The organism is Lewinellaceae bacterium (assembly GCA_020636135.1).
Classification (GTDB): Bacteria; Bacteroidota; Bacteroidia; order Chitinophagales; family Saprospiraceae; genus JAGQXC01.
Genome location: JACJYK010000003.1, coordinates 115,344 through 346,029 on the forward strand (window position 1 = coordinate 115,344; position 230,686 = coordinate 346,029).

194 protein-coding genes and 2 tRNA genes (1 of these 196 running past the window's edge) are annotated in these 230,686 nt (G+C 46.5%); 87 read left to right on the forward strand and 109 right to left on the reverse strand.

Annotation, left to right across the window (positions count from 1 at the left end):
- Nucleotides 1-304: the 3' end of an alpha-L-fucosidase gene (locus tag H6570_19750; GenBank protein MCB9321524.1), read on the forward strand. The gene continues 1,862 nt to the left of window position 1, outside the view; only the last 304 of its 2,166 coding nucleotides appear in the window; its start codon lies off the left edge, out of view; it ends in the stop codon at nt 302-304.
- 20 nt (nt 305-324) lie between these two features.
- Entirely contained in the window at nt 325-1,023 is a 699-nt protein-coding gene (locus H6570_19755; protein MCB9321525.1) for a ComF family protein, read from the forward strand.
- On the opposite strand, the gene H6570_19760 is transcribed toward H6570_19755, so the two are convergent.
- Both H6570_19760 and rsfS read right to left on the reverse strand, forming a co-directional pair.
- Complete coding sequence (locus tag H6570_19760; protein MCB9321526.1) at nt 1,020-2,996, reverse strand: ATP-dependent zinc metalloprotease FtsH; 1,977 nt, start codon at nt 2,994-2,996, stop codon at nt 1,020-1,022. The genes H6570_19755 and H6570_19760 overlap by 4 nt on opposite strands.
- Before the next feature lie 88 nt (nt 2,997-3,084).
- Nucleotides 3,085-3,510, reverse strand: a complete 426-nt coding sequence (gene rsfS, locus H6570_19765) for a ribosome silencing factor (protein ID MCB9321527.1) — start codon at nt 3,508-3,510, stop codon at nt 3,085-3,087.
- 2 nt (nt 3,511-3,512) lie between these two features.
- Between rsfS and H6570_19770 the strand changes: the two genes are divergently transcribed.
- The 4 genes from H6570_19770 to H6570_19785 are packed head-to-tail and all read left to right on the forward strand — an operon-like array spanning nt 3,513 to nt 9,028.
- Nucleotides 3,513-4,283, forward strand: coding sequence for a biotin--[acetyl-CoA-carboxylase] ligase (locus H6570_19770; protein MCB9321528.1), 771 nt, complete (start codon nt 3,513-3,515; stop codon nt 4,281-4,283).
- The gene (locus tag H6570_19775; protein MCB9321529.1) at nt 4,280-5,515 is read left to right on the forward strand and encodes a CinA family nicotinamide mononucleotide deamidase-related protein; all 1,236 of its coding nucleotides are present in this window, start codon (nt 4,280-4,282) and stop codon (nt 5,513-5,515) included. The genes H6570_19770 and H6570_19775 overlap by 4 nt, the downstream gene beginning before the upstream one ends.
- A gap of 28 nt (nt 5,516-5,543) precedes the next feature.
- Entirely contained in the window at nt 5,544-6,917 is a 1,374-nt protein-coding gene (locus tag H6570_19780) for a 2-oxo acid dehydrogenase subunit E2 (protein ID MCB9321530.1), read from the forward strand.
- Nucleotides 6,917-9,028 carry a PD40 domain-containing protein gene (locus tag H6570_19785; GenBank protein ID MCB9321531.1) on the forward strand — a complete coding sequence of 704 codons (2,112 nt, stop codon included), beginning with the start codon at nt 6,917-6,919 and terminating at the stop codon, nt 9,026-9,028. The genes H6570_19780 and H6570_19785 overlap by 1 nt, the downstream gene beginning before the upstream one ends.
- Before the next feature lie 6 nt (nt 9,029-9,034).
- Here the strand turns inward: H6570_19785 and H6570_19790 are convergent, their stop codons facing one another.
- Entirely contained in the window at nt 9,035-9,901 is an 867-nt protein-coding gene (locus tag H6570_19790; protein ID MCB9321532.1) for a hypothetical protein, read from the reverse strand.
- Between the two features lie 289 nt (nt 9,902-10,190).
- On the opposite strand from H6570_19790, the gene H6570_19795 reads away from it, so the two are divergent.
- The 5 genes from H6570_19795 (at nt 10,191) to carB (ending at nt 22,532) form a co-directional block, all read left to right on the forward strand.
- Nucleotides 10,191-13,895, forward strand: coding sequence for a T9SS type A sorting domain-containing protein (locus H6570_19795; GenBank protein ID MCB9321533.1), 3,705 nt, complete (start codon nt 10,191-10,193; stop codon nt 13,893-13,895).
- 111 nt (nt 13,896-14,006) lie between these two features.
- Nucleotides 14,007-17,399, forward strand: coding sequence for a transcription-repair coupling factor (gene mfd, locus H6570_19800; protein MCB9321534.1), 3,393 nt, complete (start codon nt 14,007-14,009; stop codon nt 17,397-17,399).
- Nucleotides 17,400-17,476: 77 nt separating this feature from the next.
- Complete coding sequence (locus tag H6570_19805; GenBank protein MCB9321535.1) at nt 17,477-17,992, forward strand: PH domain-containing protein; 516 nt, start codon at nt 17,477-17,479, stop codon at nt 17,990-17,992.
- Nucleotides 17,979-19,499 (forward strand): PH domain-containing protein, encoded by a 1,521-nt coding sequence (locus H6570_19810; protein MCB9321536.1) that lies wholly within the window; start codon nt 17,979-17,981, stop codon nt 19,497-19,499. The genes H6570_19805 and H6570_19810 overlap by 14 nt, the downstream gene beginning before the upstream one ends.
- 216 nt (nt 19,500-19,715) lie before the next feature.
- A complete protein-coding gene (carB, locus tag H6570_19815) occupies nt 19,716-22,532 on the forward strand; it encodes a carbamoyl-phosphate synthase large subunit (protein ID MCB9321537.1) in 2,817 nt (938 codons plus the stop codon).
- Here carB and H6570_19820 read toward each other — a convergent pair whose 3' ends face one another.
- From H6570_19820 to H6570_19835, 4 genes are all read right to left on the reverse strand, one after another.
- Nucleotides 22,533-23,012, reverse strand: coding sequence for a gliding motility lipoprotein GldH (locus tag H6570_19820; protein ID MCB9321538.1), 480 nt, complete (start codon nt 23,010-23,012; stop codon nt 22,533-22,535).
- Nucleotides 23,013-24,164 (reverse strand): molecular chaperone DnaJ, encoded by a 1,152-nt coding sequence (gene dnaJ, locus H6570_19825; GenBank protein MCB9321539.1) that lies wholly within the window; start codon nt 24,162-24,164, stop codon nt 23,013-23,015. It abuts the gene before it with no gap.
- Nucleotides 24,165-24,195: 31 nt separating this feature from the next.
- A complete protein-coding gene (locus tag H6570_19830; protein MCB9321540.1) occupies nt 24,196-24,756 on the reverse strand; it encodes a nucleotide exchange factor GrpE in 561 nt (186 codons plus the stop codon).
- A gap of 70 nt (nt 24,757-24,826) precedes the next feature.
- A complete protein-coding gene (locus tag H6570_19835; GenBank protein ID MCB9321541.1) occupies nt 24,827-25,354 on the reverse strand; it encodes a TlpA family protein disulfide reductase in 528 nt (175 codons plus the stop codon).
- Nucleotides 25,355-25,456: 102 nt separating this feature from the next.
- Here H6570_19835 and H6570_19840 point away from each other — a divergent pair, with 102 nt between their 5' ends.
- Together H6570_19840 and H6570_19845 are read left to right on the forward strand one after the other, a co-directional pair.
- Nucleotides 25,457-28,630 (forward strand): ATP-dependent helicase, encoded by a 3,174-nt coding sequence (locus tag H6570_19840; GenBank protein MCB9321542.1) that lies wholly within the window; start codon nt 25,457-25,459, stop codon nt 28,628-28,630.
- Nucleotides 28,631-28,633: 3 nt separating this feature from the next.
- A complete protein-coding gene (locus H6570_19845) occupies nt 28,634-31,045 on the forward strand; it encodes a zinc-dependent metalloprotease (GenBank protein MCB9321543.1) in 2,412 nt (803 codons plus the stop codon).
- A gap of 63 nt (nt 31,046-31,108) precedes the next feature.
- Here H6570_19845 and H6570_19850 read toward each other — a convergent pair whose 3' ends face one another.
- Both H6570_19850 and radA read right to left on the reverse strand, forming a co-directional pair.
- Nucleotides 31,109-31,516 (reverse strand): DUF393 domain-containing protein, encoded by a 408-nt coding sequence (locus tag H6570_19850; GenBank protein ID MCB9321544.1) that lies wholly within the window; start codon nt 31,514-31,516, stop codon nt 31,109-31,111.
- An 18-nt stretch (nt 31,517-31,534) separates the two neighbouring features.
- Nucleotides 31,535-32,902 carry a DNA repair protein RadA gene (radA, locus tag H6570_19855; protein MCB9321545.1) on the reverse strand — a complete coding sequence of 456 codons (1,368 nt, stop codon included), beginning with the start codon at nt 32,900-32,902 and terminating at the stop codon, nt 31,535-31,537.
- 395 nt (nt 32,903-33,297) lie between these two features.
- Here radA and H6570_19860 point away from each other — a divergent pair, with 395 nt between their 5' ends.
- From H6570_19860 to H6570_19880, 5 genes are all read left to right on the forward strand, one after another.
- Nucleotides 33,298-33,660, forward strand: coding sequence for a hypothetical protein (locus tag H6570_19860; GenBank protein MCB9321546.1), 363 nt, complete (start codon nt 33,298-33,300; stop codon nt 33,658-33,660).
- A 92-nt stretch (nt 33,661-33,752) separates the two neighbouring features.
- Nucleotides 33,753-34,349 (forward strand): SMC-Scp complex subunit ScpB, encoded by a 597-nt coding sequence (scpB, locus tag H6570_19865; protein ID MCB9321547.1) that lies wholly within the window; start codon nt 33,753-33,755, stop codon nt 34,347-34,349.
- Nucleotides 34,336-34,872, forward strand: a complete 537-nt coding sequence (locus H6570_19870) for a DUF2480 family protein (protein MCB9321548.1) — start codon at nt 34,336-34,338, stop codon at nt 34,870-34,872. The genes scpB and H6570_19870 overlap by 14 nt, the downstream gene beginning before the upstream one ends.
- Nucleotides 34,873-34,929: 57 nt before the next feature.
- Entirely contained in the window at nt 34,930-35,868 is a 939-nt protein-coding gene (locus H6570_19875) for a lytic transglycosylase domain-containing protein (GenBank protein MCB9321549.1), read from the forward strand.
- Nucleotides 35,869-35,936: 68 nt separating this feature from the next.
- The gene (locus H6570_19880) at nt 35,937-36,833 is read left to right on the forward strand and encodes a hypothetical protein (GenBank protein ID MCB9321550.1); all 897 of its coding nucleotides are present in this window, start codon (nt 35,937-35,939) and stop codon (nt 36,831-36,833) included.
- A 12-nt stretch (nt 36,834-36,845) separates the two neighbouring features.
- Here H6570_19880 and polA read toward each other — a convergent pair whose 3' ends face one another.
- The 4 genes from polA to H6570_19900 all read right to left on the reverse strand — a co-directional run bounded on the left by polA (nt 36,846) and on the right by H6570_19900 (nt 42,583).
- Complete coding sequence (gene polA / locus H6570_19885; GenBank protein MCB9321551.1) at nt 36,846-39,632, reverse strand: DNA polymerase I; 2,787 nt, start codon at nt 39,630-39,632, stop codon at nt 36,846-36,848.
- A 199-nt stretch (nt 39,633-39,831) separates the two neighbouring features.
- The gene (locus H6570_19890) at nt 39,832-40,803 is read right to left on the reverse strand and encodes a DUF3078 domain-containing protein (protein MCB9321552.1); all 972 of its coding nucleotides are present in this window, start codon (nt 40,801-40,803) and stop codon (nt 39,832-39,834) included.
- Between the two features lie 147 nt (nt 40,804-40,950).
- Nucleotides 40,951-41,781, reverse strand: coding sequence for a mechanosensitive ion channel (locus H6570_19895; protein MCB9321553.1), 831 nt, complete (start codon nt 41,779-41,781; stop codon nt 40,951-40,953).
- Nucleotides 41,782-42,046: 265 nt separating this feature from the next.
- On the reverse strand, nt 42,047-42,583 hold the full coding sequence (locus H6570_19900; GenBank protein ID MCB9321554.1) for an RNA polymerase sigma factor: 537 nt from the start codon (nt 42,581-42,583) through the stop codon (nt 42,047-42,049).
- Nucleotides 42,584-42,702: 119 nt separating this feature from the next.
- Between H6570_19900 and H6570_19905 the strand changes: the two genes are divergently transcribed.
- The 5 genes from H6570_19905 (at nt 42,703) to H6570_19925 (ending at nt 47,151) form a co-directional block, all read left to right on the forward strand.
- A complete protein-coding gene (locus tag H6570_19905) occupies nt 42,703-44,103 on the forward strand; it encodes a M20/M25/M40 family metallo-hydrolase (GenBank protein MCB9321555.1) in 1,401 nt (466 codons plus the stop codon).
- On the forward strand, nt 44,100-44,642 hold the full coding sequence (hpt, locus tag H6570_19910; GenBank protein MCB9321556.1) for a hypoxanthine phosphoribosyltransferase: 543 nt from the start codon (nt 44,100-44,102) through the stop codon (nt 44,640-44,642). Before H6570_19905 ends, hpt begins: the two co-directional genes overlap by 4 nt.
- Nucleotides 44,639-45,481 carry an alpha/beta fold hydrolase gene (locus H6570_19915; protein MCB9321557.1) on the forward strand — a complete coding sequence of 281 codons (843 nt, stop codon included), beginning with the start codon at nt 44,639-44,641 and terminating at the stop codon, nt 45,479-45,481. Before hpt ends, H6570_19915 begins: the two co-directional genes overlap by 4 nt.
- A gap of 58 nt (nt 45,482-45,539) precedes the next feature.
- A tRNA-Gln gene (locus tag H6570_19920) sits at nt 45,540-45,610 on the forward strand.
- A gap of 1,019 nt (nt 45,611-46,629) precedes the next feature.
- A complete protein-coding gene (locus H6570_19925; GenBank protein ID MCB9321558.1) occupies nt 46,630-47,151 on the forward strand; it encodes a dihydrofolate reductase in 522 nt (173 codons plus the stop codon).
- A gap of 104 nt (nt 47,152-47,255) precedes the next feature.
- Here the strand turns inward: H6570_19925 and H6570_19930 are convergent, their stop codons facing one another.
- Complete coding sequence (locus tag H6570_19930) at nt 47,256-48,005, reverse strand: transglutaminase family protein (GenBank protein MCB9321559.1); 750 nt, start codon at nt 48,003-48,005, stop codon at nt 47,256-47,258.
- 83 nt (nt 48,006-48,088) lie between these two features.
- Complete coding sequence (locus H6570_19935; protein ID MCB9321560.1) at nt 48,089-48,436, reverse strand: GIY-YIG nuclease family protein; 348 nt, start codon at nt 48,434-48,436, stop codon at nt 48,089-48,091.
- Between the two features lie 167 nt (nt 48,437-48,603).
- Between H6570_19935 and H6570_19940 the strand changes: the two genes are divergently transcribed.
- Nucleotides 48,604-48,999, forward strand: coding sequence for a DUF3224 domain-containing protein (locus H6570_19940; GenBank protein MCB9321561.1), 396 nt, complete (start codon nt 48,604-48,606; stop codon nt 48,997-48,999).
- A 9-nt stretch (nt 49,000-49,008) separates the two neighbouring features.
- Here the strand turns inward: H6570_19940 and H6570_19945 are convergent, their stop codons facing one another.
- A complete protein-coding gene (locus tag H6570_19945) occupies nt 49,009-52,107 on the reverse strand; it encodes a glycosyl hydrolase (GenBank protein ID MCB9321562.1) in 3,099 nt (1,032 codons plus the stop codon).
- A 161-nt stretch (nt 52,108-52,268) separates the two neighbouring features.
- Between H6570_19945 and H6570_19950 the strand changes: the two genes are divergently transcribed.
- Both H6570_19950 and H6570_19955 read left to right on the forward strand, forming a co-directional pair.
- Nucleotides 52,269-53,210, forward strand: coding sequence for an ornithine cyclodeaminase family protein (locus tag H6570_19950; GenBank protein ID MCB9321563.1), 942 nt, complete (start codon nt 52,269-52,271; stop codon nt 53,208-53,210).
- 87 nt (nt 53,211-53,297) lie between these two features.
- A complete protein-coding gene (locus H6570_19955; protein ID MCB9321564.1) occupies nt 53,298-54,350 on the forward strand; it encodes a proline racemase family protein in 1,053 nt (350 codons plus the stop codon).
- Between the two features lie 127 nt (nt 54,351-54,477).
- Here the strand turns inward: H6570_19955 and rlmN are convergent, their stop codons facing one another.
- Nucleotides 54,478-55,512 carry a 23S rRNA (adenine(2503)-C(2))-methyltransferase RlmN gene (gene rlmN, locus H6570_19960; GenBank protein MCB9321565.1) on the reverse strand — a complete coding sequence of 345 codons (1,035 nt, stop codon included), beginning with the start codon at nt 55,510-55,512 and terminating at the stop codon, nt 54,478-54,480.
- Between the two features lie 203 nt (nt 55,513-55,715).
- Here rlmN and H6570_19965 point away from each other — a divergent pair, with 203 nt between their 5' ends.
- Nucleotides 55,716-56,852, forward strand: a complete 1,137-nt coding sequence (locus tag H6570_19965; GenBank protein ID MCB9321566.1) for a HAMP domain-containing histidine kinase — start codon at nt 55,716-55,718, stop codon at nt 56,850-56,852.
- Here the strand turns inward: H6570_19965 and H6570_19970 are convergent.
- Nucleotides 56,824-57,711 (reverse strand): outer membrane beta-barrel protein, encoded by an 888-nt coding sequence (locus H6570_19970; GenBank protein MCB9321567.1) that lies wholly within the window; start codon nt 57,709-57,711, stop codon nt 56,824-56,826. The two genes, H6570_19965 and H6570_19970, sit on opposite strands and share 29 nt — an antisense overlap.
- Nucleotides 57,708-58,148 (reverse strand): GNAT family N-acetyltransferase, encoded by a 441-nt coding sequence (locus H6570_19975; GenBank protein MCB9321568.1) that lies wholly within the window; start codon nt 58,146-58,148, stop codon nt 57,708-57,710. Before H6570_19975 ends, H6570_19970 begins: the two co-directional genes overlap by 4 nt.
- A gap of 14 nt (nt 58,149-58,162) precedes the next feature.
- Here H6570_19975 and trmB point away from each other — a divergent pair, with 14 nt between their 5' ends.
- On the forward strand, nt 58,163-58,861 hold the full coding sequence (gene trmB, locus H6570_19980) for a tRNA (guanosine(46)-N7)-methyltransferase TrmB (protein ID MCB9321569.1): 699 nt from the start codon (nt 58,163-58,165) through the stop codon (nt 58,859-58,861).
- A 65-nt stretch (nt 58,862-58,926) separates the two neighbouring features.
- Here the strand turns inward: trmB and thiL are convergent, their stop codons facing one another.
- Genes thiL through H6570_19995 form a run of 3 tightly spaced genes read right to left on the reverse strand, consistent with a single transcriptional unit; the run spans nt 58,927 to nt 60,790 of the window.
- Nucleotides 58,927-59,967, reverse strand: a complete 1,041-nt coding sequence (thiL, locus tag H6570_19985; protein MCB9321570.1) for a thiamine-phosphate kinase — start codon at nt 59,965-59,967, stop codon at nt 58,927-58,929.
- Nucleotides 59,964-60,635, reverse strand: a complete 672-nt coding sequence (locus H6570_19990) for an RNA pseudouridine synthase (GenBank protein ID MCB9321571.1) — start codon at nt 60,633-60,635, stop codon at nt 59,964-59,966. Before H6570_19990 ends, thiL begins: the two co-directional genes overlap by 4 nt.
- Nucleotides 60,635-60,790, reverse strand: a complete 156-nt coding sequence (locus tag H6570_19995) for a hypothetical protein (protein ID MCB9321572.1) — start codon at nt 60,788-60,790, stop codon at nt 60,635-60,637. The genes H6570_19990 and H6570_19995 overlap by 1 nt, the downstream gene beginning before the upstream one ends.
- A 291-nt stretch (nt 60,791-61,081) precedes the next feature.
- On the opposite strand from H6570_19995, the gene H6570_20000 reads away from it, so the two are divergent.
- Nucleotides 61,082-64,135, forward strand: coding sequence for a DUF2723 domain-containing protein (locus H6570_20000; GenBank protein MCB9321573.1), 3,054 nt, complete (start codon nt 61,082-61,084; stop codon nt 64,133-64,135).
- A 504-nt stretch (nt 64,136-64,639) separates the two neighbouring features.
- Here H6570_20000 and H6570_20005 read toward each other — a convergent pair.
- Nucleotides 64,640-65,101, reverse strand: coding sequence for an Lrp/AsnC family transcriptional regulator (locus H6570_20005; protein ID MCB9321574.1), 462 nt, complete (start codon nt 65,099-65,101; stop codon nt 64,640-64,642).
- A gap of 188 nt (nt 65,102-65,289) precedes the next feature.
- Here H6570_20005 and H6570_20010 point away from each other — a divergent pair, with 188 nt between their 5' ends.
- Complete coding sequence (locus H6570_20010; GenBank protein ID MCB9321575.1) at nt 65,290-66,417, forward strand: histidine decarboxylase; 1,128 nt, start codon at nt 65,290-65,292, stop codon at nt 66,415-66,417.
- Between the two features lie 77 nt (nt 66,418-66,494).
- Here H6570_20010 and H6570_20015 read toward each other — a convergent pair whose 3' ends face one another.
- Nucleotides 66,495-67,220 (reverse strand): hypothetical protein, encoded by a 726-nt coding sequence (locus H6570_20015; protein ID MCB9321576.1) that lies wholly within the window; start codon nt 67,218-67,220, stop codon nt 66,495-66,497.
- Nucleotides 67,221-67,315: 95 nt separating this feature from the next.
- Nucleotides 67,316-68,527, reverse strand: a complete 1,212-nt coding sequence (locus tag H6570_20020; GenBank protein ID MCB9321577.1) for a LysM peptidoglycan-binding domain-containing protein — start codon at nt 68,525-68,527, stop codon at nt 67,316-67,318.
- 266 nt (nt 68,528-68,793) lie between these two features.
- On the opposite strand from H6570_20020, the gene H6570_20025 reads away from it, so the two are divergent.
- Nucleotides 68,794-69,396 carry a DUF937 domain-containing protein gene (locus H6570_20025; protein MCB9321578.1) on the forward strand — a complete coding sequence of 201 codons (603 nt, stop codon included), beginning with the start codon at nt 68,794-68,796 and terminating at the stop codon, nt 69,394-69,396.
- A gap of 57 nt (nt 69,397-69,453) precedes the next feature.
- Here H6570_20025 and H6570_20030 read toward each other — a convergent pair whose 3' ends face one another.
- Together H6570_20030 and H6570_20035 are read right to left on the reverse strand one after the other, a co-directional pair.
- Nucleotides 69,454-69,894 carry an energy transducer TonB gene (locus H6570_20030; protein MCB9321579.1) on the reverse strand — a complete coding sequence of 147 codons (441 nt, stop codon included), beginning with the start codon at nt 69,892-69,894 and terminating at the stop codon, nt 69,454-69,456.
- A gap of 65 nt (nt 69,895-69,959) precedes the next feature.
- Nucleotides 69,960-70,526 (reverse strand): hypothetical protein, encoded by a 567-nt coding sequence (locus H6570_20035; GenBank protein ID MCB9321580.1) that lies wholly within the window; start codon nt 70,524-70,526, stop codon nt 69,960-69,962.
- 69 nt (nt 70,527-70,595) lie between these two features.
- Here H6570_20035 and H6570_20040 point away from each other — a divergent pair, with 69 nt between their 5' ends.
- Nucleotides 70,596-71,774, forward strand: coding sequence for a prolipoprotein diacylglyceryl transferase (locus H6570_20040; GenBank protein ID MCB9321581.1), 1,179 nt, complete (start codon nt 70,596-70,598; stop codon nt 71,772-71,774).
- 27 nt (nt 71,775-71,801) lie between these two features.
- On the opposite strand, the gene H6570_20045 is transcribed toward H6570_20040, so the two are convergent.
- On the reverse strand, nt 71,802-72,812 hold the full coding sequence (locus H6570_20045) for a hypothetical protein (GenBank protein MCB9321582.1): 1,011 nt from the start codon (nt 72,810-72,812) through the stop codon (nt 71,802-71,804).
- A gap of 12 nt (nt 72,813-72,824) precedes the next feature.
- Nucleotides 72,825-73,952 carry a glycosyltransferase family 4 protein gene (locus H6570_20050; protein ID MCB9321583.1) on the reverse strand — a complete coding sequence of 376 codons (1,128 nt, stop codon included), beginning with the start codon at nt 73,950-73,952 and terminating at the stop codon, nt 72,825-72,827.
- An 80-nt stretch (nt 73,953-74,032) separates the two neighbouring features.
- On the opposite strand from H6570_20050, the gene nadB reads away from it, so the two are divergent.
- Nucleotides 74,033-75,637 carry an L-aspartate oxidase gene (gene nadB, locus H6570_20055; GenBank protein ID MCB9321584.1) on the forward strand — a complete coding sequence of 535 codons (1,605 nt, stop codon included), beginning with the start codon at nt 74,033-74,035 and terminating at the stop codon, nt 75,635-75,637.
- A gap of 210 nt (nt 75,638-75,847) precedes the next feature.
- Here nadB and H6570_20060 read toward each other — a convergent pair whose 3' ends face one another.
- Nucleotides 75,848-76,315 carry a regulatory protein RecX gene (locus tag H6570_20060; GenBank protein MCB9321585.1) on the reverse strand — a complete coding sequence of 156 codons (468 nt, stop codon included), beginning with the start codon at nt 76,313-76,315 and terminating at the stop codon, nt 75,848-75,850.
- A gap of 50 nt (nt 76,316-76,365) precedes the next feature.
- On the opposite strand from H6570_20060, the gene H6570_20065 reads away from it, so the two are divergent.
- Nucleotides 76,366-77,172: a mechanosensitive ion channel gene (locus tag H6570_20065; protein MCB9321586.1), complete on the forward strand. Its 807-nt coding sequence runs from the start codon at nt 76,366-76,368 to the stop codon at nt 77,170-77,172.
- Here H6570_20065 and H6570_20070 read toward each other — a convergent pair.
- Nucleotides 77,160-77,804: an HAD family phosphatase gene (locus H6570_20070; protein MCB9321587.1), complete on the reverse strand. Its 645-nt coding sequence runs from the start codon at nt 77,802-77,804 to the stop codon at nt 77,160-77,162. The two genes, H6570_20065 and H6570_20070, sit on opposite strands and share 13 nt — an antisense overlap.
- Nucleotides 77,805-78,085: 281 nt before the next feature.
- Nucleotides 78,086-78,159, reverse strand: a tRNA-Ile gene (locus tag H6570_20075).
- A 121-nt stretch (nt 78,160-78,280) separates the two neighbouring features.
- On the opposite strand from H6570_20075, the gene H6570_20080 reads away from it, so the two are divergent.
- The 5 genes from H6570_20080 to H6570_20100 all read left to right on the forward strand — a co-directional run bounded on the left by H6570_20080 (nt 78,281) and on the right by H6570_20100 (nt 83,604).
- A complete protein-coding gene (locus tag H6570_20080) occupies nt 78,281-78,640 on the forward strand; it encodes a TfoX/Sxy family protein (protein ID MCB9321588.1) in 360 nt (119 codons plus the stop codon).
- A gap of 83 nt (nt 78,641-78,723) precedes the next feature.
- Nucleotides 78,724-80,784, forward strand: a complete 2,061-nt coding sequence (locus H6570_20085; GenBank protein ID MCB9321589.1) for a S9 family peptidase — start codon at nt 78,724-78,726, stop codon at nt 80,782-80,784.
- 6 nt (nt 80,785-80,790) lie between these two features.
- A complete protein-coding gene (locus tag H6570_20090) occupies nt 80,791-81,714 on the forward strand; it encodes a DUF1295 domain-containing protein (GenBank protein MCB9321590.1) in 924 nt (307 codons plus the stop codon).
- Between the two features lie 77 nt (nt 81,715-81,791).
- A complete protein-coding gene (locus tag H6570_20095) occupies nt 81,792-82,388 on the forward strand; it encodes a carboxymuconolactone decarboxylase family protein (GenBank protein MCB9321591.1) in 597 nt (198 codons plus the stop codon).
- Nucleotides 82,389-82,395: 7 nt separating this feature from the next.
- Entirely contained in the window at nt 82,396-83,604 is a 1,209-nt protein-coding gene (locus tag H6570_20100; GenBank protein MCB9321592.1) for a cysteine desulfurase-like protein, read from the forward strand.
- Between the two features lie 66 nt (nt 83,605-83,670).
- Here the strand turns inward: H6570_20100 and H6570_20105 are convergent, their stop codons facing one another.
- Nucleotides 83,671-86,520: an insulinase family protein gene (locus tag H6570_20105; protein MCB9321593.1), complete on the reverse strand. Its 2,850-nt coding sequence runs from the start codon at nt 86,518-86,520 to the stop codon at nt 83,671-83,673.
- A 188-nt stretch (nt 86,521-86,708) separates the two neighbouring features.
- Between H6570_20105 and H6570_20110 the strand changes: the two genes are divergently transcribed.
- Nucleotides 86,709-87,461, forward strand: a complete 753-nt coding sequence (locus tag H6570_20110; GenBank protein MCB9321594.1) for a metallophosphoesterase — start codon at nt 86,709-86,711, stop codon at nt 87,459-87,461.
- Here the strand turns inward: H6570_20110 and H6570_20115 are convergent.
- From H6570_20115 to bshA, 4 genes are all read right to left on the reverse strand, one after another.
- The gene (locus H6570_20115; GenBank protein MCB9321595.1) at nt 87,428-88,861 is read right to left on the reverse strand and encodes an O-antigen ligase family protein; all 1,434 of its coding nucleotides are present in this window, start codon (nt 88,859-88,861) and stop codon (nt 87,428-87,430) included. The two genes, H6570_20110 and H6570_20115, sit on opposite strands and share 34 nt — an antisense overlap.
- Nucleotides 88,858-89,940 (reverse strand): hypothetical protein, encoded by a 1,083-nt coding sequence (locus tag H6570_20120; protein MCB9321596.1) that lies wholly within the window; start codon nt 89,938-89,940, stop codon nt 88,858-88,860. The genes H6570_20115 and H6570_20120 overlap by 4 nt, the downstream gene beginning before the upstream one ends.
- A gap of 99 nt (nt 89,941-90,039) precedes the next feature.
- Entirely contained in the window at nt 90,040-91,485 is a 1,446-nt protein-coding gene (locus tag H6570_20125) for a polysaccharide biosynthesis C-terminal domain-containing protein (protein MCB9321597.1), read from the reverse strand.
- A 46-nt stretch (nt 91,486-91,531) separates the two neighbouring features.
- Nucleotides 91,532-92,674, reverse strand: coding sequence for an N-acetyl-alpha-D-glucosaminyl L-malate synthase BshA (gene bshA / locus H6570_20130; GenBank protein MCB9321598.1), 1,143 nt, complete (start codon nt 92,672-92,674; stop codon nt 91,532-91,534).
- 77 nt (nt 92,675-92,751) lie between these two features.
- On the opposite strand from bshA, the gene H6570_20135 reads away from it, so the two are divergent.
- The 4 genes from H6570_20135 (at nt 92,752) to H6570_20150 (ending at nt 98,122) form a co-directional block, all read left to right on the forward strand.
- Entirely contained in the window at nt 92,752-93,630 is an 879-nt protein-coding gene (locus H6570_20135) for a MerR family transcriptional regulator (GenBank protein MCB9321599.1), read from the forward strand.
- 146 nt (nt 93,631-93,776) lie between these two features.
- Nucleotides 93,777-95,495 carry an AMP-binding protein gene (locus H6570_20140; GenBank protein ID MCB9321600.1) on the forward strand — a complete coding sequence of 573 codons (1,719 nt, stop codon included), beginning with the start codon at nt 93,777-93,779 and terminating at the stop codon, nt 95,493-95,495.
- Entirely contained in the window at nt 95,492-97,303 is a 1,812-nt protein-coding gene (locus tag H6570_20145; GenBank protein ID MCB9321601.1) for a long-chain fatty acid--CoA ligase, read from the forward strand. Before H6570_20140 ends, H6570_20145 begins: the two co-directional genes overlap by 4 nt.
- Before the next feature lie 57 nt (nt 97,304-97,360).
- Nucleotides 97,361-98,122: a hypothetical protein gene (locus H6570_20150; GenBank protein ID MCB9321602.1), complete on the forward strand. Its 762-nt coding sequence runs from the start codon at nt 97,361-97,363 to the stop codon at nt 98,120-98,122.
- 10 nt (nt 98,123-98,132) lie between these two features.
- Here H6570_20150 and H6570_20155 read toward each other — a convergent pair whose 3' ends face one another.
- Nucleotides 98,133-99,461, reverse strand: coding sequence for a hypothetical protein (locus tag H6570_20155; protein ID MCB9321603.1), 1,329 nt, complete (start codon nt 99,459-99,461; stop codon nt 98,133-98,135).
- A 37-nt stretch (nt 99,462-99,498) separates the two neighbouring features.
- Nucleotides 99,499-101,361: a tRNA uridine-5-carboxymethylaminomethyl(34) synthesis enzyme MnmG gene (gene mnmG / locus H6570_20160; GenBank protein ID MCB9321604.1), complete on the reverse strand. Its 1,863-nt coding sequence runs from the start codon at nt 101,359-101,361 to the stop codon at nt 99,499-99,501.
- Nucleotides 101,362-101,582: 221 nt separating this feature from the next.
- Here mnmG and H6570_20165 point away from each other — a divergent pair, with 221 nt between their 5' ends.
- Complete coding sequence (locus H6570_20165) at nt 101,583-103,004, forward strand: TonB-dependent receptor (protein MCB9321605.1); 1,422 nt, start codon at nt 101,583-101,585, stop codon at nt 103,002-103,004.
- Nucleotides 102,973-103,815, forward strand: a complete 843-nt coding sequence (locus H6570_20170) for a M15 family metallopeptidase (protein MCB9321606.1) — start codon at nt 102,973-102,975, stop codon at nt 103,813-103,815. The genes H6570_20165 and H6570_20170 overlap by 32 nt, the downstream gene beginning before the upstream one ends.
- Here the strand turns inward: H6570_20170 and H6570_20175 are convergent.
- From H6570_20175 to H6570_20195, 5 genes are all read right to left on the reverse strand, one after another.
- Nucleotides 103,804-106,080 carry a carboxypeptidase regulatory-like domain-containing protein gene (locus H6570_20175; GenBank protein ID MCB9321607.1) on the reverse strand — a complete coding sequence of 759 codons (2,277 nt, stop codon included), beginning with the start codon at nt 106,078-106,080 and terminating at the stop codon, nt 103,804-103,806. The two genes, H6570_20170 and H6570_20175, sit on opposite strands and share 12 nt — an antisense overlap.
- Nucleotides 106,070-107,122, reverse strand: coding sequence for a sugar phosphate isomerase/epimerase (locus tag H6570_20180; protein MCB9321608.1), 1,053 nt, complete (start codon nt 107,120-107,122; stop codon nt 106,070-106,072). The genes H6570_20175 and H6570_20180 overlap by 11 nt, the downstream gene beginning before the upstream one ends.
- A gap of 152 nt (nt 107,123-107,274) precedes the next feature.
- Nucleotides 107,275-108,183 (reverse strand): GHMP kinase, encoded by a 909-nt coding sequence (locus tag H6570_20185; GenBank protein ID MCB9321609.1) that lies wholly within the window; start codon nt 108,181-108,183, stop codon nt 107,275-107,277.
- A 43-nt stretch (nt 108,184-108,226) separates the two neighbouring features.
- Nucleotides 108,227-109,573, reverse strand: coding sequence for a hydroxymethylglutaryl-CoA reductase, degradative (locus H6570_20190; protein MCB9321610.1), 1,347 nt, complete (start codon nt 109,571-109,573; stop codon nt 108,227-108,229).
- 26 nt (nt 109,574-109,599) lie between these two features.
- Complete coding sequence (locus H6570_20195) at nt 109,600-110,616, reverse strand: type 2 isopentenyl-diphosphate Delta-isomerase (protein MCB9321611.1); 1,017 nt, start codon at nt 110,614-110,616, stop codon at nt 109,600-109,602.
- A gap of 133 nt (nt 110,617-110,749) precedes the next feature.
- Between H6570_20195 and H6570_20200 the strand changes: the two genes are divergently transcribed.
- The 11 genes from H6570_20200 to murA all read left to right on the forward strand — a co-directional run bounded on the left by H6570_20200 (nt 110,750) and on the right by murA (nt 120,986).
- A complete protein-coding gene (locus tag H6570_20200) occupies nt 110,750-111,862 on the forward strand; it encodes a tetratricopeptide repeat protein (protein ID MCB9321612.1) in 1,113 nt (370 codons plus the stop codon).
- 167 nt (nt 111,863-112,029) lie between these two features.
- Entirely contained in the window at nt 112,030-112,476 is a 447-nt protein-coding gene (gene rplM, locus H6570_20205; protein ID MCB9321613.1) for a 50S ribosomal protein L13, read from the forward strand.
- A 2-nt stretch (nt 112,477-112,478) separates the two neighbouring features.
- Nucleotides 112,479-112,865: a 30S ribosomal protein S9 gene (rpsI, locus tag H6570_20210; GenBank protein ID MCB9321614.1), complete on the forward strand. Its 387-nt coding sequence runs from the start codon at nt 112,479-112,481 to the stop codon at nt 112,863-112,865.
- A 37-nt stretch (nt 112,866-112,902) separates the two neighbouring features.
- On the forward strand, nt 112,903-113,619 hold the full coding sequence (gene rpsB / locus H6570_20215; GenBank protein ID MCB9321615.1) for a 30S ribosomal protein S2: 717 nt from the start codon (nt 112,903-112,905) through the stop codon (nt 113,617-113,619).
- Nucleotides 113,620-113,651: 32 nt separating this feature from the next.
- Nucleotides 113,652-114,485, forward strand: a complete 834-nt coding sequence (locus H6570_20220) for an elongation factor Ts (GenBank protein ID MCB9321616.1) — start codon at nt 113,652-113,654, stop codon at nt 114,483-114,485.
- Between the two features lie 65 nt (nt 114,486-114,550).
- The gene (locus tag H6570_20225) at nt 114,551-115,264 is read left to right on the forward strand and encodes a UMP kinase (protein MCB9321617.1); all 714 of its coding nucleotides are present in this window, start codon (nt 114,551-114,553) and stop codon (nt 115,262-115,264) included.
- A 76-nt stretch (nt 115,265-115,340) separates the two neighbouring features.
- Nucleotides 115,341-116,597, forward strand: coding sequence for a DUF819 family protein (locus H6570_20230; GenBank protein ID MCB9321618.1), 1,257 nt, complete (start codon nt 115,341-115,343; stop codon nt 116,595-116,597).
- 129 nt (nt 116,598-116,726) lie between these two features.
- Entirely contained in the window at nt 116,727-117,539 is an 813-nt protein-coding gene (locus tag H6570_20235) for a glycogen/starch synthase (protein ID MCB9321619.1), read from the forward strand.
- 22 nt (nt 117,540-117,561) lie between these two features.
- Nucleotides 117,562-118,890: a DUF4270 family protein gene (locus tag H6570_20240; GenBank protein MCB9321620.1), complete on the forward strand. Its 1,329-nt coding sequence runs from the start codon at nt 117,562-117,564 to the stop codon at nt 118,888-118,890.
- Between the two features lie 10 nt (nt 118,891-118,900).
- Nucleotides 118,901-119,539: a DUF4290 domain-containing protein gene (locus H6570_20245; protein MCB9321621.1), complete on the forward strand. Its 639-nt coding sequence runs from the start codon at nt 118,901-118,903 to the stop codon at nt 119,537-119,539.
- 124 nt (nt 119,540-119,663) lie between these two features.
- Nucleotides 119,664-120,986 (forward strand): UDP-N-acetylglucosamine 1-carboxyvinyltransferase, encoded by a 1,323-nt coding sequence (gene murA, locus H6570_20250; protein ID MCB9321622.1) that lies wholly within the window; start codon nt 119,664-119,666, stop codon nt 120,984-120,986.
- 8 nt (nt 120,987-120,994) lie between these two features.
- Here the strand turns inward: murA and H6570_20255 are convergent, their stop codons facing one another.
- Nucleotides 120,995-121,960, reverse strand: coding sequence for a polyprenyl synthetase family protein (locus H6570_20255; protein ID MCB9321623.1), 966 nt, complete (start codon nt 121,958-121,960; stop codon nt 120,995-120,997).
- Nucleotides 121,961-122,194: 234 nt separating this feature from the next.
- On the opposite strand from H6570_20255, the gene H6570_20260 reads away from it, so the two are divergent.
- Together H6570_20260 and H6570_20265 are read left to right on the forward strand one after the other, a co-directional pair.
- Nucleotides 122,195-123,169 (forward strand): hypothetical protein, encoded by a 975-nt coding sequence (locus tag H6570_20260; protein ID MCB9321624.1) that lies wholly within the window; start codon nt 122,195-122,197, stop codon nt 123,167-123,169.
- 227 nt (nt 123,170-123,396) lie between these two features.
- Nucleotides 123,397-125,988: a hypothetical protein gene (locus tag H6570_20265; GenBank protein MCB9321625.1), complete on the forward strand. Its 2,592-nt coding sequence runs from the start codon at nt 123,397-123,399 to the stop codon at nt 125,986-125,988.
- A gap of 40 nt (nt 125,989-126,028) precedes the next feature.
- Here the strand turns inward: H6570_20265 and H6570_20270 are convergent, their stop codons facing one another.
- On the reverse strand, nt 126,029-127,153 hold the full coding sequence (locus H6570_20270; protein ID MCB9321626.1) for a histidinol-phosphate aminotransferase family protein: 1,125 nt from the start codon (nt 127,151-127,153) through the stop codon (nt 126,029-126,031).
- A gap of 77 nt (nt 127,154-127,230) precedes the next feature.
- On the opposite strand from H6570_20270, the gene H6570_20275 reads away from it, so the two are divergent.
- The 6 genes from H6570_20275 to H6570_20300 all read left to right on the forward strand — a co-directional run bounded on the left by H6570_20275 (nt 127,231) and on the right by H6570_20300 (nt 135,926).
- A complete protein-coding gene (locus tag H6570_20275) occupies nt 127,231-128,160 on the forward strand; it encodes a UDP-3-O-(3-hydroxymyristoyl)glucosamine N-acyltransferase (GenBank protein ID MCB9321627.1) in 930 nt (309 codons plus the stop codon).
- A 60-nt stretch (nt 128,161-128,220) separates the two neighbouring features.
- Entirely contained in the window at nt 128,221-129,510 is a 1,290-nt protein-coding gene (locus H6570_20280) for an NAD(P)/FAD-dependent oxidoreductase (GenBank protein MCB9321628.1), read from the forward strand.
- Nucleotides 129,511-129,617: 107 nt separating this feature from the next.
- Nucleotides 129,618-131,042: an NADP-dependent phosphogluconate dehydrogenase gene (gndA, locus tag H6570_20285; protein ID MCB9321629.1), complete on the forward strand. Its 1,425-nt coding sequence runs from the start codon at nt 129,618-129,620 to the stop codon at nt 131,040-131,042.
- Between the two features lie 32 nt (nt 131,043-131,074).
- Complete coding sequence (gene zwf, locus H6570_20290) at nt 131,075-132,595, forward strand: glucose-6-phosphate dehydrogenase (GenBank protein MCB9321630.1); 1,521 nt, start codon at nt 131,075-131,077, stop codon at nt 132,593-132,595.
- Nucleotides 132,592-133,311, forward strand: coding sequence for a 6-phosphogluconolactonase (gene pgl, locus H6570_20295; protein MCB9321631.1), 720 nt, complete (start codon nt 132,592-132,594; stop codon nt 133,309-133,311). Before zwf ends, pgl begins: the two co-directional genes overlap by 4 nt.
- A gap of 14 nt (nt 133,312-133,325) precedes the next feature.
- Nucleotides 133,326-135,926, forward strand: coding sequence for a glucosidase (locus tag H6570_20300; protein ID MCB9321632.1), 2,601 nt, complete (start codon nt 133,326-133,328; stop codon nt 135,924-135,926).
- Between the two features lie 3 nt (nt 135,927-135,929).
- Here the strand turns inward: H6570_20300 and uvrB are convergent, their stop codons facing one another.
- Nucleotides 135,930-137,960: an excinuclease ABC subunit UvrB gene (gene uvrB / locus H6570_20305; protein ID MCB9321633.1), complete on the reverse strand. Its 2,031-nt coding sequence runs from the start codon at nt 137,958-137,960 to the stop codon at nt 135,930-135,932.
- Nucleotides 137,961-138,097: 137 nt separating this feature from the next.
- On the opposite strand from uvrB, the gene H6570_20310 reads away from it, so the two are divergent.
- The 8 genes from H6570_20310 (at nt 138,098) to recA (ending at nt 144,737) form a co-directional block, all read left to right on the forward strand.
- Nucleotides 138,098-138,895, forward strand: a complete 798-nt coding sequence (locus H6570_20310) for an alpha/beta fold hydrolase (protein ID MCB9321634.1) — start codon at nt 138,098-138,100, stop codon at nt 138,893-138,895.
- Between the two features lie 21 nt (nt 138,896-138,916).
- Nucleotides 138,917-140,545, forward strand: a complete 1,629-nt coding sequence (locus tag H6570_20315; GenBank protein ID MCB9321635.1) for a S41 family peptidase — start codon at nt 138,917-138,919, stop codon at nt 140,543-140,545.
- On the forward strand, nt 140,542-141,237 hold the full coding sequence (gene tsaB / locus H6570_20320; protein MCB9321636.1) for a tRNA (adenosine(37)-N6)-threonylcarbamoyltransferase complex dimerization subunit type 1 TsaB: 696 nt from the start codon (nt 140,542-140,544) through the stop codon (nt 141,235-141,237). Before H6570_20315 ends, tsaB begins: the two co-directional genes overlap by 4 nt.
- A 510-nt stretch (nt 141,238-141,747) precedes the next feature.
- On the forward strand, nt 141,748-142,086 hold the full coding sequence (locus H6570_20325; GenBank protein MCB9321637.1) for a helix-turn-helix transcriptional regulator: 339 nt from the start codon (nt 141,748-141,750) through the stop codon (nt 142,084-142,086).
- Between the two features lie 219 nt (nt 142,087-142,305).
- Nucleotides 142,306-142,614, forward strand: coding sequence for a helix-turn-helix transcriptional regulator (locus H6570_20330; protein MCB9321638.1), 309 nt, complete (start codon nt 142,306-142,308; stop codon nt 142,612-142,614).
- Between the two features lie 111 nt (nt 142,615-142,725).
- On the forward strand, nt 142,726-143,166 hold the full coding sequence (locus H6570_20335) for a DUF2147 domain-containing protein (GenBank protein ID MCB9321639.1): 441 nt from the start codon (nt 142,726-142,728) through the stop codon (nt 143,164-143,166).
- Between the two features lie 126 nt (nt 143,167-143,292).
- Complete coding sequence (locus H6570_20340) at nt 143,293-143,529, forward strand: hypothetical protein (GenBank protein MCB9321640.1); 237 nt, start codon at nt 143,293-143,295, stop codon at nt 143,527-143,529.
- A 170-nt stretch (nt 143,530-143,699) separates the two neighbouring features.
- Nucleotides 143,700-144,737, forward strand: a complete 1,038-nt coding sequence (gene recA / locus H6570_20345; GenBank protein MCB9321641.1) for a recombinase RecA — start codon at nt 143,700-143,702, stop codon at nt 144,735-144,737.
- Nucleotides 144,738-144,759: 22 nt separating this feature from the next.
- On the opposite strand, the gene H6570_20350 is transcribed toward recA, so the two are convergent.
- The 15 genes from H6570_20350 to H6570_20420 all read right to left on the reverse strand — a co-directional run bounded on the left by H6570_20350 (nt 144,760) and on the right by H6570_20420 (nt 161,836).
- The gene (locus H6570_20350; protein ID MCB9321642.1) at nt 144,760-145,371 is read right to left on the reverse strand and encodes a hypothetical protein; all 612 of its coding nucleotides are present in this window, start codon (nt 145,369-145,371) and stop codon (nt 144,760-144,762) included.
- Nucleotides 145,368-146,762 carry a gliding motility-associated protein GldE gene (gene gldE / locus H6570_20355; protein ID MCB9321643.1) on the reverse strand — a complete coding sequence of 465 codons (1,395 nt, stop codon included), beginning with the start codon at nt 146,760-146,762 and terminating at the stop codon, nt 145,368-145,370. The genes H6570_20350 and gldE overlap by 4 nt, the downstream gene beginning before the upstream one ends.
- A gap of 28 nt (nt 146,763-146,790) precedes the next feature.
- On the reverse strand, nt 146,791-147,264 hold the full coding sequence (locus tag H6570_20360; protein MCB9321644.1) for a single-stranded DNA-binding protein: 474 nt from the start codon (nt 147,262-147,264) through the stop codon (nt 146,791-146,793).
- 2 nt (nt 147,265-147,266) lie between these two features.
- Nucleotides 147,267-148,352: an A/G-specific adenine glycosylase gene (gene mutY, locus H6570_20365; GenBank protein MCB9321645.1), complete on the reverse strand. Its 1,086-nt coding sequence runs from the start codon at nt 148,350-148,352 to the stop codon at nt 147,267-147,269.
- A 27-nt stretch (nt 148,353-148,379) separates the two neighbouring features.
- Nucleotides 148,380-148,913, reverse strand: coding sequence for an RNA polymerase sigma factor (locus tag H6570_20370; GenBank protein ID MCB9321646.1), 534 nt, complete (start codon nt 148,911-148,913; stop codon nt 148,380-148,382).
- A 260-nt stretch (nt 148,914-149,173) separates the two neighbouring features.
- Nucleotides 149,174-150,259, reverse strand: a complete 1,086-nt coding sequence (locus H6570_20375; protein MCB9321647.1) for an LptF/LptG family permease — start codon at nt 150,257-150,259, stop codon at nt 149,174-149,176.
- Nucleotides 150,259-151,392, reverse strand: a complete 1,134-nt coding sequence (gene tgt / locus H6570_20380; protein ID MCB9321648.1) for a tRNA guanosine(34) transglycosylase Tgt — start codon at nt 151,390-151,392, stop codon at nt 150,259-150,261. The genes H6570_20375 and tgt overlap by 1 nt, the downstream gene beginning before the upstream one ends.
- Before the next feature lie 2 nt (nt 151,393-151,394).
- Nucleotides 151,395-152,801, reverse strand: a complete 1,407-nt coding sequence (locus tag H6570_20385) for a rod shape-determining protein RodA (GenBank protein MCB9321649.1) — start codon at nt 152,799-152,801, stop codon at nt 151,395-151,397.
- Nucleotides 152,801-153,220: an SPOR domain-containing protein gene (locus H6570_20390; GenBank protein ID MCB9321650.1), complete on the reverse strand. Its 420-nt coding sequence runs from the start codon at nt 153,218-153,220 to the stop codon at nt 152,801-152,803. The genes H6570_20385 and H6570_20390 overlap by 1 nt, the downstream gene beginning before the upstream one ends.
- Entirely contained in the window at nt 153,210-156,518 is a 3,309-nt protein-coding gene (gene secA / locus H6570_20395) for a preprotein translocase subunit SecA (protein MCB9321651.1), read from the reverse strand. The genes H6570_20390 and secA overlap by 11 nt, the downstream gene beginning before the upstream one ends.
- A 284-nt stretch (nt 156,519-156,802) precedes the next feature.
- On the reverse strand, nt 156,803-157,684 hold the full coding sequence (locus H6570_20400) for an NAD kinase (GenBank protein MCB9321652.1): 882 nt from the start codon (nt 157,682-157,684) through the stop codon (nt 156,803-156,805).
- Nucleotides 157,685-159,088 carry a BamA/TamA family outer membrane protein gene (locus tag H6570_20405; GenBank protein ID MCB9321653.1) on the reverse strand — a complete coding sequence of 468 codons (1,404 nt, stop codon included), beginning with the start codon at nt 159,086-159,088 and terminating at the stop codon, nt 157,685-157,687.
- The gene (locus tag H6570_20410; GenBank protein MCB9321654.1) at nt 159,081-159,740 is read right to left on the reverse strand and encodes a CBS domain-containing protein; all 660 of its coding nucleotides are present in this window, start codon (nt 159,738-159,740) and stop codon (nt 159,081-159,083) included. Before H6570_20410 ends, H6570_20405 begins: the two co-directional genes overlap by 8 nt.
- A complete protein-coding gene (locus H6570_20415) occupies nt 159,737-160,576 on the reverse strand; it encodes an SHOCT domain-containing protein (GenBank protein MCB9321655.1) in 840 nt (279 codons plus the stop codon). Before H6570_20415 ends, H6570_20410 begins: the two co-directional genes overlap by 4 nt.
- Before the next feature lie 18 nt (nt 160,577-160,594).
- Complete coding sequence (locus H6570_20420; protein ID MCB9321656.1) at nt 160,595-161,836, reverse strand: PP2C family protein-serine/threonine phosphatase; 1,242 nt, start codon at nt 161,834-161,836, stop codon at nt 160,595-160,597.
- 106 nt (nt 161,837-161,942) lie between these two features.
- Between H6570_20420 and H6570_20425 the strand changes: the two genes are divergently transcribed.
- Nucleotides 161,943-162,629, forward strand: a complete 687-nt coding sequence (locus H6570_20425) for a PrsW family intramembrane metalloprotease (GenBank protein ID MCB9321657.1) — start codon at nt 161,943-161,945, stop codon at nt 162,627-162,629.
- On the opposite strand, the gene H6570_20430 is transcribed toward H6570_20425, so the two are convergent.
- Nucleotides 162,610-162,954, reverse strand: coding sequence for a nucleotide pyrophosphohydrolase (locus tag H6570_20430; protein ID MCB9321658.1), 345 nt, complete (start codon nt 162,952-162,954; stop codon nt 162,610-162,612). The genes H6570_20425 and H6570_20430 overlap by 20 nt on opposite strands.
- Nucleotides 162,954-163,406, reverse strand: a complete 453-nt coding sequence (locus H6570_20435) for a D-tyrosyl-tRNA(Tyr) deacylase (protein ID MCB9321659.1) — start codon at nt 163,404-163,406, stop codon at nt 162,954-162,956. The genes H6570_20430 and H6570_20435 overlap by 1 nt, the downstream gene beginning before the upstream one ends.
- A gap of 467 nt (nt 163,407-163,873) precedes the next feature.
- Here H6570_20435 and H6570_20440 point away from each other — a divergent pair, with 467 nt between their 5' ends.
- A complete protein-coding gene (locus H6570_20440; GenBank protein ID MCB9321660.1) occupies nt 163,874-164,923 on the forward strand; it encodes a COX15/CtaA family protein in 1,050 nt (349 codons plus the stop codon).
- Between the two features lie 30 nt (nt 164,924-164,953).
- Nucleotides 164,954-165,715, forward strand: a complete 762-nt coding sequence (locus H6570_20445; GenBank protein ID MCB9321661.1) for an alpha/beta hydrolase — start codon at nt 164,954-164,956, stop codon at nt 165,713-165,715.
- A gap of 142 nt (nt 165,716-165,857) precedes the next feature.
- Here the strand turns inward: H6570_20445 and H6570_20450 are convergent, their stop codons facing one another.
- The 11 genes from H6570_20450 to H6570_20500 form a co-directional block, all read right to left on the reverse strand.
- Nucleotides 165,858-168,176, reverse strand: coding sequence for a M1 family metallopeptidase (locus H6570_20450; protein ID MCB9321662.1), 2,319 nt, complete (start codon nt 168,174-168,176; stop codon nt 165,858-165,860).
- 236 nt (nt 168,177-168,412) lie between these two features.
- Nucleotides 168,413-169,717, reverse strand: a complete 1,305-nt coding sequence (thrC, locus tag H6570_20455; GenBank protein MCB9321663.1) for a threonine synthase — start codon at nt 169,715-169,717, stop codon at nt 168,413-168,415.
- Nucleotides 169,717-170,655 (reverse strand): homoserine kinase, encoded by a 939-nt coding sequence (locus H6570_20460; GenBank protein MCB9321664.1) that lies wholly within the window; start codon nt 170,653-170,655, stop codon nt 169,717-169,719. The genes thrC and H6570_20460 overlap by 1 nt, the downstream gene beginning before the upstream one ends.
- Nucleotides 170,656-170,672: 17 nt before the next feature.
- Nucleotides 170,673-173,126: a bifunctional aspartate kinase/homoserine dehydrogenase I gene (gene thrA / locus H6570_20465; protein ID MCB9321665.1), complete on the reverse strand. Its 2,454-nt coding sequence runs from the start codon at nt 173,124-173,126 to the stop codon at nt 170,673-170,675.
- A gap of 99 nt (nt 173,127-173,225) precedes the next feature.
- Nucleotides 173,226-173,642, reverse strand: a complete 417-nt coding sequence (gene ybeY, locus H6570_20470; protein MCB9321666.1) for an rRNA maturation RNase YbeY — start codon at nt 173,640-173,642, stop codon at nt 173,226-173,228.
- A gap of 3 nt (nt 173,643-173,645) precedes the next feature.
- Nucleotides 173,646-174,035: an ATP-binding protein gene (locus H6570_20475; GenBank protein ID MCB9321667.1), complete on the reverse strand. Its 390-nt coding sequence runs from the start codon at nt 174,033-174,035 to the stop codon at nt 173,646-173,648.
- 5 nt (nt 174,036-174,040) lie between these two features.
- The gene (locus H6570_20480; GenBank protein MCB9321668.1) at nt 174,041-177,547 is read right to left on the reverse strand and encodes a DUF4175 domain-containing protein; all 3,507 of its coding nucleotides are present in this window, start codon (nt 177,545-177,547) and stop codon (nt 174,041-174,043) included.
- A 172-nt stretch (nt 177,548-177,719) separates the two neighbouring features.
- Nucleotides 177,720-180,350, reverse strand: coding sequence for a M1 family metallopeptidase (locus tag H6570_20485; protein ID MCB9321669.1), 2,631 nt, complete (start codon nt 180,348-180,350; stop codon nt 177,720-177,722).
- A gap of 31 nt (nt 180,351-180,381) precedes the next feature.
- The gene (locus H6570_20490) at nt 180,382-181,200 is read right to left on the reverse strand and encodes a 2,3,4,5-tetrahydropyridine-2,6-dicarboxylate N-succinyltransferase (protein MCB9321670.1); all 819 of its coding nucleotides are present in this window, start codon (nt 181,198-181,200) and stop codon (nt 180,382-180,384) included.
- Nucleotides 181,200-181,832 carry a hypothetical protein gene (locus tag H6570_20495; protein ID MCB9321671.1) on the reverse strand — a complete coding sequence of 211 codons (633 nt, stop codon included), beginning with the start codon at nt 181,830-181,832 and terminating at the stop codon, nt 181,200-181,202. Before H6570_20495 ends, H6570_20490 begins: the two co-directional genes overlap by 1 nt.
- Nucleotides 181,833-181,888: 56 nt before the next feature.
- A complete protein-coding gene (locus H6570_20500; protein ID MCB9321672.1) occupies nt 181,889-183,559 on the reverse strand; it encodes an OmpA family protein in 1,671 nt (556 codons plus the stop codon).
- Nucleotides 183,560-183,715: 156 nt separating this feature from the next.
- Between H6570_20500 and H6570_20505 the strand changes: the two genes are divergently transcribed.
- The 3 genes from H6570_20505 to H6570_20515 are packed head-to-tail and all read left to right on the forward strand — an operon-like array spanning nt 183,716 to nt 185,876.
- Complete coding sequence (locus tag H6570_20505) at nt 183,716-184,315, forward strand: DUF4294 domain-containing protein (protein ID MCB9321673.1); 600 nt, start codon at nt 183,716-183,718, stop codon at nt 184,313-184,315.
- 2 nt (nt 184,316-184,317) lie between these two features.
- Nucleotides 184,318-185,352, forward strand: a complete 1,035-nt coding sequence (locus H6570_20510) for a diphosphomevalonate decarboxylase (GenBank protein ID MCB9321674.1) — start codon at nt 184,318-184,320, stop codon at nt 185,350-185,352.
- The gene (locus tag H6570_20515) at nt 185,349-185,876 is read left to right on the forward strand and encodes a rhodanese-like domain-containing protein (GenBank protein MCB9321675.1); all 528 of its coding nucleotides are present in this window, start codon (nt 185,349-185,351) and stop codon (nt 185,874-185,876) included. The genes H6570_20510 and H6570_20515 overlap by 4 nt, the downstream gene beginning before the upstream one ends.
- Here the strand turns inward: H6570_20515 and H6570_20520 are convergent, their stop codons facing one another.
- A complete protein-coding gene (locus H6570_20520) occupies nt 185,877-186,221 on the reverse strand; it encodes an MGMT family protein (protein ID MCB9321676.1) in 345 nt (114 codons plus the stop codon).
- A gap of 8 nt (nt 186,222-186,229) precedes the next feature.
- Here H6570_20520 and H6570_20525 point away from each other — a divergent pair, with 8 nt between their 5' ends.
- Nucleotides 186,230-186,763: a hypothetical protein gene (locus H6570_20525; protein ID MCB9321677.1), complete on the forward strand. Its 534-nt coding sequence runs from the start codon at nt 186,230-186,232 to the stop codon at nt 186,761-186,763.
- Here H6570_20525 and H6570_20530 read toward each other — a convergent pair.
- Nucleotides 186,746-187,195, reverse strand: coding sequence for a GatB/YqeY domain-containing protein (locus H6570_20530; protein ID MCB9321678.1), 450 nt, complete (start codon nt 187,193-187,195; stop codon nt 186,746-186,748). The genes H6570_20525 and H6570_20530 overlap by 18 nt on opposite strands.
- Nucleotides 187,192-187,962 (reverse strand): ribosomal RNA small subunit methyltransferase A, encoded by a 771-nt coding sequence (rsmA, locus tag H6570_20535; GenBank protein ID MCB9321679.1) that lies wholly within the window; start codon nt 187,960-187,962, stop codon nt 187,192-187,194. The genes H6570_20530 and rsmA overlap by 4 nt, the downstream gene beginning before the upstream one ends.
- Before the next feature lie 72 nt (nt 187,963-188,034).
- On the opposite strand from rsmA, the gene pdxA reads away from it, so the two are divergent.
- The 3 genes from pdxA (at nt 188,035) to H6570_20550 (ending at nt 190,428) form a co-directional block, all read left to right on the forward strand.
- Entirely contained in the window at nt 188,035-189,099 is a 1,065-nt protein-coding gene (pdxA, locus tag H6570_20540) for a 4-hydroxythreonine-4-phosphate dehydrogenase PdxA (protein MCB9321680.1), read from the forward strand.
- A gap of 205 nt (nt 189,100-189,304) precedes the next feature.
- Entirely contained in the window at nt 189,305-189,682 is a 378-nt protein-coding gene (locus H6570_20545) for a TraR/DksA C4-type zinc finger protein (protein MCB9321681.1), read from the forward strand.
- 56 nt (nt 189,683-189,738) lie between these two features.
- The gene (locus H6570_20550; GenBank protein ID MCB9321682.1) at nt 189,739-190,428 is read left to right on the forward strand and encodes a lipoprotein signal peptidase; all 690 of its coding nucleotides are present in this window, start codon (nt 189,739-189,741) and stop codon (nt 190,426-190,428) included.
- A gap of 233 nt (nt 190,429-190,661) precedes the next feature.
- Here H6570_20550 and H6570_20555 read toward each other — a convergent pair whose 3' ends face one another.
- From H6570_20555 to rsmG, 5 genes are all read right to left on the reverse strand, one after another.
- Complete coding sequence (locus tag H6570_20555; GenBank protein MCB9321683.1) at nt 190,662-191,165, reverse strand: peptide deformylase; 504 nt, start codon at nt 191,163-191,165, stop codon at nt 190,662-190,664.
- A gap of 114 nt (nt 191,166-191,279) precedes the next feature.
- Nucleotides 191,280-191,789 carry an OmpH family outer membrane protein gene (locus H6570_20560; GenBank protein ID MCB9321684.1) on the reverse strand — a complete coding sequence of 170 codons (510 nt, stop codon included), beginning with the start codon at nt 191,787-191,789 and terminating at the stop codon, nt 191,280-191,282.
- A 74-nt stretch (nt 191,790-191,863) separates the two neighbouring features.
- Nucleotides 191,864-192,364: an OmpH family outer membrane protein gene (locus H6570_20565; protein MCB9321685.1), complete on the reverse strand. Its 501-nt coding sequence runs from the start codon at nt 192,362-192,364 to the stop codon at nt 191,864-191,866.
- Nucleotides 192,365-192,624: 260 nt separating this feature from the next.
- Nucleotides 192,625-193,719, reverse strand: a complete 1,095-nt coding sequence (locus H6570_20570; protein MCB9321686.1) for an NTP transferase domain-containing protein — start codon at nt 193,717-193,719, stop codon at nt 192,625-192,627.
- A gap of 189 nt (nt 193,720-193,908) precedes the next feature.
- Complete coding sequence (gene rsmG / locus H6570_20575; GenBank protein MCB9321687.1) at nt 193,909-194,541, reverse strand: 16S rRNA (guanine(527)-N(7))-methyltransferase RsmG; 633 nt, start codon at nt 194,539-194,541, stop codon at nt 193,909-193,911.
- Here rsmG and H6570_20580 point away from each other — a divergent pair.
- Nucleotides 194,540-195,505: a GNAT family N-acetyltransferase gene (locus H6570_20580; GenBank protein ID MCB9321688.1), complete on the forward strand. Its 966-nt coding sequence runs from the start codon at nt 194,540-194,542 to the stop codon at nt 195,503-195,505. The genes rsmG and H6570_20580 overlap by 2 nt on opposite strands.
- The gene (locus H6570_20585) at nt 195,502-196,419 is read left to right on the forward strand and encodes a hypothetical protein (GenBank protein MCB9321689.1); all 918 of its coding nucleotides are present in this window, start codon (nt 195,502-195,504) and stop codon (nt 196,417-196,419) included. Before H6570_20580 ends, H6570_20585 begins: the two co-directional genes overlap by 4 nt.
- On the opposite strand, the gene H6570_20590 is transcribed toward H6570_20585, so the two are convergent.
- On the reverse strand, nt 196,416-197,498 hold the full coding sequence (locus H6570_20590; protein MCB9321690.1) for a glycosyltransferase: 1,083 nt from the start codon (nt 197,496-197,498) through the stop codon (nt 196,416-196,418). The two genes, H6570_20585 and H6570_20590, sit on opposite strands and share 4 nt — an antisense overlap.
- A gap of 57 nt (nt 197,499-197,555) precedes the next feature.
- Here H6570_20590 and H6570_20595 point away from each other — a divergent pair, with 57 nt between their 5' ends.
- Nucleotides 197,556-202,427: a hypothetical protein gene (locus H6570_20595; protein ID MCB9321691.1), complete on the forward strand. Its 4,872-nt coding sequence runs from the start codon at nt 197,556-197,558 to the stop codon at nt 202,425-202,427.
- Here the strand turns inward: H6570_20595 and H6570_20600 are convergent.
- The 3 genes from H6570_20600 to H6570_20610 all read right to left on the reverse strand — a co-directional run bounded on the left by H6570_20600 (nt 202,405) and on the right by H6570_20610 (nt 205,184).
- Complete coding sequence (locus H6570_20600) at nt 202,405-203,031, reverse strand: methyltransferase domain-containing protein (protein MCB9321692.1); 627 nt, start codon at nt 203,029-203,031, stop codon at nt 202,405-202,407. The genes H6570_20595 and H6570_20600 overlap by 23 nt on opposite strands.
- Nucleotides 203,016-203,936 (reverse strand): glycosyltransferase, encoded by a 921-nt coding sequence (locus H6570_20605; GenBank protein MCB9321693.1) that lies wholly within the window; start codon nt 203,934-203,936, stop codon nt 203,016-203,018. The genes H6570_20600 and H6570_20605 overlap by 16 nt, the downstream gene beginning before the upstream one ends.
- A gap of 255 nt (nt 203,937-204,191) precedes the next feature.
- A complete protein-coding gene (locus H6570_20610; protein MCB9321694.1) occupies nt 204,192-205,184 on the reverse strand; it encodes a hypothetical protein in 993 nt (330 codons plus the stop codon).
- 40 nt (nt 205,185-205,224) lie between these two features.
- Between H6570_20610 and H6570_20615 the strand changes: the two genes are divergently transcribed.
- Nucleotides 205,225-205,977 (forward strand): class I SAM-dependent methyltransferase, encoded by a 753-nt coding sequence (locus H6570_20615; GenBank protein MCB9321695.1) that lies wholly within the window; start codon nt 205,225-205,227, stop codon nt 205,975-205,977.
- 1 nt (nt 205,978) lies between these two features.
- On the opposite strand, the gene H6570_20620 is transcribed toward H6570_20615, so the two are convergent.
- The 22 genes from H6570_20620 to H6570_20725 form a co-directional block, all read right to left on the reverse strand.
- On the reverse strand, nt 205,979-207,277 hold the full coding sequence (locus H6570_20620) for a hypothetical protein (GenBank protein MCB9321696.1): 1,299 nt from the start codon (nt 207,275-207,277) through the stop codon (nt 205,979-205,981).
- Between the two features lie 16 nt (nt 207,278-207,293).
- The gene (locus H6570_20625; protein ID MCB9321697.1) at nt 207,294-208,172 is read right to left on the reverse strand and encodes a hypothetical protein; all 879 of its coding nucleotides are present in this window, start codon (nt 208,170-208,172) and stop codon (nt 207,294-207,296) included.
- Nucleotides 208,173-208,535: 363 nt separating this feature from the next.
- Nucleotides 208,536-209,684, reverse strand: a complete 1,149-nt coding sequence (locus H6570_20630; protein MCB9321698.1) for a glycosyltransferase family 4 protein — start codon at nt 209,682-209,684, stop codon at nt 208,536-208,538.
- A gap of 61 nt (nt 209,685-209,745) precedes the next feature.
- The gene (locus H6570_20635) at nt 209,746-210,957 is read right to left on the reverse strand and encodes a polysaccharide biosynthesis protein (GenBank protein MCB9321699.1); all 1,212 of its coding nucleotides are present in this window, start codon (nt 210,955-210,957) and stop codon (nt 209,746-209,748) included.
- Nucleotides 210,954-212,099: a LegC family aminotransferase gene (locus H6570_20640; GenBank protein ID MCB9321700.1), complete on the reverse strand. Its 1,146-nt coding sequence runs from the start codon at nt 212,097-212,099 to the stop codon at nt 210,954-210,956. Before H6570_20640 ends, H6570_20635 begins: the two co-directional genes overlap by 4 nt.
- Entirely contained in the window at nt 212,096-213,223 is a 1,128-nt protein-coding gene (locus tag H6570_20645) for an acyltransferase (GenBank protein MCB9321701.1), read from the reverse strand. Before H6570_20645 ends, H6570_20640 begins: the two co-directional genes overlap by 4 nt.
- 18 nt (nt 213,224-213,241) lie before the next feature.
- The gene (locus H6570_20650) at nt 213,242-213,856 is read right to left on the reverse strand and encodes a nucleotidyl transferase AbiEii/AbiGii toxin family protein (GenBank protein MCB9321702.1); all 615 of its coding nucleotides are present in this window, start codon (nt 213,854-213,856) and stop codon (nt 213,242-213,244) included.
- 511 nt (nt 213,857-214,367) lie between these two features.
- Nucleotides 214,368-215,300, reverse strand: a complete 933-nt coding sequence (locus tag H6570_20655; protein MCB9321703.1) for a GDP-L-fucose synthase — start codon at nt 215,298-215,300, stop codon at nt 214,368-214,370.
- Nucleotides 215,297-216,436: a GDP-mannose 4,6-dehydratase gene (gmd, locus tag H6570_20660; protein MCB9321704.1), complete on the reverse strand. Its 1,140-nt coding sequence runs from the start codon at nt 216,434-216,436 to the stop codon at nt 215,297-215,299. Before gmd ends, H6570_20655 begins: the two co-directional genes overlap by 4 nt.
- Entirely contained in the window at nt 216,433-217,731 is a 1,299-nt protein-coding gene (locus tag H6570_20665) for a glycosyltransferase family 39 protein (GenBank protein MCB9321705.1), read from the reverse strand. The genes gmd and H6570_20665 overlap by 4 nt, the downstream gene beginning before the upstream one ends.
- Nucleotides 217,732-217,812: 81 nt before the next feature.
- Complete coding sequence (locus H6570_20670) at nt 217,813-218,598, reverse strand: glycosyltransferase (protein MCB9321706.1); 786 nt, start codon at nt 218,596-218,598, stop codon at nt 217,813-217,815.
- Nucleotides 218,599-218,712: 114 nt separating this feature from the next.
- Nucleotides 218,713-219,534, reverse strand: coding sequence for a glycosyltransferase family 2 protein (locus tag H6570_20675; protein ID MCB9321707.1), 822 nt, complete (start codon nt 219,532-219,534; stop codon nt 218,713-218,715).
- Nucleotides 219,535-219,593: 59 nt separating this feature from the next.
- Nucleotides 219,594-220,148 carry a putative colanic acid biosynthesis acetyltransferase gene (locus H6570_20680; GenBank protein MCB9321708.1) on the reverse strand — a complete coding sequence of 185 codons (555 nt, stop codon included), beginning with the start codon at nt 220,146-220,148 and terminating at the stop codon, nt 219,594-219,596.
- Nucleotides 220,149-220,398: 250 nt separating this feature from the next.
- Nucleotides 220,399-220,581, reverse strand: coding sequence for a hypothetical protein (locus H6570_20685; GenBank protein ID MCB9321709.1), 183 nt, complete (start codon nt 220,579-220,581; stop codon nt 220,399-220,401).
- An 8-nt stretch (nt 220,582-220,589) separates the two neighbouring features.
- Nucleotides 220,590-221,450 (reverse strand): glycosyltransferase, encoded by an 861-nt coding sequence (locus H6570_20690; protein ID MCB9321710.1) that lies wholly within the window; start codon nt 221,448-221,450, stop codon nt 220,590-220,592.
- A 248-nt stretch (nt 221,451-221,698) separates the two neighbouring features.
- Entirely contained in the window at nt 221,699-222,256 is a 558-nt protein-coding gene (locus H6570_20695) for a glycosyltransferase (GenBank protein MCB9321711.1), read from the reverse strand.
- Nucleotides 222,257-222,625: 369 nt separating this feature from the next.
- The gene (locus tag H6570_20700; protein ID MCB9321712.1) at nt 222,626-223,084 is read right to left on the reverse strand and encodes a hypothetical protein; all 459 of its coding nucleotides are present in this window, start codon (nt 223,082-223,084) and stop codon (nt 222,626-222,628) included.
- Between the two features lie 1,301 nt (nt 223,085-224,385).
- A complete protein-coding gene (locus H6570_20705) occupies nt 224,386-225,168 on the reverse strand; it encodes a hypothetical protein (GenBank protein ID MCB9321713.1) in 783 nt (260 codons plus the stop codon).
- 2,077 nt (nt 225,169-227,245) lie between these two features.
- Nucleotides 227,246-227,704 carry a hypothetical protein gene (locus H6570_20710; GenBank protein ID MCB9321714.1) on the reverse strand — a complete coding sequence of 153 codons (459 nt, stop codon included), beginning with the start codon at nt 227,702-227,704 and terminating at the stop codon, nt 227,246-227,248.
- On the reverse strand, nt 227,694-227,918 hold the full coding sequence (locus H6570_20715) for a sulfotransferase (protein MCB9321715.1): 225 nt from the start codon (nt 227,916-227,918) through the stop codon (nt 227,694-227,696). Before H6570_20715 ends, H6570_20710 begins: the two co-directional genes overlap by 11 nt.
- A gap of 1,350 nt (nt 227,919-229,268) precedes the next feature.
- Nucleotides 229,269-229,625 carry an oligosaccharide flippase family protein gene (locus H6570_20720; protein ID MCB9321716.1) on the reverse strand — a complete coding sequence of 119 codons (357 nt, stop codon included), beginning with the start codon at nt 229,623-229,625 and terminating at the stop codon, nt 229,269-229,271.
- A 104-nt stretch (nt 229,626-229,729) separates the two neighbouring features.
- Nucleotides 229,730-230,410, reverse strand: coding sequence for a glycosyltransferase (locus H6570_20725; GenBank protein ID MCB9321717.1), 681 nt, complete (start codon nt 230,408-230,410; stop codon nt 229,730-229,732).
- Nucleotides 230,411-230,686 lie beyond the last annotated feature (276 nt).

The following is a 230,686-nucleotide window of genomic DNA, read 5'->3' on the forward strand; positions in this document are numbered from 1 at the left end:
GGTTATCGATTTTGGGAAGCCGGTGAAGATCAAAAAGGTACGTATCGGCTTTCTCCAGAATGAAGATATCTGTGCCAAAGCTCCTCAGGAAGTACGCCTGGAGGTATCGAATAACGGATGGGACTACCAGGGATTTAAGAAACTTGCTCCGGTAACAAGTACCCCGGGAACAGGCCGGAAGGAATACAGCACATCGGTATTTAATACCACCGCCCGCTACCTGTACATTCGCATGATCAATCCAAACGTATGTAAAAAATCCGGTGGATCGTGGATCTACCTCGATGAAGTGACCGTCGAATAACTCATCCAAACTACCCGCACATGTTGTGGTTACGCATACTTAAGGAATCAATTCTCCACCTGCTTTATCCGCCGGTATGCATCGGATGTGGTGCGCGTACTGCAGCCCAATTACATCCTTTCTGTGTTCATTGTTTATACCGTATGCCATTTACCAACCAGGAAAAATTCCCGGATAATGAATTTACCGATCATTTTGCCGGAAGGATACCTCTGACCTTTGGCATGGCCCTGATGTATTATGAGAAAAATGGAATCGGTCAGCAGATCATTCAGCGCCTGAAATACCACGGTCGTAAAGATCTGGGGCAACTCACCGGTGACTGGCTGGGTCAGCGACTTAAGGAGTGTGAATTCCTGCCACCGGTCGATTTCATTATCCCGGTGCCTCTTCATTGGCGCAGAAGACTCATCCGCGGATACAATCAATCTGAAATCATTGCACAGCGTCTCTCTTCGCAACTGAATGCTCCCGTAAGTGAGAAACATCTTGTCCGCCGTCGCTGGACCGGTACCCAGACCAAGCGCAAACGTTTAGACCGGCTACAAGCGCTAAACGCTGCATTCAGACTCCAAAATCAGGAAGATCTTGCCGGGAAACACCTCTTATTGGTTGATGATGTGATGACCACTGGAGCCACCATAGAGGCATGTGCCAAACTACTCCTCACCTGTCCGAAAGTGAAGGTCTCTGCCGTTACAATAGCTCAGGGAACTTAGCCCGCAGTAACCTCTTCTTCGGCTTTGCCGCCGTGTGCCGTTTCTTCAGCGTGGCCTTCGTAGGGCTTTTTCTCTTCATAAGGACGCGGGCCGATCATTTTTTCCACATCGCTTTTCAGGATGACTTCCCTCTCAAGCAGCGTGCGGGCCAGTTTTTCCAGCTCGTCCCTTTTATCGGTCAACAAAGCAATTGCGCGACGGTATTGAGACTGCACCAGCTCGCGTACCTGCTCGTCAATCAATTTCGCCGTATCGTCAGAGTATGGCTTCTGAAACTGATCCTGCGCAAGGCTATAAAAAGATACATTACCGACCTCCTCATCCATACCATAGACCGATACCATGCTGTAAGCCATTTTGGTAACCTGGTCCAGGTCACTCTGGGCACCGGTTGAGATCTTTCCAAAGACCACTTTCTCGGCAGCCCGCCCTCCGAATGTCATACACATGCGGTCCAGCAGTTGCTCAGTACGCACGATGTATTCCTCTTTTGGCAGGTATTGGGCATAACCAAGTGTGCCGACACCACGCGGAACAATGGTCACCTTTACCAGAGGGGAGGCATGTTCCAAAAACCATCCACAAACAGCGTGTCCGGCTTCGTGATAGGCGATGATCTCCTTTTCTTCCGGAGAGATCAGTTTGTTCTTCTTTTCCAAACCACCAATGACGCGGTCCAGAGCAGCATTGAAGTCATCCAGATCAACGGCATTCTTATTCCTTCTGGCGGCAATCAGTGCGGCTTCATTACACACGTTCATGATATCTGCTCCGGCGAAACCGGGTGTCATTTCCGAAAGGATGTAGGGATCTACATCATTGGATATTTTGATGTTTTTCAGGTGTACCTTAAAAATGGCCTCGCGACCCTTGAGGTCTGGCAGGTCGATGGCGATCTGACGGTCAAAACGTCCTGGACGCAATAAAGCATTGTCCAAAACATCCGGCCGGTTGGTAGCGGCCATCAGAATAACCCCCTTGTCGGTGCTGAAACCGTCCATTTCCACCAGCAGCTGATTGAGCGTGTTTTCACGTTCATCATTGCCACCCTGGAATGTGTTGCGCCCACGCGCCCGGCCTATCGCATCGATCTCATCGATGAATACGATACAGGGTGCCTTCTCCCGGGCCTGTTTAAACAGGTCACGCACCCTGGAAGCCCCCACACCTACAAACATCTCTACGAAGTCAGAACCGGATAGTGAGAAGAAGGGCACTCCGGCTTCTCCGGCTACTGCTTTGGCAAGCAGGGTCTTACCCGTTCCGGGAGGGCCTACCAGCAATACTCCCTTAGGGATCTTGCCACCCAGTGCCGTGTATTTCTTTGGGTTTTTTAGAAAATCTACCACTTCCATCACCTCTTCCTTCGCTTCATCCAGCCCGGCAACATCTTCAAAGGTGACGTTTACCTTGGTGTTCTTATCAAAGATGGTCGCTTTGGATTTGCCGATGTTAAAGATCTGGCCCCCGGCTCCTCCGCCGCCGCCACTGACCCGGCGCATGATGAACAGCCAGATCATGACGATCAAAAAGATGGGTATGATCCATCCCAATACCGGGGTTAGCCAGTCTTGCTTGGTCTCGTATTCAATCGGCACGCGGTCTTCGGAACCTCCTTTGGCATTCAGGTCTTCGATGCTTTTGGCAAATAACTCGATGGGACCTGTTTCGATCGTAAACTGTGGACCTTTGATGGTACTGAAGCGGTCTTTCAGATCCGGGTATTTGTCCATTTTACTCCGCTTGAGGTACACATTGGCCAATCGTTCATTGATGACCACGATACGCTCTACATCACCGGCCTCGATCATACGGTGAAGATCCTGGGTATTGTATTTGGTTTCGTTATTGCCGGAAAATCCGATCAAATTCAGAATCAATAAGATTACGATGATGATTCCGTAAAGCCAATACGTGTTGAAATTGAACCGGTTGTCTTTCCGCTTATTATTATCTTGATTATTTTCTTCCATGCGTACTAGGCACTATATTTTGAGCTACGATAATTAACGGGATTCTCCATTATTCGTTGCTGATTTTCGAAAAATAACGGTTTTTTATCTACAAAGTTTCAAATTGCTCAAACTTAGCATCACTCCACAAAGATTCTAAGTCGTAATAGGACCTGGTTTCAGGATGAAAAACATGAACAATGGTATTGAAGTAATCCAGCAAGATCCAGTGGCCTTCCCGTGTTCCCTCGACATGCAAGGGCCGCTCGCCAGCTTCTTCTCTAAGCCTTTTTTCAATACGATCGGAGATGGCTCTAACCTGGGTGGTGGAGTCTCCGGAACATATAATGAAAAAGTCAACCTGGGCATCATCTAATTGTCGGAGATCCAGTTTGAGGATCTTTTTTCCTTTTACGGATTGTATGCTGTCAATGATCAGAGGGTGTAGACTTTCGGTTCTCTCTTGCTGTTGAGCGGTTGCACTTTTTCTTTTCAAATTGAATGCTAGATTTATGTTCGAATACAAAATTACCATTTTTGTCGGAGTCTCGTCACTTTTATCCATTGATCGGTCAGGAGATCCATTACTTTGAAACCCTGCCCTCCACGCAGGATCTGGCTTTGTCCTGGGCCAAAGAGCGACAGGTGAAGTCGGGATCGGTCATCCGTGCCGGGCATCAAACGGCGGGACGCGGCCAGGCCAATAACACGTGGCAGGATGAAGGTGGACTCAATATCGCCTGTTCGGTCATCTATTTTCCCGAATTTACCCTACTGCCGGTGCAGACATTTTACCTCAGCAAATGGGTCTCACTAGCTGTCCTGGACACCTTAAAACCCTTACTTCCGGAGGGTTTGGTCATTAAATGGCCGAATGACATCTGGTATCATGAGAGAAAATTAGCCGGAATACTTATCCAGACCAGCATCAGCGGGACAGCTGTCCTTAGTGCTGTCGTTGGAATCGGGATCAACATCAATCAGCAACAATTTGGAAATCTGATCCGGGCCACCTCGGTAAAAGAGCTTACCGGAGAGCACCATGACCTGGAAGCTGTCATGCGGGAATTGTTGTCCAACCTCAATCGTTGGCTATCGGTGCTGGAAGCCGGTGAATTGGAGCGGTTGGATGAAGCATACTTGAACTGCTTGCTGGGACTCCATCAAAGCCGGTCGTTCCGTCTCCCGGACGGGCAAATCATCCGTGGTCAGGTGACTGGAATCGATGAACATGGTCGCCTGCAGATCGTTTACAATAATTCAGTCCATCATTTTGGCTTTAAAGAAATAGAATGGCTAATCCAATGAATTGCTATCTCATCAGTATCGGGGATGAGATCCTCAATGGTCAAACCCTGGACACCAACACCTATTTTCTTGCTCAGTCCTGTCGCGCCCAGGGCTACCAGGTCCGGGGCATTTACAGCATTGCAGACGATCTGGATGCCATTGTTACCATGCTCAACCAGGTCAAACCAACCGCTGACGTCATCGTGACGACCGGTGGGCTCGGTCCCACCAAGGATGATGTGACCAAAAAATCCATCGCTGCTTTTCTGGGTGTAGACTTATTTTATCACCAGGCTACAGAAGAAAGGATAAAAAGCCTGTTTGCTCCGCGAAAGATTCCCTTTACGGAAGAGCACCGCCAGCAGTGTTTCTTTCCGGAACAGGTAGAACTCCTCGAAAATGATTTGGGAACTGCGCCAGGGATGTGGTGGGAACTGGATGATCAGAAAGTACTGATCAGCCTTCCGGGGGTGCCTTATGAAATGAAGCATCTGTGGACCGACCGGGTTATCCCAAGGCTTAAGACCCGCTGGCCTTCCTCTCTGCGTAATTTCACCCTGATGACGGCTGGTACCGGAGAAACTGTCCTGTCCTCCCTGCTTCATGAATGGGAAGAGCAATTGCCAGAGAGCTGTTCGATTGCTTACCTGCCGGACCTCGGTCGGGTACGCTTAAGGTTAACCTGCCGCGATGCCGATCTGCCAAATGTCCGTTTTGAACAATTAAAGGCAGAAATGGAACAGCTGGTGAAAAAATACGTCTATGGATACGAGGGTGAAACGCTTCCTGAAGTATTGGGACAGTTGTTGCTTATGCAGAACAAAGCGCTGGGCCTGGCTGAGAGCTGCACCGGCGGATATATAAGTCACCTGATCACTGGTATACCCGGATCATCAGCTTTTTATAATGGCGGAATAGTCAGTTATTCCAATACCTTCAAAGAAGCATTATTAAATGTATCTCCGGAAACACTGCTAAACCACGGTGCTGTGAGCCGTGAGACCGTCCTCGAAATGTTGCAGGGTATCCTTGCCCAGCCTGGCATCGATGTGGGTATTGCGATCAGTGGTATTGCCGGACCGGATGGAGGAACTCCGGAAAAACCGGTGGGCACCATCTGGATTGCTTATGGAGATGCCAAAAGCCAGCATGCCAGGAAAATATTGTTCACAAAGAGCCGGTTATTAAATATTGAGTATGCCGCTTATTATAGCCTCAATCTGCTCCGAAAGTTTTTATTGGGTCTATAATTCGCTAATTTTGTAAAAACTTGGTCCTATGCCAACAGTTGATCTGATCATGCCCAAAATGGGAGAAAGCATCATGGAGGCAACCATCCTGCGCTGGTTGAAAAAACCTGGTGATCAGGTTGAGCTTGATGAGACCATTTTGGAAATTGCCACAGACAAAGTAGACTCTGAAATACCCTCTCCGGTAGCCGGAACCATTCAGAATATCCTGTTCAATGAAAATGATGTGGTCGAAGTGGGAAAGGTGATAGCCACCATAGCCCCGGTAGGCGAAGCGCCTGCCAAGCCTTCACCAGCACTGGCTCCCGAAAAAGAAAAACCGACCAATGGTGCCCATCCGGTGCATCAATCCGTGTCCAACAGTACGGCACCGGCACCAGTCCTGGAATCACAACTAAGACCCAGTCAGACGGAGCGATTCTATTCTCCGCTGGTACGCAACATTGCTTCGCAGGAAAATATCAGCCGCCAAGAGCTGGAAGCTATCCCGGGCAGCGGCGCCGGCGGAAGAGTAACCAAGGACGACGTGATGAACTACATCGCACAGCGCGGGCACCTACCACAGGATATGCCCAGCGCTGCACCGGTGACGACCGCCATACCAGAAAGTACTTCCAATACACCACCTGTGCCGGAGCCTGTCCGCGAAACACCCCGTGAGCCTGTAACCTTCAAATCATCGGCAGTTGACGGACAGGTTGAGATCATCGAAATGGATCGTATGCGCCGGTTGATCGCCGATCATATGATCATGAGCAAACAAACCTCGGCACATGTCACCTCATTTGTAGAAGCCGACGTCACGGAATTGGTTCGTTGGAGAGACCGTGTTAAAGACACTTTTGAGAAAAAATACCAGGAGAAAATAACCTTTACGCCTTTGTTTATGGAAGCCGTTATCCAGGCTATCCGTGACTTCCCACGGATCAATGCTTCCGTCGAAGGATACAATATCCTGGTTAAGAAAGACATCAACCTGGGTATGGCCACTGCACTGCCTAATGGGAACCTGATTGTTCCGGTGATTAAAAATGCGGATTATCTGAATCTGGTTGGCTTGACTAAAACCGTCAACTCACTGGCTGACCGTGCCCGGAACAACCAACTCAAACCGGAAGAAATCCAGGGCGGCACCTTCACCCTAACGAACGTGGGTACATTTGGTAATGTCATGGGCACTCCAATCATTAACCAACCCCAGGTAGCAATCCTGGCCACTGGTGCCATACGTAAAAAACCCGCAGTGATCGAGACTCCCCAGGGCGATGCCATTGGAATTCGCCAGATGATGTTTTTATCCCTATCCTACGATCACCGTGTCGTGGACGGGTATCTGGGAGGTTCATTCCTGCGCAGGATAGCCGACTATCTGGAAGCATTTGATCCACAAAGAACTATCTGATGAGTAAGCCTGCTGGCTATTCCCATTCTCCCTTGAAACAGGGAGCTTTTATGATGATCCTGCTCGCTCTTTGGATGCTGGTGTTCATCCCATCCGGATTTGCACAACAATCCAAATGGCAACAGGTCGATCAATACCTGGCCTCCGGTCAATACCGGGATGCATTGGATATGCTGCGTTATATGGAGGGCGATGCCTATGCCCTGGCTTTAAAACAAGGCATCTGTTATTATGGCCTGAACCAGTTAAAAACAGCCCAGGATTTCTTTACGCAGGCCTACCAGTCCACGAAAGCTCCGGATGCCGATCTCTATTATTGGCTGGGAGAGACCTATCACCAGCAATTACGGTTTGAACCTGCCGTACAGCAATTCAAAGCTTTCCTGCGCGTCGCCAAAGATTCCGACCCGAGAAAAGAACAGGTCAAAGAGCTTATCAGGGTCTGTGGCAATGGCGTCCGGATTCAATATCAGGACCAATTAGGATATCTGGAGGTATTTCCTGCCCAGATCAATACCCAATACAATGAAATAGCACCCCGCTTTAGTCCAAACTATTCTGACCGCATCTATTTTTCTTCCCAGCGCTTTCCTGAAACAGGAAAGGGATATGACATGATGAGCATTGAAATCCAAAATGGGAGCTGGTCCAGCCCCTTTGAATTTAACGCTACCCTGAACACAGTGGCTGACGAAGTACTCTATGGTTTTGCCAATCAGGGACAGGAAGCCATCTATTTACAGCAAATGCCTGCCCAACGAACCGTCCTGGTTGACACTTTCAGTCAAGCACAACAGATCCACCGCGGGGTATGGAAATCACCGTTGCAATTGAACAGGGATGACGATTACCTCTATATCTATCACGATTCATTGATACTGTTTTCCAGCAAACGTTCCGGAGGATACGGTGGTTACGATCTGTATGCTTCACGCAAGGATCACGGCACCTGGTCCGTTCCATTTAACCTGGGACCTTCCATTAATTCACCGGCCGACGAGATCACGCCCTTCCTGACCAATGATGGTCAGGTCTTGTATTTCAGTTCTAACCGGCCTGACCTGACAATAGGTGGCTTTGATGTGCTGTATTCCCGTCTGGAAGATTCATGGAGTGCACCTGTGAATCTCGGATTACCGGTCAATTCTGCGGCCAATGACCTTCAATTTTCCATTGGCCCGGAAGGAAAGACCGGTGTGTTTGCGTCCGATCGAAAAGAGTCGGTTGGCGGCATGGATCTCTATTTCTTCTACTTCAAGGAGGTGGTAGCAGCTCAGCTGGCTATGATTCAGGATCAGGTAGCATGGTTTCACCAGTTGATGCCTTCGGATTCGGCATTTACGGGTCCGGGAGGTAAACCAGCCCTGACCGTTGAGGTCCCGTATCTGGCTTATGGCACAGATGATGTTCTGCTCACACCTGTAAATCTGAAATACCTCCAAACGCTGGTTACTTTGCTCAAGCAACATCCGGCCTGGACCATAGATATCATCGGACATTCTGACAATCAGCAAACCAAAGAATACAATCCATTCTTTTCGATAAAGCGCAGTGAAAAGATCAAAGACTATTTCACCCAAGCGGGCATCGCCGAAAACCGGATTTTCCTCGAAGGCTGCGGATCCACTTTCCCGGTTGCGCTGAATGAAATCAATTTATTACCCAATCCCAGCGGACAGCGGCTTAACCGCAGGATTGAATTCCGGCTGCATACCAGTCCTGAAGAGATCGTTCATTTTATCTATCAGCAACCGGTCGTTGTTGCCCATTTCCAGGATACCGCCTACCGTACCTTTGATGCATTCGCCACCGGATTGCAATACAAGATCCTGGTGCAGCAAGCCACCCGTCCGTATTACGATCACCGCCTGGACGCCTATCCGGGTTTCACCATTGAACAATTAGCAGGCCAATCGATGTATGATTACACCATACTTGGAGCGGATACCTACTTCAAGGCTAATCAATTAAAACGGGAGATCCGCGAACTGGGATTTGAAGATGCTAGCGTGGTAGCCTATGTCGACGGTCGTCGAATTTCACAAAATGAACTTCGTTTTTATACTGAAAAGTATCCTGATCTGATCTACTACCAATACCGCAGTGAATAACTTGGCTTAGAATGAATACCGGAGTAATTCATGAGGCCATCCCGACAATCCCTGCGGCCATTCGGGATCCTTTGTCCAAACCTGGAACATCCCTCCGCCACCGGCGCCACATAATTTGATCAGGAATCTCTGTCCTTCAAGTCCTTCCCGCCATTTCTGTCTTATCGATTCCGGGATGAGAAAGTCCAGATACTGCAGTTGCCAAAGGCTCAAGGCAGTTAATTCCTGCCACGCCTGCTGGTGTTCCTGCTCGATCAGATGCCAAATCAACTGGTCGGCGATGGACGTTCCGTGAGCCAGATGGCCCAGAAATTCTGCTTGTTCTAGCTTCTGGTTAAATACGTTAATGGGTTGAGCTGTCCGTGGTGATTGTGAGTCCATGATCCAGGGGTGCATATCAGGCAGTATCAGGTTGTCTAATACTTCGATCCCACTGGCTTTTTTGACCAGCGGCTTGGCACGTAAAATAATCAATGGATCAAACCCGGATGAGGTGCCATGAAAAAAGTTCTCCATTTGCGCCAGGATCGATTGGAGGCGGTGTTGATCCTTTTCAACATGATAAGCAAAACGGTCATAAACTGCAGCAACCAGATTACCGGAACTGCCTAATCCCGCTCTGGCGGGAATAGAAGAGCGTAAAAAATACCCGGATTGCAAGTCATCGTACCAGCGTTCGAGATCCAGGATCTCCGGGCAACATGTCTGCAAATAGCGATGGAATGCCAGCAGTGGCCGGGCCTCTGCCATGGTACCCTTATCCCATTCCGAGAAATAATTTACAATCGGAAGCCCTATTGCAGCCCCACCCTGCAACACCGTATACTCTCCAATGAGCAGCACTTTAGCTGGATAAGTTGGCCCCAATTTCATGTGACACAAGATACTTAGATTGAAAGTATATCCTCCACTGGCATGGAATTTGAATACTAAAAAATCGTCCCCTTCGTTTTGAATTGTGTGTAAATAATGGAGGTAAATTCCATTTATCTGGATTAGACTCCTATTTTTACACTCTATTCGAGACGCTTTTTTCTTCTCTACTGATTTTTGGATTTTTCCAAAGATGCTCACTTTAACCATGAACATTTTTCGGGCATTGCCTCGAGAAGGCAATTTTATTTTATTTTTTTGTCAAGTTAAATTGAGACTAATGAAGTGTATGAAAACATTGCTACTATTTCTGAGCTTTATTACCATCGGATTCGGGCAAAACCGGTTGTATCGGGAAGTACAGAAAGAGCGCAGTCAGGGGTTACCTGCAGTATCTGCAACTGACCTGTTCAGTGTTGATGCTCAGGGTAAAAGATCGAGCGAGATCAGTAAAATGGTTTACCAGGCGACTACCCTTAAGATCAAGCCTGCCCAATTAGAAAAAATAGTGGCTGCTCCGGGTGACAAACTTGATCTCTCGGTTCCTTTTGAGAATCGCATTCTACAACTGGAACTGGTTGAACAACAAATTTACGCGGACGGATTTGAGGTTTTTACCAGTGAATCCAATGGCCACCCGGTTCCTTACACCAAGGGAAAATACTACCGGGGAGTTATCAAGGATGATCCGAACTCATTGGCTTCCATCAGCATCGTGGATGGAGAGGTCATGGGTATCCTGTCAACCACCCAGGAAGGAAACATCGTTCTTGGCCGTTACAGCAGCACGGATCCGGACAATTATATTATCTATATGGAGTCCCAGTTAAAGGACCCGCTTTCTTTTAATTGTGACACCAAAGAACCAGAGTGGGACAACGACTACCTGCAGCAAATGCAAAAATTGGCGCTGAATGTGCCCCTGGAAACCCGTGCGGGAAATTGCGTAAAGATCTATTTTGAGTTTGACCAGCAATTTGTCAACAAACACGGAAGCGTCAGTGCCGCTACGAGCTATTTTTCAGGCATTTTTAATGGCATGAAAACCCTGTATGCCAATGAATCCATTGATGTCCAGATTTCAGAGATCTTTGGATGGACATCAGCGGATCCTTATCCATCCGGCAATACCAGTGGTGCGCTGGATGCCTTTGTTAACCTGAGGAAAAACAACTTTAATGGCGATATCGCCCATCTGATCTCGGTTCTGCCAAGCTCTGGCGGAGGAGGAATCGCCTATGTTGATGCGCTTTGCGGAGTATACGGCTCCACAGATTATCGTTTTGCCTACAGTGAAGTATCCAATACGACAACAGCCGTACCTTCTTTTCCTACCTACTCCTGGAGTGTCAATGTAGTAACGCATGAAACGGGTCACGTAATGGGTTCTCCACACACCCATTCCTGTTCCTGGCCGGGCGGCCCGATCGATAATTGTGCCCCGGTAGAACCTGCTAATGGTTGTACTGCTGGCCCCACACCTTCCGCAGGTGGTGGAACGATTATGAGTTATTGTCACCTAAAAAGCAATGTTGGCATCTCTTTTTCCAATGGTTTTGGACCTCTGCCTGGCAATTTAATCCGTAACCGGGTTGCCAACGCATCCTGTTTAAGTGCCTGTGGAACTACCTCCGGACCAACGTGCTCCGATGGTATCAAGAATGGAGATGAGACCGGCATCGATTGTGGCGGTGCTTCATGTCCTCCTTGTCAGACCGGGGTTTCCTATTGTGCAGTAACCGGAAATACCGGCTACGAATACATCAAGCAGGTTGTATTTGGAGGTACCACCTTTAATTCAGGTGCCGAAGGATACGACTATGTCACTTCACCCACAATAGATGTAACTACAAACAATTCCTACCAGATCAAAGTAACCCCAGGATTCACTGGTAATGCTTACATGGAAGCCTGCAAAGTCTGGATCGACTGGAACCAGGATGGTGACTTCAACGACAGTGGTGAGCAGGTGTTCACTGCCAAGAGTTCCGGAGCCATGTCAGGATCCGTAACGGTTCCTTCCACTGCTACAGACGGTGTAACCAGAATGCGCGTATCGATGCGGTATTCGAATTATCTGGCTACCTCATGTACCAATGTGGACTATGGAGAAGTAGAAGATTACAATATAGATGTAGCCGCCGGCCAGGTTGCAACGCCAACTTGTAATGACGGCATCAAAAATGGTCAGGAGACTGGTGTCGACTGCGGCGGACCTACCTGTCCGGTATGCCCTACCTGCAACGACGGCATCAAAAATGGTGACGAGACCGGCATCGATTGTGGCGGTTCCTGTGGTGCATGCCCAACCTGTAATGACGGCATTAAAAATGGTGACGAGACCGGTATCGACTGTGGAGGTTCCTGTGGCGCTTGTCCTACCTGTAATGACGGCATTAAAAATGGCGACGAGACCGGCATTGACTGCGGCGGCTCCTGCGCTCCTTGTGCCACGGTACCGACCTGTAATGACGGTATTAAGAATGGTCAGGAGACCGGTATCGACTGCGGCGGACCTACCTGCCCGGTATGCCCTACCTGCAACGACGGCATCAAGAATGGTCAGGAGACAGGCATTGACTGTGGAGGACCAAATTGTCCCACTTGCCCGGTAAGCTACTGTTCTGCCCAGGGTGGCAATATCACTTACGAATACATCAAGCAGGTAACCTTTGCTGGAATTAACAATACTTCTGGCAGCTCGAAATACTCTGATTTCACCAGTGATGTAGCCGCCGTATCGGCGGGTGGTTCCTATAGCATTAGTTTGACACCTGGCTTTACCGGTTCCTCTTACAGCGAAGCCTTCCGTGTCTGGATCGATTTTAACCATGATGGTGACTGGAACGATAGCGGAGAACTGGTATTCTCAGGCGTAAAAAACAGCACGCTGTCCGGAACAATTTCAATTCCGACAAATGCACAAAATGGCACTACACGTATGCGGATATCGATGCAGTATTCTTCTTACCCAAGCAATGCATGCGCAAACCTGAGCTATGGTGAGGTTGAAGATTACAGTGTAAACATCCAGGGTGCATCCGGACCGGTAGAAACCTGTAACGACGGCATCCAGAACAATGGAGAAACAGGCATCGATTGCGGTGGTCCTAACTGTGCTGCTTGCCCAACTTGTAATGACGGAATCAAAAATGGTCAGGAGACCGGTGTTGACTGTGGTGGTCCTGACTGTGTACCCTGTTCTACGCCAACACCGACCTGTAATGATGGTATCAAGAATGGTGATGAGACCGGTATTGACTGTGGCGGTTCATCCTGTGCACCTTGCGCTATCAGCTACTGCAGTTCAAAAGGTAACGTAACCTACGAATACATCCAGTCGGTAGTCCTGGGTTCCATCAACAATACCAGTAACAAAGATGGCGGTTATGGTAACTACCTCGATCAGAGTACTTCGGCATCCATTGGTCAGAACATCCAATTTATTCTGACACCAGGATATGTGAACAGCTCCTACAATGAAGGCTGGGTTATCTGGGTCGACTGGAATGCGGATGGCGATTTCGCCGATAGCGGGGAGAAAGTATTTTCGAAGAGTCCGTCCACAAGTGCGGCAAGCGGATCATTTACCGTTCCTAATTCGGCTACTACCGGAGAACACCGGGTTCGTATCCAGATGAAGTACAACGCCATCGAATCAAGCAGTTGTGCGAACGGAAGCTGGGGTGAAACCGAAGATTATACCCTGATCGTACTGGGCTCAAGTGTTGCTGGCAACTTTACAGATGCTCAGCGTCCACTGGATGTGCAATTATTCCCGAACCCTGCAAGAAATACTTTAAATCTGCGCTTCGATCAGCCCGTTTTTGGTACGATTGTTGCAAAAGTATATGATGTACTTGGTCAGGTAGTGATCCATACGAACATCACCGAAGGGGAAGCCCTGGATGTGGATGCACTGCAAGCTGGTTATTATGTGCTGGAATTGGAAAATGGCCAACACAAGTTGATCAAGAAATTCATGAAAGACTAAAAGAGACTTTTTATAGATTGGTTGGTTTAAGAAGTGAGAAGGGTGCTAAGGCACCCTTTTCCATTTTAGGGCACCTCGAAAATTTAATTCCCTTCTTGTACCTTTGCCCCCGTGGAAAATCTGCAGCGGCTACTGAATATCTACCGGCAGACCGCCATTGTCCGGCGTCTGCAGGAATTCCTGAATCAAAATTCTCCCGGAAGACTGCATCTGCACCGCATCGTCGGCTCTGTTGATGCCTTCTACCTTTCAGCGCTTACCCTGGAAAATCGGCACTGGAATCATTTGTATATAGCCCGCGATAAAGAAGAAGCCGCTTATGTACAGAATAACCTGGCCAGCCTCCTCCCCGAATTAACCACTTATTTCTTCCCAGACTCGTTTAAATATCCATTGAATTTTGAACATGTCAACCGGACCAATGTACTTACCAGGTCCGAGACCATGCATCAAATAGCTGCCGAATCATCCGGTCAGCTGATCGTAACCTACCCGGAGGCATTATTCGAAAAAGTAGTGCATCCGGATCTGCTCCGCAAGTCCCGCATAGACCTCAGTGTCAACGATCAAATTGATCTGGACTTTCTGATTGAGATCCTGGTTAACAACGGGTTTGAAAGAACGGACTTCGTCTATGAGCCGGGCCAGTTTTCGATACGCGGAGGGATCGTGGATATATTTTCTTTTGGAAACGAGCATCCGTACCGTATCGAACTCTTTGATGAAGAGGTTGAGAACATCCGGATTTTTGATCCTCTTTCCCAGTTGTCGGTACGTTCCCTGAAGCATTTGCGCCTGGTTCCCAACCTTAACTCACAGTTCACACCGGAACAAAAAGTATCGTTGCTGGAAGTCCTCCAGGAAAATACGGTGATCTGGCTGCAGGATACCGAATACCTCGTTGACCGCTTGCAATTCTGCTTTGAAAAGCTCGGCGCATTCGCCAGGATTTATCGTTCCGGTGACGAAGGTGTGGAAGCAACCCAGCTTTTTCAGGACCGCACCTTTATTTTTCCACATGAGATCATGGAAGCAGTGGGCCATTACCACCAGATCTATTTGTCACCGGACGCCATGGCTGGGGTGATCCAGTCCGTACCCATCCAGGTCGATCCCCAACCGAGCTTCAACAAGAACTTTTCCCTCCTGATAAGCGCATTGCAAAAACTGGAGCGGGAAGGCATGGAGATCTTCCTCTTTACTGAAAACACCAAACAGATTGAGCGGTTCTACCGGATCTTTGCCGATCTGAATGCCAATTTCGTTTTTCACCCGATCACCCAGGCGATCCATCAGGGCTTTATAGACCGGGACCAGAAAGTGGTGTGTTTTACCGATCATCAGATCTTTGAACGTTACCATCGCTACAATCTTCGCAAAGGGTTCTCCAAGGAACAGGCGCTGAAGCTGCGCATGCTCCGGGAATTGGAGCCGGGCGATTTTGTAACCCACATTGACTATGGCATTGGCCGTTATTCCGGGCTCGAAAAGATCACCATCAATGACCGGACCCAGGAATCCGTCCGCTTGATCTATAAAAACAACGATGTCCTTTATGTCAGCATCAACGCGCTGCATAAAATCTCAAAATACGTTGGTAAAGAAGGAACTGAACCCCAGCTATCGCGTATCGGCGGGGACGCCTGGAATAACATCAAGCGCAAGACCAAGCGCAAGATCAAAGATATCGCCAAAGAACTGATCCAACTGTACGCGAAGCGCAAGGCTGCGCCCGGACATGCCTTCCCTCCGGATGGATACCTCCAAACTGAGCTGGAGGCTTCTTTCATCTACGAAGACACCCCGGATCAATATCAGTCTACCATAGATGTCAAAGAAGACATGCAAAAGGCTTATCCTATGGACCGGCTGATCTGCGGGGATGTGGGATTTGGAAAAACGGAAGTCGCCATCCGGGCCGCATTCAAAGCAGTAGCCGATGGAAAACAAGTGGCCATCCTCGTACCCACGACGATCCTGGCATTGCAACATTTCAACACCTTCTCCGAACGGTTAAAGGATTTTGGCGTTACCATCGAATATCTGAACCGCTTTCGAAGCTCCAAAGAAAAGAAGGAGATTTTCGAAAAGATCAATGAAGGAAAGATCGAAGTCATCATCGGGACCCATAGCCTTTTGAATAAGGAGATTGTCTTCAAAGACCTGGGTTTGCTGGTCATTGATGAAGAACAAAAATTTGGCGTTGCCGCCAAAGAAAAAATCCGCAATCTGCGGGTTAATGTGGATACCCTTGTACTGACCGCGACGCCTATTCCCCGTACGCTGCAGTTTTCCCTGATGGCAGCCCGGGACCTGTCCATTATCCGTACTCCACCACCCAACCGGCAATCCATCCACACCGAACGCCGCGTATTTAATGATGATTTGATCCGTGAGTCCATTTATTATGAAGTCAATCGTGGCGGACAGGTGTTTTTTGTTCACAACCGGGTCAAAAACCTGGCCGACATCCAGGCAATGCTAATGAAGTTATGTCCCGATCTGGATATCCGCATGGCTCACGGTCAAATGGAGCCCAAGCAGCTGGAAAAAACCCTCATGGCATTCATTCACCATGAGATCGATGTTCTGGTATCAACCAATATCATCGAGACCGGTCTGGATATACCCAATGCCAATACCATTATCATCAACAATGCGCACCACTTTGGTCTGAGTGATCTGCACCAGCTGCGTGGACGGGTGGGCCGTTCCAACCGCAAAGCGTTCTGTTACCTCTTTTGCCCGCCACTATCCGTTCTGACCTCCGATGCACGGAAACGACTGCAGACCCTCGAAGAATTTTCGGATCTGGGCAGTGGCTTCGACATTGCCATGCGGGATCTGGATATCCGCGGCGCCGGTAACCTGCTGGGTGCAGAACAATCCGGATTTATTTCAGATATCGGCTACGAGACGTATCAGAAAATCCTGGATGAGGCTATCCAGGAATTAAAAGAAAAAGAATTCAAGGACCTCTTCGAGGATGAACTGGCCAAACAGGAGAACTATATCCGTGATGTCCAGATCGAAACCGATACGGAGATGCATATCCCGGACGACTATGTGAGTAATGTGCAGGAGCGACTCCGGCTATATACTGAATTGGACCAATTGGAAACCGAACAGGAGATCGCAGTATTCCTGGAAATGCTGGATGACCGTTTTGGTCCGGTCCCCGAGCCGGTCTTCGAATTGTTTGAAGGTCTGCGGCTACGCTGGATTGCACGTAAACTGGGATTTGAACGGTTATCCCTGAAAGCCAATAAGCTGCGTTGTTATTTTACTTCCAATCAACAGTCCCTGTTTTTCGAAACGGAATTCTTCAAGAAAACCCTTTATTACCTTTCAAAATACAGTGTTGAGCACCAGTTATCACTCAAACAATCTGCCCAGCATCTGATCCTGGTCCGCGATCATATTCATTCATTGAAGGAGGCTGCTGCTTTATTGACGCTGATCCATGGTGAAATAAAAGCCATTGAAGAAGTGCCCCCCATGTAATTGCGATTTATCGATAATTATCCGGATTTCTTCATTAAGCAGGTCGATGCAATTATTTTAGCGTAAAGGATATCCTTATGTTTTCCAATACCACCATTTCTCCCGATGAGCTACCCAAGGTGGAATTCCTGGAGTATCAACCACTGCATCCGGAATACCGGCAAATCATGATCCTCCGGGTATTGCTGTTTAATGCGGTTCTGCTGGTTGGATTGATCATTTATATTGCCTTCAATGGTTTAGCATTAAAATGGATCGGGATGACCGGCGCCTTATTCCTTCTATTTGTCGGTGCCCAGATCATCATAGCCTATCGAAATTTTGCTTATAAGGGCTATGCCGTCCGTCAGCACGACCTTGTTTATACCTCCGGGTGGCTGTTCCGGAAATGGACTGCCATATCTTTTAATCGTATCCAGCATAGCGAAGTCTCCCAGGGATTGATCGAGCGTATGTTCGATCTGAGCACCCTGGAGGTCTTTACGGCCGGTGGTTCCTCGTCCGATTTGAAGATAGGGGGCCTGCCGGAAAAGACGGCACACCAGCTCCGGGACTTTATCACCAGGAAAATCGCCCGGGATGAGGAAGAGTGAATCTCTGGATCTTCGCACACCTCATCGCCAGTCTCCGCTTGCCATTTTGGTCATTCTGTATGAATTCATCCGACGGATCCTCTCCGCATTTTGGCCGATTCTGCTGATTTATGTGGTTCGTGGCCGTACGACTGGTCAGAGTGGTGATCCGGTTTACCTATACATTGGTATCGGCATTTCTCTGGTATCCGTCATCGGATCGTTGATCTCCTATTTCAGGTATTATTATTACGTCACCGATTCGGATCTGGTCATTGAGAAGGGATTGATCGAGCGGAAAAAAATCACCGTGCCGTTTGATCGTATTCAAACCATCAATACCGAACAGAAGATTATCCACCAGTTATTTGGGGTGGTCAAACTGGAAATTGACACGGCAGGTTCCAAGAAAAAGGAGATTGCTATCGATGCACTGGATAAGGGCGTTGCCGAACAAATTAAATTCTTCCTGCTGCAGAAAAAGAAATCCCTGCAGGGGAAAGAAACAGACGAAAAACGATCCCCGTCGGAACAAACCCCAGATTTTGGCCATCTGCGCCCCCTTATCCGGCTCTCTGTTGCCGACCTGATTAAGATAGGTGTCAGCCAGAATCATATCCAGACCGCCTTGCTGATCATCGGTTTTGGCATCGGGTTTCTGGATGATATTCAGGAACTCATCAACTTCGATCTGTACAGTTGGGTTCAGGGACAGATCGGACAAGCCAGTGCTTCTTATGTGATCTTCCTCCTCATGGTCTTGCCTTTCCTGCTATTAATTACTTTCGTCATTACCCTCATCCGTACAGTGATCCGGTTTTATCAGCAAAAAGTCTGGATTGCCGGAGATGGTATCCAGTTGGAGTCCGGATTATTTACCCGGCACCAGTCGTTCATCCACCGGCAGAAGATCCAGCGTATCCAGTGGTCACAAAATCCCATCAAACGAATCTTCAGACTGTTTGAGTTGCGTATTTATCAGGCCAGCAGCCAGCAGGAAAATGCTAAAAAAACCAATCAAATACCGGGTTGTTACCGGGAAGCCCTGGAAGCATTAAGAGACACCACATTTCCGCGGGAATGGTTTGAGACGATGGATTATGTGCAGGTCAGTAGTCATTATCGTGGCAGGCTGTGGTTGTATTTTGGGATCCTTCCCGGTATTTTGCTGGGCTTGCTGGGTTATCAGCAGGATGGACTTCCCGGGCTGTGGTTCCTGATCTGGATTCCTTTGGTATGGTGGTGGGCAGGTATTGTTGTGCGGCGCTGGCGCATTGGCCTCAATGATTTTGCCCTTTACCTCAAACATGGTTTCTGGGAAGTCAAGGAAGATTTCATCCCTCTCTATAAAATTCAGGCTGTCCGGCTAAAACAGAGCCCTTATCAGCAATCACACCAATTAGCGTCCTTAGCCATTTCCACCGCCTCCGGTAGTCTTGAAGTGCCTTATTTGCCCCTTGATCTTGCTCAGCGATTGATGAATTATCTGCTCTACCGGGTAGAATCCAGCCATCTTGCCTGGATGTAAAGACATAAGTTCGTCTGCCCTGAAAATACCTGAATCACTGGCTCCTTCGTCTTACAAACCTTACCTTTGAGGTCATCCATGATTTGAATGGATTCCTTTCCGGTAAATTGAGAGCCCTGATTCTGGTTACATTCACCAATGCTGTGAGCCAATTTCCAAATTCATGTTTTGGTTAACCTGCCACAGTGCCTATATTTGCACGAATTTTCGCTTACCATGCCAAAAGACAACTCAATTAAGTCGGTACTCATTATCGGTAGTGGCCCTATCATTATTGGTCAAGCTTGTGAGTTTGATTACTCCGGATCTCAAGCTTCCCGGTCCTTACGGGAAGAAGGCATTGAGGTGACCCTGATCAATTCGAATCCGGCTACCATCATGACCGATCCGGTTACGGCGGATCACGTGTACCTCTTGCCATTGACCATTGAAAGCCTGGAGAAGATCCTGAAAGAACGTCAGATCGATGCGGTGTTGCCTACCATGGGCGGACAGACAGCTCTCAATCTGGCGAAGGAAGCGGATCAGCTAGGGATCTGGAAGGATTACGGCGTGCGACTGATTGGCGTCGATATCAACGCCATCGAGTTGACTGAGAACCGGGAAGAATTTCGGAAACATGTCATTAGCCTGGGTCAGGAAGTAGCTCCTTCGATGATCGCCAATTCATTCCTGGAAGGTAAAGAGGCTGCACAAAAGATCGGGTTTCCTCTGGTCATACGGCCTTCATATACTTTGGGAGGTACCGGAGGAAGCTTTGTCATGAAATCGGAGGACTTTGATGAAGCATTGCGCCGTGGACTGGATGCTTCACCGACGCATGAGGTCCTGATCGACAAAGCCGTATTGGGATGGAAAGAATTTGAGCTGGAACTACTCCGCGATAATGGCAATAATGTCGCCATCATCTGTACGGTTGAGAACCTGGACCCAATGGGTATCCACACCGGTGACAGCATCACCATTGCGCCGGCAATGACCTTGTCGGACACCGCTTTTCAGCAAATGCGGGACGATGCCATCGAACTGATGCGCTCTCTCGGCAATTTTGCCGGCGGATGTAATGTACAGTTTGCCCTGGATCCGGCTACCGAACAACTACTGGTCATCGAAATTAATCCCCGGGTTTCGAGATCTTCGGCACTGGCAAGTAAGGCAACCGGATATCCGATTGCCAAGATCGCTGCTAAACTTGCGATCGGGTACAATCTCGATGAGCTTAAAAATCAGATCACCAAAACAACTTCTGCTTTCTTTGAGCCGACCCTTGATTATGTGATCGTCAAAATGCCAAGATGGAATTTTGATAAATTTTATGGTTCCGATCACACCCTGGGATTGCAGATGAAATCGGTGGGTGAAGTAATGGCAATCGGCCGTACTTTCCTGGAGGCCATGCAGAAAGCCTGCCAATCGCAGGAGAATAACCGCATGGGCCTGGGTGCCGATATGAAGGAGTGGATCCGTACCGCTGATATTTTAGAACGACTTGAAAAAGTAAGTGACGACCGCATTTACAGGGTAAAAGATGCCATGCGCCTGGGCGTCCCGGCAAAAACGGTCCATAAGCTAACCAAAATTGACCCGTGGTTCCTGCGTGAGATCCGCAGGCTGGTTCAGATAGAAGAACAACTGCAGCGCTACAATGTGGCAGAAGATCTTCCGCGTGAGTTTCTTCTGGACCTGAAGAAAATGGGCTACTCGGATGGCCAGATAGCCTGGGTGCTGCGGATCAAAGAAGAAGAAGTAACCCATTATCGTAAAAAACTCGGTATCCGGCGTGCTTATAAAATGGTGGATACGTGTGCGGCAGAATTTGAAGCCAGAACCCCGTATTTCTATTCCACGTTTGAAAGCGAAAATGAAAGCATTCCCAGTGACCGTAAAAAAGTGATCATCCTGGGCTCAGGCCCCAATCGCATCGGTCAGGGCATTGAATTCGACTATTGCTGTGTGCACGGCGTATTGGCGGTCAAAGAAGCGGGCTATGAAGCCATCATGGTCAATTGCAATCCGGAGACCGTTTCAACCGACTTTGACGTAGCAGACAAACTATACTTTGAACCAGTTTACTGGGAGCATCTGGAAGAGATCATCGAACTGGAAAATCCGGTGGGCGTTATCGTCCAGCTGGGTGGCCAGACCGCCCTTAAGCTCGCCCAGAAACTTCATGAAAAAGGTATCCCGATCATCGGTACCGACTTCCCCGATATGGACCTGGCCGAGGACCGTGGCGCCTTCTCCGAATTGCTCAAAAAGCTGGAGATTCCGTATCCCAAATTCGGGGTGGCCACCAATGTCGATGAAGCGCTGGATGTCGCCAATACCATCCCGTATCCTCTGCTGGTCAGGCCTTCTTACGTTTTGGGTGGACAGCGAATGCGTATTGTGATCAATGATCAGGAGCTGGAATACACCGCCCTGGACATCTTTAAACACCTTCCGGACAATAAGATCCTCATCGATCAGTTCCTGGAAAGAGCTAAAGAAGCAGAAATCGACGCCATCTGTGACGGTGAGGACATCCATGTAATGGGTATTATGGAACACATCGAGCCGGCCGGTATCCATTCCGGAGACAGTTCTGCCGTATTACCTCCTTACAGCCTGGGTCCCCTGGTCATCGAAACCATGGTTGAATACACGCGCAGACTGGCACTGGCCCTTAAGATCAAAGGCCTGATCAATATCCAGTTTGCCATCAAGAATGATAAAGTGTATGTGATCGAAGCCAACCCCCGTGCCTCCCGTACCACTCCATTCATCGCCAAAGCCTATAATGTACCCTACCTGAATGCAGCAACGCATGTGATGCTGGGGCACAAGACGTTAAAGGACTATCATTTCGAAAACATCCTGAACGGATATGCCATTAAGGTTCCGGTATTCTCCTTTGAGAAATTTCCGAATGTGGACAAGAATCTCGGCCCGGAGATGAAATCCACGGGAGAAGCCATCTATTTTATTGATAGTCTTCGCGATCCTTATTTCCGTGATCTGGAGAGTAAGCGATCGATGTTCTTATCGAGGTAATTATTGTATTGCTGCCGCTGGAGCTATGGCCAGCTGGATTTTGTGGATGCCTGCAATGGGTGATTCCCGCATGTATTGCTCCAGACAGATGGTATACGCTCCTGCCTGATTAAAAAAGGCATTCGTCTGCAGGGGTATATGGATTGAGCACCGGTCGCCCCGGCAAGTACCGTTCCACAAACCATTTTTATCGGCTAGTTCAAGCGACAAGGTCTGATCCTTCGTGGTACCATCCGGATAGGTCGTATGGAACTGGGTATAGATGTTCTGGTATGCATAGCTGGCATCATAATCAATATCCAACCAGAAATCGTAATGAGCAGAGGTATCATTGATGGTAAAATGAAAACAAACTGTATCCTGATAGGACCAGCCGCTCTCCGCTATGGTAACAGCCTCCTTATAGATGTATTTGGATCCGCAGCCCGTTAAAATCGCCAACAGTGATAATGCAGTAATGATCTTTTTGGTAGGATTCATTTATCTGAAGTAATCTCTCATTTTCTCAAAAAAGCCACGTTCACCTTTTCCCGGTTTAGGATCAAAGTTGGATAACTCACGCATACGTTCCAGCAATTTACGCTCTTCATCAGAGAGGGATTTGGGCGTCCAGATATTGACATGGACTAACAGATCTCCCTTTTCATAACTCTGGACCACCGGTAATCCTTTTTCTTTCAACCGGAATATTTTACCGCTTTGGGTGCCGGCAGGGATTTTGATCTTTACCTGTCCCTGCAGCGTCGGAACTTCCACCGAGCTTCCCAAGGCGGCATCGGCAAAATTGAGGAATAACTCATACACCAGGTTCATGCCGTCGCGCTCCAGAAAATCGTGCTGTCGTTCGGTGATGCTGATCAGCAGGTCCCCGCTGGGTCCTCCTTTGCTTCCGGCATTGCCTTTTCCACGCATCGATAACTGCATGCCCTCTTCGACACCAGCCGGGATCTCTATTTCCAGCGTCTCTTCTCCATAGACACGGCCATCACCTTTACAGGTGCCACAATAAGCAGAAACGGTCTGTCCGGTACCATTACAGGTGGGACATGGTGCCGTCGTCTGCATCTGACCAAGGAAAGTGGACCGGATCTGACGAACATAACCGGAACCGTTGCAGGTGCCACAGGTGCGCACAGAGGACTTATCCTTCGCTCCGGTGCCCGAGCAGGTCGAACATTGGATCTGCTTTTTTACTTTGATCTTCTTGGTGGCGCCGGTTGCTATTTCCTCCAGGGTCAGCGGGACGTTGATGCGAAGATTGGAACCTTTTTGCCCACTAGGCCGTGAACCCCGGCTTGAACCCCCAAAAAATCCTTCGAAAGGTGAATCACCAAAAATATCTCCAAACTGACGGAAGATATCTTCCATGGTCATACCTCCACCACCAAAGCCGCCACCCATGTTGGGGTCGACCCCGGCATGGCCGTAACGGTCGTAGCGTGCCTTTTTGTCCTTATCACTCAGGACTTCATAGGCCTCTGCGGCCTCTTTAAATTTCTCTTCAGCGGATTTATCGCCCGGATTTTTATCCGGGTGAAACTGCATTGCGATCTTACGGTAGGATTTTTTGATGGTTATCTCATCCGCAGTGCGCTCAACACCAAGTATTTCGTAATAATCTCGTTTCGCCATAAAAATATGGATGGTTGCGTCTGTGACGGTCTTAACTGCCTACCACTACTTTCGCGTACCGTATTATTTTGTCATTCAATGTATACCCTTTCTCGACGGTATCGATCACTTTTCCTTTCATTGCTTCACCCATAGGAATTTCAGAGATGGCCTCATGCAGTTCGGGGTTGAAATCGGCACCATTGGATTCCATGGCCTTTAAACCCTGTTGTTCCAGGATATGATACAACCTTTTGTACACCATGGCGACACCTTCCGAGAAGACTTCTGCGCTTTTGTTATCCTCAGCACTTTTCTTGGCACGGTCAAAGTCATCCAATACCGGTAAGAGGGATTGGATGGTTTCCTGACCTGCTGTTTTCATCAGATCCAGGCGCTCCTTGATGGTGCGTTTTTTATAATTGTCAAATTCGGCAAACAGGCGCAAATATTTGTCTTTCAACTCATCCAGTTCTTCCTGCAGCGAATCCTGTGCTTTGTTTTTCTTTCCTTTCTGCTTCAAATCGGCATCTTCCTGGGCGGAATCCTGATTTGGCATGGTGGCTTCGGTTCCATTTTGTGTGTCCGGTGTTTCTTGCGGATCCTTGCTCATATTTCTACGTTTTTTCCACATAGCTCCTATCAATTTGCCTGCCAAGTTGGATATTCAGTCATTTTGGCAGTCATGATGTCATACGTCTGTCAAAAAAAGTGCTAATAAATTCAATATCAGGATTTACCGCGACAATTTTACCACTTGGATTCACCAGGTAAGAAGTGGGAATTTGCCGGATACCGTATCGTTTAGCTACCGGGCCCTGAAAATTTTCTCCGTCGGTAAAATGGTTGGGCCAGTCCAGACCATCTTGATTAATGGCTTGTTTCCATCGTTCCGGATCTCCCTCTATGGCAATGTTAATCACTTCAAATCCGCTTCCATCTTTGAACGCAGCATGATGGTATTTTGCATAGAGTTCCCGGATCTTGGGGTTTTGTGCCCGGCATGGTCCACACCAACTCGCCCAAAAATCTATCAGTACATACTGGCCCTGAAAATCACTTAGTTTTTTTGTTTCCCCGGCAAGATTGACAAACTCAAATCCGGGCGCATCAATACCGGCTTTGTATTTGGGTTTGAAATAAAGGTATTTAGCCAGCCAATACAGACCCAGAATCAAAATCAGTATCCCCAAAAATCGAATAAAACGCATGCTGCGGTCCTTTGCAGCAAAGATACGTCTTCCATACCTTCCCAACCTAACCGGCACGGATCGGTAGTTTCCTGCCTGTGTACAAATCCGTACCTTTAGGTGATGTCAAGAGATTCACAACTCCTGCTGGATTTTGCGTCCCGGGCACGACAGGATGCCCGGTTTATGGATGCACTGGATCACCTCAATGCCGAACAAAAAGAAGCGGTTAATGCGATCGAGGGTCCGGTACTGGTCGTTGCCGGACCAGGGACTGGTAAGACGCAGATCCTGGCTTTGCGTATTGGACAAATCCTGCAATTGACCGACACGGACCCCCATAACATCCTCTGTCTTACCTATACCGAAGCCGGCGTATTTGCGATGCGTCAACGGTTATTGCAATACATCGGACCGACCGCCTACCAGGTGCAGATCCACACGTTTCATTCGTTCGGGAATCATCTCATACAGCAATACCGGGATATTTTCGGAGCCTACCGCGATCTTCAGCCAGCTTCAGAACTGGAATTGATCACCATCTACCGGCAACTGATTGATCAGCTTCCCAAAGATCATCCCCTGAAGCGCCTCCGGGGTGATTTGTATTTTGATGTTCCCCGGTTACGCCATCTTTTTGAGTACATGAAGAAGGAAAACCTGGATGCGAATGCATTTGTAGCACTCCTGGATGATGAGATCGACAGGTTACTGAATGACCCGGACTCGATAGTTACAAAAGGTCGCCGGCAAGGTGATATAAAAAAGTCTGTCCTGGAGAAGATCGTCAAATGGGAGAAGACCAAATATGCCGCGAGATTATTACCAAAATATGATGAGGCGTTACAGGCAAATCATCGGTATGACTATGGTGATATGATCCAGTGGGTGCTGAAGGAATTGCAACGCAACGCAGATCTGCTCGCTTCACTTCAGGAACAATATTTATACGTACTGGTGGATGAGTACCAGGATACCAATGGTGCTCAGAATGCGATCCTGGAAACACTTTGCCCGCCAGCGTTCCGGCCAAATCTATTTGTTGTCGGAGATGACGATCAGGCGATATTCCGATTTCAGGGGGCCAGTGTCCAGAATATCCTGGATTTTTGGGATCGCTACAAACCCAAAGTCATCCTTCTTAAGGCCAACTACCGTTCCGCGCAGCTGATCCTGGATGCCGCCGGAAGCCTGATCCATTCCAACCTGGATCGGCTGGTTCATCATTTACACATTGAGAAGAATCTTAAAGCCACAGGTCAAAATCAGAAGTATTCCGGGGCAATTCATCTAACCCATTTTCCCAACCGGGTGCAGGAAGAAACCGGAATTTTACATCAAATCAAACGCCTGCATGAAGAGGATCATGTACCTCTTGCCGAGATTGCCGTAATCTACCGGAATCATAAGCAGGTAGAGGATCTCATCTCCGTGATGGAGCAAAATCTGATACCACTCTCCGTCAAGCGAAAGGTCAATATCCTACAATTAACCCTGATCCGCAATCTACGCACGATCCTAACTTTTCTGCAGGAAGAATACGATCATCCATTCAGTCAGGACCATCTGCTTTTTGAGATGATGCATTATTCTTATTTCGGTATTGCTCCGATTGATATCGCACGCCTGGCCAAATATCAAAAAGAGCAGGCAGACCTCCGGAAAAAGCAGGGGCTGGACGAACACGATACCTTATCCTGGCGTGCACTGATTCTTGATTCGGAATTATTGCGTGTAGCAGGAGTCGCGGAAGCTTCACCAATATTACGTCTTGGCGAAAACCTGGAATCCTGGATGCGTGGGGTAAAGGAACTCACGCTGCAAAATTTGTTTGAACGAATATTAAAAGACGGGGGCATCCTGCAAGAGATCCTGCAGTCCACTGAAAAAATCTGGCTGCTACAAGTGCTAACGTCTTTTTTCGAGTTTATCAAGTCAGAAATGGTCAAGCAACCTACCCTTGATCTGGAAGAATTTCTGGAGATGCTCCGTAAGATGGACAATCACAGCATACCTCTGGAACTCATACGGGTTATTCATTCCGAAGAAGGGGTTCAGTTCATGACAGCTCATGGCGCAAAAGGACTGGAGTTTGGTTATGTATTTGTGATCGGATGTTCAAATAATATCTGGGAACGCAAAAAAGGTGGAAATCTGAACCAGTTTTCGATGCCTGCCAATTTAAATGCCAATGATAATGGCTCCTCGGTGGAGGATGAGAGGCGTTTATTTTACGTCGCAATGACCCGAGCCAAAAAGGCACTCTTTCTTTCTTATCCCCTCGAGAATGAAAGTGGGACCCATCTGGAAAAGTCACAATTCCTTTCCGAGCTGGAAGCGTCCGTTTCATTACCAGACGACTTCGAGCAGGTAGTTACTGATCAGGTGGCATCTTTCTACACCCGGCTTTTACTTCCGGAATCCCGGCCATTCCAGCTGTTGGACCACGACTGGATTGATCACCAAATTCAGGGATTGAAGATAAGTTCTACCTCGCTCAACAAGTTTTTGCGTTGCCCGCTTACCTTTTATTTCGAACAGATCCTTCGAGTACCTACTGCACGTACAGACCGGATGGGATTTGGTAATGCAGTACATCACGCACTGGAAAAATTCCACAAAAACATCCAGGATAATTCAACAGTCGAGGCCCTGATCCGCTATTTCCGCGAGGGGATGGAGATCCATCAGTCCCATTTCACCAAAAGGCAATTTGAAGAGCAATTATATTATGGCGAGCAGATTCTACCGGCTTATTACGACGCCCGGATCGCGTCCTGGCGGTCGTTAAAGGAAAAACCGCATGTGGAATTCAGGATAAAAGATGCTGTATACGCCGGCGTACCCATTTCCGGCATGATCGATAAAATTGAGCTACATCCGCACAGCATACGGGTCGTTGATTACAAAACAGGCAAATATGCTTCAAATAAATTAAAGCCACCGGCCGACGAACTGGACCCCGGAAGTGAATACTGGAGACAAATTGTATTTTATAAATTACTTTTAGACCAGATCCCCGAATACCGGCACCGGATGCAGGAAGGAGTCATGGATTTTATCATACCTGACAATTCTGGAAATTTTCAGTTGAGTACCATTACCGTACAACCGGAGGACGAGGCAAGTGTCGGGCGAGCATTGAACCATGCCTATGAAAGGATCAAAGCGCATGCATTTTATCCAGGCTGCGGCAAGGAGGATTGTTACTGGTGCGCATTGGTCAATCATCATTTTGATGTACAGCATGTAGAATCGCTCCAATTGGAAAGAGAAGAAATTGAAGAACAAGATTAATAAATGGAATTCATGAAAATCATATTTACCAGTCTCTTACTCGCACTATTTGGCTATGTTCAGGCCGCTGTCACGCCGGGTTATTTCCCCTATGAATGGGATAATGCCAAAGGCAAGATGTATCTGTACGTCGACAAGCTGGACCAGGAATTTTTATACGTCAATTCACTCCCCGCAGGCATAGGCTCCAATGATATCGGCCTGGACCGGGGACAGATCGGAGATGAAGGCGTGGTAAAGTTTACACGCTCAGGAAATAAGATTCTGCTCATTAAAATCAATTACGACTACCGGGCGGTCAGTGACGACATCCTGGAGCGGAAATCGGTAGAACAGGCTTTTGCCCAGTCGGTACTATGGGGATTTGATGTGGAAAAAGATACCACGCTGGGAGCGAGGATCGACCTGACCCCCTTCCTGTTGAGGGATGCCCATGGTGTTGCCAACCGCCTGGCACAGACCAATCAGGGCAATTACTCCCTGGATAAAAGCCGTTGTGCCCTCTACCTGGAGCGCACTAAAAACTTTCCGAAAAACACGGAATTTGAAGCTACCATCACCTTCACCGGCACACCAAAAGGCGGATGGATCCGCTCCGTGACACCGGACCCTACTGCTGTAACGGTCCGCATGCACCATTCTTTCATCGAATTGCCTGGTCCGGGATATGAGCCACGGGAATTTGATCCGAGGAGCGGTTATTTCGGCACCTCTTATGCCGATTATGCTACCCCGATAGAATCACCACTGGTAAAGCGCTTCATTACCCGTCATCGACTACAAAAGAAAGATCCGAAAGCCGCTAAAAGCGAAGCGGTAGAACCGATCGTCTATTACCTGGATCCCGGATGTCCTGAACCTATCCGCAGCGCGCTGCTGGAAGGAGCCCGCTGGTGGAATCAGGCGTTTGAAGCGGCCGGATACATCAATGCATTTCAGGTAAAAATGCTTCCTGATGATGCCGATCCGATGGATGTACGGTACAATCTCATCCAGTGGGTCCACCGGTCTACCCGGGGCTGGTCCTACGGTGCAGGAATCAACGATCCGCGTACGGGCGAGATCATCAAAGGCCAGGTCTCGCTGGGATCCCTGCGGGTACGGCAGGACTTCCTGATCGCCCAGGCTTTGTTATCTCCTTACGGCAAGAGCGATGACAATGACGGACCATTGCTTGATGTGGCATTAGCCCGCCTGCGTCAGTTAGCCGCCCATGAGGTGGGGCATACCCTGGGACTGGCACATAATTTCGCCGCCAGCACCAACGATCGCTCTTCAGTCATGGACTATCCACATCCTCTCTATGAAGTGACTGCTGATGGCAATGTCACTGCGGCCAATGCCTACGATGATAAGATCGGAGCCTGGGATAAGCGTACCATTCTGTATGGATACCAGGATTTTCCTGCCGGCACCGATGAGCATGCCGCTTTACAAACCATCCTTCAGGAAAATGAAAAAATGGGATTACGCTACATTTCCGACCGCGATGCGCGGGCAGCGGAAGGTGCCAATCCCTATGGACATCTGTGGGATAGCGGTTCCGACGCAGCCCAGGAATTAACCCGCCTGATCAAGGTACGGCAAACGGCGATGGATCACTTCGGATTAAATACCATCCGTACCGGCGCACCTTTGGGAACATTGGAAAACGCCCTGGTACCTCTGTATCTCCTGCCGCGCTACCAGATCGAGGCAACGAGCAAGGTTATCGGTGGCGTACAGTATGCTTACGATGTCAAAGAAACCAATACCGCTCAGGTAAAGCCCGTATCTCCTGCAGATCAGAAAGCAGCAATGGAGAGCCTTTTTGCCACTCTGGAGCCTCAGTACCTGGTTATCCCGGAATCCATTCTGCAATATTTGCCGCCACAACCGCTGGGTTACAACCGCGACCGTGAATTATTCAAGATCTATACCAGCCAGACCTTTGATCCATTGGGTGCTGCCGAGTCATCCGTACAGAATACCCTTGGATTTATGCTGGTTCCCGCGCGTCTCGCCCGGATCGTCGAACAACACGACCGCTTTCCAACCGCTCACATGTCCCTGTCGGATTACCTGATGGCCATTTCCAAACATGTAGGCTCCAATACCGGAAAAACGGCGATGGAAAAAGAAATAGGTCGACTTACAGAACAGCGCTTCTACTATACATTGATGGATGATATGAAACAATCCGGTGTATCCGCACAGGTGCGTGCCGAGGTACTCTTCTTCCTCAACAACGCCGCGGATCATCTGAATTCCGGCGGACAAGAAGCTGCCGACCAGGCCCATCGTTTTGCTTTGGCTGCGGCCATTAAATCCTACCTGGATGATCCGGGTGAATTTACCGTGCCTGAAGCCAAAGAAATGCCGGATGGATCTCCCATCGGTATGGAATGTATGAGTGGTGATACTTTTGATCATTAAGTTAAACAACCTGCATCAGCTCCTGGTCGGAGATCCGGTCTGCTGATATGATCGTAATTTTGACTAAAGGATGAAGCGATCCCTGATGGCCTTGGATGGCATCGGACAGGTCGCATAGGTCCCAAACCAGCGGTACCGGTTGCGGGCTATCCAATCGTAGATGGTATCCCTCCACGGTCGGGGAATGATCCTGAATATCCACAACCATCGCCATGGACGGGGCAGGATGGCAAGGATTTCCAGGACCGCGCTGCTCCGGTCATAGATCTTACCATCCTTCCAGAAGAGTACAGAATCCATCTTCGGACGCTGACCGGTGGTTTGCTCCAGCAATTGGTGTGCAAAATTTGAGTCCAGGGCAGCGACACGGATATGTTCCTTCGGGTCATGTCTTAATACCCAGAGGATAGACCTGTTACAAAGGACGCAAATACCATCGTACAAGAGATATGCTTTGGATTGAGGTTCCATACCAGACTAAACACCGGTTCAGGGCTCGATGTTTGCCCGTCCGATCAAATCATACAATTCCTGTATGCGGCTGATGGGAAGCAGGCGGATTCCGGCAGGAACCTTAATGCCTTTGGTGTTGTAAGCAGAAAGCACAAAGGTGTGCATGCCCAGTCGCTGTGCCTCCTGGATACGTTGTTCGATGCGGTTTACTGCGCGTACTTCGCCAGTCAAGCCGACCTCAGCCGCAAAACACCAGTTCGAGGGTATGGCCATTTCCTCCAGTGAGGAGATCAGCGCTGCTGCCACCGCCAGATCCATTGCCGGATCCATCACTTTGAGTCCACCGGCCATGTTAAGAAAAACATCCTGCTGTCCGAAGTTAAAACCACATCTTTTTTCAAGTACGGCCAGGATCATGGATAGCCGGCGGAGGTCAAAACCTGTGGTCGAACGTTGCGGCGTTCCGTAAACGGCGGTACTTACCAGGGCCTGCGATTCGATCAGTAGAGGACGCATCCCCTCCATGGTAGCCCCGATGGCAGCGCCACTCATATGATCTTCCGATTGGGATAATAATAGCTCCGACGGGTTAGTCACCGTACGCAACCCTGCCGCGGTCATTTCATAGATGCCAAGTTCATCTGCAGATCCAAACCGGTTCTTCAGAGTCCTCACCATCCGGTAGGTATGATGCCTGTCGCCTTCAAACTGCAACACGACGTCTACCATGTGTTCCAACAATTTTGGACCGGCGATCGATCCTTCCTTGGTAATATGACCGATGATAACTACAGGGATCTGTGATTGCTTGGCAAATTGCATCAATGCCGCTGTACACTCCCGGATCTGGGTGATGCTGCCGGGTGCTGCATCCAGCGCTTCCATTTGAATGGTCTGGATAGAGTCGATCACCAACACCTCCGGCTCCAGCCGCTTAGCTTGCTTGATGACTTTTTCCAGTCGTGTTTCGGCTAAAAACAGGGCGGTATCGGTTTGAGCACCAACGCGGGAGGCGCGTAATTTGATCTGTTGGAGGCTTTCCTCGCCTGAAACATAAAGCGTTGGCCGGGGATGTTGAAGGACCACCTGAAGCAGGAGGGTTGATTTACCGATACCCGGTTCTCCGCCGATCAGAATAAGCGATCCGGGGACAATACCACCTCCCAGCACCCGGTTTAGCTCAGCATCCCGGGTGTCCAGACGGGTATAGGCGGAAGCTGGGATATCCGTTAAACTCGTGGGCTCTTCCTCCAGGGTTCCGGACTGGGTGCGAATACTGGATTTTACCACAACCTCTTCTTCCCGGTAAGTGTTCCATTCTCCACAGGATGGACATTTTCCTATCCATTTTGGAGATTCAGAACCACAATTTGTACAATAATATATTATCTTCGACCTTGCCATTAACCCTTATTACCAATCATCGCCCCAAAAGCTATAAATTTATTGTTTAGTGCATGTTACTTTTTACACAGGGCACGTCTAAAGAGTGAAATTAAGAGATAAAGTTCTCTTAATTCTGCTTATTTAGGCATAAGTAGATTGTTTTCAATTGGTTTTTTGGGGTTATGCAGGGTGCTCCAGCGCAAGCTGGTAGTGCCCTGTTTTGTTTTAGGCCCTTATGTTTTTCAGGTTTGTATAGTGAAAAAAATGTAAATTGATTCACGATGCCCCTCCGTATTTGTCCCTTTTACGAGAAGTTGAATGTTTTTTAGCTCCAACTAAATTTTAGCACGGTTATTGCCGTTAAATAGGGATAGGATAAAAAAATTAACGGATAGACCTGATAATCAACGCGATTGCCACAGTTTAAATGGACATATATTGATGACATGGGTCAGCGGTTCAACATCGGCTTGTTCCATGGTAACAAGACTGGTCATCTGATGGTCTATTGTAACCAAAAGATCGTTGTCATCGATTTTAACGTGCTCAGGACTAAAACTTACTCATTTTTCATCGACGATGAGATGTGTAATCTCACGGTAGAACGCAAGAATAACCGATGGTACTACGGATTGGTCATAGATCACGAAGTTGATACCCCAAAGAACGCTCTGCGTAAAAAACTAAACCGGAAAAATGTCATCCAGGCGATTATTTTTCTGATTATCGTCATCCTCTCCATCTCAGCCATCACCTTGTTCTTCTCCTTTGTCTAGCCACCCGTGTGCCTACTGATGTGGTGCCTGTATATCCAAATGGTTTTACCACACCGTAAATTCCCTTATTTTCGCGGCTAAATCATCATGCTTTGGATCCTTTAGCGCTGCATATTGAAAGCCTGATCTTTGTTGCTGAACATCCCGTATCCCTGCAAGACCTGCAGGAAACCCTATCACAGGCCTTTGAACAGGAGATTCCGGAGGAAGAAATCCTTAATGCCCTGGACCAGCTGGTGCTGCGTTACCGGGAAGGTGATTTTTCTTTTGAGATCGCGGAGGTTGCCGGCGGATACCAGTTTCTCACTAAAGGTTCCTACTTCAATACCGTGGGCACCTGGCTGCGCATCACCAACAAGCGCAAGCTGTCCAAGTCAGCGCTCGAGACTTTGGCGCTTATCGCTTACAAGCAGCCGGTGGCCAAAGGAGAAGTTGAACAGATCCGGGGTGTCAATTGCGATTATGCCATCCAGAAACTATTGGAGAAAGAACTTGTTGAGATAGTAGGTCGTGGTGATGGTCCGGGAAGACCGTTGCTTTACGCTACGGCTCCAAAGTTCCTGCACTACTTTGGCTTAAAGAATATGCAGGATTTGCCACAACCAAAAGATTTTAAACAAGCTGAATCCGAGATCGGAAGTATTCCGGATATTGAAGAAATGGTAGCATATGGAAATGAAGAAGAATGATCCACTCGAACTTCCGGTCAACCGGGTAGCCGAAAGTGGATTGATGACCATCAACCTGGAACATTTCTACCCGGATGCCCCATTCTATAAATTTGACCTCAAGCCTTTCTTGTTCCGGGAGTTGATCCTGAAAGAAAAGGAATTCCGTGAGGCCATGAAACGGTTTGACTGGCAGGTGATGCAGGATCATATTCTGCTGGTTACCTGTTCTGCCGATGCCGTCATCCCCTTATGGGCATATATGCTGATTGCCTCTCATGCCCAACCCTATGCGAAGGATATTTTCCTCGGAGATCAGCCAGCCTACCTGGATGCCTATTATCACAAATGCATCGCCGCTCTTCCACTGGATGAATACCGCGATCAACGTATTGTCATCAAAGGATGCAGCGAAAAGCCGGTGCCTGCCGGTGCCTATGCCGCTCTTACCCATCATCTCCGTCCGGTTGCCCGCAGTATATTTTTCGGAGAACCTTGCTCCACGGTGCCTATCTATAAAGCAAACAACATACTGAAAGGTTAAAGTTTTGGCTTGTCTTCGGTTATTTATTTACCTTAGGTGGCTAAAAATCAATTAGATATGCACCTGTTCAAGAACTTCGCTGTATTTCTGGTGGCCGGATTTGTAGTGATGCTCTTCATTTCATATACCTCCCGTGAAGAAGAAACCCCTCAGCCTGCTGCTGCATCCCCAGCTCCATACGAGAATGAAATCCTGCCTCAGGTCATCAAAAGTATTCCCCTGGACCAGGAATATACGTTTGCCGGAGAGACGGTGCCCCTGGATAATTTTGATGTTTATGAGCGTTTCGATCGCGAAATGCTGGTTAATTCCTACTGGCATTCCAGCACCGTACTGAACATCAAGGCTGCTAACCGGTATTTTCCCATTATGGAGCCGATCCTGGCGAAAGAAGGTGTGCCTGATGATTTCAAATACCTGGCCGTTATCGAGAGTAATTTACGCAATGAGACCTCACCGGCCGGCGCCCGCGGGATCTGGCAGTTCCTCAAGAGCATCGGAGCCTACTATCATCTTGAAATCAATGACGAAGTCGACGAGAGGCTCAATGTGGAGAAATCTACGGAAGCCGCCTGCAAATACCTGAAGGACAGCAAACAAAAATTCGGTTCCTGGACCCTCGCAGCTGCCGCTTACAACATGGGCGATACCCGGCTGAGGAAAGAACTGGACATGCAAAAAACCGATAATTACTACGACCTTAATTTAAATGACGAGACCTCACGCTACGTATTTCGTATTCTGGCTGTGAAGGAAATATTGAAGGATCCCCAGGCATTCGGGTTTATCATCGAACCCCAGCAATTGTATAAACCTCTGGACAAATACAAGATCATCGAGGTAAAATCCGGCATTTCCGACTTAGGCACCTTTGCTGTTGACAATGGCATAACCTACCGGATGCTGAAAGTGTACAATCCCTGGCTGCGTACCAGCAAGCTGACGAACAAAACGGGCAAAACGTACGAAATAAAAATACCGGACGCCGCCGACTGATGTACATCGATTTGATCGCTCTTTCCGTATCCCACAGAGGCATTTTTTTAACCCATAAATGCTTCACTATGAATTGGAGAATACTAATACTGGTTGTTCTGTCGGTATCCACGGGAACCGCTCAATCCGTATGTGACCCGGACTCCACACCACCTGATCTTAAATTGTATGCGGGAACCGCGACTGTTGCACTGGATGCTGATTCGGCTATTATCATCTATGCCAAAGATCTTGATGCCGGGACGACTGATAATTGTACACCGTCTACCAATCTTATTTTTTCATTCAGTGAAAATCCTCAGGATGTCATGCGGACAATAACCTGTGCCGATGCCGGGTTGACTACGATGACCATCTATGCTTACGACGCATCAGGGAACAAGACTTCGGGAACAGTAATCCTTCTAATCACCGGAACGCTTTGCCCCCAGGTGATTGACGAATTTGATGTTTCGATTAACCTGATGAATTTCAAATCCAGCTACAGAACCGTTGTGGGATCCCCTTTAATCAAACTGACCGCTGGGAACGGCGCTGACACCAGCTCCATCCCGAATTCTTATTATTCCAGGCAGCCAGCTGGTTCTGGTATCTACCTGAAATTTACTCCGGAGTTCTATTCCGATTATGCAGGGCGATCGGTCAGGGTTGCGCTTCTCGACTCCGATCTGGACATCATCAACGGCGTTTCTACGCTGGATGTACTTGCCATTCGGAAACACATCCTTGGGATACAAAAGTTTTCCAACGCTTATTATGCGGAAGCAGCCGATATCAATGGTGATGGTAAAATAACCGCTATCGATATCATTGAATTACGACGCGTGGTGTTAGGTATTCAGGATTCATGGCGCTATGTGCCGAACTGGCATTACGAATTCTTGTCGGAACCAGTCTTCCTGGTTGATGAGTTACACCAGAAAACACTGAATTGCATCGCTGTAAAAACCGGCGATGTGAACTGAGATGATACTTGGTCAATGTGCTTCCAGCCAGTTGGTTCCAGTGCCCATTCCCACTTCGATGGGAACCTTCAGATTAGGCAGTGCATGCTTCATTTTATCCTCCACGATGTGCTTGACCTGATCCATTTCGCTATGGATTACATCAAAGACCAATTCGTCATGTACCTGAAGGATCATCTTGGATTGAATTCCGGCCTGAACAAATGCCTCGTGAATTCCTATCATCGCAAGCTTGATCATATCCGCTGCTGTGCCCTGGATTGGGGTATTGATGGCTACCCGTTCCGCGTTACTTCTCGATAATCCATTGCGAGAATTAATATCCCGGAGTATACGTCGCCTTCCCGAAAGGGTCTTGACATAACCATGATCACGGGCAAAGGCCACTGTTTGTTCCATATAGGCTTTCAAACCTTTATATTGCTTAAAGTAGTTGTCGATCAGCTGGCTGGCTTCGGCCCGTTTAATACCCAATTGGCGGGACAGGTTCAACGAACCTGCACCATAAATGATGGAGAAATTCACCGTCTTGGCATTACGCCGCTGATCGGAAGTAACTTCATCAATCGGCACGCCATAGACGCGGGCAGCAGTAGCCCGGTGGATATCGAGATTTTGCTCAAATGCTTCCAGCATTGCCTCTTCATGACTCAGATCGGCAATCAACCGAAGCTCAATCTGTGAATAATCCGCCGATAACAGAATATGGCGATCATCCCTGGGTATAAATGCTTTCCGGATCTCCCTGCCGGCTTCATCCCGGATGGGTATATTTTGCAAATTCGGATTTTCGGAAGATAGTCGCCCGGTGGCGGCCCGTGCCTGATTGTAGGAGGTATGGATCCGTCCGGTACGCGGGTTGATCATATTCGGTAAAGCATCCACATAGGTAGATTTCAGCTTGCTTAATTTCCGGTGATCCTGAATGTGGGCGACAATGTCAAAATCCAAAGCCAGCTCGCTCAACTTGTCTTCATCCGTAGAATATTGGCCCGTTGCCGTTTTCCGCCAGCGGTAGGGTATCCTGAGCTTATCAAAGAGGACTTCTCCGACCTGCTTGGGCGATGCAATGTTAAAATCGACGCCTGCCAGTTTATAGATTGCCCGTTCTTCTTCCACGATCTGTTTTGCCAGCTGTACCGAATAATCCGCCAGCATTTTGGCATCGACCTTCACGCCTTCGTATTCCATGCTGGCCAGGACTTGGATCAATGGAGATTCGATGCTGTCATATACCTGGAGGACTTGCTCTTCCTTCGCTTTGGGAAATAAGACCTTATAAAGCTGCCAGGTGATGTCGGCGTCCTCTGCTGCATATTCTTTTACCTTTTGTTTGTCGACATCCCGCATCGAAAGTTGCCTGGCACCCCGCTTACCGATCAGATCTTCGATCGGTATCATCTTGTAGTTGAGGTAGTTTTCCGACAGGTTATCCAGTTTATGCCTTTGGTCCGGCTCCATCAAATAATGCGCAATCATGGTGTCCCATAAGGCTCCCTTTACCTCGATGCCGTACCATTTCAGCATCAGCATGTCGTACTTGATGTTCTGTCCTACTTTCGCAATATTGGGATTTTCAAACAGCGCTTTGAACAGATGTATTTTTTCCCTGGCAGCCTCCTGATCTTCCGGAAAAGGGATGTAATAAGCATCATGGTCTTTCCAGGACAAGGACAGGCCCACCAATTCCGCCTCATTAGGGTCAAGACCGGTTGTCTCGGTATCGAAGCAAAACATGATCTGTTTTTCGAGTTCCTGGACTAAATCCCGGATCCCATCCAGGCTGTCAATCAACCGGTAGGTATGTTTGGTGTTTTCGGCATTTTTGTCCGCTACCGCATAAGCCGGTGCAGGAGTGGCCAGTTTTTCCGATACCTTACTATCCACAGGATTACCGAAAAGGTCTTTCTGTGTCTCTTTATCTTCTTCTCCGAGGATGGCATGAGCCAGTGTCCTGAATTCAAGTTCCTTAAATATTTCCGTAAGCACTTCCCGGTTCACCGGTTCGATTTCATACGCTTTGGCATCAAACTTTACCGGGGCATTCAAATCTATGGTGGCCAGTTTTTTGGATAACAGGGCCTGGTCAGCATACGTTTCGACGCGTTCCTTCAGCTTACCTTTTAATTCATCGGCATGAGCGATGACCTCTTCCACACTTCCATAATCTTTGAGGAGCTGAACGGCAGTTTTTTCACCTACGCCGGGAATACCCGGTATATTATCAACGGCATCTCCCTTGAGGCCCAGGACATCAATAACCTGATCAATGCGCTCAATTTCCCAGCTTTCCAGGATTTCCTTTACCCCTAAAATGTCGATGCCATTGCCCTGACGGCTGGGTTTGTAAAGCAGAATATGTTCGCTGACCAGCTGGGCATAGTCTTTATCCGGGGTGACCATATACACCGTGAATCCTTCTTTTTCGGCTTGTTTGGCTATGGTTCCGATCACATCATCGGCTTCATACCCATCCATCTCGACTATGGGAATGTTAAAGCCTTCAACAATCTTGCGGATATAGGGAAATGCTACCTGGATATCCTCTGGCTGGGACTCGCGGTTGGCTTTGTAGGGTTCATACATCTGATGTCGGAATGTAGGTGTATCGAGATCAAAAAATACGGCGATATGGGAAGGTTTTTGATTGCGCATCAAATCCCATAATGTCCGGACAAACCCGGTTATGGCGGAGGTATTGATACCTTTGGAATTAATCAGTGGCCGGTTGATGAAGGCGAAATGTGCCCGGTATACGAGGGCGTGTCCATCCAGTAAAAAGAGCTTTTTTTCCTGCATAGTTGTAGAGATGTTGTGCTTATGCAATGTTACAACATCTTTGCTAAACCGGTAAGGCAATCCTGGTACTTACAGGTTGAACCATCAAATCCGGTACGAGGGAAGGATCCATTTGCTTTTATCCATGAAACGCCGCTTTAAAAAACAAAATCCCCGGCCTTGAAGGACCGGGGACCCGCGAGGTATGCACTTCTATCCTTTATTTCTTGGATGATATGGCGTAGGAAAAGCCCAGTATCCAGTAAGTCTGCAACGGGTTTTTACCTGTGTCCAGCTTGCCTTCGGATATGGCAGCCAGTGATTCCTGTTTGTTATTCCGCAAACCGATGTCCAGCCCGATTCCAACTCCTTTCACGGCGGTGCTGAATCCGTTTACCCAGGTCCAGTTGTTGAGTTCAGATCCTTTATAGCTTAAGAAGGCAGAAAGGTTTGACTTCCAGGCTACTCCTTTTGTGATTTGGCGCGTGTAATCTGCTACGATCTTGCATCCCAGTGAAGACTCGTAATTGTAGTCACCACTGGAAAAGACAAAGTTGTAGTCCAGCGGATGAATTACCACCACCAGGTCTTTAACCGGAGTCCATGTTGCTCCAACCCCCAGGTCCAGATAACCCGGGTCGTTGAATTTACCATCGAGAATGGAAGTCCGGTATTCACCCAGTGCCGACAAAGCTATTTTATCCGATAATTTATACCCGTACAGGGACATCATATTAAAGGCGTCCGCTGCAACCTGAAATCCGGTAGGATCGGTACTGATGTCTTTATCATCAAATTTGATCCATCCAAGGGTCAGGTTGGCACTGTTCCGCCAGAAAGCCTTCTGATAATCGGCATTGGCAAATCCGGACAGCGTAGTACCAATGTTGGCTGCGGAGGTATTGGGCTGGGCTTTGGACAGCCAGTTATTAAATCCGGACAGGTTGAGTCCGATGTTTCCGAGCAATCCCTTGTCCCAGCGCGGGTACGGTGTCAACTGTTCTGTCAACGCTGCAATCTCGCCTTTGAGTCCATCAGCCTGACTGGTCAGTCCGGCAAGGTCTGCCTCCAGTTTGGCCAGTTCGGCTACTTTGGCTTCCTTTTGCTTCATCAACGCATCATTTGTCTGTGCTGTCATCTGGCTGATCATGAAGCAGCCGAAAACCAATACGAGTAAAACAATTCTTTTCATCATTTTAGGTGTTTGATTTTTAGCGAATTAATTTGAATCTCTGAACGGTGCTTACGATTATGAAATATCACTGCACCGGGTCTGGTTTCCGGGGGGCCTGCTGTTTTACAGATGGGGGAAAGTATCCGTCATAAAGGTAATGTGTTTTTAATCTTCAATCAATTTCTGATTGCGTTTATGCAGTGTTACCTGCTCCTGTGTAAGCTTCCGGATGGGTATAAACACCTGGCCCTGAGCAGTATAAAGGGTGATGTTGCTGCGGCCCATGGCAACAATCTGACCCCTCACACTACCGATGCTGATTTCATCACCAAGCTGGAATTGATCTTGCAGATAAAAGGAGGTGAGAAAATTACTTACCAGGTCTTTTGAGGCTAAACCATAGCCGAGCGCAAAAGCAAACACGGCACCGGCCACAACGATCAGGATGTTATTTTGCAAGAATGATGTATCTATCTCCACCTGCTTCAGGGCAATAACAAATACATTGATCAGCAGGAAGTAGAAGATGCCGTTGGAGATCAATTTGGCACTGGGTATGGCCAGTGATGTCGTAACGGTCAGCAGGGTCTGCCGCAACATATCGGACAGGATCAATCCGATGAAGAGTACGCCCAGGCCTACGACCAGTTTCGGAATGAAATTGATCAAACGTTCGATCAGGTCAGTAATGGTAGGAATATTGATGATCTCGGTGACCACCATGATCACCATCAACAACAGAAAATAATAGATGATCTTACTGATGAACACCGATAGTTTGACCTCCATTTTGGAGTTCTGCACCACATCGATTTTCTCCAGTCTTTCTCCAAACCGGTCAATTCCGATCTTGGAAAGAAGTTTCCGAAGAAACCGGGAGATCATGCGGGCAATCAGCAGACCAATGACCAGCAGAACGATAGCAACCAATATCCGCGGCAATATATTTGCCAGTTGCTTTAACAATTCCGATAAGAAGGGAAAGGAAAGATCCATTGTTCCGAGGTTATTGTTGCTCCTGTATGGTGTTAGGAGGTTGCCTTCGCGGCGCCCTGGTAACTGGTTCAGATCCCCCGACTACCTGGACAATAATTTTAAACATTTTAGGCATATAAAGTTCGAATAAATCTCCGAATAATCGAAAGAAACCCATATTCTGCCGCAAATTATTCCCTACTTCTGCAGGCGGTTGGCGATGATTACGAATCAGTTCTTCCTCCCACGCTTTGAAATTGTTCTCCTGTTCCATACAGGTCAGAATTTATTGATTTTTAAACAGCTTGTCATGTATTATCCTAAACTTCTCTTTGGCTCTGAGCAATTGCATCTTGATGGCCGATTCGGTCTTATTCATGGATTCGGCGATGTCGCGGATCGATAGATCATCCTGGTATTTCATAAGTAGCAGGGCCCGGTCTATCACGGGAAGCTCTCCCATTACGACTTTCAGTTCGTGGATCCGGGTCTCCAAAAGGTATTTGTCATCGGTTGTTTCATCCTGGACATCGAGTCTTTCCCATGATTCGTCAGGCATCAGCACATCGTATTTTCGCTTTCTTACCTGATCGATGCAGTAATTATAGGTGATGGAATACAGCCAGGTTGAAAACTTCGAACGCTCACCGAAATCGGCTAAGCGCAGTACTACTTTTATGAAAATATCCTGTAGTGCGTCTTCCGCCCATACTTCATCTTTCAGAAGCGTAATACACTTGGCGAAAACCTTAGGGGCATAGCGATCATACAATTCGTTGAAATACCATTGCTGCTGCGTAAGCAAATATTGACTGACGAGCATTTCATCACTAACCTTATTTCTAGTATTTTTATTCAACGTTTGTAAGGGGCTTGGCCGTGATGCAACATTATGACGCAATAAGTACTAAAAGTAACAAGATCATGTATGTAATTTGGGGAATGAAAATGAAACTTAAAATTAAGAATTTCCTGGTTTTGGCCTTCATGGCTTTCACCATGACCACCGCCTGGACTCAGGATGCCGAAAGCGATTTTATTAAATCCATCTACGATCAATCCCTGACCAGGGGATCTTCGTATGAATGGCTCCATTATCTCACAAAAAAGGTCGGCGCCCGGCTAAGCGGATCACCCCAGGCTGCCGCCGCAGTGGAATACACCCGTCAAATGCTTGACAGCCTCGGTCTGGACCGGGTCTGGTTACAACCTGTTGATGTACCGCACTGGGTACGCGGTGATGAAGAGCAGGTGCGGATTGTAAATTCTTCCATCCTGGGCACTCAGGACCTGCATGCCATTTCACTGGGTAATAGTATTGGTACCGGGCCACTGGGCCTGGCAGGAGAGGTGATTGAAGTAAAGAGTCTGAAAGAGGTAGAGGACCTGGGGCGTGCCAAAATCGAAGGCAAGATTGTTTTTTACAACCGCCCGATGGATAAAACCCTGCACCGCACGTTTATGGCTTACGGGGGTGCCGTGGACCAACGGGGTGGAGGTGCTTCACAAGCGGCAAAATATGGCGCAAAAGCGGTGCTCGTACGCAGTATGACCACAGCCACGGACGACGTACCACACACCGGAGCGCTACGTTACCAGGATGGTGTTGCACAGATTCCGGCTCTAGCCATTGCTACCAAAGATGCAGATCTACTGTCTCAGTTATTGAAACAAGAACCGGTAAAGGTATTTCTCCGTAACACCTGCCGCATGCAGCATCCTGAACCTTCTTACAATGTCATCGGAGAAATCACGGGATCGAAATATCCCAATCAGGTGATCCTGGTCGGCGGTCACCTGGATTCCTGGGATGTCGGCGAGGGTGCCCATGATGACGGAGCCGGTTGTGTCCAATCCATGCAGGTCCTGCAAACGTTAAAACGATTAGGTTACCGTCCCCAGCATACCATCCGTTGTGTCCTCTTTATGAATGAAGAAAATGGTGGCGCCGGAGGAGAAGAGTATGCCAAACAAGCGATTGCAGATGACATCTTTCATTTTGCAGCCATCGAGTCCGACGCCGGAGGGTTCCTTCCCCTTGGCTTTGGGTTAAGCGCCGATGCGGAAGTCGTTGATCATTACCTGGAAATGGTCAAACCGTTCAATGACTATCTGCAGCCATTGGGCCTGGAGCTCAGCAAAGGTGGCGGTGGATCGGACATTGGTCCACTGCGCCCTCAGAAAGGAATGCTTATCGGGCTTTCACCGGATTCACAGCGTTATTTTGATTATCACCATACGCACATCGACACCTTTGACAAGGTAAATGAGCGGGAACTAACCCTGGGAGCAGCAGCCATGACGACCTTGGTTTACCTGTTAGATCAACTGGGCTCACCATGAGCCAGACGATCCGGTTGCACGATAAACATTTCACTCCATATCTGGAACACGTCGACATTCTGGCTGGTATTGAGCGCCTGGCAGAAGACATCAACTCCAGGTATTCCGGTAGAGTGCCTCTCGTTATCAGTGTCCTGAACGGTGCTTTCCGGTTCACAGCTGATCTCGTTACTTTCCTGGAGATTCCCATCGAAATTGCCTTTGTGCAGATCGCTTCCTATGCCGGCACGAGCAGCACCGGAGAAGTCAATATCATACGCGGAGTGGATATTCCGGTCCGCGACAGGGACCTTATCCTGCTGGAGGACATCGTGGACTCCGGCCGAACCCTGCACCATTTCTGCAGCTATCTTGAAAAGGAACAACCGCGTTCCATACGGATCTATTCACTTTTGCGGAAACCGGATGTGGTTCAATTTACCTTACCGGAAACCTCGGTTGCTTTTGACATTCCCGATCGATTTGTGGTCGGATATGGATTGGATTACGATGGATTAGGCCGTGATTTGAACGACATCTACCAATTGGCCAATTCATGACTGGCATAGGCCTGGTCATCGGTGGTTATGTATTGATCTGCATCCTCTTTTATTTCTTTCAGCATTATTTCTTTTTCAGGCCGGAATTACTGCCTCAGTCGTTCCAGTATCAATACCCGTTTCCCTTTGAAGAGGTGAAGTTCACCATGGAAGACGGCGGCACGGTCAACGGAGTTCACTTTAAGATGCCCAATGCCCTGGGTGTCGTCTTTTATCTGAAGGGCAACTCGCGCAGCATCAAGGGATGGGGGAAATTCGCCAAGGACTTTCTGGGGAAGGGTTATGACTTTTTCATGATCGACTACCGGGGCTTTGGCAAGAGCCGTGGCAAACGGTCCGAGAACATCCTGTACAGTGATGCTCAGCATCTGTACAAGTGGCTGGCCAAACAATATCCGGAAAAGAAAATCATCCTATACGGCCGTTCCTACGGATCCGGTATCGCGACACGTATCGCCAGCTGGAACAACCCGAAGATGCTGATCCTTGACAGCCCTTATTACAGCTTCTGGCACCTCACACGCCGCTACGGCTTCTGGCTGCCCTTGCGGTGGGTCTTGCGCTATAAGATCCGTACTGACCAGTTTATGGCCAAGGTAGAATGCCCGGTTTACATCATACACGGCACCCGTGACCGGCTGATTCCCTATGCGATGAGTGTACGATTGGCAAAGGAGTTTCCGCAGATTACACTGGTCACCATTCCAGGTGCGAAACACAACAACCTGCCTGCCTATTCGGCATATCACGATGTCCTTTACGCCTTACTGAATGATGAATGTCCGGATGCCTCTATTTTGAATACCATCGTGAATCAGGCCGAACTGCCCGTTTCCTGATTTTTTCAGCTCATCTCTTTCCCGTGAAGTGAAATTGTTGTAATTTTGCATCCGCGATTGACCCATGGTGTAACGGTAGCACTCCGGATTTTGGTTCCGTCAGTCAAGGTTCGAATCCTTGTGGGTCAACTTAAGGGTTTCAGTGATTAGCTGGGACCCTTTTTTTGTTGGGCCACAAGGATGAGAAGCCTGTCCTGAACGCAACATCGTGTAGTGAAGGAAATCCTTGTGGGTCAACTTAAGGGTTTCAGTGATTAGCTGGGACCCTTTTTTTGTTGGGCCACAAGGATGAGAAGCCTGTCCTGATCGCAACATCGTGTAGTGAAGGAAATCCTTGTGGGTCAACTTAAGGGTTTCAGTGATTAGCTGGGACCCTTTTTTTGTTGGGCCACAAGGATGAGAAGCCTGTCCTGATCGCAACATCGTGTAGTGAAGGAAATCCTTAATGGGTCAACTTAAGGGTTTCAGTGATTAGCTGGGACCCTTTTTTTTTTGTTGGGCCGCAAGGATGAGAAGCCTGTCCTGATCGCAACATCGTGTAGTGAAGGAAATCCTTAATGGAGTCAACTTAAGGGTTTCAGTGATTAGCTGGGACCCTTTTTTTGTTGGGCCACAAGGATGAGAAGCCTGTCCTGATCGCAACATCGTGTAGTGAAGGAAATCCTTGTGGGTCAACTTAAGGGTTTCAGTGATTAGCTGGGACCTTTTTTTGTTGGGCCGCAAGGATGAGAAGCCTGTCCTGATCGCAACATCGTGTAGTGAAGGAAATCCTTGTGGGTCAACTCAAGGGTTTCAGTGATTAGCTGGGACCCTTTTTTTGTTGGGCCACAAGGATGAGAAGCCTGTCCTGATCGCAACATCGTGTAGTGAAGGAAATCCTTGTGGGTCAACTTAAGGGTTTCAGTGATTAGCTGGGACCCTTTTTTTGTTGGGCCACAAGGATGAGAAGCCTGTCCTGAACGCAACATCGGGTAGTGAAGGAAATCATTGTGGGTCAATCAAAGAAAGCACTTCGATGATTTATCGAGATCATTTTTTGTCATCATCCGGATACCTCCCGTTATCCAACATGAGTGGAGCGCATGTAATAAATTAACTTTAGATTCCCTTGATTGATCCTGAATACCAGAACCTAATTCCTGCCGAATATGACTCATCGAAAAATCATCCTGAACCTCTGCACCAGCCTGGATTTTTTTATCGAAGGTGCCAATGGTGAAATCGACTGGTGCTTCATCGATCAGGACTATTCCATGACGGAATTTCTGGGTCGTATCGACACCATCCTTTTTGGCCGCAAAAGTTACGAGCAGATGTTGAAACTCATGCCCGATGGGTTTCCAGGAAAAAAGCGGGTGGTCTGTTCAAATACACCGGGATTTAACGCCCAGGATGCCGATGTTATCCAGGGTAATCTGAAATATGGTATTGAAAACCTCTTGCAACAACCCGGTCAGGACATCTGGCTGTTCGGTGGCTCAGCACTCGCTTCATCCATGCTCGAGGAGAGCCTGATCGATGCACTGATGATCTCGGTTCATCCTCTGCTGCTGGGAAAAGGCAAACCGTTATTTCCGGATCTGCTATCCCGTATACCGCTGGAGCTGACAGATTGCCGGACTTTCTCAACCGGACTGGTACAATTGTATTATTCGATCCTCAAATCATGACCCTTTGACGATCGCATCAATTACTTTTCTTGCCGATTCCATCCCCGTATCCGGCTGCAAGGCTTTGCGATAACTGGCCATTGCATTTTTTTATCACCATTACATTAGGCGATATGCTGATATTGACTCCGCTCTTGTTTTTTGTGCAGCAGAGAATAGCCGTAATTCCGGAAAGCAACTATCGTCCGGTTGCTGACTCCCCGAACCATTGGCATCGTCAGGGTATGAAACCAATTTAACGGTTGATAATTTTTACTGGCATAGAAGTCAGCGGCTTCGTTCCATTTCCCATAGTCCTCAAGCAATGCACCGGTCTGAACAAAACCCTGGTCCCAGTCACCTTCACAATCCGGATCGACCGGACCCAATCCATAACCGAACTTAAGGCCTTTATCTTTGAGCAACATATCTTTGGAAGCGACAAACAAAGCCTGGTCGATGATATGGGCATCTACTTCATGCCAACCATCTTCGAGGGCAACGCTTATCCACATATGCGATGCACCGGAAGGTAAAAACGGAAAAGCCCAGTTCGGAAAGATGTGCTTCATGACCCGTGTGTCTATCTTGCCCGCCCGGAGTTTAACAGGAATTCCCGCGGCCTGGCAAAGCGCTTGCAATAAAATGGATTTGGTATTGCAGTAGCCTACACCATAATCAAGGGTTTCCGATGCTGTGACGTAATCCCAAACAGGAGGAAATCCAAATGGAATGTCATCCCGCACAAACCGAAAGAGCGCTATGAATTTTTCCCTTAAACTCGTATCCGGTGTACATTTCTGCCGGGCAATTTCGATGATTTTGGGGTGATCTGCATCGGCATAGGTCACCTTTACCTGTGCTTTATTTTCCATCACGGAATATTTTGGTAATCAGATAAACTGAAATCACCAAAAGCACAATGACATGCGTCAGTCAGTTAATATCATCGCAAAAATCAATTCCACCACACCGCATAACGTTGTCTTCTTAGTTCCTGCGCCAGTTTTTCCTCCATTTTCAACGCTTCTTCCCGTGAGCTGAAAGGCTCAATGTGGCTGTACAAACTCGGCCTGAGGTAACGACCGTATTTCTGGACAATGCTGGAAGACAGGTTATGTCCCCGCTTGTTCCGGTATCCAGTGCGGTGTTGTTCAAACCGTTCCTTAGGGTCTTTACTGGTCATCCCGACATACAGGCACTCCAGGACACCGTTGTATTGAGGGTTTGCTGTCCTGAAGCGGGTATTTTCCGAAAAGACTTTTTTTGATAATTCGATGACGTAGACCCGGTATTTAGCAGCCATACCCCAAGGTAATCCATCTCAGACAATTGGATTGTAACTAAAAATAAGGTCATTGGATCTAGGTATGCGAAAGCTTGTTTGAGCTGCTAAGACAGGATAAGATTATGTTGTCTTTGCCATTAGCCGGGCGTTGTGTATTATTATAAACATAAATCAGGGCAGAACACATGGAAAAAAGCATCGCTAAAGGCACCTTTGAGGTGAAAATGAATCCACAGTCTCAGGAACAAATCGGATTACATACGATGGGCCGGTATCTTCTGGATAAACAATTCAGCGGGGATCTGGAAGCCATCAGTACCGTTGAAATGTTAGCTGCCGGAACTGAAAATGGTGCGGGGGCTTATGTAGCCATCGAGCGGGTTACCGGAAAATTAAACGGCAGGGAAGGGACATTCATTTTAACCCATATGGGTACCAGGACCAAAACTTCCCAGGAATTGCGGGTCATCGTTGTACCGGGGTGTGGCACCGGAGATCTATCCGGGCTGACCGGAACCATGGAAATCATTATTGAAAACAAAGTCCACTATTACGTTTTCACTTACCAGATTGCCAACTGATCTACGGCCTTAATTCAGCCGAACATAGGGTGCATCCAGTTGCTTCAAAGCGCCATTAAGTGTAGTGACTTCGGCCAATATCCGGTCGTACATGGTTTTCTTCTCCGAGACCAGTTTGATCAGGTCATCGTAGCGTTCAAAACAGCCAGGAGTAGGCCGGTCATCCTGCCCATTGACTATGGAATATAGGTAGGCGATCTGATCATCCAGCATGGAGGGATAATTGATGGGATCCTGGTGACTCTCACTCTGGGTTTGGATCAATTGTTTCTCCAGATCATTGATCGCAGTGGTCAGCTGCTGGCTCTGGTTCAACCACGATGGCTTAGAATTATCGCGCATACCCCAAGCCTCCAGGCTTTTTACCTGTTCCCGTATCGTACGGATCTGGCCGATCATTGCGTGAACATCCTGGAGCATTCCTTCACATTGCTTTGACAACTGAAACTGCGCCTGCAAATCGGCTTCCGAACAAGTCCAGCGAGGATCTTTCAAAACCTGTAACGTCTGGGTAACCGTACGTCTGCCATCGGTAAATACCACCGTGTGGTTGCCGGGAACAGCCCGGATTCCTCGGGTATTGGCCAGTGAAAAAACAGACCCTTTCTGCACTTTTGGTGCCGAATAGCGCATATCCCAAAGTATGCGGTTCAGTCCTGGTTTTAATTCCAGTTTTTGTTCTCCTTCTTTGGGCTTAACGGCAAAGACCATGTTTTGCGTGCTGTCCGGACTGGTTATGGTAAGCCGTGCCTGGGACCAGTCCACACCGGAAGTCTGGTACAAATAGATCAATGCCCCCAGCGGAGCAGGATCCGGAGAAGCGCCGCCACCGCCGTAATTATTGGACAACTGCGTCCGGTAAGCATCCGGGATTGGCAATAGAGGCTGACCGGCAGCTACATCTGCCCTTAGCACCGGCAGATCATCCAGAATCCAGAAAGATCTGCCCTGGGTGGCAATAACCAGGTCATTGCCCTTTACCTGCAGGTCTGTGATCGGAACTACGGGTAAATTGCCCTGCATGACAGTCCACTTATTGCCATTATCCGTCGAAATGTATAATCCGTATTCGGTCCCCGCATACAACAACCCTTGACGCACCGGATCCTCGCGAACGACCCGGACAAAATGGTCGGCCGGTATGCCGTTATTTCCATCGGTGAGGAGATCCCAGCTACGACCAAAATCCGTTGTCCGGAAGACATAGGGCCGTAAGTCATTATCCCGGTATTTATAAACCGAAATGTATGCCGTACCCGGTGAATGGGGCGATACTTCAATGCTGTTTACTGTACCCTGTTCTGGCATGCCGGTCGGGGTGATCTCTTTCCAGGTCTTGCCGCCATCACGCGTGATGTGTACCAGACCATCATCACTACCCGCCCAGAGTGTAAATGGGTCGTGTGGTGATTCTTCGAATGCAAAAATGGTATTGTATAACTCTACACCAGTGTGATCGTGCTGGATGGGACCACCGGGGATGTCCTGCTGTGCGTCATTGTTGGTGGTCAGGTCAGGACTTATCACCGACCAGGTTATGCCTCCATCGGTAGACTGATGGACAAACTGGGAGCAGTGGTAGATGGTATTGCGATTAAAATGGGAAATACGGATTGGAGCATTCCACTGGAAGCGGTATTTGATATCCCGGGGTGCGGTTCCATCGTGCATCTGAGGATAAGCAACAACATCCCGGGACCGGCCCTGATCGCGGTCCAGCAAGGTGATCTGGCCAATGTAGTTTCCAGCGAATATACGATCCGGATTTTGTGGGTCTACCGCTACGTATCCGCTTTCACCGCCTCCGACAGCATACCAGTACTGGACCGGTGACAGTCCCCCGGCGGTTTCAGAAGGTATGCTGATGGTGGTATTGTCCTGCTGTGCTCCGTAGACCCGGTAAGGAAACTGCTCGTCAGTGGTAACCCGGTAGAACTCAGCGGTAGGCTGATTGTACTGCGTCGACCAACTGGTACCCCCGTTGAAGGATATGTTTGATCCGCCATCGTTGGATTCTATCATAACCTGCGGATTTTCCGGGTTGATCCACAGATCGTGATTATCCCCGTGAGGGGTTGCAATGCGCGTAAAATTATTGCCGTCATCGGTAGATTTCAGCATGCGGGTATTGAGAACAAAGAGGGTATGCTCTTCGGTAGGATGTGCGAATAGGTGGCTGTAATACCAGGCACGTTGACGCAGGCTGTGATCCCGGTTGATGCGCTTCCAGGAGTTGCCGCCATCTTCACTCTGGTAGAGCCCTCCGGTGGTTTCATCGGCCGTTTCCTGAAGTACCCACATCCGGTCCGGATTGACTGGTGAAATGGCAATACCGATCCGGCCCACGATCCCTTCAGGGAGGCCCCCGTTTACCTTCGTCCAGGTGTTTCCGTCATCGGTGCTTTTCCACAATCCGCCTTCATCACCTCCATCGATCATCGTCCAGGGTTTGCGTTCAGCTGTCCACATTCCGGCAAAAAGGATGTTCGAATACCGGGGATGCATGACCAGATCAATAGCCCCGGTGCGATTGCTGATGAAGTGGACTTTCCGCCAAGTCGATCCTCCGTCGGTCGTTTTATAGACACCACGATCCGCTGATGGACCAAATGCATTACCCAATACGGCGGCATAGGCTATATCCGGATTGTCCGGGTGAATAACAATGCGACCGATCTGAGCCTGAATATTCAACACGTGACGCCAGGTTTTACCCGCATCAACAGATTTGTAAATGCCATCTCCCGGAGAAACATTACCACGGATGCATGCCGAACCGGCACCGACATAAATGATGGCAGGATTAGGCTGATAGACCGTTATCGCTCCGATCGAACCTACATTAAAAAAGCCATCGGATATATTCTTCCAGGTCGTGCCACCATCGCCGGTTTTCCACACACCACCGCCGGTGGTTCCCATGTAATAGGTGAAAGGATCGCTCTCTACTCCGCTTACCGCGGTAGATCTTCCTCCCCGGGTCGGCCCGATCATCCGGTATTGGAGTGAGGAAAGCACATCGGAAGGAATGGACTGCGCAGGCATGTCCAAACCGGCAACAAAAAGCAATGCGAATAAAAAAACGCGCTGGAGATACCGCAACATCATAAGATTCCGGCTATTTTAATTGCTCAAAAATGCTAAAAATATTCCGGTCTATGATCTCAGGCCGCATAATTCCTGGACCGTGTAAGTAACAGAAAGAACTGAAGCAAGCATAACCATTAGCGTTAAATTCGAAACGACTGCACTTAAAGCAATAGTCCGCCGTGACCGAAGTCCTCCATATCAACGATCAACAATTGGAATCTGCCTTGTCCTATTCCTTTTTAATCAAAACATTGAAGGAACAATTACCTTCTCCAGAAATGCATATCCCTCCCCGGCAACATCTGGATATTGGAGCCAATACCCTGCTCCTGATGCCTGCCTGGAATGAAAAGTACATCGGCGTCAAAATGGTTACTATTTTCCCCGAAAACAAGACCCTGATGTTACCTTCTATTCAGGGAACATACACGTTAATGGACCGCAGGAATGGCAGTATGCTGGCTACCATGGATGCCAAATTACTCACCAACTTAAGAACCGCTGCCACCTCCGCACTCATGGCAGGAATGCTGGCCAGAAAAGATTCCCGTAACCTGGCCATGATGGGGACCGGTTCATTGGCTCCGCAACTAATCCGGGCACATTGCAGTCAATTCCCCATTGAAAAGGTATCCATCTGGGGCCGGAATCCGGACCATGCCAAACAATTGGCTGAGAGGTTACCGGATTTAAGTGTTGATATTGTCTGGACAACGGACCTGGAGCGGGCCATCCGTGAGGCCGATATCATCAGTACGGCCACCATGTCCGGATCACCCCTGGTCTCAGGAACCTGGGTTCAGCCTGGTACCCACATTGATGCCGTCGGTTCCTACAAGCCCAACCTCCGTGAGCTGGATGATGCACTGATCCGGAAGAGTGCGATCTATGTCGACACCATCGAAGGGGCCACGAAAGAAAGTGGGGATCTGGCCATCCCTTTACGACATGGTGTGATCCGGACGCGACAGATCCGGGGAACCCTTTTTGATCTGTGTCGTGGCACGGTAGATGGTCGGGTGCATGACAAAGAAATCACCTTGTTCAAGTCTGTAGGCCATGCTTCCGAAGATCTGATCGCAGCGGGATTGGCTTACGAGGTTGTAAGCGGTTTACAATAAATAGTCCTTAATTTAGGTGGAATTGAGCACCCTGATCTTTCTGTCGCCTTCCTGCGGCGGCATGGTCAAAATGACATTTAAGACGTTATGTTTTTAAACCTTAAATCAGCAACACCGGATTATCCAAAACCCAATCACTGGCTGGAGATCCGCACCATTGAGATGCACACCGGTGGTGAACCCCTGCGGGTGGTCCTCTCTGGCTGGCCGGAATTACCGGGAACCTCGGTTTTGGAACGAAGACGGCACCAGATGGAGCATTATGACCACCTGCGCAAAGCGCTGATGTGGGAACCGCGTGGGCATGCCGACATGTACGGCTGTCTGATCGTCCCGCCCAACGATGCCGGTGCCGATTTCGGGATCATCTTCATGCACAACGAAGGTTATTCGACCATGTGCGGACATGCCACCATCGCCATCACCCGGTTGACTGTAGAAATGGCCTGGGTGGAAATACAAGAACCGGAAACCAGGGTGGTGATCGATGCACCCTGTGGCCGGCTGGTGAGCTATGCCAGCATTCGGGATGGAAAAGTCCTTTCAGTACGGTTTGAAGGAGTCCCTTCCTTTGTGCTGGTCCGGGACCAAATGCTGCAAGTACCCGGTCTGGGATCCATCACCTTTGACCTGGCCTATGGCGGTGCCTTCTATGCTTATATACAGATTGAAGCGGACCGATTGCCTTTAACGCCGGCCTATTACCAGCAGCATATCCATTACGGACGGTTGATCAAGCAGCTGGTCCAGGACGGCACCTGGGACGTCAGCCATCCATTTGAACATGACCTCTCCTTCCTCTACGGAACCATATTCATGCAGGGACCAGTCGGCCCGGGAGCCGTTAGCCGCAATGTCTGCGTCTTTGCCGACGGAGAAGTGGACCGCAGTCCCACCGGATCAGGTGTGAGTGGCCGGATGGCATTGCATTACGATCAGGGATTGCTGCAGGTTGGTGAAACCATGACCATTGAGTCCATCGTAGGAAGCGCCTTCACGGGCAGGGTATTGCATACAGCCGATTATGGGCCCTACGGGGCGGTCATCCCGGAAGTGAGCGGCATGGCTTATGTTACAGGTGCAAACAGGTTCTGGATCGATCCGGATGATCCGTTTGGAGAAGGGTTTTTCCTGCGGTGATTTGGTTTTTCAGCTACAAATTCCATGGATGACCGCGAATGTCAAGGGAGACCTATTCTGGGATAAACGATCTAAAATCTCTGTGAAACTCGCGTCTTCTCCGTGGCCCTCCGTGTAACAACTACTCCTACCCCTTATTCGCCAGTTGTCCGCAGGCGGCATCGATGTCCTTGCCCCGGCTGCGGCGGATGGTGACCGGTATGCCCTTGTTTTGCAGGTAGGAAGCGAAGATCTCCAGCCGGTCTTCCCCGGATTTTCGGCCATCGAAGCCTTCGATCGGGTTGTATTCGATGATGTTGATCTTGACTGGGAAATGACGGCACAGTTCCGCCAGATGGCGTGCATCCTGTAGTGTATCGTTGAAGCGGTCGAAAGCGATGTATTCGAAGGTGATCTTGTTCTTGGTCTTGTTGTAGAATTGGGTGAGCGACTGGATCAGCGCTTCGAGGTTATTGGACTCGTTGATGGGCATGATGGTATTGCGCTTGCTGTCGTCGGCCGCATGCAGTGACAAGGCCAGATTAAACCGGACATCTTCCTCCGTCAGTTTGTCGATCATCTTGGCGATACCAGCGGTACTGATGGTGATGCGCTTGATGCCAAATTCCATCTCCTGATTCAGGATACGCACACTTTCCATGACTTCCGCATAATTCAGGAGCGGTTCGCCCATGCCCATGTAAACCACATTGGTCAGGGGATGACCGAAGTGCGCCTCTGACTGCATATTCACCTGAATAAACTGGTCTACGATCTCATGGGCCCGCAGATTACGCATCCGCTTCATCTGGCCTGTGGCACAGAATGAGCAGGTCAGACTGCAGCCGACCTGGGAAGAAACACAGGCGGTAAAACGCTTTTCTTCCGGCACGGGGATCAGGACACTTTCGATCAGATGATCATCCACCAGTCTGAACCGGGACTTAATGGTACCGTCGCTGCTGACCTGGGTGACATCGGTACGCAGGCCAGGAATCTCAAACGCGGCAACCAGCTCTTCCCGCAGTGCTTTGGAGAGATTGGTCATGTCGTGGAAATCACGGGCTTGCCTCTTCCACAGCCAGTCGTAGACCTGACGCCCTTTAAAGGCCGGTTCTCCACGTTCTTTGAACCAGGCTTCCAGCTCGGCACGAGACTTGCATAGGATGTTTGCGGTGGTCATGCTGCAAAGATAATGCGATTTACGGGCCGGATAATGAAAGAGGCCCTTTTCGCGTTTATTTGTATAACTGAGAGAAACCTCCTATTTTTCAAGCCTAGGCCGTATGGATTATGAAGACCTCCCTTCCGGTTGAGTTCTATTATTTAAATAACAAGTGGAAGACCTATCTGGGTATTGGCGGGGCATTGATCATCTTGCTCACCATGATCTATGTCAATTACCTGACCCAGCGCCTGAAAGAAGGTGAACGGTATACGGCGTTGGTGTTTTCCGGAGCCATGGAAAACATTACCCGCAAGCAGGACATGAATCAGGATTTCACCTTCGAGAGCGATATCATCTCCTCCATCAAGTCCATTCCGATGATCCTCACCGACAAAAATATGGTGCCGAAGCTGGGCCGTAACTATGGTGAAGGAAAGAATGAAGATACCGACTACCTGTCGCGCCGTGTCCAGAAACTGGTCGCCTCCGGAAAAAAACCCCTGGAAATACCGGGTGAAGGTGTGGTGGAGTATTTGTATTATGAGAATTCGCGCCTGTACACCATGCTGACTTACTTTCCACTGTTTCAGGGCATCCTGTTGTTTGGCTTCATTGCCCTCGGGTACATCGGGTTCAGCAATGCCCGGCGTGCCGAGCAGAATCAGGTGTGGGTAGGTATGGCCAAGGAGACGGCTCACCAGCTGGGTACGCCCATCAGTGCCATTATGGGCTGGCTGCAATACCTGGAGGAAGAAGAGCAGATGGATCCATCCCTGCGCAGGGAATATCTGCATGAAATGGGCAAAGATGTGGACCGCCTGAAGCTGATTGCCGACCGCTTTTCGAAGATTGGCTCTACTCCGGAGCTGGTTAAGATCAACCTCTTCGAAGAGTTGGACAAGTGCAAAGGTTATATGCAGAAGCGGTCACCCAAGAAGGTTCAGTTTGCCTTTCCCGACCCCGACCAGTCCGCCTTATACGTCAAGATCAATCCGCCGCTGTTTGACTGGGTGATCGAAAACCTGGTCCGCAATGCGCTGGATGCCATGGAAGGCGCCGGTCAGATCTCAGCCAATGTGCTTGAGGAGGATGGGTTCCTGAATATTGACATCTCCGACACCGGCAAAGGCATCCCGGCCAATAAGTTCAAAACCGTTTTCCAACCGGGTTTTACCACGAAATCAAGAGGATGGGGTCTGGGACTCAGTCTGGCTCAGCGGATCATCGAACAGTACCATCAGGGTAAGATATTTGTCAAGCATTCCCGCCTGAACGAGGGCACCACATTCTCCATCAAGCTGCCTAAGGTAAGCGAAGGGGAACCGGTTAAAACGAAAATCCAAGCGAAAATTTAAGCGTCAGGCTGTTGTCCTTATCCGCGCGTTGTATCCGTTCGCGATTGGCGTTCAGAGCCAATTTGGAATAATCGTAGAAGTTTTTGGTCACATCAGCAAATCCATACTGGATTTCCGCCCCGAAGTAAAATGTTTCATTGATGAAATAGGAGGCACCTCCGGTAAGTCCGTAGTCAAATACATTGAAGAGTGAACCTTTTTTGACCGGTTCTTCGTAGTAGGCTCCGATGATGGAAGGATAAAAGACTTCTTCACCGCTGATGATGCGGGACTGCAACACACCGCTGCCGGTGCCTACCCGGTCGGAACCATAGTTGTAGTCCAGGCTTAGCATGATGTCGGCCACCGAATTATTACCGGAAAGTGTGCGGATGTTGGTCAAATTCAGTGATCCTCCGGCATTACCGGCGACCAGAACGGAGCCGTAAAGGCCTCCGCGAAGCTCCAGTGAACCCAGCCGGGCAAAGATCATGGCCGGAAGGTCAATGTTTGCATTGGTAAATTTTACCTCCTGCTGCCTCGTCACCAGTGTGGCTACCGGCGCTTTGGCTCCTTCACGTCTGAAAAAGAAATAGGACGGACCGTCGTACCTGTATTTGGTGCCTTTCTGGTTAAACACCAGGCCGGTACGCAAGCCCACCTGATCCGTCAGCTTATAATTGAACAATCCTCCCACATGAAATCCATTGGCAAAATCAAAGGACTCCAGATCGGTCCCCGCATCCTGTTCCACCGGGCCCTGCAATTTGGAAAATGTCAAACCAGCCTGGAAACCAAAGCTCCAGCTCTGGCCGGAAGCGGACAAAACCGATGCCAAAAAAAGGACTCCAAAAGTTGCTCTGCGGACAAAACGGATCATGAAATGAGTTTTTTCATTAAGTAAATTCGATATTGTTCGACTTCCTGTTGCGGCTCAACTTCCGTAATATTGAAGCCGCTTTTCAGGGCAAAGATGATCATTCTTTTATGAATATTCCTCGTTTTCATCCTCACCTCCCGGTAACCCTGACGGATCATCCACTCTTCCTGAGCGCCTGCCAGAGACCTGGCGACACCCTTGCTACGGAATGCCGGCAACACACCTCCCAGCCAGGAATAGAAGACCTGGTCATCCAGTGCATAACCCAGCTTAAAGCCGATCGGCTCTCCATTTTGCCAGGCTACCAGATTTAAATAACGTTCAGAGGACGTCCTTCGCTGGTACTCCTCCAAAGAATAGGCATCGGTAAACTCCGGCAATCGTTGCGATATTTGCCATGACGTTTCTAAATTGGCGGCGCTAATAACCCAATCCATCTACACGCGTATTTATGGGAAGAAAGAATAAACTTAAAAAATTTGCAGCGATCCGGGACTATCCCAATGTGGTGGAAAACCTGCATCCTTCCACCGGGGAGGAAGCGTCTGTGTCCGGTACAGATCCTCATTCCCTGAACGGTAAATGGGGCAGTGAATATTTCCATAACGACCATCCCATTACACTGGAACTGGCTTGCGGAAAAGGGGAATACACCGTCCAGCTGGCCCGGCAATACCCTCAACGTAACTTCATCGGAGTAGACATTAAGGGCGCCCGAATCTGGAAAGGGGCCACCGAAGCGCTGGAATTACAATTACCGAATGTGGCCTTCCTCCGCACCCGCATCGAACTCCTGGATCAGTTTTTTGCCAAAGGTGAAGTGAATGAGATCTGGATTACATTTCCCGATCCGTTTCTCCGTAATTCACACGCCCAGAAAAGGCTGAGTTCAGACCGGTTTCTGGAAATCTACCGGCGGATTTTACCTGCAGGGGCGCGTATTCAGATCAAGACCGACGATCCGGAGTTGTATGCTTTCTCCGCTGCTACCTGGACCCATGCACCGGATCTTACCGTGGTCTATGCTGATGATGATATCTACAGCAAACCACTGCCCTTACCAGAATTAGCCATTAAAACCTTTTATGAAAAGATGCACCTGGAAGCTAAAAAAACCATCAAATACCTGGCAGCCATCTATCAGGGTTGATCTGAAATGTAGGTAACCCCCTATTTTCTGGACACTGTGAATGCCAATCTTGCCTGACTTTACGATCAAAAATGCTTCCACCCCTGCGCCTGCAGCGGATGGACATTTCCGCCGGAAGTATGCAGTTTTATCCCGTCAGCTGCCGGGGTGATTTCCCCGATAATGAACAGATCGGGTAAATACCGGGCTTTTTCCAGGTCGGCAGGATCGATGGTAAACAGCAATTCATAGTCTTCCCCACCGCTCAAAGCACAGGTGATCGGATCCAGACCAAATTTGATGGCCATCAGTTCCGTCTGCTGATTGATGGGCACTTTAGCCTCCTCGATAAATGCTCCTGTCCCGGACTGTTTGCAGATGTGAAATATTTCTGAAGCCAGGCCATCGGAAATATCGATCATGGCGGTAGGCTGAAGGTTGCTTTTATGGAAGAGTTCTATCACATCCAGGCGAGCTTCCGGTTTTAGCTGTCTTCCGATGATATAGTCCTGCCCTTCGAAATCGGGTTGTACATTGGGTGTGGAGATAAATACCTGTTTCTCCCGTTCAAGCAATTGTAATCCGACATAGGCAGCTCCCAGATCACCGGTAACACAAATCAGATCTCCCGGCTTGGCTCCGGAGCGATAGGTTATGCGATTGGGCTCTCCCTGCCCTACGGCCGTAATGCTGATGATGAGTCCCCGGTTGGAAGAGGTCGTGTCTCCTCCTACGAGATCTACCCGGTAGTGTTCACAGGCCAACGCGATGCCGGCATACAACTCCTCCAGGTCCTCAACACCATACCGGTTTGAAAGGGCAATGGATACCGTGATCTGCCTGGGGATGGCATTCATTGCACAGATATCGGAAAGATTGACAATGACTGCTTTATATCCGAGATAACGCAAGGGATGGTAGATGCGGTCAAAATGGATCTCTTCGACCAGCATGTCGGTGGACAGGACCGTGAGAAAACCCTGGTTGTCGATCACCGCAGCGTCATCCCCTACCCCGCGTACCGAAGAAGGCTGTGTCAGGGCAAATGACTCCGTAAGGTGATCGATCAGGCCAAATTCGCCCAATTGATTCACATCCGTATGCGGACTTTGGTTTGAACCACTCATTTTGGTTGATTTATGGAAAAAACAGACCAGATGGTATCTTCCGGCGTTGGCGCAATGATCACCTGCCGGCTGGATCCATCCAGATCATCAAATTGCATCTCGCGGGCATGGAGCTGGATGTGATGCTGTGGGTTGGAACGTTTGTATCCGTATTTAACATCTCCCCGTATCGGGCAATTCAAAAATTGAAGAAAAGCCCTGATCTGATGATGCCTGCCGGTAAATAATTCGATTTCCCATAAGAAGTAACGTTCGCTGGCCTCTAAAATGGAATACCGCAACGATGCCTGCTCATCGGCAGGATTCGATGATTCGCTTACCCAAACGGAGCGATTTCCGCGGGTGCGTTGAATAAAGCCCTGAACCTCGGCTTGATCAGACTCCGGGTGTTCTGCTGTGATCGCCCAATATTTCCGGGTAAGTGTGTGATTGCTCTGGAGCTCGTGAAAATGGCGGTTTGCTTTTGAGGTTTTACTCATCAGCACCAGGCCTGATGCCGGGCGATCCAGACGGGTTAACACATGCAGGGACCGTTTACAATAAGCCTGAGCAGCCGTTAATAAATTGGCATCTCCGGTCTGGTCGGGCTGAACGGGCATACCAGGAGGCTTGTTTAGGATCAGCCAATGGTGATTTTGCTGCAGAATATAGCTACTGATCGCAGTCATTATTCAACCTCTTCGTAATCTACCAATTCATCATCATCCTGCTGATCCGGAGACAGGGGCCGGGGTGGCTGGTTACCTGGTAATACGGGCCCACTGCCAAATATCAACCGGTATAACAATATCCCCGCGATGGCCAGGGTAAGAATCTTAACCATTTTTTCTGCAAAAATACAAAAACTGTTAACGGTGGCGTTCGATAACCGTTACAATCGCAAATACCGGGATTGATATCCGGAAATATGCTGGTTGTGTGACCTTGGTATGGGTTGGATTGTCCTTTGGCCATGGCGATTTCCGGAGATTCTCATTGAAACAGGTACATACCTAAAAGGGAATTGGTGAATTCTCGGTAGCAGGCTCCCAATTACCATATTTTGTTACTTTTGTACGTCTTTGGGATCAATAAGATATTACTAAAAATCCCTATTAATAAAATTTTGATTTACATGTGGTCTTATAAAAAGATTTCGACAACAGCCGGATGGATTGTTTTTGCTGTTGCCGCTTTGGTATACTTCTTCTCCGCTGAACGCTCGGGAAGTTTGTGGGACTGCGGTGAATTTGTCCTGGGTGCCTATAAATTACAAGTTGTTCACCCACCCGGTGCTCCGCTGTTTATTCTCATCGGAAGGTTGTTTGCCTGGGTTGGTGATATCCTCTCTGCGGATCCTTCACGGATTGCCTTTGCGGTCAACCTGATGTCGGGTCTTGCCACGGCATTCGGGGCCATGTTCGTGGGCTGGACCACGATTATCCTTGGAAAACTGGCCCTGGTAGGTAAGGATGATGAGCCCAGTTTCGGACAGAGTGTCGCCCTGGGATTTGCCGGCATCGTTGGTGGACTTACTACTGCATTTGCTTCCTCCATTTGGTTTTCCGCGGTGGAAGGTGAGGTTTACGCCTTATCGACCTTCTTCACTTGTATGACCTTATGGTCGACCGTAAAATGGTATTCATTGCCTAATGAAACCCAATACGACCGCTGGTTGGTCTTTGCTTTATACTCCATCGGTCTGAGCATCGGCGTTCACCTGTTGAGCTTGTTGATCATGCCGGCCATGGGATTGCTGTATTACTTCAAAAAATACAAAGAGCATTCATTGTGGGGAGGATTTCTGGCCATTCTCGCCGGCCTCGTCGGGATGTTCGTCATCCAGAAAGTCATTATCGTAGGGATACCTACGCTGTGGAGTTGGATTGAATTGCTCTTCGTCAATGGGTTTGGATTACCCATCAACAGCGGTATAATTCCGCTCGTCCTGCTCCTGGGCGCTGGCGCATATTTCAGCATTCGCTGGGCTACGCAGCGTCAGTATGTATTGCTGCAACAACTTTTTACGGCTTTGACATTAGCGGTTATCGCCTTCTCTGTGTTTGGTGTGGTAATTATCCGTGCATTGGCCAATCCGCCCATCAACATGAACGAGCCCAATAATGCTTTCCGTCTGATCTCCTATCTGAACCGGGAGCAGTACGGTGAGCGACCGCTTCTGAAGGGTCCCTACTACGACGCCCGGCCGATCCGGTATGACCGCTCGGATAAATACGATGAAGTGGATGGCAAATACGCCGTGGTCGAGCAACGATTTCAGCCGGTTTACAAAGCATCGGATGAGATGTTCTTCCCTCGTATGGGCTTTAACGATGCGGCGAGGAAGCAGCTGTATAAAATGTGGATGAATAAGGAAACACCACCCTCGTTCATCGACAACATCAAATTTTTCTTCAATTACCAGGTCTGGTGGATGTACTGGCGCTATTTCCTCTGGAATTTCAGCGGTACCCAAAACCGGGCCCAGGGATACATGCCCTGGGATCTGCGCACCGGACACTGGGCTACCGGGATCAAACCCATCGACGAAGCGCTCCTCTACAATGAGGACAAGTTGCCGGATACGATGAAAAATGATCCTTCGCGTAACAGCTATTACATGCTGCCATTGCTTTTCGGTATCCTGGGGCTGTTATTCCATTTACGACACAATAACCGGGAATTCTGGACACTCTTCTTCCTGTTCCTGATTACTGGTATCGGGATCATTGTCTATTCCAACCAACCACCCAATGAACCCCGTGAGCGTGACTACGTATTGATCGGGTCATTCCTCACTTTTGCCATCTGGGTGGGTATGGGTGTCCTGGAACTTTACAATATCCTGTCCAAGCGCATGGGGGACAAACTGGCACCTGCGGCAATCGCGGGGGTACTGGTTTTGACTGCACCGGTGATCATGGGATTCCAGAATTACAACGACCACAGCCGGATCCACCTGGCGGGAGCACGGGACTACGGAGCTAACTTCCTCAATTCTGTCGCACCGAACGCCATCATCTTCACCTTTGGTGACAACGACACCTATCCGTTATGGTATTGTCAGGAAGTCGAGAACATACGGCCGGACGTACGGGTGATCAACCTGAGTCTTATCGCCGTAGACTGGTACATCAACCAGATGCGCCGCCGGATCAATGAATCCGCACCGGTTAAGTTCACCATTCCTGCCGAAGCCTATGTCGGTGATGCCCGCAACCAGGTATTTATCGATAAAGGTCAGCCAATGGATATGGTTGCTGCCCTGAAATATGTCGGTGAGTCGCATCCGAAAACCATGTCAGGCTATGGCCAGGTGCCATCGACGTTGCCATCACCACGCTTGTATCTGCCGATCAATAAAGAGCAGGCGCTGGCCAGCGGATGGGTGGACCAGAAAGATTCCTCCCGGATGATATCACAGTTTGAAATCAATTTTGGAACCCGGCAGTACATCCTGAAAGATGAGCTGGCCGTTACCGATATCATTGCCAGCAACGTAAAGGACCGTCCGATCTATTTTGCCATGACGGCACAGCTGGATAAACTCCTTGGCTTACAAAACAACATGTATGTCGACGGTGTGGCTGCACGTCTGGTACCTGTCAATACCGGCAGTGTATCGCGCCTGAACATCTATGGCGTCGGCGAAATCCACGACGATGTCGTCTATGACAACATTATGAATAAGTTCAAATGGGGCAATTTTGATAAGTACAAGCAGTATGTCGACGGAAGCTTTACCCCGACTACAACCGTGACGCGCTATGTGATGATGCGTACCATGGAGCAGTTTACCAAAGAGGGAGATACCAAACGGGCTGCGGACATTGCTGCCAAGTTCTTCGAGGCCTTCCCATTCATGAACTTCCCATACAAAGGGTCTGAGATCTATGGGATCACTGGTACCAACTTCACGCTGGAAATGATCAAGGCGCTGATCCGCGACAACCGGATGGAGGATGCCAAAAAACAAATGAGACTATTGGCGCAGGAGACGGCTGATTATCTGGACTTCTACAATTCATTGGCGGAAGAGGATATGCCCAGCTTTGATCAGGAAAAGCAGTACAGCATGCTTACGGTAAGCCAGATCATGGCCGAAGCACCCAAGCTGAACGACCCGAACTTTATGCAGGAAATGCAAAATTTATTGAGTCCCTTCCAAACCTCAACGGTACCGAACTAAACGGGATTCCATAAGAATTTGTCTCAACGATATAAAGAGCCTCCAGGACGACAGGACTGGGGGCTTCCTTTTATTAGTTAATGGGTTAATAAGGGGATATGTTTATAGGTGATGACCGAAATCGCATACCTACTCAATGGTTAATGGGTTAATGAGGGGATATGTGAATAGGTGATGACCGAAATCGCATACCTCCTCAATAGTTAATGGGTTAATGAGGGGATAGGTTAATAAGCCGAATACCGCATACCTCCTCAACGGTTAATGGGTTAATGAGGGGATAGGTTAATAAGTGATGACCGAAACTCTCGTACCACACACCTCGAACCATATTCCCCATACCTCGAACCACATACCACATTCCGCATACCTCCTTAATAGTTAATGGGTTAATAAGGGGATAGGTTAATAGGTGATGACCGAAACTCATTGGCTCCAAAAATCCGGGTGGCCATAAAACCATAATTCCACAAAACCATGTTCCTATACAACCATGATTCCATCTCAATCCAGATCCACCGGTAATGCCGTGGTTTGTTTCAGCGTATTGATCACAAAGGAGGTATGGACCTGGGAGATCATAACGGACGAAGCCAGTTTGTTGACGATGAAGTCCTGGTAGTGGTGCATGTCCTTGACCATGACCTTAAGTAAAAAATCGTAATTACCGGCTACATGGTGGCACTCCACGATTTCCGGGTACTGCATAATCGATTCCCGGAAAGCATCCAGTAAATCACGGACATGTTCTTTTAAGGAGACATGGCAATACGCCATCAGCGGCAAGCCGACTTTATCCGGGTCCAGCAGCGCGACATACCCTTTGATGATCCCCTGCTGTTCCAGTTTGCGGATCCGCTCATACGTTGGCGTGATGCTCAATCCAACGCGGCTGGCAAGCTCCTTGCTGGTCCATTTCGCATTTTCCTGAAGAAGCTGTAGGATTCGTTGATCGGTGGCGTCCATAGTCTAGAAATTTTTTCGGTGAACTGAATACGGCAAGGCAAACTTTACGGCTGGCCTTCAATTGGCACTGCTAAAATAGTTATTTTTTCTGCTTGTTTGTACATGTATAGTAGCATCACTAACAAATGCACAATATTTGTGGTTATAATTACTAGATAACATTGAAATAACCGAAAAAATAAACGATCATGGATGCGATGCTGAATAACCTGTTGCGCAGGCTTCATAGTGAATCAAAGAACTCGATTGGCTATCCGGTATCCCGGGATTTTGATTACAGTGCCTTGGCACCATTTCTGGAGGTGGCCATCAATAATATCGGCGATCCATTCCTGGAGGGCGCCTATCACCTTGAGACGCATGCCATGGAACGCGAAGTGCTCGACTTTTATGCCCGTGTATTCCGTGCAGAGCCGAATCAATACTGGGGTTATGTGACCAACGGAGGCTCGGAAAGTAATCTTTATGGTTTGTACCTGGCACGCGAGCTGTATCCAAAGGGTATGGTATATTACTCGGAAGCCACGCATTATTCGGTGCAAAAAAACATCCATCTGTTAAACATGCCCAGCATTGCCATCCGGAGCCAGGAGAACGGAGAGATCGATTACGACGATTTGTATCAGACCATCCTGCTTAACCGCCAGCAACCGGTCATCATGCTGATCAATGTGGGCACCACCATGATGGAAGCCATTGACGACCTGAACCGCATCCGGGAGATCCTGCGTAAACTGGCAATCCATCACTTTTACATTCATGTCGATGGCGCCCTCGCCGGTGCTTATGCGGCCTGGCTGGATCCGAAACCTGCATTTGACTTTGCGGACGGGGTTGACAGCATCGCCATCAGCGGACATAAATTCATCGGCAGCCCATTCCCTTGCGGCGTGGTCCTTACCAAAAAACAACACCGCGACCGCATTGCCCGCTCCATATCATACATCAACAACCTGGATACCACCATTTCCGGATCCCGCAATGGGCATGCACCGCTCTTCCTCTGGTACACGCTGAGCCAGCTCGGAGAGGCCGGTATGCAGCAACGCCTGAAACACAGTCAGCGAATGGCAACGTACCTCCTGACCCAATTGCGCCTGATGGGTATCCAGGCCTGGAAAAATGAAGGCGCCATCACCGTTGTTTTTCCGGCTCCCGGCAAGGCTATCCGGGATAAGTGGCAATTGGCCACGGACAACGGGAATTCACACGTCATCTGCATGCCTCATGTGAGCTATAAACAACTGGATGCTTTTCTGGCAGACATGAAAGCAGTTCCAGCGACAAAAGGCCAGGAGATTGCAGTAAGTGTATAATGTTGAGGATGTAAAGGTGTTTTGGACAGCAAATTACTTATTAACTCATCCGCCTATTAACTCATTAACTTTTTCCATCAGTCAATATAAACCACCTTATGGATGAAGCGCAAGCCCAGGCTGAGCTCAAAGGATATATTCTTGACGCGGCGCTCCTGCAGGGAAATCAAAGAACCGGGATTATAGGGATCAACCACATTGGATAGTGCCGGTTGATAATATTGCCGGCTTAAATCCGGATGAAAGCCAAATTCAAGGACGCCTTCAATCAGGTCGCTGAAAGGAATTTCCATGCCTCCCAGCAAGCTTACCCCGTAATTCCAGTGTAGCGTGAAGCCGTCGAGAGGATAGATGGGATAAAACTGATTGATGTATTCGTATTGGGAGAGATTGGTCGAGATGGTGTATTCACCTCTAATCCCTAAGCCGTAATAGGCTTTAAACCAACCACCGTCGTAAAAGCGCTGTTTGGCGCCTACCTGAACGGAAGCATTGTTAAAAATGAACAAATTGGTCGGCAATTGATAATGGTCCCCGCTTACCGTCAACACCCGCTGCCGGCGCAAAGTACTGCCCCGCTGGTGAAATCCGGCCTGGATGTACAGTGAAAAAGGAGAATCTTCCTCGTAAGTTTCGCTCTGGACATCACCGTGAAAGCCAAAAAGAGCGGAATTGCCCCCAAACCCGGACCATTTCTGAAATCCGGCGGTGAGCCCGCCTTTTACCGTGTAAACTGCTCCCTGGCTTATGGCAACCTGGCCACAAAATATTAACAGAACGGAGATTAAAAACGTGTACCGCATGGTATCAAATTTACAATGCAGGAATAAAAAAAGCGGTAAAAGCAAGGATAACCGACCAAGGTTAACATCTTCTACCGCCTATTCATCCATTGTGCCTACAATTTGACCTGGAGTACTTGTCCTATATGGATTTGCGTACCATCCAGTTTATTCATTTCTTTTATCCGATCAATACTGACGCCAAATCTTCTGGACAAACCGTAAAGGGTATCTCCGGACTTGACCGTATAATGTACGACCTCCTGTTGCTCAGACAACTGCCTTTCGGGATGTGTCTCGATGGTCGGGACCAATTCCGGCTCGGCCGGTGCTTCCCAGTTTAGGCCTTCCGGCTTGGGATTGGTATTTGGCAACTCTTGTTGTACAGGTATGAGTTCGACCATAGACCTCAGTTTAGGCTGGTATTGTTTATCCGGCTTGTTGCGCAGAAAGATCTTTGCTCCTTTTGCCGGTTCTGTATTCTTCTGCATGTGGTTACGTTCGTACAGGGCATCGAGTTTAACACCGTAGCGCTGAGAGATCTCCAGCATGGTCTCACCTTCCTGGACCACGTGATATTTTTTCTTCCCACGGTAACTTTTCCGTTTGGGTTGTAAATACACGATGGTATTGGGAGACAATTTCTGATCCGAGTTGGTGATGCCTTCGTTGTACTTCAGGATCCGGTTTATCGAGATACCGGTACTTTCAGATACATCACTGACCCGCTCATCGAGGGAGGTGTAATACACCTTGGCATCGTTGATGTACCGCCCGGTAGCAAACGATTCAAGCGAAATTTCATCGGCAAGCATCAACCATTGTTCCGGATCTTCGGTTCGTAAAACCCGGTCCAGCGCCTGCAGATTGAATGTCTCGATGATATCGATCAGCCGCTGCGGATAACTGGGATCCGAGGCATAGCCTGCCTTCTTCAAACCATACGCCCATCCTTTGTAATCCCCGGATTTCAATTTGAATAAAAAGGAATACCGGGGCTGGGACACCAAAAAATCGGAATGAGCCATAAAGGACTCCTCCGGAGTGTTGTAAGCCCGGAAGCAGGATTGGATCAGTTTGCCGCGATGGTAATCATCGTCTTTGCGGTAAACGGTTTTGCCATCCCAATTGCTTCCACATTTGATCCCAAAATGGTTGTTTGAGGTTTTGGCCAGCACACTGGTACCTGCCCTTGATTCCAAAATAGCCTGAGCCATTTTCACACTGGCAGGGATACCCGTTCGATTCATCTCTTGTATCGCAATCGATTTGTAGCGTTCAATATACATTACACGCTCCTCTCTGCTTGCTTGGGCAACTTGGTACATTAGGCTCAAACTTAGCATAAAAACAAGCCGTGATTTCATATTAAACTGTTTTTAGAGATTTGACTGGTTATTAATTATTTGTTTACACATTACAATATTTCGTAATGTATCCAAATACCGTACCAGTTTGTATTAAGACTTGTCTTTATATGAAAATGGAGGAGGCAATTAATTCCGGCAATCCACTTGATAAAGCGTTACATTTGGAACAACTAACCGTCTTATAAAAGGAATTATTTCAAAGAACTTCTTAAAATCATAGCGTAATGAATATTACCGATTTACTACAAGGCAATCTTCCAGAAGGCCTCCTACAGACCATTTCCAAACAAATAGGTGACAACGATGTCAACCAGACACAGGTTGCTGCACACAGTGCACTTTCGGCAATCACCTCGGCTATTGCCCGCAATGCCGCGACGCCGTCAGGAGCCAATTCGCTGGTATCTGCCCTGGACCGTGATCATGATGGCAGCATCATGGACGACCTGGCCGGATTTCTTACCGGCAGCAGGCAACCAACCAATACAGCCATGTTAAACGGATCTGGCATTCTGAGCCATGTGCTGGGAAATAACCAATCCAATGTGGTGGATATGATCACCAAGATGAGTGGGATGGATAAATCGAAAGCAGGTTCACTACTGACCATGTTAGCCCCGCTGGTGATGGGTGCACTGGGAAAAGCCCGCAATCAGCAAGGATTGGGTGTGGGTGACCTGACCAACCTGTTGCGGAATACCGTTCAGACGGAAACACAGCAAAATCAACATGCCAGCCTGATCAACCGCTTCCTGGACCAGGATGGCGACGGATCGATCATGGATGACCTGGCCAACATCGGAATGAAATTCCTGAGCAGAAAATAATCGCCTTATCAGGCATTAGACCGGATAAAAGAGCTGCAGGTATTCCTGTGGCTCTTTTTATTTGGGCTCGTCAAAGGTAATGGTGTACGAATAACCGCCGGTAGCCGGCGCAGGGTTGTCCGCTTTTGGCGATTCTGAATATTGATACAAATAGGCCGGCTTGGTCTTGACCACCTTTGGTGGATGGAAGTGAATATTAATGGTCTTGTGAAATTCAACCCGGAGATGACGTGGTTTCTTCACCTCAAATTTTAGCAGGCGGACAACCCGTTCTGCTTCTTCGTCACATCCGAAACCCAAATGTTTGATCACCCTGACATCGGTGACATTTCCCTGGTAATCGATGGTGTAGCGCAATTGGACGGTGCCCTGAATCAGGTGTTCTGCCGCTTCCGCCGGGTATTTGAGTTGCTTCCGGATAAAGTCTGACATCGCCTTCATACCACCCGCGAAATAGGGCTTATGAATAAACTGTTTATCCTTTTTCGGTTCGCTCATCGCATGGAAAATCGATACAAAGTAACGAACACCCGGTCAATATACCGTGTTGATGCCCGCCCGGTCTAAAAAAAGAATCCGGCCGATAGCGTCCAGGCACGCCGTTTGGACCGATCAATGGTCCGGAAAACGTCATCGGTGCCATGTACATAAAGCACATCCAGGGTGAAAAACCTGAATTCAATGCCGGTACCGCCTTCCAGGGAGAAACTGACGTCCCGGAGATCGTCTTCGTTTAGTCCCAGACTGTTTGGGTCAGTAGAAAGCGGAAACCAGGCGCCGCCACCCCCGTATACCTTCCATTTAAACCACTCACCCCGGATAATCCGCTCACCCAGATAGAAATTACATTTCAGCCCATGGATAGAGGGCGTTTTTACATTTAGCTGCCAATTGTGATTTTGAGCCTCCAGCGAGGTGACCTGATAATGGACACCCGGCATCAGGATAAAGGTATGGTCGTCCAGGATCGCATCCAGTCCCAATTGATAGCCGGTGTAGTCCCCTGCACGGTTATTATCGTAGGCATAGGTATTCAGAGCCAATTTCAGGTTGACTCCACTCTGTCCGGAAAGGCGACAAACTGTCAGCAAGGCAACACTGCATAACCACTGCCAATATCCCCGTGGCATCACGTTGTTGTTTATGAATTAACGGTCAATTACCGCACCAATGTGTATTTTTGAATCTGAATCGCGATTATGTACCCGAATCTGTCTTACTTTTTCCATGATTTATTTGGGACCGAACCGGATAATTTTCTTTCGGTCATCAACACGTTTGGATTCTTCCTGGCCCTGGCATTCCTGGCCGCCGGCTATGTCCTGTACCTTGAATTCAGCCGGATGGAAAAAGCAGGTATCCTGCATTTTCAAACACGCGAGATTGTTGTCGGTGAAAAACCACAGACCGGGGACATTATCTGGAATGGCGTACTGGGATTCGTCCTCGGGTACAAACTGATCTACCTCTTTCAGCATTACCGGGAAGTGGAGGGTGATGTAGCATCACTGATCTTTTCAGGCAAAGGAAACTGGGGTGCCGGTATACTGCTGGCCATCGCTTTCGCTGCTTACCGCTACTGGGATGTCAACCGGCGAGCGCTGCCCAAGCCTGAGCGCAAAACCGTCAAGATCTATCCGCATGACATGGTTGGAGATATCGCGATCACGGCAGCGGTCAGCGGGATCATCGGAGCGAAAGTTTTTGCACTTTTTGAAGGCCCCAATTCCTTTTCACACTTTATCCAAGATCCCCTGGGGCAGCTGTTTTCCGGAGCTGGATTAGCTATCTATGGTGGTTTGATCGTTGCTTTCACGGTAGTGTTCTGGTATGTGCGTAAGCGTGGATTACCAGTCATCCGGGTCATGGACGCTGCAGCGCCGGCGATGATCATGGGTTATGCAGTCGGACGTCTGGGCTGCCAGTTTGCCGGAGACGGTGACTGGGGCATCGCCAATACGGCTGCCAAGCCAGGCTGGTTTTTTCTGCCAGATTGGGCCTGGGCTTACGATTATCCCCGCAATGTGCTGAATGATGGCATTCCCATTGATGGTTGCATCGGTCACTATTGTCATCATCTGGCGACTCCGGTATTTCCTACACCCCTCTACGAGGTCATCGCATCCCTGATTATCTTCGGGATACTTTGGTTATTGAGAAAACGGATATCAATTCCGGGTATGATCTTTTTTATCTACTGTATCCTGAATGGCATCGAGCGCTTTTTCATTGAAAAAATCCGTGTCAATGAAACCATGCATGTACTCGGTATGGAAGCCAGCCAGGCTGAGATCATCTCGACGCTGGTTTTTGCATTGGGAGTTATCGGAGCAATTCTTCTGTGGCAGCGAAGCCGGTCAAAACCCGTTGCTTCCTAGGCAAGTTCTCGGCAGCTAATCCCTGACCTAATTTTTCGGCCAGGCCATGCAGTCCTTCGTAAATATCTGATTGGACCGGCGCTCATCACGGATCAAATCAAAGCCATCTTCCAGATAAAGCCTCATCTGCTTTTTATCGCGTTCTCCCAATCCCGGGCAAGCATCGATTTCATCATACATGGTGTTTTCTTTGGCCAGTAGAATTTCCCTGGCATCCCGGACCTGACCTTCACTCAGGCAATAGCTGCGATTGTACCGTTCCGTCACTTTTTTAATGGGTAAACTTTCATGTGGTACAGCATATGAAGCATTGACTAGTCCGGAATAATCAAAATCGTAAGGAACTGGATAAGGCAGTTGGTTTTCCGTGCGAATAATGCTCATGTTGTGTTGATTTCCGATTGCCCAATCGGTATTTCCAATCACATACTGAAACACGGTGATGACACTTAGCAAGGTAGAATCCATGATCTTATTCAGGGTTATTTTGGGTTCATACATCTGTCCGTGCAAATTGGCGGCAAGTTCTTCCTCTGGTTCGATCAGAAAGCCCATGCGGGTATAGGTTGCTTTGGGTTTGGTGATGTCCACATACGTGATAGGTACCATCTGGGTGCGGAAGGAGATATCCGTCAGTGTCCGGTAAAGACCATAGATGAGGTATTCTTTCCACAGCAACGCCTCATAATCATCGGTGTTTCGGCAACAGTTCACCAGCTTTACCGTGTTCGGTTCTGGAATATGGAGTGTTTTTTTTGAGAATTTTAACTTAATGGGAGGATAATAACAAATGGACTGTCGCGAATTACCCCGTGCTCGCAGTTCAATATCAAAGGTATCTGTACCATTATCCATCTCCAGGATCAACTGACCGTTCTGATAGATCTCCTTGGACTTATCTTTGATCAGTTTACGGAAATCGGTTTGGATGGTCATGGCCTTAACCGTTGTGTCGGTTATGCGGTCGTAAATGTAATTTTGCGAATAACCAGCCAGTGTGATCAGTGTAAGCAGCAATACCAAACCATATCGGATCATAATCATTCTGAATTACCGTCCACTTAAATTAAGTAATTCCTGATAAATCAAAGCAGCAGACCTATCCCAGCTAAATTTTGCTACCTGTTTATCAACCTTATTAATCCAAGTTAAATCCTCCGGATTGTGATCCACAGCCCGGACCATGCCATCGCAGATCGATGTTGTCAGTAATGGATCAACGTAGACCGCAGCATCACCGCCTACTTCAGGTAAAGATGACGTGCCGGAGATAACCGGAAGGGTATGGCAGGACAAGGCTTCCAGGACTGGCATTCCGAAACCTTCCAACAGGGATGGATAAACCAACGCAATTGCTCCCCGGAACAATGCTGCCATCCGTTCATCCGGTATCATCCCGGTAAGATGAATGTATCCCCGGAAGGGATGCTGTTCCAGCTTCGTTTTAATCGAGGCAGCATTCCATGCCATACGTCCGGCAAGGACAAGATGAATATCCCGGGTATCCTTTTCCTTGAAGAGTCGGAAAGCATCCAGAAAGCGTTCAATATTTTTGCGGGGATGCATGGACCCGACATATAAGAAATAGGGCTTACCATCCGACACCTGGTCCCGGATAGCCTGGTTTTGGGAGGGATCTGCGGAATGAAATACCGGCCTGCATCCATTGTAGGCAACAGTAACCTGATCTGCAGGCAACCCAAATTGCGTAGTCAGGTCTTTTTTGGAATATTCGGACACGGTTATCAGGTGATTCGCCCGCCGGATGTATCTGGGCATCATCAGCTGGTAATAGGTACGCATCAGAAATGGTATGTGCTCCGGAAAGTGAAGGTAAGCGAGGTCATGTATGGTCAACAGAGTAGGTATTTGCGTCCGCAAAGACAAAAAGCCATCGGTTGAATAAAAAACATCCGGTTTGATCCTGTCCAATGCCCGGCAGACGGACCATTCAAACCAGATGAAAAACAATACCGGGTGCCGGGCGGGAGGAGCAAGGACCACGGGATGTACATTGGGGCCAAATAAAAACTTGCGGTGGCAGGGTCTGTCAAAGAAAAAATAGAACGAATCTTCCTGATGGGAGGCTACCATGCGGCGCAGGATCTCGTAGGTATGCCAGCCGATACCTTCCAGTTTATTGTCCAGGAGAAGCCGGGTATTAACTGCAATTTTCATTACCTTTCCACTGCATTACAGGCCAAACTTAAGAAACCGGAAGGTAACCAAATTCACACCACGAAAGCACTTTATCCGTCATGACACACACATCCGATGTACTTATTTTAGGTTCCGGCGTTGCCGGGTTGAGCGTGGCAATCAAGCTTGCAATGTTGCGCCCAGATCTGAACATTCAGGTACTCACCAAAACGGACGATAACGAAAGCAACACCCGATATGCCCAGGGTGGGGTAGCTGCAGTGTGGGATTTCGAAAAGGATACCTATGAAAAACACATCGCGGATACGCTGGATGCCGGTGATGGATTGTGTGATCTGAGTGTAGTAGAAATCGTGGTGACTGAAGGGCCTGAGCGTGTCAAGGAGATTATTGGATGGGGTACCCGCTTCGATAAAAACCAGGAAAATGACTACGATCTGGGTCGCGAAGGCGGGCATACCGAAAACCGGATCCTGCACTATAAGGACCTGACCGGATGGGAGATCCAGCGGGCGTTGCTAGAGAAAGCGGCTACCTTACCGAACATCGTCATTCATGAGCACTTCTTTGCCATCAACTTGCTGACACAGCACCACCTGGGATACAACATTACCCGGGCTACGCCCAATATATCCTGTTACGGCGTTTACGCCCTTAACAAGAAAAGCCACCATATTGAGACTTTCATCGCTAAAAAGACGGTGTTATGTACCGGCGGCGCCGGACAGATCTATCGCAATACAACGAACCCAACCATTGCTTCCGGTGACGGCATTGCCATGATGTACCGGGCTAAAGGCCGCATCGCCAATATGGAATTTGTCCAGTTTCATCCGACCGCTCTGTTCAACCCGGCCGGTGAAAACCCGGACTTTCTGGTCTCAGAAGCAGTAAGAGGTTTCGGTGCTATCCTGAAAACCAAAGACGGCAAGGAGTTTATGCAGCGGTATGACCCGAGAAAATCCCTGGCACCCCGGGATATTGTCGCACGGGCCATTGACAATGAAATGAAGGTACGCGGGGACGATTACGTCTGCCTGGACTGCACTCACCTGGATAAAGAAGCATTCATCAACCATTTTCCGACCATCTACGAAAAATGTAAAAGTATTGGCATCGACCCGATGAAGCAAATGATACCCGTGGTGCCGGCCTGCCACTATTTCTGCGGAGGCATCCTGATCGATACCATCGGCAAAACATCGCTGGATCATCTCTATGCGGCCGGTGAGTGCACCTGCTCCGGATTACATGGGGCCAACCGCCTGGCTTCAAACTCGCTTCTGGAGGGATTGGTGTTTGGTGATCGTATCGCCCAGGACATCGCGCAAAACATCGATGATACAGCCCTCCAGACGGAAATTCCGGAGTGGAACGCCGAAGGAACCACGGCACCGAATGAAATGGTTCTCATCACCCAGAGCTGGAAAGAGCTGAAGGAGATCATGAGTTCTTATGTCGGTATCGTCCGCAGCAACGTGCGGTGTAAACGGGCCATGGATCGTCTGGACTTGTTATTCAGGGAAACTGAAATGCTTTACAATACCTCCGTTTTGTCACCACAACTCTGTGAACTGCGCAACCTGATCACCATCGGGTACCTGGTCACCCGCTCGGCAAGTATGCGGCGGGAAAGCCGCGGCCTGCACTTCACCACCGACTATCCGGATAAGCATCCCTTTTTGGAGTATACCTATCTATAAATTTGAGATTTGAGATTTGAGATTTGAGATTTGAGATTTGATTGAATATTTTTTCTAAATAATGATGTTATTTTAGATAAATCATCTCTTATTTAAGATTTTGTATTAGATATTTACCGTTGATTGCTATAATCTTAGACGTTCATCCTACTGTTAGGATGAATTTTGTATCTCAAATTGCCCATGTTCCGGAATTCGGACTTTTGTTCCTTATTCCTCAATTTCCAGCGTTTCAACAGCGTTCCAGACGATGTCGTGTTCAAATCCCCGGCGACGCAGTGCATCATAGACTTTTTTCCTGATCTGGGGTGCCGGTAATCGGGAGGAAATGAAAGGTTGGGCTATTTTAGTGGCCTGATCCTGCGCTGACGTCCGGTATTCTTCCTCATCGATCTCCTGCCATGCTCTACGCATAATGTAGTCTGACAGTTCATGACGGGCCAGTTCACGGGCAATCTTTTCCCGGCCCCAGCCTTTCATCCGGAATTTTCCCCGAACAAAGCTCCGTGCAAACCGTTCCTCATTAAGGAAGTCCTGCTGGATGAGTTCTGTCAGGACAGACTCCAGGTCTGCACCATAGATCTTTAACTGGATAAGTTTTAACCTGACTTCAAGATGTGAACGGTCCTGTCCGGCACAATACCGGAGAATTTGCTGTTTTTTCTTCGGATCGATCATAGATTGGGTTAGGACTTATTTGATTTGAAAACCTTAAAATTAATGTATCAATGAATTGGTTAAGTACCATCCAGGGATATATCCTGGATTATGCCCCGAAAGTCGTACTTGCGATCCTGGTCCTGATCATCGGATTCTGGATCATCAACCGGATAACCCTGCTGGCCGAAAAACAGCTTGCCAAACAGGATGTCGACGACTCATTACAGGGTTTTCTTAAGTCGTTGATATCGATCGGGCTTAAGATCATGCTCATTTTCTCGGTTTTGGGCATGGTTGGGGTAGAAACCACTTCATTTATTGCAGTACTGGGAGCAGCCGGATTGGCCATCGGGTTGGCTTTACAGGGCAGTCTGGCAAATTTTGCTGCTGGCGTGCTGATCCTGTTCTTTAAACCCTACCGTACCGGTGATCTGGTCACACTGGACGGGCATACCGGTGTTGTTCAGGCAATCCAGATCTTCAATACCGTGCTGTTAACCCCGGATAACCGTAAGGTAATTATACCAAATGCCGTGGCCACCTCCGGAAGTATGATCAATATCAGTGGTCCCGGCAAAATCCGGGTGGATATGACGTTCGGGATCGGTTACAGCGACGATCTGGATCTGGCCCGTTCCGTGATCGAGCAGGTCAATGCTAAATGTCCTTACCTGTTGTCCGACCACAAGACGGATATTCTGGTGCATGATTTGGGTAACAGTTCCGTTAATTTTGCCGTCAGGCCGTGGTGCAGTAGCAGCGATTACTGGAACACTTATTTCTACTTCCAGGAAAACATCAAGAAGGCTTTTGACCGGGAAGGTGTCAGCATACCATTCCCACAGATGGACGTTCACCTGAATCAGAATGCCTGAAGCCTGAGTCCCATCTGAATCAATTGCCGGCGTAAGGAGATTTCCGGATCGATCAGTTTGCTTTGTAAGCCGGCCTGAATAGCACCATCGACATTTTCCGGCTTATCGTCGAGAAAAAGGGTTTCATATCCTCTCAAATGATGCTGGTCCAGAATATACTGGTATCCGGCAGTATCCGGCTTCAGAAAGCCAATTTCCTGCGAATAATAGGCACCTTCAAAGTACCGCGTGTTGAAGTCCGGAATGCCGTGTTCCCGTTCAAAGTGCCGCATACACCAATCGTAATGGATCTCATTATTATTGCTGTACAGAAACAACCGGTAGGATTGTTTTAATTCGTCCAGAACGCGAAAGCTATCTTCGGGCATACCCACCAGCATGGAATTCCAGGCGCGGATCACATCCAGAGCCTGTTTGGTATGGTCGCAAAAAGAAAGCACCCCGTTGATGAAAAGGGATGTGCTGATCTTGCCGGTATCAAACTTATGTATGGTAGGATAAATGTCCTGCATTCCATTTGGATGCAACAGGTTTGCCATTTGCTGCTGCCACCTGGGATAATCCAGGGTGAAAAGGACATTCCCCAGATCGAAGATGATGTTTTTAATGGGTGTACTACCTGACTCCATCATGACTTACTGCTTATCGCCAAACATACAAATAATTGACTGTGTACCCCTGGTAAATCTGGTGTCTCTGGTACCGCTCAGCGGTATCCATGGTTTGGCTTAGCATCATTTTCCTGAATAAGGATGTTTTGTAGAACATACATCTACATTATTATATGAATTCAACTATTTATGCTAATATTTTGCCTTTATAAGGAAATTATAACTAATATAATTAGACCAATTTGTGCAAAACTCAAAGAAAAAAGGCGTCCAATCATACATTGAACGCCTTTACAAGCTAGTGGGCCCACCAGGGCTCGAACCTGGGACCCCCTGATTATGAGTCAGATGCTCTAACCGGCTGAGCTATGGGCCCGAAGCGGAGCAAAGTTAGAATTTTCCGGATAGGTAAACAAGCACCGCGGAATACATCTTGAATCCGCCCTATTCCTTGATTTACTCAGCTTTTGTACCTTAAACCAGTCAATGCATAATTTATGGCTTACGATGAGTTTATTGCTGACCGGATCCGGCAGGCTTTCAACGATCAGGGTGCCCGGTATACCGAAAAGAAAATGATGGGCGGATTATGTTTTCTGGTCGATGATAAAATGTGTTGTGGTATCCACCTGGATAAGAAATACGGTGATCACCTGTTAATGGCCCGGATCGGTGAAGAAGCTTATGCGCGGGCCATTAAAGACCCGCATTGCCTTCCCATGGATTTTACCGGCCGGCCCATGAAAGGTTATGTTTTTGTCACCTCCGCCGGCTTTGATCAGGATGAGGCTCTGGCCCGTTGGATAAAACTCGTACTTGATTTCAATCCTCTTGCTAAATCTAGCAAACGAACGTAGGCACAAGCTATCTGGCTTTTACCAGCTATCCTGTTGTAAATTTCGGGCAAATGCGTACTTTTTGTCAGCAAAAACCGAAACGGATGTATCGCTTTATTTTCTCTTCATGCCTGCTTCTGATAAGTTTGTCGTTTACTGCCCAGAACCCGGTTAGCCTGGAGTCCCTGCTCAGTGCTTCGTATTGTTCTGCCCTTGATGGCAGCCCTGATGGCAAAGCAATCGCCTGGGTAGAGGAGAAAGCCGGAGTCCGGACATTATATGCTGCCGAAAGTCCGGATTTTTTACCGCACCTGCTGTATTCCAGCGGTAAGGATGATGGCCAGGAGGTTGGTCAGATCCAGTTTTCACCCGATCACCAGACTGTCTACTTTGTCTGTGGTGGTGGTTCGAATCGACAGGGAGAAATTCCAAACCCTGCATCCTATACGCAATATCCCGTCCGGGAACTGAAGATGGTCCCACTTACCGGAGGGTCCGTCAAAACGCTCGGCAGCTATTCCGGCGCAGTCCTGTCACCGGACGGACAGTACCTCCTTGTCCCTCAGGGCGGGCGGCTTTCCCGGCTGGACCCCGTGTCCGGTAAAATAGAGTTGCTGGTCCAGATGCGGGGCTCTTTCAGCAATGTGTCCATCCATCCCAAAACGGGTAAAATCCTATTTGCCAGCAATCGTGGTGATCACAGTTTCATTGGCTATCTGAATTCTGCGCAGGATCCGGCTATCAACTGGGTCGCGCCCTCCTTATTCCGGGATGGTGAGCCGGTATGGTCTCCTGACGGCACTCAAATTGCTTTCCTGCGTTTACCCGGGTTAGAGCAGGGCGAACTGACCAATCTCACGGGTGGCACCTCCTTTGCCGTGATGAAATACAGTCTCTCCGGTCAGCAGGCAGTCACGCTGTGGCAATCTCCTGCTGATGATGGTGGATTCGCTCAATATTACCCCAGTCATCCTCTCCTCTGGCCCTCCGGCAATGTCATTCTGTTCTATTCCGAACATGAAAACTGGATGAAGATATACCGGATCAATGCTGATGGTGGGGTACCGGCCGCGCTTATACCCGGTGCCTGTGAGATCGAACATCAATCGGTCGGCCCGAACAGCCAATTCATCGTTGTGAGTTCCAACTGCGGAAGCATCGATCTGCGTGACCTCAGTCGCATCAACATCCAGACCGGGACCATAGATCCATTCCTGGTAACCAATGAAATTGAAACCGATCCGGTAGCCCTTGCAAATGGATGGGTGGCCTACCGCAAATCAAGCGCCACCATGCCTACTGCCATATACCTCTGGGACGGACGGCAGGAAAAGAAAATTTTTCCAGTCCAGCCAGAGCCGGACTTCCCGGCGGATGCGCTGGTTACTCCTGAGCAGGTTGTATTTCAAACACCGGACAACTGGCAGGTGCATGGACAATTATTCCGCCCGAAAGGCAAGCCCAATGGCGCGGCGATCATTTTCATGCACGGAGGGCCTATCCGGCAAATGTTACTGGGATATCATTACAGCAGCTATTACGCCAATGCCTACTCGATGAATCAATACCTGGCCAGCCTAGGCTATGTGGTCATGAGTGTCAACTACCGTTCCGGCATTGGTTATGGCCGGTTATTCCGCAGAGCGCCCCAACAAGGACCTCGTGGAGCCAGCGAATACCAGGACATTGTAGCAGCTGCACACTATCTGCAGGCACTGCCTGAGGTTGATGCCTCCCGGATCGGACTCTGGGGAGGCAGTTACGGTGGTTATCTGACCGCTATGGGATTGGCCAGGAACAGTGACATCTTCAAGGCGGGAGTCGACTTGCACGGTGTCCATGACTGGGCCTGGCGGGCCAGGGACTTCTCCCCCGGTGGAGCCTGGGGCATCAATGAGGCCCTGATGGATGATGCTTATAACAGCTCTCCCATCAGCGAGGTGGGTACCTGGCGATCTCCGGTACTACTTATCCACGGAGATGACGACCGAAATGTAATGTTTGGTCAGAGCATCGACCTGGCGAGGAAACTGGACGCACATCACGTACCCTACGACGTGCTGGTCCTTCCGGACGAAGTGCACGGATTTCTACGCTATGCTTCCTGGCTGGAGGCTTACCGTCGCGGTGCTCAATTTTTTAATGATCATTTACTTAAAAAATAGGTCTTCATGATCCGTACCGCCTTTCTTCTCGTCTTTACGCTGATCATTGTACCGGTCATCATCTACTATTCCGGCATCCATCTGTCCTCATTGCAACTGGTAGTCATGGCCCGGTTGTTACGGGTCTACCTGGTCATTGCGGGGATCTGTTTTGTGGTCGGTGAAATTACCAGGAATTACAGCCAGGTTGACAAATTGTGGAGTCTGATGCCCATTGTTTACGCATGGCTTGCAACTTCCTGGTCAGGATGGGCTGATCGGATGGTCCTTATATCCGTTCTGATCACTTTATGGGGCATCCGTCTGACCTATAATTTCTTCCGCCGCGGTGGATATACCTGGCCGTTATGGCAGGGTGAGGAAGATTACCGGTGGGCTGTAATCCGGGCCAAGCCCGTCTTTCAAAAGCCCCTGGTCTGGACACTTTTTAATTTATTTTTCATCTGTTATTATCAAATGGGTTTGATCCTCTTGTTCACCTTGCCTGTCGTCGCTGCAATTCCGTCGGATCATCAACCCCTTGCCATTTCAGACTTGATCTTAAGTTTAATGTTCATTGCTTTTCTCTTTGTGGAGACGCTGGCCGATCAGCAACAATGGAATTTCCAACAGACAAAAAAGCATACGCCCATTACAGGTAAAGGATTTCTGGATACTGGATTATGGCGTATCGTCCGGCACCCAAATTATGCTGCAGAGCAAGCCATCTGGATCCTGATCTATGGTTTCAGTATCACAGCCGGAAATCCATGGATCAACTGGTCTGTTGCCGGATGCCTGCTATTGCTTTTGCTGTTCAAGGGCAGCTCTGATTTTTCTGAAGCCATTTCTGTAAGTAAATACCCTGGGTACGCTACATACATCAGGAATACCGGACGCTTTCTGCCCCGGATTTCCTTTACAAAACGGGCGATACCGGAAAATAGCTGATCTTTCTTCCGGGCTGTCTTTAAAGCTATACTGGGTAGTTTTCCTACCTTTACATCAAGCACCAAATCGTCCAATCCATGGCCTTTCTAGAACCTTTATCCGCGAATCACACGCCTGACCTGGCCGAAGATTTTGCGATATTCGAGCGTATCCTGGGCTTTGTGCCCAATAGCCTCCTGACCATGCAGCGAAAGCCGGAAATCGTCCGGGGTTTTGGTGTTTTAACCGAGGCGGTGATGGACCCCAATGGTACGGTACATCCGGGTTTTAAACGGTTGCTCGCCCATTTGTCCAGCCGGGCAGCCGGCTGTCAGTATTGTGAAGCACACTCACTGATCGCTGCTCAGATACACGATATTCCGGCTGAAAAAGTGGCTGCCATCTGGGAATATCAAACCAACCCACTGTACACGGCCGCTGAAAGGGCTGCACTCGATTTTGCTTTTGCCACCGGTCAGGTCCCCAACGGCGTAACTGCTGAGATCATGGACCTGGTGAAAAAATATTGGTCGGAAGAGCAAATCGTCGAGATGCTCGCTGCCGTCAGCTTATATGGCTTTCTCAATCGCTGGAATGACTCCATGGCTACCTCCCTGGAAATACCGGCAGAAGACCTCGGTAACCGCATCCTTCAGCGGGGAGGATGGACCGGAGGTAAACACTTGAAAAAATAAAATAACCATGTTGCAGGAAGTACGAACACATTTTACCGCCCTGAAGCAGACTGTCGGTAACCAGCCCGTGGTCTTTCTGGATGGCCCGGCAGGAACTCAGGTTCCCGATCAGGTCATTGAATCCATGGTCCGCTATTACCACCAGTCCAACGCCAATACCCACGGTCAATTTGCCAATGCGCATGAGACGGACGACATGATGGAACAGACGAGGCAGGACGCTGCAGCTTTCCTTAATGCCCCGGAATCGGGGTGCATTTCTTTTGGTCAGAATATGACAACGCTGGCTTTTGCTCTGGCACGGGCATTCGGCAGGATCTTCAAGCCGGGTGATGAAGTTTTGATCACCCAGCTGGATCATGAAGCCAATCGCGGTCCGTGGCTCACCCTGCGGGATCAGGGAATTATCGTCCGGGAAATCCGGCTTAAACCGGAGGGCGTCCTGGATTACGATGATTTTCACCAAAAGCTGAATGAGCGGACACGCCTGGTCTGTGTCGGCGGAGCGTCCAATTTTACCGGGACGGTAAATGATCTGGCGCTTATCCGGCAGGCCACGTATCAGTCCGGAGCGTGGATGCTGGTGGATGCCGTACACTATGCACCTCACTTTCTGATTGACGTTCAGGCACTGGGATGTGACTTTTTATTGTGTTCAGCCTATAAGTTTTACGGACCGCATGTTGGCATTCTGTATGCTAAACCTGGTCTGCTCAGTCAATTGCCCACAGACCGGCTGCGGACCCAGGATCCGGTAGCTCCTTATCGGATCGAGACCGGAACACTCAACCATGCTGCCATTGCTGGCGTGCAGGGTGCCATCCATTGGATGGCTTCCTGGGGTGACGGTAATTCGTTGCGGGATCGACTTGACACGGCCTATCAGCGTATCCGGGCTCACGAATACCAGCTTGCCCGCAAGCTTTACGAAGGACTGATCCATCTGTCCGGGATTACGGTGGTCGGTCCGGATATGGATGTTGCATTAAGAGCTCCTACACTATCCTTCTATCATCACCGGCTAACCGCAGATGAAGTATGCAAACAACTGGGCGAACAGGGGATTTTTGCCTGGGATGGAAACTTCTATGCCATTCGTGCAGCAGAGGTACTTGGTTTGCTGGAAAGAGGCGGCGTAACCCGGATGGGCATCTCGATGTATACTGTACCCCGTGATATCGAACGTACGCTAGAGGTCCTTGCAACAATTTCCTGAGGAAACAAAAAAGGCGTGATTACCAGAAGCATTCACGCCTTTTTTTAAATTTCCTGATCCTGGCATTTAGTTGAGGACTTGAGTCACTGGTACGGCATCCCGGTCCAGCTGAATGGGCTGACCCAATCCGCAAGCTTTTAACCGGTCCATCTGGGTGGCTCCATCTCCGATGATCACATACACCATTTTGTTCGGATCAATGTATTTTTTAATCAAGCCCTGTGCTTCCGGCAGGGTAAGTGCTTTCATTTTTTCCTGCTGCTGAACCACATAGTCCGACGGGAGATCGAACGTACTGATGTTCTCGAGCATATTCATCTTCTGAGCAAGGGTTTCAAAAGCGCGCGCATTGCTCTTGGAATACGTCTGCTTGGTTTTGTCGAGGTCCTCCTGGGAAAAGTTTTGTCCGTAATTATCGATGATATCCTTAAAGATATCCACTGACTCCTTGGTCACGTTACTGCGGACACTGCTATTGGCGATAAAGGCTCCTTCGTTTTGGCGGCGCGTGAATTGAGACCGCGCTCCATAGGTATATCCTTTTTCCTCCCGCAGGGTCATGTTCAGTTGACTATTAAAGCTTCCTCCCAATTTGTAATTGACCAGGTCGGCCATGAAATAATCATCATTGCTGGCTTTCATCGCCAGTGTTCCAACGGATACGACCGATTGTTTTGAATTGGGAACATCTACAAAATAAAGGCTTGGATGGTCCGGCGCCGTCTGTGCCGTATATTCAGGTATGATCACTTCTTTTTCATGCCAGTTATCAACCAGACCTGTCAGAGCTTTTTTTACCTGATCCCGGGTTACGGAACCAGCTACATGCATTGTAGAAATGTTCGGTGCAAAATAGCTGGCATAAAAGCTTTTGAGATCGTCAAGCGTGATCGACGCTACGGATGCTTCTGTGCCAAGCGATGAATTGGAAAGGATGTGGTCAGGTCCATAGATCAGTTTGTTGAATACATTGGACGCGATGGCATTGGGCTGTGCACCCCGCTGCTGGATATCGGTGATGGTCTTTTGCTTCACCCGTTCAAATTCCTTCGCATCCCAGCGAGGCTGCAGCAGGATTTCCTGCACCAGGGCCATGGTCTGGTCGAAATTACGTGTGAGCGAATTACCAGATAATTCGATGTATTCCGAATTGGTGTACATGCTGATGTTGGAACCTAGCAATCCGATGGCATCCTGTAATTCTTCCGGGGTTTTATTCTGAGTCCCTTCCATCATGATGTCGGTCATCAGGTTAGCTACGCCTATTTTATTCGGGTCATCCAGCAACATGCCTCCTTTGATCCGCAAGCTAAATTCAACCAGAGGCAATTCAGTATTTTCGATGCCATAAACCAGCAGGCCATCGGGCATTTGTTCATTCCAGATATTCGGTACGGTAAAATCCGGTGAGGCTCCCAATTCAGGTTCTACGCTGCGGTCGATCTGGGATGGTGTCTTATCGAATGCTACCTCATCCTCGGCCATCGGTGCATTTTCCGCTCCTTCCACGATCGGCTCTTCCACTACTTCAGCAGTTTGGGAATTGGCCAGGGCCAGATCCAATTGTCCTTTCGGTACGAAGCTGGTCGCGATAAAGGGCTTATTCTTCAGGTATTGGTTATAGACCCGGGTGATATCCTCTTTGGTGACGCCGAGGATTTTCTGGATCTCCTGCTCGAGCAGCCCGGGGTCTCCACGGAAAGTGTTGAATTGTGCCAATTGGAATGACTTGGATAAAATGCTGGAAATGCCATCGTAGAAGGCAATCTCCTGGGAATTTTTGATGCGCTCCATGTCCCGGTCATCGATGCCGTTCTGCTCAAATTGCTGGAACGCGTTTATCACCCCCTGATAGACACTGTCCAGGTCGGTATTCTCATTAGCCCGGATGCGGATCATGAACTTGCCGGCTATTTCTCCGGTACTGTTGTAGGCAGCAACTCGGGGAGCCAGTTTTTTCTCCTCGACAATCTCCTTATACAGGGGAGCCCGTTTCCCATCGGAAAGGATGGCACCGAGATAATCCAGTGCATAGGAATCGGGATGTCCGTCCTCCACAGATGGAAATACCATGGTCAGCTCAGGAAGATTGGCAAAATTGTCTTCATGGACCAGCCGGATGGTTTCGGCGACCTGCCCAGGCTGCGGCTTAATGGCCGGCACTTCCGGTTTTGCTTTGATCTCACCGAAATATTTTTCAATCAAAGGCTTGATTTCATCCGGCGTGATGTCTCCTGCAAGGACAACCGTGGCATTATTCGGACCGTAATACGTGCCATAAAATGTTTTCACATCATCAATAGTCGCCGCTTCGAGATCTTCCAGGCTTCCGATCACCTGCCAGTTATAGGGATGGCCTTCCGGGTACAACGCTTTGTCGATCACGTAACTGGTGTGCCCATAGGGTTGATTGTCCACCCGTTGGCGTTTTTCGTTTTTCACGACCTGCTTTTCATTTTCCAATACCGGTACGGTAACCGTATTGATCATGTAACCCATGCGATCGCTTTCCATCCACAGGACTTTTTCCAGCGCATCCTTGGGAAATACCTCGTAATAGATGGTACCATCCTGCCAGGTGCCTCCATTGAGGGTGCCTCCCAGCTCTTCTATTTTACGAAAGAAATTTCCTTTGCCCACGTTCTCGGAATTCTGAAAGAGCATATGCTCGAAAAAGTGCGCAAATCCGGTCCTGCCAGGCACTTCCCGGTTGGACCCCACGTGAAAGAGGATAGCCACGGAAACAATGGGGTCGGAGTGATCTTCGTGCAAAACCACTTGCAGCCCGTTATCCAGCTGATATTTTTCAAAGTCAATATTAAACTCAGTCGTATTCTTCTTCTCCATATTTTGACAGGCATTCGTCGTAAGTAAAAGTGTGATAAGTAAAGTAAAAATCGAATGAAACGGTTTCATGTTAGTCAGTTTTTAATGTTGAATTTCCGGTCCAATTGCAATACGCAGCGAAAGATAGAAAAGTTGTTGCATATGATCGTTTTATGGCCCGATAAGGCCATTCAGTGCATATTGGTTTATCTTACGGCATTTACCGGGATTCTGTTCGTAAAGCATCAGATCCTAATTGGACCATTGAATCATCGGACATGCGTATTATACAGGTCAGCGACATTCATATTGCACGGGAAGGCATTGATACCTTCGGGGTTGATGTCCGTGCAAATTTTGTGCATTTATTGGAGCATATCCGGACACTGGAGTTTGATTTGCTGGCCATAACCGGAGATTACTGTTTCAGGGAACCTCGCACTGAAATCTATGCCTGGGTCGCTGAACAGCTGAAGTCGATCAGACAGCCGATCTACCACATCGGTGGCAATCACGATCATATGTCTTACCTACATGAGGCATTTCAACTGACCCTCCCTATGCATGATCACGAATTATATTACCGGATCGAATATCAGGGTAAGGAGTTGCTTTTCCTGGACAGTGCCGTTGGTAAGATGTCGGAAGGCCAATTTAAGTGGCTGGAGGATCATCTGAATACGGCGACTGGGCCCATAATCCTGTTTACACATTACCCGCCTTATCCGATGGGCGTCCCGCACATGGATGAAAAGTATGCCTTTCAGCAATCCGGTCAGTTTGATGCCCTGGTCCAGTCCTGTGCTTATCCGGTGTACGTATTTTGTGGCCATTATCATGGTGAACGGACCGTCCATCGCGGCAATGTACACGTCCATATCGTACCTTCCTGTTTTTTCCAGATCGACCCGCGTACGGTAGAATTTCATATTGAACATTACCGCATAGGATTCCGGACCATCGATGTGTTACCGGATCAGATACGCACCTGGGTGAATTATTTGCCAGGCAATAAATTGTCACTCGTCTGACCCCTGGATTCCACTGCAGCCAGCACGGCTAACCCAAAGAAGAAAAACGGACCTACTTTATCGGTTTCTACCATGTCGTTAAGCAATAGAATGATCAAGATGTGGATCATCATGACGGCATTGACCAATACAATAATTCTTTCCTGCTTTTTGAAATGATGAAATGCCCGCTCCGAGGCATACAGAAAATAAAAACACATCACAAGAAAGATGATGAACCCGGGGATACCCTGCTCTACCGTAGTCATGAGGTAATAGCAATGAATACCCGATTTTTCCGGATTGTCCGAAACGTAGGTTCGAAAACTGCTGACGGTATACGACTTGTAATAGTTGTAGAAATTGCCGGGTCCAAAACCGAATAGAGGCCGGTCCCTGATCATGTGCATACCCGCTACCCACCGGTATACTCTTTCCATGGTTGAAATATCCTGTCCCTTGGCGGTGGCATCAAGCAGGGACTCAAACTCATAATACGTGACCGTTTTATCGTAGTCCGGAGCATAATCGAGGTAGCGGTTTTCATCCAGCATCCAGAAAATACCAGCAATACCCAATGCAACTCCCAACAACAAGGCCGTCTTTACCTGCTTAAGGTAGATGATCAGCCCTCCTCCGATACCGCCCATCAATGCAACATAAGTGGCCCGGGTGTAGGACAAATACATGGCTGTTATCAAAAGCAACGTCCCGGCCAGCCAAAAATTCCGTTTCCATCCCCGGGGTGATAGCCAAGCCAGACCGGCTATCAGCGGTATGGACAAACACACCAGTGAACCGTAATTGACATGATTCCGGAAAAAAGGTCCAACCACATTATTGATGCGATTGAATGCAAATCCGGTTGCCGCATGCCGGACCATAACCAGGACAACCACGGCGAGCAATGATAAACCCATCCATCGGATAGCCTTCTGCCAGTGCGCCGGAGTGAAAAGCAAGCCGGTGAAAGCATAAAAAGCCAGGATATACCAGGACTTGGCCAGAAAAAACTTTACCGAGGTCATGGGGTGCTGGCTGGTCACTGTTGTATACAGGATCCAAAGCAAATGTAATAACAGCAAAATGGTAATGGGGTGCCGGAAGAAAGGTATTGACAGGGTCCTTGGATTTTGAAGTAAGACCAGTACAAACAGGCCGGATAACAAAATCATCACGGGTTCGGTCGGAAGATCGGTCCCCAGTCCATTCGGGAATACCACTTCAACGGAAAAGGGGATTAGCGCAAAAAGAAGGTAGTAGTAGAAGTCATAGCTGACCAGGGCAATTGCTCCAGCTAAGATCAACCCCGGTATTATCCAGATGTACCACAGATTCAGGTAAATAGCCGTCCAGGCGCACAGGACCAACAATATTCCATAGGCGATCAGCCATCGGTCCAGTGTAGCCGTGGGATTCATAATTCCCGTAGATAGGCTTTCAGTTGATGATGTACCACGGTGCCCAGTGCTGCCAGCAGGAAGGTAAGCATGGTCGCGGCAATCACCAAAATCGACCGCTTTGGTTTTGACTTTTCCAGGGGAATCTCCGCATGTTCAACCACGTAAATACCCGGTGGCTGGGCGGTCAGAACGGATTGGATCTGCTCCAGCCGGATGCGGTCGTAACCCAGTTGGTTTTGAACCTTTTCAACGTAATCGTCCATAGCCATTGTCCTGGACACGCCGTTGTTAAACCGGCTTATCTGATCATCCAATTCTTTAACCTGGGCCTGAAAACCTGCTACCGAGGCTTTTGCCAGGGACAAGGTATCTTTTTTAATCCCCGGAGATTTCTCCATAAGCTTAACCCGGGCAGTTTCTTTAGCCAGGAGGCTGGATGCCGTCGTTAACTCGCTGGTAAGGGCTTCGGATTGGGACAGTGTATTGTAAATACCAAATTCCTGCCTCAATTTGGTCAACGAGTCATTCAGCTGCTGAAGTTCGTTGCTTTTTTCGTTGATGGTATTTCGCACGATCTGCGCCTGCTGCTGCAGATTTTCCTCGGTCATGCGGCGGCTTAGTTCATCGATCAGATCCCGGGCTACATTAGCTACCCGGGCGGCAAATTCGCGGTCTTTATCCTCAAAGCTGAGTTCTATTGCATTGAACTTGTTTTTCAGCACCTCGTAATGTTTGAAAAAGGTCTTCCGCACCTTGAATCGCGCCTTGGGTTGCTCAACATTGATCTCATAGTGATCGAGTAGCTGAAACGTATCGATCAACTGATCGACCAGCTGATAGGAGTTGGCAAAGGTCAGAACACGGTCAATATCTTCCGGTTTACCGAAATAACTGATCTCAGAAGCTCCAAAGAGTTTATACGGTTGGGTGACATCGGTACTGGCGACATAAAATGTGGTACTCGCCTTGTAATAGTTGGGCAGAAGCAGGGAAATGAGGACGCTCCCGGCTCCCGCAAGTACGGTGAGCAGGATGATCAAGCGCTTTTTCTGCCAAAGCAACTTGCCCAGAGGTATCAACATCGGATCTTGCTCCATTGCCATTTTTCAATTCGTGCCCAAAATAGGGAAATTGGACCATAATGGTGTAAATGATGCATTCCCCAACCGGATCGGCGACCCTTATTCCGGTAATGTTTATGCAGAACGCCTGGACCGGATTTCCTCCCACCAGGATTTTATCGGCAGCCATCCGATCAATCCGCTAAAAATTATTGCTGTCAGACAAAACAGGGTAAAGCGCAGGGGCCAGGATACCGGCAATTTCTGCATCGCCCAGGCCATGGCCATCCAGATCATCAGGCTAATAATAGCTCCATACCACAACTTACTCTGGGGCAAACGATACCGTTGCTGCGTAATATAAATTAACGCCACCGCCATCAAGCTCTGTGTTATCAGTGTTGCTATAACCGCACCCCAGGCCTGATACTCCGGAATCAGGATAGCATTCAATACAATATTGATCCCGATCGAAATGCCGGCAGCCCAATTCATTGCTTTAAGGTCTCCCGAGGCCGTAATCAACGTGCCGGCCACATAAATGATACCTCCGGATATAAAACAAGGCATCAGCCAGGTAAAGACCTGCGCCCATTGATCATCGGCCTCGTGGTACAACAGATGCATGATGGGTTCCGCAAAAAATACGGCAGCCATCGTGGTGATTCCGCTGATCACCCACAACAATTTGAAGGCATCCCGGTAGAGCGGATAGACGTCCTGCCGGGCCTCCAGTTGCCGGCTGTACATCGGCAATAACAGGGTCGCGACCAGATAAGCAATCATATTGGCCGCATCCAAAAGCCGGTAAGATGCGGCATATACTCCTGCCTGATAAGCACCTCCGGGAGCCAGTCGCTCAAGCATGATGCCGTCAATCCGGGTATAAAGGGTCATCAGGATCACGGTCAGGGCAAATGGCATGGTCTCACGGATAACAGCCCAGATATCCCCAGCTTTACCTACCACAATCTTTAATGTGATGCCATTCCTGCGAAGAAAAAACAATCCTACGCAAAGGGCCAGAATCATGGACAGAATGAGTAATGATACAAACCGGATTAAGGTGAAGTGATTCTGCCAGGCGGGGATGAGCAGGATCAGACCTATCAGCAGGATCAGACTACTCCGGTCTATGACCGATGTCCAGGCGTCCAGGCGGTATAATCCATTACCATTGAGCAATGACCGCACAAAAAAGACCCAGGATACCACAGCCTGATAAACGCCAAGCAATAAAGCCAGTATAATAACCTGCTGGTAACCCAGAAGAAGGGCCAGAAGGAGAAGGCTGATGAGGTAAAAACCGGTCAACCATAACTTTGCTCCGGCGATGCGGGCTGTCTGGAGCGGCTGGTGCGTCGTCCATTGTGCTACCTGACGGGTATGGTATTGATAAATGCCCAGATCGGACAGAATGTACAGGAGGTATGATAAATTGAACAAAGCGAAAAACAAACCATAGGCTGTCGTGCCCAACTGGTTCTGAACGCCACGGTCAATGAATAAAACATAAAAGGGCTTAACGATCAGGTTGATGGTGATCAGAAAAAAGATATGCCGGAGATAACCTGATTGCATGCCCTAAAGGGAATGGATAAGGTTCAAAGCTAGTTATTTTCAGACATCAGATGTCCTGGTAGACCTGATTCAGTGCCTTGTCGTAGATCTTCTCGTATTGGGGCAGGATGTTTTCGATATCAAATTGCTGGGCATGCTGGTAGGCATTTTCCCGGAATTCCTGCAATTTTTCCTCATTGGACAGCAATTCAATGGCAAAGTCTGCCATTTTATCGATGGCCCCAATAGGTGCCAGATATCCGGTGATACCATGCAGATTGACCTCCGGCAATCCGCCGATGTCGCTGGATATTACCGGCACTTTACAGGCCATGGCTTCAAGGGCGGCCAGGCCGAACGACTCCTTGCCGGACGGGATTAAAAACAGGTCTGAAATGGCAAGCAGTTCTTCCACCGCATCCTGGTTTCCCAGGAACCGGGTGTCATCGCAAAGACCAAGTTGCCTGCATTGTTCTTCCAGCCTAGGGCGTTCCGGACCATCCCCGATCAACAACAATTTAGCCGGGATTTTATCATGAACTTTCTTGAAGATTCTTATCACATCATCCACCCGCTTGATCTTCCTGAAATTGGATACATGAGCCAGGATCTTCTCACCATTTGGTGCAATGGCTTTTTTGAAGTGATCCTTATTGGCCGGCTTGAAGCGGTTAAAATTGATGAAGTTATAGATCACGTCAATTTCCTTGTCAATGTCAAAATAGGACAGTGTTGACTCTTTCAGGTTATTCGATACCGCCGTTACAACATCGGATGAGTTGATCCCGAATTCAACAACCGGTGAAAAAGATCCGTCAATGCCAACCAGGGTAATATCCGTACCATGCAGGGTGGTTACCACCGGCGTATACTTGTGTCGCTTGCGCAGCAGGATTTTCTTCGCCAGGTAAGCGACCGTCGCATGTGGTATGGCATAATGAACATGCAGCAAATCCAGGTCCTCATGCATGACCACATCCACCAGCTTACTGGTCAGTGCTGTATCATAGGGTTTAAACTCAAACAACGGATAATCGAACGGTGCTACCTCATGATAAAAGACGTTCTCCTGAAAGCCGGTAAGCCTCGCCGGACGACGGTAGGTAATAAAATGGACCATATGTCCTCTGCGTGCCAGGCCCAATCCCAGTTCTGTCGCCAGCACTCCACTACCACCAAATGTGGGATAACAAACAATACCTATCTTCATGATACCGGTAAATTTCTCGAATTAAACAAATAAATAGCATTTGTGTTTCCATAGTACTTCATTCTTCTGATACCGGCATGTATTCCCTGAAAGATCTAGAACGCTTATTGCATATTAAAGCCCAGACGCTGCGCAACTGGGAGAAACGGTACAACCTGATCAGCCCCTGCCGCACCGACCAAAATTGCCGTTGTTATACCGAAGAAGATTTTGCCTTACTGAGTGATATCACCCTGCTAAAATCGCAGGGATACAAGCTTTGTGAACTGGCTGAAAAGGATAATGATGCCATTCAGGCCATCGCATCGCAGATCCGCCAGTCCGAGCAAGAGTTGTCGGAACACATCGATCTGTTGCTGGACACCCTGGTCCAATTGAATATCGAGCGACTGGAGAAGCTGTTTGACCGGCTGCTGCAACAGTACACGCTGGACCAGATGATTCATGTGGTGATTCTGCCATTACTGGACCAGTTCAATCTACTATGGCTTACCGGCAGAGTCTATACGATTCATGAGAGGATATTAGGCCAGTTGTTGAAGCGAAAATTATATCATGCCTGTGAAGAACTCACATCAAAGGCCAGTCCCAATAGCCCGCGTATCCTGCTCTACAGCCCGGACAATGATCACAAATCGTATTTGCTTACGATCATCCAATACCTCCTGCTTCGGAGTAGCAATTACCAGGTACTTCCGGTAGGTATGCAGGTGACCACCGATGAACTGATGCCTGTGTTAAACCACCAGCAGGCAGACGCTGTCATGGTCCTGCTTACCGACAGTTTTGCTTATGGAGAGCTGGATGCCTGGATCGATAAGTTACAGGTATCGCTGCGTCCCTATCCATTGTATGTGGTTTTATTTCCCGCCCTGAGGACTTCACTCAAATCTCATCCGGGTGTCAAGGTTTTGCAGGGGATGGATCCGCTCGTTTTCGAGTTTGACCCGGTATAATCACGGATTTTCGGACTGCAGGTCCATCTCAAAATAACTTAGTATCTTATCCCTGAAGATTGGGCCTTAGCCGGATGGATGGGAGCTTAACGCGCATATTTGATGTGTTAACATTTCAGCGCCTGCGTTATCCAAATGCAGGCGTTATGCACTTTGGCTATGGCCAAAAGGAGTCGGTTTATGGTATCGACGCCCTGTGGGACCATGCCGGTCGCTGTGCCGGATGGCTTAAAAGTCAAAACCTGTATAAGGGAGACCAGATTCTTATTTTGGCCGGCCCGGCATCTTTCTCCTGGTTTGTATTGGATTTCGGCTGCCAAATCGCCGGTGTTATCCCGATAATAATCCCGGAGTATTTCCCTCAAGAAGAGATTATTCATTGCATATCATCCACTGCATGCAGATATTTTTTCTATGATAAAATAGAATTTTGGGATTTTATTCCAGAAACAATACAAAATTCAGAAATAACCTGGATTTCACTTCAGGATCAGGTGACTCCGCTTCATGCGAGCCTTGAATCAATCCTATCCGACTCAATTCCGGTTAATGAGGACCTGCTATCACAATGGTGTTCCGAAATACAATCCGAAGACACCGCGGTCATTCTCAAGACGTCCGGGTCAACCGGGCATCCCAAGAGTGTCTGCCTGAGCCACCATAATATCCTTTCCAACATCCAGTCGGTACTCCCGCTGACACCGCTGGAAAGGCAACATCGTGTGGTCAGTTTCCTTCCTATCGCCCATATATTTGAGCGTATGGTCGTCTACTGCTATCTGACGAGTGGAGCTACCATTTATTTTTTTCCTTCGGTCGGAGAGGCTTTTCATGCCTTGCCCGGGATTAAACCACACTTTTTTTCGTGTGTTCCCCGCATCCTGGAACGCATGTATGACGATTTGTTAAGCCGCATTCAGCGATTTGCCTGGCTCCGCCGCATCTGGATGCGGATGGCTCTGGAAACCGGAAAACGCTTTGGTGTGGATATCCAAAAATCACCGGTTTATTGGTTGCGCTGGGCCCTGATCGATTTCACGGTATTCCGGCAATGGCGTCATCGGATTGGCGGCCAGGTTAAAGGAATTCTGGTCGGTGCTGCCCCTTTAAATCCGGTGATCGGCCGGGTTTTTTCAGCAGCGCGCATCCGCATCCGGGAGGGTTATGGTATGACCGAAACTTCACCGGTGATCAGTTTTAACCGGTTTGAAGCCGGTGGAAACCGCTTTGGAACGGCCGGTATTCCCATCCCCGGGGTTAAAGTCCGTATTGCTGCGCCGGATCCGGATGGCAATGGTTCAATCGAAGTGTCCGGCCCGAATGTGATGCAGGGATATCTGGAAAAAGAGGCAAATGATGCGGTATTTACCACTGACGGGTGGTTTATAACCGGTGATACCGGCCGGATGGTACACCGGCGTTTCCTGGAAATCACCGGACGAACCGCAGATGCTTTCAAGACTTCCAGCGGCAAATTTGTCTCGCCGGACAGGATCAGCCGCATGCTGGATCAGGATACCCTCGTGGATAAAAGCATCATTATAGGATTTCAAAAACCTTATGTCACGGCCCTGATTTATCCGAATTTTATCCATCTGCAGTGGTGGTGTGAGGAAAACCACATCCACTGGACAGCTCCGGCATACATGGTGCACAATCCCAAAGTATTGTCGGCTTACAAAGAGGTGATTGATTCCATGAATCTCCGGGTAGCCAGCCACGAACAAATCCGGCAATTCAACTTACTCCCCATTGCATGGCAGGAAGAAGAGCTCTTCTCCGCCCTTGGAAAGGTAAAACCGCAACTATTTATTAATAAATATGCCCGGGAAATCACCGGCATGTATCAAAACAATAATCCATGAAAGCCAGCTCCCGATTATTTGATCTTCTTTACCAACAGAAAGAACGCTTTCCACTTGAGCTATGCATGGGCGAAAAGGTAGAAGGTAAGTGGACCTTCTATTCCACCGAACAAGTTATTCTGAAGGCCGAGTCCCTGGCATCAGGAATGATTGCTGCAGGATGGCCTGCTGGTTCCCGTATCGGTATCGTTACCTACCAGAATTGCCCAGCCTGGACCATAACCGATCTTGCCATTCAAATGGCTGGCATGGTCTCCATACCATTATATCCCACCATCAGTCCGCGCGAATATGCGTACATCCTCAAGGAAGCAGAAGTCATCGCCGTCTTTATGGGACCCGGTGATCTGTATGAAAAGATCCATGGCGTCCGCCAGGAAATCGCTACGCTGAAGCACTTGTATGCGTTTGAAAACAGCGAGATGATCCCTTCCTGGACAGAATTATTTGTGGCTCCATCCGATGCCATGCGACAACGTAGTGCACAGGTCTCACCGGATGATCTTTTTACCATCATTTATACTTCGGGCACAACCGGAAATCCGAAAGGCGTTATGCTTACCCATTCCAATGTGCTCAATAATGTAGAGGCAGTCAGATGTGTTTTTCCGACGGATCCGGGGGACCGGGTGCTAAGCTTCTTACCACTAGCGCATGTTTTTGAACGCGCGGGAACATTTGCCTTTATCATGGCTGACCTTTCCATTCATTTTACGGGAATCGATAATCTGGGTGGAGAAGATGGGGACCTGCAGCAGGTAAAACCCCACTTTTTTACGTGTGTACCCCGACTGCTGGAAAAAGTATATGAAAAAATATATGACCGTGGCAGCCAATTGACCGGCGTCAAGAAGAAACTCTTTTTCTGGTCTCTCGATTTGACTGAAAAATATGCCTATGATCAACCCCTGTCCGGTTGGAAAGCCTGGGTTGCAGACCGGTTGATCTTTTCCAAATGGCGCGAAGCCCTGGGTGGAAATGTGAAAGGCATCGTGACTGGAGCGGCGCCATGTCCTCAGAAGATACTCCAGGTATTTTCTGCTGCCGGTATTCCCGTCCGGGAGGCCTATGGACTGACCGAAGCATCCCCTGGCATCAGCATTAATTTATTTGAGCCTTACCATGCATTGATCGGCACGGTGGGCCCGGTACTGGACAATGTCGAGGTCCGGATTGAATCCGATGACAGCAGTTATCCGGACGGTACCGGCGAAGTGCTGATTAGTGGTCCGAATGTCATGCAGGGGTATTACAAAAATCTACCTGCTACCCAGGCCGTCCTGGAAAAAATCGGTGGTAAGACCTGGTTGCGAACCGGTGACGTCGGCACCATGGTCACCAATGACCAGGGTATTCAATTTCTGAAAATTACCGACCGGAAGAAAGAATTGTTCAAAACATCCGGCGGCAAATATGTCGCTCCGGCGCCAATCGAATCCCGGTTTAAAGAAGACCCATTCATCGAACAAATCATGGTCGTGGGGGACCAGCAGCGATTTGTTTCTGCCATTATCCTGCCGGCACGCGAGAACCTGTTGCATTGGGCCGGCAAACACGGGCTGGAAGATTTAACCTACCAAGAATTGCTAGCCCATCCTCAGGTGCTGGCACTGTTTTCGACGAACATTGACCGGATCAACCATCATTTCAGCCACACCGAACAGATCAAACAATTTATTCTCAGTGATGATACCTGGGAAATCGTAAAATCCGATGGCACAGCGGGAGAGCTAACGCCAACATTAAAATTAAAACGGCGGGTTATTCTGGATAAATACCGGCAACAGATCGAGGCAATATATGCATGATTAATTCAATATTTATCTATCCAATTCCGTTACTTTTGCAACTCGAATGCCTCCGGAATGCAAAAATTGGTGTTAATCCTATGTTGGTTAGGTCTTGCCCTGACAGGTAATGCGCAAACCTATGGTCTGTCGGTCGGCACTTACGCAGAAGGCCACCTTGGCTTTATTCTCAACCAGAACAATTACGGGTACAACGAATTGCGGTACCAACTGTACACCCTTCCCGGCGGAGGTATCCGGATCGGCTATCCAATTGACCTGTATCATCAACTGGAAGCCGGCATCGCTTACCACGTTACCGGACAGCGCTACCAGGATGTCATATCTGGTCGCGACAATGAAAAGATTGTTACCCTGAGTTACATACAAATTCCAGTCTTCTGGAGAAAGACTTTATCGATCATTGATAATTGGGAAGGCAATACGGGACAAACATACTGGTATCAAACATTTGGCCTGATATTGAATGCCCTGCAACATGCCAAGGTACGCTGGACAGCCAATGGACAGGAGGTAAGCATGCTGGAATTTGTGAATCCAAATGGCGAAAATCCGCATTCGTCACTTCTTACCGAGCGCGGGAATCCGGATAGTGCCCGGGAGTTGTTTTCCTTTTTTGATGTGAGTCTGGGCATCGGAGGTGGCCTGGATCATTATTTCAATGAAGAATTGCACATGACTGTGGAAATGCGCTTTCAGTTCGGATTACTGGATGTCAACAACCGCGACTGGCGTCTGACCAACTCATCAGGCAAATACGGACCATCCCATCAGGCCAGCATTGGTCTGCAGGTAGGGTTGTGGTACGATCTCGAGTGACCCGCTATTACTACTGGTCACTGTATTCGATCTCAATCAACTCGCTTTGCTGCATGTCCGAATTCAGGATTATCTCGTGTTCTTTACCCCGGTAGGTATATTTGAGTGCCATGGTGTTTGGCGGGCGTTTACCAATGTTTTCCGCATGAAGAACCAGGTAGTTGCGCCCTGTTTCGTTGAGCCTCAGTTTAAGTTCATAAGGCTCATTTTTTAGCAAATGTTTCTTTAAAACCCATTCTCCATTGAAGTTAATGGACACAATGTCACCATCCTGCTCCTTATGGTCATACAACTCCACCACCAGGTAGGGGTCGTCGACATAGATGGTCTTATCACTGCGGATTTCCCTTTTCTCCAGGATTTGCGGGATATCCGCGATGGCGGTATCCTTGCCTGCCTGGAATGGATTGATGTCGTCGCGCTCCGGATAAATGACTTTGAAGAAATGAGGTTCTTCCAGATATAACAGATACGGATTACTGGCTTGTGAGATCGTCTGATTGACCAATGCAATCCATCCGTTCCCGTACCGGTTGGTCTTATTCAGCATGCCCACATTGTAGTAGTAATAGTAGGGCCGGTAGAGCTGGTAAAATGGCGGAATGGAATGATTGGTCAGATAATCGTTCGCTTCGCTCAGGATGGATTTTATCAGTGCTCCCTCACGACCGGATTGATTTGAGCTTTCAGCTTTAAGCCGGTTAAAGTGTCTCAGCGCTCCTTCACGGTCCTTTTCCCGGACCGCTGCCAGCATGTCGATCAACTCATTGTACACATTAAAGGTATGTTCATGATCGTAAAACAGATGTTTCCGGGTACCCCAGCTCTCGATCACCTGCCAGAGGTTTTGTTTTAACTGATATACACGATCGTAATAGGTAACGCCATTTTCAAGTTGCTGATAGATCAATTTCAGGTTTTCGGCTTGATTCAGATCGTGCGTCTGGATGAAGCCGTCCAGTGAAAACCGCAGGGCGTTGATCTGGTCGATCAGTCCTTTGATGGCTTCAATCGTGTCGGTAAGCATGGACAATTCCTTGGGAAGATCACCCTTGAGTTCCTGACATTTAGCATACCATTCGTAGGGTGTCGTTTCATAGAAGTAATGATCGATGTCCAGGAATACGTTGGCAGGCAGATCGGAATTGCCGTAGAAGTTGACCTGATCGCTTTCGAGATCAACATATTTATTGACTTCCTGGTTAAAATTTTCGAGCATGCGGTGTACGATCAGCATGCCATGGATGGCCTCATTGGTGAAGGAAATATGTGCATTGACCGCTTCCAGCTGTTTATCTTCCGCATTAACGGCCTGTGCAGGAAGTCTTAGCGAAATCATTAAGAGTAAAGAGGCTATAACAAACGTGTTCTTCATATTATCTGCCTACATGGACTAAAAGTACTGAAATATCCGCGGGGGACACGCCACTTATGCGACTGGCTTGCCCTATGGTTCGCGGTTTGATGCGTGTAAGCTTTTCCCGTGCTTCCGTAGATAAGGAGGAAATGTTGTGATAATTGAGATCCGGTAGAAAAACTTCTTCCAGACGATTCATTTTTTCAACCAGTTCACGTTCCTTCTGAATGTACCCTTCGTATTTCATGTTCACTTCTGCCAGGTCGATGCTTTCCTGATCGAAAGTCTGCAGGAACGTTTCCAGGGATGGTATATGGCTTCGCAGAATGCTCATACTGATCTGGGGCCTCAGCAACAGGTTGATCATTTTCACCGACTGTTTTAATCCGGCCGTACCGTGTGTTTCCAGAATGGCATTGATAGACCCGGGTTCAATGCTCACCCGGTTAAAATAGGTGGTGATTTCATCTGCTGCCGCTTCTTTGGAGGCGGCCCTTTCGAGGCGGTGATCCAGGTTATGCATACCAATAGCTGCCACCCTGGGAGTCAGGCGCAGATCAGCATTATCCTGCCGTAGCAGGATCCGGTATTCTGCCCGGGATGTAAACATCCGGTAGGGTTCCGATGTGCCTTTATTAATCAGGTCATCAATCAGAACGCCGATATATGCATCTGACCGTCTGAGGATCAGCGGTTCCTCTCCCCGGATCGCCTGATGGGCATTGATACCGGCGATCAGGCCCTGACATGCCGCTTCTTCATATCCGGTGGTCCCATTGATCTGCCCGGCAAAAAACAGGTTTTTGATCCGGTGAGTCTCCAGGCTTAACGCCAATTGGGTTGGCGGGAAGTAATCGTATTCGATGGCATAGCCCGGTCGAAACATTTTACAATGTTCAAATCCCGGCACTTTACGCAGGGCTTTATACTGAACGTCTTCCGGTAGAGAGGACGAAAACCCGTTCACATAGATCTCACAGGTATTCCGGCCTTCCGGCTCGACGAACAGTTGATGGCGGTCACGATCTGAAAACCGGTCTATCTTGTCTTCAATACTCGGACAATAGCGCGGGCCACGACCCTGGATGCGTCCATTAAACATCGGTGACCGGTCAAATCCCGACCGCAGCAGGTCATGCACTTCCTGACTGGTGTAGGTCACATGGCAAACCATCTGGTTTTCCAGTTCCGGCGTCTCGGTATACGAAAATCTACCGGGAGGGATATCGCCTTCCTGCACCTCCATCGCTTCATAATTGAGGCTGCGTCCGTCGATCCGCGGTGGTGTGCCGGTTTTCATCCGTCCGTGTTCAAACCCAATTTCAATCAATTGTTCGGTTATCCCTGTTGCGGCCTTTTCACCGGCGCGGCCTCCGCCAAACTGCTTTTCACCAATGTGGATGATCCCGTTCAGGAAGGTACCGTTGGTCAGGACAACAGCCTTCGCCGGTATCTCCAGACCTAATCCGGTACGGACTCCGCGGGCGCGACCGTCTTTCAGGATCAGCCCGTTGACCATTTCCTGCCAGAAATCGATGTTGGGATGCGCTTCGAGCATAGACCGCCACTCTGCTGCAAAGGCCATCCGGTCGCTTTGTGCTCTCGGGCTCCACATCGCCGGCCCTTTTGAGCGGTTAAGCATACGAAACTGGATCATCGTCCGGTCCGTGACTATCCCGGAATAGCCACCCAGGGCATCCACCTCGCGGACGATCTGACCTTTAGCCACGCCACCCATGGCCGGATTACAGGACATCTGCGCGATGGTCTGCATGTTCATGGTTACGAGCAGGACTTTTGATCCCATATTGGCTGCTGCTACGGCTGCCTCACAGCCTGCATGGCCGGCACCTACTACGATGACATCATATTCGATAAACACGATCTCGTTTTATTGGGGTGCAAAAATAGTGTATTTCGGTCAATGCTTTCGTTACCAATAAGTTATTCCGCATTTTCAACCGGATTGATCCTGAAAACAAACAAGCTTTGACCACTCGGGTTCAATTGCCACGGAGTCTCCTGTCCAGAGATCAATGGAGTAACTTGCGCATAGCATACCGTTTGTTGTCTTACTTTTGCGGAACAAAGGATTTGAAGCCGATGCAAAAACAAATGCTGGACACCGACCAGAAGGCTCTGGAGATCAATCTGGATGAATCGATTTACGGTACGTTTGCTGAGATTGGCGCAGGGCAGGAAGTGGCCAGGCATTTTTTTAAAGTCGGAGCCGCCGCCGGTACCATTGCCAAGACCATGTCGGCGTACGACAAGATTTATTCGGACGAGATCTATGGTATTGAACACAGTGGTCGGTATGTGTGTGAAGCCCGGGTTAACAAGATGCTGGATCACGAATATGTCCTGATGGAGGAACGCCTGCAGAAGCATATGCCGGATCGCAACTTCTTCGTTTTCGCGGACACGGTAGCTGCCCTGAACTATTCCCGGACGATCTCCGGTAACGGGTGGATGGGTGTACGTTTCCAACTAAGTCCCACCGGCAGGCCAAATGACCTGGTTATTCACGTTAAAATGCTGGATAATGACACCCAGTTGCAACAAGCCGCTATCGGTATACTGGGGGTGAATCTGATTTATGCCTGTTATTATTACAATCACGACCCGGAATTACTGGTACGCAGCCTGAATGACAGCCTGGAAGGTCGGGTTGTCATTGACATGATCCGGCTGGAGGGGCCAGACTTCGTCCATGTCGACAACCGGCTCCTCTGCCTCTTGCTGGTTAAATTTGGTCTTACCGAAGTTTCCATCTTCGGGGCCAATGGACAGAGCAAACATGCATCGGAATTTCTCTACAAGAAATCGGTCATGGTCGTCCGGGGTAATTTCCGGCCACCCACACTGGTAACTGTAGATGTTTTCATGGCCGGCTTTGCCCAGTTTTTAAAGGAACCGGAAGTAGAGGGACACGCTGCCGCCTTATTGGCCGAACTCACACTGGACAATCTGGAAGTCGATGGCAACATCTCTTACCAGGATTTCCTCGACCGTGCCGAATCCCTGTGCGAGCTGGGTCATCCCGTGATCATATCGAATTGCAGCAACCATCAATGCCTGATCAACTACCTGGCGGATTACAAGATCAATAAGCTGGGATTGGTCATCGGAGTACGGGAGCTCCTTGAAATCATCAATCAAAAATATCATGCCAACCGCGATGGCCGTTTGCTGGTCGCTTTTGGTGAATTATTCACTCGCAATATCCGCATCTATGCCTACCCTGTTCAAGAAGAAGACTCCGGTGAAATCATTACCGGTAAAAACCTGCCGGTTCCGGACGGAATCAAATTCCTGTACCAGTATCTGCTGGATTCCCAGCATATTGTGGATATAGAAGAATTTAATGCCGATCTGCTGCCTATTTATCCCAATACGGTCCTGGAGATGATCGAAACAGGTGATAATGCCTGGATGAAAATGGTGCCGGACCGGTTGGCTCAACTGATCATAGACAAAAACCTTTTCCACCATGAACACCCGGATTTTACCTTTTCCAACTAGGCTGTTCCGCTCCCCCCTTTCAGCCATTATTCTGTCCATCGCCGGCATCGCAGCCTGTGCAAACCATACTCCGGAGGACAAACCTCAGGATCTGCCCATAGCTGCGGTGGATTCCATACCCCCGATCGACAGCCAGGAGCTCTTCTACATTACCGGTCACTTTGAGCCCTCACAAAATCCGGATTTTGCCCTGATTCCCGAAAAGTATGCTTCCCGTTCCGGAATGTATCTGCGCAAAGAAACGCTAGCTGCTTTTACCAGGATGTATGACTCAGCCATGCAGGATGGTGTCCAGCTGCGCATCATTTCCGCTACCCGGAATTTCAACACCCAAAAAGAAATCTGGGAAGCCAAATGGACCGGTGAACGACTGGTAGAAGATGGACGCAATTTGGCTAAAACCACGCCCGATCCGGTCGAAAGGGCCCTGACCATCCTTCGTTATTCCAGTATGCCCGGCACATCAAGGCACCACTGGGGAAGTGATATGGATCTCAACAATCTGACAAACGAATATTTTGCGCAGGGGGAGGGACTGAAAATCTACACCTGGCTGCAGCAAAACGCACCTTCATTTGGTTTCTGTCAACCTTATACCGCTCATGATTCCATCCGTCCTACCGGTTATCAGGAAGAAAAGTGGCACTGGTCTTATCTGCCAGTAGCTCAACCCCTGACAAAACAGGCTGAATACCATCTCTCCGATGATATGATCAATGGTTTTCTGGGTGCGGAAACCGCAGATTCAATCCATGTTGTGCTGAATTATGTTCTGGGGGTCAATCCACAGTGCAAGCAGTTACCAGAATAGTTTGTAGCTGATGATGGGTATCAAACCCAACTGGTACTGCGTGCTGATTCGATCGAAATAGAAATCGTAGTAATGGTAGGCTTCATTCCTGGCATTGGTAAGGTTCTGAATATCCAGTGAAAGTAAACTGCTGTACCGGGATGTGCTTCTGCGCCAATAAACCCGGAGGTCTGTTTTGAAATAGGCTGGTAAAGCATTTACATAACCTGCAGCATAATCGTAAACCGTCCGGTGTAAGTTACGGGATGTCGTAAGATCGATATCCGGTTCACGCAGGCCGCCACTCTGCTGCAGGTGGACATTTACCCCCAATGTGTGGTTCTTTTTAGATCCTTCCCATTTCCATTCTTTCCCTGCGGTAGCATGGGCTACATAGCGCTGATCAAAGCGTCCTGTAGCATACGGTTCCTCCAGATTTCTGAATTTTACGTCAAAAACGCTGGCATTAACTAAATAATACCAATAACGCAGAAGAAATTGCTGGAATATAGCTTCTATTCCAGAAATTTTTGCTGTAGAATTTGGTATATAGGTGCCATAGGGAATATCCTCAAACCAGTTTAAGGACGATTGTTGCTCCAGATAGGATAACGGTGAGGCGACGGTCAATAAATTATCCATGGTCTGGATATAGCCATTCAGCTGGACATAACGATCGGACTTCCAGGCATACTGATACGATAATTGATAATGCCAGCTGTCTGCCGGCTCCGGGTTCTGGGTATGAAACAGATATACTACCGGATGGTGAAGCTGGGTCTGACGCTGCAAGGATGCCGACAGCTGATGCCCATTAACGGGTTTATAAGTAACTTCGATCCGGGGCTCGGGCGTAAGTCCATTTCCCTGAACCACCGGTGTCCTTAAGGCTGCCAGCACATGCCAGCGGTCCCGTTGCATTTGGTATTGAGCGTACGGCGCTACCTGCCAAAGAGCTGTTTTGGTCAGATCGGCATCAATCGAAAAACCATCAAATTGGTGATCATTGGCCTGAAGTCCAATCTGCAGCGAATGGGTTTCATTGGCTTGCCAGGACCATTCTGTGAGAAGGCTGAGTTTGGATTGCTTCAGGACATCGTGATCAAAATTGATCGGCAGGATATCCCCTTTGACCTGGGAAGCATCACGGTAGGCGTCTATTGCCGAATAAACCAACCCCATCCGCAATAGTGACCGGTTTCCCAGCAATTGCTGCCAGACCAATCCCCCGATCCCTACGGTATTGGTGTATTCGATCCGGTAGAGATCCTTGAAGGTTTCAATGGTATCTTTAGTTGTACCATCAAAAAGGTTGGAACTATTCCCCCACATACCGAACAATTTGATGTGTCCGCGGGGCAATTGGATGAAGGTATGGAGGCTGGCATCCTGGAATGTAATGATCTCATCACCCAGGTTAACGCCGAGAGCGGATAGCAGGCCAAGTGTGCTGTAGCGGTAATTGGCCAATATTGAAACACGATCGCGGACCACCGGTCCTTCAGCAGCGATATCAAGACCCAATAGTCCGGCTTGTGCTGTGTACTGGAATTTCTCGAGGTTGCCGGGACGCAACTCCATATTAATGCCTCCGGCAAGGGCGTTGCCCAGGTTGGGTGGAAGCCCACCGGCATAAAAGTCGGCCCGGTCCATCAACTGAGCACTAATCATATTGACCCCGCCGCCGTTCAGTGAAGGCTTGTCGGACGGCGTTCCTGCATTGGTCAGGTGGTTGGGATTAATAATCTCCAGGCCTTCCAGATACCAGGCCATATCATTCGGTGAATGTCCGCGGATGATGGCATGGTTGGCCTGATCGTTGGCTGTTGATACGCCGGGCAATGTATTGATCAGTCTTGCCGGATCATTGAAAGATGCCGGGAACCTATCGATTTCCTCCACCGAAATGACCGTATTTCGCTGCATCAGCTGATCCAGCCGGTAATCTTTGATGAATACCGTATCTCCGGTTACCGTCAGTGGCTGGATATAAAATTGGAATTGCTTTGACTTGCCTGCTTCAATCCACCACTCGGTCTCCAGGTAGGTTTGATATCCATTGGCTTCTATTCGCAGGCGGTGTCTGCCCGGCAGAATATCGGCTATTTCGAAGCCCCCATAGCCATTAGTCGTGGTAGCATAATAGCCATCCACATAGATGAGAGCTCCGGCTACCGGCGCTTCGATCAGATCTTCATACACAAAACCCTGCACCGGGACGCCCTGTGCCAACAGAATCCCCGGGAAAACCCAGAGGAGGAATCGTATGAGGTACTTATTTGCCAATGATCCGGTCCAATAATGCCTGGTCTACACCTGAATCCGCAAAATCATCAAATGCCTTCCTGGCTACTTCGATGATGTGATTCTGGATAAAAATAGCTCCTTCTTCCGCACCCTGCTCACTGTCTTTGATGCAGCATTCCCATTCAAGGACCGCCCATCCGTCGTATCCGTACTGCGTCAGCTTACTGAAGATCCCGACGAAATCGACCTGTCCGTCACCGAGCGAACGGAAACGGCCCGGGCGGTCCACCCACCCCTGATAGCCGCCGTATACGCCGGCTCTGCCCGTTGCATTGAACTCGGCATCTTTGACGTGAAACATCTTGATGTAGGGGTGGTAAATGTCTATAAACTGTAAGTAATCCAATTGCTGCAGGACAAAATGGCTGGGATCATACAGGATATTGACGCGTGGATGATTTCCGGTAGCCTCGCGAAACATCTCCCAGGTGATACCGTCATGAAGGTCCTCACCCGGATGGATCTCGTAGCATAGATCAATACCTGCATCTTCATAGGCATTCAGGATGGGAGTCCACCGGTTGGCAAGTTCTTTGAATGCCTGATCCACCAAACCGGCTGGACGCTGAGGCCAGGGGTACATGTAGGGCCATATCAGCGCACCGGAGAAGGTCACATGTGCATTCAATCCTAAATTACTACTGGCTTTAGCCGCCCACAGAAGCTGCTGAACAGCCCATGCCTGACGAGCCTTGGGATTTCCATGCACTTCCTTTGGTGCAAACCCGTCAAAAAGTTCGTCATATGCTTTGTGCACGGCTACCAGCTGACCCTGTAAATGGGTAGACAGTTCAGTTATTTCCAACCCATAGGATTGGACCTTGCCTTTCAGATCATCGCAATAACTTTGGGATGTCGCCGCTTTTTCCAGATCGATCAGTGCACTAACCCAGGTGGGTATCTGGATGCCTTTATAGCCGTAATCTGCCGCCCACTTGCACAAATGATCAAGCGTATCATGGGGTGGCTTATCGCCGGCAAACTGGGCAAGAAAAATGGCAGGGCCTTTAATGGTTTTCATACGATGTTCCTTTTTTATTGTTGAATGATCCGGTCTTCTCCGGGGGAATAAAGTTAAGAAATAATAGAGACCCGAACCGGCAAGTTCAGCCTGAATACCTTGTGATAAATAGATTGTGTGATATAAAATGGGCTGGTAAGTGTGGATGATACCTACAGGATGATTTTTTCATAGGGGAGGCATACCTGCAAGCCTTTCGTTCTGAAGTACGCAGCAGTTTCTTCACCCGGCCGGTCACTGGTAGCCATGATGAAATCGCCGCCCCAGGCGCCCAGGGACTTGATAGCCCCCCAGTAATCGGCGAACTGATGTTCCTTAATCGGGGTCATCGCCAGCTGCTCGCCTAAAATGCTTTCATGTTCGGTCACTATCCGGTTCAGCTCCTGGTAATCCTTCACGGCAACCATAGCCTGGGTCAGGGCGTTGATTTGCTCGATCCATCCGGACTTACGGGATTGTTTACGGTATTGTTTTACCGCTTCTTCGGTGTCCTGTTTTTTGCCGGTGTGAATAAAGTAGAGGTAGCGGGCTGAAGGCAGGTCATGATCCAGGTGATCGATGGAGAGTGCGTCCTCCCCCAGCGTATAGAGGATGGGGCCTTCAGCTCCGGCACAAGCCACATCATATCCGGACCCGCCCAGTGAGTCAAATAGCAGGACATACGGATTGATATCTGCCCATTCAGCGAGAAAATAGATCAGGGTCGAGCTTGAGCCCAGTCCCCAGTCCCGTGAAAACTCCAGATTGCTCACCACCTGGTATCCTTTCCAGTTGGATAAAAAATCCGAATTCTGCTGGCAGCAGGCCTTCAGTAGTTTTCGTAGTGTTTTGCTGATTTTGTCGTCGGTAGACTGAATGCAGGAGAAATCGTACAGGGAGAATTTGCCTTCATACCAGGTCTTGCCATGTTCATCGAGGGCCTTCCAGACCAGGTCATATCCCCTGCTTTGTTCTTTAACCTTGAACCGCTGTCCAAGCTTGGTGGGCAAGGCTAGCGCCTGCGCTCCTTCCAATACTGCGTACTCCGCAGTAACCAAGAGTTTTCCGTTCGCTCTATACACGGCTTAAGGGATGTGGTTGCTCAAGCAACGAAAGTATGAATAATTAGGCTAATATTTGTTGATTCTCGGGGGGATTATTCCGGAGAACATCCAAAAACTCCCGCACCGATTGAAAGGATACCACTTTGTCTTTAAAATACACGATGGCTTCCTTAATTTCTCTTTCGGATGCATCCATACGGGTCAGTATATTGACCAGGTGCATCTTCATATGGCCTTTCTGAATGCCGGTGGTGACCAGTGATTTGACCGCGGCAAAGTTTTGTGCCAGTCCGGTAGCGGCTATGATTTGCATCAGCTGTTCTGCATTCGGATTGCCCAGTAGTTCCAAAGATCTTTTAGCCATGGGATGCAGGGAGGTAAGTCCTCCGGTGGTGCCAATGGCCAATGGCATTTCCAGCCAAAATTGGAATGTACCCTGCTCAATACTACAATCACTCAGGCTGGCGTATTTTCCATGCCGGGAGGCATAGGTGTGCCCGCATGCTTCGGTAGCCCGGAAGTCATTTCCGGTAGCCAAAACTACGGCATCAACTCCGTTGAATATCCCTTTGTTGTGCGTAGTCGCACGGTAAGGATCCCATTGCGCCATTTTAACGGCAAGGTAAAAGCGTCGGGCAAAGGTCTCACCATCCATATCCTTGATGGCCTGATCCAGTTCACGGACCGGGCAGGAGACGGAAGCACGAACCAGACACTCAGGGGTGTAATTGGAGAGAATGGACATGATGACCTCCACTTCCTGCCAGGCTTCCGGCAGCTGACTTTGCTGGCTCATGAAGAGTTTCAGATGTTGCGAAAATTCTTCCAGCAGTGTATTGATAAAATTGGCCCCCATGCTGTCGCGGGTATCGAACTTACCACGCAGCTGGTAATAACCCGGTTCTTTATCGGTCAGGTCCAGCAATTCAACATCCAGAATGCCACCACCCCGCTGCCGCATGTTTTCTGTCAGGTACCCGGTCTTCTCGATCAGTTCCTTACGCAATTGGGGAAACAGTTCATGCAGGATAGAAGGGTTACCCGGCCAGATAAAATGCACCTGCCCTTCCTTGACCATACTGATGACTTCGGCCTGAAATCCACCGCGGTTCATCCAGAATTTGGCCGCATGGGATGCCGCTGCCACCACAGAGCTTTCCTCGATGACCATGGGTATGCAATGCATCTGGCCATTGATCAGAAAATTGGGTGCTACGCCATAAGGAAGGACAAAGTTGCTGATGGTATTTTCACTGAATCCATCAAGAACCTTTTGCTGTTCTTCGTTCTGAACCCAGTAGCTCATCAGTTCCCGCATGACATTCTCCGGGTCCTTGAAGAAGTTTTCCACGATCCACTTGATCTTCCCGCGTTTGGAAAGCTTGGAAAATCCGGATATGGTTTTCATTTCTGGTGGCATCTGATTGGTATCCATCAACTTTTCAATTTAAGATAACTCCTGGCAAATTGTAGTCCAGCTATCTGGTATTCCACGAATTGCTGTAACGACTCATACGGGCCCAGGGCATATTTCAAAAAAGGCGATGCTTGGCCATATACTGCCGGCAAAGATAAACGTTGCAAATAATAATGACCGTCCAAAAAACTCCGGATCCCTCCGGATACGATGATCTGATTGCATTGTCTGCGTGTCCCCAGCTCGGAAATTGCCCGGTTGACAAACAGGACCATCTCCTCAGCAGTATGACCTACCCGTTCCAATGCACGAAATGCTTCCATTTTGATATCGTCACCCCGCATCATCTCCAAAAGGGCAAAATTGGTGCCACCAAAAGCGCCAAACTCCAGCGCCGCAATCGGCATCGACAACAATGCTTTTACACTTTCATACCCCATACCCTGACCTACTTCCTTGACAATTACCGGATAAGGAAACCAATCGAGCAATTGGCGCAGTGAATCAAGCGGAGCCCGGGTAAAGCGGTCTCCTTCCGGCTGCAACCATTCCTGTAACGGATTGATGTGCACAATCAGGCCGTCAGCGTCCAGTTTTACGATGAGGTCATGAATCAGATGTTGTTTGTGGGCGTGATGTAGCTGTTCAATTTGGGCGATTCCTAAATTGGTGTAAAATGGTTGATTTCCGATCTCCTTCCGCACGGCAAAATCGGCCAGGGTGTCGTTGTCAAACAACAATCTACGACAAGATCCAAGGCCCATCCCCAGACCGTATTCATTCGCTACTTTCGCCAGCTGCCGGTTGATCTGACCAGCTTTTTCCGTGCCTCCGGTCATGGAAGATATCCAGATCGGCGCCCGCATGGTTTTCTCCAGAAAGGTAAATGCCGGCAAGGTCTCCGGATGCGCGACCAGCAATGGCTCATAGGTAAAGCGATCATCAAGAAGGTCTCCGGCCGTTTGTGCTTCGAAGGCCATCTCAATGTGGTCTTTCTTCCGATCGGCTGCAGTTTCTGCCGGTTCCTGTTTCAGGTTAGGTACCATTTTTGTGCTAATCTCGTTTCAAACAATATAACCAAATAAATTGTTGAGCTTTACCCTTGATGCCGAAGTCCTTGTGTGCAAGCCTGTCTCAAGTTACGTTACTACGCTAATTCTTGGACTTATGCTGTTGACCGGCTTACCATTATTTGGTCAGCAGGAGGGCGAACGCACAGCATCCTGGTTCTTCAATGAAGCTTATTCTTGTTACCAGGGTGGGGATTTTGCCTGTGCGATTCAGAATTACTCCCGGGCTATCACACTCAACGCTGATTATGCTGAAGCCTACATCAACCGGGGACACGCTCAATTTCAGCTGGAGAATTATACCGCTGCCATAGAAGATTACCGCACATACCTGAATTATTTTCCACAACATGCCAAATGCTGGCAAAGCCTGGGAATGGCATACATGCATCTGGCAGCATGGTCTGATGCCCAGTCCGCTTTCACCCAGGCTTTAAAACTGGATCCGGGGCTATCCCTGTGTTTTTACAACCGCGGGGTTATCCTGATGAAATCGGAGCAGTGGTCAGCGGCCCGTGAAGATTTTGATCAGGCGGTCCGGCTGGACCCCGGACTTGCGGAAGCATACAGCAACCGGGGGCTGGCCAAAACCCAACTGGGGGATTTCCGGGGAGCCCAGGTAGACTATCAATTGGCACGCCGGCTCAGCCCGGCCAACCACCAGGCCCTTTACAATCAGGCAAACAATGCGATGCGGCTTGAAGACTTTGCCCAGGCCCTGATCCTGTACAATCAGTTCCTGGAAACAAATCCCCGTCACCAGGATGCTCAGATGGCCCGGGCGTATTGTCGCCTGATGCTTAAGGATTATGCCGCGGCGATCGGAGATTACACGATGGTGCTTGCCGACCGACCCGGGTATGAGCCGGCAGTCATGAATCGTGCCCTGGCAAACATTGAAGCAGAAAATTATGCTGATGCGCTCCCTGATGTAGAATGGATGATCCTCCACAGCCCGGCACATAAAGAACTCTTTATGCTTAAACTGGGTTATATCCATCTCCGGCTGGAGCAGTATGATGTGGCCATTAACGATTTTACCCGGTTGATCCGAATGGATAAAAATGCCCGGGACGCCTATTACTACCGTGCTTATTCGCGGCTATCCAAATTGCCGGAGAAAAGTAAAGATACCTGCCGCGACCTGCACAAAGCAGCAGATATGGGCCACCTCCAGGCCGCTGAATTGCTGCGGAAGTACTGCCACTGAGCTAGTGTTGATAAGTGCTGGGCGATTTTTTTACTGTTTTTCAATCAGTTATAAAATCTTTCTTGTTGTTTTTTGTAGTAAAAGCTTGTTTCTTGTGAGAAAGAAATTTACTTTTGCCACGCTTTAGAAAAAAGCACCATTTTAATTATCAACAAATCATTCTGTCAGTGGATACATTAAGTTATAAAACCGTATCAGCTAAAAAGGAGGAAGTTGTTCGTCAATGGTACGTGATTGATGCTGAGAACCTGGTGGTTGGCCGCCTGTGTTCGAAAGTCGCTCACATCCTGCGCGGAAAACACCGTCCTGATTTTACTCCACACGTGGATTGTGGCGATTATGTAATCGTTGTCAACGCCGATAAGGTTCGTTTTACCGGAAAGAAATGGTCCGATAAAATTTATTTGCGTTATACCGGTTATCCCGGAGGTCAACGTCAGCGCACTGCTTCTGTCATGTTGTCCAAAAAGCCAACCGACATTGTCGAGCTCGGGGTAAAAGGCATGCTTCCCAAAACCAAATTGGGCCGTGCGATGGTGAAGAAACTGTTCATTTATACCGGTTCAGATCATCCGCATCAAGCTCAAAAACCAACAACCTTAAATCTTGATTAATTATGGAAATGATTAACGCTGTTGGCCGTAGAAAGTCATCCGTTGCCCGGGTATATCTGACTAAAGGTTCGGGTAAGATTCAGATTAACGGTCGTCCTATCCAGGACTATTTCACTCAAAAACATATACAGGCTACCGTGGAAGAACCGATCAAAACGGTTCAGGTAGCCAGTGAATACGATTTTTCTGTTAACGTCGTCGGAGGTGGATTTAAAGGCCAGGCTGAAGCCATCCGCCTGGGCATCTCCCGCGCGCTGGTTGAATTGAATGCTGATTTCCGTTCACCGCTTAAAGCGAAGAAATTCCTTACCCGGGATGCTCGTATCGTAGAGCGGAAGAAATACGGAAAGCCAAAAGCCAGAAAGAGCTTCCAGTTCAGCAAACGTTAATGGTTTATTTTTTTTAATCGTCAGCAAGAAAGATCTAATGAAAACTCCATCTTATAATGAATTGTTAGAAGCAGGCGTACACTTTGGGCACTTGAAGCGCAAGTGGAATCCCAAAATGCGCCCGTACATCTTCATGGAAAAAAATGGCGTCCACATCATCGACCTCAACCGGACCCAGGAATGCCTCGAGCGCGCGGCCAAGGTCATGAAGCAAATTGCTTCTTCCGGCAGGAAAGTGATGTTCATCGCAACAAAAAAACAAGCTCGCAACAGCGTCAGCCGGTTGGCTGATGCCGTGGGTATGCCTTTCGTTACCGAACGCTGGTTGGGTGGTATGATGACCAATTTCGCTACCATTCGCCGTTCTGTAAAGAAAATGAACAACATTGACCGGATGCTTGGTGATGGTACGCTCACCAGTGTAACCAAAAAAGAGCGCCTGACCCTGACCCGGGAGCGCGATAAACTGGAAAAAGTACTTGGTGGTGTGGCCAACCTGAACCGTCTGCCTTCAGCCGTGTTTATCGTTGACATCCACCATGAACACATCGCACTGGCAGAAGCCAAAAAACTGGGAATCAAAACCATCGCTATTGTGGATACGAATTCAGATCCCAATCTGGTGGATTACCCTATTCCTGCGAATGATGATGCGTCGAAATCCATCCAGTTGATCACCGGTTATCTGACCGACTCGATCAAAGAAGGTCTGGAAGAACGCAAAACCATTAAGGAACAAAAGACCGAGGCTTAATTTTCACCAAAACACCCGATAAAAGGATAATCATGAGTGCTATTTCAGCAACCGATGTAAAAAAGCTAAGAGATATTACCGGTGCCGGTATGATGGACTGTAAAAAAGCCCTCACAGAAGCAGACGGAGATTTCGAAAAAGCCATCGAAGTATTGCGTAAACAAGGTCAAAAATTGTCTCTGAAACGGGCAGACCGTGAAGCTACCGAGGGCGTAGTAATCGCACTGGTTTCCGAGGATGGCACCCGCGGTGTTGTCATCAAACTGAGCAGTGAGACCGACTTTGTGGCGAAAAATGAGAATTTCATTGAACTGACCAGGGAATTTGCCGAAATCGCCCTGGATCATTTCCCGGCGACTTTGGATGATTTGCTCGCATTGCCTTATAAAGGAGGGATTACCATTCAGGATAAGGTGACCGAACAAGTCGGTGTCATCGGTGAAAAAATCGAATTGGCCGAATATGCCCGGCTGGAAGCTCCGCTGGTAACGAGCTACATCCACATGGGTAACAAAGCCGGCGTACTGGTTGGTTTGAATCAGGCCAATCCGGATTTCATTGAGGCTGGTCGCGATGTGGCCATGCAGGTTGCTGCTATGAAACCGCTTGCCGTGGATAAGGATGGCGTCGATGCCACCATTGTAGAAAAAGAGATTGAAATAGGAAAGGAACAAGCGCGTCAGGAAGGCAAACCGGAAGAGATGCTGGAAAAAATCGCGCTGGGCAAGCTAAGCAAGTTCTACAAAGAAAATACTTTGCTGAACCAGGAGTTCGTCAAGGAAGCCAAAACATCCGTGGCTCAGTACCTTGAACGAATCGGCAAGGGATTGACCGTCACCGAGTTTAAACATATCCAGCTCGGATAATCAAATAACTGAGAGCGAATGGACTTCCATTCGCTCTTTTTTTTGCACATAAATAACCTTGAATCATGGCCTTACATTATAAGAGGATCCTGCTGAAATTAAGTGGTGAAGCATTGATGGGTAATAAAACCTATGGCATCGAACCCGGGATGTTACGGCATTATGCTGAACAAATACAGGATATCCAGGCGCTCGGTACCGAAGTGGCGATCGTAATCGGCGGGGGCAACATTTACCGCGGATTGCAAGCCCAGGATTCAGGTATCGAACGGGTTCAGGGTGATTATATGGGCATGCTGGCCACGGTTATCAATGGGATGGCCCTGCAGTCCATGCTGGAAAGCCTCGGTGTTTACACCCGGCTGGTATCGGCTATCGAAATGAAACAGGTCGCAGAGCCCTACATTCGCCGCCGTGCCATCCGTCACCTGGAGAAGGGACGCGTAGTCATTTTTTCTGCCGGTACGGGTTCTCCCTATTTTACCACCGACTCTGCCGCCGCTCTGCGGGCAAATGAAATCAACGCCGATGTGATCCTCAAAGGAACCCGGGTTGATGGCATTTATACTGCGGATCCGCTGAAAGACCCGACCGCACAGCGGTTCGATCGCATATCCTTCTCCAAGGTCATCAGCATGGGTCTGGGCGTTATGGATATGACGGCGTTTACCCTGTGCAAAGAAAACAACCTGCCCATTGTGGTTTTTGATATCAACTCCCGGGAAAACCTGCGTCGCATCGTTCTCGGAGAACCGGTGGGTACCCTCGTTTATCCCTGATCATTATTCCGGTTAATTGGACAGGAACCGGTTGATTCTCTGCCGATAAATTATCTTGCAGATAAACTCAGGGCAGATGGATCCGGTATTTTCCAATAATGTGGTCATTTTTGGCATTTTGATGCTCACCCTCACCGGCGTATTTTATACCTCTCATTCGGATAATCCTTTCTGGAAGAAATTTTATCTGTTCGTACCTCCTCTGCTGCTTTGTTATTTCATACCTGCGTTGCTGAATTGGCCACTGAATCTGATCGCCGTAGAGAAGGATCCTCCGCTTTATTTTGTCGCGTCAAGATACCTGCTACCGGCCAGTCTTATCCTCCTCTGTCTGAGCATTGACTTCAGAAGCATCCTCCGGCTGGGACCGAAAGCTTTAATCATGTTTCTTACCGGCACTCTGGGTATTATCATTGGGGGACCGGTTGCATTGCTGTTTACCCTAAAATTCTTTCCGCATCTGCTTTCCATTTCTCCGGATGAATTGTGGCGCGGATTGTCCACCATATCCGGTAGCTGGATTGGTGGCGGTGCCAATCAAACCGCAATGAAAGAGATCTTCGGCGTAGATGAAAACCTATTCGGCTCGATGATCGTCGTGGATATCATTGTTGCTAATGTGTGGATGGCCTTTTTGCTATATGGTGCCAGTATCGCCCCCCGCCTGGACCGCTGGTTAAAAGCGGACACCGGTGCGATCGAAGATCTGAAGTCCAAAGTAGAAGCCTACCGGGCAAGCATCGAACGGATCCCTTCCTTACTGGACAATTTCATCCTACTGGGCATCACATTTGGTGGGGTCGCGGTAGCTCAGGCCCTGGCGGATATCGTTGTTCCGCTGATCTCACCTTACGAAACAAGGTTAGCTGAAATAGGATTGAGTTCCCTTACTTCGGGTTTTTTCTGGATGATCGTATTCGCTACCACCATCGGTTTTGCTTTTTCATTCACCCGTTTTCGTGCACTGGAAGGGGTAGGCGCATCGAAGTGGGGCAGTATTTGTATATACATTCTGGTTGCCACCATCGGGATGCAGATGAATCTCGAAGAGGTCTTTTCGCACCTGGGATTGCTGATGATTGGTCTGATCTGGATGATAACCCATGCGGTCTTATTGCTCACCGTAGCTAAACTGATCAAGGCTCCATTTTTCTTTGTAGCTGTAGGCAGTCAGGCAAATGTCGGTGGCGCTGCCAGCGCACCGGTGGTGGCATCGGCATTCAGCCCTTCTCTCGCGCCGGTCGGTGTTTTGCTCGCGGTCCTGGGATATGCCATCGGTACGTACGGCGCAATCCTCTGTGCAGAACTCATGCATGCTGTTTCCCAATTTTGATTTTGTCCCTGTACATAAGCTCTTAAGATGAGCTTAACGTAGCTGCACTTAGGAATACAGGTAAGAATTTGTATCTTTGCACTCCTTGTTCCTTGAAAAACAATCCTTTAAAGGAAAATACACTGGGAAATGAGTAAAAAACGCATCCTGTTTGTGACGCAGGAAATGAAACCGTACACGACTTTGTCCGAAATTTCAGAGATCGTGCGAAGGTTACCCACTTATATGCACGAACAAGGTATGGAGATCCGCATTTTAATGCCACGGTTTGGTACCATCAACGAGCGCAGGCACCGGTTGCATGAAGTGGTCCGGTTATCGGGAATGAACATCATTGTTGATGACGATGACTATCCGTTGATCATCAAAGTGGCATCCCTGCCTGGAGCTCGCCTGCAGGTGTATTTTCTGGATAATGATGAATTCTTCCGCCGGAAAAACCTGTTTAATGACGGCTCTGGAAAGCCCTTTGAAGATAATCTCGACCGGATGGTATTCTTCAGCAAAGGCGTTTTGGAAACCATCAAGAAATTCGGCTGGCCTCCGGATATCATCCATTGCCACGGGTGGATGACCAGTCTGGTACCGTTATACCTTAAGACCGCGTACAAGAATGAACCTTTGTTTGCCCACACCAAAGTGATTTATTCGGTCTACAATCCCTCGTTGATACCTAACAATCTGGAAGAAAATTTTCGCGATAAAGCAGCGATTAACAATTTGGAATCGAGCCTGCTGGATGCATATACACCCAATAATGAACTCCACCTGGATCAAGGAGCTGTAACTTATGCCGATGCTGTCATTCAAGGCAGCGAAACCATTGACAAATCAGTTACTAATCAGTTAGCTGGTTCCGAAAAGCCGGTTATCCAGCACAGTGGTGATGACACTTATTTGAGTGAATACCTTAAGTTTTACCAGTCATTGCTGTCCTCATAGGCTTTTGCAAATGAATTAATGCATGAAAACACACCGTTTCTGGTTAGGGAGCGCCCTCCTACTGTTGGTAATGTGTAATGATCCTTCCCCGCTTGGATCCGATTTTCTCAAAGATGTCGAGTTGGATGTTGGGTTTACCGACACCTTTTCGGTAGCTGCCTTTACCATTCATGAGGATTCCATCGAAACCTATTCCCCGAGCAGTCTTACCCCTATTCGGACCTACCTGGTAGGTACCCTCAATGATCCCATTTTCGGGCGGACGGAAAGCAATATTTATACGCAACTTGACTATGATGTGTTTTCACCCCCAAGCTTTAGCAGCGCGGTACTTGATTCCGTCGTCCTGACACTGGCTTTCGACAGTCTGGGAATATACGGCGATACGACACAACCTATACAGATACAGGTTGACCGCCTCACCGAAAACATGAACATCGCCGATAACACCTATTCCAATCACGGATATTCAGGTAAAAAGGTAGGAGAGCTGACAAACTATATCTACAGCACAGACTCTGTCACCGTCGTTGAACCCAATTCATCCGGTGACCTGGATACGGTACAATCTGCTCCCCAGATACGGATTCGTCTGAATAATAGTGTTGGTGAAGAACTGATTGCCCTCGATACCAGCGGTGTGCTGGATGTCGACAACATTTACGATCACCTGTATGGGCTGGGCATTAAAACGGTCGCCTCCAATCAGGCTATGCTGGGCATCGACCTTAGTAGTGAATACTCCACACTGACGGTGTATTATGAAAGAAACTCGAATAAATACAAGTATTCTTTTCTGATGTCCTCCGCCGTCAAGCGCACCCTGGAATTTTCAACAGACCATACCGGTGCACCCATCGAGCCATTCATTGATGATTCGACGAGTGGAGACAGTCTTCTTTTTTTACAGCCTTTGAGCGGAACCAATATCCAGTTTGCCATCCCCGCTCTGTCGAAACTCAGTAATTATATTATCAATAAAGCAGAACTGGAGTGTTATGTAGCTACCGTTGATGGTGATGATCTTGATTTGTACCCGCCGGCAAAGCAGGTTGCGGCTTACGAGGAATACGAAAACGAACTTATCCCAACGTCCGATGTTTTCATTGGAAATGATGTACGGGTTTTACTGAGCACTTCTGGCGGCACCGTGGAAGAAATTAGCACCGGACTCTACCGGTATCGCGCCAATATTTCTTCCCAGCTTCAGGATATGATCAACGGCATCGTTGAAAACAAGGTGTTTTTAGTACCTTACCCTCGCAGAGAGGACCCCAGGCGCACGATTGTCTACGGTCCCGATCATCCGGCCTACCCGATGAAGTTAAGGATCACTTATACACTTAAATAATTTTGCTTCCATGCAATACAATTCAACAAAAACGCACCTCATCTATCCGGAATACGGTCGGCATATTCAGGAAATGATCCACTATGCCCGTACGATCGAAAATCCAAAGGAGCGGCAAGCGTATGCGGAAGAGATCATCCGTTTGATGCATTTCATTGATTCTCAGGATAAATCGAATTTTGACAACGAAGATAAACTCTGGAAACACCTTTTTACGATCGCGGAATTTGATATTGACGTCATGCCTCCAAGCGGTGTCAAACCGACCCGCGAAGAACTCGAAAAAGCTCCGCCGCGCGTAGAATACCCACAGAAAGATCCCAATTACCGGCACTATGGACTGAATGTCGAGCGCTTACTCGAAAAAGCAGTAGCCATGGAAGATGATGATAAACGCGAAGTCTTCGTAAATATCATCGGTTCATACATGAAGATGGCTTATAAAAACTGGAATAAAGAGCATTATGTCAATGATGAAATCATCAAAAACGACATTGCTCTAATATCCAAAGGAAAGCTGATTATGGATGAAGAAACATCCCTGGATTACCTGTCAACAGCACCACGTATCAACTATAAGAAAGCCAAGAAAAAAATGCCCAATAACAACAAAGGGAAGTCTGGCTCCAATAAATACCGGAAAAGGTAAACCACTCTTGCATTAAGATTATTTCTAATATATTTGCAGGGAAGTGCTATAGGCATTTCCCTTTTTTGTTGTTTTGACCGGAGATCCACCGGACGGATCATCTGGATTCATTGAAATCTATATTATGTCAGCCGAATCATTCATTGTTCAGGGTAATGCAAATTTATCGGGTGAAATAACTGCCCAGGGAGCTAAAAATGAGGCACTCCAGGTCATCAGCGCCTGTCTGCTCACTGCTGAGCCGGTGGTATTGGAAAATGTACCGGACATACTGGATGTACGTAAACTGATCACCCTGATTAAAGGTCTTGGCGTCCGGATCGACCGCATCGATCCACACACGTACCGCTTTCAGGCTGACAATATTGACCTTGAATATTTTGCTTCTGATGCTTTTCAACAGGATGCCCAGCGTATCCGTGGATCGGTGCTGCTGATCGGGCCGCTCCTGGCCCGGTTTGGTAAGGCCTATCTCCCCAAACCGGGTGGAGACAAGATCGGTCGCCGCAGGCTGGATACCCATTTCCATGGCTTTCAGCAACTCGGTGCATCCTTTATCTACGATGAAAAAAATTATACCTTCTCCCTGCAAGCCACACAACTCACCGGTACGTACGTACTGATGGATGAGATCTCTGTGACCGGTACGGGCAACATGATCATGGCCGCTACATTGGCTAAGGGGACCACTACGATCTATAATGCCGCCTGTGAACCCTATGTACAGCAATTGTGTGAGATGCTTATCCAGATGGGCGCCAACATCGAAGGGGTAGGCTCCAACCTGCTCCGCATCACCGGTGTATCCCAGCTGGGAGGGGCCACGCACCGGATACTCCCGGATATGATCGAAATCGGCAGTTTTATTGGACTTGCAGCCATGACCCAGTCTGCAATTACCATCAAGAAAGCAGGAGTCGACCATTTGGGTATCATACCGTCTACCTTTGAAAAACTGGGCATTCAACTGGAATTTCAGGGTGACGACATCTTCGTGCCCGCTATGGATGAATTGATCATCCAACCTTTTATCGACGGATCCATTCTGACCATCTACGATGCGCCATGGCCCGGTTTTACCCCTGACCTCATGTCTATCATCCTGGTAGTAGCCACCCAGGCAAAGGGCAGCCTGCTGGTTCATCAGAAAATGTTTGAAAGCCGATTGTTTTTCGTGGATAAGTTAATCGATATGGGAGCACAGGTTATCCTTTGTGATCCCCACCGTGCTACCGTGATCGGTTTGAACCGGAAGCAACCTCTGCGGGGAATAGAAATGACATCGCCTGACATCCGGGCCGGGGTCTCCCTGCTGATTGCCGCACTGAGTGCGGACGGGGAAAGTATCATTCACAACATCCAGCAGATCGATCGCGGTTACGAAAACATTGAGGGCCGCCTTAAAGCACTCGGTGCCAGGATCGAGCGTACCCTATTTGACAAATAGCAACCTTTTTATTTACGCCGGGCAATAATAAAGTGAACGAGGTTCTTCAAGTGCTCGGTATTGACAAGGCCTTCGCTTTCTTCCAGCAGCTGTACTGCATCATCGGCAAGCTTATTCATCTTCTCCGTGGCATATTCAATACCTCCGCTTCCGCGGACAAATTCAATGATCTCACCCCGCTTGGATTTGTCCTCGCTGTGTCGTTTGATCAGGTGAATCATGTGATTCCTGGTTCCCGAATCACAATGTTTCAGGGCATAGATCAGGGGTAATGTGAGTTTCTTCTCTTTGATGTCAATGCCTAATGGTTTGCCCACTTCTTCTTTACCATAATCAAATAGATCATCTTTGATCTGAAAGGATAGCCCGGCCGTCTCACCGAACAGGCGCATCCGCTCAACCATTTCCGGGGGTACGCCGGCGGAATAGGCCCCGGCAGCACATGCCGCAGCGATAAGGGACGCGGTTTTTTGCCGGATGATATCGAAATAAATGGATTCATCAAGGTTCAGCCCGCGGGATTTTTCCATTTGGAGCAATTCCCCTTCGCTGATCTGACGTACTGCCTCGGAGACGATGTGCAGCAATTGGTATTCTTTATGATCGAGGGCTAAAAGAAGGCCTTTAGAGAGTAAAAAGTCTCCAACCAACACAGCTGCCTTATGTTTCCATAAGGCATTGATCGAAAAAAATCCCCGGCGCTTGTACGCATTATCAACCACGTCATCGTGGACCAATGATGCAGTATGCAGTAATTCAATCAGAGAAGCTGCCGTAAACGTGGATTCTTTGATCCCGCCACAGCTTTTCGCGGTGGCAAGGACAAATATGGGGCGAATCTGTTTTCCTTTTGATTTGATCAGATAGAATGCAATGCGATCCAGAAGCGGCACGCGGCTCCGCATGGATTCTTTGAAACGGGATTGAAATTCAGACAGTTCAGGCTCAATAAAAGCTTTGATTTCCGCTAGCATCCGTGCTTGATCATAGTGAGGTAAGATACGAGATTTATCCTAGCAGGGTAACCCTATCCGGTCAGAATTCATCCGGGATCCCAATATAACTCCGGAATGATCCGGGATTCCTTAAACACTTGCCTGAGGTGGAAATCCTGTGTTGCGGGATTGGTACGGAGAGGTTAAATTGGTCTTTCAATTGAAATATTTAAGATACCTTTGTCCGCGTTACCGTAAGAAATTCAGGGGTTTGTGTTAAGCTTATTTAGAAGAAATCACTTCTTTCGCAGTTTTTTACTCCTCTTTTACATCGGCCTGCTCAAGTTGCCGATGTTTTTCTATCCCCTATTCCCTGAACATCCGCAAGGCATCTTCAGCGATTGGGTATTTGAAGCCCTCCCCTCGAAAACAGGCCAGCTGATCCTGATGATTGTTCTGGTTTTCTTTCAGTCGGTCTTCTTAAATCACCTGATCATACGCAACCGCATGATGCGGGAGCAGAACCTTTTCCCCGGGGTGATCTATGCCCTCCTGACCAGTTTAATCCCGGAAACGTCCGGATTGTCATCAGCACTGATGGGCATGACCTTTATCCTGATTGCCCTGAACTATTCATTTCGGATGTATAAACTGCCTGAATTTACCGGAAGTGTTTTCCAGACCGGGTTCTGGATTTCTTTGGCCGGGTTGTTCTATTTCCCCTACTTCGTCTTTCTCATCTTCCTGATCATAAGTCAGAGCATTGTCAAATACGTCAAGCCGCTTGATATCCCAAGGTTATTACTGGGCATGCTGGTACCTTTCCTGCTGATCTTTTATTATTACGTCTGGCACAACCGGATTGCGGATTTTATACCCGAGGTTCTGGTTGCTCACGCCGGGTTTTTTAACTGGCCCTGGAAATCGGATGCAATCCACTATACCCGCTATGCCTATATCGTATTACTAGTGGTGGGCAGTTTGTTCAATTACAACAACTATGTCAAGAAAAAGAATGTACAGGCGATCCATAAAATAGATGTGCTGGTCTGGGGTTCTTTCTTTGCCGGTGGATCCGCTCTCTTTGCTGATCCACTGGAATGGTCCCATTTAATCGTATTATATCCTTTCGCGGCTTGTTTTATTGCCATGACACTGATCCAGATGCGAAACTTTCTGATGGCCGAGTTCGTACATATTCTGATGATCCTGGTCGGTTTTTACCTGCATTATCTGACCTTTATGTGAGGCGCTGGGCAATAATAACCATATAGCCGGTAAAACCATTTGTTCAGAAATGTATGCTTATCTGCTTCATCCTTGTGAAATAGACCTCTTTTGTTCTGTGATCTTCAACACAGGCAGATGACCGGTTTGCATGGTTAATCTTTTCTTAACTCCTTTACTTATTGGGATTAATGGTCTTATTTTTGGGCTTTCATAGGTAAGCCGGTTTTTATTTTAACTCATTTAATATGAAACAGTTATTCGTTTTTGCCATGACCCTGATGACGAGCTGGGCACTTTCTCAGCCTAATCCGGTTTCCTGGCAATGGTCTTCCAAACATGTTGATGGCAATACGTTTGACCTGATCTTTACGGCCACCATCCAGTCGGGATGGAATACGTACTCCATCCATATGGAACCGGGAGGACCTGTCCCAACCAGCTTTAATTTCAACGAAGACAGTCATTATTCCCTCGGTGAAATGAAGGAAGAAGGAAAGGTGAAAAAAGGGTACGATAAGTTATTTGATCAGGACGTGATCAAAGTTTATACGGAAGCTACCTATACCCAGCGTGTCGAAGTCAGTGATTACAGCAAACCCATAACCGGATACCTTGAATTCATGACCTGTAACGAGGTCACCTGCCTGCCACCAAAATCCATTGATTTTTCATTTGCCCTGCAAAAACCTGGAAAAACTCCGGAATCACAGACCTCTGAGGCCGGAAAAATCAATGAAAACCCGGCATCCCCTGCGGCAACGGCAGAAGAAAATCAAAACGCCTGGTCATCCGTGGTTGGAACCGAAGAGCTCAATGTCAATTCGGCCACCGGATTCCAGAAACCCACCTCAATCCTCTGGAATGCCACCGCAGACGTCACCGATAATCCCAATGAATTTATCATCAACATCAATGCAACCATTGACGATGGATGGAACATCTATTCCATGTTTATGGATGAAGGTGGCCCCATCCCAACTTCCCTGATCTGGGAAAATGAAGGCGAAGAGTTTTCACGAATTGATGGCACCAATGAGGTGGCCGAGAAGAAAAAAGAAGGAAAAGACCCTCTGTTTGACAATATGGAGGTGGTTAAATTAATGCACGGCGTTACTTACCAGCAAAAGATACATGCAAACCATCTTCCCATAAACATTTCCGTCATCGTAGACTATATGATCTGTAATGACGAATCCTGTGTTCCGGTCCAGGAAAACCTGATCATACCTCTGGCAGATGCATCCGGCAGCACGCTGGCTGCCACTCCTCCCAATGTCTCCATTCCCAATGATGCCGCATTGGTCGATAACCGGGTGGTAAGTTTGCAGGAGACGTTAGGACAGCCACTGGGTAACTGTGAGGAAGAAGAAGAAGCTAATTCCGGCTTGCTCTGGATTTTCGTGATGGGTTTCCTGGGTGGCCTATTAGCATTGCTGACCCCCTGCGTATTCCCGATGATTCCTCTTACTGTCAGCTTTTTCACCAAGGGAAGTAAAGACCGTAAGTCTGGTATCCGCAACGGATTGATCTATGGCGCCTCCATCGTAATCATTTATGTCAGTATTGGCTTGCTGATAACGGCCATTGCCGGACCTAAAGCATTGAATGAGTTATCCACCAACTGGATTTCAAATAGCCTCTTCTTTTTGATTTTTGTATTGTTTGCCCTATCCTTTTTTGGCATCTATGAGATCACCCTACCCAGTGCTTTAGCGAATAAATCAGATAATATTGCTGAAAAAGGAGGATTAATTGGAACATTCTTTATGGCTTTTACCCTGGCCGTAGTATCTTTTTCCTGTACCGGTCCGATTATCGGAACGGCGCTGGTCCAATCGGTGACCTCGGGAAAGATCGGGCCGGCCGTAGTGATGTTAGGCTTTTCAACGGCACTGGCATTACCATTTGGCCTTTTTGCCGCATTCCCCGCCTGGCTGAATTCCCTGCCTAAATCCGGTAGCTGGATGAATACCGTAAAAGTGGTGCTGGGATTTCTTGAACTGGCACTCGCCTTGAAATTCTTATCGGTCGCGGATATGACCTCACACTGGGGTTTTCTCCGATATGAACTATTCATGGGGCTCTGGGTCCTGATTTTTGGTGCCATGACCTTGTATTTGTTCGGAGTGTTGCGATTTAAACTGGACGGACCACGCAAGTCTCTTTCCGGGCCGCGCCTGGCATTTGCCCTGGTGTCACTGGCATTTACCATCTATCTGGCTACCGGATTCATGGGAAATCCACGGACAAAAAGCTACAATGCACTCAATCTGATGAGTGGATTGGCTCCCCCGGCTCATTACAATTATTTTAAACCGCTTCCCGATCCGGATCCAGCGATTAAATCACGCTATCCTTCTTACAGTAAATGTGCAAATAACCTGAATTGCTTTAAAGACTATCACGAAGGGATGGCCTATGCACGTGAAGTCAATAAGCCTGTTATGCTGGACTTTACCGGTTATGGTTGTGTAAATTGCCGCAAAACCGAAGAATACATCTGGGTCAAGGACGATGTCTGGCAAAAACTGGCAAATGACTATGTCCTGATCTCCCTTTATACCGACGATGGGAAACCGCTTCCTGACTCGACCGAAGTTTATTCGAAGATCACCGGTGAGCGTCTCCGCAATGTGGGTTATCTATGGAAAGACTTCCAGCAGGTAAACTTCAACCAGATTACGCAGCCATTGTATGTATTGACAACGCCGGACGAAAAAGTCATGGCCCGGCCCCGTGGATACAAGGAGGATGCCGAAGACTACAATGCCTTTCTGCAGTGTGGACTGGAGACGTTTAAGGAATACCGTAATCAGGAATTGATCGGCAGCCGGTAATTATTCATTTTACCGGAGAGGATCTTAATTTTTACCAGGATTAAACCAGTTCTTGTCCCGCCGCATTGATGAATGTCTGCATTTCATCAGGTGTTCCGATACTTACGCGATACCATCCCGGTTGATCGGAATAGCTACGGATCAGAATGTCTTTCGACGCCATGGTCTTCACCAGATCTCCTTTGAACCGGTCTGCTTCAAACCAGATAAAGTTGGTATGCGACGGAATGTAGCGTACCTGTTGTTGTTTGCAGAAATCGTAAACCATGGCTTTCCCCTGGATGGTTTTCTCGACGGTCATACTCGTAAACCATTCATCTTCCAGGCTGGCCAGTGCGGCGTACATGGACGGTACGCTGGGTGTGATCATACGACCCATGCAGAACTGCTGCATGACTTTGATGGTATCCGGATGCCCCAGTGCATAACCGATGCGCATACCGGCTAATCCGTATACTTTGGAAAATGTCCGTCCCACCACAATATTGGGATTGGCTGTCACCATATCCATCAATGAATTGCTGACTCCACCATCGGTAAACTCAATGTATGCCTCATCGATGAAGATGGGTATACTGCTTCCATATTTTTCGCAAAAAGCTCCAACCTCTGCTTTGGGAATATAGGTTCCAGTCGGATTATTGGGATTGCAGATAAATATCAACCGGGTGTTGTCATCCACTGCTTTACCCATCGCTTCCAGGTCAAAATATTTATCCGGTGTAAGCGGTATCCGCTTCCATTTGGCTCCGATGAGCTCACTGTAGATCATCAGGTAATCAAACGTAGGATCACCGGCTACGATATTTCCTCCCCGCAGTCCGTAGATAAGCCCCATCAGTCCGAGGATCTCCGTGGATCCGGCAGTAATCAGGACCTGATCGACACCGACTCCTTCCTTTTTTGCGATGGCCTCTTTTAATTTGTTAATGGCTGTCCGCGGATAGCGATTGCCTTCATCCAGCGAGGCCATGACGGCTTCACGGGATTTCTTTGAGGGTCCAAAAGGATTTTCATTGGAGTTAAGCCGTACAGGCATATTCCCCGAAGGACCCGGCACCGGTTCCCGGAGATGATCGAGTAATTGCCACGGTTGCAGAAGCGGTAAACTGCTTCCTAAAAGGCCTGCTTTAAGCCACTGACGACGGTTAAATGAGGTTGCCATAGTATCCAACTTTTGATGAAACAAACGAAAAATACAGATTTATTGTCAATTTTACTTTTCAATCAACCGGTGCTTCCATGAAATTCAAACAGCCTATCCCCGTTTCGACCATTGCTGCTGCCTATAACATGGATATCCTTGGTAATTCCACCCTTCTGGCCAGTGGAATCAACGTTATTCACCGGGTCGAAGCCGGCGACATCACCTTTGTCGATATTCCAAAATATTACCAGAAAGCGATCGACTCGGCAGCGACTGTAATAATCATCAATCAGGCGATCGATTGTCCGGATCACAAAGTCTTATTGATTTCCGATCAGCCCTTCCAGGTCTATAATGAGCTGGTCAAAGAACACCGACCTTTTGTTTTTGCCCGTGAGGAGATCGATCCGACGGCTAAGATCGGTGCCGGCACCATTATCGAACCCAATGTGGTGATTGGTGCACATGTTACGATTGGCGAGTCGTGTTACATCCAGGCCAATGCCTATATCGGTCCGCATACCCGGATCGGCAACCGGGTCAATATCCAGGCTGGCGTTATAATCGGAACCGATGCTTTTTATTTCAAAAAAGAGAGTGACCGTTACCTGAAATGGCATACCGGCGGACGGGTGATCATCGAAGATGATGTTGAAATTGGTGCCGGTTCAACCGTTAACCGTGGCGTTTCATCCGACACGATAATCGGTGAGGGGACTAAAATCGATTGTCAGGTACACATCGCACATGGAGTCCGCATCGGTAAACATTGTCTGATCGCCGCACAAACCGGGATCAGTGGCAAGACCATCATCGGGGATCAGGTAGTCATCTATGGCCAGGTTGGGATCGCCCAAACCCTGAAAATCGGTGATCAGGCCATCATCCTGGCTAAATCGGGAGTGTCCAAAGACCTTCCCGGAAAAGGCATTTATTTCGGATACCCGGCAAGCGAAGCCCGTCAAAAAAATAAAGAACTGGCTGTCTTGCGCCAGTTGCCTGACTGGTGGAAAACACAATCCTAACGCAGAATTAACAGCTTCCCGGCAAACATTGACCGGTGGACGGATGTTAAATGTTATCAAATGAAACGTCAACATCACCAAGTATTGATTATCGGTGCCGGATTTGCCGGAATCACCCTGGCAAAAGCCTTAAAAAACGCCCCCTTCGACGTTTTGCTGGTTGATAAGAACAATTACCACACCTTCCAGCCACTCCTTTACCAGGTAGCCACGGGAGGCCTGGAAGCCGACAGCATCGCTTATCCGGTGCGCCGGATTTTTCGGGGATACCGGAATGTCCGTTTTCAAATGGCCGAGGTCCTGCGTTTGAATCTGCCGGCCAAAAAAGCGGAAACCACGGCCGGAACGTTATCCTACGAATACCTCGTCATTGCAACCGGAAGCACCAATAACTTTTTCAACTTTGAGCCGATCAAGGAAGATCTGCTGACCTTAAAATCTGTCCCGGATGCATTGGACTTCCGGAGCTTCCTGATGCAGAATCTGGAAAAAGCCATCGCCACCTATGATCCGGGAGCGCGGGATGAACTGATGAACATCGGAATCATCGGGGGTGGACCCGCCGGGATCGAACTCGCCGGAGCCATCGCTGAAATGAAGCATTACGTACTCCCTAAGGATTTTCCGCAAATTGACTTCAAAACGATGTCCATTCACCTTTTTGAAGCAGGGAATGAACTGCTGGGTAACATGTCGGATAAGTCTTCAAAATTCAGTCTGAAATACCTGCAAAACCTGGGCGTTCAGGTTCATCTGAATTCCAAGGTGAAAAGTTATACCAATCAGAGAATACAACTGGAAGACGGCACCGAGCTGGCCACCGATAATGTGATCTGGACAGCCGGGGTGAAGGGCAACCCCATCCCGGGGCTTCCACCTGAGCTGATCGTAGGAGGAAACCGGATTACCGTTAATGCTTTCAATCAGATCCCGGGCTACGAATACGCATTTGTCCTGGGTGATGTCGCCTCCCATGTGGATGATGCCAATCCGAAAGGCTTACCTATGCTGGCCCAGGTAGGTATCCAGCAAGCGAGACATCTGGCGAAAAACTTAAAACGACTGATCCGCCAGCAACCCCTGGAGCCTTTTGCTTATTACAATAAAGGAGTCATGGCGACGATAGGCCGCAACCGGGCCGTGGTTGATTTACCGCATTGGAAGTTTAAAGGGCCTTTTGCCTGGTTTGTTTGGATGTTTGTGCACATCATGTCCCTGGTAGGCTTCAGAAACAAACTGGTAACTTTTATCGATTGGATGGGAAATTATTTCAACTATGACCGTCCTCTTGGATTAATTATCCGTCCATACAAGAAAAAACAGAAAATACCTGCTGATCCTGTTACCTGAGATTCCCTGACCGGTTTTATTTGTTTTGATCGGTAATCCATAACCCCAAGTGACCTGTAAGGATTTGAATTTGTCTTATAGGTGCTGTAAATGTTAAAAAAATAAACATGGAAAATAGACGCGAAGGGCAGCTTCACTTCGGAATGATCGGGCTGGGTACGATGGGAAGAAATCTGTTGCTGAATCTGGCCGATCATGGTTATTCCGTAGCAGGGTATGATAAGAACGCCGACCAGGTACAACGATTGGAAAATGAAAAGTCCAGCGATAAGGTCCACGGCTTCTCGACATTGGATGCATTTCTCGCCGAACTGCAGTCGCCACGGGTGATGATGATGCTGGTTCCGGCCGGTCCAATCGTAGATGCCGTCCTGGCTGACCTGATACCCCACCTGCAACCGGGAGATATCATCATCGATGGAGGCAATTCCAAGTTTACAGATACCGATCGCCGTGCAAAGGACCTGTCCGATCAAGGTTTTCATTTTATCGGCATGGGCGTTTCCGGAGGTGAAGACGGTGCAAGACGAGGGCCAAGTATGATGCCTGGTGGAGATGCCGGAGCTTATCGTCATGTGCAACCCATGTTTGAAGCCATTGCGGCGCATGTTCAGGGAGATCCCTGTGTGACCTATATCGGACCCGGCGCTTCCGGTCACTTTGTAAAGATGGTTCACAATGGCATCGAATATGCCCTGATGCAACTGATCGCTGAGACTTACGCCATCCTCAAAAGGGGACTGCAATATTCGAATGAGGAACTTTCAGTACTTTTTGATCAATGGAATCAAGGTCGCCTGGAGTCCTACCTGCTGGAAATAACTTCCACGATATTTACCGTTAAAAATCCGGATACTGGCCATATGCTCGTCGATGATATCAGCGATCAGGCCAAAGCCAAAGGTACCGGCAAATGGACATCGCAAATCGCAATGGATCTGCAGGTACCCGTACCCAGCATCGATATTGCCGTGTCCATGCGCGACCTTTCCAAATATGGTGTATTGCGTAATCAACTTGCGAAACAGGTGACCCCTCCACAACCCTGGAAAGGCAACCGCAAAGAGCACACGGAAATGCTGGAGAAAGCATTCTTCTTTAATATGGTTTTGATTTACAGCCAGGGTATGCACCTCCTTTCCCGCGCTTCTTCCGAATACAATTATGCACTTAACCTGGGTCAAATTGCACGCATCTGGCGGGGAGGATGCATCATCCGTTCGCGCTTTCTGGAGACGATCTATACCGCTTTTACGAATAACACCGATCTGGAGCATCTGATGCAGGATGCCGGCATTCAAAAATCATTGGCTGAATGCGAGGAAGCTACCCGTACAGTCACTGCTCAGGCTATATCCTCCGGCTACCCAATACCGGTGTATGCAACAACCCTGAATTACCACCAGTCACTGATCTCCGCCCGGTTACCAACCAATTTGATCCAGGCGCAGAGGGACTTTTTTGGCGCTCACACCTATGAGCTCATTGATAAAGAAGGTGTATTTCACACCGAGTGGCCCGAAATAGATTAATATCCATCCTTGATCCATAAACTGCAAACCCGATGATTATCGATCCGTCACAACCTGTTCTTTTTGTCATCTTCGGAGCAACCGGAGACTTGAATTGGCGTAAAATCAACCCTGCGCTGTATAATCTCTACCTTGATCAATACATGCCGGAGCATTTTGCCATCTATGGCAATGGCAGATCACCGCTGGAAGAAGAAGAAATGCGATCACATTTGCTGGAAGGCGTCAATAAATTTTCCCGGAAGGGTAATGCAGACGCAGCAACCTGGAAAAAATTCGCTGATAACATTACCTATCATCCCGGAGACATCAAAGACGACAAGACCTACACGGCACTAAAAAAATTCATTGCGGAATGTACCAAAACATGGGGTAAAGAGCCGATCATCATTTATTATATGGCCGTGTCGTTTGAGTTTTTCCCGGTTATTGCACAGCATCTTAAGGATCACAAAATGGCGGACGATGTTTCCCGTCACCGGCTCGTCATTGAAAAACCATTTGGTAATGACCTTGATTCTGCACGTTCACTCAATCAATTGCTTTGCGGCCTGTTTGATGAAAGTCAGATCTACCGGATTGATCATTACCTGGGCAAAGAAACGGTGCAAAACATCCTGGCGTTCCGTTTTGCCAATTCGATCCTGGAACCGATCTGGAACCGTAATTACATCCAACACGTGCAAATTTCAGTGACCGAACAATTGGGCATCGGAGGTCGCGGGTCCTATTATGAACATGCCGGTGCATTACGGGATATGGTCCAAAACCACATCCTGCAGTTGCTCTGTCTGATCGCTATGGAGACCCCCATTAATTTCCAAGCTGACGAGGTACGCAACCGGAAAGTCGATGTTTTGCGGTCCATGCGCCCCTTTAAACCGGAAGACATCAAAAAGAATGCAGTCCGTGGTCAGTATTCGGAGGGTTGGATAGAAGGACAAATCGTGCCTGGTTACCGTGAAGAAGAAAAGGTGGATCCTCAGTCCAATACCGAGACCTTTGCAGCAATCAAGTTTTTTGTGGATAACTGGCGATGGGACGGTGTTCCATTTTATGTTCGCACCGGCAAGCGCCTGCATCAATCGGCCACCATCATTTCCATTCAGTTCCGGGATGTGCCGCATATGGTATTTCCCGATTCAGCGATCGACAACTGGCGGCAAAACCGGCTGATCATCAGCATTCAGCCCGAGATGAGTATCCGGCTACAGGTCCAGGCGAAGCGGCCGGGTCTTGAAATGATCCTGAACACGGTTGATCTGGTATTTAATTATGACGGCACCTATGGAACCGATTCTCCGGAAGCCTATGAAACCTTGCTTCTGGATACCATGGAAGGCGATCAAACCCTATTTATGCGGGGAGATCAGGTAGAGGCTGCCTGGCAGATCCTGATGCCCATTCTGCATTCCTGGGAGACTAAAAAGAGCATCGATTTTCCCAATTACAATGCCAATACCTGGGGGCCGGAGACCGCGGAGGCACTGATAGCCCAGGATGGGTTTCATTGGTATTCTATTTCACCAACCAGCCACTTAACCAAATCATGAGCCTGCACATATATCCCGACGAGGATACGCTGATCCACGCCTATGCTGCTTATATAACCCGCCAGACCGGAGAAGCAATAGCCCGGTCCGGACGGTGCAATCTTGTCCTGGTCGGGGGCAACTCACCCAAGCGTGTATATCAGCTGCTGACCAAACCTCCTTACCGCAATGCGGTCTCCTGGGAGAAAGTTTACTTTTTCTTTGGTGATGAACGGTACGTTCCGGCGGATCACGAAAGGAATAATGCCCATATGGCCTGGGAAACCCTGCTCAAACCGCTGGGGATTGACCACAGCAAGGTATTTGTAATGGATACCTCATTAACCCCGGAGGAAACCGCTCATCAATATGCACTTCAAATCGGACGTCATTTTCAGGAACAGCCGGTGTCTTTTGATTTGGTCCTACTGGGACTGGGTGATAATGCCCATACTGCTTCGCTATTTCCGGGCAGTACGGTCATCAACGAAACAACTCCCACCGTATCAGCCCTGTATGTGCCGGATGAAAAGGAGTTCCGCATCACTTTGACCGCTCCCCTGATCAATCAGGCTCACCGGGTATCTTTCCTGGCCTTTGGCGTAGCCAAAGCCCTTGCGGTCTATCAGGTGATCGAAGGTGAACGGGATGCCATGTTGTATCCGGCCCAGATCATCCAACCGCTGCACCATCCCGCCGATTGGTTTTTAGACTCACCGGCCGCAGCTCTGCTGTAGTCAAATTACCGGATATGAATCAAGAAAATGCACGGCTGGATGCTCAAGCCTCCGGCCAGGAAAACTGGCTTAAATGGGGACCTTATCTTTCCGAACGACAATGGGGTACCGTCCGTGAAGACTATTCGGCAGATGGGGATGCCTGGAATTATATATCCCACGACATGGCACGATCCCGGGCTTACCGCTGGGGAGAAGACGGGCTATCCGGCATCAGTGATGACCAACAGATCCTGTGTTTTAGTGTTTCCTACTGGAATGGCCGGGATCCAATCCTGAAAGAACGGTTATTTGGCCTGACCAATAAGGAAGGAAATCACGGAGAGGATGTAAAAGAGCTGTACTTCTATCTGGACAATACACCGTCCCATGCCTGGATGGAACACCTTTATCTGTACCCATGTCAGGCTTTTCCCTACGACGAACTGATCCAGGTAAACGGAAGCAGAGACCGGCTTCAGCCGGAGTACGAACTGACTGATACCGATTGCTGGAAAAAAGGAGGCTGGTTCGCCTGCCGGACAAGGTATGCAAAAGCTTCTCCTGATGACATTCTGATCGAAATCCGGATTTCCAACCACAGCCAGGAGGAACAAACCATTACGGTCCTGCCTACCCTTTGGTTTCGTAATACCTGGATCCTGGATGGCAAGCGGCCGGTGATAGTACCCTGTGAGCAAGGGGTGAAGGCCACCCACCCGGAATCAGGCGATACGTATCTATGGTTTGAGCGGCCTGAACATTTGCTTTTTACCGAAAACGACACCAACATGGAAAGGTGTTTTGGTGTCACCAATGTGTCTCCCTATGTCAAAGATTATTTTCATCGGGTGATTTGCAATGGGGATACGAGTGATATTGCCGGAAAGCAAAGTGGAACGAAGTGCGCGCCCGTATATATCCTTAATTTGGGACCAGGAAAATCTTCTACTATACGAGTCAGACTCACCAATTATGTGCTGGATAATGCATTGAATGAAGAATTATTTTCCAATATTTTAACAAAAAGAAAAAAAGAATCCACTGCGTTCTATCAACAGGTATTTCAACGGATAAAAAAGGAAAGCATTTCGGATACGGAACAACTGATCCGTCGGCAGGCTTTATCAGGATTGTTATGGAATAAACAATTTTACCGCTATCAGGTCTCGACCTGGCTGGATGGCGATCCGAATTTACCGCCACCACCACCTGGCCACGATCAGATACGGAATACCGACTGGAGGAATGTAAATGCTGCGGATGTCATTTCTATGCCGGACACCTGGGAATATCCCTGGTTCGCCGCCTGGGATCTTGCATTCCAATGCGTAGCACTTGCAGCCGTAGATCCTGCCTTTTCCAAGAAACAACTGTTGCTGCTCCTCCATGAATGGTATCAGCATCCCAATGGAAAAATTCCCGGGTACGAGTGGTCTTTCGACAGCATTAATCCTCCGATCCACCCCTGGGCAGCTCTGGAAGTTGTCCGCATGGAGTCGGCGATCACTGGCAAACCACTGGATTGTGATTTCTTAAAGCGGTTGTTCCAAAAGATATCACTCAATTTTACCTGGTGGGTAGCGCGGGAGGACAGCAATGGCAATAATGTATTTGAGGGTGGGTTTTTAGGTTTGGATAACATTGCCTTGTTTGATCGCGAAAATGATATTCCGCCCGGTTGCACGCTGGAACAAGTGGACGGTACGGCATGGATGGCTTTCTACAGCCTGCATATGCTGGAAATAGCACTTACCCTCGCTGCCGATGATCCATCTTACGAAGATATGGCCATTAAGTACTTCGAACATTTTGTGAGCATCGCATCGGCCCTAAATGGGATGGCTTCGGAATTATGGGATGACGATTCAGGTTTTTTCTACGATCACCTGGAACATGGTTCGGAGATCCTACCCCTCAGGGTCCGGTCACTGGTCGGGCTCAGCACTTTGTTCGCCGTGACCATTCTGAAAAAACAATACCTGGAGAAAGTGCCTGGTTTTGCACGTCGACTGGAACATTTTGCCAAAGAACGTCATGCTCGTCACCAATACATTGTTTTTGAAGCTTCTGATCGTACCGGTGATGTCCTGTTGTCTCTTGTTCCTATAGACCGGCTGCAGCGTATACTCCACACATTGTTCGATGAAGCAGAATTTTTAAGCCCTTTCGGGATCCGTTCGGTATCCAAATACCATCTGGAACACCCGGTAGAAATGCATATCAATGGTGATATTTTCGGCTTGAGATACGAGCCCGGGGAAAGTGAAACCGGATTATTCGGCGGCAATTCCAACTGGCGGGGACCGATCTGGATACCCACCAACTATCTGCTGATTCATGGTTTGCGGACGTACCACCAGTTTTATGGCAAAACATTAACCATTGAGGTTCCGGCTAACTCCGGAAGAACGCTGGACCTCGAAGAAGCTTCCGTAGAAATAGCCCACCGGATATTATCCATTTTTTCGGCTAACCATCAGGGGGAGCGGCCGGTCCATCAGGATATGGCCTTTTTACAGCTGCCGGAATACCATGATCTGATCCTCTTCTTTGAGTATTTTCACGCCGAAACGGGTAAAGGTCTGGGGGCATCACACCAAACCGGATGGACTGCCCTGGCCGGCATCCTGTAACGATCAGGCTACCTTTTCTTTTATTTTCTTTTTTAGAGCAAACAACTCATCACGGTACTGAGCAGCCGCGATAAAATCGAGTTCCTTCGCTGCTTTACGCATCTTATCCTCAGTCTCAGCAATGACTTTCTCCAATTGATCCCTGGTCATATAATCGACGATGGGGTCTGCCGCAATGGACGGTTCATCGGGTTCAATGTAGGCACGTGATTTCCCTTGTCCCCTGATATCCAGAATGGATTTCTGTGCCAGGATCTCTTCCTTTGTTTTGGTTATGGTCGTTGGCGTAATGCCATGCTCTTCGTTATAGGCCATCTGAATGCTGCGCCGGCGGCTGGTCTCATCCATAGTCTGCTGCATGGATTCGGTGACCTGATCGGCATAGAAGATAACCAATCCGTTGGCATTACGGGCTGCACGGCCGGCTGTCTGCGTCAGAGAACGGTCATTGCGCAAAAAACCTTCTTTATCGGCATCCAGAACAGCGACCAGGGATACTTCCGGTAAATCCAGGCCTTCCCGTAATAAGTTTACCCCAACCAGCACATCAAAACCACCTAAACGCAGGTCCCGGATGATCTCCACACGGTCCAGGGTATCTACCTCCGAGTGGATGTAACGCACCCGGATATGTAATTTGGCCAAATATTTTGTAAGCTCTTCCGCCATCCTTTTGGTCAGTGTGGTCACCAGGATACGTTCGTTCCGCTGGATGCGTTCATTGATCTCCTCCAGCAGGTCATCGATTTGATTAAGCGATGGACGGACTTCTATTGGTGGATCCAATAAACCCGTTGGACGGACGATTTGTTCGACCACTACCCCGCCGGTTTGTTCCAGTTCATAATCACCCGGTGTCGCGCTGACAAAAATGACCTGGTTGATCAGGCCCTCAAATTCATTGAAATTAAGTGGCCGGTTATCCAGCGCTGAGGGCAGCCGGAAACCATAGTTCACCAGGTTTATTTTTCTTGCCCGGTCACCACCCCACATACCCCTTACCTGAGGAATCGTGACGTGGCTCTCATCGATTATCATCAGATAGTCATCCGGAAAGTAATCGAGAAGGCAAAATGGACGGGTACCTTGTTGCCGGCCATCGAAAAAGCGGCTGTAATTCTCTATGCCATTGCAGTAGCCCAACTCACGCATCATCTCCACATCAAATGCTACCCGCTCTTTGATTCGCTTTGCTTCCAGATAGCGGCCCTCCTGTTCAAAAAACCGCTCATGTTCCACCAGCTCATCCTCAATATCCCGGATAATCATTTTCAGACGATCCTTCGGGGCGATGTAGAGATTAGCCGGAAAAATGGCCGCATGGGTCAGATCATCCAGATGTTTTCCGGTGTCCGGATCGATCATTTCGATGCTTTCAATTTCATCGCCAAAGAATGTGATCCGGTATCCATAATCAATGTATGGCAAATTGATCTCAACACTGTCTCCCCGCACCCGAAACTGTCCCCGCGTCAGCATAAGTTCGGTACGACTGTACAGGCTTTCAACCAGGCGGTACAGAAACTGATTGCGGGCCAGGACTTTTCCGGTTTCTATGCGGATGATTCCGGCTTTATAATCTTCCGGATTTCCCATACCATAAATACAGGATACCGAGGCAACAATGATAATATCGCGTCGGCCGGAAAGCAACGTTGAGGTGGCCCGCATCCGCAACTTGTCCACTTCTTCATTGATCGAAAGATCCTTCTCGATGTAGGTGTCGGAGACATGGATGTATGCTTCAGGCTGATAATAGTCGTAATAGGATACGAAGTATTCTACGGCATTATCGGGAAAAAATTCTTTGAACTCGGCGTACAGCTGAGCAGTCAGGGTTTTGTTGTGCGTGAGGACCAGTGTTGGTTTTTGCACCTCATTGATTACATTGGCCACCGTGAATGTCTTACCTGATCCGGTGACACCCAACAGTACCTGGGATTTTTCTCCCTGGTTGATACCTGCAACCAGTTGGCGGATGGCTTCCGGTTGATCCCCGGTGGGATGATACTTTGATTCCAGTTGATACGGCATGATAACTACAGATCAAAAACATAAAAATACGAACATTCAATCCATGGTTGGGGTTTCAAAAGCAACAGGTTTTCCTGCATTCGCTAAGAGAACCGGTAATGAAAACAGATTTTGTGTTATAAACAGATGCTACGTAGATGAAAGAACCAGAATATCCAGGCACGGTACCGTTGTATTATAAACGATATGGAGAAGAACACCATAAAACCATTGTGATCCTGCATGGTTTGTTCGGTAGCCTCGATAACTGGCACACTTTTGCCCGGCGCTTAAGCAGTACTTATCAGGTCATTGCCGTGGATCTGCGCAATCATGGTCGTTCTCCGCACACCGGGACTTTTAATATGACCGCGATGCGGGATGATCTTTTACGTTTATGGGATGAGTTGAGCCTGGAGCAAGCCGTGCTGATGGGGCATTCACTGGGAGGCAAAGTTGCCATGGCCTTTGCCACAGCGTATGAAGATCGCTTATCCGCTTTGGTTGTTCTTGACATCAGTCCACGAAGCTACCCCCGTGGTCACGACGTGTATTTTGATGCCATGTTATCCATGCCGCTTAACCTTGAAAGCCGGCAGGAAGCCGACCAATGGCTCTCAAAAACGGTTAAAAGCATGCCTATCCGGCAATTTTTAATGAAAAATCTGGAACGTACTGAAACCGGTTACTCCTGGAAGTTCAATTTGAACGTCCTGTATGATCAATACGATGCGGTGATTGGTCCGGTTGAGATCCTGCAACCTTTGTCGGTGCCGGCATTATTTGTTCGCGGAGCTAAATCAACTTACATTTCGGATGATGATTTAGCTTTGATCCGGGAAACGTTTTTGAATGTTGATATCGTTACTATTGGAAATGCCGGGCATTGGGTCCATGCCGAAGCGCCCGATGCATTATTGGCTGCATTGACGGCATTTCTTTATGTTCACATTTAATTCATAATCAGAATTATTCTTATGCGCAAGATCACTCGTATTCTCCTTCCGGTTCTTATACTCATGTTGATGGCATTTGCCGGGACACCTAATAAGTACTTCGAGATCAGCAAGAACATTGAAATCTTCACCAATCTGTACAAAGAGTTAAATCTCTATTATGTAGATGAAGTGGATCCGGCGAAACTGATGCGTATCGGTGTTGACGCGATGTTGGAACACCTGGATCCCTATACCAACTATTTCTCTGAAAATCAGATCGAGGGATGGCGGTTTATGTCCGAAGGCCGCTACGAAGGCCTGGGGGCAGAGACCAAACTGATCGACAATTACCTGACGATTACTGACTTGATTGATGGTGCTCCGGCTGAGGCATCCGGGTTGAAAATTGGGGACCAAATTGTTAAGGTAGACGGAAGATCTACGGAAGGGAAAAACAAGGTTGAGGTAGAAACCATGATGCGCACGGTACCCAGCCCTGAAATCAAACTGGATGTGATGCGGATCGGGCAAAAGAAATCCATTCCTATAACATTGACCCGTGCAGAGATTAATGACAGCAATGTCCCATATCATGGCATGGTCTCTGACGGAATTGGCTACGTGATACTGACTACGTTCACTGAAAATGCCGGTAAAAATGTCGGGGATGCCATTCGCGATTTGAAAAAAGAAAATCCGGAATTAAAGGGCGTCATACTTGATTTGAGAAATAACGGAGGTGGATTGCTGCGTGAAGCCGTCAGCATTTGCAACTTATTTATTCCCAAAGATGCCCTGGTGGTAACCACCAGGGGTAAAGTACAGGAATGGGATCGTGAATTCAAGACGACCGGTGTGCCGGCCTTTCCTGACCTTCCCGTAACGGTCCTGGCTAATAAGATGACAGCTTCAGCATCAGAGATCGTCTCCGGTGTATTGCAGGATTACGATCGGGGGGTTATCATCGGACAGCGTACCTATGGCAAAGGCCTGGTTCAGAATACGCGGGATATTGGCTACAATTCACAACTTAAACTAACCACTGCCAAATACTACATCCCCAGTGGACGTTGCATTCAGAGTGTGGCTTATCAGGATGGTGAACCGGTAGATGTGCCGGATGATCAACGTGCTGCATTTAAAACCCGCAACGGACGAAAAGTCCTGGATGGCGGGGGCGTGACACCGGATGTTAAGATGGACCATGCCGATATTCCGGACCTGATCACTCAGCTGGAGGATCAGAATATGATTTTCAAATACGTGAACATGTATCAGCAAAATCATGAAAGCATCGGTGATCCGCAGGAATTCCGTTTTGATGACTTCGACGGTTTTAACCAGTTCCTGCAGGCCAATGGATTTGTTTATCACAATCCGGCCTACCGGAAACTGGACGAAGCGGTGCAGGTTATGGAAAAGGATCAGCAATCAAGCTATTTACCTCAACTCCAACAGTTGCAAAACGAATTGACCCAGTCCAACAATGCTGTTTTCGATACCAACAAAGAAATGATTCTGAAAACCATCGCTTCACAAATTGTTGCACGATATTATCCGGAGAAGGATAAGATCCTGTACAAATTGCGGCACGATAATGAGGTTAAGAAAGCCGTGGAGGTGCTGCAAAATTCAGCTGGTTACCAACAAATATTAGCGGGAAAGTGATTGCAGCTGAGGACCAGCCTGTGCTCCTGCATCTTGAAACGGCAGAACAAGGTTGTTCTGTGGCATTGAGCAGGGGTAATACGCTTATATATACGTCAGCGGATCCGTTGTCTTTCCGGCATACTTCTCAATTACCATTGCTTATTAAGGATGCGATGGAAGATCAGCAGATGGACTGGACACAGATCAAGGCAGTTGCTATCTGTGATGGTCCTGGATCCTATACCGCATTGCGCGTCGGTGCTTCCATGGCCAAGGCCATTTGTTACGCGCATCATATCCCGCTGATTGCGGTTCCCACACTAGACCTGATTTATGGCGCCATGGACACCGGAAGCCCGGAAGCGATTTATGTCGCTACCCTGGATGCGCGTCGTGAGCGGGTTTTTTACGCTCTGTACGATGCATCCGGCAATTGTTTGGAAGGGCCGGATTTAAGCCGGATCGACGCATTGATCCAGCGCATTGCATCGCAGGAAGTCCGTGCAGGAGGAAGTGGCGTGATCAATCAGCCGGAGCTTTGGATACATCCGGACAACGTCATCCGCCTGGATCCAGTCCGATATTCAGCAGCAGAAATGACGGGACCCGCCTTGCAGCGATTTGCCCGGGGTATGTTTGAAGATCTCTCTACCTACGCACCTAATTATTTGCTGCGACCGAACATTACTACCCCCAGGCAGGCCAGGTAAGTCTATCTGGTACTCTGTTCATTTAGACTCCAGTTCAACTCCGTTAATGATGCCGGATGCGATCATGATACGGTGGAATTACAACTATCCATTACTTGATTTACGGATTATGAGGTTATTACGGAACCGGATAACACGTATTGATGTTTATCGTAATACCAATGCATTATAAGATTTAATAATGTATAATGGTCATACAATTGATGCCGGTTCAAAGGAGTCTTTCGTATCCGTGAGTGGTCAAATAATCTTACTGGCGGGATTTAGGGCTGGGTCGGTATATGACAACGAATGATGTAAAGATGCGTATAGCAAACGATATAGCCAGGAAAGCCATTTTCAGGCACCTATCCTACCTATATAAGGCCATTCTTTATACATATTCAACCAATTCATATAAATAAGTGTTGAATGTGATAACATTATAATTTAAAAAGTTTTCTAATAAGTGAGTTTGGTACAGTTTTGGTTGCAGTTAGAGCTGATTCCTTGACCGTAAAACCATCTTGTATGAAAAAGCAGAAAAATGAAATTGTTTCGTTAAAGAAAGGAGGTAAGGAGATCCAGCTTGACTATGCTGATCTCCGAAAAGCAGTGTTGGTGCTGCGGGCTGTCAACCACAAACTACGTCAGCGTATCATTGATCTACTGGAAGAAAATGATTCGATGACTGTGACTGACATTTACATTAAACTTAGGCTGGAGCAATCGGTAGCCTCCCAACATTTAGCCATCTTAAGACGTGCTGGTGTAGTTACAACTGAACGGCAAGGAAAATTTATTTATTACCGTATCGACCGTGATAGACTTGCACAAATTTCGAGATTGGTTGAAGAATTAGCTGATTAAACCGTTAGTTGATGGTGAATTTTACATCTCTTTGAAATTCAATATTTTAGCTTATAGGTAAATTGAATTAGACATGGGCCAAATTTGCGATTGAAGTACAACAACGCTTCAATCAGTTACAAATTGCAAGTTTTTTTAATGTTTTGCTTTGTAGATTCATTCATTTGGCGCATATTTGTCGAGCTAGACTTAATAATTCAAAATACTTAAAGCTGCAATATGAGAAGGACTAAGGTTACTTTTGACAATGAAAAGCTACAGGTTTCGACAGAGATTATGCGTGCGTTAGCCCATCCCTTAAGACTTCGCATATTAGAATTCATCGATCGAAATGGTAAGATCAACGTGAACAAAATCTATAACACCCTGAATTTAGAACAATCGATCACCTCCCAGCACCTCAAGGTGTTGCGTCTTGCAGGCGTGGTTAAACAACAAAAGCAAGGCAAATATGTATTGTATTCCATCGAATACGATCTGGTCGACAGAGCCTCACGAGCGGTCAACCGCTTCCTGGGCAAAGCATAAAAAGATACATTGCGCCTGGTCATCCGATCAGGCGCTTTTCATTTGCAGCTACACCCATCACTCGTCCTTTCTTTCGTTATCTTTAATAGATCTAACTTAAAGATGTACGTTATGAAGAGACTCCTGTTCTCCCTCTTGTATCTGACCTGCTTCATTACCATTACAAATGCACAATCCGGTCCTCTGGGGACCTGGAAAACCATCGACGATGCGACCGGTGAAGCCAAAAGTTACGTCGAGATCTATCAGGATCAGGGCAAGTATTTCGGCAAGGTGGTAAAATTGCTGAAATCGTCACCCGACAAGATCTGCACGGAATGTACTGGCAAGAAAAAGAATCAACCTCTGATCGGGCTGGTCGTGATCGAAGACCTGGAACCGTACAAGGACTATTGGTCAAATGGCACGATTATGGATCCGGAAAACGGGAGCGAATACCGCTGCAGTATCTGGTTTGAACCCGGTAATTCCCAGGAATTGAAAGTGAGAGGAAAACACTGGACCGGACTTTACCGGACCCAAACCTGGTACCGGGTGACCTCAGATAAGTAGTGTGGTTCCTGCCGCTTAATCTATTGGTCTTCAATCCTTTCATTTTTTTTGCACCCCATACAATAAATGAATATGGTCCTGTGTTATTTATAGGAAGTTTAAAAAAATCAAAACCAATTTCTGCGTATGAAGCATGATTTTACACCTGAAGATTTAGTACGTTTTCTATACCAAGAAACCTCCCCAGAAGAAACTGTACTGCTACAACAAGCACTTGTAGATGATCAAGAGCTGAAAGATCAGTATGTTGAACTTAAAGACGGCAAAAATGCTCTGCCAACTGCAGCGATCCGTCCTTCTCTGTCTAGCATCGAACGCATACTGAAATACAGCTCGACCGTTCTGTCTCCAGCAACGTTGTAAGCATAGCGACTCTGTAGTAGTTCGAAATCGTACAAAACCCGAATGCCTTTCATGTCAACGTGAAGGGCATTCGGCATTTTTGCACCTACCAATTCCCTATTTATTCCTGAAAAATACCGGGTTAAATAGTACCTTCGTTTTATATATTACCTTTTAAAATATCAACTAAGATGGGTAACGAAAGAGATGAAAAACTAAAAGCATTACGGCTTACGGTCGATAAACTGGAAAAGACTTACGGCAAAGGCACCGTTATGAAACTCGGTGACCAGCAGGTAGTCGAAATTGACACCATACCCACCGGATCCATCGGTCTTGACATCGCACTTGGAATCGGAGGCTTACCCCGCGGACGGGTGGTTGAAATCTACGGTCCGGAATCTTCCGGTAAAACGACCTTGGCTATCCATGCCATCGCCGAATGCCAGAAAAAAGGTGGCATCGCCGCATTCATCGACGCGGAACATGCCTTCGATCGTTTTTATGCCGAAAAACTGGGTGTTGATGTGGAGAACCTGTTGATCTCCCAGCCCGATAATGGTGAACAGGCATTGGAAATTGCCGAAAACCTGATCCGCTCAGGAGCCATCGATATCATCGTCATAGACTCTGTCGCCGCATTGGTACCGCGCAGTGAAATCGAAGGTGAAATGGGAGATTCCAAGGTGGGTTTGCAGGCGCGTCTGATGTCTCAGGCTCTGCGTAAACTGACCGCCACGATTGGTCGTACCGGTTGCTGCTGCATATTTATCAATCAGCTGCGGGAGAAAATTGGCGTGTTGTTTGGCAATCCGGAAACGACAACCGGCGGTAATGCGCTGAAGTTTTATGCTTCCATTCGTCTGGACATCCGCCGCTCCGGTTCGCCCATCAAGGACCGGGAAGGAAATCTCATCGGTAACAGCGTCAAAGTAAAAGTGGTCAAAAACAAGCTGGCCCCGCCGTTTAAGATAGCGACTTTCGACATCATGTACGGACAGGGTATTTCAAAGACCGGAGAATTGATCGACCTGGGCTCCGAACTGGAAATCGTCCAGAAAAGTGGTTCCTGGTTTAGTTATGAAGGTACCAAGATCGCGCAGGGCCGTGATGCCGCCAAGCAGTTCATGGAAGACAACCCGGAAGTTGCACAGGATGTAGAACGCAAGATCAAGGAGCGCTATGTCGGCGTCGTGCACAGCGGCGATGAAGACACTTCCGACGACTGATCATATTCCCGGGTACCAGAATCTATTTATCGGTCCACTCTACCGTTTTTATCAGCTCCAGGACGTCCTGCTCGATGAACTTTGCAATCGGCTGGATAGAGTCCGGATTAACTTTTGCGTAGAAGTACAGGGATCCTTTGAAGAAATGCTCGGTACTGTCGGTCAGAAAAAACTGTACCGGTGATGCCGCCGGGCCTTCGAAGTTAAACAATACCCCTCCTGTACCATCCGGTTTGTGGATCACTTCCTCGCCACTATAATTGGAGCGGTAATTGACTTTGTCCACGATCTCAAAAGCATCGTTGATGTATTTATCCAGGTCCTCCGGCTTATTGATGGGCACATAGCTGCAGTGTATTCTCCCGTTGAAATCCGGAAAATAGATGTCAAACCAGCATGTGGCACTCTGTTGGTTTTTTTGCCGGTTGCTTGGATTTTCATCGATCGTTGCGTACCGTGGATATTCAAAAGTTAAAGGACACCCGGAAAGATGAAACGGCTGATATGCTTTCTCCGGATAGGTCACTTTAGGATACGCTCTTGGCTTGGGAATATAGGTTTGTTCATGGCTGCAAGCAGTAATAAAGATCACTGCAAGGATAAAGGTGTACCAGGCCGTACGCATTTTACTCATATTTTAGTCAATTGGACTTTCTCTATTCTTCGCTTGCTCACCGATAACACTTTTAATTTGAAGTGCGGAAATGAAATCTCCCGATTTACTTTCGGTATTTGACCCGTCACTTGTAAGATCAATCCGGCCAGGGAGTCGGCATCATCACGCCAGTTATCGAAATGACCGATATCCAATCCAACGATTTTGATCACATCGTTAATCAATGTTTTGCCTTCAAAAATGAAATTCTGTTCATCCAGCTGAATGTATTCCAGTTCTTCTTTGTCATCAAATTCATCCCGGATATCGCCGATCACTTCTTCCATGATATCCTCCAGAGTAGCAAGACCCAACGTACCTCCGAATTCATCTACAACAATGGCCATATGCAATTTTCGGGACTGAAAATCCTTCAGGAGTTCATTGATTTTCCTTGACTCCGGAGTATACAGGACCTCTTTGCGAACCAGCCCCAGCCAGTCGTAATCTTCTCCTTCATGCAAATGTTGCAAGAGGTCTTTAACATAAAGAATGCCAAGAATATGATCCAGGTCCTCCTCATAGACCGGCAGCCGGGAAAAACCCGAATCCTTCACCGTTTTCAGAAGGTCTTTATAGGAAATAGTATGCTCAACAGCAACCACATCCATACGCGACCGCATTACCTGCGTTACACTGACTTCACTGAATTTCACGATGCTCTTCAGCATATCCACTTCTTCATCCGAACTGGGGTCTTGTCGCACAGTCAGCTCGATGGCATGATCAATATCGGCTTTCAACGAGACCTGCCTGTTGCGTGCCAGCCGTTTTTCCAGGCCTTTTGAAAAATTGACAAAAAATGTACTGACCGGAGCCAGGACATTGGACATGAAAGTGAGTGGTTTTGCCATGAATCGGGCAAGTCCGACGTTGTGGATATTGGCGTAAATCTTGGGTGTAATTTCACCAAATAATACGAGGATAAACGTAACCAGAACGACAGTGACCAGAACCTTAATGAATACCGCCATGTTCGCAGCATCCAGCTGCATACCGATTCCGGAAATAAACTGTACCAACTGTTGAGCCATGGAATCAAATGCCGCATCACTGAAAAGTACGCTCATCATATGATTGGCCAGCAAGACAATGGCAATGTTAAAGGTATTGTTGAGAATGAGGATCGTTGCCAGGAGTCGCCGTGGTTTCTCCAGCAAGGCTATGATCCGCTTACTGATTGGAGAGTTTTCTTCCTGGAGCAGCTTTTGTTCATTAGGCCCCAATGAGAAATAAGCGATCTCCGATCCGGATATTAAAGCCGAACCAAAAAGCAACAGGACGACAATAAAGAGGTCCAGAAAAATAAGCGGCGAAATTTGAATCAAAATGAGCAGAAGATGGTACGATTCAGATAAGTCCGGTTCCAAGATGGTGTGATTAGTTCAACAAGCTGGATTAGAATGGTAAATCGTCATCTTCCATATTGGAAAGATCCTCCGTGAAAGTGGCGCTTTCTTTCCCGCCGGAGCCGGATTGAGGAGCACTTGCCGAATAGGAATCTTCGGTAGGAAAGGTGTCACTGTATCCCGTCCGGCTTCCCCCTTCTTTGCGATCAAGCAGCCGAAAAGTGCTCGCAACGACTTCAGTGATGTAACGATCGATCCCATTATTATCCTGGTATTTGCGATGGGTCAATTTACCTTCGATGAAAACCAGGCTACCTTTTTGCAAGGTTTTTTCTGCACGTTCAGCCAGTGAACGCCAGACAACTACATCATGCCATTCAGTAATGGTCTGCCACTCATTATTTTTATCGCGATAACTTTCATTGGTGGCTACTGGAAATTTGGCAACCATTGCTCCATTTTCCAGGGTACGAACTTCCGGGTCCCTTCCGAGATTGCCTATCAGTATTACTTTATTGACCATTCTTATTGATGTATAGCATTTAAATATATCGAATAATCCATTAAATAACAATGGACTACCTTAGGGAAGGCAAAGTTAGGTAAGTTTTTGACTTTAACACATTCAAATGCCGGATGTTGGGGCAGTTCCCGGACCTCCAGTATGTGAAAACAGGCATGAATGACCTGATGGGACAGAACATGTTTATAAACTTTAGATGTAATTCCAGTATTCCAATCTTTCAATTGATAGTTTTTTAGAAATAATTTCTGGATATCCCGGCTATCCACAGAAGATTCCGTTTCCAGGAGCGGAAACTGATACAGGTGTTGCCAGATGTCCTTCTCCTTCCGCTGATCGATCCAGGTCATCCCGGACTGGTCTATCGCCACCAGATAATGAAAAAAACGGTGTCTTTTACTCAAAAGCGGCTTGGTTGGAGGATAGGCATTCACCTTTCCGTTCTTAAACGCTTTGCAGTGCGTGTTTAAAGGACATATTGTACAATCCGGTTGCCGGGGTACACACTGCAGGGCCCCAAAATTCATGATGCCCTGGTTAAAGATTGCAGCTTGTCCAGGGGGAAGCAGACGCTGAGCGAGATCCTGGTATGTTTTTTTACCGCTGCTGGTGTAGAAGTCAGCCGCGGGGGTATACAACCTTGACAAAACCCGGTAGACATTGCCATCCACGACAGCATAGGGCTGGTCATAGGCAAAAGAAGAGATTGCCGCAGCCGTATAGGGTCCAATTCCTTTCAGTGCCAACCAGCCCTCATACGTCTCCGGAAATTGACCTTGAAGCTCATCAACGATGGTCTTCGCGATCCGGTGCAGATTGCGCGCCCTGGTGTAATAACCTAATCCTTGCCACGCATGCAATACTTCATCTTCTGAAGCTTGAGCCAGGGCAAATACAGTCGGAAACAGGGTTACAAACCGGAGGTAATAAGGTAGTCCCTGCTCCACCCGGGTTTGCTGAAGAATGATCTCTGAAAGCAAGGTTTCGTAGGGCCCCTTGCCTTTCCATGGCAATGGTCTGGGATGATCTTGATGCCAGTCCAGCAGCGACTGAGCAATGTGTTGTTCCCGTGAAGGGGATGACTTCATCCCGTAAGATCCGTCTTATGAGGTGAATTAATCTTTGCTACGGGTATCGTAAATGGAAGGATACCTTCTTTGAATCTGATTTTTAAGCGCCTTTCTGGCGAAGAAAATACGGCTTTTGACCGTACCCAGCGGTAAACCTAGTTTGTCCGCAATTTCCTGGTACTTGTAACCGACATAGTGCATTTCGAAGGGAATACGAATGCTGTCATCCAAGTCAACGATCATGCTGTTCAACTCATCCATCATGATCTTGGTATCCGCACTATTAAAAATAATGGTGGTACCTGAATTCAGATAATAGAGATTATCTGTCGTGTCAATGATGGTGTTTGCTTTTACTTTCTTCCGGTAATTGTTGATGAAGATATTCTTCATGATGGTCATGATCCAGGCTTTGAAATTGGTGCCTGGAACAAATTTATCCTTGTTACTTAATGCCCGGAAAGCCGTTTCTTGGTACAGGTCTTGAGATTCTTCAACATCCTTGGTCAAATTATACGCAAAGGCATGAAGCACATTGGTTAATTTCAGCAATTGATGGTTGAATTCAATGGTGGACATATAGTTTAGTTTTGTCTAACAAATTTACGATATACTTAAACAAAAGACAACTGAAGGTTAATCAAGTCATGGGTTGAAGTTAAACAAGATTTTACTTGCATGCTTGTCTTTTTTAAGACAAATTCTAAATAAGCTTATTAACATCCTGTTAATCAGGAGTTTGAAGATGTATTTTTCTATCTGTGCTTCTTTGCCCTTTCAAAAATTTTTGAAATTTCTTAACAGTATTTGCCATTTATTTAACCTTTCCATAACAAAGGCTACTCCTGTGCCCGACGGACCATGAACCACGCCACCACTGCAAACACCAGATTGGGAGCCCACACACCAAGCCAGGGAGTAACTTTGGGGTCCATGGCAAATGTGGTTGAGAAGCGGGATAAAAAGATATATAGTGAGCCGATCATGACACCTTGAGCCAAATGGAGACCGGTGCCTCCCCTTACCTTGCGTGAAGCCACTGCAACGCCAATAATGGTCAGAATGAAGATGGAAACCGGATCCGCCGTCCTTTTGTAGTATTCGATCTCAAATGGCCGGGTATTCCCGGATCCCCTGAACTTAGCCCTTTCCAGATAGTCTTCAATTTGTGGGGAAGTAAGCCGTTTCTGGTCATTCTGCCATGACACAAAGTCTTCAGGATAAATATTCAGTGTAGTATCAATGCGCGCATTACGTTGTATTTCAAAGGTTTCTTTCGTGCCATTAAACACCCTGGTCTCCAGGTCCGTAAGCAGCCAATGATTGGGAGGCCCCTGGTATTGCATCCGCTTAGCCATGACAATTCTGACCAGATTATTGTCCTTATACGTTTCAAACCGCAAATCGTTGGCCGTTGTGTCCAGGGTATTATAGCTGTTAATGTAGACTTTCGTGTCTGGAGAAATAAACATGTGTGTAGCCCGCACCCGGGTACTGGCCTGTTGGCGCTCGATGTATTTGTTCATAAAGTCCAGCTTGATCCGGTTCGTCTTTGGTAAAAAATAATGGTTCCCCAGATAGAGTAACATGGCGATCACCGCTGCTCCCATCAGGAAGGGACGGCTGATACGCATAAAGCTGAATCCACTGGAAAACATAGCTACGAACTCGGAGTTCTTGGCCATCCGGGAACAGAAGAACACAACCGATATCAGGGCGAACAGTGGCCACAGGATGCTGTTGATGTCCGGCAGATACGTTGGATAATATTGAAGCAGGATCTCATGTGTGGTAACCGGGGATTCAACGAAACGCTCCACCTTTTCACTAAAATCTATCACTACCGCAATGATGGAAAAGAGGAAAGCCGTGAAGAAAAAGGTCTTCAGGTATTTTTTCATCAGATATGCATCCAATATGCCCATTACAACCGCTTTACCACTTTTTGCAACATCGATCGCTGCCAATCAGAAAAGGTGCCCTCCAAGATATGGTTACGAGCCGTCTTGACCAACCAAAGGAAAAATCCCAGGTTTTGCATGGAAGCCAATCGTGCACCTAACATTTCACCGGTCCGGATCAGATGGTGCAAATATGCTTTCGAATAACGAGCGGAGGTAGTCACACCGCTGTCTGTGTCGATGGGTTCGAAAGCATTTTTCCATTTTGCATTCTTGATATTGATCACGCCTTCGGAAGTATATAGCAAGCCGTGCCGGGCATTACGCGTAGGCAGGACACAATCAAACAGATCTATACCCAGGCCTATGCTGACCAGCAGGTTTTCCGGTGTCCCGACACCCATCAGGTATCTGCCGCGATCCACGGGAATCCGGCTGCATACTTCCCTGGTCATGGCATACATATCTTCATGGGGTTCTCCTACCGATAGTCCACCGATCGCATACACCGGATTATCATACCGCAATACCTCTTCCGTACTTTCCAGGCGCAGGTCAGGATAGACCGAGCCCTGAATGATCGGGATAAAAAGTTGGTCGTAATCGTATGTAGCCGGTGTCCGCAAGTGGTGGTTCCATCCCCGCTCCAACCAGGCATGCGTGATCTGCAAAGACTTACGGGCATATTTTTTATCACACGGGTAGGGCGTACATTCGTCAAATGCCATGATCAGGTCTGCACCAATAGCGCGTTGGATTTCAACATTATTCTCAGGTGTAAAGAGGTGTTTGCTGCCATCAATGTGCGATCGGAAAACCACACCTTCCGGTTTGATCTTACGCATATCCGCCAGCGAAAAGATCTGGTATCCGCCACTATCCGTCAGGATGGGCTTATCCCATCCAATAAACCGGTGTAATCCTCCCGACTCCTGCAATACTTCCGTACCCGGACGCAAATACAAATGATAGGTATTACCCAAAATAATCGAAGCCTGGATATCCTGCATCAATTCTTCCTGGCTGAGTCCTTTGACCGACCCCAGGGTGCCCACCGGCATAAATATGGGTGTGGGGATCTCACCATGTGCAGTTGCCAGTATTCCTGCTCTCGCCTGAGAATGCGGATCTTCTTTGTTGACCTTGAATGAAATCATAATCAGTAGGCGTACCTTGCCATATCCAGCTTAAGTAATATTGCCATCATCATACTGAATGCCAGCAAGGAGGATCCTCCTTTACTGATGAAAGGCAACGGAATGCCAATAACCGGTACAAGTCCCATGGTCATGCCGATATTGATGAAAAAATGGATGAACAGGATGCCTGCCAGGCCATAAGCATATGTTCGCGTAAACGAAGATTTGGCCCGCTCACCGATCATGGTAATCCGAACGAGAAGGATAAGGAACATGGCGATGATACCAAAACTTCCCAGGAAGCCCTGTTCTTCACCGATCGTGCTGAATATGAAATCGGTGGATTGTTCCGGCACGTAATTCAATTTGGTCAATGTCCCCTTTAAATAACCTTTACCCTGAAATCCACCCGAAGAAATGGCAAGTTTTGACTGAGACAGATTGTACATAGATCCTCGCGGGTCACTTAGTTCAGGCCTAAGCCACACATTGATACGATCCTGCTGATGTGGCTCCAGTACCCGGTCAAACATGAACCGGGACATATAACTGAATCCCAGACAAATCAGGATAGACGGAATCCCCAAAATCAGGATGCGAAAGCGGGCTTTCCGAAATGCCAGGATCAGCAAGGTCATTAAAAAGATGGTATGTGCCCCGATGAGTTCCTGTTGCCAGCCCAGCCCCAGGCCGACCACACTTGCAACAGCAAGTGCAGCATAGGTAAGCCACCAGGCCCAGTGTCTTTTTTCCTGCAATAAATATATCGCAGATGATATCGCCAGAATAAGGACAAAGACGGTGCTAACCGTATAGATGAGTGATAGGATAAACAGGGTGACAAATATACCTGCAATAACATAGATCCAATGTGTCAGGCCTTCACGGTATAATACCAGAAAAAAGGATAAATATACCAGCGCCGATCCGGGATCCGGCTGCAGAATGATCAATGCTGCCGGCAGAAGGATGATACCAATGCTGACAAAAATGTGTTTGCGATTGCGCAATTTGGTTTTATGGTAGCTTAAATAACTGGCCAGCGCCAGACAGGTACCCAGTTTAGCGAATTCGGAAGGTTGTAATGAAAAACCAAACAGATTGAACCAGGAAGTGGCACCCTTGATCTTGTCCCCAAAGGGTAATACCAGCACCAGCAAGGCCAGGGTTATTGCATAAATTACATAGGCAAAGGTGTTCCAGAATTTGAAATCCACGAAGAAGAAGATCCAGAAGACAACAAGAGATACAAATAACAACAACAGTTGTTTACCGGCACCATCATTAAAACTGAATCCGGTCGAGTTCGGATCCGATGAAGATTCGGCTGCATTGATCATCAGCCAGCCGATAACACTTAAACTCAGGAAAAGGAAAAAAGTAAGCCAGTCAATGTGTTTGACCGGCGCCGTTCCTCGTGTAGTCATTAGAAATAGTCTTCCTTATTAATCTCTTCTTTAACCAGAACAGCACTGCGGTATTGCTTTTGCAATTCTTGCCGTAAAGCCAGCGCTTCCAGTTTCGAAGTAAAAGATCCGACTTTTAATCGATAAAAAGGTTCATCAAAACTTTGCCTGACCCGGTATTCCGGATAACGGTAAATAAACCGGTCTCTTTCCTGTTCCATTTCCCGGCGATCACGGGTAGACAAGATCTGGATGGTCCACCCTTCCAGGATCTTATTCTCCCGGTTCACATCCCGGTACCAATCGACAACCTTTTGGACGCCGGGATCGATTTCAGTTGTGGAATGGGGCGTAGTCTGGGAATACATGGGCAAAAAACCAACTAACCCCGGAAGAAAAACCAACATCCTACGAATCCATGACTCGTGTTTATTTACCATGACAATGCTTGTATTTTTTACCACTGCCGCAGGGACAGGGGTCGTTACGACCAACTTTCTTTTCAGTTCTTCTTATGGTTTCCACTTTTTGATTTTCCCGTCCGGCACTTATCGCAGCACGATGCCGGGCTTCTTCTTCACTACGGTTGGTCTGGACTTTGCTTAGATCCGTTTTTTGCTGGCGGGCCTCCTGAATAGGCTGCCCATCGATCATCAGCCTGCCCTTCATCAGGTAGGAGACTACTTCTTCATTAACTTTGAAGATGAACTGTTCAAAAAGTTCATACGCTTCCATTTTATAGACCACGAGCGGATCTTTCTGTTCAAACGATGCAGCCTGAACCGAGTCTTTCAGTTCGTCCATGCTGCGCAAATGTTCTTTCCAGTTTTCATCGATGAGCGCCAGGGTAATTGCTTTCTCGATGTCCAGTGTGATCGATTTACCCTGTGATTTGATCGATTGGTCGATATCCGCCGAGATCGGCAACATCCGCACCCCGTCGGTAAATGGAATGGAAATACGCTTGTAGCGCTGTCCTTCATTTTCTTTTACATTCCGGATGACCGGAACCAGCAGATCACGGACATATTGCTGTTTATGGCGATAATCGTCGGTGACATATTCCTTGAAGTCCTCTATCGAGTCCTGCAGCGACTGTTCCTTGAAAGCAATGGGGTCCATTTTCGGATCCAGCCCAAGCGTATATAAACTGGCGCGGCGGAATGTCTCAAAATCACCTTCATTGCGATGGTTGACCACCAGGGATTCGGAGATCGAATTGAACATGTTGCTCAGGTCAACCGAAAGTCGCTCACCTTGCAGGGCATGGTTACGTTTCTTATAGATGGCTTCCCGCTGAATGTTCATGACATCGTCGTACTCGAGAAGGCGCTTCCGTATTCCAAAGTTGTTTTCTTCAACCTTCTTCTGCGCACGTTCGATGGATTTGGTTACCATAGAATGCTGGATCACCTCACCATCCTTGTGGCCCATGCGGTCCATGACCTTGGCGATCCGTTCAGAGTGGAAAAGCCGCATCAGATTATCCTCCAGAGAGACATAAAACTGAGTGGACCCGGGATCTCCCTGGCGTCCGGAACGACCACGCAACTGACGGTCCACTCTCCGGGAATCGTGCCGCTCGGTACCGATAATGGCCAGACCACCGGCCTCTTTCACACCAGGACCTAACTTGATGTCAGTACCACGGCCTGCCATGTTGGTAGCAATGGTGACGCGTCCTGATTTACCTGCTTCAGCCACAATTTCTGCCTCGCGCTGGTGTTGCTTAGCGTTAAGCACATTGTGTGAAATGCCGCGCAACTGAAGCATGCGGCTCAATTTTTCCGAAATATCCACGGACGTGGTACCTACCAATACCGGTCGCCCGGCATTGCTTAAGTTCACGATTTCGTCAATGACCGCATTGTATTTTTCACGGGCCGTCTTGAAGACGAGGTCCTCACGATCATCCCGGATGATTGGCTTGTTGGTTGGAATGACTACAACATCCAGCTTGTAAATCTCCCAGAATTCGCTGGCTTCGGTCTCCGCCGTACCGGTCATACCGGCCAGTTTGTGGTACATGCGGAAGTAATTCTGCAGGGTAATCGTAGCATAGGTCTGGGTGATGTCACCCACTTTGACATTCTCCTTAGCTTCCAGCGCCTGGTGAAGACCATCTGAATATCGGCGACCTTCCATCATCCGGCCGGTCTGCTCATCCACAATTTTTACCTGTCCTTCTATGACGACATATTCTTCGTCGCGTTCAAACAAGGTATAAGCTTTCAGCAATTGATTGACGGCATGCAGACGTCTGGATTTCAGCGAAAAATCCTGCATGACTTCCTGCCGGCGCTTGGTCAATTCATCCGGGGGTAATCCGGAATCATTATCCAGCTTCATCATTTCCGTTGCAATGTCCGGCAATACAAAAAAGTGGATATCGTTCTCGCCGCGGGCCAGGTATTCAGAACCTTTCTCGGTTAATTCAACACTACGGTTTTTTTCATCAATGGTGAAAAACAGGGGTTCATCCACCAGGTGCATGTGTTTCTCCTGCTCCTGCATGTAGAAGTTTTCTGCTTTCTGCATGCTGACCTTCACCCCATCCTCACTCAGGAATTTGATCAATGGCCGGTTTTTGGGTAATGAACGATGAGCCCGTAAAAGCGACATTCCGGCCTGACCTTCTTCATAACCCGTCTGATTCTCCTTGAAAAGCCGCTTTGCTTCAGCTAAATATTCGGTGGCTAACCGGCGCTGTGCTTCTATGAGCCTTTCAACTTTAGGCTTCAGTTCATTGTATTCCTGCTCTTCTGTCCCTTCCGGTACCGGTCCGGAAATTATCAATGGCGTTCTTGCGTCATCGACTAATACCGAGTCCACCTCGTCGACCATGGCATAATGATGCTTGCGCTGGACCAACTCTTCCTGGGACCGCACCATATTGTCCCGCAGGTAGTCGAAACCAAATTCGTTATTGGTGCCATATGTAATATCACAGCGGTAGGCCTTGATCCTTTGTTGTGAGTGCGGTTGGTATTTATCAATGCAATCAACCGTCAGAAAAAGGAATTCAAAGATCGGTCCTACCCATTCGCTGTCCCTTCTGGCCAGGTAATCGTTTACGGTAACGATATGAACCCCCTGACCGGACAGACCATTCAGATAGGCCGGCAATGTGGCCACCAGGGTTTTACCCTCACCGGTCGCCATCTCTGCGATCTTGCCATCATGGAGTACCATCCCACCAATAAGCTGTACATCGTAGTGCACCATATTCCAGGTTACATCTCCGCCGGCTGCCTGCCAGGAATTTTTCCAGCGGGCTTTGTCACCGTCGATCAGTATGTAGGATTTGGTAGCAGCAAGATTCCGGTCGTGGTCGGTAGACGTAACTTCCAGGAATTCATTGTTCGTGAAGCGGCGGGCTGTCTCTTTCACCACTGCAAAAGCTTCGGGCAATAATTCCTGCAGGATGGCTTCCAGATGTTTGTTTTTCTCCAGCTGCATTTGATCCAGCTGGTTGTAAAGGTCTTCCTTGACAAGCTGATCTTCCTCTTCTTCGGCCTGATTGTGCAGTACTTCGATGTCATGCTGGATACCTTCCAGGTGCGCATCGATCCGGGTTTTGAACTCGAGCGTTTTATTTCTTAATGCATCATTGGACAGCGACTGCATTTCATCTTCCAGTGCATTGATTTCTTCTACGATGGGCAGGTATTTGTTTACATCACGCTCATACTTGGTACCGAAAACTTTCTTTAGGGCATTGGTGAGAAAATTACTCATGTGTTAGGATCTAATGATTTGATTGATTGTAATCTCTGCCTCACAGATTGTTCCAACCGCTACACTTCCGGCTTTTTTATGCCATAATGACAATCCTTGCAGAAACGAATACACAAACTGTCATATTGCCAGTTTTTCCGTGCGAAGATACATCTTTTGCGCCCATCCTAATCCAAATATGGGTCCACTATCCGATTGATTTGGATTGTCCGGGACAGGCAATTTGCAAAGGTGGTATTCTTTATTACGAAACGGGATAGAGAACGTTCTGGTTTCTGCGGATCCTAGTTTCTCAGATCTTTCCCCCAATTCAATTTTTCACGGATGGTATCCAGGATACTGTCCTGAGCCAGCTTTATGAGATGCATTTCAAAAGGTGCTTTCCTTATTGATATATGATGATCGGCAGTGATGGGCTCGAAGCGGGAATCCAGCGTACAGAGGAAATTTTCAGTGCGGCCCTCGACTTCGAAGGTAATGGTTACATTATCCGGTACCACAATTGGCCGGGCTGTAAGGTTGTGTGGTGCCACCGGAGTGATCACAAACGAATTCGAATCAGGAAGGATGATCGGTCCGCCGCAACTCAGGGAGTATCCGGTAGAACCGGTAGGAGTTGCCACAATCAGACCATCGGCCCAGTAGGTATTCAGGTATTCACCATCCAGGAAGGTACGGATCATGATCATACTGGAATTATCCCGCTTGGTGATGGTGAAATCATTAAGTGCAAACTGGGTATCACCGAATAAGGGTTTATTGCATTCCAAGCCCAGTAATGTCCTGGATTCTACGGTATAGTTGTTCGCATTTAATAGCGGGATGATTTTGGAAACATCATGTTTATCCATGGTCGCAAGAAACCCCAGGCGTCCCAGGTTGATACCCAGGATGGGGACCCCGGCGTCCCGGATAAATGTAGCTGCTTTCAGAATCGTCCCGTCGCCTCCCAACGAGAACAGCATGTCCAGCTCGTGTTTTTTTAGTTCACGGTGACTCCGGATGACCTTGAGTGATGCCGCTTCAGGTAAAACAGCATCAATTTTTTTCATTAGATCACCATACACGTAAATGGATCCATTTACTGCCTGTATGGTTTGGATAATCTGTCGTATGACCGGAATATCTTCCGGATGCAGGGTTTGACCAAAAAGAATGACTTTCATTTACAGTCGCACATTAAAATGTAAATATACCCCATACTCATCTAAATGATTCCGGCTGAGTTCTACCGTGTAGACAAAGTTATTATAGACCAGCATATCCAGTCCCAGGGTTTGTCCGCAGAGCCAATGATTGGTGAGGGGGTTATCCGCTGAAAACAGGGGATCCAGCACATACCCGGTATCAAACCCTCCGGTAAGATATAGACGGACCGGCATTTCCTTCATGGATTTGAGCGGAACCCACCGGGCGATGTCCAAATCCTGGTTGAAGATCATCCACTTGAGCTTATTTTTCCACAACAGAAAAGCTTTGCCATCAATGACATAATACTCATACCCACGGACAAAATCATTGTCGTAACCCAGAGCACGGTACTGATAATAGTTCAGTTGTGATTTATTGGTGGTCAATTGTCCGACCGAATAGGTCCCCAGACTGAAGTAGGGCGAAAACCGGAAAAAGTTATCGCCTTCTACACGAAATATCCAGTTGTGGACATCATCCGCCGGTAACAGACCCTGCCGACGCACTTTCGTTTTCAGGGCAAAACCGTCCTGTGGATAAATTTTTAAATCGTGTTCATCGTATTCAAATTCATATTCCAGCACGTGAAACTGGAGGTTGGTCCTGCCGCCGCCAAAATATTCGGGGTTCAATTCCCTGGGTACCGACGCAGCTACACTGTTGCGGTGGTGTTCGAGCCGAAATACATGGGTGGCGAAGATATTTGGCCGGTATTTCAATCCAATTTTAGCCCTGAATCGCTGGAACAATATTTCATCATCATTGCGGTGAAATACCAATTTATTGTCAACGGATTGAAAGGCTAGTTCCCGGTTTTGAGCATACAGAATATTACCTTCCAGTCCCAGCGTAAGGCCGTGGTTGATGTAAGGGTACAGATAATTGATCTCGTATTTTTGAGTATAGCCGAATTGAACGGTGGTCTTCAGTTCATCGGCATTGCCGCTAAAGTTTCGGTACTTCAGCCGAACACCCAAATTGATCCGGTTGAGTGCTCGGTTTTGTTCGACCCACCAGACGTTGAAGTTTCGATCGGCCAATTCAAAGATGGGAGCGGGAAAGATATACCATGCTTCACGAACCTCAATTTCAATGACAACCTTATTCTCCAGGGTATTCCAGTCGATGATGTTGATCGATACATAATTAAAGAGCTGGGTATTGAGGAGGTTTCGCTCACTTTGAGGGATCGCTTCCGCCAGATCAACAACGGGCAGGGTATCCTTTTCGGAAAATGTCAACTCGCGATTGATGATGTAATTATTCGTCTTTTTATTACCGATGATCAGGATATCATCGATGACGACATAGGTGCTTTGCCCGATTAAACACCCAACATAAAGGAAAGCGATGGAGAAAAAAAGAAGTCGGTTAGACATTGAGATAATGCATTAACGCATCATACCGTTCCTGCAGGATGTCCGAATAGGCGGTTTCTTCGTACACCGCCCGGATGTTGTATCCCATGCGGTCCAGCGTATCATTGATTTCTTTGATTTGCATTTTGTCGATCTTGATGGTCAAGATCATTTCTTCGGGGATGGTGCTTCGGGAAACAAAAGCGCATAAGATCTTGCCCCCTTCGGATTCGATGATGCGGGCTATGGTAGCCAGTTCATAATCCCGGCGGTTCATCTCCAACACAAGGATACTCCCGGGATCGGCGTATGCGAAGCTTTTGGTATAATAGTCGACGATTTCTTCCTGGAGGAGACTTCCGATGTACTGGTCTTTCTCATCCAATACCGGAAGCACGGTCACCTGTTTTTCTGCAAACAAGCCCATGATCTTAAACAGGTGATCGGTTTGATGCAACAGGGGCCGGTTTTCGACATTTACCAGGGTTTTGACTTCCACCTCCAGTGAATTGTTAAGCAAGTCTTCTTCAGAAATCAAGCCCAGGTAGATATCGTCCTGCAATACCGGCAAATGCTTGACATACTGATCATTCATGGATAACAGAGCAGTCCTGGCTGTCTCCAGGGATTGGACACCGATAAAACTTTTCGCAAGTAATTCTCCAGCGATCATTGCCTCAATTTACGTGTTTCCAACGCAAACTCCTCTTCAGTTATCAATCCTTTTTCTCTTAGCTCTTTCAATTTATTAAGCTGACTCAAGAGAAGATCATCATCCAACAGATTTTCTGTCTGTTCCGTTTGTTTCGTTTGTTCAGCCTGTGCTGATTCCTTTTCCTGCTTTTGCTCTGTAAATGGATTTACGGTAAATCCGCTCTCTTCGAATGCATCGAATTCCGGCTGGATCCGCACAAATGCCAGATCATCGTGCGTCTTAATTTTCTGCAAGTCCTTAAAACCCAGTTGTACCGCTTTGGACAAATGGTAATAGGCTTTTTCTTTCTCTTCATTCAGTGAATAGGCACAAGCAATATTAAAATGGGTGGCTATATCATTCGGGTCTATCTCCAGTGCCTGCTTGAAATCCTCGATGGCTCCGTCAACATCAAAATCCTTATATTTTTTCACGCCGGTTGTCTTAAATGGATTTGATTTGCGCTGCATAACCGGATCTGGCTGCGAAAAATTTCTCCGGTAGGGCCCATCCGCACGCCGGTAATCACCGTTGCGTTGTGTCCGCCTCTGATAATCACGGCGCCGGTCCCAGGTAGGTCCTTGTTGCGCAGTTTCATTATTGTTGTAACGCCGATCGAATTCTTCATCCGACATCATCAATAATAAGACGGCATTAATAAAACCAAAGACCACCGCCACCGGCAATTTGAAAAACACCAATAGTCCAATGAACAGAAATGCCATAGCTGGCTTACGCAGGTAAAGCTGATGTAATCCGATCCAGCCCAATACCAGAGAGATAAATGCTGCAGTATTTTTGTCACGCCTGGCCATACTATATCAATCGTATCTTTAAATAAAAAGTTTACAAGTTAAAACGGCAATGTCGTCCGGAAAACTCTGCTCATGATTAAACGATTCCATCTCAGCCATCAGGGATCGGTTCAAATCGCTGGCATGCATGTTCTGATGCTTTTTCAGAAAGGACTTGATCTGAAGTTCGTCAAAATACTGGCCATTTTCATTTTTCAAATCCGTCAAGCCATCCGTAAACAAAACCAGGGTGGTTTCATCCGTAAGGTTAACCGTGCCCTCATCGATCTGGTTCAACTGATCAAAAGCTCCTATGATGGTACAACCTTCTTTAAGCAGGGTGATCTTATCTCCCATGGCACACAATGGCGGTGTATGACCGGCATTGATGTAGCGCAGGATCTTTTGCTCCAGATCAATATGAGCAATGAAAAAAGTTAGGAACTTATCACTGCGGGTAATTAAATAGACATTTTCATTTAATTTCCTGACCAATTCAGTCAAATTTCCTGCTGTTGATGTCAGATTCCGCAAATTTGCCTGAAAATTAGCCATCAATAAGGCAGCCGCTACTCCTTTCCCGGATATGTCCGCGATGCAGATCACGAAGCGGTTCGGACTGACCGGGATGTAGTCAAAGTAATCTCCTCCCACATTGTAGTGCGGCTTATAAATGCTGGCCAGTTCATAGAGGGAAGATTTTGGAAAGGAACTCGGGATCAGCATGTTTTGCACTTCACTTGCCAGTTCAATTTCACGTTTCAGACGCTCCTGTTCCAGTTGTTGTTTAAACAACCGTTTGTTTTCGATGGCAACCGCTACCACATTGGTGATGGTTGTGATGAACTGGATCTTTGAGTAGATGTCTTCGTTATCGCCACATTCGCCGATCAGGGCATAGGCGATCGGCAGGCTTTTATGGAAAACGGGAATGACTACATCAAATTCTCGCAGATAGTTTTCGTCCGCATCGGTGACCTTGTGAAGCCGCTGGAAAACCAGCAATTCAGGACCGATATTTTTCTCGTAAATGTCAGCCGAAGCATTGATGCTGCTAACACATTCCCACTCCTCTTCATTTTTAACGATCAGGGCCATTTTTTTCACACCCATTTCCCAATTGAGAAATGACTTATACATGTTGTATAAACCGGCAGCACTGACATTATCATTGATGGCCTGGGTGATGGTCAACAGACTTTTGATCTGCAGCTGCTTCAGATGAAGTTCTTTTTCCAGTCGTTGTTTCTCCAGTAGCTGACTTTTCATTACGTAGGTCATGTGCAATACTAAAATAGGCTTAATTCCAGGAAAACATGTTTACAACTTAGGTCTTTTGTCAGAGTGGACAAGGTGACCTGCCATTTTTTGACTATACTTACTACTAATGTCTGATTGGTATATCATATTGTCTCTTTTTCCCGGTCTGTTCATTGCGTTTCTATTTTACTTGTATGTAGATCGCTATGAAAAAGAACCTACAGGTCCCGTTATCCTTAGTTTTATGCTGGGCATGGTAGCCTCAGCGATTACTTATCTTCTGGAAGAATACCTTTCCAACACGTTTCCTCAGGTTCAGACAAAACTCTGGTCCGCCTTTGTCTTTGCGTTGTTGGGGGTGAGTTTTGTGGAAGAAGTAACAAAGATCATGGTTTTTTGGGCGTATCCGAAACGAATTGAAGCTTTTAATGAGCCACTGGATGGAATAATTTATTTCGTGATCATTGCCATGGGTTTTGCCACGGTGGAAAACATCTTGTATGGTGCAATTTATGGGCTGGAAACCATATTAATCCGCAGTATAACCGCCGTACCTGCACACGGTATATTTGGGGTTATGATCGGCTATGCCTTTGGGATGCAGAAATTCAATCACCTGGACTGGAAACATGCTCTGTATGTAATCGGCTATGCCATCCTGCTGCATGGCGTTTACGACTTTTTCATCATTCAGAATACCTCGGATTACCTGTTAATAGGTGCATTGTTTACGCTGGGATTTGGCATCTGGATATCGTTGCGCTACATCCGCAGGGCCCAGGACCTGTCTCCTTTTAAGAACCCTTCAACTTAGGATTGTTGCGGTGGCGGGAAGCATCCCGGTTTGTTTTCTTTGCCAGGCTCCTCTCGAGTGCGCTGGTCAAATCCACATGACATTGGTTGGCCAAACACATTAAAACGAAAAGTATATCGGCCATTTCTTCGGCAATCATTTCAGGAGCATGTGCCGCATCCTGCGGATCTTTAAAGGACTGTTCTCCATAATGCCTGGCCATCACCCGCGCCAGTTCACCAATTTCTTCAGTCAGTAACACCATATTGGTCAACGGTGGAAAATATGCGATGCCTACCGTGCGTATCCAGGCATCAATCCGGCTTTGAGCTTCCTCGATAGTCATTATTCTCGGCTTTTACTGTCAATGATCAGGGTTACAGGTCCATCATTAATAAGTGCTACCTGCATGTCAGCTGCAAATGTGCCTGTCTCCACTTTCAACGATGACAATGCTCTGATCTGGTCGATGAAATACTCATACAGCGGTACGGTATGTTCGTGTTTGGCGGCACGGATGTAGGATGGACGATTCCCCTTTCGCGTGCTGCCATGCAGGGTAAATTGAGATACCACCAGCAGGTCTCCTCCGGTATCCATGACCGACCTGTTCATGATTCCATCGGCGTCATTAAATATGCGTAACTGAGTGATTTTTCGCACCAGCCAATCTGCATCCGATTTGTCATCTTCATGTTCTATTCCGACCAAAAGGAGGATTCCATTGCTTATTTTAGCCGTAACCTGACCGGCTATGGATACAGAAGCCTGACTGACCCTTTGGGCAACTATGCGCATATTGAAGTTATTAACATTACATGTATATATTATTTGTAAATATATAGCTCTTAGTGTGTAAAAAATTAACGAATTATTGCATTAATGTGAATAAGAAATCAAATGATCAACAGCTTGTAACAAATGTTTCTTCATAATATATTTTAATGTAATATATGAATGAGTTATTGGCTGTTTGCCGGGATAAAATTCAGAGTTTTTTGAATGAAATAGACGTTCACCTGATCTTTAATTTTCAACAATCTAATTATTAACAACAGGATACAATTATGTTAATATTCTCATTATCAAAAGTTTATAAACTGATAAATTGTTAATAAATTTAAGTTATTGTAATAAAGAGAAATACAATTAAAAGATATCCACAAATTCACAGCAGTAATAATAATAGGGAATCCCCTATTTTTTAAAATGTATGTTTATTATCACTAGTTATTGTGTATAACTTTGCCTGCAAATAACAATACATGCGGTATCCAAAATCCGTGCAATATTGGTTACTGGCAGGTCTGGTGATGATCTTCTTTCAGGTTGTACTGGGTGGGATCACCCGTCTGACAGGTTCCGGTTTATCCATTACCAAATGGGATATCGTTACCGGTACATTGCCGCCGGTGGGTAATCAGCAATGGCAGGAAGCTTTTGAGCTGTACAAAGCAACCCCGCAATACCAAAAGATTAATCAGGGCATGGAGCTTTCTCAGTTCAAGTTTATTTTTTTCTGGGAATACTTTCATCGCTTGTGGGCTCGCCTGATGGGATTTGTTTTTCTGTTTCCGCTTATTTATTTCCTGATACGACGGTACATAGACCGTGCTTTAATGGTTCGTCTGGTTGTTGTTTTTTTATTGGCTGCACTGGTAGCAAGTGTTGGCTGGATTATGGTTGCCAGCGGGTTGATCGACCGACCATGGGTAAATGCGTATAATCTTACCATACACCTGAGTTTTGCCTTGATTTTGTTTTCTTATCTGGCATGGACGTATTGGTGGACAGTGCATCGTGGAGACCGGAATTATATGGTCTCTTCCACTTCAGCGAAATGGTTGACATTTATTCTGGTTATACTGGGAACACAGCTGATACTGGGAGGCATGATGTCGGGAATGAAAGCCGGATTACTGTATCCTACCTGGCCGGATATGCGCGGAACTTTTATTCCTGATGTTTTGAAGCTGGGTGCTAATTGGCAATGGAGCCACTTTACACAATACGATGATCATGAATTTATGGGTAGTCTGGTGCAATGGTTGCACCGTGGGGTAGCTTATTTATTAGCTCTTTCCCTGGTATTCTTCTGGTTCAAATCGGGGCTTAAGGCTTCTTCTGTAAAAATGGATTTGATAAGGAGTGGGTTTTTGGTATTGCTTCAGATTACATTAGGCATTTTTACAGTAATTCATTGTGTAGGCTACATTCCATTATGGCTGGGGGTTGCACACCAGTCTGTTGCTTTATTGCTTCTGCTTTCACTTCTTCATAATCGCTTTCGGATCCGGACGTATAATGCTGTTTAATCGGTATATTTGGACCGCAATCTTTGCAGCATGGAATATCCGGTAAAAGAAGAGCATAGGTTTCAATACATAGAGACTGGTAGTGGTGACAAACCATTGATGTTGTTGCACGGTTTGTTCGGGGCTTTGAGTAATTTCAAGGATTTGATCGAATACTTTGGCCCACGGATGAACGTAGTGGTACCTATTTTACCCATATTTGATTTACCCCTAAGAAAAGATGCACTGTCCTGGCTTGTTCAATATGTGAATGAATTTGTGGAATACAAGGGCTATTCACAGGTACATGTATTGGGTAATTCACTGGGAGGTCATATAGCTTTGCTATTTGCACTGGATAACCCAAATAAAATAGCATCTGTTGTATTAACGGGAAGTTCAGGTCTTTTTGAAAGTGCCATGGGTACCAGTTTCCCACAACGTAATAATTACGAGTACATCAAAAAGAAAACCGAAGATACCTTTTATGATCCCAATACTGCTACACAGGAACTGGTTGATGAAGTATTCGGGATCGTTAAGGACCGTAATCGTGCCATCCGGATTATTGCTACTGCCAAGTCGGCTATCCGGCACAACCTGGGCGATAATTTACATGAGATCAAAGCTCCTACTTTATTGATCTGGGGCCAGCAGGATAAAGTAACTCCTCCTTTTGTGGGTGAGAAATTCCATGAACTGATTGATTCGTCCCGCTTGTTTTTTGTTGATAAATGCGGTCATGCTCCTATGATGGAACAACCTCAGGAATTCAACGATTTGTTGGTCAATTTTCTGAACGATATCGGTTAAATTAGGATTAATACTAATTTGTAGGATATTTACTGTGAAGTGATTAACTGTATTTTTACTATAATAAGTCAATACATACCCAAATAAAAAAGGCTGTCGGTTACCGGCAGCCTTTTCTACTTTTTATGGTGTATTTCTACTTTTACGGTTTGATCACCTTACTGTTTTTAGCTTTTTGCATCTGGTTTTCTCCTCGGGGGAATTGACGTTTGAAAACTTCAAAACGAGTTTCCGGAGCCTGTGGAGGATAATTGTTATTGCTGGTATCGGTATCCGCTGTTTCCAGGAAAGGATCCAGTGTGATCTTGGCAATTTCCTTGGTTGTCCGGATCACTTTAGACACTTCATTATCCGGCTGCTTTAACCAGATTTCTGCAGGATAGCGCTGTACCTCGGAAGTACCGTCGGTGTATTCGATCTGAATGATAACGGGCATGATAAGACCTCCTATTTTCTGGAACGTGATTTCATAGAAGTTATCCTTTGTGTTCATGACTGCTTTCTCATCGTCGGACATGCTTTGGGTACGACGGTCGTATGCATTCATATCCTGGTCGGTTACTTCAAACTCATTATAGCGGGAATAAAAGTCACGTAATGTCGTGTCGATGTCCGCATAATATTGTTTGATGGATTCTGCATTTCGGATCTCGCTGATATTCTTAGGCTTACTTTCTGCCTCCTGACGGGCATTATCACTGGCCATGATAGGATCTGCAGGATTGACATTGCCCTTACGCACTGATTTAATAGCCATGTCACAATGGTCGGTCGTGTAGAACCAACCACGCCAGAACCAATCCAGATCAACAGAAGATGCATCTTCCATGGTACGGAAGAAGTCTGCTGGGGTTGGAGATTTGAATTTCCAACGATTGGCGTACATTTTGAAGGCATAGTCAAATAGTTCACGTCCCATGATGGTTTCACGAAGGATATTCAGACCAGTAGCTGGTTTGGCATAGGCATTGGAACCAAAGTTAAAAAGGGACTCAGAATTGGACATGATCGGGGTGAGGTACTTCTTATCTCCTGACATGTAGTCGGTAATCATGTTAGCAGGACCACGACGTGCCGGATAATTTTTCTCCCATTGTACTTCGGTGAGGTATTGTACGAATGTGTTGATTCCTTCGTCCATCCAGGTCCACTGACGTTCGTCGGAGTTGACGATCATGGGAAACCAGTTGTGACCGATTTCATGGATAATCACTCCAATATGACCATATTTTGCACGGTCACTGTAGGTTCCGTCTTCTTCACAACGACCATTGTTAAATGCGATCATGGGGTATTCCATGCCCATGGATCCATCCACGGACCAGGCCGTGGGGTAAGGATAGTCAAAGGTGTAGTGTGAATACCATTTGATGGTGTGTCCTACTGCTTTGGTAGAATATTTACTCCAGAGGCAATAGCCTTCTTTGACATACATGGATTGTGCCATGACGACGCGACCATCACTCATTTTGACACCCATAGCATCCCAGATGAATTTACGTGAGGTGGCGAAAGCGAAATCGCGTACGTTTTCAGCCGTAAAAGTCCAGGTCTTAGTATCCTTGGCCTGAGTCTTTTCTTTTTCGACAGCTTCATCAAGTGTTGATACCATTACCGGTTGTACAAATTCACGGTGAGCCTGATCCCAACGATTCATTTGTTCACGGGAAAGCACTGCTTTGGCGTTTTGGAGTGTACCCGTTGCTCCGATAAGGTGATCGGAGGGTACGGTAATATTTACTTTAAAGTTTCCAAAGGTAAGGGTAAACTCTCCACGCCCAAGGAATTGTTTGTTTTGCCAGCCGTCTACATCGTTGTAAACACACATACGGGGATAGAACTGGGCAATGCAATAAACATTGTTGCCGTCGGTGAAATGTTCAAAACCAGAGCGACCACCTATTTCCCGGGTGTTGTTGATGTTGTACCACCATTTAACCTTAAAACTGTAAGTTTCACCTGGTTTTAGAGGCATTGGTATGTCGACCCGCATCATGGTGTTATTGATGGTATAGGGTAAGGCCTTGTCGGTATTATCTTTTACGTATTCAATATTAAAGCCACCATCAAAATCGGGTTCCATGCGGTTAAGCTGATCGGTAGACATCCGATCAGACAGTTTTGCAGAAGAAATTTTATAGGTATCAGAATTTTTGGCCCTTACATTTTGATCGAGTTGTAACCACAGGTATTCCAATACATCTGGTGAGTTGTTGTGATAGGTGATGACCTCATCCCCGCTTATACGTTGATTATCATCGTCCAAAGCGACATTGATGACGTAGTCGGCTTGTTGTTGCCAGTATTGGGGACCCGGAGCACCAGAAGCCGTGCGATAGCCATTAGGGGTAGGCAGTTCGGTACCGAGTTGGCGGAAGGGATCGTGTGATGTGTTATCCTGGGACCAACTCCAGACAGAGGAAAGCAACGCTAATCCAATGACTGCAAATTTTTTCATCATAAATGTTTTTTGATAGAAATGAATAAATGTTAGGTATTGATACGGTAGATCAAAAGACATTTGATCTTTCATGGTGATCTTGTTCAACAGAATCATCACGAAGGGTAAACTTACACAAAAACACAACGAAAGGAAAGCAATCCTAATCATGAGTTTTTGTGAATGTAAACTCTTGCAGGCATATTAAAGGTTTACCATGAAAGGGTTGAATGGTGTATTTGGTTCCACGTGGAACATTAGACGGGATGGGATTCAGAAAACCATTCGATGAATTGCGTGTAATCATTGGGTAATATTACGGACAGATCTTCTGCCTGTGCTTTATTGGCCAGCCTTTCCGGAATCTCGACCTGGATATTCAATGTTTCGTAAGCAGCAAGAAATTTTGCCGGATGGGCGGTCTCTAATACGATCAAAGGTTTGTGATGATGCACATCCAGTTGATATTCTTCCGCAGCCAGTAATCCTACCGCACCATGCGGATCCAATAAATAGTTGTAGTCGCGATGGATCCTGTCGATGGCTTCCAGTGTTTGTGTATCGGTATATGCATAACCTGAAATCATTTGGCGCATATTGTTCCACGTGGAACCAAATAAGGATTCCAAACGCCGGAAATTAGATGGATTGCCGACATCCATGGCATTGGAAAGCGTTTCAACAGATGGCTTCGGACGAAATACACCGTCTTTGAGATAGGAGGGTACGATGTCATTACGGTTCGTCGCTGCGATAAAATGTGCAACGGGCAATCCCATACGTTGAGCCAAAATGCCAGCCACCAGATTTCCAAAATTACCTGAAGGCACTACAAATACAGGTTTAGTGCCGGGATCCAGCTGACGGTAAGCTTCGAAATAATAGAAGGACTGCGGGATTAACCGGCTTAAATTGATACTGTTGGCAGAACTCATCCGGTATTTCCTGGTCATCACCGGGTCTACCAAAGCTTTTTTAACCATAGCCTGGCAGTCATCAAAAGTTCCTTCCAGTGCTACCGCGCGGATGTTTTTACCTAAGGTAGTGATCTGTTTTTGTTGAAGCGGACTGATCTTCCCTTTGGGAAACAGCACCGTAACCTCGATACCCGGTACCTGAAAGAATCCGTCAGCCACCGCGCCTCCGGTATCTCCGGAGGTAGCCACGAGTATGTGTAAAGGAAGATCTTGTTTTGCATTGCTATAGCCCAGGATACGGGCCATAAACCGGGCGCCGAAATCCTTAAAAGCCAGGGTAGGGCCGTGAAATAACTCAAGGATCTTTATTTCAGGATTTAATGTGACCAGTGGCGCCGGAAAATTAAACGCATCTGCACAAATGGATTCCAAGGTTGACACCGGCAATTCAGGAAAATACAACCGGCTAATATCAAAGGCTAACCCGGGTAGATCCCGGTCTGGTAAATTCTCCAGCCATTCAGGTTTAACTTTTGGAATATTGACAGGCATAAATAAGCCACCATCCGGTGCAAGGCCTAATTGAATGGCTTCTAAAATCGGATAAGTCTTCCCTTGAGGATCATTGGTGCTGTAACAAAGCATTATTCTATCGTTTGTACTCCCTGGGTATTTATTTTTCCGGAGAAGATATCCACTGCAATACCATGCGCCCCATAAACATCTCCCATCCGTTCTGCGATAAATCCCGCCTGATCAACACCGCGACAAAATGCAAAGATGGATGGTCCGCTACCCGAAATGCTGCATCCCAATGCGCCCAGTTTTTCAACGATGGATTTGACCGTATAAAAATGGGGAATCTGCCGAGCGCGTTGCGGTTCAATAACTACATCAACGACCGATTTGTGTATCCTTTCAAAATCATTGGTATACAATCCAACAATAAAACTTCCTAAGTGTCCGGATTGTACGATGTGATCGCGTAATGGAACGGTTGATGCCAGGATACTTCTCGCCTCTTTGGTCAGTATTTCGATCTGTGGATGAATCACCGCAACAGTGAGATCATCCGGTACCGGTAATTGCATGACATCCAGCGAATGGTTGTCGCGGATCAGCACAATACCACCAAATAACGATGGAGCTACATTATCAGCATGATATGCACCATCTGCTTGTTGCTCGCCCAAAACGGCAAAGGGCAACAAGTCATTTTTAGTCCATTGGCCACCGAGGAGCTGACTCACGGCAAATACCGCACCAACCGCACTGGCAGCACTGGATCCCAACCCACTCCCAAAAGGCATCTTCTTATGGATCTCCAGATCAATCCCAACACCATTGTAATTTATAGAATTCAGAAATTGATGAGCTGCAAATCCAGCTGTATTGGATTCAATATCCCGTGGTAGACGGCCTTCGTCACCGGTAATGGAAACGATTTTCAGCTCCTTACTTTCCGGATTGAATCGGGCAATGATCTCATCTCCCGGAGCTTCCAGAGCCAGGCCCAATATATCAAATCCACAAGCCAGATTGGCTACGGATGCAGGAGCGAAAACCTTTACTGAATCTATCACAAATAATTGATTATCAGTTAATTATCAGCTAAGTAAGAGCCAATCTTAATGATTTCGGCAAAGACACCTGCCGCAGTAACCTCGGCTCCAGCCCCCGGACCTTTAACAACCAGTGGCCTTTCAGCATAGCGCTTGGTGGTGAATACAATCATGTTATCACTGCCATCCAAAGTATAAAACGGATTATCAGGACCTACACTGGTCAATGCAATGGAACCGTGGCCTCCTTCTATCTTGGCGATGACCCGTAATTTTTCCCGGGTTCCCTCCAATGCTTGCATACGGTCTTTGTAGACATCATCGAGGGCGGTGAGTTCACGGAAAAATGCAGGAACATCCGGAGCGCTAAAACAAGCCTCATTTAATATATTATCGGCAGTTATATCATTGATTTCCAAAGGAATACCAGCTTCTCTACCTAAAATGACCAGCTTGCGTTTAACATCCATCAAACTCAAATCGGTCCGTGGATCCGGCTCAGTCAGTCCTTTTTCTGCAGCCAGGGTGACGATTGAGCTGAACGAACTGTCACGCTGGAGATTGTTAAAGATAAATGACAACGAACCGGAGAGAACTCCTTCGATTTTCAGGATTTCATCACCACTGTGAATCAAATCACTGAGTGTGGAGATTACCGGTAAACCGGCCCCGACATTGGTCTCGAAGAAATAAGCCACACGCTTGCGGTTTGCGAGGTCTTTTAATTCCCGGTACAGTTTGTATTCGGACGAAGAAGCTATTTTATTGGGAGTACAGATGGAAATAGAGGCCCCGAGGATTTCCATGTATTTTCTGGGTACTGTGCCGGAGGCTGTATTGTCGATAAAAACACTATTCGATAAATTTGCCCCCTTCATATAATTGACAAATCGATCCAGGGAGGTAGCTTCTGTCGAAGCATTCAAAACTTCTTTCCAGTTTTCAAGGTCAATCCCTGGTTCGGAAAACAGCATATTTTTTGAATTGGCCAACCCGACAATCCGGATCTCCAGAGAACGGTTTTTCTTTAAGAAGGGACCCTGTTCACGAAGTTGTTTTAACAAGGTACTGCCTATGAGCCCAACACCCACCATGAATACATGCAGTACTTTGGTATCGGACAAAAAGAAGGCCTCGTGGAGTACATTCAACGTTTTTGCTTCATTGGAAGCATTGACCACCACCGAAATATTCAATTCGGAAGAACCCTGGGCGATGGCAATCACATTGATACCATTTTTGCCCAAAGCCTGAAATAGCCGGCCAGCGATACCAGGACGATATCGCATGTTTTCCCCGATGATGGCGACTACGGAAAGATCAAGTTCGACCTTAACCCGTTCGATGGTACCTTTTTCAATCTCACGTTCAAAAGCTGCTTCCACACAATCTTTTGCTTGTTTTGCTGCTTTGGGGTTGACAGCAAAGCTGATGGAATGTTCGGAGGAACCCTGTGTGATGAGAATGACATTAATGTGTTGAGCAGCCAGGGCTGAGAATAACCGCGCTGCAGAACCAATTACGCCAAACAGGCCGCTACCCTGCAAGGTTAACAATGCAATTTCCGATATGGAAGAGATCCCTTTAACTGCCGGACCCTGCGGATCATGACGATCGTCAATTCGCGAACCGATAAAATCCGGATTAAATGTATTCTTGATGTATATCGGGATCTGCTTGGACAGGGCAGGTTGAATGGTTGGCGGATAGATCACTTTCGCTCCGAAATGTGACATTTCCATGGCCTCGGCATACGATAAGGTAGGGATGGTAAATGCCTTTTTCACCTTGCGGGGATCAGCGGTTAAGACGCCATCCACGTCGGTCCAGATATGCACTTCCCGTGCATCAAGAGCAGCACCAAGGATTGAAGCCGTATAGTCTGACCCTCCTCGGCCTAGCGTGGTCGTTAGTCCCCCTTTTGCCGAGCTGATAAATCCGGTCACGACCTGAACTGCGGTACGACCTTCGAAGTGCTTACGGATCTTTTTATAGGATAGATCAAAATCAACCAAAGCAGATCCAAATGATTTATCCGTCTTGATCACATGACGGGCATCCAGGTATTCCGCCGCAATGTGTTCCTGGTTTAAATAGGCAGCGACGATTTGGTTGGCATTCCGCTCTCCAAAACTCAATACATAATCCATGGTACGTGGAGATGCCTCCATCACCAGAAAAATGCCTTGCATCAGATGGGAGAGTACCTGCATATTTTCCTCCAGTTCGGGGAGAAAGGCAGCTTTTGAGGTTTCACTCAGTAATTCATCAACGACTTCCAGATGCCGTTTGCGAAATGCATCGAATTGTTTGATATACGACGAATCTCCCTGTGCTGCGAGGTCACTCATTGAGATCAGAAAGTCAGTGACTCCGCCCAGAGCCGAACAAACGACGGCAACAGGTTCCTGATAGGAGGAAATGATCTTTGCGACGTTTCGTATCCGGGCAGCGTTGGCTACTGAAGAACCACCAAATTTGATTACGATCATTGGATTCCGTTCAAAAAACAGGCGCTAAAGATAAGGTATTATTAATGATTCTGCTAGATCCTTAGAAGGATACGAATTGATGGTTAGCAGAATAACGGGTTATTCCGGAAAAGCACCCAGGTAATGGTTTTCACGGGCGCGCATCACCTGTTTTAATTCATCGGTTTTATCACCGTACCCACACAGGTGGAGGACGCCGTGTATGATCACTCGCCGGAGTTCCTGGATAAAAGGGACTTCTAATTGCAGGGCATTTTCCTTGATCCGGTCAATGCTTAGATATAATTCGGCATGGATAGGATTATCCTGATAAGGAAAGGTGATGATATCGGTGAGGGTATCGTGATTAAGATATTCGACATTTAAGGAATGGAGATAATCATCGGAGCAAAACACAATGTTTAAATCTTCCAGTTCATAGCCTTCTTCCCGGATACAATGGATGATCCATTTTTTGGATTTATTGCGATCCTTGAAGGTAAAGGTGACGTCTTCCTGGAAAAAGTGGATAGCCACCGGTCACTTAAGTTTAAACTCCAGTTCGACGGTGCGCCCATTTTCTTTATACCTCAGCTTGTCGCACAGATTACGCATGATAAAAACACCACGTCCGCCACAGCGTTCGATGTTTTCAGGAAGGGTGGGATCGGGCACAGCGGCCGGATCAAAACCACAACCTTCATCGCTCACCCAGAAGATGAGTGCATCATTGCGCCTGCGTTGTTTGATGCAGACGAATTTGCTTTCGTCTTCCATATTGCCGTGCCGGATGGCGTTGTTGACGGCTTCGGTGAGGCTGATAAGTATATTAGGTTGTATGTCCGGTGCCACCTGATATTCGGTCAGGATGGTAGCCACATATTTTTCAAGCCGAAGTATGTTCTCTGGATTAGATGTTAGTCTAAGCATGGTACCTACTGTTCGTTCTTCAGCAATTTGAGATATTCTTCGATAAGTTGTTTATAATATGGATTCACGTCCGGAGAAACGTATTTAAGTTGTTGGATTTCAGATTCACGTTTTTTCAGGTATTCCTGCAGGGACGGAGGCAATTCCCGTTTGACATCTTTACCGGTCTCGGATTTCCTTTTCTCTTCCTCACCCCGCTGACGTTCTGCCCGCTCTGCTTCAAGCAACTTGGTAAGGATCTCTTGTTGCCGTTTAAGTGTTTCGTTAGATAATTCCTTGTTTACCAATTCGGTTTCAACTTTATCTAACTGTTTTATGAGCTCTTCTAGTTCCCGGGAACCCTGACCAGATTCTTGTTTAGCTTTTTGGACTTCTTCAAGCAGTTTCCGGATGGCAGCTTGTTTGGCAGCCATTTTTGCAAATTGTTCGCTGGACATCTCCTGTTTGCCCTGACCTTCCTGCATCGATTGTTTCATTTTCTGCATTTGGTCCTGAAGTTGGTCACCGGCATCCTGCATTTTATCGGGTAATTGCATACCGGTACCACCGGGATTATCACACATCTGTGATCCCGCCATCATCGAGGCCATTTGCTGCTGCATTTGCTGCATGGCTTCACTGAGCATCAGTGCGAGATCGTTGACATTCGTCATGATCCGTTGTTGATTATCGGTAGCAGGACGAACTTGGCGGTCTTCCAGGCGCTCAAGTCCGATGGTCATGTTTTCTTTGACAGCAGTAACCTTTTCGTTGACAAAAGATTCGATCTGGACCACGCGCTTACTTAAGGCCTGCAAGCTGTCTTCGATCAGTGAGAAGTTATCTTTCAGTTTATATTGATCCTGCACAAGTCCCACGAAGGTGGGCGTGTTGGGGTCTGTGGAGCCGATTTGATTCATCACGTCTTCCTGTTCAAAAGACATGCCGATTAAATTTTCAAGCAATTGTCTCAAAGCGGCCATATCTTCCTGCATCTGCTCCATCTGACCATTTTGCATCTGACTTTGCATCTGTTCTGCCATCTGCTTCATCTTCTGAGCAGCGCTTTTTTGCTTTTTACTTGCTTGTTTATTCTGTTGTTTCTGGAGATTCTCCTGACTGTCCTTCAGGTCTTTCTGGATGTCATCACGTTGTTCATCCTGGTTACCTAAGTCTTTGGGACGCTCGAGCTGTTCATTTTTCTTTTGAATTTCATCCAGTTTCTCTTCGAGCTTATTGAATTCCTGATTTATCTGCTCTTGTTCGTTCTGCAGTTTTTGCTGATCGGATTGCTCTTGTTTCTGATCATCCTGACCTTTTTTGTCCTGCTCTTGTTGTTCTTTACTTTGCTGCTCCTGATTCTGCTCCTGGTTTTGTTTTTCCTGGTTTTGTTCAGCTTTCTTGTCTTCCTGGGACTCTGATTTACTCTTGTCCTGCTTTTCTTCTTCTTTATTTTGGTTTTGCTCGGACTTCTCGGTTTTATCGCTTAGTTTTTCCTCCTGCTCAGCAAGCTCATTCAGTTTATCCATGGCCTGTTCCAGGTCTTGCTCAACTTCCATTTGTTTGAAAAGTTCCAGCAGCCGGTCAAGCTCCATTTCTTTTTCATTATCGGTAAACTGAAATTTCTGCATCATTTCCATCAGATTGTCCTTATCCAGTTTTTGCATAAGGTCTTCAATCTGCTTCATGAGGTCTTTCATTTCATCGGTTACCGACTCCTCAAAAAGCTCCTCCAGTTTATCCTGCTTTTCCTGTAATTGCTGGCTGGGATCGCTGAATTCACTTTGTTGCTTTTTATTTTCCTGAAACTTTTCTTTTGCCTGGTTGATCAGATCTTCCAGTTCATTGTGCTTTTGAAGCAATTTTTCCAGCTCTTTTTTATCCTGCCAGTCCAGTTCTTCCTTCTGGAGTAGTTTATCGCGCATTTTCTGGATCTCTTCCTGCATCCTTTTGGATTCCTGCAGTGATTTTTCCAGTTGTTTACGAATGGCGTCGTTGTTGTCATCCGCTTTAGCTTCCAGTTCTTCGCGGGTTGCCTTTTCGACTACGTAAGACTGTGTGCGGCTTGATTTACGGCCGTTCACCGCATCGTTATCAAACACTTCAAAGTAATAACTCAGCTGATCACCGGGTTTTAAAGCTATTTCCTGGACATCCAGGGTATAGGCATATTGGGTTGCTTTGCTGTTAGGCTCCTGGACTGGAATGGTGACAACCTCTTCTTTATCTCCGTTTGGGTGTGTGATCTGATAATTGAAACTCAGGGTGGATAATCCGTAATCATCCGTAGCTGAGCCGGCGAAATATTGCAGATTAAGATTGGAGCTGTCCAGGAATTGTTTTACATCTATTGTGGGATACTGATCGGGAATCACCTGGATAGCATACTGCACCGAATCCGGATATGGCATTTCAGTATTGCTCAGGAATAGTTGATAATTGCCGGATTGGGTTACCCGGGATTGATATTCAAACTGATTGGCGCCTTTTTGTTCCAATGCATCTTTAGCTTCCGATTTGGGCAAGCGGATCTGTATCTGATCGGCGTTGCTGGTCTTGAAAACCCAGTTGATCCTCGTGCCAGCCGGAAGGATGAGGTCGCCCATATTTTTCAATACCTCATTGGGGCGCTGGATGTAACCCGGATATTGTAGAACTACATCAAAATCCATAACAACCGGCTTCTTCAGCGCGTGCAATGTATACGGCCGTGAGGCTACATTTCCTGAGAATAGTTGAAAATCCAGGTCTTTTTGTACATTATTGAATACATAACTAAAATGATTGGCATCGCTTTTTTGGAGCCGGTATTCAAAATCTTCGACCTGGATGAAAGCATCATCAGGAAGAATGGATCCGTCGACTTCGATGTTCAACGTATAGTCGTCATACTGGACCACCTCCAGCTTATCATTCTGGATAGCAAATGAAAATGGAGCCTCCTTTTCAAACTCCTGGTTGATGTGTACCAGTCGCCGGGTACTGTCTTTGATCAGACTTGGTGCTGCGATCAGTAACAATAGGAGCAGCAGGAGAGGAGGCAAAGCAAATTTTAAATACTTCCGGTTTTTCCGGAGGTCTATGGCATTGGGAAAAGGGACCAGTTTGATGGTTTCCGCCTTCTGCTGGATGCTGGCCTCTATGAGTTCCGTACTGGCAATGCTGTTTTCCTGTTTTTTTAACTGCAGAATGTTAAGCAGTTTATCCTGGACATCTTCGAAATGATTTCCAATGATCTGGGCAGCCTGTTCGTGTGAAATAACTTTGCCTAAATTAAAATAATGCAGCAGAGGTACAATAACCCAATACGTTAATGCTGCACCACTCAATGTAATGAAGCCAAAGAGTAAACCTGTGCGGACTGTTTTATGAAAATAATAATTGTGTTCCAGAAGATTGGCAATCAGAAACAGGGCCAAAATAGTCCCTACACTGTAGAGTAATCCACGAATTATTTGGTTGACGTAGTATTTCCGAATAAACCGATCAAGCTTTTCGATCAGTAGTTGATAATTTGTCCTTTCCAATTTCATTCTTTTCCGCCCGGTTTAGTTCAAACAACAAAATACCTGAATACATAATCACTGGACCATGGAAAAGGTTCAATGTAAAGCATTTACCCAATATTGTCAATAATAAAGGGGAATGGTTTTGCTAACTACAACAAAGACCATTCCCCTTAATCTTAATTATCTGACGGAATGCTCAGGAGTTAAGCATATAAAAATATTGATTGCGTAATAAGGTACTTTCTTCTTTGGCATAGATGTCCTTCATCACGGTTTTGATCTTATCCATCAGCGCCTCTCCTTGTTTTTGTTCATCCATAGACGCATCCGATTTGCGTTCGCGAATGGCATTGCGCATGTCAAAAAGCGCCTTGGTTGCAGCAAATCGTTTGTAGATATCGGCATCGGCATCCAGTGCTACCTCCTTTAGTACTTCGACCTGTGAATCCATGGTCGAAAGTGGCAGCGCCGTCAGCAATTTGCCAAACTGAGATAGGAAATCAAAGGCTTTCACGCCATCCATTTCCGGTAAATGAGTGGTGAAAAAACCCACGTACTCCGGATTGCCTGTCTCGGCATAAACATTTGCCACAGTGGGTAACAAAGCAGGATCATCCTTGTATGTATCAACAAGTGAAAGCGCTTCCTCCTTGTCCAGGGAGGTAAGTCCCTGGAAGGCTGCGCCAATGACCTGGTACGATTTTGCTTGTTTGATAATTTCCTTTAAGGTCTTGATGAAAGCACGGTCACCGGAAGAACTGATCTTTTCAATGGCAGCGGCACGCACCAAACTATTCGGATCGTTCTGTGCCATCGCCAGCAGCTTGTCTTTCAGACCTGGTTGATTGAAATCCTGAATGGCCATGACTGCCTTACTCCGTAATGACCAGTGTGGATCATCAAGAGCCGCATCAATGGCTTTCATGGCCAGCGGATCATCCGATTCAAACAGGTGATCCAGCGCTTCCATCCGGTGGGTATATTTGGTATGGAATACATATTGATTGTAGTATTCCTGAATGCTCATATTCTCCATTTTGACCATCAGCAGATCATCGTTCGCGTCGAACAGGACCAGGCCGGGTTCTGATTCGGCCGGCAGGGTCACGTGCTCTTTGCGCTGATCGATGATGATTTTATGTCTTTTAGCCTGTCCGTTTGCATCGAAGATATCCACGGTTACCGGCAGTTTAAAGATTGCCGGGCTGGCCTGCGGATCCTGGATTTGTTCTACATCAAGATTGACCACATGGTTCACAGCATCGTAGCTTTTGTCAATTGACAGGACCGGATGGCCCTGATTGAAAAACCACTGGTTAAAGAACCAATTCAGGTCCTGACCACTGACTGCTTCCATGGCCAGACGCAGGTCATGTGCTTCCACGGATTGCAGGGCGTGCTCGGTTAAATATTTGTGCAGTCCGGCAAAAAACACGTCATCACCAAGGTACCGGCGTAACATGTGCAGAACCAGTCCACCCTTATTGTAGGAGTGGGCGTCAAACATATCCTCCCGGTCGGCATAGGTGAAGTTGATCAGATTGTGGCCACCTCCCATGCTCATTTGGTTCAGATATCCGTTGATCTCGTTGATGCGACTGTAATCGGCTTCATCACCACCGTACTTGTGCTCATTCCACAGGTATTCTGCATAATTGGCGAAGCCCTCATTTAGTGTCAGGTTGGACCAGCTTTCACAGGTCACGTAATCACCAAACCAATGATGGAACATCTCGTGGGCCACGATGTAGTCGTTGTTTTCATCGGCAAGCTCACGATCATTTTTTTGAATAAAATCACCAAAGACAACAGCCGTGGTATTTTCCATTGCTCCGGAAACATAATCCCGGACGATGATCTGGTCAAATTTTGGCCAGGGATAATGAATTCCGGTCAGGTTGCTGAAAAATTCCAGCATCTCCGGGGTATGGTTGAAGATTTCCCGGGCGTATGGTTCGTATTCGTGTTCGACGTAATATTGGACCGGAATACCACTCCAGTTATCGGTAACCACAGCGAAATCACCGACAGCTATCATGAACAAATAAGGTGGGTTAGGCATGTCCATGCGCCAGTAGTCCGTACGGGTTCCATCGGGGTGGTTTTCTGAAGAGACTTTAATACCATTGGAAAGGGTCACGAATTTATCCTGTACCGTGATGTAAATCTCCTCGGTGCACCGCTCATTGGGCTTATCGATGGTAGGAAACCAGCGGGAGTTGGATTCGGTTTCACCCTGGGTCCAGATTTGTTGCGGTTTATTTTTCTTTCCGGTCGGGTTGATGAAAAACAACCCTTTATCCGAATTGATCGCGGCCGATCCTCCCTGTTCTCCCTCATTGGGTTTAGCAGTATAATCGATGGCAAGATGGAAAGTATCCGTACGCCCATAGGGTTTATCCAGATGGATGACCATTTGTTCGCCATCGTAATCATAGCGAACCGATTGATCGTTCAATTCAACGGAATTGAAATCAAAGTTTTTGGCATCCAGGGTAACCTGGTCGATCGGGTCAAATAAAGCCGTAAAATCCAGGTCGGCTTTACCGATCACATATTGTTTTTCCCAATCAAATTTCACATCAAGTTTCGTGTGGATTAAATCAGCAGTGCGGGTATAGGTAGCACGGTAAAGAGGTAAGTCGTTGGCAATGGCTGGTGCGTTGGCATCGGCACTTACGGTAAGGGTGTCCAGGTCTTCCTGCAGGGTGACCGGCTCTTCGACAGGTACCGGCTTTTCAGTCGCCAATTGTTTGGTTGTGTGACAACGGCTGAATAGGAATGATCCCAGGAAAAGCAGGATCATAAAGGGATACGATTTATTCATATTAATGGATTAATGTTCGAATTACCTTTGTTTAAACGGAAACGTCATAGGTGCGCAGGGCATCATTCAGGCTCACCTTTTTATCCGTACTCTCCTGTCGTGTTCCAATAATTAAGGCACATGAGACCTGATAGGTTCCGGCAGGAAAGGATTTTGAATAACTTCCGGGTATAACCACTGACCGGGCAGGTACCCGACCCTTAAAGACAACAGGTTCGCCTCCAGTCACATCGATGATGTGTGTCGATTGGGTAAGGACCACATTGGCACCCAGTACCGCCTCTTTTTCGATGCGCACACCTTCCACCACGATGCACCGTGAGCCGATGAAGCAATTATCCTCGATAATGGTCGGGGCAGCCTGGGGAGGTTCCAGTACGCCACCGATACCTACGCCGCCACTGAGGTGGACATTTTTACCGATCTGGGCACAGGAACCGACGGTAGCCCAGGTATCCACCATGGACCCGCTGCCCACATAAGCGCCAATATTTACATAACTGGGCATCATGATGACCCCGCTTTCCAGATAGGACCCATAACGGGCGATGGCATGGGGGACTACCCGGACACCCTGTTTGGCATAATCGCGTTTAAGAGGAATTTTGTCGTGAAATTCAAAGGGACCCACCTCTATGGTTTCCATTTGCTGCAGGGGAAAATAAAGGACTACCGCTTTCTTGATCCAGTCATTCACTTTCCATTCACTCCCCTGGGGTTCAGCCACCCGGATCTGCCCCTTGTCAAGGGCCTCGATGACCTCACGGATTTTATTTTGTGCTGAGGGATCTCTTAATAAACTGCGATCATCCCAAATGGCTTCGATGTCTTTTTGAATGTTTTGGTCCATTACATGATGAGATTAGCCGCCAGCGTTCCCAGTATTCCGACCAGGTAGCCGGTCATGAGTTCGTTCCAGGCGTGTTTTTTCAGATAAAGACGACCTGTACCGACCAGCCCGGCCAGGATGATTATGATGATGGATGTATTCCAGATGGTCCACTTCTGACTAAAATTGAATGGTATGTAGTAGATGTTCAACAATAAAAAATAGGTGGCTAAAGCGCCCATCCCAGCTCCGTGAATGCTCACCCGCATCAGCACATTCATAAAAAACAGTAAACCGAGGGTACAGACGGTGCTGGCAATGAAAAATGTATACACATCCGGAATATCCGGGTTATCGCGGCTGTTCATAAACACCCATAGATAGGCGATGAAGGTCACGATCAACGGACCAATACGCTCCTGCGTGGTCGGCATGCTGATCGAGGATATCATGTCCAGGCGCTTCATCATAAAAATGATAATGCCCGGGATAAATAACGTCAGGACAAATACGTAGATCAGTAATTTATCCGCATCCTGCCAGTGATTGAAACCAAATGCAAATGGATTGACCAACAACCAAAAGATCAAAAGGTATATGGCAAAAAAAAGTGGATGGAAAAGGATGCTGAGTAATTGAAAGAATGTTTTCATAACCATTGGTGAAAACCAGCGCAAAGAAAGCAAATTTACAGGTATGCCGGTCAAGGTCAAGGACTGCTTTTGGTTATTTTGATTTCTACCCGTCGATTGGCACGTCGTTTTTCCTCCGTAGCGTTGTCATTCAATGGTTTTGTGGGGCCATACCCGGCGGTTTCGATGCGGTTTTTATCGATACCATTATAGACCAGGTATTCTTTGATACCCAGGGCACGCTTCTTGGATAATTCAATGTTGGCATTCAGATCACCCACATTATCCGTATGTCCCTCGATGACAATGTGTATGGAGGGATTCTGTTTCAGTAATTGCACCAGCCGGTTTAGTTCCGGATACGATTCCGGTAATATTTTCGGTTTGGACTGCTCAAAGAAGATGTTGCTAACTTCGATCTTCCGGTCTTCCTTGATGGGTTCCAGGGGAATGTCCACATACAGGATCGAGTCTGATCCCTGCTGCCAGGAGTCCGGGTCTATTTCAATTACGTTGCTCAGGTAGCCATGTTGGGAAGCCTGGATCTGGATGGTATTTGCAGCCTGCAATTGGATGGAATACATACCATTCTGCGTCCGGAAAAAATAATTCTGACGTATCGGTCCGAGCGAAGAATAGGTTAATTCAGCCCGGATAGGTTCCTGTGTTTGTTCATCCAGGACCCGGCCCTGGATCGTGACCAGTCGCGGTGCAGTGCGGTTAGGACTGAAATTGACCCGGTAAATGTCGTAAGAGCCTTCCCGGTTTGAGGTAAAATAGAAATAGTCATCAATCTCGGAATAGTAAGGCTGGGTATCGTCGTAGGGTCCGTTAACCGGTCCGGCCACTTTGCGGGGCTTGGTCCATTTTGACCAGTGGACGTCAATACGCCGGGATACATAGATGTCCATCCCCTCCGACCCGGGACGATTGGATGCAAAGAAGAGTCTTTTCTTGTCCCGGGATAAATAAGGTGTGCTCTCCCGGAAAGCGGTATTGATATCAGGACCAAGGCTGATGGGGCTGCTCCACAAATTGTCTTTCACCTTAAAGGAAATGTACAGATCCTGATCGCCGCGTGAATCATTGCGTTCCAACGCGAGAATAATCACGTCATTGTCGTAACTCAGGGCTGCACTTACATCATCGGACTTTGAATAAAAGTCATAGATATAGATTGGCTCCGGAAAATCAAATTCGGCATGTTCAGTCTGCCTGATCTTGGAAAATCCATGGTAGAGACTGCCATCCTTGCCAAATTGGTTGATGATGAGCAACGATTGATCGGCCTCGGAATAGGCACAGATGCTGTTTGGCAAGGCGTTGTTCAACGGAAACCCCGGGTGGTAAATTTTATCAAAAACGCCATGGGCACTGGTCGCCATCCAGACATCCTGGTTGAATCCGGACGACACCGGCGACGAAATGGACTTATTGGCCAGCTGTGAATAGATGGAACCTAATAATTTGAAATATTCGTCACTGTTCAATTCGGCGGAGAGATCGTGATTGAACTGGTAAAGTGTCTTTTTAAAGGTAGGGTCTCCGACGCGGGTAAAAAACAGAGTTCCTCCGTCCGGCGTCACTACCGGACCGATCTCATCATAGGACGTATTGATCTGATCATCCAGGCGCTCCAGGGTGTATTGGGCAACAGCCGGCACAATACCAGCCAGCAGGAATAACAAAATCAGGGAGCCGCTCTTAATCATTTTGTCCAATGTGCCGACAAAGTTAATCGAATTCACCACATTACATATTGGAAATTTAAGTAATTTGTATCGAATAGATATGCTGGATTTTAACATCAACCTGATATTAACATCTCCTGGTAGCTGGTTTGCTCAGATTGTTGAAACTGTTCATTGCATGAATTGGTTGTATATTGAACGTTCTTAAATATTATGAGGGTATACCTTTCCTTTTTAGTCTTGATTTTTGGATGGGCGATTCATGCGAATGGTCAGATTGCAGCCCAGAGCACCATGGGGCCATTCTATACACCGATGCCTTCCAGTGAGCCGGATACCTTGTACATCATCAATCTTGAAAGTGTATCCATATCAGCACCGCGGAGCTTTGCTGATAATGAAGAATTCCGCCGTTACCAGCTTTACCGGAGATATGCCCTGAAGGTATATCCCTATGCAGTGAAAGCCATACAGGTTTATCAGGACATCAAGGGCGAGACCGATGGGTTGAAGCGACGCAAACAGCGACGCTATGTAAACGATGTGCACAAGCAGATGAAGGATGAGTTTACAGAAACACTGAAAAACCTGTCCCGTACCCAGGGACATATCCTGATCTCGATGATCGAGAACGAACTCGATGTCCCGATCTATGAAGTGATCAAGGAGTTGAAAGGCGGAGCTACCGCCACGTACTGGAGTACGTTAGGTAAACTCTATGGTTACGCACTGAAGGACAAATACGAACCTGGTAAAGATCCTATCCTGGACCTGGTATTGCAGGATTTTGACATAAATTTGGAAGAAAAATAGCTTTGTCAGATTCGTACATTACCTGGCGCAGTCCTTCGAATATAGCCATCGTCAAGTACTGGGGTAAGAAATCGGGACAGATTCCCCAAAACCCTTCTCTGAGTTTTACCCTGTCCAAGGCCTACACCGAAACACGGTTAGCATATCAGCCAGGCAGCGGACAGATCACCTTTCGTTTTTCCGGAAAAGAAAACCCTCCTTTTGCGGAGCGCATTAAAAACTACCTCTCGTCCATCCGGCAATACCTTCCCCATTTGCAGCAATGGGATCTTACCATTGACTCTGAAAATTCATTTCCCCATTCCGCCGGGATCGCATCCTCGGCTTCTTCCATGAGTGCACTGGTACTGGGCCTGGTCGATATGGAGCAGCAGCTGTTAGGGATACATGAGGATCCGGATGAATTTCTGAACCGTGCCTCTTTTCTGAGCCGCTTGGCTTCCGGCAGTGCCTGCCGGTCAGTCTATCCCAGGGCAGCCATCTGGGGAAAACTCCCGGATATTAGGCACAGCTCGGACCTTTATGCTGTACCTGTTCCGGAGCTTCATTCCATTTTTGATCAATATCAGGATACCATCCTCATTGTACACAGCGGAGTAAAGTCCGTTTCCAGCTCAGCCGGCCACGGGTTGATGGAAAATCATCCGTTTGCAGAGGCCCGGTATGCCCAGGCCAGGAATAACATGACCGAATTATTGGGTGCCCTGGCACAGGGCGATCTTGAACATTTCGGCATCATTGCAGAGGAAGAAGCGATGACGCTGCATGCCCTGATGATGTGTTCACGACCCGGCTATACACTGATGAAACCAGAGACTCTGGCGTGGATAGAAGCCGTACGAACTTATCGCCATGAAACCTCACATCCCCTTTATTTCACATTGGATGCCGGCCCTAACCTGCATTTGCTTTATCCGGCAGATATAGCCGGTCCGGTGAGACAATGGCTGGAACACCAGTTGTCGTTACGTCGGGAGGATCAGACGAAAGTATTGTTTGATGCTATGGGTATGGGACCTGAAAAGATTGAAGTATGAGATCATTTGCTTTACTTTCATTCCTTATCTTTTGGTCCGCTTGTTCGACCAATGGCCAATCCCAAACGAAAATGCATTGTCAGAACCCGGCATTTGATCAGGAAGTCAGAGACTGGTTAAGTTTTACAGTACCACTGATGGATGTACAGACCCTGCATACAGCACCTCCGGACTCCATTTTGTTATTGGATGCTCGTGAGCCGGCAGAATATGCAGTCAGTCACATCCCCGGAGCACAATGCATCGGCTATAAGGATTGGGACAAGGACATCCTGCAGGATATCCCTAAGAACAAACCGATCGTCGTCTATTGTTCCATCGGGTATCGCAGTGAAAAGATCGCTGAGAAGATCACCAAGCTCGGCTATTCCAATGTGAAGAACCTTTATGGCAGCATCTTCGAATGGGTCAATAACGGGTATCCGGTCGAAGATCAGTCTAACCACCGGACACAGACTGTCCACGGGTTTAATGAAAAATGGAGCAAGTGGATCCTAAACCCGGCCATCAAAAAAGTCTGGTGATCAATCCTCCATTTCCTGCGGATGCCAGTAAATGGTTTTAAAATCCTGCACCTTATCGTCGACGACCACGACCCCTTCGGCTTCCAGTAATTCCTGCATGAGTGTGGGAGTGCGAAAATGAATGCGGCCGGAGAGTTCTCCCTTACGGTTCACTACCCGGTGGGCGGGAACACCTTCACCCAGATTTCTACATTGATGCAAGGCCCAGCCCACCATGCGGGCAGAGCCCAGGGCCAGGTAGTCAGCAATGGCCCCATAGGTTGAGACCCGCCCGAATGGAATATTTTTGGTTACTTCGTACACCAGTTCGTAATAATGCGGAGAGGAAGGAGGATCAGAAACCATCGTAATTCATGAAGCTTATAGCTAACCAAATTACAAATTTAACCGACGCCCGTTATTTCGCCGCCCGGGGTTGTTATGCCCTGTTTTTTGACCTGGACAATCCGGACCTGGAGGAGCCACAGATTTCAGCCATCGTGGAGTGGATTTCTGGCCCTCATATTTATGTTCACACTACACAGCCGGAACAGATCTCTCCGGCGATAGCTTCCCTGGCGGAGGGTATCTGGACCGATGCAACGGGATGGAGCCTTCCCATCCATCGGTTCCGGACCTGGGATCCGGACCTGGTAAAGACACTTGATGAGGCGACCTGGATCGTCAGGCAAAGGGATTGGCTGGCATTTCAGACTGCTTTTCCCCAGGGCCAGGAAGTGATCTTATGGGTGGATACGCCGGATCTTCAGTGTCTGGACGTTGCTGCTGATTACGGCGTATGGGCCGTCATGATCGACGGGGGAGATGAAGAAACCACCGGGGTTAAGTCGTTTGAAGCCTATGACGATTTCATCGACCGCTGGGAGGAATTATCCGCCGAGGAGTGATTTGACCATAGCCGCGATTCGGGCACCCTCTGCTTTGCCAGCGACTTGTTTGGAGGCCATACCCATCACTTTTCCCATATCTTTGATTGAACTCGCACCGGTCGATTGAATGATGGAAGTGATTACACCTTTCAGATCCTCATCCGACATTTGTTTGGGTAAAAACTGTTCGATGACTTCGATTTCTTCAATTTCTTTTGCGGCCAGATCCTGCCGGTTTTCTTTTTCATAGATATCCAGGGAGTCCTTGCGCTGTTTGATCATTTTCTGCAACAGCTTAATTTCTGCCGCATCATCGAGTTCGGCGTGCGTACCACTGGTCTGAAACAATAAAATTTCCGACTTTATAGCCCGGAGCGCCCGCAGGGCACCCTGATCTTTGGCTTTCATCGCTTCCTTCAGTGCGGTCATCACATTTTGTTCAAGACTCATGATTGATGTTTTAGACACAAAGTTGTTAGATAGTAAAAGTCCTGTAAAGTTAATTGTTCAGGTCTACGTGTGAAAATGGCTTCTTCAGCCAGCAAGGTCTCCGGATAAAATGCCTTCAATGAATTTCGGAGCATTTTACGGCGCTGGTTAAAGGAAGACTTAACAATGGTCCTGAACATTGGTTCTTCAGCGCGTGGATCTATTGTTTCCAACCGGTGCATGCTGATGACAGAAGACTGGACTTTCGGCGGTGGAGTGAAGTGTCCGGGAGATACGGCGATACACGATTCTACCCGGTACCAGGCCTGCGTCAGTACGGACAATATGCCATAAGACTTGCTTCCTGGTTTTGAAGCTATCCGGTCGGCCATTTCCTTCTGAAACATACCAACCACTTCCGGGATGTATTGTACGTTATCCAGGATGCGAAAGACGATCTGAGATGAGATATTGTAGGGAAAGTTACCGATGATCTGCATGGTCCTGCCTCCCGTGATGGTCGTTAAATCCAGTTTTAGAAAGTCGGCATGGATGACTTCACATTGAGGATAGTTATGCTGAAGTTCAGCAATCAAATCCTGGTCGGTCTCGATCAGCAGGATTGGTTTGTGAACTAACTGGATAAGGTGTTCCGTCAGGGCTCCATGACCGGGGCCAATCTCAACAACGAGATCGGATTCCGGGAGATCGGAAAGCAACCGAACGATTTTTTCCGCAGTGGATCTCTGGTGTAAAAAGTGTTGCCCCAGGTATTTCTTGGCTTTCACCCCGTGCTCAATTTTTTGGTATCTTCGCACGCGCAAAGGTACATTTCTTCATCTAACCTATTTACCTGTATTATGCAACTAACCCGAATTGGATTAACGGCAGGAGATATCAATGGCATTGGCTTGGAAGTGATTTTGAAGACCTTTTCCAATTTCCGCCTACTGGATTATTGCATTCCGGTAATCTATGCATCCTCCAAGGTTGTATCGTACCATAAAAACATTCTCAAAGGACAGGATCTGCCCCTGGTTAATTTTCGCAATGCAGAAAATCTGCAGCCCGGCAAGATCAATATCGTGAACTGCTGGAGTGAGAATGTAAACATCAGTCTGGGCCAGGTAAATGAAGAAGGCGGTAAATACGCATACATTTCGCTGGACGCGGCTGTTCGTGACCTCAAAGATGGCTATCTGGATGCACTGGTAACAGCTCCCATCCACAAACAGGCCATGCAATTAGCCAGTTTTCCCTATAAAGGGCATACCGACTTCCTTACCCAGGCTTTTGAAGCACCGGAAAATCTGATGCTTATGGTGGATGGCTCATTGCGCATCGGCGTAGTGACGGATCATGTAGCGCTCAGAGATGTGCCGGATATGATCACCCCCGAGCGTTTAAAAAATAAACTGAACATTCTGATCCAGTCCCTGCAGCGCGATTTTGGTATTGAGAAGCCCACCGTAGCGGTGTTAGGACTCAATCCGCATGCGAGTGACGACGGATTAATGGGTGATGAAGAGAATAATACCATCATTCCAGTGATCCAGGGATTCAAAGCCGAAGGGCATCTGGTCATGGGACCGTACCCTGCTGACGGATTTTTTGGCAGCCTGTCACACCGTAAATTCGATGCGATCCTGGCTATGTACCACGATCAGGGGTTGATTCCGTTCAAGACAATGGCTTTTGCGACGGGGGTTAATTATACGGCTGGATTGCCGGTAGTCAGAACATCACCTGGACACGGGACCGCATTTGATCTGGCGGGTAAAAATGAGGCTGACCCGTCGTCTTACCGGGCAGCAGTCTATTTGGCAATGGATTTAGCAAGAAACCGGAGGTCATACGATGAAGCGCGGGCAAACGCACTCACCAAGAAACCAAAGCTATCGGAAGATGACGATTCGGATTCGTAAGATCCACACGTTTTTCTGAGACTGGTTTTGGTTACCCGATAGCCTTGGTTCGTCGCAATGATGCAACCAATATAAATCAAAACACTTGCCAAAATATGTTAATATGAAGAAGCGATTTGCAATCAATAGACGGGTTGCTTTCTTCACATTGAATAAAAAAACTTATTTTTGCACCTCGTCAGAATTTGTTTAACCGCGGAAGGAAATGGCATACGAAAAGATTAAAACCCGGTACAGCGACGAAGAGCTTCAGGAATTTGAACAACTTATTGATGAGAAACTGGATGAGTCTCGATCGCAATTGAAGTTTTATCAGGCACAGTTAGAAGAAATGGCGGATAACCCTGATGCCAAGATCAAGGGACTGGATGATGGCCTGGGAACGATGGAAACCGAGCATATCAATACACTGGCGAGCAGGATGCAGAAGCATATCCAGCATCTGGAGAATGCCAAAATCCGGATCAAAAATAAAGTGTACGGTGTCTGCCGTGAAACCGGCAAGCTGATCTCCAAAGACCGCTTAAGAGCCGTACCACATGCCACCCTCTCAATTGAAGCCAAGAAGAATGGCAACCGCTAATCAAACATTTAAGGACAGCACCATAATCGTACCGATTGGAAATCACTAAAGACGTTATTCGCAAGCGCGTTTGGTGGGTCATCCTCACCGTTTTAGGGGTGCTGATCCTGGATCAAACGTTTAAGTTTTGGGTTAAAACACATATGAATATCGGGGATGAATTTAACATTCTGGGTTTTCAGTGGGCACGCATCCATTTTGTGGAGAATCCCGGTATGGCCTTTGGCCTGGAATTTGGCGGGAGCGTGGGTAAGCTGGCACTGGGCATTTTCCGCATCATTGCCGTCGGTTTTCTAATCTACATTCTGCGGTGGCTGATCGGCCATCATCCCCGCTTTGGACTGGTGTTTTGCTTTTCTTTGATCCTCGCCGGCGCCATCGGAAATATCCTGGACAGCGCCTTTTATGGCTTGCTGTTTTCCGAATCTTCCTATCATGGCGGCGTAGCGGAGTTTCTGCCTGCCGAAGGAGGATACGCTCCGTTTTTTTATGGCCGTGTCGTCGATATGCTGTATTTCCCTATGTACCGTTCGATCTGGCCGGACTGGGTGCCACTCATCGGTGGTAACCGCCTGGAGTTTTTCCGCCCGGTATTTAACCTGGCCGATGCTTCCATTTCGATCGGTGTGATAAGCATCCTGCTGTTTCATCGCGAAGTATTCAAATCCAAGCCGCAAGTTTCAGCTGCAGAAATGACAGGAACCATTATTGCCGAAGATCCGGATGGCGCTTCGGAAGAAGAATAACCGGGGGCTATAAGCGGTACGCTATTCGTATATATTTTCAGCCACGAATTACACGAATGATTTGAAGTCAGGTAGCTGTCGCAATATGCTATACACAAATAGCACCCATTCATCTAAGCACGTTCATAGAGATCTTACCGCTTTAGCACGGTTTGGTCGAAATGAAGTATGGTAAGGAATTGGGTCTAAGTGCGGAAACACGAGAACACGTCAATATGAAAACACGCACACAATTACACCACCCATTTCAAATCATCGGTATTGCGGGCATGGTCTAACGACAGAATGCCATCCAGATGATCCAATTCATGCTGCAGCAACTCGGACAAGTCGCCTTCCAGATCCCAGGTATGCGGTTGCCAGTGCTGATCCAGGAATTGTAATTGAACCGAATGGTGCCGCTTCAGCCGGACCATGAGATTGGGAAAAGACATGCAATCGTCCCACAGTTCGAATTGCTCATCGCTCCGCTGGGTAAATACCGGATTGATCAGAACCAGCGGTTCATCAATGTACATACACACCACCCGCTTAAGAAGGCTCACCTGAGGCGCCGCGATCGCCCGTCCCCGGCCATAGGTTTTACGGAACAAAAGGATTAACTGATGCATGCGATCAAACCAGGGTTTTAAGGCTTCAACTTCTTCAGGCGTTACCGGCGCACAAACCTCACGGAGGCGGGGATCACCCAGGAGCAGTATCGCATCCAGACCAAGCTTTGTTTTTGTCGATGCCATGTTAATGTTTTTAGGGACCGGTTAAGACCATGCAATTTATTGGAATAGCTAAAAAAATAAAAGGCTCCCGGGTATGCCGGAAGCCTTTCGAATTATCTTTTGATTGGATGAAGCTTACTTCAATCCCAATTTGGTTTTTATCATATCGGTCGCGTCAATGGCATCGTTGACATATAGGATGCCCGGGGATGCGTCGAAAACAATATCCCAACCTTTTTCTTTAGCCATAGCCTTGATGGCTTCGTTGACTTTATCGTAGATCGGCTGCAGGAGCTCGTCGCGTTTTTTCTGCAGACTTTCGGTCATGTCTTGTTCCAGTTTGGATATTTCTTGCTGTTCCTGGGTGAGGCGGTCTTCCTCGTCGGCTTGTTGTTTGGGAGACAGTTCACCGGATTGTGATTTGCGCTGAAGATCCTGGACCTTGCCTTGCCAGGTTGTCACCCGTTGTTCCAGTTTCTTTTGCGACTGTGAGCGCATGGCTTCCATTTCGGTATCAGCAGATTTGACCTCTGGCATTTCGGAGAGGATCATCGCTGAATTGATGAATGCGATCTTTTGCTGGGCCACGCCGGCCGAGATAAAACAAAAGAAAGCAAATATGGCAGTCATTGTAAATGATTTCATCTGAACGTTAGATTTAAAGTTTTTATCAAAAGCGGTGCAAAAATATTAAATTTTCTCTATCCAGCTTTGGTGGATTACTGGACTTTCTTGAGGATATCTTCGGTTTTATCGTACGTCGGATTCACATAGATGATGGAACCGGATGTATCAAAGACCATATCGTAATCCCTGCTGGTTGCATATTCTTCGATGGCGGCATACACTTTATCCTGAATCGGCTGAACCAGTTCTTTGCGTTTTTGGAATAGTTCGCCTTCGGGACCAAACTTGCTGCGCTGCAGTTCCATAACCGCCTTTTCCTGAGCGGTGATCTCATCTTCCCGCTGGCGGCGCATTTCGTCGTTCAGCAGGACCTGATCCGCCTGGTATTTGTTATACAATCCCTTGATTTGATCTTGTTTTTCAGAGATCTCCTGGCGCCAGGTGGCCGATAGCTGATCCAGTTGTTCCTGAGCTTTTTTATAGCTACCCAGGTTCTCCATAATGTAATTGATGTCGATCACAATGCTCTTTTGTGCCTTGATCGCTAAAGAGCCCAGAAAAACGAGCATCATACTCAAAACTATCCGTTTCATTTTCAACAGTTTAAGCGTGGTTTGATGATTCATTCAAATCGTGCGCTAAAATACTATTTACGCACTAAATTCTCTTTTATGACTGGTAGAGAGCCCAGAAAGTTTCGGCTTGTTAAGATGGGATTTTGCACCGCTTTATTCTAAATTATTGGTTGTCAAGCCAGTTATACAATCAATCCATCACCATATGGCATGGTTTTTAACGAATGTTTAACCGCTGTAAATCAGCTTGTTAACGAGCGAAACAGACCAAATGTTGCTTACAGAAAACCTTCCAGTCCCCTTTCTTTCAGTCGCCGGGTCACCGCTTTGATTTCCTGCTCATAGCCTTTGGGATAAATGAGCAATACATCCTGCTCATCGATGACCAGAAAATCATCCAGCCCCCGGATGACTCCCAACTTGCCTTGTGGGAGCCGGATCAGGCAATTGTGTACTTCCTCCAGATCCAGCGGTGCCGCATCGGTAACGTTGTGATTTTCAGATTTTTTACGCTCAGCAAATAAAGAAGCCCAGGTGCCCAGATCGGACCAGCCAAAATCGGCAGGAATCGTATACGTTGATGCACATTTTTCCATGATGGCATAGTCGACCGAAATGGATGGGGTCAGCGGATAATTCGTTTTGATGGCATCGGCTTCTCCCCGGGTGTTGTAGGGTATGACATCCGGGCTCAAATGCCGGTAAATCTCGGGGGCCAGCATATGGAATGTGTTTTGCATAAAGGCTGCCTGAAAGACGAATAGTCCGGCATTCCATACGTATTTACCGGATTGGATATATGCTTCCGCCCGGTCGTGGTCCGGTTTTTCAGTGAAGGCTTCAACCTGATATATCGGATGTTTTCCGGTGGTTTTCCCCGTTCCCATCCGGATATAACCATAGCCCGTATCCGGACGTGAGGGCGTGATGCCGATGGTTACAATACACGGATTTTGAGCAGCATAACTTGTCGCTTCCGCAATGACTTCCGTAAACACCTGCGGTTGCAGGATTACATGATCGGCAGGGGACACGACGAGGACTGCATCCGGATCCAGCTGCCGCAATTTGAAAGTGGCATAGGCGATGCAGGGAGCGGTATTGTTGCGGGTTGGTTCGGTGATCACCTGATGGGGCTTCAGCTCGGGCAGATGTTCGAGGACCAGGTCAAAATATTTTTCATGGGTCAAAACGTAAATATTTTCGATTGGACAACTATCGAGGAACCGCTCGTAGGTCAGACGAAGGAGGGACTTACCCACACCCATCATGTCCAGAAATTGCTTGGGTAATGCCTCACGGCTGGCGGGCCAAAAACGGGATCCGACACCACCGGCCATGATCAATGCATAGGTACTGGCCTCCTTCTTCATCAATTGGTATAATTTGTTATTAATCGTATCAATTCTGGTAAAATCATCTGATCCAAATATGTGCCCTAGCGTATTTTTCTGAATATTGGTTTCCTGGTAAAATAACTATCTGCTGTCATTCAGCGATTTAAGTGCTTGCACGAGGATTTCATCCGAATACGATTTTATTGTAAACAGATATTTCTGTAATTATCGCTGGATGTAGACAATGTATTTGTCGTTAAAGTATTCCAATGGAAATATATCCTGAATTGGGGTTAATTCATGGTACATATTTCTAAATTCCGTTTTTAATTCTTCCCGTACCGAACCGCCTTTCAGGAAGATCCATCCGTTTGGCACAGCGTTTTTCTCTTTGGTGGAAATTAATTTCCGTGTCCAAAGGAACAGTTGCTTGGTTTCGGCAACCGCTCTGGCCAGAATGAAGTCGTATTTCTCCGTTAATGTTTCCACCCGGGCCTGGTAGGCTTTCACATTTTTCAGACCCGTTTGTTCTGCAATATCCTGAACGACGGTAATCTTTTTACGGATGGAATCCACCAGATGAAATTCTACCTCCGGAAAGAGGATCGCCAGAGGGATGCCGGGAAATCCACCACCTGTACCCACATCCAGGACGCGGCTACCGGCGGTAAACCGGATCCATTTTCCGATCGCCAGCGAATGCAGCACATGATGCTCATACAATTGGTCCAGATCTTTCCGGGAGATAACGTTTATTTTAGCATTCCAGTCGGCGTAAAGCGGGCCTAACCGGGCGAACTGCTCGCGTTGCTGCTCCGTCAGATGAGGAAAATAATCAAACAGGATTTGCAAATTCATGGACCCTTCACTTCACGGCAAAGATAGCTCTTTCAGCAGCCAAATAAAGGCCTGCCGTGAAGAGTACCGGGTTTTTTGCCAGGGGCGGAGTGATTTGCCGTTGTACCTCGACCCGCGCTGGCTGGATACGGTATGCGGTACCCAGGGGTGGAGTGCGGCTATCGCCACTGATGCCGCTGGAGTACTGACCTTTGCATTGCCATTCCAATTTGGATACCGGTATCGCCTATTCCGGTTGTTGCACACGCCGCTGTTTACGCCCTATGTTGGACCCTTCCTGGCTGAAGACCCGGTAAAAACCACGGTGCATGCGTTTTTACACCGGTATCAGGAACAGGTCCATCAAGCGATGACAAGGTGGCGGCGGGTACGTTTCATCCGCTGGAAATTGCATTATACCATACCCCATGATCTGCCTTTCCGGTGGGAAGGGATGCAAAACAAGCCCAGGGTCACCCATCTCATTCAACCGGGTGAAACCCCGGAGCAGCATTTTGCTGCACTGGATAAAAAAATGCAGCGGGACATCCGCCAGGCCCAGCGAAAATACCGGATTGTCGAGGTGACTGATCAGGAAGCGTTTACCCGGCAGGCCATCGGGCATCTCGAGGAGCGCAGGGTAGGGAACCTGGCAGCTTACCGCCAGGCGTTGATGAACATCCTCGGCGAATATCAGGGTTCTGATCGGTTGAAGGCCAGGCTTGCGGTTGACGAGCAGGGCAAAACCATGGCTGGCGCCCTCTTCGTAGCGGACGCGGATTCCGTCTATTACCTGACCGCCTTCCGGGATACCCGCATTTCCAATAACCAGGGTAATAGTCTCCTGGTGTGGCAGGGCATTAAATGGGCGCTGAAAACCGGACGTATCTTCGATTTTGAGGGCAGCAGCATCCCGGGAGTGGCCACGTATTTCAAGCGATTTGGGGCGGAACAAATCCAGTGCATTGAAGTCTTCCGCCCATGAAAAACCACACATTACACCAGCTCATCGAGGATCATCCGCAAGTTCCTTTTTTCCTGAAGCCCAGCTGGATGGAGGTGGTCTGTCCAGGTGAATGGGATGTGATCGCCCAGGAGAAAGACGGTAAACTACAGGCATTCATACCCTTCCGTTTGCGTAATAAATGGGGATATCGCATCGTCACCACGCCATATCTTACCCCGCATTCCGGACCCTGGATCGCGGAAGGGATGGATAATGGTTCAGCAATTGTGGAATTGGCCAAGCAAATGGTTGCTTACGATTATGTGCATTTATCCCTTGATCCGGTGTTAAAACACCCCGTTAGCTGGAATTCCTATCTGCAATTTTCGGCAGAGCCAACCTTTATATTGTCCGGATCCATGGACGACATTTACCCGGGTTTACAGAAAAAACTCCGTCAGCAGCTAAACCAAAGTCAGGGTCAGTTTAAAAGCAGAGCGATCGATGCAGATGCCTTTTTCGCCCTGATTTCTCAATCCTTCCAACGGCGATCCAGTCAGGTTCCATTTTCACGAACTTTGATCGGGCGGATAGTAATGCACATCCGGAAACACCGGTCGGGAGATCTCATGGGGGCATTGGATGCTAACGGTGAACTTTTAGCGGCAACCCTGTATTACGAAGACCAGAATTGCATATATAGCCTCTTGAGTGGACAAAACTATGCTGAAGGTCCACGTAATGCCCATAAATGGCTGCATTATGAGATCATCAAATATGGCATTGGACAACAGAAGGGCATCAATTTTATGGGCAGCAAAATTCCCGGCGTCGCATTCTGGAACAGTTATTTTGGAGCTGAGGTCGGGTATTATTACCGCATTAAAAAACATCCTGGAGGTTTCCTTACCCGCCTGGACCAGATGCGAAACTTTTGGTCTTTCTCCGGTTAATTCCAGGTCTTTCTGGATTGAAACAGCATCCGCAATCCCACCAGTCCGTAAGCCAGAACCAACAAGGGCTCTGCCCACCACCAGGTATATCGCGGGATTTCCAATTTCCGGATCAAAGGGTACCGAACAGGCAAAACGGTCAGTGTGCATAAGATCCAGATCATCACCGTCCACCAGCCATGCCAAGTGAGGAGCAGGGTAATTAGTCCCAGGTAGTATATCCCCAGTGAAGCGCTTATTAAGGCCAGTTTTAACCGGATCTTCCCGGGATAAATCAAAGCAGTCTGGGAGTGTCGGGTTTTGCGCTTCCACCAGGAGGCCCATGATTCAGGAGCTAAAGTCCGGGTCCACGCCTGTTGGTGAAAACAGACCTCAATGTTTTTGGGATCCACGGCCTGCACCAGAAAATCGTCGTCGCCGCTGGCCATTTCCGGATGCAGATCCGCAGCGAGAGCAACGTCCCGAAGTATCAGCAGATTGCGTCCAACGCCCATGTAGGCTTCTCTTTGCCGGGCAAATCCCAGGTATTGCAGGGCCACCCAGGATGTCTCAAAGGCCATCCACCGGGACTGCAGGGCAGATGTTCTCTCCAGGGGACTATAGCCCAAGATGCATTGGGAGGTTGGCCGGGTGCGGGCATCCATCATTTCGCGGATCCAGAACCGGGTAGCCGGACGGCAATCGGCATCGGTCATCAGTACCCAGGGCTTTTTTATCTGTTGGAGTCCATACTGCAAGGCGGCTTTTTTCCCGGGTAAATCCTTGATTCCAACCGGAGCATTGTAGCTGGACAGATGCGGATAAGAATCCTGCATTTCCTGCAAATATGTGCACAAACCGTCGGTGGAGTGGTCATCGATGATCACCACTTCGTAATCCGGATATTCCTGCTCACACCACGAAGACAGGTTCTGCCTGACCTCTTCGATCCCGTTTTTGACACAGATCAACAAGGCTACGGGTTCAGTTTCCATCTTTTCACCGGGAGCTATCGGTTGATTGAGGGCCTTAAAATAGTAATAGTAATAACCCACGAGGATCAGCCCGCTACCTATTGTTGCCCATAGAATCATTGCCACCAACACCCCGGGATTATGTATTTTTGAATGAATACACGAAACAAGTTACAAATTCACATGCGAGTCACCCCTACATCTAACGCATCCATCCCGCTACGGCTGGCAGGTCTGTTCGTGTGGATCATGCTGTCAGCACAGGGTTCAGCCCAAATGATTTCCTCCACCGACACCCTTCTGGGGAACGAGTGGATTCAGCCGGGGCAGTCCTATTTTTCCTTCAAAGTAGTGGAGGATGGTGTCTACCGTATTTCGTATGAAACCCTGCAAAATGGCGGAATACCAACCGCCTCCATTCCGGAGGACGCCTACCAACTTGTTCACAACGGCCAGGAGGTTCCATTACGTATCTCTGGTGAGTATCTGGAGTTTGTGGGGCAACAAAACCGTGGCGAGATCGATGCCTTCCTCTACGAAGGAGGCGAGGCGGACCAGCTGAATCCTTATTACAGTTTATATACCGACACGGCGGTCTATTACCTCACCTGGGGACCGGGGGAACATCGCCGGTATTCCGCAACCCAGGCTGATGCTTCCGAGCCAGCGTCCTGGTTCTGGCAGGACGTACTCCTGGCTTTCAATACGACCTATTATAAACCCTATGAGCTGAATAATACCAGCGTAAAATTTGCCCATTATGTGCCTGGCGAAGGGTATGGAGCTTCGCTGAGGGTTACTTCGAGTTATACCGTTGAGACACCCGACCTCTATACCGGAGGGCCGGATCCCGTCCTGGATGCAGGTTTTGCGACCCGGGATGAAGAACACCAGATCCTGGTGCAATGGAATGGAATGCCCCTGGATACGTTACTTTTTACCGGCATTGAGGCCCGCAGGTTGCATTATACGCTTCCTTCCGCCAAAGCGAGAAACAACATCCGCATTCAGGGTTTGGCTGGCAGCCAGGACCGGCATTATTTGGGATTTGTCAATGTGCGTTATCCACGGGCATTTACACAATTGCCGAAAGGTTGGATCCGGCTTGATACATTTGCCAGCGCACAGTCTGTTACCGTCGATTCCGCGCAGTTGCATTGGGCTGCATGGAATCCCGGGCTGGGACAGTACCTGTCTGTAAACGATGCTGCGATGGTATTTCCGGCGGATGACACCTCCTCCTGGTACCTCAGTTCTATGGATTCCATCCAAAGCATTACTACCCTGACACCGGTTCAATTTGCCGATGTAAGCCAGCCCGGACAAATCCTGTTCATCACCAATCCGGCATTTTTACCGGAGGTGGAACAATATGCCGCCTATCGTGCTTCTGCCGAAGGAGGAGGCTGGACAACCACCATCCTGAACAGCGAAGCACTGACCAATACCTTTGCCTATGGCATCGATCGTCATCCGTTGGCCATCAAGAATGCCATTCAGGCCGTTGCCCAGAACTCGACGAAAGAGCACTACATCTTCCTGATCGGTAAAAGCCTGGAATATCCTACCAAACGCAATGATCCCAGCTTACCCGTGTGGCTGCCATCGTTTGGCGATCCGGCCGGGGATAATTTGCTGGTCGCAAGGGGATTTGAGGACGTGCCGGCTTATCCGGTAGGAAGACTGGCGGTCACCGAAGGGGAGCAGATCCTGGAATACCTGCAGAAAGTAAAAACCTACGAGGACAACCAACGCAATTTGCCCGATACCTATGAAGACCGCATCTGGACCAAACGCATCCTGCATCTGAGCGCCGGGACAGGCCCGGCGCAACAGACCATTATTAATAATGCCCTGGAGGCAATGGCGCGGGAAGCCGAGACCAACCTGCTGGGGGCAGAAGTTAAGACAGTTTCCAAGGAAAATACCGAGGTACTGGCCATTTCCCAGACCGACGAGATCCTGGACGCCTTGAATGCAGGGGTACTGCTTAAGACCTATTTTGGTCATGGGTCGGTGGTCACCACCCAATTTGTCATTGACCAGGCTACCCAACTGAACAATGCCGGTAAAAACCCCATGATGTATTCGCTGGGGTGTTATACGGGAAACATCCATACGCCCATCCTCTCGGCCAGCGAAAACATGGTTCTGCATCCTACGCTGGGGGCCATCGGCTATGTAGCTACATCCGGTACCGGATACATCAGTTCCCTGTCCATCTTCCAGCAGGAACATTACCGGTTGTTGGGCAATGAATGGTACGGCGCACCGTTTGGCAAGGTGATGCAACAAACCGTCGCCGCTTTTACCAGTCAACAAAATGTACCCATGCAGTTGATCCGCGAGGAGATCACCTACCAGGGCGATCCGGTCATCCGGCTGAATGTCTCCCAGGGGCCAGACTATACGTTTAAGCCGCAGAGTGCATCCATCAGCCCGCAGCTGTTAACCACCACCTCGGATAGCTTCACCGTTGCGATTACCGTTGCAAATCTGGGCCGGACACAGCCTGATTCGGTCATGTTGCTGATCGAACGACAGACCCCTGATGGTCAGGTATCGCCGGTTTATTCCCGCCGGATCAAATCGCCATCCGCAGAAGAGACCCTTTCCATCAAACTGCCCGTGGGGGAGGCGCCAGCCGGAGAAAACCAGCTTTATTTCACCCTGGACCCGGAGAATGCCATTGCGGAGTGGCCGGACCCGGCAGCGGAAAACAACAACTATTATGGTTCCGGCTTTAACTTCCGGGTTGTCTCGGAAGCGATCGCTCCCACCTATCCGACGGATTACGCGATTGTATTCAGCCAGGACCTGACACTCTATGCCTCGGTTTCAAACGGGGCTGCCGCCGGCAATACCTACCGCATCGAACTCGATACGTTACCGGACTTCACCAGTCCGGCGCGTCTCAGTCAATCTATTGCGATCGATGGCGCCTTATTATCCTGGACGCCCGGCATCTCCTGGATCCAGGATCAGGTGTACTACTGGCGGGTGAGCCAGGACTCTGTCGTGAACGGTAAACCCTACGCCTGGCAGTCATCATCCTTCCTGGTATCGGATACGCTGGGCGAAGGCTGGAACCAATCGCACTGGGGACAGTGGGACGACGATACGCTGATAACCCTGGAGGTTGACCGGGATAGTATGAGTTATAGTATCCGGAAGAATAAATTGCTTGTCAGGAATAATATAGCTGATCCCGGGACAGCAGCCTTTTGGGTCAATGAAGACCGGATCGACCGCCTATGGGATATTGGTGGACAGCCTTCTTTAGCCGGCATTTTGATTGGAATTTTAGACACACTTGGATTAAATCCGATCCAAAACCCGGATACCATGCCATTGTATGGAAGCTTAAATCCTATTGGTGAACCAAGGGGTGCTTTCCAATTTTCAACAGCTGACACGTCCATCATGGATAGTATTTTCCATTTATTGATTGACGTAGCACCCGAAGGTTATTACGTAGTTGTCCTTTCATTGCAACGAGGTGACCGTTCGTTCTATCCTGAAAATTGGCTGTGGAAGAGCCCGTCAAGACAAATGAGTCTGGTAGATTATCTGGAAAGCCAGGGAGCCACTAAACTGCAAACCATACGCGATTCCCTATCCGTGCCTTACTTTTTTGTTTATCAGAAAAACAAGCGAAAAATTGCAGAACGAATTGCTCTGAACAAGTTTGAATGGATCGATACCAGCCTAACTATTTTCAGTGTCCTTAATCGGGGAGTGCTGTCTTCACCGCTGATCGGTCCGGTAAACACCTGGAATCAACTGAACTGGAAGGCCTCTCCGGAAGCGGAGGATACCATGTCGCTGGAGATCATTCCGGTCGCTGCAGACGGGACCGAGCAGCCGGCACTGCATATTGATAAAATGGGTGCCTCCGGTGTCTTCAGCCTGGATTCCATTAACACACCCTATCTTCGTTTCCGGTGGACCAGTTGGGATGAGGTCAAACGGACACCTCCGGCGCTGGATCATTTTCAGGTGATCTATCAGGGATTGCCGGATGTGACCTGGGAAAAGGCATCGTTAACATCTGCAACTGTAAAAGCAGGAGAATCCATCCGGATCCGGGGTACCTACCGGAACGTGAGTCCGCATCCGATCGGAGCATTCCGGGTCGCGGCCTCGCTGGATAAAGCAGGGATCACGGTGGCTACAGATACTTCGCTGCATGCGGCATTGGCCGGCTTTGAACCAGCCGATTTCAACATCGACATTCCGGCACCATTGTACGGAGGAGACCATGTATGGAAGGTGGAGTTGAATCCGCGTGGCATGCTGCGGCAGGCGGAAGTAAATGTAAACAACAACATCGCGGTGGGCACGCTGGCGGTAGAGGGAGATGAAGTAGCACCGCTGCTGGATGTCACCTTTGACGGAAAGCACCTGCCGGACCTGGGCATTGCTTCTCCGGAGCCGGCCATCGGAATCTTTTTATACGAGGACCAGCAATCACTGTTGCTCGATGACACGGCACTGTTTACCATTACATTGATTGATCCTGCCGGGGTAGAGATGCCGGTCTATTTCTCACGAACGGACCTGACCTTTTATCCGGCGCTTTCCGGTCAATCCCGCAACGAAGCGCGCATCCTCTGGCAGCCTACCTTCTGGACCGATGGTATCTATGTCCTGAAGATTGTAGCCAAGGACAAATCCGGTAATCTGGCCGGTGGAGAAACTTATGCTCAACGCTTTAAGATCCAAGCCCAAACCGACCTGGTTCAGGTCGTACCCTATCCCAATCCGTTCACCACCGAAACACGATGGATATTTACAGCGGATCAAAATGGATATTTACCAAAATTGCAATTGAGCCTGTATCAGGCAAATGGTCAGCGCATCCGGCTCTGGGATAACAGTGCCCTACAGGCAAAAACAACAGGAAACAGAGTCTGGGAGTTCACGTGGGATGGCAGGAGTGATGCTGGAGGGATGGCTGCACCGGGGTTGTATTTTTACACCGTAGAAATGCAAAATGCAAGTGGCGAGATCCTGAAGGCGGAAGGAAAAATCATGTATGCGGGTCCGAAATAGCATAAATAAAAATACTGCAGCTACTGTAAACCAACTTTTCGGAAGAAATTAGTGTCCAATTAGGATATTGTTTGGTAATGATTTCTGTTATTTTCCAATTTTTCTGATGGTAGATTTGCGGACTGTCGTAATTGGTGGACGATATTATTACCCATTTTCCGGTAGCATTAAATAATAGGTTCAAATGTTTTGTTAAGTCCACAAGATTTACAATGTGGAATATTACATCCAGCGATATAGCCAGGTCAAATGAATTATTTTCTACAGAAAAGCCGGTTAATTCCCGGAACTGCTTTTTAGAATCGTTTGAAAATACCTGGCTGTTTTTTTCTACGATATAGGAAGATACATCAACACCCAAATATGAATTGACATCCAGACAGGCAGCGACAGCGCCGTCGCCACAACCCAGGTCCAGGATCGATTTGATCTCGTGGGCTTGAATGAAGGTATTAATCATCCTGCATTTTTGCTGCAGTGATTCGCCCCTGGAACCACTTCCGGAATTGCCGCCCGATACATAACGATTATTCCAGTAGCGGTATGCACCAGGGAATAATTTCGTTTTAGTGCTTAAATACCATACTCTTAACTTTCCAAACATTTTGAATACAATGATTTATAAGCCTCGATAGTGGCTCTCCTGGAATATTGAATTAATGTTCTTTTTCTTATTTCAAGCGCGGTGTAATTACCGTACTGCATGTGCATAACTGACATGCCTTCCGCAATTGATTCGACTGAATCATTACCAAGTAATATTCCATTATCTGAATTCACCAGTTGATCCGGCCCACCACTAGGTGTAACGATAACAGGCAATCCACAGCAAAGCGCTTCCAGGATCGTAATACCAAACGTTTCATGCTTGCTTGTTGAGATCAAAACATGGCTCTCATTAAGTAGCCGGGGAATTTCCGTATTGGGTTGCCGTCCATGGAAGGTGATCATTTCAGTTAAATTCAACCCATTCATCAGATTGGTTAAATCACTCTTCAGTGGACCATCACCGATAATGTGCAAATGCCAGTCTGGATGCTTTTTGCAGATAATATCAAAAGCGCGTATTAACCGGTCAATTTGTTTGATGGGTATTAAATCACCAATGCAGATAAAATGAAACCCGTTCCGTTTTGGTGTTTTCTGAATGGTAAAAAGGTTCTCATCAACAAAGTTAGGAATAATGCGGACGGGCTTGTTCGGGGTAAATGGTTGCAAAACTTTAGCTAATGTGGAACTCACAGCGGTTATTTCTGTCGAATGATGTATTATTTTTTGATAGGTGGATAATTCTGTTTGGCTTAATGGGTGTTCCAGGATTCCTGAATGATGTTCTGTATAAACCACTGGCACCTTGATTCTGGAGGCGATGCGTTGCGCAACGAAACCACCCCAGAGACAATGAGCGTGAATGACATCAACCTGCTTTATCTCCGGTAATTTTGAGCAGAACTTATTAATGGAGGTATTTATCAACCCCGGAAAACGATAATGCAGCGATTTGGGCAATGCTACCCTTTGGAGGTGGGCAACGGGAAATGGGATTTCCGGATGTGCAATCCATTGCGTTCGCCAGGTATTAAGATAATAGACGTATTTCAGGCTCTGATCCAGGAAAGCAAGGGATAGATTCAGATCAGGATCCAGTTGCATCAACTGCGTCTGGTATAAGATGAAGTCTCCATTGAAGGGGTAAAGCTTTGATGGAAACCAACCTGGAATTACCAGGACATTGGTCATGCGAAATGGCAATTTAATGAAACCTTATCCATGGATGATTTGACGGGTGGATAATCGCTCCACGGTTTGATAAATAGAGGGAATAAAAAATGGCAATGCGTGTAAAACCAACCGGCCAATGTTAAAGGCCATATTCATGGTCAGACCGATTAAGAACAGGATGACTGGGAAAATCCATAGTCCTGGTATTTCTTTTTTCGAGAATAAATAAAAAAATAACAGGATTACTAATGGAAGTACATTAATGTATAGTCCTTTGATAGTCATTAGATAGGTAAGACTATTCGTAAAACTGTCCTTGAAGGAGCTGATATTGATTTGTTCTTCATGCCCACCATATGGTCCCCATTTACGCAGAAAAACATATAAAATCATCGTAAGTAGGGTTACTATTAAACTGATCCAATCTATTTTATGAGTTGCAAAATATTTTAACAGGAAATAGACAAAAAAAACAAAACAAATTTTTTCACTGATGATTATACTAAACAGTATTGACGGGATAAATATACTTCTGGTATTATCGAACTTCATAAGAATGATTGTGAACAGGAAAGCAAAGGGGTCTATGCCAAAAAACGCAGTGTAAAACATTAGACTAGCAACAAGAATTCCACTGGTGAGTGCATAAGGCTTGTTGGTTTGTTTGCGTTCTTGAAGTATCCAGATTGAGACGACTGCAATTAAATAAATACTTATCGCATTGATCAAAGCCAGGGATTCTATAGCTTTCAACTGTTCAGGTGAGAAAGATGTAGGTTCGCTGAACGAGATCAAAGGAAGAATCTGATAGACCAGTGTCCCGATCAAAGGGTATATTGGCCGGTATACGAAAGGAGCGTAAGGATGGTAGGTCGGGTTATTGCCCAGGTAGTATAAGATATATTGCCAATAAGCATCAATAGGCATTGCCTGGTAAGCAATTAACCGGTAAATAATAAAAAACAATGGAGGAATAATGATAAATCCAGCCAATAAGATTACAAAATTGAATTGTTTAATAACCTGAATATTCATTGTATGAGAAGTGGAAGATTTAATGTTATAAATTGTATTTATGGAAAAATCTGCATTTAACTATGATAAAATACCAATTGGGTATTATGACCTCATTGCTGAGAGGAAAACAGGAATTCGTAGTTTTTGGCACAATCATAAATTTGAAAGGGTACTATCCTCTTTGCCAAATAATATCGATTCATTGATTGATATTGGGTGTTTTTCCGGTACATTTTTAGGGATGATTCCCGAAGAAAGGTGTTCCCGGCAGACAGGGTTAGATATAATTTTAAAGCAAATTAATTATGCAAACGATAAATACGCTACAAGTTTCAGATCCTTTCATTACTATGCAGATCTTGCTTCAGAGTTGGATATTGGCTATAATTATGAATGCGCTTCATTGATTGAAGTCATTGAACATTTGAATCCGGATGAAATTAAAATTCTATTTGAAAAAATTTATATAATGCTTCAACCTGGCGGGCTTCTTGTAATGTCTACACCTAATTATTTCAGCATGTGGCCAATTCTTGAAATTCTAATAAATATTTTTTCCTCCGTAAAATACGACGAACAACACTTAACCAGATTTACCTATTTTAATGTATTTAATAAAATTCGGACAATTATACCAGAATTTGACCGGATGTTTACCATTAAATTAAGAACTACAAGCCATTTTATTTCGCCGTATGTTGCATTTTTTTCATATAATCTTGCTTCATTTCTTGCAGGAATGACCAAACCACAACGTTGGCATTTTCCTTTTGGATCAATTCTAATTGTTTGTTTGGAAAAGAAAATATAGTTTATTCAATATTTGAATTATTATATTTTAAATCTGACTTCTGTAATAGGAAAAATTGACTTAATTTATTACGACTATGATTTACTACGTGAAATATATTTAGCATCCCCATTAAGATCCCGTTGGCTGAAAAAATGATTGTTATTGATGTCATACCATTATGGAAGAGATAAAGACTGAGTAACATAGAGCAGGTTATTAACAGGTAAATTGCAAGAATAAGTTTTAATTCATTCCTGGCCTCAAAGATTGTATTCAGGATAGTGGAAACACCAATAAAGTAGGTCCAAACCAGTAAAAGGGGTAACAATACCGCAGATTCCTTAAAGGCACTGCCATAAATCAAGGGCAACAAATAATAGCCCAAAATACCTCCGAGTACGCATATCGCCAATAACAAACTATTGTGTATCCGGATAACTTTTAGGCAATTTTCGTCGTAAGCGTGTTTAAGGCGGATCGTATAGGGTAATAATACTTTTTTGATGGAGAGGGAGAATGTGAAAGGAATTCCACTTAGTGTTAATGCGAGTCCATAGACCCCTAAATGATCTTGCGTTAAATCCGACTCAATAAACCAAATGGGCAGATTGATCATCAGGATGCTTAAAAGATTAATGGCCCATATGGATCCCGCATAATGGAATGCCTGTTCGGCAAAAGCTCTTCCGGGACTTCCCAATCTTGGCCTGGGATGAATAACAAACCACGCGATGAGTAGCAAAATAAAGTACCCTGATAAATAGGCTGAAATACCTGCAAAGAAGTGCCATGTACCCACCAGGGCAGTCAACGCGATGGCAATAAATAGGGTAATCAGTAATTTTCCTACATTGGCGATCCATTGAAATGTCCATAATTTTCGAAAAGCTTGATGAACCTGGATGTATGCCTCAAGACATTTTTGACCCAGTGCCAACAGGACATAAATGAGCAGCAGGCTATTCAGCATTGGGAATTTATCGATGGTAAAGAATCCAATGCTCCTCCGATCCAGGAAAATAATCAGGGCACTGATCAGGAAGGTGCCAATTATTCCCCAGGAAACCCACTGACTGGTTGCTTTTGAACCAAACTGTTCGTATAAATAAGGTATTCCCCGAAAGAATTGAAAACTGGTAATGGCCAGGATTAAGTTGCCGCCATAGGTCAGTTTCGTCAGGTAGCCATTACCTTCCGGCCCTAAATACCGGACCAGAATGACGGAGGTAATGAACCCCAGGATCATCTGAACTCCGTCGGTCTGGAGAGAATAGCGGATCTGGCTGAATACAGACTTTATTGAATTGGTTTCAGGCAAAAAGAAATGATTGACTTTAAGGATTATACCATGCCTGGAAGAGGTGGCCCCAGCGATAATGATTCAATAGCTCCAAATTAGTGTGGGAGGGAACAAAACCAATCTTTTTCCAAAGTTCATATTGTTGAATGATCCACGGTGCCAGCGAAGTTGATAATTCATCGTTACCCGAAGTCAGACAATGGCCCCCATTCACCGTATCCACGAGGTGAATTATCTCAGGATCGGGAATACCATGCACATAGGCTATGATAGGCCGTTGTGCAGCGAGGTATTCAAATAATTTGGAGGTCATAATTCCTGTACTTTTCGGTGATGCCCAGGTCAGCAGTAGATTAAGCTGGCTTTTATGTTGAAGTTCGATGGCTTCAGCATGAGACACATGACCATGATCGCAAAAGCGAATGGCTGGGAAGTCATGAAACCATTTCTTCCAGAGGGCCGATTGTGGTCCGGCCAGATGAAATTCGATATCCCTGGCATCCAGCAGACCATGGTCGATCAGGGTAGCGAGTGCTTGAATGACAGGACGTGGATCTTGCAGGCGTACATCTACAGTTCCTGAATACGTGATGGTAAACTTTGTGGTTTTACGGTTGGGTGCGGGATTGAAGGCATATTCCGAAAAACCGTTGTAGAGCACCGAAGCATGTTTGGATGCAATGGGAAGACGACGGGCAAGTCCCTGTGAAACGGTGGTTATCCGATCTGCGCTTCTTAGCAGATTCCTGTAAAATGCATTTGTGGCGTTTGACCACCAGGTATTTTTTTTAACCGGGTCTACCGGCAAATCCCGGAAATCCACCATCCAGAGAAGTTCCGGTGCTTTGCGCTTGATATCACGACCGATGATCAGATCGTACACCGGATCGTAGGAGGTCAGTAAGTGAGTCACCGGTTGTTCAGCATGTAGAGATTTAAAGGCCTTCAGAATAGCATTCCGATACCGCGGGCCTCCCGGAGAGAGTAGATAAAGGCACGGGAAAGTATTTTTCAATCGCAGGATAACCTTTAGCCAGAAATTTCCGGATTCCTGGGAACGGCTGGATGGCCTACGTTTGATGAAAAAGGTAAAATCGGATGTTGGAAATTGATGAACCCTGAAAGAAGAGTTATGGGTAGGGTCAGGGCCTTGCGCTGAAAATAGCGTTACCCGGTAACCAAGGTCATGAAAGGATTTGGCGAATTTTTCAATTCGCAGGTTACCAACAGAATTCTGAGAAGTATAATGATAACCAATGATCAGGAGATGCAATGTTCAAGTTGGCTTGTGGTGTTGATTTTTTATGCGTTGAGGGACATTCAAAATGGAGTCGATTAATTCCAGATAGTGCTGGTTGCTGATTTTCTCATCGAACTCACGGATTGCTTTCATCCGTCCGGCCCGGCCCATTTTAAGGCGTTCCTGCGGACTCATGGCATGTATAAATTCAAAAGCGTCGAATAGAGCCTTTGAATCTTTCGGTGGCACCAGGATCCCATTGACTCCCTGCTCGATAGCCTCCCGGCAACCGGGCATATCGGTTGTGATAATGGGCTTACCCATCGCCATGCCTTCCTGCAGGACCCGGGGCACACCTTCCGGGTAATAAGAAGGCAGCACGACCACATCACATTCCCGGATCACATTCCGGACATCTTTTTCAAAACCGAGGTATTCAATGGCCGGATGCCGGATCCATTGCATAAATGACTTTTTGACAACTGCACCCGGATTTTGTTCATCGATATGTCCCAGGATCCAAAAGCGGGTATTGGGGTGTTTGTCGGACATCATTTTGGCGGCATCGATGTACTCCCGGATTCCTTTTTCGTTAAGCAGGCGACCTAAAAACAAAAAGCGCATAACCTCCGAGGGCTGTGTTTTTTCGAGCGGAGTGAAGTAGCTGGTATCGACACCACATCCCTTGAATGCCAGTGCCTGGCTGGGTTTCACCAGGCTTTTTGCAATAAACAGGTCGCGGTCGTGTTCATTTTCAAAGAGCACATACCGGTTATTAGGTAGCAGGTACCGGTACAGGAATACGATCATTTGATTTAACCGGGAGTGCCGGATAAAGGTGGATCCCAACCCAGGCAACACGGCCAGATGGGGAATCTTGCTGCGGTGGGACCACCAGGAAGCATGAATCACCGGCTTGATGGTATAGGAGAGAACCAGATCCGGGTTTAGGCTTTTCAGCAATCGTTTTATTTCCAGGGTAAACCGGCCTTCCTGCCAGGGGCTGATACTGGTCCGCCTCAGATGAAACAGCGGTAAATAATTGACATTCGGATCTTTGATGATCTGATTTAAGAAGTCATCGGGAGGGGCGGCAATGGTGATTCGGTAGCCCTGGTCCAGCATCATTTTAATTAGCCCATTCCTGAAATTAGCAATGTACCAGGCCGAATTGGCGAGTATCAAAAGTTGGTTAGGATGGTTGATGGTACTGCGTAGTTTGTTTTTGGTTAATCAAATTTCGTAGTCACATTTTATCATCCAGCCCTTTTCCGGTCTCGATGTGATGAAAATCCGGTAAGATTTGTTGCATCACACGGATAATGGATGCTTTATGATAATCTGGTTTTTCAAATTCATTTTGAAGTTGACGCAGTACAGAAGTTACCTCAGCAGATGACGGTGCCAGGGCATTCTGTATGATGCCCAGGCTGCTGAAGGTATTCATTTCCAGTTCATCATTATCTGTATAAAATTCTTCGTACGCTTTCTCGCCGGATGTATCGGTCGTAAAAAAATAAACCGGATAGGGATCTCCCTCTGAGCGATCCACCGCATATTTTCTGGCTTCCTCCTCTGAAACACACGACTGGATGGACATACCCAGATGTTTAAAGAAGTCCAGCGTTATTTCTTTAAAAGTGAGCATTTGATCTTCGGACAATTTGGGAAAAATGATCTGCCCGCTTTTGCCCAACACACAGGCCAGCATACAGATCTGTCCGCTTTCTTCCGGGCTTACAAAATAGCGGCGTACATCGGCAGGGCAGGCGATGGGTTGTCCCTTTATCAGGCGGTCCAGATAGCCCGCCAGCAAAGACCCGTTAGAGAAGGCTACGTTGGCGAACCTTGCGGTTGTTACCGGAAATTGATCCCGGTAGGATAGGATCACCTGCTCCATCAGCTTTTTACTGGCTCCCATCACATTGACCGGATTCGCCGCCTTATCGGTGGATACACAAAAGAAATGAGAAGGGGGGCAGGTGTCTAACAATTCCAGTAAGTTCAGCGCTTTAAAAACATTGTTATCCAGCAGGGCCTCGATGGAATAACGGTCTTTCTCAGAGCGAACATGCTTATGAGCGGCAAAGTTTGCCACAATATCAAATGGTCCCTCAGCATGGAATAGTTTGGCAAAAACCGGATCCCCGAAGTTCATGGGATAGGTTTTATATACTTTCGGCATCTGCAAACCGGCCTGGCTTCGCAAATCACGGGTCAGTTCGGTTAAGCCATTTTCATTGGTATCGACCACATAAAGTCTTCCGGGACGAAATTCCAGGATCGCCCGGATGAATGAGGACCCGATGGTACCGGCTCCGCCAATGACGAGGACGGATTTTCCCCATATCTCCTGGGACAGCGCTTCCCGGTTGTTTTCGATATCCGGAGCGAACAACGACCGGGATCGTTTCGTGATGGATTGACGGATAAATGATGGAATATTGGTTACGATCATTGAAAAAATACTTGAATGACCCGGATCACCTCGGCAACCTGATCATCGGTCAGATTGGTGGAGGAAGGGATCGAGATACAGGATCGGTAGACCTGGCTGCTGGTATCGTTTTCAGAAACATAGATACAACCGGCGAACATCGGTAATTGATTCATCGGGACCCAGAAGGGACGGCATTGGATCCCGTTTTGCAGCAGGTGGCTGATCAAGGCCTCTTGCCGTTCGGTTTGCAGCGTATGCAACCAGCAATTATGTTCGACCCCGACGCCTATCTTCTGAAAACGGACGTATCCTGGCTTTTCCAATCCATCACGATACTCCGTATCAATGATTTTTTTCCGGGCAAGAAATCCGGGTAATTGTTCCACCTGGGCAACACCCACCGCAGCGAGTATATTGACCAGCCGGTAATTATAGCCAATGGCATCGTGGCGGTATTCAAAGGGATCAACTTTAGCGGTTGTGGTCAGATGTTTGGCTTGTTTGGCCAGAGCCTCGTCATCCGTAACGATCATACCACCACCACCGGTGCTGATTATTTTATTACCGTTGAAACTGAATGTGCCGAATAAGCCATAGCGTCCGGCATGTTTTCCATTATAATACGAACCCAATGCTTCCGTAGAATCCTCAACGATGGGCAGATGAAACCGAGAGGCAATCTGCATCAACCGATCCACATCAACCATATTGCCCAGTACATGCACCGGCATGAGTGCGCCGATTTGCCGACCATTGATCTTCAGAACTGGTCGTATTCGTTGGTCATCTTCGCGGATTTCAGTATTGGCTTCCAGAAATTCTTCCAACAGGTCCAGATCCATTTGCCAGGTTCGAGGATCAATATCTACTAACAAAGGTGTTGCTCCGGCATAGGTAATGGCATTGCACGATGCCACGAACGTAATGTTGGGAACGATCACCAGGTCCCCGGGTCGTACTCCCGCCAGTTGTAGTGAGATATGCAACGCTGCGGTACCATTCATCGTTGCTACCGCGTACCGGGCTCCGGTGAATTCTGTCAGCGCCTGCTCAAAACGGTTGACGTATTCGCCTACCGATGAAATCCAACCCGTATCCAGGCAGTCCTTGACGTATTTCCATTCATTGCCGCTGATATTGGGAATGGAAAGTGGTATCATAACCGTTTTGGATTACTCACGAATCGGGTTTTCAATGGCTGTTCATAATACCGGTAGATGAACCAGGCAAATACCCAGGAAAGGATACCCAATAAAAGTAAATAGATCGTCCAGGAGTAACTGACTACGAAAGGTATTTTAAGAAACAACCACCGAAGGGGAAAGGAGATCCAGGGATGAAGCAAATAGATACCATACGATATAATTCCTCCTACCACCATTGGCCGGGTTTGCAGAAAAAGAACGGGCCTCTGTGCAAATACAAATAATAAAATACCCCAGATCCAGGGTAGCCACCAGTGCAAACTGAAATGCGAATCCAAAGCAGTGGTGGTTAGCAATAGAAGGCTCAGGAGGGTTGTACCGATCATTCCGGTATAGAACCACCGGGGTTGCCTGAAGAGATCATTTTTTCCATTCGCCAGCAGAATGCCCCAGAAGGCTCCGCAAAACATGTATTCAAAGGGGATGGTATCCAGAAAGCGAGCCCAGATCCGATCCGGATGATCCAATGCAAATTCGTGTACGCAACACCATAGCAGCGTTAGGAATAAAAATGCTGCCTGACGTTTCTTTGGCTTGGAAACAAACAAAATAACCAGCGGAAATATCAGGTAGAATTGCATCTCACTTCCGATACTCCACAGGTTATAAAGCCCGCCAAAGGGCTCTGGAAGAGACAGGATGGCCAGATTAGGCACAAATAACAGATAATATGGCAAACCGTTAATCAGACTGAAATGGAGATAATTTTCACCCGTAATGGCAGGCAGTACCTTCACGAGAATAAAAAATCCTGCAAGTACCACCAGATAATACAATGGCACGATGCGGACAAACCTGCTGGTTAAAAAGGATTTGGCATTAAAGACGGGTCTCACTTGCGCCAGGTAGGCCAGTAAAAAGCCGCTGAGCGTGAAAAAGAAAAGTACGGCAATACTTCCTTTTTGAAATAGAGGCCAATCCGGAACTGAAATATTGATTTGATGCAAATTTTGCCAGCCATGGCCCAGCAAAACCACCATAGCGGCTATAAAGCGTAGCCCATAAAGATTAGGAAGTACTGTACCGGAAGAAAGAGGCACTTTAAGACGGACATTTTCGGTGTATTTTGACTCAATCAAATCCTGTGATAGGATGCGTTATCCGATTAGATTGATGACCTCCATCTCTATTCGGGATTTAATTTTTAACCAGTTCACGTCCTTTAACATTTTCGGCATTGGCTGGTTTTCAGCATCATCGAAATAAGTCAGACTCCGTAAGGCAAGCCAGGTATTTCCGGAAGTGTATTTTTGTTCATAAAAATTGAGTATTTCTTTTAGAGTATATTGTTCCAAAAGAAAAAATAAATCAATGAAATCTTTCTTTGACCCTCGTTGTGTTATTGCTTCAATTTTCATTGCTGAAATATCCCGAAGACCGGCCAACCTTATACCATCCTGGTGGATAGGATCCTCCAACCAGTTATACGGATAATTAACGATATCCGTTTTTATGTTATTAATAAAAAAAACATGAATGGATTTACTGCCTCCAACCAATTCAATTCTACCTATTGGTTTTAATAAAGCCATTAATTCGATCGAGTCTATAGGCAAATTTCCGAATAAATCGATGTCTATTGACTGACGATGACCTATTTGAAGAGCTAATGAAGTGCCACCGACAAGTCTAAGGAATTGAAATGCTGGCAGCCCCTGTAACTTAATTAGTAAGTCCAGAAGGGAGTCTTGGACTGCTTCTTTATGTAACATCTGAATTGTTCCCGGGGAATTTTTAAAAATAAACTCAAAAAGGATAGACTAAAATCATCCAGATCATTTGCTTGTGTGGCAGCATGTTTTAAGTCTTTTAAATCCAACACCTTACGGATTATTTTCCAATCGTCCGTGGTGCCATATTGCATAATACGTTCAAGAATAAAGGCCCGGTGGTCATCCCAATTAATAGACTCCATTTCAACATCCCAAAATGCTCGTTTTGATAATTTATTTATTAAAATGGAAGAGGACATTGTTATTAAAATTAAAACCTTTGCCTTTAGCCTTCAACAGGCACAGACTAACGCAGATTGCATCGATGAGTGATTACATCCTCAAGGTAGTGATACTGTAAAAAGTCTACGCAATCAATTTACCTCTGTATCCTGAATCAAGATTTGAAAGGGCACCGATTACACCGATAGGCAATTTACACCCAAACTGACGGTTACCTTCGCCTTTCACCTTTCACCCTTGACCCCATACCTCGTATCCCATCCTCCCCTCAATACCACTCCAATTCTCTGCATTCTTCGTAAACCTGCTCGATGCCTTCACGCAGGGAAACCTTTGGATACCAACCCATATTATGCAGGATGCTGCTGTCCAATAACTTACGTGGGGTCCCGTCCGGCTTGGTGGTGTCGTGGATGATTTCTCCCTGGTAACCGACGATATCTCCGATCAATTCTGCGAGCGCTTTGATGGAAACCTCCTGGCCGCTGCCAATGTTGACAAATCCAGGTTTATCATACCGCTGCATCAGAAAGATGGAAGCATCCGCCAGGTCGTCAACATGCATAAATTCACGCATGGGCGATCCGGAACCCCACATGGTCACGGTAGGCTGCCTGTCCCGCTTCGCTTCATGGAATTTACGCAGCAGTGCGGGCAACACATGGGAGTTCTGCAAATCGTAATTGTCGTTTGGCCCGTAAAGATTGGTGGGCATGACCGAAAAGAAATGATCGCCGTATTGTGACCAGTGGGCTTCACAGAGCTTTATTCCGGTGATCTTGGCGATGGAGTAGGGCTCATTGGTCGGCTCCAGCGGAGAAGACAGCAGGTATTCCTCTTTGAGTGGTTGGGGTGCCATTTTCGGGTAGATGCAGGAAGAGCCGAAAAACAATAGCTTTTTCACTTTGTGCTGGTGAGCCGCGTGGATGATGTTGGCTTCCATCATGATGTTATCGTAGATGAATTCCGCCCGGTAGGTGTTGTTGGCATGGACTCCTCCTACTTTGCCGGCAGCCAGGAAGACATATTCAGGTTTTTCGGTGGAAAACAAAGCGTCTACTGCTGACTGATCACGCAGGTCCAGCTCCCGGGAGGTGCGATAAACGATGTTTTCAAAACCCATTTTTTGGAGATGGCGTACCAGAGCCGACCCGACCATTCCCGTGTGTCCCGCTACATAAATCTTGTCCTGGATGTTCATTCGTATTCGTTTTTGGTTATGTATCCTGCTTTTTTCAGAATGGCATCGCGTTTAAAGTGTTCTACATCTGCCTGTACCATTTCAGCACAGAGCATTTGTACGGTATAATGCGGCTGCCAGTCCAGTTTTTCTCTTGCCTTTGTGGCGTCTCCGATCAGGAGATCCACCTCGGTAGGCCTGAAATACCGGGGATCCACCCGGATGATAACCGTTCCGGGCTTCAGCTTTGATTTTTGCCCGGTCAGATGTTCCAGGTGGTCCTGGTCGATGCTTTCAATGATGCCGGTTTCCTGTTTACCGGTGCCTTCGAAAGATAAGGTAATGCCCAGTTCGGCAAACGCCATGCGTACGAAGTCCCGGACGCTGGTGGTCACACCGGTGGCGATCACCCAATCCTCCGCCTGAGGATACTGCAGAATTTTCCACATCACCTCCACATAATCCTTGGCATGGCCCCAGTCTCTTTTGGCATTCAAGTTGCCAATGTAAAGGCATTCCTGCAGACTCAATGCGATGCGGGCAGCTGCCCTGGTGATCTTGCGCGTTACAAAGGTCTCGCCACGCAAGGGCGATTCGTGGTTGAAAAGGATGCCATTGCAGGCAAACAGATCGTAGGCTTCCCGGTAATTGACGGTTATCCAATAGGCATACAGCTTGGCTACGGCATACGGTGACCGAGGATAAAAGGGTGTATGTTCATTTTGGGGTACTTCCTGCACCTTACCGTAGAGTTCGGAGGTGGAAGCCTGGTAGATGCGGGTATGATTTTCGAGGCCCAGGGTGCGGATTGCTTCCAGGATGCGCAGGGTTCCCACGCCATCGACATCCACCGAGTATTCGGGTTCTTCGAAGCTCACCTGCACGTGCGACATGGCACCCAGGTTGTAGATCTCATCGGGCTGCACGCGCTGGATGATGCGCAGAATATTGGAAGCATCCGATAGATCTCCGTAGTGGAGGATAAACCGTTGATGGTCCTCGTGCGGATCCTGGTAGAGATGATCGATGCGCGTGGTATTAAACAACGAGCTCCTACGCTTGATCCCGTGCACTTCGTAGCCCTGATCCAATAACAATTCGGATAAGTAGGCGCCATCCTGGCCGGTTATACCGGTAATAAGGGCTTTTTTAGTCATTTAGGCATAATTTTGTAGCCAATTAACGTGGTATTATCAATTAAACGGACAGGTATTAAAGTATCTGAAATGCATGTTGCAAAATGTTGATATTTTGATTCGTTTAAATTAGCCTGATTTAAATGATAATCTGAATCACTACGAATAATATCAAACAAGTAAATATTTGAGTCATTTCTAAATTGATTACTATTGCAAATGTCTTCTTCAGCCAAAATTCGTCCTTCTAAACCATTTAATGGATTTGCGTATTTTCTTACAGCCAGTGACCCAAAGATAAGTGATGCACCTTTTTTCTCTTGTATGGCATGTGTTATTTTGTTTTGATCATTATTGTAGATTCTACCAAGGATATTAATGGTAAGAATGGATAAAATAGATAAGCTAAAAAGCGATATGGAAATAAAATTCGGTGTTTGAGTATAATTTTGGTAAAAATACCTGCCTATTGATAGAATAATTAAAGGAACTAACGGGAATAAAAAGCGCGTACTCAGAACTACACCCTTCACGCCACTTGTTACTATTCCATTGTATTCATATAATATATAAGTTAAAAGAAATGCACATGTCGCACTCCATAGTGCATGTTTAAATTTGCCTGAATATTTAATAACTGTAATGAGTCCGAAAGGTAATAGAATCAATAGGAATGAAGAATAAAGTAATAAATTGTTTAGAAAGTACTCAAATCCAAAGTCAATACCAGGATCCTTAAAAAATAAGAAGCTTCCAAATACAAATTTTGCCGAGATAAATCGTAGAGAAATACCTAATAGAAATCCAATTGAAACAAGGACATAATTTTTCTTTTTGTAAATTATGTATTCAATAATAAATGGTATACAGAGTAGAATATTGGTTTCTCTAAAAAGGAAGCTTATTCCGCCAATAAACCCGATAAATAGAGTGGAGCTTTTACTGTAATTTTCTCTAAAAAGACTATAATAAAATAAAGAAAGCATAAAAAAGCTTGGAACATCGCTCATAATGGTTCTGCTGCTTATCAATAGCGGAAAAAAGATGAAACATAGAAGTGACAATTCTTGTGGAATTTTTTCCGCATCAAGGAGTTTGGATAAAAAGAAAATACCAGTTACTAAACATATAGCTCCAAGTAAAAATATACCGTGAACACCAAAAATGAGAATCAATACACTGAGAAATAAAGGTGTTCCCAATGGATAATTGCCGGGCATTATCGTAACACTTGTACCATCTATTTTGTAAATATTTTTATTGTTTTCGCCATGTGAATAGGCGTATGCCTGATCAAAATAGGTAAGCTCATCCATATTGAGAAAATTCGATGGATAAGTCACAAAATATACCAATAGGAATGAAATACAAACCCAGATGACAGTGGATTTCATTTTTTATCGAAAAATGAATTGATTTATTTTTCTAACTGGTTTTAGGATAGTTGTATAAAAAGGAGGATCAATAGCATTTAATTTCCATGCAAGCTTATCTTCCCTGTTCGCATTTAACCTGTTTTGTAATGTAGCATTGCCGACTCCACCTATACGCATATGAACAAGAAACATTGGTAGATATACAATTTTAAGGTCATTACCGCAATACATTGTCCGTATCATGAATTCATAATCGGCCGAAAGTTTTAAGTCAATATTGAATTTTCCATATTGTTCATATACTTTTTTACGAACAAATAACGTAGGATGAGGTGGCATCCAGCCGAGTTTGAATTTATTTCTTTTCCATGATTTGGCCACCCATCGTCTAATTATTTTTTTGGGATTACTTGGGGAAACGTAATTTAAATCACCATATAAAATGTCTATTTTATTAACAGTGAATTGGTCCATAACTACTGAAATTATGTCATTAGCGGGATAAAAGTCATCACTATTTATTAAGCCAATAATTTCACCAGTAGCCATTTCAATCCCTTTATTCATAGCATCATAAAGACCCTTATCTGGTTCTGAGGACCAGAAAGATATAGTCTCATTATACTTTTTTATTATATTTAGAGTGCCGTCCATTGAACCACCGTCCACAATAATATATTCAATTTCAGGATAAGTCTGACTGAGTACTGAAATAATTGTATCCTCTAACGTTAATGCGCTATTAAAACAAACAGTAATAAGAGAGATGGTTAATTTAGGATTACAATTTCCATTTTTCTTATTCATATTACCGGTTATCTGTAATAATTAATAATATTTTTAGTATACTTTCATTATTATAAAAAAATTAATTGAAGACATGCATCGGTTAAAAGATAACTTTAATAGTACTTATGGATTTTAATTAATTAATTGAAGCTCCTTAATCTTTGTTTTTATTTGGAAGAAATAATGCGCTTTATATTTAGCAAAGTAATACCCATGTATTCCGTCCAGAAACCCAAGTTTAATAATGTATGAGCTAAAAAAGTAAAGGAAAGAAAGAAGACCCGTGTTTATTAGTTTATATTTTACTCGCTGTCTCAATGTAAGATGACCTTTATTAGATTTAAGTGAGAGATATCGATGAGCTTCCCAAGTTGAATAGGCATTATGCTTATGAATATAATGATCTAAACCCTTAAAATCGTTGTGTACAATAGAGCTTTTAAAATTACCAATTTTACCAGTAATGATTGGATGCTCATGTACTTCCATATCCAAATGACTCCATGTTTCTTCATATATTTTTTCATATTCACCGGCACCTTTCTTAAACAATGCGAGTTTTTTCATTTTATCACCATATTTTAATTCTTTATGCATAAAATTATTATTGTATTTAAGCCAATAACCAGAATATTCACAACTATTTATTTTAAAACTTAATTCATTTATAAAATCTTTAGTTACATATTCATCTGCATCAAGAAATAATACCCAATTGTTGGTTATATCAGCATTGCGGAGCGTCCAATTTCTTTTTTTTGGAAAATATCCATTCCAATTAAACGATATGTAATCGACATTAAAGGATTTTACAATTTCTCGTGTATTATCAGTGCTGTTTGAGTCTACTACAATAATTTGGGAAAAATTAGTTAGCTGTCGTAGACATTGTTTGATATTTATTTCTTCGTTTTTAACTGGTATAATAACTGTCACAGGAATATAATTATTCATAATTAACCACAATTTAATTTGAAGCCAGGAGTTTTATTGACATAGTCAGATTTCATTTGTTATTTTATATCTCTAATCTTAATTAGTTTTGCTGGATTCCCAGCCACTATTGTCCATGGTTCTACATTTTTTACAACAACTGATCTGGCTCCTATTACTGCTCCTTGTCCAATAGTAACACCCATAGAAATAAATGAATCTGAGCCTATCCATACCTGGTCATCAATTATTATTGGAGCGTGGATGAGAGCCATATTTTTACTTGTAACATCATGAGATGCTGAACAAAGAAATGATTTCTGTGAGATTGTTGAATGTTCACCAATCGAAATTTTGTCTACATTATAACAATCTACCTCTGGGCCAAGGCAAGAATATGCTTTCATTTCAAGATTCCAAGGAATATATATACGGACAGAGGAATATACAACTGCTTTTTTGTGAACATCAGCGCCAAATGATCTAAGTAGAAATAATTTCCAGCGATTACCTAATCTTCTTGGCAAGGGCTTAGCGAATATGGTCCATATAATTGTCCAAAAAAATCTATAAAATTGGATCTTGCCTTTAAATTTATTTTTGTATTGGTCTACTTTAACAAGATTATTTTGCATGCAAGAGTAATTATTTTGAATTAATTTACTTAATTCGATTTAGTAATATTCATTATCAACAGTATGATATCTAAAAGCAATCTTAGAGTTGCTATTAAAGGTTTTATTAAATTTTAGGAATGTTTTTGTTAATTTAACTTTATTAAGATTAATTGTTTATAACAAAGGACGGAATTGGTGATTTATTTAAAATCCAAGAATATAAACTGATCATTTTAAGGTGGTTGATTCAAAGGGGTGTTGGACTCAATCAATTCTCTGTTTTACCCATTTCTCTTCGTTCATAATTGGAAATATTCATAAGTTCATTTAGTGCTCTAACGAGGGGTTGTACTCCTATTTCGATACACCTTCCAGCATTTAATTCATTAATTTCTTCCCATGGTGTACCTTTGGTTGTAATTACTGGGATTCCGCAAGCCAGTGCTTCCATATAACTATTCAAGAATTTTCACTGAATGTTGGTAAAACAAAAATATCTGCATCTTTGTATTTGTTAATTTTTTCAGTTCCATATAGTGGGCCTTTGAAGTTTATTTGGCCAATCAAGTCTTTTGTTTCAATTAATTTTGTTAAATTTTCAATATATGTTTTATCACCATCACCAATTATTTCAATTTGCCAGTGTATTTTATATTGCTTGGGAATTAGTTCCCATGCATTAATTAATATTTCTAATCCTTTTTTAGGATGAATTCTCGAAAGAAACAATATTGTTTTTATTTTTTGGTTTAGTTTTGGCGTTTTGTTTATGGTGTATTTATTTAAGTTTATTCCATTTGGTATTATTGCAATGGGAGCCTTGAATCCTAAATTTCTTATATTTATGGCTTCTAAATTAGATGTTGCATGAATACAAGCTGATTTATTTAAGTCATTCTCTTGGTACATTTTCATCGCTAAAAATTTCTTCCATTTACTTTGTTCTAATGACCAAGGTTCCAACATTCCACGAGTTGATATTACATAGGGAATCTTTCTTTTTTGAGCTGTTAATGACATCTGATGCACTGGCATTTGCCAGAGTCCATGTCCATGAAATAAATTCGTATTCGAGTTCATTAAATTTGAATTTAATTTAAATGACCATGTTTTGATCTGGGCCTTTATTAGAGTCATGTTGATTTTGGGGTTAAGAAATGAATTTAGAATTGGGTTAAGAGTTAATAATGAATATAATTCTATATGATCGATATTATCATTTGCTGCCATTTGTATTATTAAATCTGTGACACTTCTTGCTGGACCTCCCGAGCTGATGTCGATTGATGATATACAATGTGTTATTTTAAAAGATGGCAAGAACTTTAATTTAATTATTTAAAATTTTCATGAATCTGTAACATCTCTATTACAAAATGTAATAGAGATGTTTATTAAACTAATAAGTTTAGCGGCCCATTTATCTTGATTGATGTTTTTCGCTAGTGAATTACTACGAATACCCATTTTTTGGATTTGGGTAATATCTGTATTGAAAATATTATCAAGCTTCAGACATAAATCTTGATAATTTAAACTCTCAAATGACCAACCATTGTATTTATTTATTAATAACTCTTTTGAGAGCTTTCAACTTTGTTGGATAATAAAAGTGCTTTGCCTTGTAACGCAAATTCATGAACCACCACACCCCAATTTTCTCTCCAACTTGGAAGACAAAAGATTGATGCATCAAAAGTAAATTGTGCTAATTTATCTGGCTGCATAAAATCATAAATCTCTATATCGTCTGATTTTTGTATTTGAAGAGAATTTTTTAAGGGACCATTACCAATAATAATTAATTTCCAGTCATTTCTTTGTGTTTTGTTGAAGGAATTGAATGCCTTGACTAGCATAGCAATACCTTTATATTCCACTAATCGTCCTACAAATAGAATTTTCTTTGTTAATTGGACTGGAGAATAATAGAAACGTGAAGTATCAGCACAATAAAGGTCTGTAATTATTGTTTCTGGATTAAATCCTAGTTTAATAGCATACTCATATTGATAACTACCTGGAACCCATAGTTTATTGGTTATCTTTTTCAAATATATTCTTCCAATGAAGCTAGTTAAAAGGGTTTGTTTAAAGGTACCAATGTAGTGATTGTCTAAACCCATTATAACCGGTATGTTCTTTTTTCTAAAATATTTAGCAATATTACGATATAACTTGTCAAACCATCCTGTAGTATATCACAAGATTGGGGTTAAAATCTAATAAATATTTCATTAACCTTGTACGAGTTGAAATTATCTTATAGGATATGAAAACATTGTTTGCATTAAGAAATTCAAATGGAGTAATTTCATTTTGATGGTAGGATATTATTGTGCATATACAATCATAATCTGAAGCTAGTTTCGTTATGTTTGCATAAAAATATCCGGAAAGATGTGAACATAAAAACACAATTCGTATACGGGTATTATTGTGAGATAAGATAGCCATAGTTTTAAATCCTAAAATGGATAATTATTTATTATTTATTATTTATGTTGTTTTGATGGACTAAATGTTTGACCAATTAGTAACCACATAATAAGTCCCATACCACCAAAGGAGAAGAAATACATCTCTCCAATGTTACTCAATATTGCAGATAGGCAAACCAGCGTTACTGAAGAATTATGAGTATTCAGGACTTTATGCAGAATGAAGTACATAATAAAAATAAAGAAAAATGATCCAACTATTCCTGTTTCTTCAATAATTGCAAATGGTAAAAAACCTTTTTCAGTTGGTGAGCTTACCGGTAAATTTAGTATTGGGTCTCTAACTATGTTTGACCCTAATTGTTTATGATTACTTGGTAAAGCAAATCCAATTCCATAGACTGGGGTTTTGGTTATGTTTTTAGTCATTTTTAATATTTGGGATAATCTACTGTATTCAAATGCTTCTTGTATATTATGTACCTCTTCACGTTTATATATAAAGTTTTTCAAGTTTTGTTGAATTTTGTTGAAATTAGCTAATATGATTATTAGAAATAAAGTGATTATTAATTTAAATTTAAATGAACTAGGGTTTTAATTATTTTGTCTCTATGAAATTTTGTAAATGGCGCAACGATTATATATACTAGTGTTGTTAATATTATTGAAAGCATACCAGTTCTTCCTTTAGATAATATCATTTCTATCATTGATATTATAAGTATTATTAAATCGAAATAATTAAATTTTTTATCGATTACTTTTCCTAAAATTATGCAAATAGGGAGTGCAAGCATTACAGAAAAAGTTTGAGGGTGGTTAGTTATACCTTGAAAAAGTGCTCCTTCGTAGAAGCCCGATTTCGAGTAACCAATGTTATGTAAAATGAAATAGAATGGGAAGACTTGCGATTACCATTGTCGCAAATAGAGAATAGAACCAGTCAATCCAATACTCTGAGCTGTGGTTATTGTATTTAAAAATTCCAATGCACGCGTATGAGCCAATTATGAATAATATTAATTTGAAAATGGAAACATCTGGTGCATGACTATTTTGTAGACTTGAAACTAATACAACAAAAAAGAAAATGATTAGTGAGAATCTTAAATTATCTAATGAACGATGTTTAAAATCCTTTATAAGTACTATACCAAAACAAATGAACAATATAATAAATTTTAATGTCGTATTAATTGTATTATTAATGTCAGGAAATAGTGTTGGGTTTACTAAATATAATAAATATAGAATAGTTACTTGCTTTATTATGTGTGTTGTACTAATAAATAGTAGTATGGCTCCAACCAGAAAGAATGAAATAGCTGCTATTTTACCTAATAAGAGTATAAAAAGTATTATTGTGAAGAAAAATATGTTTTGTTGTACTCTATTTATTCTCATTTACTGAACGCGTGTTAACCAAAGTCCTACAGAGGTTTTATCAGAGCTATTTAAAAACCTTGATTCAGGTAGACTTATTGGTTTGAGTTTATTACACATTTGAATGGATTTAGTGATACTTGTTTTTAAATTGCCCAAGGCGTAAACCTATAAATATTTTTACTCGGATTTTTGGATAAAATGAATACATCCTTCAAATCAGGATCAAATAAATACTTAGATTTATCAATATGTGATTTCTTTATCATTATTTGTACGTTTTTTACTAAGGCAGCTAGAATATATTCATCATTTTGATTTGATAATAGTTCAATATAGTAATTGTATATTATTTAATATAAGATGGTAAATTAATTCATTATAATAATCTGAATTGTAAAGTTGGCTTTTATTCCATGATTTTTGAGTTACCAATCAGGCGTTAAATTGATAACAGATTTAATGGTAAAATTAAGTTTCATTATTTCGTAGATAAAAGCTGAAATATCATTATTTATTAAATTATAGTCTTTTAACAATTCTTTTTTATATATGATATTGCCAAGTCTACCATAAAATTCACGGGTTTGAATATTTCCAATAATATTATTTACGGGATATAACTCTTCCCTGTTACCGTTAAGATCTGGTACATTTTGATCTTTAATTACATAATATGAGTTATAATTTGATAAAGATGCATTGGGATACTCCTCAACTAATGCTTTGTATACAGATTTATTTATATATGAATTAATAATTTCTATCATTTTACTATTATATTCAAGATAATCATTTGAATTTTTGTTGATTCCAAAAATATTAGTAAGTTCTACCCGGTTGTAACCTAAATTTGCATTAATTTTAATAATGAAATTAATTAATGAATCTCTTGATATGTTTTGGCTTTTACAAAAATTTTCAAAGTGCCAGTTAGTAAACCCTGCTTCAAAGTCTAATATAACATATTTAACTTCAATGCCACATTTCTTTAATTCGATGAATAACAATTTGTGTGTTTGATAATTAATATTGATGCATTTAAGAAGGTCGGTATTAAAATCTTTGATTTCAGCTATATTCGGAATTTTAATGGTATTCCATAATCTTATAATAGCTTCGTTTTTAGTATTAAAATTTGTGCATGGAATTTTGTCCTTCTCAGAAATAACTACTGGTTTTGTATAGATTGTATTAGTTGATTTGTCCACCCAAGTTAATATTTGGTAATGTGAGCAATTGGAAAATAAAATTGGTAAATATGTTAATAGAGCTAAATAAATGATATTATATGTTCTGCTTTTATAATCGCTTAAATATTTGATTAACTAATTTATTAATAATAAAATTGCAAATTAGTCGATTCATTTTATAGACCTGATAATTGAACTGTTATGTCGATTTATTTGGGGAGATGTTTTTGTTTAAAAAGCTTAATTATCCTTTTTTATTTCTTCGACATTGCATGATCTTTTATGATTTCCGACCAAACTGGTTATTCCATTAGGTGACAATATATGCCTGACTCCCTAAATTTAAATGCTGACGATGCATATTGTCCATTGAGATCTCTTATAATAGGAACAGAGGTGAATGATTGTAGTGCTTGACTTGAAATTCTCATTCTCCTGTATAATCTTGCAGATAGGAGCTGGAGACTATTGTAAGGGAAAAACTTTCGTAAATTATAAGTAATCCTGGTAGCTCCATTCGTCTCAATAGGAATTGTAAATGGTAGTCCTTTTGGATCTTCGAATAGAAAAGTTTTTAAGTTGCTATCTGTAGTCACTTGGCGGCTAAAGTTAAGCTAGAACATGTATACCAGTAAATTAAAATTTTTGGTTGTTACTTTGAATTACTGATTAGTAAAAATTATTGATCTATTATTAATTCAGCTTCTCTTAGCATTAATATTAATAAAATTCACATCATTCGGTTTATTATTATTAGATTTAAACCTCGTTTAGGTGCATCATTAGGATAACATATGTGATGGATAAAATATGTTATTATTCCATATTGTTGATTTTACTATTAAATAGTTTAATTATCAGCATTTGTAAATGACTTAAGTAATATAGTGGAGAACTTATTTGGATGATGATTAGAGATAAATAATTCCCTCGAAGCTGTTGGATATGACGATTTATTTTTCTATACATTTGCCAATTGCTTTAGCTATTTCTAAATATTTAATTTCGGATAGAAAAAACATGTTGGCAATATTTGGATGCTATTTCTTTTAATAAGCCTTTACCGGTTATTATAACTGGCTTATCAACATTAATTATGACCTAAATTACCGCTCGATGCTTCTGGATTTTTATATGGTAATAATACATAATGCATTCTTTGTATAATGATTTGAGTCTTTCGTTAAGAATATGACCGTTATCCCAAATTATATTTATATCTGTATGTTAATGATATTTTCAATTTGACTTTAAGCACTTCTTCATAAACCAGAATTATTTGCTTTACCTGCAATCAATATGCATATTTTTTTATGTTGGCTTGGTGTAAGAAAGTCAATTGATTCTAAGATTTCCAAAGTCCCTTTTCTATATTGAGTAAGCCACAATGTAAGAATATCATTTTGTTTTCTTTGATTTGATATTTTTCTCTAATATTTCTTTTATTTATGCTATTCCATTGCGGTATTGGATCAGGTAACATGTGAAAAATATCTGTTTTTAGTTTTTGATTTAAAGTTAGTGCCGTTCTCATTACATCATTGTTATGAATATACTAGATATATTTTATTAAAACGTAATAGAATTGTTGTTATATATTTTCGCAAAAACTTAATTTTGCTATTCCATGAACTTTTATCCATTCTTAAAAACTGCATAAATAATATTCCACTAATTTTGAATGAAGGATGAAATAGAATAAGAGAAATTTGGAATATATTGTACCGATAGAAATTACATGGTTTGCGGAAGTACTAATTGCATATTTTCTTATTTAAAATAAATTCAACCAAATGATCTTCTAAGCATTGAATGTATGTAGAGCTTTTTGTTATGTGTTCATCTAAAATGTATATCCAATTTATGAAATTGACATTTTTGGATATTTCTATTATTTCTGGGTACGTTAAATGAAATTCATTGGGTACAATAAAATAGTAATTGTCATTTGTATTTATGTTTATTAAATAAGTTACTATGTATATGAAATGTATTCTGGATGGTGCCCGCTTATATCGCTATCGTAAATAATATAGTTCAATTTTAGATTATTTTGTAATTATAAATATTGTTAAGATGTAATGATTTCAATTGCTTATGCATGGGAAATTCTTTTTATTTTATTTTTTAATTTTTCTCTAAGAATTGTGGGCTCAATCCATGAGTGAGCTATGGAAATAATATTAAATAAAAAATCCATTAAAAATGGACCATCATTTTTTATGTCCTTAATTTTTTGGTGAATTTCCATTGAATTATAACCCATTAGAGATAGATTTTTATCTCCGATCCACATTAAGTATTTCTTCGCCCATAATTTTCTAAAATAGGTATTGTAAGATATATACCAATTTCCTGTTTTTTCAATTTTTTTAAATTTGTCTTGATTGGGATCTCCCATTGAGCCTTCTATCGTTGTATCTAGATAATTAGTAATTTCATTTTGATTAATGTTAAGATATTTACAAAGTTTTAATAATGTGTGTTCTGTATTGTCTAGTAATTCTTCATATTTAATTTGTAAAACATCTGGATTTTTTGTACTAAAGTTCAATAATTTGCTTAAGATCAGCCGCAAGGTCGATTTTAAATTGATAAATTTTCCAATTACCGGACAACCAGGTTTTTACTATTGAGGAAACAATTGCAAGTGGATTCCTCCATAAAATTATAAATTTAGCCTCAGGGTAAATTTGTTTTAGTTCTTCACATATTAAGTGATATCTAGGTGTTTTATCTAAAAAATACTCAGTATTTGAAGGATTCAATTTATAATAAATCGAATAACCCGCATAACTAATTATACTCCGTAAATGTCTTTGTTTTTATTTGGTAGTTTATCAATAATTTCGTCAATAGCAATTCTACACAATTTGTGATTATAATTTTATTATACTGAAATTCAATATCGATAAGCATTAGAAAAGCAACGGTAATTGTATCCAAGTTTAGAAACTATAGAAATTTCAGGATGTGAGGCAAAGACGTTGTAATAGTGTAGAACCAGATCTAGGAGAGAATGGTATAAGATATTATTTTCATAAAACATTTGCTTCATTTAGGAAAGAAGCCTAATTTGTTTATTAATAGTTGATCTTACTTCTATCCTTTTAACTATTACATATATTAATAGGGAAATATTGATTTAAAATATGGCCCGCCTTTTAAATTTAAAGTCTTGGCTAAAAGATAGGATAAAGGTACGTTTATCAAAATACTAATAATGGCAAGAAATTTTTGAAGTTTTATTTTTGTTAATCCATTTAATATATAGGAGTAGACACTATTGAACAAGCTAAGCAATGTAAAATTATTACTCCAATGAGAAGTAGTGGATCAAATAGAAATGGTTTACCTAACCATGGTTTTTATAGCTATAGGATAGATTAAATATAAAGAATTAATAGCTATAAAAATGAGAAGAACTAAATGTAATTTACTTAACACGGAATATCCATACATGGTTATTTTCTTCCTTTTTTACTGTTATAGCTGACCAATATGAATTCATTATTGTTCTAAAGAAGATCAATGGGAAACCAAAATATTTAAGTAATATATAATAGGGCGTTACATCCTTGGGGCTAAAAATGTTTGATATAATAAAATTGTCTGTTGTATAAAGAATGGTTATGGATATTTGAATAATGAAGAAATCAAAACCTAGACTTAAAATATCTTTTATTTTCGCTTTGTCAAAATATTTGTATTCTGGCTTAACATCTTTAAACCTCCCTCTGAATAAGAATAAAGATGATATTATAAAATTACAGCAGGAACTAGAGAAACTATAATTGCATACGTAAGTAGGCGTGATGATGAATAGTTTGTAAATGAATGGATAATATATAGGAGTGATAATGTTATTAATTGACCTATTATTTGTAAGAAATTACTTAAAGAGGACCATTGATAGGCATATCCTATTGATTCAATTAGTTTAACTATTCTTAAACGACAATGATTAGAGATAATAAAATCAAGATGTTTGTTGAAATAATATTTCAAATCATTAATATTTAAATTTTTTCCCATGGTATAAAAATTGTGATAGGTAAGCCAATAATAATTACTACGCCAATAATAATAACAATAACATTAAATACGCCGTACTTTCACTAGCGTTTTCGCACTTTTATATTAATCCTTATTTTGAGATGTATAGGGGTTAAGCGGTTTCTAAGGCCGTGGCTTAAACCAATATCTAAAATCATTGATCCTAATACAATATTGACCCAGAATACAGTAGAGTAATCGATTTCTTTTGCCTCCTTATTCTGGATCAATGCCTGTCCAAAACCAAAATCCGCGATTACATTAGCAAAGCCTGCGATGATTACGACCATGTTTACTAATCCAAAATCTGATGGTGTCAGGTTTCTGATTAATATAAGAAGAGTAATAAACGTAGTCGCTTGGGTCAATACAACCCCGTAAGCACTCCAGGCAATATTTTTTGCTAGCAGACTTTTCAAAATTGTCTGTAAGGAATTACGTTTAACCTCCCTATAAGGGCAAATGCAATCATTTCTATACTTGTTAAGTAAATACTCAAAGACGTGATTGATAAAGCCACTTGTTAGACAAGTCGGAATAAATTAGAACAATAGTTTTCCGGTGTTTTATTTTTCAAAAACACTTTGTTGTAGCTGCTAGGCTTATATTGAACGCAGTTAGCCAGTGCTTCTTTCAGGGCATGATAACCCTGATCGATGCACCTGCCGAGATGATATTTAGTAACCAGGTACTCAACTAATCCACCGGTAGAACAAATAACTGGCTTATTAAAGTAAGCTGCATAGCCCAGAACACCGCTGGCACCGAAGAAATTTTTATAGACCATAAGAACAATGTCCGTTGTACTAAACCATTGTGCCATTTCTGCAAGGTCTACAAAGCGGTTGATGATGTTCACGTGTACAGGTAAATCGGCCGATATTGATTTTAGTTTGTCCACGTAAGCTGGATCACCCTTACCCACAATGTTTATCGTACAGTTGGTTATCTTTTGTTCCTTTACGGCTATAAACAGCTTCTCAATATTTTTGCGTGGGAATATCGATCCAAAAAGAAGAATCTGGTGGTTAGCAGTATCCTTAACGCCATCCGAGCCATGGTTATTTATTTTTAATGGCAGAACAGGATCCGGCAGGTTTCTTACCTGATACTTGTATCGTTTGTCCAGGTAGCGCGCTCCCCAGCGGTCGTCGAGGATAAAAAGCACTTTGATGATCCCATATCGCTGGGCTAGATGCATCAAATAGTAACCATAGATCTTTTTATACAGCAGGCTTAAGGATGTTCTTAATGTACTTCCCGAGGGGATGGTTATCCTATGGGGAGGATGAAAAAATATGCCAGAAATACTGATCCCGCTATTTCTAAGTGTTCGTATGAATTTTATATAGGGATCAATGTTAAGTAGAAAGACGGAACTTATTACCTGAGATGTGCAGATACTTCTTATCCAACGCAGTTCATCTGCTGGACGACCGGTCAGATGATCAGGGATTTGGATAATTGTTTTGTTGGAACA

Coding starts and splice junctions, on each gene's coding strand:
- H6570_19755 (MCB9321525.1), top strand. CDS start 325: ATGTTGTGGTTACGCATACTTAAGGAATCAATTCTCCACCTGCTTTAT.
- H6570_19760 (MCB9321526.1), bottom strand. CDS start 2,996: ATGGAAGAAAATAATCAAGATAATAATAAGCGGAAAGACAACCGGTTC.
- rsfS (MCB9321527.1), bottom strand. CDS start 3,510: ATGGTAATTTTGTATTCGAACATAAATCTAGCATTCAATTTGAAAAGA.
- H6570_19775 (MCB9321529.1), top strand. CDS start 4,280: ATGAATTGCTATCTCATCAGTATCGGGGATGAGATCCTCAATGGTCAA.
- H6570_19780 (MCB9321530.1), top strand. CDS start 5,544: ATGCCAACAGTTGATCTGATCATGCCCAAAATGGGAGAAAGCATCATG.
- H6570_19785 (MCB9321531.1), top strand. CDS start 6,917: ATGAGTAAGCCTGCTGGCTATTCCCATTCTCCCTTGAAACAGGGAGCT.
- H6570_19790 (MCB9321532.1), bottom strand. CDS start 9,901: ATGAAATTGGGGCCAACTTATCCAGCTAAAGTGCTGCTCATTGGAGAG.
- H6570_19795 (MCB9321533.1), top strand. CDS start 10,191: ATGAAAACATTGCTACTATTTCTGAGCTTTATTACCATCGGATTCGGG.
- H6570_19805 (MCB9321535.1), top strand. CDS start 17,477: ATGTTTTCCAATACCACCATTTCTCCCGATGAGCTACCCAAGGTGGAA.
- H6570_19810 (MCB9321536.1), top strand. CDS start 17,979: ATGAGGAAGAGTGAATCTCTGGATCTTCGCACACCTCATCGCCAGTCT.
- carB (MCB9321537.1), top strand. CDS start 19,716: ATGCCAAAAGACAACTCAATTAAGTCGGTACTCATTATCGGTAGTGGC.
- H6570_19820 (MCB9321538.1), bottom strand. CDS start 23,012: ATGAATCCTACCAAAAAGATCATTACTGCATTATCACTGTTGGCGATT.
- dnaJ (MCB9321539.1), bottom strand. CDS start 24,164: ATGGCGAAACGAGATTATTACGAAATACTTGGTGTTGAGCGCACTGCG.
- H6570_19830 (MCB9321540.1), bottom strand. CDS start 24,756: ATGAGCAAGGATCCGCAAGAAACACCGGACACACAAAATGGAACCGAA.
- H6570_19835 (MCB9321541.1), bottom strand. CDS start 25,354: ATGCGTTTTATTCGATTTTTGGGGATACTGATTTTGATTCTGGGTCTG.
- H6570_19840 (MCB9321542.1), top strand. CDS start 25,457: ATGTCAAGAGATTCACAACTCCTGCTGGATTTTGCGTCCCGGGCACGA.
- H6570_19845 (MCB9321543.1), top strand. CDS start 28,634: ATGGAATTCATGAAAATCATATTTACCAGTCTCTTACTCGCACTATTT.
- H6570_19850 (MCB9321544.1), bottom strand. CDS start 31,516: ATGGAACCTCAATCCAAAGCATATCTCTTGTACGATGGTATTTGCGTC.
- radA (MCB9321545.1), bottom strand. CDS start 32,902: ATGGCAAGGTCGAAGATAATATATTATTGTACAAATTGTGGTTCTGAA.
- H6570_19870 (MCB9321548.1), top strand. CDS start 34,336: ATGAAGAAGAATGATCCACTCGAACTTCCGGTCAACCGGGTAGCCGAA.
- H6570_19875 (MCB9321549.1), top strand. CDS start 34,930: ATGCACCTGTTCAAGAACTTCGCTGTATTTCTGGTGGCCGGATTTGTA.
- H6570_19880 (MCB9321550.1), top strand. CDS start 35,937: ATGAATTGGAGAATACTAATACTGGTTGTTCTGTCGGTATCCACGGGA.
- polA (MCB9321551.1), bottom strand. CDS start 39,632: ATGCAGGAAAAAAAGCTCTTTTTACTGGATGGACACGCCCTCGTATAC.
- H6570_19890 (MCB9321552.1), bottom strand. CDS start 40,803: ATGAAAAGAATTGTTTTACTCGTATTGGTTTTCGGCTGCTTCATGATC.
- H6570_19895 (MCB9321553.1), bottom strand. CDS start 41,781: ATGGATCTTTCCTTTCCCTTCTTATCGGAATTGTTAAAGCAACTGGCA.
- H6570_19900 (MCB9321554.1), bottom strand. CDS start 42,583: ATGCTCGTCAGTCAATATTTGCTTACGCAGCAGCAATGGTATTTCAAC.
- H6570_19905 (MCB9321555.1), top strand. CDS start 42,703: ATGAAAATGAAACTTAAAATTAAGAATTTCCTGGTTTTGGCCTTCATG.
- hpt (MCB9321556.1), top strand. CDS start 44,100: ATGAGCCAGACGATCCGGTTGCACGATAAACATTTCACTCCATATCTG.
- H6570_19915 (MCB9321557.1), top strand. CDS start 44,639: ATGACTGGCATAGGCCTGGTCATCGGTGGTTATGTATTGATCTGCATC.
- H6570_19925 (MCB9321558.1), top strand. CDS start 46,630: ATGACTCATCGAAAAATCATCCTGAACCTCTGCACCAGCCTGGATTTT.
- H6570_19930 (MCB9321559.1), bottom strand. CDS start 48,005: ATGGAAAATAAAGCACAGGTAAAGGTGACCTATGCCGATGCAGATCAC.
- H6570_19935 (MCB9321560.1), bottom strand. CDS start 48,436: ATGGCTGCTAAATACCGGGTCTACGTCATCGAATTATCAAAAAAAGTC.
- H6570_19940 (MCB9321561.1), top strand. CDS start 48,604: ATGGAAAAAAGCATCGCTAAAGGCACCTTTGAGGTGAAAATGAATCCA.
- H6570_19945 (MCB9321562.1), bottom strand. CDS start 52,107: ATGATGTTGCGGTATCTCCAGCGCGTTTTTTTATTCGCATTGCTTTTT.
- H6570_19955 (MCB9321564.1), top strand. CDS start 53,298: ATGTTTTTAAACCTTAAATCAGCAACACCGGATTATCCAAAACCCAAT.
- rlmN (MCB9321565.1), bottom strand. CDS start 55,512: ATGACCACCGCAAACATCCTATGCAAGTCTCGTGCCGAGCTGGAAGCC.
- H6570_19965 (MCB9321566.1), top strand. CDS start 55,716: ATGATCTATGTCAATTACCTGACCCAGCGCCTGAAAGAAGGTGAACGG.
- H6570_19970 (MCB9321567.1), bottom strand. CDS start 57,711: ATGATCCGTTTTGTCCGCAGAGCAACTTTTGGAGTCCTTTTTTTGGCA.
- H6570_19975 (MCB9321568.1), bottom strand. CDS start 58,148: ATGGATTGGGTTATTAGCGCCGCCAATTTAGAAACGTCATGGCAAATA.
- trmB (MCB9321569.1), top strand. CDS start 58,163: ATGGGAAGAAAGAATAAACTTAAAAAATTTGCAGCGATCCGGGACTAT.
- thiL (MCB9321570.1), bottom strand. CDS start 59,967: ATGAGTGGTTCAAACCAAAGTCCGCATACGGATGTGAATCAATTGGGC.
- H6570_19990 (MCB9321571.1), bottom strand. CDS start 60,635: ATGACTGCGATCAGTAGCTATATTCTGCAGCAAAATCACCATTGGCTG.
- H6570_19995 (MCB9321572.1), bottom strand. CDS start 60,790: ATGGTTAAGATTCTTACCCTGGCCATCGCGGGGATATTGTTATACCGG.
- H6570_20000 (MCB9321573.1), top strand. CDS start 61,082: ATGTGGTCTTATAAAAAGATTTCGACAACAGCCGGATGGATTGTTTTT.
- H6570_20005 (MCB9321574.1), bottom strand. CDS start 65,101: ATGGACGCCACCGATCAACGAATCCTACAGCTTCTTCAGGAAAATGCG.
- H6570_20010 (MCB9321575.1), top strand. CDS start 65,290: ATGGATGCGATGCTGAATAACCTGTTGCGCAGGCTTCATAGTGAATCA.
- H6570_20015 (MCB9321576.1), bottom strand. CDS start 67,220: ATGCGGTACACGTTTTTAATCTCCGTTCTGTTAATATTTTGTGGCCAG.
- H6570_20020 (MCB9321577.1), bottom strand. CDS start 68,527: ATGTACCAAGTTGCCCAAGCAAGCAGAGAGGAGCGTGTAATGTATATT.
- H6570_20025 (MCB9321578.1), top strand. CDS start 68,794: ATGAATATTACCGATTTACTACAAGGCAATCTTCCAGAAGGCCTCCTA.
- H6570_20030 (MCB9321579.1), bottom strand. CDS start 69,894: ATGAGCGAACCGAAAAAGGATAAACAGTTTATTCATAAGCCCTATTTC.
- H6570_20035 (MCB9321580.1), bottom strand. CDS start 70,526: ATGCCACGGGGATATTGGCAGTGGTTATGCAGTGTTGCCTTGCTGACA.
- H6570_20040 (MCB9321581.1), top strand. CDS start 70,596: ATGTACCCGAATCTGTCTTACTTTTTCCATGATTTATTTGGGACCGAA.
- H6570_20045 (MCB9321582.1), bottom strand. CDS start 72,812: ATGATCCGATATGGTTTGGTATTGCTGCTTACACTGATCACACTGGCT.
- H6570_20050 (MCB9321583.1), bottom strand. CDS start 73,952: ATGAAAATTGCAGTTAATACCCGGCTTCTCCTGGACAATAAACTGGAA.
- nadB (MCB9321584.1), top strand. CDS start 74,033: ATGACACACACATCCGATGTACTTATTTTAGGTTCCGGCGTTGCCGGG.
- H6570_20060 (MCB9321585.1), bottom strand. CDS start 76,315: ATGATCGATCCGAAGAAAAAACAGCAAATTCTCCGGTATTGTGCCGGA.
- H6570_20065 (MCB9321586.1), top strand. CDS start 76,366: ATGAATTGGTTAAGTACCATCCAGGGATATATCCTGGATTATGCCCCG.
- H6570_20070 (MCB9321587.1), bottom strand. CDS start 77,804: ATGATGGAGTCAGGTAGTACACCCATTAAAAACATCATCTTCGATCTG.
- H6570_20080 (MCB9321588.1), top strand. CDS start 78,281: ATGGCTTACGATGAGTTTATTGCTGACCGGATCCGGCAGGCTTTCAAC.
- H6570_20085 (MCB9321589.1), top strand. CDS start 78,724: ATGTATCGCTTTATTTTCTCTTCATGCCTGCTTCTGATAAGTTTGTCG.
- H6570_20090 (MCB9321590.1), top strand. CDS start 80,791: ATGATCCGTACCGCCTTTCTTCTCGTCTTTACGCTGATCATTGTACCG.
- H6570_20095 (MCB9321591.1), top strand. CDS start 81,792: ATGGCCTTTCTAGAACCTTTATCCGCGAATCACACGCCTGACCTGGCC.
- H6570_20100 (MCB9321592.1), top strand. CDS start 82,396: ATGTTGCAGGAAGTACGAACACATTTTACCGCCCTGAAGCAGACTGTC.
- H6570_20105 (MCB9321593.1), bottom strand. CDS start 86,520: ATGAAACCGTTTCATTCGATTTTTACTTTACTTATCACACTTTTACTT.
- H6570_20110 (MCB9321594.1), top strand. CDS start 86,709: ATGCGTATTATACAGGTCAGCGACATTCATATTGCACGGGAAGGCATT.
- H6570_20115 (MCB9321595.1), bottom strand. CDS start 88,861: ATGAATCCCACGGCTACACTGGACCGATGGCTGATCGCCTATGGAATA.
- H6570_20120 (MCB9321596.1), bottom strand. CDS start 89,940: ATGGAGCAAGATCCGATGTTGATACCTCTGGGCAAGTTGCTTTGGCAG.
- H6570_20125 (MCB9321597.1), bottom strand. CDS start 91,485: ATGCAATCAGGTTATCTCCGGCATATCTTTTTTCTGATCACCATCAAC.
- bshA (MCB9321598.1), bottom strand. CDS start 92,674: ATGAAGATAGGTATTGTTTGTTATCCCACATTTGGTGGTAGTGGAGTG.
- H6570_20135 (MCB9321599.1), top strand. CDS start 92,752: ATGTATTCCCTGAAAGATCTAGAACGCTTATTGCATATTAAAGCCCAG.
- H6570_20140 (MCB9321600.1), top strand. CDS start 93,777: ATGCACTTTGGCTATGGCCAAAAGGAGTCGGTTTATGGTATCGACGCC.
- H6570_20145 (MCB9321601.1), top strand. CDS start 95,492: ATGAAAGCCAGCTCCCGATTATTTGATCTTCTTTACCAACAGAAAGAA.
- H6570_20150 (MCB9321602.1), top strand. CDS start 97,361: ATGCAAAAATTGGTGTTAATCCTATGTTGGTTAGGTCTTGCCCTGACA.
- H6570_20155 (MCB9321603.1), bottom strand. CDS start 99,461: ATGATTTCGCTAAGACTTCCTGCACAGGCCGTTAATGCGGAAGATAAA.
- H6570_20165 (MCB9321605.1), top strand. CDS start 101,583: ATGCAAAAACAAATGCTGGACACCGACCAGAAGGCTCTGGAGATCAAT.
- H6570_20170 (MCB9321606.1), top strand. CDS start 102,973: ATGAACACCCGGATTTTACCTTTTCCAACTAGGCTGTTCCGCTCCCCC.
- H6570_20180 (MCB9321608.1), bottom strand. CDS start 107,122: ATGAAAACCATTAAAGGCCCTGCCATTTTTCTTGCCCAGTTTGCCGGC.
- H6570_20190 (MCB9321610.1), bottom strand. CDS start 109,573: ATGAAAACCATATCCGGATTTTCCAAGCTTTCCAAACGCGGGAAGATC.
- H6570_20200 (MCB9321612.1), top strand. CDS start 110,750: ATGCTGTTGACCGGCTTACCATTATTTGGTCAGCAGGAGGGCGAACGC.
- rpsI (MCB9321614.1), top strand. CDS start 112,479: ATGGAAATGATTAACGCTGTTGGCCGTAGAAAGTCATCCGTTGCCCGG.
- rpsB (MCB9321615.1), top strand. CDS start 112,903: ATGAAAACTCCATCTTATAATGAATTGTTAGAAGCAGGCGTACACTTT.
- H6570_20220 (MCB9321616.1), top strand. CDS start 113,652: ATGAGTGCTATTTCAGCAACCGATGTAAAAAAGCTAAGAGATATTACC.
- H6570_20225 (MCB9321617.1), top strand. CDS start 114,551: ATGGCCTTACATTATAAGAGGATCCTGCTGAAATTAAGTGGTGAAGCA.
- H6570_20230 (MCB9321618.1), top strand. CDS start 115,341: ATGGATCCGGTATTTTCCAATAATGTGGTCATTTTTGGCATTTTGATG.
- H6570_20235 (MCB9321619.1), top strand. CDS start 116,727: ATGAGTAAAAAACGCATCCTGTTTGTGACGCAGGAAATGAAACCGTAC.
- H6570_20240 (MCB9321620.1), top strand. CDS start 117,562: ATGAAAACACACCGTTTCTGGTTAGGGAGCGCCCTCCTACTGTTGGTA.
- H6570_20245 (MCB9321621.1), top strand. CDS start 118,901: ATGCAATACAATTCAACAAAAACGCACCTCATCTATCCGGAATACGGT.
- murA (MCB9321622.1), top strand. CDS start 119,664: ATGTCAGCCGAATCATTCATTGTTCAGGGTAATGCAAATTTATCGGGT.
- H6570_20255 (MCB9321623.1), bottom strand. CDS start 121,960: ATGCTAGCGGAAATCAAAGCTTTTATTGAGCCTGAACTGTCTGAATTT.
- H6570_20265 (MCB9321625.1), top strand. CDS start 123,397: ATGAAACAGTTATTCGTTTTTGCCATGACCCTGATGACGAGCTGGGCA.
- H6570_20270 (MCB9321626.1), bottom strand. CDS start 127,153: ATGGCAACCTCATTTAACCGTCGTCAGTGGCTTAAAGCAGGCCTTTTA.
- H6570_20275 (MCB9321627.1), top strand. CDS start 127,231: ATGAAATTCAAACAGCCTATCCCCGTTTCGACCATTGCTGCTGCCTAT.
- H6570_20280 (MCB9321628.1), top strand. CDS start 128,221: ATGAAACGTCAACATCACCAAGTATTGATTATCGGTGCCGGATTTGCC.
- gndA (MCB9321629.1), top strand. CDS start 129,618: ATGGAAAATAGACGCGAAGGGCAGCTTCACTTCGGAATGATCGGGCTG.
- zwf (MCB9321630.1), top strand. CDS start 131,075: ATGATTATCGATCCGTCACAACCTGTTCTTTTTGTCATCTTCGGAGCA.
- pgl (MCB9321631.1), top strand. CDS start 132,592: ATGAGCCTGCACATATATCCCGACGAGGATACGCTGATCCACGCCTAT.
- H6570_20300 (MCB9321632.1), top strand. CDS start 133,326: ATGAATCAAGAAAATGCACGGCTGGATGCTCAAGCCTCCGGCCAGGAA.
- uvrB (MCB9321633.1), bottom strand. CDS start 137,960: ATGCCGTATCAACTGGAATCAAAGTATCATCCCACCGGGGATCAACCG.
- H6570_20310 (MCB9321634.1), top strand. CDS start 138,098: ATGAAAGAACCAGAATATCCAGGCACGGTACCGTTGTATTATAAACGA.
- H6570_20315 (MCB9321635.1), top strand. CDS start 138,917: ATGCGCAAGATCACTCGTATTCTCCTTCCGGTTCTTATACTCATGTTG.
- H6570_20325 (MCB9321637.1), top strand. CDS start 141,748: ATGAAAAAGCAGAAAAATGAAATTGTTTCGTTAAAGAAAGGAGGTAAG.
- H6570_20330 (MCB9321638.1), top strand. CDS start 142,306: ATGAGAAGGACTAAGGTTACTTTTGACAATGAAAAGCTACAGGTTTCG.
- H6570_20335 (MCB9321639.1), top strand. CDS start 142,726: ATGAAGAGACTCCTGTTCTCCCTCTTGTATCTGACCTGCTTCATTACC.
- H6570_20340 (MCB9321640.1), top strand. CDS start 143,293: ATGAAGCATGATTTTACACCTGAAGATTTAGTACGTTTTCTATACCAA.
- recA (MCB9321641.1), top strand. CDS start 143,700: ATGGGTAACGAAAGAGATGAAAAACTAAAAGCATTACGGCTTACGGTC.
- H6570_20350 (MCB9321642.1), bottom strand. CDS start 145,371: ATGAGTAAAATGCGTACGGCCTGGTACACCTTTATCCTTGCAGTGATC.
- H6570_20360 (MCB9321644.1), bottom strand. CDS start 147,264: ATGGTCAATAAAGTAATACTGATAGGCAATCTCGGAAGGGACCCGGAA.
- mutY (MCB9321645.1), bottom strand. CDS start 148,352: ATGAAGTCATCCCCTTCACGGGAACAACACATTGCTCAGTCGCTGCTG.
- H6570_20370 (MCB9321646.1), bottom strand. CDS start 148,913: ATGTCCACCATTGAATTCAACCATCAATTGCTGAAATTAACCAATGTG.
- H6570_20375 (MCB9321647.1), bottom strand. CDS start 150,259: ATGGGCATATTGGATGCATATCTGATGAAAAAATACCTGAAGACCTTT.
- tgt (MCB9321648.1), bottom strand. CDS start 151,392: ATGATTTCATTCAAGGTCAACAAAGAAGATCCGCATTCTCAGGCGAGA.
- H6570_20385 (MCB9321649.1), bottom strand. CDS start 152,801: ATGACTACACGAGGAACGGCGCCGGTCAAACACATTGACTGGCTTACT.
- H6570_20390 (MCB9321650.1), bottom strand. CDS start 153,220: ATGGTAAATAAACACGAGTCATGGATTCGTAGGATGTTGGTTTTTCTT.
- secA (MCB9321651.1), bottom strand. CDS start 156,518: ATGAGTAATTTTCTCACCAATGCCCTAAAGAAAGTTTTCGGTACCAAG.
- H6570_20400 (MCB9321652.1), bottom strand. CDS start 157,684: ATGAAAGTCATTCTTTTTGGTCAAACCCTGCATCCGGAAGATATTCCG.
- H6570_20405 (MCB9321653.1), bottom strand. CDS start 159,088: ATGTCTAACCGACTTCTTTTTTTCTCCATCGCTTTCCTTTATGTTGGG.
- H6570_20410 (MCB9321654.1), bottom strand. CDS start 159,740: ATGATCGCTGGAGAATTACTTGCGAAAAGTTTTATCGGTGTCCAATCC.
- H6570_20415 (MCB9321655.1), bottom strand. CDS start 160,576: ATGGCCAGGCGTGACAAAAATACTGCAGCATTTATCTCTCTGGTATTG.
- H6570_20420 (MCB9321656.1), bottom strand. CDS start 161,836: ATGACCTACGTAATGAAAAGTCAGCTACTGGAGAAACAACGACTGGAA.
- H6570_20425 (MCB9321657.1), top strand. CDS start 161,943: ATGTCTGATTGGTATATCATATTGTCTCTTTTTCCCGGTCTGTTCATT.
- H6570_20430 (MCB9321658.1), bottom strand. CDS start 162,954: ATGACTATCGAGGAAGCTCAAAGCCGGATTGATGCCTGGATACGCACG.
- H6570_20435 (MCB9321659.1), bottom strand. CDS start 163,406: ATGCGCATAGTTGCCCAAAGGGTCAGTCAGGCTTCTGTATCCATAGCC.
- H6570_20440 (MCB9321660.1), top strand. CDS start 163,874: ATGCGGTATCCAAAATCCGTGCAATATTGGTTACTGGCAGGTCTGGTG.
- H6570_20445 (MCB9321661.1), top strand. CDS start 164,954: ATGGAATATCCGGTAAAAGAAGAGCATAGGTTTCAATACATAGAGACT.
- H6570_20450 (MCB9321662.1), bottom strand. CDS start 168,176: ATGATGAAAAAATTTGCAGTCATTGGATTAGCGTTGCTTTCCTCTGTC.
- thrC (MCB9321663.1), bottom strand. CDS start 169,717: ATGCTTTGTTACAGCACCAATGATCCTCAAGGGAAGACTTATCCGATT.
- thrA (MCB9321665.1), bottom strand. CDS start 173,126: ATGATCGTAATCAAATTTGGTGGTTCTTCAGTAGCCAACGCTGCCCGG.
- H6570_20475 (MCB9321667.1), bottom strand. CDS start 174,035: ATGCTTAGACTAACATCTAATCCAGAGAACATACTTCGGCTTGAAAAA.
- H6570_20480 (MCB9321668.1), bottom strand. CDS start 177,547: ATGAAATTGGAAAGGACAAATTATCAACTACTGATCGAAAAGCTTGAT.
- H6570_20485 (MCB9321669.1), bottom strand. CDS start 180,350: ATGAATAAATCGTATCCCTTTATGATCCTGCTTTTCCTGGGATCATTC.
- H6570_20490 (MCB9321670.1), bottom strand. CDS start 181,200: ATGGACCAAAACATTCAAAAAGACATCGAAGCCATTTGGGATGATCGC.
- H6570_20495 (MCB9321671.1), bottom strand. CDS start 181,832: ATGAAAACATTCTTTCAATTACTCAGCATCCTTTTCCATCCACTTTTT.
- H6570_20505 (MCB9321673.1), top strand. CDS start 183,716: ATGAGGGTATACCTTTCCTTTTTAGTCTTGATTTTTGGATGGGCGATT.
- H6570_20515 (MCB9321675.1), top strand. CDS start 185,349: ATGAGATCATTTGCTTTACTTTCATTCCTTATCTTTTGGTCCGCTTGT.
- H6570_20520 (MCB9321676.1), bottom strand. CDS start 186,221: ATGGTTTCTGATCCTCCTTCCTCTCCGCATTATTACGAACTGGTGTAC.
- H6570_20525 (MCB9321677.1), top strand. CDS start 186,230: ATGAAGCTTATAGCTAACCAAATTACAAATTTAACCGACGCCCGTTAT.
- H6570_20530 (MCB9321678.1), bottom strand. CDS start 187,195: ATGAGTCTTGAACAAAATGTGATGACCGCACTGAAGGAAGCGATGAAA.
- pdxA (MCB9321680.1), top strand. CDS start 188,035: ATGCAACTAACCCGAATTGGATTAACGGCAGGAGATATCAATGGCATT.
- H6570_20545 (MCB9321681.1), top strand. CDS start 189,305: ATGGCATACGAAAAGATTAAAACCCGGTACAGCGACGAAGAGCTTCAG.
- H6570_20555 (MCB9321683.1), bottom strand. CDS start 191,165: ATGGCATCGACAAAAACAAAGCTTGGTCTGGATGCGATACTGCTCCTG.
- H6570_20560 (MCB9321684.1), bottom strand. CDS start 191,789: ATGAAATCATTTACAATGACTGCCATATTTGCTTTCTTTTGTTTTATC.
- H6570_20565 (MCB9321685.1), bottom strand. CDS start 192,364: ATGAAACGGATAGTTTTGAGTATGATGCTCGTTTTTCTGGGCTCTTTA.
- H6570_20570 (MCB9321686.1), bottom strand. CDS start 193,719: ATGAAGAAGGAGGCCAGTACCTATGCATTGATCATGGCCGGTGGTGTC.
- H6570_20580 (MCB9321688.1), top strand. CDS start 194,540: ATGGACCCTTCACTTCACGGCAAAGATAGCTCTTTCAGCAGCCAAATA.
- rsmG (MCB9321687.1), bottom strand. CDS start 194,541: ATGAATTTGCAAATCCTGTTTGATTATTTTCCTCATCTGACGGAGCAG.
- H6570_20585 (MCB9321689.1), top strand. CDS start 195,502: ATGAAAAACCACACATTACACCAGCTCATCGAGGATCATCCGCAAGTT.
- H6570_20595 (MCB9321691.1), top strand. CDS start 197,556: ATGCGAGTCACCCCTACATCTAACGCATCCATCCCGCTACGGCTGGCA.
- H6570_20600 (MCB9321692.1), bottom strand. CDS start 203,031: ATGTTTGGAAAGTTAAGAGTATGGTATTTAAGCACTAAAACGAAATTA.
- H6570_20610 (MCB9321694.1), bottom strand. CDS start 205,184: ATGAATATTCAGGTTATTAAACAATTCAATTTTGTAATCTTATTGGCT.
- H6570_20615 (MCB9321695.1), top strand. CDS start 205,225: ATGGAAAAATCTGCATTTAACTATGATAAAATACCAATTGGGTATTAT.
- H6570_20635 (MCB9321699.1), bottom strand. CDS start 210,957: ATGATCGTAACCAATATTCCATCATTTATCCGTCAATCCATCACGAAA.
- H6570_20640 (MCB9321700.1), bottom strand. CDS start 212,099: ATGATACCACTTTCCATTCCCAATATCAGCGGCAATGAATGGAAATAC.
- H6570_20650 (MCB9321702.1), bottom strand. CDS start 213,856: ATGTTACATAAAGAAGCAGTCCAAGACTCCCTTCTGGACTTACTAATT.
- H6570_20655 (MCB9321703.1), bottom strand. CDS start 215,300: ATGAACATCCAGGACAAGATTTATGTAGCGGGACACACGGGAATGGTC.
- gmd (MCB9321704.1), bottom strand. CDS start 216,436: ATGACTAAAAAAGCCCTTATTACCGGTATAACCGGCCAGGATGGCGCC.
- H6570_20665 (MCB9321705.1), bottom strand. CDS start 217,731: ATGGATGAGCTTACCTATTTTGATCAGGCATACGCCTATTCACATGGC.
- H6570_20670 (MCB9321706.1), bottom strand. CDS start 218,598: ATGAATAAGAAAAATGGAAATTGTAATCCTAAATTAACCATCTCTCTT.
- H6570_20675 (MCB9321707.1), bottom strand. CDS start 219,534: ATGAATAATTATATTCCTGTGACAGTTATTATACCAGTTAAAAACGAA.
- H6570_20680 (MCB9321708.1), bottom strand. CDS start 220,148: ATGCAAAATAATCTTGTTAAAGTAGACCAATACAAAAATAAATTTAAA.
- H6570_20685 (MCB9321709.1), bottom strand. CDS start 220,581: ATGGAAGCACTGGCTTGCGGAATCCCAGTAATTACAACCAAAGGTACA.
- H6570_20695 (MCB9321711.1), bottom strand. CDS start 222,256: ATGGGTTTAGACAATCACTACATTGGTACCTTTAAACAAACCCTTTTA.